We start from the raw sequence: 230,686 nt of genomic DNA, 5'->3' as shown, positions 1-230,686 counted from the left end.
CGTTTGCAGTCCCCAGGCGCGCAGGATCGGTTGTACTTCATGGGTATCCAGCGTGGACGCGCCATCGGCAAGCGCCTGCTGCAGAAGGTTGTGCGCTGCGGCGGTATCTGCTGTCAGGCTCACGGAGAGCGCTGGCGTTTCACGCAATTGCTTCTGGTTTCGTCGATATTCCACCATGTGCATAAACGCCGTAATGGTGCCTTCCGGGGTTCGATAGGTCGGCAATCCGGCTTCACTAAACAGACGCCGCGCTTCCTGAGAGGAAAACTCACCGCACCAGTTGGTCAGCACGGTGACATATTTCCCGCGGGGATGTTTTTTCAGCGCATCAATTAACGCCACCGCGCTTTCACTGCCCGGCGCGGCGGCGCTGGGCGCGTGGATCACCATCAGCGCATCGTAATCCTGGCTATCAAGCAGAATATTCAACGCGGCGATGTAGCGTTCGCTGCTGGCGTCATCGCGCAAGTCCAGCGGGTTGGCGGGATCCACATACTCCGGCAGCACGGCGCGCAACTGCGTTATCGTCTCTTCACTCAGTGTCGCCAGCTTACCGTTGCGTGACCAGAGTTCGTCCAGCGCCAGTGCGGCGGGGGCCGCGCCATTACTGATGATCATCAACCGTTCACCGCGCAACGGGCGCATATGGCTGAGCGTTTCGACGGCAGAAAAAAGCTCATGCGTATCCTGTACCCGCAATAAACCGGCGCGCTGAATAGCCGCATCCCAGGCCGGATCGAGCCCCGCATGGGAATGCAGCAAACGCTGCGCTTCAGGGCTGCGACCGCTTTTTATGACCAGAATCGGTTTATTACGCGATGCGCTACGTGCGGCGGAAACAAAGCGACGGGCATCACTTAACTGTTCCAGATAGAGCAGGATAGCGCTGGTTTTACTGTCGCGCGCCAGGAAATCGAGCAGCTCATCGACGTCAATATCGAGGCTATCGCCGAGTGCGATGAAATAAGAAAACCCCATTTCCCGCTGCTGCGCCCAGTCGAGAATGGTATTAGAAACGGCGGCAGACTGGGAAATAAACGCCAGTTTGCCGCGTGTAATCGGCACTGGGGAGAAACTGGCGTTCAACCCTTGCCAGGGGGCAAGCAAGCCTAAGCTGTTCGGGCCAAGCAATCGCATCTGGTAGCGGCCGGCGCAGGCCAGCAAATCGGCATGCTGCTCGGGTGGAGCGGAAAGAATAATGCAGGTTTTACACCCCTTTTGGCCGAGCGCCTCAAGCAGCGTCAAATTACGTTTTGCGTGGGTACACAACACCGCTAGATCCGGCGTGAAAGGCAGGCTGGCGACATCCGGCCACGCCAGAACGCCCTGCACGGCTTTATAGGCGGGCGTTACCGGTAAGACAGGACCTGCGAAACCGCCTGCCAGCAAATTGCGCATCATTAAAAAACCCGCGCGATCCGGCTTCATGGATGCCCCCACCACCGCAATCGATCGGGGACGTAATAACGCTTCCAGCCCTCGTTGGCTCATACCGGCCTCCGCAAAAGAGTGACCCGATGATATTAAACGTTTTCTGCGTCGTTTGCTGTGATGGCGGGCGAATGATGCGGTTTCCCCGCCAGGTAGCGTTCACGAAACAGGGTGAAGTGATCGCCGAGCGCTTGCGCTGCGGTGTTGTCGCCAGCGAGATCCAACAGGGCAATGGCCACTTCCGCCGTGCAGTATTGATCATCTGCATGCGCTTCCCTTAAACGATAGGCAGACACGCGTGAGAGATCGACGGAGATAACCGGTAATGCATCCAGATAGGGGCTTTTGCGAAACATTTTACGCGCTTCGGTCCAGGTGCCATCCAGCATAATAAACAGTGGCGGTTTGCCGGCGGCGGGAGCGTTCAACACCTGGCGTTCGCTGCCCGCATAAGAAGCCGGAAAGACAACCATCGGTTGGTACTTGTCGCTGGTACATAAATCGATCAGTGCTTGCGGTGGTTCGGTACGCGACCACTGAAAAGCCTGCGTATCAGGCAGGATATCGGCAATCAAACGCCCGGTATTGCTGGGTTTCATTGGCTCGGTGTCGAACATGACCAGGCAAAAGCGGCTGTTGGCGCAAGCCGGTTTTAAGGTATCACACAGACAGTTTTTCAGCGGCAGCAGGCAGCGCTGGCAGCGGCGAATGCGGTTGCCACGCGCCAGAAACGGGCGCGTCGAGCGGGCAAGGCGCTCAGCACGGAGTTGGAGAACAGCGTTATGGGTCATGAAGGTCGCGTAATAAAAACGCCATTGTCGCAGAGCTGAAAACGGGGCACAAGATGTGCCCCGAAGGGATTACAGTGATTCGTTAAGCCAGCTGTCGAACGGCGCTTTTGGCATCGCGCCACTCAGCATGTCCACCACTTCGCCATTTTTAAACAGCATAATGGTCGGAATACTGCGAATGCGGAAACGCGCACTGAGCTCGCGCTCGGCTTCGGTGTTAACTTTTACAAAGCGCACTTTGCCGCTGCGTTCTTCCGCAACATCTTCGAAAATCGGCGCGAAGTTGCGGCACGGGCCGCACCATGGCGCCCAGAAATCAACGACCACGGGCAGGTCATCTTTCAGCAGTTTATCCAGGGTTTCGCCAGTCGCATTGATCACATCTCCATCGAACAACTCATGTCCACAGCGCCCACATTTCGCGCCGTCGTTCATTCTTTCTTCAGGAATGCGGTTCAGCGCCTGACAGCTTGCACATACGGTATTCATAACTAACCTCAGGGAAACGATGGTACAAAGCGGCGTTTCGCCGGTATGTTTCTTCAATGTTACATATTATTGATAAGAAGGTTTTAAACGACAACGCGTTTTATTCAATGAGTACAATAGCCGATAACTTTTGAACGAATTAATGGCTAAGCGCCAGCACATCAGGTAATCTGCGCGCTTCGCGCAGCGCTGGTGGAGAAAAGCATGAACGATGAATTAAAGAATAAAAGCGGCAAGGTCAAAGTGATGTATGTCCGCAGTGATGATGATTCCGATAAACGTGGCTATAACCCGCGCACCGGGAAAGGGCCAGCACGTAGCGGAACGTCTTCGCGCGGTGGCGATGACCGTCGCACCTCCCGCGATGATAAAGGTCGTACTGGTCGTGACGACAGAAGTCGTTCTGCCCGCGATGACCGTGGCCGCCCTGCTCGTGATGACAGAAGCCGCCCGCAGCGAGACAATTTCAGCAACCACAGTGACTCACCGTGGCGTACTGTTTCCCGTGCGCCGGGCGACGAAACGCCGGAAAAACCGGATCATGGTGGTATTAGCGGTAAAAGTTTTATTGATCCGGAAGTGCTGCGCCGCCAGCGCGCGGAAGAGACGCGTGTCTATGGCGAAAATGCCTGTCAGGCACTGTTCAGTAGCCGTCCTGAATCGATTGTTCGCGCCTGGTTTGTGCAGAGCGTGACCCCGCGTTTTAAAGAAGCCCTGCGCTGGATGGCCGCGAACCGTAAAGCGTATCACGTGGTTGATGAAGATGAACTGGCGAAAGCCTCCGGCACAGAACACCACGGCGGCGTGTGCTTCCTGATCAAAAAGCGCAATGGTTTGAGCGTCCAGAAATGGGTGGCGAACGCCGCAGAAGAAGATTGCGTGCTGGCGCTGGAAGATGTAGGGAACCCGCACAACCTCGGCGCTATTATGCGCAGTTGCGCGCATTTCGGTGTGAAAGGCGTGGTATTACAGGATGCGGCAGTGGTTGAATCGGGCGCGGCAGTCCGTACCGCAGAAGGCGGCGCGGAACATGTTCAGCCGATCACCGGCGATAGCTTTGTCGATGCGCTGGAAGAGTTCCGTCAGGCGGGTTACGCGCTGGTGACGACGTCCAGCCACAACGGGACGCCGCTGTTTAAAGCCGAGTTGCCGAAAAAAATGGTGCTGGTGCTGGGCCAGGAGCGCGATGGTTTGTCTGATGTTACCCTGTCTCGTTCAGATTTAAGCGTCTCAATTGAAGGTACCGGCAACGTTGAAAGTCTCAACGTTTCTGTCGCAACTGGCGTGTTGCTGGCAGAGTGGTGGCGTCAAAATAAAGCCTGATCGCTACGTCAGGTGCAATAAAAAATGCCAGCGTAATGCTGGCATTTTTGTATTCTACTCGCTGAAAACCACATCCTGTGGACATGGTCATCAACACCTTTCTGGCTCTGCTTTATTGCCTTTGAATTTCACTCTCACGAGCCTGACAGAGGCGTTCGTACGCTCTTTCAGGGCGCAATCAATGCTGTCTTTTATAAAGGCGGATTTTTTACTGACTCTCGGCCGGTAATGTTGGCATCCAGTCGATTGGCGCTTCGCCCTGTTTTTCCAGCCACTGATTCGCCAGTACAAAATGGTTACAGCCGAAAAATCCACGGTGCGCGGAGAGCGGAGACGGATGCGGTGCTTTCAGAACATGATGGCGTTTTGTGTCGATAATCGCCCCTTTCTTCTGCGCGTGTGAACCCCAAAGCAGAAATACCACGCCTTCGCGATGCTCGTTAATCAGGCTAATCACTTTATCGGTGAAGGTTTCCCAGCCGAGGCTTGCGTGCGAGTGCGCCTGACCGGCGCGCACGGTGAGCACAGTATTAAGTAGCAGCACGCCCTGACGCGCCCAGCTTTCAAGGTAACCGTGTTGAGGGCGGACAAAACCTGGAATGCTGGCCTCCAGCTCTTTATACATATTCAGCAGAGAAGGGGGAGGCGCAATGCCCGGACGAACGGAAAACGCCAGACCGTGTGCTTGTCCGGGGCCGTGGTAGGGATCCTGGCCGAGAATCACAACTTTGACATCGCCAAGTTCAGTGAAGCGAAAGGCGTTGAACACATCTTTCTGCGGCGGATAAATGGTTGTCCCGGACTGGCGCTCAGCCGCCACCGTGTTAAGGGTGTTAATAAAGTACGGCTGCTGTTTTTCTTCTGCCAGCACATCATGCCATGTTAATGAAGTGGTCATCCCGCTCTCCTGCGAAGTTCGTTCCCTGTAGCTTAACTGCTTATTTCCCCGGAACAAAATTCACTGTCGTCTGTGAACGGTAATCCTAAAAATATTTTTAAAATTCACAAAAATTTTAAGTCGGCATGATTGGTGTAACTTGATATAAAACAAGTATATTACCCAATAGCCATTTTTACTGTGTGGTTTTTGTTGATTTAAATCAAAGAATGACGCATGCCAGACTGGTATATAAACAATCAGACAACAATGGTTTTACCAATTGGCCGGAATGAGTCCGGCGAATCAAATACTGTGCCTAAGGGAGGCTATGCATGATTACTGGTATCCAGATTACTAAAGCTGCTAATGACAACCTGCTGAACTCATTCTGGCTGCTCGATAACGACAAAGGCGAAGCACGTTGCGTGTGTGCCAAAGCCGGTTATGCAGAAGATGAAGTGGTTGCGATCAGCAAACTCGGTGACATCGAATACCGTGAAATTCCGATGGAAGTGAAACCGGAAGTGCGCGTTGAAGGTGGTCAGCACCTGAACGTTAACGTGCTGCGTCGTGAAACCCTGCTTGATGCCGTTGAACACCCGGAAAAATACCCTCAACTGACAATTCGTGTCTCCGGTTATGCAGTGCGCTTTAACTCTCTGACACCAGAACAGCAGCGCGACGTTATTGCTCGTACCTTTACTGAAAGCCTGTAATTTCAGGCACAGATAAAAACGCCGGGATATCCCGGCGTTTTTTTACTCTTCTGTATTTTGCGGCGCAGTACTTGCAGCGCTCGGCTTACGCCGTTTACCAATGTTTTTGGTGTCACGATGGCGTTGTTTCACACGCGGCTTCTCTTTTTCTTTCTCTTTTTTCTTCTCTGCCCGTTTCGCCAGCACTTTCTTCGACGGTTTGCCTGTCAGCTTTTCACTGGGCGCGCGCGTTTTCGCACGCAATTCGTCTATCACGCGCGGCTTCAGCGGCTCTTCAACATAACGACCGATTTTACCCAGCAACAGATGATCGTGCGCTTCGACCAGCGAAATCGCAGTGCCTTTACGACCTGCACGACCCGTCCGACCGATGCGGTGCAGGTAGGTATCGCCGCTGCGCGGCAGATCGAAGTTAAAGACGTGGCTGACATCATCGATATCAATGCCGCGAGCAGCGACATCGGTGGCGACCAGCACATTCACACGACCTTCCGTCAGGCGTTTGATCGCTTCGTTACGCTTCGCCTGCACCATCTCACCTTCGAGATAGCAGTTGTTAATGCCCGCTTCACGCAGCCAGTTTGCCAGCTCATGCACACGCTCGCGTTTGCGCACAAACACAATAGAACGACTTACTTCAGGTTGCTTGAGCAGATGCACCAGCAGCGCGGTTTTATGTGCGACGTCATCGGCACGGTAGTACCACTGGTGAATTTTCTTGCGCTCGCGCGTTGATGGCGTGGCGGAAACTTCGACAGGATCTTCCAGCAGGCGCTCGGCAAAGCTTTTAATGGCGTCGCCTTCCAGCGTCGCGGAGAACAGCATGGTCTGCTTGCGCCAGCGGGTTTCACCGGCAATGTGCTCAATATCTTGCGCGAAGCCCATGTCCAGCATGCGGTCTGCTTCGTCAAGGATCAGCGTCTCTACCGCGCGGCAGTCGAAGTTCTCTTCCTTAATATATTGCAGCAGGCGGCCAGTGGTCGCGACCACGATATCCTGGTTTTCGCTGAACACTTCCGCGTGGTTCATATACGCTACACCGCCGGTAATGGTGGCGATATCCAGATGCGTGTTAGCGGCAAGCTCACGCGCGTGATCGGCAACCTGCATCGCCAGTTCGCGGGTCGGCGTCAGGATCAGGATGCGCGGTGGGCCGGATTTTTTACGTGGGAAGTCCAGAAGATGCTGCAACGCAGGCAGCAGATATGCCGCTGTTTTACCGGTGCCGGTAGGGGCGGAACCGAGGACATCACGCCCTTCAAGCGCAGGCGGAATGGCGGCGGCCTGGATGGCGGTCGGGCGTGTAAAGCCTTTACTCTGGAGCGCGTCCAGCAGGCTGTCGTCAAGTTCGAGTTCGGAAAAAGTCGTTACAGTCATGATCTACCTCTGTGTGGGGCGCCGATTATAGACGTTACGGCTGCAATCTTCATCTGTTGTCTGCTTATTGCTTTTCCAGCGCTTTGCTTTCCCCTATGCTACACCGGTTTCCGAACCGAGGTTGTAAAGATGTCCCAGTCAAAGGCTCAGCTGCGCCGTGACGGCTTCACGTTTAAAGAATTCTTTGTTGCTCACGATCGCTGCGCCATGAAAGTGGGTACCGACGGGGTTATGTTAGGCGCGTGGGCGCCGGTTTCCAAAGCGCGGCATGTGCTGGACATTGGTACCGGCAGTGGGCTGCTGGCGCTGATGCTGGCGCAACGCACTTCTGCGGAGGTGACGATTGATGCCGTCGAACTGGATGTGCATGCTGCCGGGCAGGCACTGGAAAATGTTCAGGCCTCGCCGTGGGCTGCACGCATTACCGTGCATCAGGCGGATATCTGCCAGTGGGCCACGGAAAATACCGCCCGTTACGATCTGATTGTCAGCAACCCGCCCTATTTTGACGAAGGGGTGCAGTGTGCCACGCCTGAGCGCGACAAAGCGCGTTATACCACAACGCTTGATCATCAGTCCCTCCTGGAAATTGGCGCAACGCTGATTACGGAAGAGGGTTTTTTCTGCGTCGTTCTGCCGATTGAAATCAGCGAAGCCTTCGTCAACAAAGCGCAGACGCTGGGCTGGCATCTGCGTTTGCGTACGGATGTGACTGAAACAGAAAGCCGCCTGCCCCATCGCGTCCTGTTGGCTTTCTCTCCGCGAGACGGCGAAATGTTTGCCGATCGTCTGGTGATCCGTGGGCCAGATCAGCGTTATTCAGAGAGCTACACTGCACTGACCCAGGCGTTTTATCTGTTTATGTAGTTTTGTGGCGAGAGCACCGTCGGGCCGGATTCCGGCAGTAAATCGGGGTAATCCAGCGTGAAATGTAACCCACGGCTCTCTTTGCGCGCCATCGCACAGCGGACAATTAACTCCGCGACTTGCACCAGATTGCGCAGCTCCAGCAGGTTATTCGAGACGCGGAAGTTCGCGTAGTATTCATCGATTTCCTGCTGGAGCAGTGTTATACGACGCAGTGCGCGTTCAAGACGTTTAGTGGTGCGCACAATGCCGACGTAATCCCACATAAACAGCCGTAATTCGTGCCAGTTGTGTTGCAGAATCACCCGTTCATCGGCATCGTCCACGCGGCTTTCATCCCATGCTGGCAGCGTCGTGGCGGCCTGCGCATGCGGTATACGGTGGGCGATATCTTCCGCTGCCGACCAGCCATATACCAGACACTCCAGCAGCGAATTCGACGCCATGCGGTTCGCGCCGTGCAAGCCGCTATAGCTCACTTCCCCAATAGCATACAGCCCGTCGACATCGGTACGCCCGCGATCGTCAATCATCACGCCACCGCAGGTGTAATGGGCGGCAGGGACAATTGGAACGGGCTCTTTGGTTAAATCGATGCCAAGCCCGAGCAACTTTTCATAAATCATCGGGAAATGGTGTCGGATAAATTCAGCTGGTTTATGGCTAATATCGAGATACATGCAATCGACGCCGAGGCGCTTCATTTCATGATCGATCGCGCGCGCAACCACATCGCGTGGCGCTAACTCGCCTCGCGCGTCAAAATCGGGCATGAAACGGGTGCCGTCCGGGCGTTTCAGATGTGCACCTTCACCGCGTAGCGCTTCAGTGAGCAGGAAGTTGCGCGCCTGCGGGTGGAACAGGGCGGTAGGGTGAAATTGATTAAATTCCAGATTCGCCACCCGGCAGCCCGCTCGCCAGGCCATTGCAATGCCGTCACCGGAGGCGATATCTGGGTTGGTAGTGTACTGATAGACCTTCGAGGCACCACCGGTTGCCAGGACCACGGCTTTTGCCTGGCAGGTTTCCACCTGCTCTTTATTACGGTTCCATACCCATGCGCCCACGACACGGCGCGTTCCGGGCAGGCCAATTTTGTCGGAGATAATCAGGTCTACCGCATTGCAGCGCTCAAGCACGCGAATGTTCGGATGGTTAATCGCCTGGGTGACCAGCGTATTTTCGACCTCTTTGCCGGTCGCGTCGGCGCTATGCAGAATGCGGCGGTGGCTATGCCCGCCTTCACGCGTAAGGTGATAACTGGCTTCGCCGTTGGCAGCGATTTCGGTATCAAACAACACGCCCTGATCAATCAGCCACTGGACACACTGGCGCGCGTTGCTGGCGACGAACTCCGCTGCGTGGCGCTCGACAATTCCGGCACCGGCAATCAGCGTGTCTTCCACATGCGATTCGATGCTGTCGGTTTCATCAAATACCGCCGCAATACCGCCCTGAGCATAAAATGTCGAACCTTCGCTAATGGGACCTTTGCTTAAAACAATGACCTTATGTTTGTCCGCAAGCCGTAAAGCCACCGAAAGACCGGCCGCGCCGCTGCCGATGACCAGTACATCACAGGAGAGTTCAGGAGTCGTTTTCATGGTTTGTTTAATTTACTAAACAGTGTTTGCGCAGCATAGCACCGTAAGCGGAAGATGATCACTGTTTTTTGCGATCTTTGTACTAATGACTAAACATGCTGGTCGCGCCGGGAATATCCAGTCCGGAAAAAGAGATTAAGAAGCAGTTTGTTAGCTAAGGTGTATTAGTGGTGAAAAAAAAGCGGTATTGCGTTACTCTCTGGCGATCTTAAGGTCTTTTCTTTGAGAAAACACATTGTTCAAAGTTTGCAGACTTATAATGAGTGAGAATGAAAAGTCTGTAGAACGATGCACAAAAACAAAGGCGTAACGGAACTTTATTACAGACCGGTCCTCTAATTGGCTGCTTGCTCATATTGTGCAGTATTGGAGTGGCGTTTCTGGATACGCGTGGAAATTGGTTTTGGGGAGACTTTACCTCGGATGAGCGAGCAGTTAACGGATCAGGTCCTGGTCGAAAGGGTCCAGAAAGGAGATCAGAAAGCGTTCAACTTACTGGTGGTGCGCTACCAGCATAAAGTGGCGAGTCTGGTTTCCCGTTATGTCCCTTCGGGCGATGTGCCTGATGTCGTACAAGAGTCATTTATAAAAGCCTATCGCGCGCTTGATTCATTCAGGGGGGATAGCGCTTTTTATACCTGGCTATACCGAATTGCGGTTAATACAGCGAAAAATTACCTGGTTGCCCAAGGGCGCAGGCCGCCATCCAGTGATGTGGACGCAATTGAAGCAGAAAACTTCGAAAGTGGCGGCGCACTGAAAGAAATTTCGAACCCTGAGAACTTAATGTTGTCAGAAGAACTGCGACAAATCGTTTTCCGTACCATTGAGTCGCTCCCGGAAGATTTACGCATGGCAATTACGTTGCGGGAGCTGGATGGCCTGAGTTATGAAGAGATTGCGGCCATAATGGATTGTCCGGTAGGTACCGTTCGTTCGCGTATCTTCCGTGCGCGGGAAGCTATTGATAATAAAGTTCAACCGCTTATCAGGCGTTGACGATAGCGGGATACTGAAAAAGGTATTAGGCATGCAGAAAGAACAACTTTCCGCTTTAATGGATGGCGAAACGCTGGATAGTGAGCTGCTCGTTGAGTTGTCTCAGGATCCGGAAATGCAGAAAACCTGGGAGAGCTACCATCTCATCCGCGATTCCATGCGTGGTGATACCGCCGATCTCCTCCATTTCGATATCTCAGCCCGTGTCATGGCTGCGATTGAGAATGACGCTGTTCAGGCGCCGGCGCCGTTGATTCCTGAAGCTCAGCCCGCTCCTCACCAATGGCAGAAAATGCCGTTCTGGCACAAAGTGCGTCCATGGGCCAGCCAGCTTACCCAGATGGGCGTTGCGGCATGCGTATCGCTTGCTGTAATTGTTGGCGTCCAGCACTATAATGGCTCGGCTGAATCAACCCAACAGCCCGAAGCGCCAGTGTTTAACACGCTGCCGATGATGGGCAAAGCCAGTCCGGTGAGTTTGGGTGTTCCGTCTGATGCGACGGCAAATGCCGGTCAGCAACAGCAGGTGCAGGAACAACGTCGTCGCATTAATGCGATGCTGCAGGATTACGAACTGCAACGCCGTCTGCACTCCGAACAGCTTCAGTTTGAGCAGGCGCAAACACAGCAAGCTGCTGTTCAGGTGCCAGGAAATCAAACTTTAGGAACGCAATCGCAGTAATGAAGCAACTTTGGTGTGCCATGTCTTTTGTGGCAACTGGCTTGTTCTTCTCTGTCAACGCCTCGGCTGATGTTTCGTCCGGGGCGTTGCTGCAGCAAATGAACGTAGCGAGCCAGTCGCTCAACTATGAACTCTCTTTTGTCAGCATCAATAAGCAGGGTGTCGAATCGTTACGTTACCGCCATGTGCGTCTTAACGATCAGCCGCTTGCGCAGTTGTTGCAAATGGACGGCCCCCGCCGCGAAGTGGTGCAGCGAGGCAATGAGATCAGCTACTTCGAACCGGGTCTTGAACCTTTCACGCTTAACGGCAATTTCATCGTCGATTCACTGCCGTCGCTGGTGTATACCGACTTCAAACGTCTTTCTCCTTATTACGATTTCATCTCCGTGGGACGCACGCGCATTGCCGACCGGCTGTGCGAAGTGATCCGCGTTGTGGCGCGTGATGGCACCCGTTATAGCTATATTGTGTGGATGGATGAAGAAACCCGCCTGCCGATGCGCGTTGATCTGCTTGATCGTGATGGTGAAACCCTTGAACAGTTCCGCGTTATTGCGGTGACCGTCAACGGTCAGGTGACCAACAGCATGCAAACACTGGCGAAAGCGAGTTTGCCGCCGCTGCTTTCACTTCCGGCTGGCGATAAAGTTGCATTTAACTGGGAACCCGCCTGGTTGCCGCAGGGGTTTAGCGAAGTCTCTAGCAGCCGTCGCCAACTGCCGACCATGGATATGCCCGTTGAATCCCGTCTTTATTCCGACGGCTTGTTCAGCTTCTCCGTTAACGTTAACCGTGCTAATCAGAATAGCGCCGATCAGATGCTGCGCACCGGTCGACGTACCGTTAGCACAACGGTTCGCGATAACGCCGAAATCACAGTCGTCGGTGAATTGCCACCGCAAACCGCAAAACGTATTGCGGACAGTCTCAAATTTAGGGCCGCACAATGATAAAAGAGTGGGCGACCGTCGTTTCCTGGCAAAATGGTAGCGCGCTGGTCGAATGTGATGTCAAAGCTTCCTGTAGCAGTTGCGCTTCGCGTGCCGGTTGCGGCAGCCGTGTGCTGAATAAACTCGGTCCGCAAACTACGCACACCATTGCCGTGCCCAGTGCCGAGCCGTTAGTTGCCGGGCAGAAGGTGGAATTAGGCATCGCTGAGAGCAGCCTGCTGGGCTCAGCGGTACTGGTCTATATGTCGCCGCTGGTTGGTCTGTTTGTTATGGGGGCGATTTTCCAGACATTGTTTGGTCAGGATCTGGCCGCACTTTGCGGGGCAGTACTTGGCGGCGTCGGTGGTTTTTTACTGGCACGTGGTTTGTCGCCGAAGCTTGCTACCCGCAGCGAATGGCAGCCGGTTATTCTCAGCGTAGGCCTGCCTCCGGATCTTATTCGCGTTGATAACGCATCCGCCGAAAGCCAGCCGTAATATCCTCGTTAAGTCTTACAATTTCAGCGATACTTTTCTGCCTGGTATCAGCATTTCCCCGCATTGTGGTTGTAGTGTAGAATGCGGCGTTTCAGTACATTGACGTCAGGCGCGAACAGGCCTCTTAGTTACTCGTAAGGCATAAAAACTCACTATATGAAGAATATTCGTAACTTTTCGATCATCGCTCACATCGACCACGGTAAGTCGACGCTGTCTGACCGTATCATCCAGATTTGCGGTGGTCTTTCCGATCGCGAAATGGAAGCCCAGGTTCTTGATTCCATGGATCTTGAACGTGAGCGCGGCATTACCATTAAAGCGCAAAGTGTCACGCTGGATTACAAAGCCAACAATGGCGAAACTTACCAGCTGAACTTTATCGATACTCCTGGTCACGTTGACTTCTCCTACGAGGTTTCCCGTTCGCTCGCTGCCTGCGAAGGTGCGCTGCTGGTGGTGGATGCAGGTCAGGGCGTGGAAGCGCAGACATTGGCGAACTGCTATACCGCCATCGAGATGGATCTGGAAGTCGTACCGGTACTGAATAAAATCGACCTGCCAGCCGCCGATCCTGAGCGTGTTGCAGAAGAAATTGAAGACATTGTTGGCATCGACGCCACCGATGCGGTGCGCTGCTCGGCGAAAACCGGTGTGGGCGTGCCCGACGTGCTGGAACGCCTGGTGCGCGACATTCCGCCGCCGGAAGGCGACCCTGATGCGCCGTTGCAGGCGCTTATTATTGACTCCTGGTTTGATAACTACCTTGGCGTGGTTTCGCTGGTGCGTATCAAAAATGGCACCATGCGCAAAGGCGACAAAATTAAGGTGATGAGCACCGGGCAGGTTTATAACGCCGACCGCCTTGGGATTTTCACACCGAAACAGGTTGATCGCACCGAACTGAAGTGTGGCGAAGTAGGCTGGCTGGTTTGTGCAATTAAAGACATTCTCGGCGCGCCAGTGGGCGATACCCTGACTTCTTCCCGCAACCCGGCAGATAAAGCGCTGCCTGGCTTTAAGAAGGTGAAACCGCAGGTTTACGCCGGTCTGTTCCCGGTCAGCTCTGACGATTACGAAAACTTCCGCGATGCGCTCGGCAAACTGAGCCTCAACGACGCCTCGTTGTTCTACGAACCGGAAAGTTCCACCGCGCTGGGCTTTGGTTTCCGCTGCGGTTTCCTCGGTCTGCTGCACATGGAGATCATCCAGGAGCGTCTTGAGCGTGAATACGATCTGGATCTGATCACTACCGCGCCGACCGTAGTATACGAAGTGCAGACCACCAATAAAGAAGTGGTTTATGTCGACAGCCCGTCTAAGCTACCGCCGCTGAACAACATTGATGAGCTGCGCGAGCCTATCGCCGAGTGTCACATGCTGCTACCGCAGGAGTATCTTGGCAACGTTATCACGCTGTGCGTAGAGAAACGTGGCGTGCAGACCAACATGGTTTACCACGGTAACCAGGTTGCGCTGACTTATGAAATCCCGATGGCGGAAGTGGTGCTGGACTTCTTCGATCGCCTGAAGTCAACGTCGCGCGGTTATGCGTCGCTCGATTACAACTTCAAACGTTTCCAGGCCTCTAACATGGTGCGTGTGGACGTGCTGATCAACGGTGAGCGTGTGGATGCGCTGGCGCTGATCACCCATAACGATAACGCACCGTACCGTGGTCGTGAACTGGTCGAGAAAATGAAAGAACTGATCCCGCGTCAGCAGTTTGATATCGCGATTCAGGCGGCGATCGGTAACCACATTATTGCCCGCTCGACAGTGAAACAGCTGCGTAAAAACGTGCTGGCGAAATGCTACGGCGGTGACGTCAGCCGTAAGAAAAAACTGCTGCAGAAACAGAAAGAAGGTAAGAAACGCATGAAGCAGGTCGGCAATGTCGAACTGCCGCAGGAAGCGTTCCTTGCCATTCTGCATGTGGGCAAAGATAGCAAATAATCGTAAGGAGTTGGCATGGCGAACATGTTTGCCCTGATCCTGGTGATCGCGACACTGGTGACGGGTTTTTTATGGTGCCTGGATAAGTTTATTTTTGCACCAAAACGCCGGGAACGTCAGGCCGCTGCACAGGTTGCGACAGGCGATGCGCTCGATGCAAAAACGCTGAAAAAGATCGGTCCGAAGCCAGGCTGGCTGGAGACAGGAGCTTCCGTATTCCCGGTACTGGCTATTGTGCTGGTGGTGCGTTCGTTTATTTACGAACCGTTTCAGATCCCGTCTGGTTCAATGATGCCAACGCTGCTTATCGGTGATTTCATTCTGGTGGAGAAGTTCGCCTATGGAATTAAAGATCCGATCTACCAGAAAACGCTGATTGAAACCGGTCACCCGAAACGCGGTGACATAGCGGTATTTAAATACCCGGACGATCCGCGTCTGGATTACATCAAGCGTGTGGTTGGCGTGCCGGGCGATAAAGTGACTTACGATCCGGTGACCAAACAAGTGACCGTGCAGCCGAACTGTAGTTCTGGTCAGGCTTGCGGCAGCGCTCTGCCTATCACTTACAGCAACGTTGAAGAGAGTGACTTTGTGCAGACCTTCGGGCGTCGCTCCGGTGGTGAGGCAAGCAGCGGTTTCTTCCAGTTACCGAAAGGCCAGTCCCTGCCGGATGGTGTACGTTTAACCGAGCGTAAAGAGACGCTGGGGGATGTGACGCACCGCATTCTGACCGTGCCTATCGCGCAGGATCAACTGGGGATCTACTATCGTCAGCAGAGCCAGCCGCTGGCCACCTGGATTGTGCCGCCGGGCCATTACTTTATGATGGGCGACAACCGCGATAACAGTGCAGACAGCCGTTACTGGGGCTTTGTGCCGGAAGCGAACCTGGTTGGCCGCGCCACAGCAATCTGGATGAGTTTCGAAAAACAAGAAGGTGAATGGCCGACAGGCGTGCGCCTGAATCGTATCGGCGGAATTCATTAATTAGCCAGGGCGCAATCACCGCGATTGCGCCCTTAATTATTTCCAATATTATTCCCACCAGACTAACGACAACCCCGGTCGTTGCGTATAGAATATTCCCCCGAAGTTTAAGGCTGGTTCCCCCGGGCGCCACAGCACACGAAACCGCGTTGGTTTTCTCAGGTCGGTTTCGTGTGCTGCATTGTTGACGCATTTATTTATTGGTATCGCATGAACCCCATCGTAATTAATCGGCTTCAACGGAAGCTGGGCTACACTTTTCAACATCAGGATCTGTTGCAGCAGGCATTAACCCACCGCAGCGCCAGTAGCAAACATAATGAACGTCTCGAATTTCTCGGTGACTCTATTTTAAGTTATGTGATTGCTAACGCGCTCTATCATCGTTTCCCGCGCGTGGACGAAGGTGATATGAGCCGCATGCGCGCGACGCTGGTGCGTGGAAATACGCTGGCGGAGATTGCCCGCGAATTCGAGCTGGGTGAATGTCTGCGTTTAGGGCCGGGCGAACTGAAAAGCGGCGGTTTTCGTCGTGAATCCATTCTGGCAGACACCGTTGAGGCGTTAATTGGCGGGGTGTTTCTTGATAGCGATATTCAGACCGTCGAACAATTAATTCTGAGCTGGTATCAAACGCGCCTTGACGAAATTAGCCCAGGCGATAAACAAAAAGATCCAAAAACGCGCCTGCAGGAGTTTTTGCAGGGTCGCCATCTGCCGCTACCGTCTTATCTGGTGGTGCAGGTGCGCGGCGAAGCGCACGATCAGGAATTTACTATCCACTGCCAGGTCAGCGGCCTGAGTGAACCGGTGGTTGGCACGGGTTCCAGCCGTCGCAAGGCGGAGCAGGCTGCCGCCGAACAGGCGCTGAAAAAACTGGAGCTGGAATGAGCGAAGAAAAAACCTATTGCGGATTTATTGCCATTGTTGGACGTCCCAACGTTGGCAAATCCACCTTGTTGAATAATCTGCTTGGGCAGAAGATTTCCATCACCTCTCGTAAGGCGCAGACCACGCGCCACCGTATCGTTGGTATCCATACTGAGGGCGCGTATCAGGCGATTTACGTCGATACCCCAGGCCTCCATATGGAAGAGAAACGCGCTATCAACCGTCTGATGAACAAAGCTGCCAGTAGCTCCATCGGTGACGTTGAACTGGTTATTTTCGTTGTCGAAGGTACGCGCTGGACGCCGGACGACGAAATGGTGCTGAACAAGCTGCGTGATGGCAAAACACCGGTGATCCTCGCGGTCAACAAAGTGGACAACGTGCAGGAGAAAGCCGATCTGTTGCCGCACCTGCAGTGGCTGGGCAGCCAGATGAACTTCCTTGATATCGTTCCGCTGTCTGCAGAAACCGGTCTGAACGTTGATACTATCGCGGGCATCGTGCGTAAGCATCTGCCGGAAGCGGTGCATCACTTCCCGGAAGATTACGTGACCGACCGCTCACAGCGCTTTATGGCCTCGGAAATCATCCGCGAAAAACTGATGCGTTTCCTCGGTGCGGAACTGCCGTACTCGGTCACCGTGGAGATCGAACAGTTCGTGACCAACGAACGTGGTGGTTACGACATCAACGGGTTGATCCTTGTTGAGCGCGAAGGGCAGAAGAAGATGGTGATTGGCAACAAAGGTGCCAAAATCAAAACCATCGGTATTGAAGCCCGTAAAGATATGGAAGAGATGTTCGAAGCCAAAGTTCACCTGGAACTGTGGGTGAAAGTGAAATCCGGCTGGGCCGACGACGAACGCGCGTTGCGTAGTCTCGGTTACGTAGACGATCTCTAAGAGCCTGCTCTCTATGGCTCTCAGGTTGCAGGCAGACGGTCAGGCCGTGAGTATTCAGGCGCTTGCCCGAATAAACGCTCTGGATGAGCAGATGAAGCCAGCGCTCCTGCGGCTTGAAAGACGACGAGAATAATATGGAAGGCTGGCAGCGCGCTTTTGTTCTGCATAGTCGCCCATGGAGCGAAACCAGCCTGATGCTGGACGTCTTCACGGAAGAGTCTGGCCGTGTGCGCCTTGTTGCCAAAGGCGCACGTTCCAAACGTTCTAATCTGAAGGGCGCATTACAGCCTTTTACTCCTCTGCTGGTGCGCTTTGGCGGGCGTGGCGAAGTCAAAACGCTGCGTAGCGCGGAAGCGGTATCGCTGGCACTGCCGCTCAGCGGCATCACGCTCTACAGCGGTCTCTACGTTAACGAACTTATCTCCCGCGTGCTTGAACACGAGACGCGCTTTTCTGAACTGTTTTTTGATTATCTGCACTGTATCCAGGCTCTGGCGGGCGTCACCAGCACGCCGGAACCGGTGTTGCGTCGTTTTGAGCTGGCGCTGCTCGGTCATCTGGGTTATGGCGTTGATTTTCTCCACTGCGCCGGCAGCGGTGAGCCGGTCGATGATGTAATGACTTATCGTTACCGGGAAGAGAAGGGCTTTATTGCCAGCGTGGTGATAGATAACAGCACTTTTACCGGGCGGCATTTACGCGCCCTGGCGGAGCGGGAGTTCCCGGATGCCGACACGCTACGCGCCGCAAAGCGCTTTACCCGTATCGCGTTAAAGCCGTATCTTGGAGGCAAACCGCTGAAAAGCCGGGAGCTGTTCCGGCAGTTCGTGCCAAAAAAATAGCGGAATAACAACCGGGCTGGCGTGGCGAAGCGCGCGTCGGTACCTTTGAGAACATTGAGGATTGTCATGGCTGAATTACTGTTGGGCGTCAACATCGATCACATTGCCACACTGCGTAACGCGCGCGGGACGGCCTATCCGGATCCGGTTCAGGCGGCGTTTATCGCCGAGCAAGCGGGAGCCGACGGGATTACCGTGCATTTGCGCGAAGATCGTCGCCATATCACCGACCGCGACGTGCGCATTTTGCGCCAGACCTTGCACACCCGAATGAATCTTGAAATGGCGGTGACCGAAGAGATGCTGGCGATTGCCTGCGAAACCAAACCGCATTTTTGCTGCCTGGTGCCGGAAAAACGCCAGGAAGTCACCACCGAAGGTGGGCTGGATGTTGCCGGGCAGCGCGAGAAAATGCGCGATGCCTGTCAGCGCCTGGCGCAGGCGGGTATCCTGGTGTCGTTGTTTATCGATGCCGATGCTGAGCAGATCAAGGCCGCGGCGGAAGTTGGCGCACCGTACATTGAAATTCACACGGGTTGCTACGCAGATGCGAAAAGCGATGCCGATCAGGCAAAAGAGCTGGAACGCATTGCTAAAGCGGCGACCTATGCTGCAAGCCTCGGCCTGAAAGTTAACGCCGGACACGGCCTGACCTATCACAACGTCAAAGCCATTGCCGCGCTGCCGGAAATGCATGAGCTGAACATCGGCCACGCCATTATTGGCCGCGCGGTGATGAGCGGTCTGAAAGAGGCGGTAGCGGAGATGAAACGGTTGATGCTGGAAGCGCGCGCGTAATGGCGATTCTGGGATTAGGTACGGATATCGTCGAGATAGCCCGCATCGAAGCGGTGGTCGCCCGTAGCGGCGATCGCCTGGCTAAACGGGTGCTGAGCGACAATGAGTGGGCGCTGTATCAGGCGCATCAGCAGCCGGTTCGCTTCCTTGCAAAACGCTTTGCGGTCAAAGAAGCGGCGGCAAAAGCCTTAGGCACGGGGATCCGTAACGGGCTCGCGTTTAATCAGTTCGAAGTGTTTAACGACGCGCTGGGCAAACCGAGCCTGCGTCTTTGGGATGAAGCACTGCGGATGGCGGAACAGATGGGCGTGCGCACAATGCACGTGACGCTGGCGGATGAACGCCATTACGCCTGCGCGACGGTGATTATCGAGAGCTAAATCTTATCTGCGTGGTGCATCAGGACAAACTTGTCCCATAGCTGTTCTTCAGTTTCCACATGCGCCGGATCTTTGAGGATGGTATTAGGTATCGGGCACACTTTCTGGCAGGTCGGCGTTTCGTAGTGACCAACGCACTCGGTACACCGATCGCTATTGATCTCATAAATGCTGTCGCCCATCGAAATAGCGTCGTTCGGACATTCCGGTTCGCACATGTCGCAATTGATGCAGCGTTTTGTAATTAGTAAAGCCATTTCAAAGAATTACCGTCAAATCTGGATGCTATCTGGAAACTACTGGATGTTAACTGGCGCACTTTACCACAGAAACCGGATAGCCCCAATCACGCTGATGCTTTTGCGCACAAAAATGCGCGGAGAACTTTTCTTACTCCTTGTTGGGACATTTTGGTGAATGTTCTTAATCAAACATAAGAAAAGCGCCATTGATCGGAGAATATTTCTGCGCTGAAAATAAAAATAACACCTGTGCAGAATAGATCGCGGTGTTTTTTATTGATTAAGAATAATTACCCCGTCTGTGATATACAAATATTGCATATGTGTTTTTTGCGACGTACCAGGGATAATTAATAAGGGACTATGATGAAAAAAGCGGAATTATATATCGCATTTATTGCCAGTATCACGAGCGGGCTGGCGAAGGCGGCGAATACATATATTTATACAACGCCGGTACCACCTGCGTATGAATCCTCCGCAAACCAGCGGGCGTTGCGGGCAAACGAAGAGACGTCAACGTATATTAAATGTGTGTATAACATCGATAATCAGGACCAGAGCAATCCTGCTTCATCGTGGGCATGGGCGCGAGACGGGAGTAACTATCTGAAGCTGCGCGGGTATTGGTATAGCGCCACGCCGCTGGCAAATATGTTTTATAGCGAATCATCCTACGCAAGCCTGGTGAATATCTGTCGGAGTTCGTTAAAGGCCAGTCATATTAACGCAGAAACCATTATTCCTTATGCCTCCGATTACACGCTCTCCTGGTATTACAGGATTTGGCATCAGGGTCAGGCACAACCGGCGATACTGTTCGGGAATAATAAAATTGATCGCATGGTCATATTTGGCGATAGCCTTAGCGATACGATTAATGTTTATAACGGCTCCTACGGCACGGTTCCAAATCACGCATCGTGGTTTGTTGGTCATTTTTCTAATGGCAAAGTCTGGCACGAATATCTGGCCGGTTCGCTTAATTTACCGGGCTACGTTTGGGCGACGGTCAATGCGGAAAGCGGCGAGAAACCTTTATTTAACGATTTTGACAAGCAACTGGATTCTTTCAGCGCTTATCTGGGTAAAACAGAGAACGATGACATCGCGCAAACGCTGTTTACGGTGCTGTTTGGCGGGAATGATTTTATCGCTGGTGGAAAATCGCCGGACGATATCATTGCCATGTATCGCGTCCAACTGGCGCGTCTGGCGACAATGGGCGCGCAACATATTGCCATTTTCAGGCTGCCTGATTTTTCTCGCATTCCTCATGTCGCTACGTGGACACCCGCAGAAAAAGGGGCGCTAAAAAACAAATCAGAGAACTTTAACCAGCAATTAGACCGCTTGCTCGGCGAATTACGCACCGCGTATCCGAAGGTGAATTTTTTCACCGTCAAACTGGATAGCGCGTTTAATGATTTGCTCAGTGAAAGCGATAAATATGGCTTTGTTAATACCAGCGAATCGTGCCTGAATATCTCCGCTTCAGGCATCTCTTACGCCACAGGCATTGCGGTGAAGCCGACATGTAAAGCGGCGAACGGGGCGTTTGTTTTCTGGGACACTATGCATCCGACCACCAAAACCCATGCTCTGCTGGCAGAAATGATTCGGGAAACGATAGTGCAACATCTCACCAGCGGCGGCGAGTAACGTGATAAAGTTCCTCGTCCGCCAGGACGGGGGATTACACCAGTTTTTTTACCAGTTCTTCGCTATGGCGAATACGCTCCGGCGCATGCTCAAGATCCTGTTGCACCAGCGCCATAAACAGCAAATCCGTGAGCATCATTTGCGCGCTGGTGGAAGAAATCGCCGCGCTGCGTGTCGCTTGCTCTTCCGCGATAGTGTACAGGCAGTGCGTGGCCCGCTGCTGTAAGGCGTTCGGCGTGAAGCCGGTTATGGCGAGGATTTTGCCGCCAACGCGCAGTGTCTCATCGGCAGCTATATTGATTTCGCGGCGTTCACCGCTATAAGAGACGGGCAGCAACAGATCGCCCGGCTCCATCGCCTGCACGGTTGCCAGTAGCGCGTGCATATCCTGCTCGACCACGGCGTTAACGCCGATTTTCATCAGCTTCCAGCCAAAATTACGTGCGACCAGCCCGGAAGCGCCAATTCCCGTCAGAATAATACGCCGCGCTTCGCGCAGTAGCCGCACGCTCTCCAGCAATTTCTCCTCGCTGTTGACATCCAGCGAGGCATGCATGGCGCTCTGATACTCTTTAATCAGCTTTTCGCCAACCACCCGCAGCGGATCATCACCCCGGATCTGGTTATGTACTGGCACCGACCACGGATTGCTATTGCTGGCTAACGCTTCGCTGATCGCCAGTTTCATTGCCGGAAAGCCTTTAAAGTCCATCTTCTGGGCAAATTTCACCACGCTGGACTGGCTGACACCCGCTTCGGCGGCCAGCTGTTGCGAACTCAAATGGCGTGCGCGATCGGGGTTTTCCAGCAGAAATTCCGCCAGCTTTTTATCGCTCTGCGCAAGGCCTGGGTAGCGCTGGCGAATGCGGATTAGACAATTCATAAGATCTCCGGGTGTAAACCCATCCGCAATATTTTGCCGATGAATGAATTTAATATTCCAGTAATAGATTGAGATTATGAATTAAAAATTCTTTTAGCACAAAATATCCCTGAATGGGTTTTGACAGCGATCAAGAGGATCCGCTGAGGCTGTGTTGTTTAACTTTCGGTGAATTATCAAGCCGGCGAATTGCCGGAATAAAACTGGCACCCGCGCAGGCAATGATCACCGCGATGGATGAGGCGATCAGAACGTTGCTGCTACCAAAGTGCGTCGCCAACGGCCCGGCGGCCAGCTCACCAACCGGAATGGCGATAAATGATCCCATTGCATCGTAGGCATAAACACGCGCCAGCTTCTCTGGCGGAATATGTGTTTGTAATGACTGCGCCCACGCCACGCCGAACAGACCAAAACTGACGCCAGCCAGAAAAAACGCGGCCAGCAACCATGTGGTAGACACACTTTGGCTCAGGAGATAGATCGGCACTGCACATATGGCAACCAGTATTACGCCGATAAACAGGTCGCGTCGCGGACGCCAGCGCAGCGCGAGGAACGAACCGACAATCAAACCAACGCTCTGTGCGGCGACGATCATCCCCCAACGCGCACGGCCAAACGAAGCATCGGCAATGATCGGGCCGAGCACCATCACCACCCCGCTGAACGCGGCATTAATAATGGTAAACTGCACGACAATGCCCCACACCCAGGCGCGGCTGATGAACTCTTTCCAGCCATCGCGCAGATCTTGCAGGATATTGCTTTGCCCCGCTGCCGCCTGAATAGCGCCCATGCGAATGGCCAGATAAAGCGGAGCCGAGGCGGCAAAACCCAGCGCGTCAATCGCCAGCCCCCAGCCAGGCCCGACGGCGCTGGTGAGGATGCCACCGAGCGACGCGCCGACGACCGTTCCGCTATAAATACCGAGCTGGATAAACGCATTGGCTTCGCGCAGGTTATGCGCTGGCACCGTTTGCGGTACCAGCGCGGACGAAGCCGGCAGCGCGATCCCCGCCGCTGCGCCGTTAATCGTTCCGAGTATCGCCAGTAGCATTACCGTCGCTGAACCATCCAGCACCAGCCAGGCGACAACGCCTTGCGAACAGGCGGCGACCAGCGAGGACAACACCAGCACCCGGCTGCGTGAATAGCGATCGGCCAGCACGCCGCCAACCAGCAAAAATGCCACGTTAAACAGTGAGCGTGCGGCCACCACAATACCGAGCTCGGTGGCGGAACCGCCAATGTCCAGCACCGCAAAAGCCAGTGCAATGGGGGCAATGCCGTTACCGAGCACCGTCAGCAGACGGGCAAAAAACAGATGGCGAAATGGGGCAAAATCGAAGGCGCGCGTATGTTGTGTTGTCATCAGGATCGCGGTTAATTAAAGGTTCGGGCCAGTGTAAAGCATCCCGGTCTGGCCAACATAGCCGCTGATTATTACAGGTATCGGTGACCGATTGTTACCGGAAAAGTGAGGGGCTATCTGTTAGGCTATTGAAAGAGCGATCGCCAGAAGGAGAGGCCCGGCGGTCGAAGGTTAACCAACAGAGGACTCCCATTTGGCTAACAGCGAGCGCCGTGTCGTCTTTTTTGATCTTGATGGAACCCTGCACCAGCAGGATATGTTTGGCACGTTTCTGCGTTATGTTTTGCGTCATCAGCCGTTGAATGCGTTGCTGGTGCTGCCTTTGTTGCCGGTGATTGCGGGCGGATTATTACTCAAAGGACGCGCCGCGCGCTGGCCAATGAGCTTGCTGCTGTGGGGCTGCACGTTTGGCCATAGCGAACGCCATCTGAACGCCTTGCAGGCGAAATTTGTCCAGTGGTTTCGCGGGCATGTCACGGCCTTTCCGGTGGTACAAACGCGATTAACCAACTACCTTGCCGCCTCCGATGCGGATATCTGGCTGATTACCGGCTCACCGCAGCCGCTGGTGGAGCAGGTCTATTTTGATACCCCGTGGCTGCCGCGCGTGAACCTGATAGCCAGCCAAATCAGCCGTCGCTACGGTGGCTGGGTGCTGACTATGCGCTGCCTCGGTCATGAAAAAGTCGCCCAGCTTGAACGCAAAATTGGCACGCCGTTGCGTCTTTACAGCGGCTACAGCGACAGCAAGCAAGATAACCCGCTGCTCTATTTTTGCCAGCACCGCTGGCGCGTGACGCCACGTGGCGACTTGCAACAGCTGGAGTAGTGTCGAACCGATAACGGCTGTGTATAATGCGCTCCGCCTGAATTACTGGAGTATCCCACTTTGTCCATTCCTGAACTGAATCACGACGTCTGGATGCGTCATGCGCTCACCCTGGCGAAACGCGCCTGGGAAGAGGGCGAAGTGCCGGTAGGCGCGGTGCTGGTGCATAACGGGCAGGTGATAGGCGAAGGCTGGAACCGACCGATTGGCCGCCACGATCCGACCGCGCATGCGGAAATTATGGCGTTGCGCCAGGGCGGGCTGGTGCTGCAAAACTACCGTCTTATTGATACCACTTTATATGTCACGCTGGAGCCATGCGTTATGTGCGCAGGTGCCATGGTGCACAGCCGTATTGGTCAACTGGTTTTTGGCGCGCGGGATGCGAAAACCGGCGCGGCGGGATCGCTAATTGATGTGTTGCACCATCCGGGCATGAACCATCGGGTGGCGATAACCGAAGGTGTGTTACGCGACGAATGCGCCGCGATGCTGAGCGACTTTTTCCGTCAGCGTCGGCTGGAGAAGAAAGCCCTGAAAAAACCGACGGGCGATCCCACGGCTTTCTAGCGCGTATTGGCGTTAAGCGCTAGCGGTTAACTTTCAGCGGGTTTTGCACCAGCGCGTCGGACACCAGTAGCGGGTTACGCGGGAAGGCTTCATTCGCGGTTAACGCGCTAAAGGGCAGCACGCCGTAAGCCGGGCGATTTAATTCCTCTGTTGATACCGCCGGGTAACTCTTCGCCATTTTCAGCGCCTTTGCGGCCTCTTTCTCTTTTTCCAGCAAATAACCGACCAGGCTGATTTCATACTTACGAATATTTTCTACATAGGCATAGGCTTCATGCCCGCGCGCGTAGCCGTAAGTCAGCTTGCTGTAATACTGTTTCTGGCTCAATAACGGCAGGCGCTGCTTCACATCAGCCCAACTGTCCGGGTTACCTTTGGTCTTTGCCGTCAGCGCGCGGGCATCCAGCATATGCGCGTAGCCCATATTGTAAGCCGCCAGCGCGAACCAGATCTTTTCATCCTGCGGAACGGTGTCCGGCACTTTGCTCATCATGTCCACCAGGTAACGCGCGCCGCCGCTGATGCTTTGCTCGGCGTCAGTGCGATCGCTTAAACCTAAGCTCTGCGCCGTATTGCGCGTCAGCATCATCAAACCGCGAACACCGGTGGGGGAGGTGGCCTGGGAATCCCAGTGCGACTCCTGATAAGAGATAGCCGCTAACAATCGCCAGTCAATCGCCTGGGCGTACTTTTCAAACAGCGGTTGCAGATCCGGCAGCACGCTATCGACGGCGCGTAAAAAGGTACGCGTGTCGACATAGTCAAAATCCTCGCCGTGGCCGAGGTATTTCTCCTCCAGTCGCGCAAGCGTGCCGTCTTCATTCATATTATTGAAGAAATCGAGCATCGCGGCCGACAGCGTATTATCGTCATCGCGCTTGCTAAACCAGGTAACGGGTTGCTCATCGGTGATATCCAGCGCCACCGCCAGCTCAGGATGCACACGCTGGAACAGGCTAATGGCGACCGAATCGGCGACGGTGTAGCTCAGTTTCCCGTCGACCACTTGTTGCAGCAGCGCGGTCGTGCCGAGCTTTTCATCCACCGTCCAGCTTAACTCCGGGTACTTCTTCTCTTTTATTTCACGCAGATCGTCCAGCGCGACATGACCGGGGGCGATAGTTAACTGGCTGGCATTCACAGACTCCAGCGTACGTGGACGGTAGCTGCCTACGCGGTACACCAGTTGCTGAGAAACGGAGTAATAAACCGGCCCGGTTTGGTAGTTTTTTACCCGCTCACTGTTGTAGACCAACCCGGCGGCGAGCATGTCGGCATCGTCATTATCAAGATCGTCAAACAGTTGGCTGATATTCTGACGCACCGTGACTTTCAGTTTGACGCCGAGATAATCGGCGAAATGCTGCGCGAGATCGTAATCCAGCCCATACGTTTTGCCATCAACGGTGGTGTAAGTGAGCGGTGTGGCAATGGTACTGACGCGCAGCTCCCCGCGAGCTTTGATCGCCGCGATGCGATTGTCGGCTTTGCCGAACCAGGGGATAGAAGGCCACAGGGCCGCTGCCAGCAGCAGGGTGACAATGCCGATGAGCAGATAATTAATCTTAAATTTTTTCAAGGAGTTAATTCTCTGCGCCGTGCTTTGCCTCAGAAGATTCTCGTAATGATAACAGTAAGGTTTGTCGGTGATTGAGCGGCATTCTGCGCAACAAAACGCCAGTTGGCAACTAATTAGAGCATTCGGCGACAGCTATTGTTAAAAATTGACGGCGATTTTATTTCAACGCAAACGGTTTCGTCGGCGCGCAGGATTCTCTATAATGACGCCCGTTTTCCCCTGGTGCACACTTAAAGCGTCCCCGACGCTGCGTAATCGAAGACGAGAGACTTATGATGGAAATTCTGCGTGGTTCGCCTGCATTGTCCGCTTTCCGTATCAACAAACTGCTGGCACGTTTTCAGGCTGCCAACCTCCCGGTAAGCAACATTTACGCCGAATACGCTCACTTCGCCGATCTCAATGATGGGCTGACAGAAGATGAATCCGCGCGGCTCCAGCGTCTGCTGAAATACGGCCCGAGCCTTAGCAGCCATACCCCGACCGGAAAATTACTGCTCGTCACTCCTCGTCCCGGCACCATCTCTCCCTGGTCTTCAAAAGCAACCGACATCGCTCACAACTGCGGCCTCAACAAAATCAATCGCCTTGAGCGCGGCGTCGCTTATTACGTTGAGGCCAGCGGGCTGACTGACGCCCAGTGGAACGACGTTGCTGCAGAACTGCATGACCGCATGATGGAGAGCGTATTCACTTCACAAGCAGACGCCGAACGGCTGTTTGAGCACCATCAACCTGCGCCGGTACAGAGCGTAGATCTGCTTGGTGAAGGCCGTCAGGCGCTGATTGACGCCAACCTGCGTCTGGGGCTTGCGCTGGCGGAAGACGAAATCGACTACCTGCAAGAGGCGTTTACCCGCCTCGGGCGCAATCCGAACGACATTGAGCTTTATATGTTCGCGCAGGCGAACTCTGAACACTGCCGCCACAAAATTTTCAACGCCGACTGGGTGATTGATGGCAAACCGCAGCCGAAGTCGCTGTTCAAAATGATCAAGAACACCTTCGAGCAAACGCCGGATTTCGTGCTGTCAGCTTATAAAGATAATGCCGCGGTGATGGAAGGTTCCGACGTGGGTCGCTTCTTCGCCGATCGCGGGGAAGGACGTTACGACTACCATCAGGAACCGGCGCATATTCTGATGAAAGTGGAAACCCACAACCACCCGACGGCGATTTCGCCGTGGCCGGGGGCGGCGACAGGCTCCGGCGGCGAGATCCGCGATGAAGGCGCGACCGGTCGTGGCGCGAAGCCAAAAGCGGGGCTGGTGGGCTTTTCTGTTTCCAACCTTCGTATTCCGGGCTTTGAACAGCCGTGGGAAGAGGATTTCGGTAAACCGGATCGTATCGTCACGGCGCTGGATATCATGACCGACGGCCCGCTGGGCGGCGCGGCGTTCAACAATGAATTTGGTCGTCCGGCACTGAACGGTTACTTCCGTACTTATGAAGAGAAAGTAAACAGCCACAACGGCGAAGAGCTGCGCGGCTACCACAAACCGATCATGCTGGCGGGCGGCATCGGCAACATCCGCGCCGATCACGTGCAGAAAGGGGAAATCACCGTTGGCGCGAAACTGATCGTGCTGGGCGGCCCGGCGATGAATATCGGCCTGGGCGGCGGCGCGGCCTCTTCAATGGCATCTGGTCAGTCCGATGCGGATCTCGATTTTGCCTCCGTACAGCGCGACAACCCGGAGATGGAGCGTCGTTGCCAGGAAGTTATCGACCGCTGCTGGCAGCTCGGCGATGCCAACCCGATCCTCTTTATCCACGACGTTGGCGCGGGCGGCCTTTCTAACGCCATGCCGGAGCTGGTGAGCGACGGCGGTCGCGGTGGTCGTTTCGAGCTGCGCGATATTCTGAGCGATGAGCCGGGAATGAGCCCGCTGGAAATCTGGTGTAACGAATCGCAGGAGCGCTATGTGCTGGCGGTTGCCGCCGATCAACTGGCGCTGTTTGACGAGCTGTGCCGCCGCGAGCGCGCGCCGTACGCAGTGATTGGTGAAGCGACGGAAGCCCAGCACCTGACACTCAACGATAATCACTTTAACGATCAGCCGATCGATATGCCGCTGGATGTGCTGCTGGGTAAAACGCCGAAGATGACCCGCGATGTCGCGTCTCGTCAGGCGGCTGGCGAGGCGCTGAACGTGCAGGGCATTTCCATTGCTGATGCGGTTAACCGCGTGCTGCATCTACCGACCGTGGCGGAAAAAACCTTTCTTGTGACCATCGGCGACCGCACAGTAACCGGTATGGTCGCGCGCGATCAGATGGTGGGACCGTGGCAGATTCCGGTGGCGAACTGCGCGGTAACCACCGCCAGCCTCGATAGCTACTACGGTGAAGCGATGGCGTTGGGCGAACGCGCGCCGGTTGCGCTGCTGGACTTCGCCGCTTCCGCCCGTCTGGCGGTGGGCGAAGCGCTCACTAACATCGCCGCGACGCAGATTGGCGATATCAAACGCATTAAGCTGTCGGCAAACTGGATGGCCGCTGCCGGGCATCCAGGCGAAGACGCCGGGCTGTATGCCGCCGTGAAAGCGGTGGGTGAAGAGCTTTGTCCGGCTCTGGGGCTGACGATTCCGGTGGGTAAAGACTCAATGTCGATGAAAACCCGCTGGCAGGAAGGCAGCGAGCAGCGCGAAATCACTTCGCCGCTGTCGCTGGTGATCACCGCGTTTGCCCGCGTTGAAGATGTTCGTCACACGGTGACTCCGCAGCTTTCCACGGAAGATAACGCCCTGTTGCTGATCGATCTGGGTAACGGTAATAACGCGCTGGGCGCCACTGCGCTGGCCCAGGTTTATCGTCAATTGGGTGACAAACCAGCCGATGTGCGTAATGTCGAACAACTGAAAGGCTTCTATGACGCCATTCAGGCGCTGGTGGCGGACCGCAAACTGCTGGCCTACCACGATCGCTCCGATGGCGGCCTGCTGGTGACGCTGGCGGAGATGGCCTTTACCGGCCACTGCGGCATCAACGTTGATATCGCCTCTCTGGGCCATGATCGTCTGGCGGCGTTGTTTAATGAAGAGCTGGGCGCGGTGATTCAGGTGCGCGCGGCCGATCGCGAAGCGGTAGAAAGCGTGCTGGCGGCATACGGCCTTGGCGATTGCGTACATTATCTGGGTAAGGCGGTTTCTGGTGATCGCTTTGTGATTGAAGCCGATGATCAGGCGGTGTTCAGTGAAAGCCGCACTCAGCTGCGCATGTGGTGGGCGGAAACCACCTGGCAGATGCAGCGCCTGCGTGATAACCCGGAGTGTGCGGATCAGGAACATCAGGCGAAAGCCAATGACAACGATCCGGGCCTCAACGTGAAGCTCTCTTTTGATATTAACGACGATATCGCGGCACCGTTTATTGCGACCGGCGCGCGCCCGAAAGTGGCTGTGCTGCGTGAGCAGGGTGTCAACTCGCACGTTGAAATGGCGGCTGCGTTCCATCGCGCCGGTTTTGATGCCATTGACGTACATATGAGCGATTTGCTGGCAGGGCGCACTGGCCTTGAGCACTTCCAGGCGCTGGTGGCATGCGGTGGTTTCTCGTATGGCGATGTGCTCGGTGCTGGTGAGGGATGGGCGAAATCGATTCTGTTCAACGAGCGCGTGCGCGATGAGTTTGAAACTTTCTTCCACCGCCCGCAGACGCTGGCGCTGGGTGTGTGCAACGGTTGCCAGATGATGTCTAACCTGCGTGAACTGATCCCGGGTAGCGAACTGTGGCCGCGCTTTGTGCGTAACCACTCTGACCGCTTTGAAGCGCGCTTCAGCCTGGTGGAAGTGACACAAAGCCCGTCGCTGCTGTTGAGCGGTATGGTTGGCTCGCAGATGCCGATCGCCGTTTCCCATGGCGAAGGTCGCGTGGAAGTACGTGATGGCGCGCATCTGGCGCAGCTGGAAAGCAAAGGGCTGGTGGCGCTGCGCTACGTGGATAACACCGGGGCCGTGACGGAAACCTACCCGGCGAACCCGAACGGCTCTCCGAACGGCATTACGGCCGTGACCAGCGAAAGCGGGCGCGTAACCATTATGATGCCGCACCCGGAGCGCGTGTTCCGCACCGTTTCCAACTCCTGGCACCCGGAAAACTGGGGCGAAGATAGCCCGTGGATGCGTATCTTCCGCAACGCCCGTAAGCAACTGGGTTAATTTCGCCATTATCAGTCAGCCCTCTTCCGGTAAGAGGGCTTTTTTTGCCAGAGCAAAAGTGTCTGTATTTCCCGACATTGGGTATTGCGAGGTGTCTCCAAAAGGCGACATTTAATTTGTTGATTATAAATGGTTTATTTTTGGCGCTATCAGTGTGTTGCTAAATAGCGACAGGTTGTTTAAATGATAAGCACATCACATTTTCATTTTTTAAATATTAAATTCATTTTAATCAATGGTTTAAATTAATTGCTGGCATATTGGCACAATATCTGCATAATATTAATCAGTGGCTCATTCACCTTCTTATGTCAGCCCCTTCGGGACGTGCTACATAAACTTCGAATGACGCACTTAAAGGTGCCTGCCGTCCACCTGCTGATTATCGCACTGCTTTATCAGACATCGGGCGAAACGTCGAGTTAGGCACCGCCTAATTTCATAACAAAGCCGGGTTAATACCCGGCTTTGTTGTTTCTGGCTTTTGGTAAATCAGTTAGCATCTCCCTACCTTTTTTTGCGAGAGAACTGCATTGAAACGCTGGCCTGTTTTCCCCCGCTCGCTTCGCCAACTGGTCATGATGGCGTTTTTGTTAATTCTGTTGCCGTTGCTGGTACTGGCGTGGCAGGCGTGGCAAAGCCTGAACGCACTTAGCGCACAGGCGTTGCAGACCAACCGCACAACGTTGATTGACGCGCGTCGCAGTGAAGCCATGACCAATGCCGCACTGGAAATGGAGCGCAGCTACCGGCAGTACTGTGTGCTGGATGACGCTACCCTGGCGCGCGTGTACCAGAATCAGCGTAAGCGCTATAGCGAAATGCTCGATGCCCACGCTGGCGTGCTTCCCGACGATAAACTTTACCAGGCGCTGCGCCAGGATTTGAATGCGCTTGCCCAGTTGCAGTGTAAAAATAGCGGCCCGTCTGCCGAGGCCTCTGCGCAGCTTGAGGCGTTTGCCGCCGCCAATACCGAGATGGTGCAATCGACACGTGCGGTGGTCTTTTCCCGCGGGCAGCAACTTCAGCTGGAAATTGCTGAGCGCGGCCAGTTTTTCGGCTGGCAGGCGCTGGTGTTGTTCCTGGTGAGCCTGGCGCTGGTGCTGCTGTTTACCCGCATGATCATCGGCCCGGTGAAGGGCATTGAGCGGATGATTAATCGCTTAGGCGAGGGGAGAACCCTGGGGCGCAGCGTGGTCTTTAAAGGCCCGCGCGAGTTGCGTTATGTTGGCGAACGGATCCTCTGGCTGAGCGAAAGGCTGGCCTGGCTTGAATCACAGCGCCATCAATTCTTACGCCATCTTTCCCACGAGCTTAAAACACCGCTCGCCAGTATGCGCGAAGGCACCGAGTTGCTGGCCGATCAGGTTGTCGGACCGCTGACGGTGGAACAGAAAGAGGTAGTTGAAATCCTCGATGCCAGCAGCCGCAATCTGCAAAAACTGATTGAGCAGTTGCTCGATTACAACCGCAAGCTGGCCGAAGGATCGGTGGAGCTGGAAACCGTGGAACTTGCGCCACTGGTAGAAATGGTGATCTCTGCCCACAGTTTGCCGGCGCGAGCTAAAATGATGCATACCGATGTCGCCCTTGATGTGGCGACCTGCCAGGCCGAACCGATGTTGCTGATGAGCGTGCTGGATAATCTTTACTCCAACGCGGTGCACTATGGTGCTGAATCCGGTAACATTTCTCTGCACAGCTATACCGCCAACGCACGGCTCTGTATCGAAGTGGCAAATACCGGTACGCCGATCCCTGAAACGGAGCGTGAAATGATCTTCGAACCGTTCTTTCAGGGTAGCCACCAGCGAAAAGGAGCGGTGAAAGGCAGCGGGTTGGGGCTAAGCATTGCCAGAGACTGCATTCGCCGTATGCAAGGCGAACTGCATCTGGTGGCGAGTAGCAAAGTTGATGTCTGTTTCCGTATTGAGCTTCCTCTCAATGCGCCGGAAAAATCCACTCAATGAATCTGAATCTGGTGAGTATGTCGCATGTTTTTTCCCGCGTGGTTAACGCGGTTACACAGCAAAACGCCTGGCTTCGCGTATTTCCCTGTTTGCTGCTGGCGGGGTGTGTTGCACAAAAGCCGCAAAGCGCGATTCATGACACCCAGGAAGAACGGCTCCCTGAACATCAACTGGCCGATTTCTTGTCCACCGATTGCGACGATATTTGGTCGTTGTCCGGGCAAAACGTCGACACCAACCCGCTTTACTGGCTGCGCGGTATGGACTGTGCCCAGCGTTTATCGCCCGCCGCAGCGCGTGCCGAAGCCCGTACCTGGTCTGACGATAACTGGCAGGCCACATTCAGGCGCGGCATTTTGCTCTCGAACGCCAAAATTTCGCCGCTTGAGCGTCGTGAATACACTGAGCGGTTGGGCGCATTAAGCCCCACGATCCCGGCGCAGGTTCGCCCCCTGTTTGAGCTCTGGCGCGATGGCGAAAAAGCCCAGTTGCAACTGGCGGAAGAGCGCGCCCGTTACGCGAAATTGCAGCAATCGGCGGATAGTGAGCTCGATAGCCTGCGTCAGCAGCAGCAATTCCTGCGTGAACAACTGGAAACCACTACACGCAAACTGGAAAATCTCACCGATATCGAACGACGTCTCTCCACGCGCAATAAACCCGCCGCCACCGATCTGCCGGATGGCTCTCACCCGTCTAAAAGCGACGGCACTCAGGAGGATGTGAAACCATGACCAGCCGTAAACCTGCCCATTTGTTGCTGGTGGATGACGATCCGGGGCTGTTAAAACTGCTGGGGCTACGCCTCACCAGCGAAGGTTATAGCATCGTCACGGCGGAAAGCGGGCAGGAAGGGTTACGCATTCTCGCGCGGGAAAAGGTCGACCTGGTGATAAGCGATCTGCGCATGGATGAGATGGATGGCATGCAACTGTTTGCCGAAATCCAGCGCGTACAGCCGGGCATGCCGGTGATTATCCTTACGGCGCATGGCTCAATTCCCGACGCGGTGGCCGCAACCCAGCAGGGCGTATTCAGCTTTCTGACCAAACCGGTGGACAAAGACGCGCTGTATAAAGCGATTGATGATGCGCTGGAGCACAGCGGTTCGGCAATGGATGACCAGTGGCGTGAAACCATTGTCACCCGCAGCCCGGTAATGCTGCGTCTGCTGGAGCAGGCGCGGATGGTGGCGCAATCTGATGTCAGTGTGCTGATTAACGGCCAGAGTGGCACCGGGAAAGAGGTGCTCGCGCAGGCGATTCATAACGCCAGTCCGCGCAGCAAAAGCGCGTTTATCGCCATTAACTGTGGCGCATTGCCGGAACAGCTGCTGGAATCGGAGTTATTTGGTCACGCGCGCGGTGCGTTTACCGGCGCGGTCAGCAGCCGCGAGGGGCTGTTTCAGGCGGCGGAAGGTGGCACGCTGTTCCTCGATGAGATTGGCGATATGCCGATCCCGTTGCAGGTCAAACTGCTGCGCGTGTTACAGGAGCGCAAAGTGCGCCCGCTCGGCAGCAACCGCGATATCGATATTAATGTGCGCATCATTTCAGCGACGCACCGTGATTTACCGAAAGCGATGGCGCGCGGAGAGTTTCGCGAAGATCTCTACTATCGGCTGAATGTGGTGAGCCTGAAGATCCCGGCGCTGGCTGAACGGGCGGAAGATATTCCGCTGCTGGCCAATCACTTGCTGAAACAGTCGGCAGAGCGGCATAAACCGTTTGTGCGCGCGTTTTCCACCGATGCCATGAAGCGGTTGATGACCGCCAGCTGGCCTGGCAACGTGCGCCAGTTGGTTAACGTTATTGAGCAGTGTGTGGCGCTCACCTCATCGCCCGTGATCAGTGATGCGCTGGTGGAACAGGCGCTGGAAGGGGAAAACACCGCGCTGCCAACCTTTGTTGAGGCGCGTAATCAGTTTGAGCTGAACTACCTGCGCAAGCTGCTGCAAATCACTAAGGGCAATGTCACGCATGCCGCGCGCATGGCGGGGCGCAACCGTACTGAGTTTTACAAATTACTCTCCCGCCATGAGCTGGACGCCAACGACTTTAAAGAGTAATGGCGAAATGATTATGGTACTGTGAGCAACCGATTACGATGCAGCAGACTGGCAAGAGCGTGTAAGGAACGACCATGAAAAAGATTGATGCGATTATTAAACCTTTCAAACTGGATGACGTACGTGAAGCGCTGGCTGAAGTCGGCATCACCGGGATGACGGTAACGGAAGTGAAAGGTTTTGGTCGCCAGAAAGGCCACACTGAACTTTACCGTGGCGCGGAGTATATGGTGGATTTTCTGCCGAAGGTGAAGATTGAAATTGTCGTGACTGACGACATCGTTGATACCTGCGTGGACACCATTATCCGTACTGCTCAGACCGGCAAGATCGGCGACGGTAAGATCTTCGTCTTTGATGTTGCGCGCGTAGTGCGTATCCGTACCGGTGAAGAAGACGACGCCGCAATCTGATGTTTTTCCCTCACCCCGCAGGGTGAGGGAACCTGTTTTACAACACTTTATGCGGGCCAAAGCATTCGTAATGAATGCTCTCTTTGTTCACACCAAGCGCGACCAGTTGTTGCGCGACAAACTGCATAAAACCGACCGGGCCGCAGAGATAAAACTGCATCGCCGGATCGCTGAACTTCCCTTCCAGCGCGCGCAAATCCATCAACCCTTCACTGTGATAGCGACCGCTGTTCACCTCAGCTGTCGCAGGCTGTTGATACCAGACATGCTGGTAAAAATGGTTCAGTGACGCACCCAGTTTGCTCACTTCATCGGCAAAGGCATGCACCTCGCCATTCATCGCGGCGTGGAACCAGTTAACCTGCGCAGCATGTTGTGATTTGGAAAGGCTGTCGAGCATTGCCAGCATCGGTGTCTGACCGACACCCGCGGAGATCAGCGTGACCGGCGTGCTGCTCTGCACATCAAGAAAGAAATCCCCGGCAGGCGCAGCAAGATGCACAATATCGCCCACTTTCGCACTGTTATGCAGCCAGTTAGAGACCTGGCCACCCGCTTCGCGTTTTACCGCGATACGGTAGCTTTTGCCGTCAGGCTGGCGGGTCAGGGAATACTGGCGGATCTCCTGATTGGCGAAACCTTCTGGTTTCAGCCAGACACCAAGATATTGCCCCGGTTGATAAGCGGCGACTGGCTGGCCGTCGACCGGTTCGAATTCAAAGCTGGTGATAAGTGCGCTCTGCGGTTTTTTCTCTACCAGGCGGAACGCGCGCGTGCCTTGCCAGCCGCCTGCTTTTTCCGCGTGTTCGCTGTAGATTTGCGCTTCACGGTTGATAAAGACGCCCGCCAGGACGCCATAGGCTTTTCCCCAGGCGTCTAACACTTCTTGCCCCGGGCTGAACATCTCATCCAGCGTCGCCAGCAGGTGTGTACCCACAATGTTGTACTGCTCCGGCTGGATCTGAAAGCTGGTGTGCTTCTGAGCGATTTTCTCAACCGCCGGCAGCAGTGCGGCAAGATTATCAATATTGCTGGCGTAAGCGGCGATGGCGTTGAACAGCGCTTCACGCTGATCGCCGTTGCGCTGGTTGCTCATATTGAAAATCTCTTTCAGCTCCGGGTTGTGAGTGAACATCCGGTCATAAAAATGGGCGGTGAGTTTTGGTCCGGTTGCCGCCAGCAGGGGCAGGGTGGATTTGACCGTAGCGATGGTTTGGGCGTCGAGCATGATGGCTTCCTTTTTTGCAGATTATTTAAAGTTGTATTTTAAATGCATCTTATAGCGCAGCGACCAGGCTTGTAAAGAGCGGACAAGGTAAAGGGATTTACATCGTGAATATGTTGCATCACAAACCTGAAAAGAAATCCGCTTTAACAGGGAAGTGCGTTATCGCTCAAACCCTTGTCTGACGCGGAGCCAATCGTTTGCGTAAAAACCTTTGTCAAGACCTGTTATCAGAATATTAATCGGTTATACTGTGGGCCGTTCCCCAAATTGGGCCCTCATTTAGAGTTGTTTTGTTAGCTGAGTCAGGAGATGCGGATGTTAAAGCGTGAAATGAACATTGCCGATTATGATGCCGAACTGTGGCAGGCTATGGAGCAGGAAAAAGTACGTCAGGAAGAACACATTGAACTGATCGCCTCCGAAAACTACACCAGCCCGCGTGTAATGCAGGCTCAGGGTTCTCAGCTGACGAACAAATACGCCGAAGGTTACCCGGGCAAACGCTACTACGGCGGTTGCGAGTATGTGGATATCGTGGAGCAACTGGCGATTGATCGCGCGAAAGAACTGTTTGGCGCTGATTACGCTAACGTACAACCGCACTCCGGCTCGCAGGCGAACTTCGCGGTCTACACTGCGCTGCTGCAACCGGGTGATACCGTTCTGGGTATGAACCTGGCGCAGGGCGGCCACCTGACTCACGGCTCCCCGGTTAACTTCTCTGGCAAACTGTACAACATCATCCCTTACGGTATTGATGAGTCCGGTAAGATTGATTACGAAGACATGGCGAAGCAGGCGAAAGAGCATAAACCGAAGATGATCATCGGTGGTTTCTCTGCTTACTCCGGTATCGTTGACTGGGCGAAAATGCGCGAAATCGCCGACAGCATCGGTGCTTACCTGTTCGTTGACATGGCACACGTTGCGGGTCTGATCGCCGCCGGTGTTTACCCGAATCCGGTTCCGCACGCGCATGTTGTGACCACCACCACCCACAAAACCCTGGCAGGCCCGCGCGGCGGTCTCATCCTGGCGAAAGGCGGTGACGAAGAGCTGTACAAAAAACTGAACTCCGCCGTTTTCCCAAGCGCGCAGGGCGGCCCGTTGATGCACGTTATTGCGGCAAAAGCGGTGGCACTGAAAGAAGCGATGGAGCCAGAGTTTAAAGTTTACCAGCAGCAGGTTGCCAAAAACGCCAAAGCGATGGTGGAAGTGTTCCTGAACCGTGGCTACAAAGTGGTGTCTGGCGGTACTGAAAACCACCTGTTCCTGCTGGATCTGGTAGACAAAAACCTGACCGGTAAAGAAGCGGATGCTGCGCTGGGTCGTGCAAACATCACGGTGAACAAAAACAGCGTGCCGAACGATCCGAAGAGCCCGTTTGTCACTTCCGGTATCCGTATCGGTAGCCCGGCTGTGACCCGTCGTGGCTTTAAAGAAGCGGAAGTGAAGGAGCTGGCTGGCTGGATGTGTGACGTGCTGGACAACATCAATGACGAAGCGGTTATCGAGCGCGTCAAAGGTAAAGTTCTGGATATCTGCGCCCGTTTCCCGGTTTACGCGTAAGCGTAGCCCGACAAAAAAACCCGCCTTGTGCGGGTTTTTTTATGCCTGATTATTGCAGCCCGGTGTATCCGTGGATGCCCATATAAACGCCAACAAGGGCGATAAGCGCGCTGGAGAAATAGGGTGCCTTCCGTGCCAGCGTATTGAACCCGGACCAGCGTTTTGCCGCTTGCTGGACGCTGATTGCCGCGCCAACGCCAACCGCGACCAGTGTGAGGGCAAGTCCGATACTGAAAGAGACCACTAACGTTGCGCCCAGCGTGATGGCTTTTAACTGAATACAGATCAGCAAAATAGTGATCGCCGCCGGGCAGGGGATAAGCCCGCCGGTTAAACCGAATAGCAGGATCTGACCGTTCGTCACCTCGCCGCCGGTAAAACGGCGCTCAATATCCCGCGCGTGCGCCCGCTCATGCGCATCCTGGTACTCCTCTTCTTTGGTCATTTTACGCAGCGACAGAATGGTTGGTTGTGCGTTGACACGCACCGGTTGTAGCGGCTGAAGCACCAGACCTGGAGCACGGTGGCCGTGGTCATGGTGATGATGACGCCCGGTGAGCCACGAATGTTCCCCTTGCCAGGTACGGAGAAACATCCACACGGCGGTCGCAAAAATGATCGCCGCAGACACCATTTGCAGCCAGGGTTCAACGGCTTGGGCGGTGAACTGGCTGCTGAGATACATGCCGCCGAGCGCAATCAGCCACACTACCACCGTGTGCGATAGCGTTGCGGCGAGACCCAGCATCACGGCCTGTTTCACCGTGCCTTTGATGGCGATGATAAATGCCGCCATCATGGTTTTAGAGTGCCCCGGTTCGAGGCCGTGCAGCGCGCCGAGCAGGATGGCGCTCGGAATAAAAAACCAGGCGTTCCCTTGCTGAAAAAGCGTGGTGAAGTCATTCATGAGAATAATTCTCGGTAAAAATTTGTGCGCTCAAATCTACTCCCCCCCAGTAGTAAATACTACCCCCCAGTAGAAACAAACTCCCCCCCAGTTGATGCATGGTATGCTAAGGCTCGTTTAAGCACGGTCGATTTGAGGTCTGTATGTCGCATACCATCCGGGACAAGAAAAAGTTAAAAGCGCGGGCGAGCAAAATAGAAGGCCAGGTTGCCGCGCTGAAAAAAATGCTTGATGAGCCGCATGAATGCGCTCAGGTTTTGCAGCAAATCGCGGCGATCCGCGGCGCGGTAAACGGCTTAATGCGCGAAGTAATTAAAGGCCATCTGACCGATCATATCGTGCATGAGAACGACGAAATTAAGCGTGAAGCGGATCTGGATGTGGTGCTGAGCGTGCTGGATTCTTATATTCGCTAAGCTACCGTGAGCAACCCGGAGGCTGATATTCGCCTGCAAACGTTGGGCAAGCGCATGTGTTGCCTGATTGTTACTTGCCAGCCCTGTTATTTATCGCCAGACTATCGCCTCCATTCAGGAGGAAATCATGGTCTTGCAGTCCACGCGCTGGCTGGCGCTCGCTTATTTCACCTATTTTTTTAGCTACGGCATCTTCTTACCTTTCTGGAGCGTCTGGCTCAAAGGCGTGGGGCTGACCCCCGAAATCATCGGGATGTTGCTCGGCGCAGGTCTTGTCGCCCGCTTTCTTGGCAGCCTTTTCATCGCCCCGCGCGTGAGTGATCCTTCCCGCTTGATTACGGCTTTGCGCGTGCTGGCGCTGGCAACGTTGCTGTTTGCGCTGGCATTTTATGCCGGAACGCATGTGGCGTGGCTGGCGGTCATTATCATTGGTTTTAACCTCTTTTTTTCGCCGCTGGTGCCGCTCACCGATGCGCTGGCGGGCACCTGGCAAAAACAGTTCCCGATGGACTACGGACGCGTGCGGCTGTGGGGATCGATTGCTTTTGTGATTGGTTCGGCGTTAACCGGCAAACTGGTGAGCCTGTTTGATTACCAGGCGATTCTGGCGTTGCTGACGCTGGGCGCGGCATCCATGTTGCTCGGTATGCTGCTGCGTCCTTCCATTTTGCCGCAGGGTGAAAATCGCCAGCAGGACGGCGCAGGCTGGCAGGCGTGGCGGGCACTGATTGTGCAGAACTGGCGTTTCCTCGCCTGCGTGTCGCTGCTGCAGGGCGCACATGCTGCCTATTACGGCTTCAGCGCCATTTACTGGCAATCGGCGGGGTATTCTGCTTCAACGGTGGGGTATCTGTGGTCGTTAGGCGTGGTGGCAGAAGTGGTAATTTTCGCGCTCAGTAACCGGCTGTTCCGCCGCTTCAGCGCACGCGATCTGCTGCTGCTTTCCGCCGTTTGCGGGCTGGTGCGCTGGAGCCTGATGGGCTGGACGACCGAGCTTCCGTGGCTGATTATTGCCCAGATCCTGCACTGCGGTACCTTCACCGTGTGCCATCTTGCCGCGATGCGCTATATCTCGGCGCGGCAGGGCAGTGAAGTCATCCGCTTACAAGCAGTCTATTCAGCGGTAGCCATGGGCGGCAGTATTGCGCTGATGACCATGATCGCCGGTTTCCTGTTTGAACATCTGCATCAGGGGCTGTTTTTTGTCATGGCCGTGCTGGCCATTCCGGCACTGTTCCTGCGCCCGAAAGTCGCTGTGCAGACCCGCTAACTCTCCAGCATGTCGCGGATATGCCGCTGCTGTTGCCCGCTCAGCGGCCCATCGGTATGAATCAACGGCGGTGAGAACAGCGGCAGCGGCGTCGTGTAAGGCGTGATAATCAACGTCACGTCCTTCGGCGCGCCAGCGTCGCGGAACTCCTTAAGCGGCAGATAGCGGATATTGAGCGGCAGCAGCGTTAATTCGCGCAGTTGCTGCTCAATCTGTTGTTCGCGCGTACTGTCTTCGCCAGTAATCAACACGACTTGTTTCTCATGCAGATCGCTGTCCTGCATCAGCCAGGCACCGAAAATCACCGCCACCAGCCCCGCTTCTTCATCGCTGAAGCGCAAATCATACTCGTCTTCCAGTTCCTGCAATGCATCGCGGGTGGTTCGCATCAGGCGTGGGTAAAGCTGGTTGATCTCTGCGGGCAGGCTGTTATCAATACCAATGCCGAACAAGCTGCGATCCAGCGCCTGGGCAATATGAATATAGAGCTGGGCGCTTAAGCCCTGCTCATCGCTGAAACGCAACCCCGCCAGAGCGTGAAAGCGGGCAATCATCCGACGGATGGCTTTTTGCAGACGGCGATCCTGATAGTGCTGGTCACGCAGCGGATCGGGCGTGCGAACCAGCATAAACAGCAACGATAAAAACAGGTGCTCATTCTGCTGCGGAGAGTCGACAACACGGCGCTGCCAGTGACGCACAATCTCCTGCGCTACCTGATACTCGGCGCGCATTCTCGCCCACTCTTGCTGAACCGGGTTAAATTCCGGTGTATGTCCGTGGTGATGTTGCAGTAAACAATATTGCAAATAGAGACGCAGAAATTGCATATCCCGGCATTCAAAGACGCGCTGCAGGCGGCGCGAACAGAGATTAATTAACGCCAGCAGGTTCGTGTCGTCGTATAACGTTCGGGCAATACCTTGCTGTTTAAGCGCCGTTTTTAACGCCGGGGTAAACTGTTGCGTGATAAATTGCGGGCACAGCCGCAGCGCACGGCGAAGCCAGTGCAACAGGCATAAACGTTGATCGAGTGGTGCGCCCTCAATCCGAAAGCCGCCGTTAGGGTGGGGAACGATAGAGAGCCGGTGGTAGCGCTGAATTTCACTTTCCGTTTCAGCAATATCCAGGCGAGCCACGGCGTCGTCCACTCCATTCATAGCGCTGATATGTTCCATGGTGACGTGTTGCCCCGGCAAGGCGAGCATCAAAAGCACCTGGCAGCGGCGCTGCGGACTGGAGAGCGCAGATGGCGGTGTCATTACAATTGTCATCTGTCAGGTTCCAGTTAGGGTTTTTGATAAGCGTAGTTAAAGGTATGCTCAGCGATAGCGCAGCGGCAGCTCTTTCATTCAGGATTGCCGGGGAGCATCACAGAATTTTTCTCGTGGGGAAGACATGCAAGCAGTTAAACAATGCGCAAGTGGCCTGTTTCTCGCGCTTTTATCATTTTCAGTGGTGGCGCATCCGCACAGTTTTATCCGCATGAAAACGCAAGTGCTGATCGAAAATGGACAGTTCACCGGGCTGAAAATGCGCTGGACGATGGATGAGATCACCTCAGCGGATCTGCTGTATGACGCGGGCAATGCAAAACCTGGCGATGAGATCTGGAAAAAACTGGCGGCAGAGGTGATGGCAAACGTACTGGGTCAACACTATTTCACCGAAGTCTGGCACCACGGGCAGAAAGTGAAGTTTCTTAACCGACCGACGGAATATGGCATGGAACAGGTCGCGCATCAGGCGGTGCTGACGTTTATTTTGCCGCTCGCCGAACCGCAGGTGCTCAGCGGCCAGCGGTATACTTTTTCCACTTTCGATCCCACCTATTTCGTCGACATGAGTTACGCAAAAGCGAGCGATGCGACATTGCCTTCCGCCGCGCCGCAGGGCTGCAAACTGGCGGTACAAACGCCCAAACCTGGCGAAGAGGTGCTGAATTATGCCCAGTCGCTGGATAAAGCCGATGCACCGGCGGAAGATATGCAACTTGGTAAACAATTTGCCCAGACGGTGACGCTGACATGTCCGTGATGATGAGCGCTGCGGCGCGAAAACGACGCTTATTGCACTGGTGGCCGCTGGTGCTTTTTATGGTATGCGCACTGGCAGCCGCATTGTGGCTGTGGCAGATCTGGCCGCAGGTGATGGTGAAAAGCGTTATCTGGCAGCGCGATGTGAATATGAAAATGAGCAGCTTGCTGAAAGCGGTGGCGGAAAACCCGCATCAGGCTGGTGGGGCGCTACTGCTGTTCAGTTTTGTCTATGGTGTGCTGCATGCGCTTGGGCCGGGGCACGGCAAAGTGGTGATCGCCACCTGGCTTGCTACGCATCCGTCAAAACTGAAACCGGCGATTGGCTTAACGCTGGCCTCTTCGTTATTGCAGGGGCTGGTGGCGATTGCGCTGGTGGTGGTTGTGCTGAGTATTCTGGCACTGCCTGCGCGGCAACTGCATTTAAGCGGTTACTGGCTGGAGAAGGGCAGTTATTTACTGGTGGGTGTGCTGGGCGTGCTTTTGTGCTGGCGAGCGTTGAAAAAGCTGCGCGCGCTGCTTCGTGCGCCTAAATTCCGCGCGTTCACTCCACATCATGAACATCATGCCAACTGTGGCTGCGGTCATCAGCATCTCCCTACGTCAGCGCAACTGCAGAACGGTGAGGACTGGCGCGCACGGCTGATGATTATTTTGTCGATGGGGATGCGGCCCTGTTCCGGTGCGATCATGGTGCTGCTGTTCAGTAAAGTGATTGGCGTGTTTAGCTGGGGTGTGGCGTCCGCGCTGGCAATGGCGGTCGGAACGTCACTGACCATCAGCTCGCTGGCGCTGCTGGTTCATGGCTTTCGCCAACTGGCAGTGAAATTAAGCGGGGAGCGTGCGCCGGTATTGTGGCGGCAGGTTGGCTGGACCACGCTGGCGCTGGCTGGTGGCGTGTTGTTGGTTAGCGCGTCGGTAGTGATGTGGGTCAGTGCGTTACCGCCGGGCGGCGGATTACGGCCATTTTGATTGTGCCCGGTGGTGGCGAACCACCGCCGGGCACCGCCAGATTTAGCGTTTCAGCGCGTCGCTCAGCTCGTCACGCATATTCGCCAGCATCGCTTTCACCACGCGCGGGTTACCCGCCACGATGTTGCCGGTCATCATATAGTTGTGACCACCGGTGAAATCGCATACCAGGCCGCCAGCTTCACGCACCAGCAGTTCACCGGCTGCGAAATCCCACGGTTTCAGCGCGATTTCGAAGAAACCATCCACGCGACCAGCGGCAACGTAAGCCAGATCAAGCGCAGCGGAACCCGTGCGGCGGAAGTCCGCGCATTCGGTGAACAGTTTGCCCACGATGTTGATGTAGGTAGTGGCGTGTTGTTTGGCTTTGAACGGGAAACCAGTCGCCAGAATGGTGCCATCCAGATCGCGAGCTGTGCTGCCGCGCAGGCGGTAGCCGTTCAGCTGTGCGCCCTGGCCGCGAGTGGCGGTGAACAGTTCGTTACGCATCGGATCGTAAACCACCGCGACTTCAGTGCGGCCTTTGATACGAACGGCGATGGATACCGCGAAATGCGGCAGGCGTTTAACGAAGTTGGTGGTGCCATCCAGTGGATCGATAACCCATTGCACATCCTGGTCAGTGCCTTCGTGCTCACCACTCTCTTCAGTGATGATGGTGTGTTGCGGGTAAGATTTGCGGATTGTTTCGATAATCAGCGCTTCGGCTGCTTTATCAATGTTGGTCACGAAATCATTGCTGCCTTTCTGGCTGGTTTCTACGGTGTCTGGCGTTTCGTAGTTTTTGGCAATTAAATTACCCGCCTTGCGCGCAGCACGCACGGCGATGTTCAGCATCGGATGCATCGGTCTCTCTCACTGGATGTTAAAGAACGGAAAACGGCGCATATCATAGCAGCGAATTCGGATTATGTCTTTGCTTTATGATAATATGCGCGAATATTCTTTAGCCGTTGAAAATCTATGCTGCAAAATATTCGAATCGTACTGGTGGAAACCTCCCACACCGGCAACATGGGCTCTGTTGCTCGTGCAATGAAAACAATGGGTTTGACGAATCTCTGGCTGGTGAACCCGCTGGTAAAACCGGATTCACAGGCTATCGCGCTGGCTGCAGGTGCCAGCGATGTGATTGGCAATGCGCACATCGTCGACACGCTGGATGAAGCGCTCGCCGGTTGCAGCCTGGTTGTCGGCACCAGTGCGCGTTCCCGCACGCTGCCGTGGCCGATGCTCGATCCGCGTGAATGCGGGCTGAAAAGCGTTGCCGAAGCGGAACATGCGCCGGTCGCACTGGTGTTTGGTCGCGAACGCGTTGGCCTGACTAATGATGAACTGCAAAAGTGTCATTATCACGTGGCGATTGCCGCCAACCCGGAATACAGCTCGCTGAACCTGGCGATGGCGGTTCAGGTTATTGCTTATGAAGTGCGTATGGCGTGGCTGGCCGCACAAGAGAGCAGTGCCCCGGCGGTTGAGCATGAAGAGACGCCGTACCCGCTGGTCGACGATCTGGAGCGTTTTTACGGGCATCTGGAGCAAACCCTGCTGGCAACTGGTTTTATTCGTGAAAACCACCCCGGCCAGGTGATGAATAAATTGCGTCGTCTGTTCACCCGCGCGCGTCCGGAAAGTCAGGAGCTTAATATCCTGCGCGGCATTCTTGCGTCCATCGAACAGAAGCATAAAGAGTAACGCGCGAGGCCGGGAAAATGCCCTTTTTCGGCCTAACTCTATGAAAGCACTAAACGACAAATACCTGACTAAAACAGTCAACTAAATAGTTGACCAATTTAGTCGGGAATGTCAGACTTGCGTCTGCTATGCAACATTAACATATTAATAATACACCCCGGGCAGGGGCGAGTTTGAGGCTTGTAAGACATGAGACTGACATCTAAAGGGCGTTATGCCGTGACCGCAATGCTGGACGTTGCACTCAACTCCGAAGCGGGCCCGGTTCCGTTGGCTGATATTTCCGAGCGTCAGGGAATTTCGCTCTCCTACCTGGAGCAGTTGTTCTCCCGCCTGCGTAAAAATGGCTTAGTCGCCAGCGTACGTGGCCCGGGCGGTGGTTACCTGCTGGGTAAAGACGCAAATACCATTGCTGTTGGTGAAGTGATTAGCGCGGTTGACGAATCCGTAGACGCAACCCGCTGCCAGGGTAAAAGCGGCTGCCAGGGGGGCGATAAGTGCCTGACCCATGCGCTGTGGCGCGATCTGAGCGACCGTCTGACCGGTTTCTTAAACAACATCACGCTGGGCGAACTGGTGAATAACCAGGAAATCCTTGATGTGTCCGACCGTCAGCACAGTAACGAATCCCATCGCACTACCCGTGCTCAAGACGCTATCGACGTCAAACTGCGCGCATAATAAAAAAACAGAATTCAGAATCGGGCCAGGGCACAAAACCGTGCCCTGTTAACGCGGTCGTACATCCAGCCGGTTGCCTGATTCCTTGCATTAGAGCGATGTACGGAGTTTAAAGATCAATGAAATTACCGATTTATCTCGATTACTCCGCAACCACGCCGGTGGATCCGCGTGTTGCCGAGAAAATGATGCAGTTTCTGACCCTGGACGGGACCTTTGGTAACCCTGCTTCCCGTTCTCACCGTTTTGGCTGGCAAGCTGAAGAGGCCGTTGATATCGCCCGTAACCAGATCGCAGAACTGGTTGGCGCGGATCCGCGTGAAATCGTCTTCACTTCCGGTGCAACCGAATCCGATAACCTGGCGATCAAAGGTGCAGCCAACTTTTATCAGAAAAAAGGCAAGCACATTATCACCAGCAAAACCGAACACAAAGCCGTGCTGGACACCTGCCGTCAACTGGAGCGCGAAGGTTTCGAAGTGACCTATCTCGCCCCGCAGAGCAACGGCATTATCGACCTGAAAGAGCTGGAAGCGGCGATGCGTGAAGACACCATCCTCGTTTCCATCATGCACGTGAATAACGAAATCGGCGTGGTGCAGGATATCGCGGCAATCGGCGAAATGTGCCGTGCGCGCGGCATTATCTATCACGTTGACGCTACCCAGAGCGTGGGCAAACTGCCTATCGACCTGAGCCAGTTGAAAGTGGATCTGATGTCCTTCTCCGGCCATAAAATTTATGGGCCGAAAGGCATCGGCGCGCTGTATGTGCAGCGTAAACCGCGTGTGCGTATCGAAGCGCAGATGCACGGCGGCGGTCACGAGCGCGGCATGCGTTCCGGTACTCTGCCTGTTCACCAGATCGTCGGCATGGGCGAAGCGTACCGCATCGCGAAAGAAGAGATGGCCAGCGAAATGGAACGTCTGCGTGGCCTGCGTAGCCGTCTGTGGAACGGCATCAACGATATCGAAGAAGTTTATCTGAACGGCGATCTCGAACACGGCGCACCGAACATCCTCAACGTCAGCTTTAACTACGTTGAAGGCGAATCGCTGATCATGGCGCTGAAAGATCTGGCTGTATCCTCCGGCTCTGCTTGTACCTCTGCAAGCCTGGAACCGTCCTACGTGCTGCGCGCACTGGGCATGAATGATGAGCTGGCACACAGCTCCATCCGTTTCTCTTTAGGTCGTTTCACCACCGAAGAAGAAATTGACTACACCATCGCGCTGGTACGTAAATCCATCGGCCGTCTGCGTGAACTCTCTCCGCTGTGGGAAATGTTCAAACAGGGCGTGGATTTGACCACCATCGAATGGGCTCATCATTAATTGTTGCGCAAGCAGGAGAAGAAAAAATGGCTTATAGCGAAAAAGTAATCGATCACTACGAAAACCCGCGCAACGTTGGCTCGTTCGACAACGACGACACCGTAGGAAGCGGCATGGTTGGCGCACCGGCGTGCGGCGACGTGATGAAACTGCAGATCAAAGTTAACGATAAAGGCATTATCGAAGACGCGCGTTTCAAAACTTACGGCTGTGGTTCCGCAATCGCTTCCAGCTCACTGGTTACCGAGTGGGTGAAAGGCAAGTCTCTGGACGAAGCGCAGGCAATCAAGAACACCGATATCGCCGAAGAGCTGGAACTGCCGCCGGTGAAAATCCACTGTTCAATCCTGGCGGAAGATGCGATCAAAGCCGCGATTGCGGATTACAAAAGTAAACAAGAAGCGAAATAAGGCGGGAGGTTGTTGTCATGTCCATTAGCCTGAGCGACAGTGCTGCCGCGCGAGTCAATACCTTCCTGGCCAACCGTGGTAAAGGGTTTGGTCTGCGTCTGGGGGTAAGAACCTCCGGCTGTTCTGGTATGGCTTATGTCCTTGAATTTGTCGATGCGCCGAACGAAGAAGACACGGTGTTTGAAGACAAAGGCGTGAAGGTAGTGGTTGACGGCAAAAGCCTGCAATTCCTTGACGGCACTCAACTGGACTTCGTAAAAGAAGGCCTGAACGAAGGGTTTAAATTCACCAACCCGAACGTCAAAGACGAGTGCGGTTGCGGCGAAAGCTTCAACGTTTAATCGCCATCATCCGATGACCCCACCGCAGCGTCCTGCGCGTGGGGTCTGTTTCGATTGCACACCCGGAATTGTTATGGATTACTTCACCCTCTTTGGGTTGCCGGCCGACTATCAGCTTGATGTCCAGGCGCTGGCGACACGTTTCCAGGATCTGCAACGTCAGTTCCATCCCGACCGCTTCGCGAGCCGCCCTCAGGCGGAACAACTGGCTGCCGTCCAGCAATCCGCTACCATTAACCAAGCATGGCAAACGCTGCGCAACCCGCTAACGCGCGCGGAATATCTGCTGTCGTTGCACGGTTTTGATTTGGCCTCCGAGCAGCACACGGTGCGCGATACCGCTTTCCTGATGGAACAACTTGAGCTGCGTGAAGATCTGGACGAGATTGAAAAAGCGCAAGACGCAACCCGTCTGGACGCATTTCAACAGCGTGTGAAAGGGATGTATGACACGCGCCATCGGCAAATGGTGGAGCAATTAGCCAGCCAGACGTGGGACGCGGCGGCGGATACCGTGCGTAAACTGCGTTTTCTCGATAAACTGCGCAGCGCAACAGAACAACTCGAAGAAAAACTGCTCGGTTTTTAATTTTTTTGGAAGCACATCATGGCCTTATTACAAATCAGTGAACCCGGTCTGAGCGCCGCGCCGCACCAGCGTCGTCTGGCGGCGGGTATCGACCTCGGCACCACCAATTCATTGGTTGCCACCGTGCGCAGCGGGCAGGCGGAAACGTTGGGCGACAGCGCCGGACGTCACCTGCTCCCTTCGGTAGTTAACTACCAGGCCGACAGCCATGTTGTCGGTTATGACGCCCGTACCAACGCTGCGCTGGACTCCGTAAACACCATCAGTTCGGTGAAACGCCTGATGGGGCGCAGCCTGGCCGACATTCAGGCGCGTTACCCGCACCTGCCGTGGCAGTTCCAGCCCAGTGAAAATGGTCTACCGATGATTGTCACGCGTGGCGGTCTGGTTAACCCGATTCGCGTCTCGGCGGATATTCTCAAAGCCCTTGCCGCTCGCGCGCAGGAGACCCTTTCCGGCGAGCTGGACGGCGTGGTGATCACGGTTCCTGCCTATTTTGATGACGCACAGCGCCAGGGCACCAAAGATGCGGCGCGTCTGGCGGGCTTACATGTGTTACGCCTGCTGAACGAACCGACCGCTGCGGCAATCGCCTACGGGCTGGACTCCGGCCAGGAGGGCGTGATTGCGGTTTACGATCTCGGCGGCGGTACCTTTGATATCTCGATTTTGCGCCTGAGCCGTGGCGTTTTCGAAGTACTGGCGACCGGCGGTGATTCCGCACTCGGCGGCGACGATTTCGACCATCTCCTGGCGGATTTCATCTGTGAACAGGCGGGCATTACCGATCGCAGCGATGTACGTCAACAGCGCGAATTGCTGGATGCGGCGATTGCCGCAAAAATCGCCCTCAGCGATGCCGACAGCGTTACCGTGAATGTGGCAGGCTGGCAGGGGACTATCACACGTAGCCAGTTTGATGAATTGATTTCAACGCTGGTTAAACGCACGCTGCTCTCTTGCCGTCGCGCGCTGAAAGATGCGGGTGTGGAAGCGCAAGAGGTGCTGGAAGTGGTGATGGTCGGCGGCTCAACGCGCGTGCCGCTGGTGCGCGAGCGGGTAGGCGAGTTCTTTGGCCGCACGCCGCTGACGTCGATTGACCCGGATAAAGTGGTGGCGATTGGCGCGGCAATCCAGGCGGATATCCTGGTGGGTAACAAGCCAGACAGCGAAATGCTATTGCTGGACGTCATTCCACTCTCGCTGGGGCTGGAAACGATGGGTGGCCTCGTAGAAAAAGTGATCCCGCGTAACACCACTATTCCGGTGGCGCGCGCGCAGGAGTTCACCACATTTAAAGATGGCCAGACAGCAATGTCTATCCATGTGATGCAGGGCGAGCGTGAGCTGGTGGCCGACTGTCGTTCCCTGGCGCGTTTTGCCCTGCGCGGTATCCCGGCGATGCCGGCTGGCGGGGCGCATATTCGCGTCACTTTCCAGGTGGATGCCGACGGGTTGCTCAGCGTAACCGCGATGGAGAAATCCACCGGGGTGGAAGCCTCCATTCAGGTGAAACCGTCTTACGGTCTGACCGATGGCGAAATCGCCGACATGATTAAAGACTCCATGAGTTTCGCCGAGCAGGACGTGAAAGCGCGCATGCTGGCGGAGCAGAAAGTGGAAGCCGCGCGCGTGCTGGAAAGCCTTGCCAGCGCGCTTGCCGCTGACGCCGCGCTGTTAAGCGCCGCAGAGCGTGCGGAGATCGACGACGCAGTCGCGCAGTTACGCGCGGTTGCCGACGGCGATGACACCGACGCGATAGAACAAGCCATTAAAAATGTAGATAAACAAACCCAGGAATTCGCCGCACGCCGTATGGATCAATCCGTACGTACCGCGCTGAAAGGCCATTCCGTCGACGAGGTTTAATATGCCTAAAATTGTTTTTCTGCCTCATCAGGATCTCTGTCCGGATGGCGCAGTTCTGGAAGCTAAGAGCGGTGAAACCATTCTTGATGTCGCCCTGCGCGGCGGGATTGAGATTGAGCATGCCTGCGAAAAATCCTGCGCCTGTACCACGTGTCACTGTGTGGTGCGTGAAGGTTTTGACTCGCTGCCGGAAAGCAGCGAAGAGGAAGACGACATGCTGGATAAAGCGTGGGGTCTGGAGCCGGAAAGCCGCTTAGGCTGCCAGGCGCGTGTTACCGATGAAGATCTGGTCGTTGAAATTCCTCGCTACACCATCAACCACGCGCGGGAGCACTAATATGGGGCTGAAATGGACCGATAGCCGTGAAATCGGCGAGGCGCTGTACGACAGCCGCCCGGATGTGGATCCGAAAACCGTGCGTTTCACCGATATGCACCAGTGGATCTGCGAGCTGGAAGAGTTTGACGATGATCCGAATGCATCGAATGAAAAAATTCTCGAAGCGATTCTGCTAGTCTGGTTAGACGAAGCATCGTAATCATCAAACGGGCTGCCTTCGGGCGGCCCGTTTTCATGAACAGCCATAAGGATAAAAATAATGACAGAAGCTATGAAAATTACGCTGACAACGCAAAGCGCCGACGCGCGCTGGGGTGAGAAAGCCGCTTACAGCATCAATAACGACGGCATCGCACTGCATCTGACCGGGAAAGATGACTTAGGCCTGATCCAACGCGCCGCACGTAAAATCGACGGCATGGGCATCAAACATGTTGCCCTGAGCGGCGAAGGCTGGGACGCGGATCGCAGCTGGGCGTTCTGGGCCGGTTATAAAGGGCCAAAAGGCACGCGCAAAGTGGAATGGGCGCAGCTTAACGACGCCGAGCAAAAAGAGCTGGATAGCCGCCTGCTGGTCATCGACTGGGTACGCGATACCATCAATGCCCCGGCAGAAGAGCTGGGGCCGGAACAACTGGCACAACGCGCGGTCGATCTGTTGCATAAAGTCGGCGGCGACAATGTCTCTTACCGCATCACCAAAGGTGAAGATCTGCGCGAGCAGAACTATCTTGGTCTGCATACGGTTGGCCGTGGTTCCGAACGCCCGCCGGTACTGCTGGCGCTGGATTTCAACCCGACCGGTAACCCGGATGCGCCGGTTTATGCCGCGCTGGTGGGTAAAGGCATTACCTTCGATTCCGGCGGTTACAGCATTAAGCCGACTTCCTCAATGGATTCAATGAAGTCCGACATGGGCGGCGCAGCGCTGGTAACCGGTGCGTTGGCATTTGCCATTAATCGTGGGCTGGATAAACGCATCAAACTGTACCTGTGCTGTGCGGATAACCTGATTAGCGGCAACGCCTTCAAACTGGGCGATATCATCCGTTATCGTAACGGTAAAACCGTAGAAATTATGAATACCGATGCGGAAGGACGCCTGGTGCTGGCGGATGGTCTGATCGACGCCTCTGCGCAGAAACCGCAGCTGATTATTGATGCGGCAACGCTGACCGGTGCGGCGAAAACCGCACTGGGCAACGATTATCACGCGCTGTTCAGCTTTGACGATGCGCTTGCCGGGCGTTTGCTCGACAGCGCAAGCGCGGAAAACGAACCGTTCTGGCGCTTGCCGCTGGCCGAATTCCATCGCAATCAGCTGCCGTCTAACTTTGCGGAACTGAACAACACCGCAGGGGGTTCATTCCCGGCGGGAGCAAGCACGGCAGCCGGTTTCCTGTCACATTTTGTTGAAAATTATCAGCAGGGCTGGCTGCACATCGACTGTTCAGCAACCTATCGTAAAGCGGCGGTTGAGCAGTGGGCGGCGGGAGCTACCGGCCTTGGCGTACGTACCCTGGCGAATCTGTTAACCGCGAAGTGATCTTTTTTCCTCTCCCCAAGGGAGAGGAAACTCTCTGGAACCACTATGTCAGAAAGCAAAAACGAATTAGAAACCCTGCTGGAACAGGCCGCAACTGAGCCTGCTTATCGTCCGGCGTTTTTCCGCACGCTGCTGGAATCCACCGTTTGGGTGCCTGGCACAGCGGCGGAAGGCGAAGCTATTGTTGAAGACAGCGCGCTTGATTTGCAGCACTGGGAAAAAGATGACGGTACCTCGGTGATCCCATTCTTTACCTCGCTCGAAGCACTGCAACAGGCGGTGGAAGAGGAACAAGCCTTTGTGGTAATGCCCGCGCGCACGCTGTTTGAAATGACGCTCGGCGAGACGCTGTTCCTCAATGCGAAGCTGCCGACCGGCAAAGCGTTCACGCCGCGAGAAATCAGCCACCTGGTGGGCGAAGAGGGCAGCCCGTTAAGCCAGCAGGAAGTGCTGGAGGGCGACACGGCGCTGCTGCTTTCCGAAGTGGCTGAACCGCCCGCACAAATGGTGGATTCGCTGACCACGCTGTTTAAAAGCATCAAAACCGTGAAGCGCGCGTTTCTCTGCTCTATCAAAGAGAAGGCTGATGAGCAGCCCAATCTGCTGATTGGTATCGAAGCTGAAGGCGATATCGAAGAGATTATTCACGCCGCGGGGAGTGTGGCGACCGATACGCTGCCTGGCGACGAGCCGGTGGATATTTGCCAGGTCGTTGAAGGAGAAAAAGGTATTAGCCATTTTATGATCGCGCATATTACTCCTTTCTACGAACGGCGCTGGGGAAGTTTCCTGCGTGACTTTAAGCAAAATCGCATTATTTAATTATCGGGCGGTATGTGATGTACCGCCTTCTATTATTTAAGAAATTGAATTATTAGCCTTTCATTAATAACGTCGTACGGTTTTTGCTATTCATTCCATAAATTATGAATTAATCCTATACCTGTGATACGGTGCGTTTTTACGTTTCCTTACGGTTAATTTTATGGACAAAAAAAGCCTGCTGTACTGCTTCGGCATACCGTTAATTCTTTTCTTCTACGCCTGCTGGCAGAATATCCGTATTAACGAAGTGGATGTTTACCAGGTGACGCAATATGGCTTTGTTGGTCACAGCGTATTTGCCGATATGTCGCGCCAGATCCTCGCCAAAGGTGGAATGTTGTTTTCCCTGTTGGGCTTGATTGCCAGTAGCAGCGCAGTAATTCTCTGTGTTTTAAGCGTACGGAAAGCCCGTATATCTGCGGAAAAGTTAATTGCCGCGTTTACCCTGTGTCGCAAGTTACTGCCATTTATTATGGTCGGTGTCATGGCGTCGATTGGTTTCGCGCTGGTCTGCGTGCTGTTATATGAAGTGTGCTGGATCTACACGTTAGGTCGGGCGAGCGCCTTTAATATCAAACTGGTGATATTCGTCTTGTTGATCATTGGTTCGCTGGTATTTATGGTGCTGAAAAGCCTGTTCTTACTAAAACGCTGCTTTGCGCTTTTTGAGCCGCAAGATATGCAGGTTCATGGTGCCGCTGTTTCTGAAGACGACGCGCCGGAATTGTGGCGCTGGGTCAGGGAATTAGCTCAGCGCGGGCAGGCCATTGTGCCGGATAATATTGTGGTCGGTTTATTTGAGGGGTTTTACGTCACCGCAAGCCCGGTGCAAATTGAAAACGGCGCGCGGTTAACCGGCAATACCCTCTATTTCCCGCTCAGCTACGCCGCGTTTATGAATAAAGACGAAGTGGCCGCCGTGATTGGTCATGAGCTGGGGCATTTTTCCGGTAATGATACCGTCTACACCCTGCATTTCGCCGGGCTGTATGCCGGTATGGAAAACAGTCTCGACTACTTTTATCGCGATGTGGCGAGCAGCGGCTGGCTTGAGCGGCTGGCGCTCAACCCGACCATTCATCTCGGCCTCTGGTTTTACCGTCAGTTCCACGAAACGGTCAATGGCTGGAGTCGCGTACGCGAACTGGCAGCGGACGCCGCGGGCGCGCGTACCAGCTCGCCGCAGGCGCTGGCGGCCTCGCTCCTGCGTTTCTCCGCGCTCAATGAACGCTTTAATGCGCCGATGGAGCTGTTCTTTAATCGCAAACTTGAGACGCACGATCTGGTGCACAGCCTGTTTGCGTCGCTGCGTGAGGGCGGGCGCTTTGATGTTGCCGCCTCGCTTGAGCAGGAACTGGCGCACCCAACAGACAGCCATCCGCCGACGCGTGTGCGTATTGAGCAACTGAATGTGCCGCTGGATGAAACGCTGCTGGCCAGGGCGTCGCGCCCGGCAGAGGAGGCAGATTACCAGTGGATGCGCAGTTTATTCCGCGATGCATCGGCTATTTCCGCCGCGTTAACCGCCGGGATGGCGAGCAATGTGGAAGCGCACCATGACGCTTATCAGGCCGAATTAGAAAATCTGGCAGCACACTCCACGGAAAGCGTCGTTGTCTCGCTGCGGAAGAAAAATTTCTGGTTGTTCCTTGTGCTGGCGGTGCTCTGTGTTGCCGGTGCCGGTTTAGTCCTCGCGCTGAGTATCCAGTGGAACGCCACCGCGAACGCATCCATGGAGAAGATAATCTTTGGTCTGGTCGCCGGTGGGCTGATCTTTGGGCTGGCGAGCTGGACGATGTATACGCGCGTGCGCCAGCCGCTGTTCACGTTGACTGCACAAGGGATTGAGAGCTATCAGCTCAGCGCGCCGCTCTTATTGGCGGAGATTGAAAATATTGATATTCGTAGCGTCAATGAGTGGGTGTTTATCGATCTCTACTGGCGGGAAGGTTATCAGCCACCGACCTGCACCGTGGGGCGTTTGTTCCGCAGTTTTACGTTTGAGCCGAAGAAGCGCAAAGTGGTGATAAGCCTGCCCGGCGGGGTATTGAAAGGCGTACAGCGTGAAAAAATGTCGATTGAGGAGCTGTATGTCGCGCTTCATGAATACATTCAGGCCGCCTGGGCGCGGCGTGAACTGAACCAATCGTAATTGGCGTTTTTGCTAATGCCTGCCGAAATGCGGCAGGCATTATTGCGTCGCTTCCAGCAGCAACAGATCCATCAGCAGGACCAGGTTTGACTCGAACGAGGTGATCCCAGCGGCTTCAGCGGCAAAATGCACCGCTTCGTCGTACAGCGCGAAATGGATATCTGCCATCTCCGCCAGCGGGTTTGCCGACGCGCGGGTAAACGCCACCACCGTCATACCCACGGTACGCGCAATACGCGCTTTATCCAGAACTTGCTCCGTTTCACCACTGCGGGAGACGGCAATAAACACCTGGTAGCGCGCCGCGTTACTGAGAAAGATATTCCGGCTGTCGCCAGGTCCGGAAATAAACGCCGTCTTGCCCAGCACCTGCAATTTCTTGGTCAGGTACTCGGCAAACAGATAGGAAAAGCCGGCACCATAGAGAAAAAAGCTCTCCTGCTCATGCAGCAGGGCGGCAAATTGCTGGCGTTTTTCCGCGCTTACCCACTGAAACGTGCGCTGATAATTCGCCATAAATTGCGCGAAGGCTACGGGTAGCTCGGCGGGTTCACTGTGTGGCCCGGTAATGTGCGGTGTGTCTGCCAGCCGCTGCTTGCAGTGCCAGATAAACTCGCTATAGCCGCTAAAACCGAGTTTCTGGCACAGGCGAATAATGGTGGCGGTGGAGACAAATGTCGCCTGTGCCAGTTCGCGTACCGTAATGTTTCCCACCAGCAGTGGGTGTTCCGTCAGGTGTGCAAGAACGCGATATTCCGCGCGGGTCAGTGACTCTCCGCGCGTCAGCAGTGGTGCCAGTCGGTTGTCCATTTACGCCGTTTCGATGGGGAGATCGTCGCGTGCGCCCCATTCACTCCAGGAGCCGTCATACAGCGTCACGTTACTTGCACCAAGCGTTGCCAGCGCCAGAATAACTACTGAAGCCGTCACGCCGGAGCCGCAACTGGCGATAATCGGTTTGTGCAGATCCACACCCTGACGGCGGAAAATCGCCGCCAGCTCATCGGTGGTTTTCAGTTCGCCTTCAACGACTAAATCAACCCACGGCACATTCAGTGCGCCGGGAATATGGCCGCGCTTCAGACCCGGGCGCGGTTCATCCACTTCGCCATTAAAACGTGGCGCGGGGCGGGCATCGACAATTTGTGCCGTGCCTTCGTGGCTCGCCAGCAGCACGTCGGTCAGTTTTTTCACCACGTGAGGGTCGAAATTGGCATTAAAATCGGATTCGGGAAGCGGCACGTCGCCTTTTTGTAGCGGCAGGGCATCGCGCTGCCAGCCCGCCAGCCCACCGGCCAGGATCGAGACATTTTCCACGCCGTGATTACGCAGCATCCACCAGGCGCGCGGGGCAGAGAAGAGATTGCCTTCGTCATACACCACCAGATGTTTATCCTGGCTGATGCCCAGTTCGCGCATTGCCACGGCGAACGCTTCCGGGCGCGTCAGCATATGCGGCAGCGTCGTGGTGTGATCGGAAAGGGCTTCGATATCAAAAAAGACCGCACCGGGAAGGTGCCCGGCGCGGTATTCCGCTCTCATGTCGCGATGCTCCTGACCCACTGGCGCCATCCGCGCATCAATCAGCTGGATTTCGGGATCATCGCTATGCTCTATCAGCCAGTCGGCCGCGACAAAAAACGAGGTGGACATGGTTGTCTCCGTGTCATCAACAGTAACCTGAATTGTTAACGTTTTTTCATGACCCGACAAGCCGACATCGCTAACGCCGCGAGCGACCTCGTTATTTTTATGCTGGTTTGCCGTTTTCCCATGCTTTTTGCAGCGCTGGCCAGTAGTCACGGTTGGCTTCGATCATCTCATCAAGGATCGCTTTCGCATGCTGCATGGTGGGCACAGTGCGGTTCAGGGTGAATGCCTGTAGCGCTTTCTCGTAACTGCCTTCAATGGTGGCTTCCACCAGCAGTTGTTCCGACGCCAGTTGCTGCATCAACAATGTCTGATGGAACAGCGGCACCGCGCCCATCCGCACCGGTTCTGGCCCTTCACTGGTGATGTAAGCCGGGACTTCCACCATGGCATCGTAGGGAAGGTTAGCAATCGCCCCTTTGTTTTCCACAATCACCAGATGGCGCTGGCGCAGGTCAAAGGCCAGCGAACAGGCGACATCGACGATAAACGCGCCGTGTACGCCAACATGGAAGGCATCCGGCAGAATACCGGTGCGCTGATATTCCGCCGCCGCAGCAAACAGCTTTTTCTCGCGCCCGTCCATCACTTCATTGGCACGGGTGTAATCGGCGTTTTGATGCGCAACAATGTCGTTTGGCATCAGGTAATACTGCAAATAGGGGTTCGGCAAAAATTCCGGGAAGTGATCCATAATCGGCTTGATGTTGCGCCAGGTTTTCACCCACGACGGATCGGAGTGTTGCGGATCGGTTTGCGCGGCGTCTTCTGTTAACAGACCAAAACGGGCGACGTGTTCGCGCAGCTCCGGCAGACGATCTTCGCCATCGACACGCACTTTGGTAAACCAGCCAAAGTGATTCAGGCCGAAGTAATCCACCTCCAGTTTATGGCGATCAACGCCAAGGATAGCGCCCATATTGCGCATCGCCGCCACCGGCATATCACAAATATTCAGCACACGCGCGTTGGGCCGCAGACGACGCACCCCTTCGGCGACAATCGCCGCCGGGTTGGAGTAGTTCACGATCCACGCTTTTTTATCGGCGTACCGCTCTACCAAATCGATTAGCTCGACCATCGGCAAAATGGTACGCAGCCCGTAAGCCAGCCCGCCAGGGCCACAAGTTTCCTGACCAACCACGCCGTGGCGCAGCGGGATCTTTTCGTCCTGCTCACGCATTTTGTACTGCCCGACGCGCATTTGTGCGAAAACAAAATGCGCGCCGCGAAACGCGGTTTCCGCATCGCTGGTGACGGTAAATTTAATGCTCTGGCTGTGGTCACGGATCACTTTTTCCACCACCGGTGCGATGGTGTTTTGCCGCGCTTCATCAATGTCGTAAAGGCGAATTTCCGCCAGCGGAAAATCTTCCAGCCTGACCATCAGGCTTTTGACAATGCCCGGCGTATAGGTGCTGCCGCCACCGGCGATCGATAAAATAAACGGGGGTTTAATCATTTCTGGACTCCTTTAGAGAAACATCTCAACCGCTTCTCGCATCTTTTTGACATGCAGCCCGTAGACCACCTGAACGTTGTTACCTTGTTTAATCACGCCTTTGGCGCCTGTCGCTTTCAGCTGCGGCTCATTGATCACCGCCGTGTCTTTTACCGTTACGCGCAGGCGGGTGTAGCAGTTATCCACCACTTCAATGTTGGCTCGCCCGCCCAGCCCTTCGATAATCGCTTCACCAACCGCGTCGTTATTGCCTTTGGCCTGATAATCCTGCTTGCTGTAAAGCCGGGTCTCTTCGGTGTCATCCTCACGCCCTGGCGTTTTCATATCGAAGCGCAAAATCAGGAAGCGGAAGATAACGAAGTAGAGAGCGAACATGATGAGCCCGACGAGGATGTACATCGGCCAGTTGGATTTCCCGGTGCCGAGCGGCAGATTGTAAAGAATGAAATCGATAATGCCGTTCGCGCCGATGGCATGAACGCCGAACAGGGAAAACAGCATCATGCCAATGCCGGTCAGCACGGCGTGAACCACAAACAGCAGCGGCGCGACAAACAGAAACGAGAACTCAATCGGTTCGGTCACGCCCACCAGCAAGGAAGTAAGCGCGGCGGGGATCAGAATCGCTTTCGCTGCGGCTTTGCGTTCGGGTTTCGCGGTGACGTACATCGCCAGCGCGGCGGCGGGCAGGCCGAACATTTTACTGATGCCGCGCGCATCCCACACCGCCGTGCTGCTTAATTGCGTCACGCTCGGGCAGGCCATTTCCGCGAAATAGATATTGCGTGCGCCCTGATAGGTGCTGCCGCAGACATCTGCCGTACCGCCTAACTCCGTATAAAGAAACGGTGTATAAACCAGGTGATGTAGCCCGGTCGGCACCAGAATGCGCTCCAGAAAACCATACACCGCCACACCAAATGGCCCGGCGCCTTTAATCGCCAGCGCCAGCGTGCTGATGCCGTGCTGGGCAAACGGCCATAACTCACTCATTACCACGCCGAGCACGATGGACACCGGCAGCATAATAATGGCGACAAAACAGTGGCCGGAGTAAATCGCCATCGCGCCGGAAAACTGCACGCCGGAATATTTATCGTACAGATAGCCCGACAGCGCGCCGGTGAGGATGCCGGCGAATACGCCCATCTCCAGCACCTGCACGCCCAGCACCATGCTTTGCCCGGCAGCTTTCATTTGCGCGGCGGGGGCCAGTACACCCTGCATTTGCAAAGTGACATTCATGGCGTTGATGAAAACGATAAAAGTCACCAGACCAATTAACGCGGCATAACCTTTATCCCGCGAGGCCAGCCCGACCGGGATACCAACGGCAAACACCAGCGCCAGGTTAGCCAGCACCGAGACGGCGGATTTGGCAATCAACTGGCCGATGTTTTGAATAAACGGATGACCAAGGAAAGGTAAATATTCGGCCAGGTTGCCGTTGCCAAAGATATTTCCGAAGGCAATAAACAAACCGACGATGGGCAAAATGAGCACCGGACCAAAGAGGGACTTACCAAAATTTTGTAGGGCATTCACGGCTCTGGACATAATGTTCTCTCTTATTAGAACCGCGCACAAAGGTGCACAGACCGCTTAACGTTAGCAGCCAGTGGTAAGAAATATCCAGCTATCTTATTGTTTTAAAAACAAATGACTCGGAACGTAACATGTTACATTACGGGCTGTGATCGGGTTAACAGCGAGGGTGGCGAGCGTTAAGTGCGCTTTGCGAGGCGCTTTCCAGAATTGATTGGCGGTTTTGTAATTGTCACGGTTGCGCATAATAATGTCTGAGCCTCTTTCAACAGGTTACTTAACCAGGGATAACGAATGAAACCGCTACGTCTTGCGGCGCTGACTTTTGCGCTCGTCACCACCTTTACGCTCGCGGGCTGCGATGATAACGATAAGCCTAAGGCCGCCAGCGCACCTGAATCGAAAGCTGCGCCTGCGCCAGAGCAAAAAACACCGGCGGCTATCCCGCAGGATAAAGCAAAGCTTGCTGAGCTTGCCGTACGCAGCGAAGGTAAACCGTTAACGCTGCTGGATGCTTCTGAAGTGCAACTGGATGGCGCAGCGACGCTCGTGCTGACCTTCTCGGTGCCGCTGGAGCCAGACCAGAACTTTGCTTCAAGCGTGCATCTGGTGGATAAAAAAAGTGGCAAAGTGGATGGTGCCTGGGAGTTGGCGCCAAACCTGAAAGAGCTGCGCCTGCGCCATCTCGAACCGAACCGCGAGTTGCTGGTATCGGTTGATAAAGGGCTGCTGGCGCTGAATAAGGCTACGTTCGCTAGCGATTACGAAAAAACAATCACCACCCGCGATGTGCAACCAAGCGTCGGTTTCGCCAGCCGGGGTTCGCTGCTGCCAGGAAAAGTGGTGGACGGGCTGCCGGTGATGGCGCTGAACGTCGACAACGTTGACGTCAATTTTTACCGCGTGAAACCGGAATCGCTGGCCGCGTTTATCAGCCAGTGGGAGTACCGCAGTTCGCTGTCGAACTGGGAATCGGAAACGCTCCTGAAAATGGCCGATCTGGTTTATACCGGCCGTTTTGATCTCAATCCAACCCGCAACACGCGTGAAAAACTGCTGTTGCCACTTGGCGGCATTCAGCCGTTACAGCAAACCGGCGTTTACATTGCAGTGATGAACCAGGCCGGGCATTACAACTACAGCAATGCCGCTACCTTATTCACCCTCAGTAACATTGGCCTTTCCGCGCACCGTTACCACAATCGGCTGGATATCTTCACGCAAGGGCTGGAAAACGGCGCTGCGCTCGCCGGCATTGAAGTGATGCTGCTGAACGAGAAAGGGCAAACTCTCGCACAAGCTACCAGCGATAGCGATGGTCATGCCACGCTCAGCACCGATAAAGAAGCGGCCTTGATCCTCGCGCGTAAAGCGGGTGAAACCACGATGCTGGATCTGAAATTACCGGCGCTGGATCTCGCCGAGTTCGCCATTGCAGGCGATCCCGGCTACAGCAAACAGTTCTTTATGTTTGGCCCGCGCGATCTCTACCGCCCTGGTGAAACGGTGATCCTTAACGGCCTGCTGCGCGATAGCGACGGTAAACCACTGGCAGAGCAACCGGTAAAACTTGAGGTGGTGAAACCGGACGGGCAGGTGATTCGCACGGTGGTCAGCCAGCCGCAAAATGGGCTGTACCAGTTTACTTACCCGCTGGAAGCCAGCGCGCAAACCGGCATGTGGCATATCCGCGCGAACACCGGGGATAATCTTTCCCGCGAGTGGAGCTTCCATGTGGAAGATTTCATGCCAGAGCGCATGGCGTTGAACATTACACCGCAGCCAGAACCTGTTGAACCTGCCGCAGATGTGGTGTTTAACATTGACGGTCACTATTTGTATGGCGCGCCAGCCAGCGGGAACAGTCTGCAAGGCCAGCTGTTTCTGCGTCCGTTGCGCGAAGCCGTTCCCGCGCTACCGGGGTTCCAGTTTGGCGATATTGCCGAAGAGAACGTAAGCCGCAGCCTGGATGAAGTGCATCTGACGCTGGATAAACAAGGGCAGGGCGAAATCACCACGCCGAGCCAGTGGCAGGATTCACACTCGCCGTTGCAGGTGATTTTACAAGCCAGCCTGCTGGAATCAGGCGGTCGCCCGGTAACACGTCGCGCAGAACAGGCCATCTGGCCTGCGCAAGCGCTGCCGGGCATTCGTCCGCAGTTTGCCTCCAAAGCGGTATATGACTATCGGACTGACACCACCGTGAACCAGCCGATTGTCGATGAGGGCAGCAATGCCGCTTTTGACATTGTTTATACCGATGCCAGTGGCGCGAAAAAAGCGGTCAGCGATTTGCAGGTGCGCTTGATTCGTGAACGCCGTGACTACTTCTGGAACTGGTCGGAAAGCGAAGGCTGGCAATCACAATTTGACCAGAAAGACCTGGTCGAAGGGGAACAAAGCCTGACGCTCAAGGCAGATGAAACCGGAAAAGTCAGTTTCCCGGTGGACTGGGGTTCCTACCGCCTGGAAGTGAAAGGGCCGGATGACACCATCAGTAGCGTGCGCTTCTGGGCCGGTTACAGCTGGCAGGACAACACCGACGGCGCCGGTGCGGCAAGACCGGATCGCGTGACGATGAAACTGGATAAACCGGCCTACAAACCGGGCGATACCATCAAACTGCATGTTACCGCGCCTGCCGCAGGCAAGGGCTATGCAATGATCGAATCCAGTGAAGGTCCGCTGTGGTGGAAAGAGATCGATGTCCCTGCTGAGGGCATCGATCTGAGTATTCCTGTCGATCAGAAGTGGCAGCGCCACGATCTCTATATCAGCACGCTGGTGGTACGCCCTGGCGATAAATCGAAATCCGCCACGCCAAAACGCGCGGTAGGTTTACTGCATCTCCCGATGGGCGATGAGAACCGTCGCCTTGACGTGACGCTCAATGCGCCACAAAAAATGCGTCCTAACCAACCGTTGACGGTGAAAGTCAAAGCGGCGGTGAAAAACGGTGCCACGCCAAAACAGATCAACGTGCTGCTGTCCGCCGTGGACAGTGGTGTGCTGAACATTACCGATTATGTGACGCCGGATCCGTGGCAGGGCTTTTTCGGTCAGAAACGCTACGGCGCGGATATCTACGATATTTATGGTCAGGTGATTGAAGGGCAGGGACGGCTGGCGGCACTGCGCTTTGGCGGCGATGGCGATGAGCTTAACCGCGGCGGCAAACCACCGGTCAACCATGTCACTATTATTGCTCAGCAGGCACAGCCGGTAACGCTTGATGAACATGGCGAAGGTACAGTGAGCTTGCCGATTGGCGATTTCAACGGTGAGCTGCGCGTGATGGCACAAGCCTGGACAGCGGAAGACTTTGGTAGCACTGAAAGCAAAGTGATCGTTGCCGCGCCAGTGATTGCGGAACTCAATACCCCCCGTTTTCTTGGCAGCGGCGATACCTCGCGCCTGACGCTGGATCTGACTAACCTGACCGATCAACCGCAAACGCTCACTGTCGCGCTGACGGCGAGCGGCCTGTCGGCACTGGAAAGTGGCCAGCCGGAGCCGGTTAAGCTCTCTGCAGGCGAGCGCACCACGCTGTTTATTCCGGTGCGTGCGCTGGAGGGCTTTGGCGATGGCGAGCTTAACGCGCAAATCAGCGGCCTGACCTTACCGGGTGAAACGTTCGCGCCGCAGCAAAAGCAGTGGAAAATCGGTGTGCGTCCGCCGTTTGCGACACAGACAGTTAATAGCGGAGTGATGCTCAATCCGGGTGAGAGCTGGCATACGCCTGGGCAGCACCTTGCCAATATTTCACCGGTGACCTTGCAAGGTCGCTTACTGCTTAGCGGCAAGCCGCCGCTGAATCTGGCGCGCTATATCGAAGAGCTGCGTGCTTATCCGTACGGTTGTCTTGAACAGACCACCAGCGGGTTGTTCCCGTCGCTTTATACCAATGCCGCGCAGTTAAAAGCGTTGGGTATCAAAGGCGACAGTGATGAGCAGCGCCGCGCGGCGGTGGATATTGGCATCTCCCGCCTGCTGCAAATGCAGCGCGAAGACGGCGGTTTCGCGTTGTGGGACAAGAGTGGACCGGAAGAGTACTGGCTGACGGCATACGTCACCGACTTCCTGGTTAGCGCGTCTGCGCAGGGGTATAGCGTACCCATGGAGGCGCTGAATAACGCCAATAATCGCTTATTGCGCTATTTGCAGGATCCGGCGGTCATGTCCATTCGCTATACCGACGATGCACCGGCAACCAAGTTCGCGGTACAAAGCTATGCCGGTCTGGTGCTGGCGCGTCAGCAGAAAGCGCCGTTAGGCGCATTGCGTGAAATCTGGCAACGTCATGAGCAGGCCAGAGCGGCGCTGCCGCTGATGCAACTGGGCGTGGCGCTGAAACTGATGGGCGATGCGCAGCGCAGCGAACAAGCGTTAGCGCTGGGGCTGAAAACCTCTCGCCCGCAGTCTGGACACTGGCTGGCGGATTACGGCAGCGAACTGCGTGACAACGCATTGATACTGGCGCTGCTGGAAGAGAACAACCTGCTGCCACAGGAGCAGCCGCGTCTGCTGGCGACGCTCGCCGAGCAGGCTTACGGTCAGCGTTGGTTGTCGACACAGGAGAGCAACGCGCTGTTTATGGCCGGGCGTAATCTGCAAAACGCCACGGGTGCATGGCAGGCGCAAACCTCCCTTGATGCCGCAGGGCTTGGTGGCGATCGTCCGCAAAGCCGTAATCTCAATGCCGATCAACTGGGAGCATTGCAGGTTACCAATAGCGGCAGCACGCCGCTGTGGTTGCGTCTCGACAGCACAGGCTATCCGGAACAGGCTCCTGCGCCGTCCGGGAAGGTATTAAAAATTGAACGTACGTTCCTGGGGACCGATGGTCGCAGTAAATCACTGTCGTCACTGAAAAGCGGTGAACTGGTGCTGGTACGCCTCGACGTGAATGCCAGCCAGAACGTACCGGACGCGCTGGTGGTTGATTTACTGCCCGCCGGGCTGGAGCTGGAAAACCAGAACCTCGCTGATAGCAGCGCCAGTCTGCAAGATAGCGGCAGTGAAGTGCAGGATCTGCTAAATCGTATGCAACAAGTGGATATCCAGCATATGGAGTTTCGCGATGACCGGTTTGTTGCTGCGGTGCCGGTAAACGCAGGGGAGTGGGTCACGCTGGTTTACCTGGCGCGCGCGGTCACGCCAGGCACTTATCAGGTTCCCGCTCCGCAGGTGGAGTCAATGTATGTTCCGCAGTGGCGGGCGACCGGTGCGACCAGTGGTCCGCTGATAATCGTACCGTAACGTGAGGATCGTCCGTCTGATACGCACCCGCTGGCGCTGGCTGGTGGGTGTTCCTCTGCTGTTGGTGTTGGGCGTTATGGCTGCCGACAAGATTTGGCCGCTGCCGCTTAGCGAGGTTGATCCGGCACGGGTGGTGGTGGCCGAAGACGGCACGCCGCTGTGGCGCTTTGCCGATGCCGACGGTATCTGGCGCTACCCGGTCACCATCGAAGAGGTATCGCCACACTATCTGCAGGCGCTGATCCAGTATGAGGATCGCTGGTTCTGGGCGCATCCGGGAGTGAATCCGCTGTCGATTGCGCGTGCAGCCTGGCAGGATCTGCGTTCCGGCCATGTCGTTTCCGGCGGCAGCACGTTGACAATGCAGGTCGCTCGTCTGCTCGATCCGCATCCGCGCACCTTTGGTGGAAAGGTGCGTCAGCTGTGGCGGGCGCTGCAACTGGAGTGGCACCTCTCAAAACGTGAAATTCTCACGCTTTATCTGAACCGCGCGCCGTTTGGCGGCACGCTGCAAGGCGTGGGCGCTGCGAGTTGGGCTTATTTAGGTAAACCGCCTGCGACGCTCAGCTATTCCGAAGCGGCACTGTTAGCGGTTTTGCCGCAGGCACCCAGCCGTTTACGTCCGGATCGCTGGCCGCAACGTGCACAGGCCGCGCGCGATAAAGTGCTGGAACGTATGGTGTCGCAAAAGGCGTGGTCAGCAACGCAGGTGGCGGAGGCCCGTGAAGAGCCGGTCTGGCTGGCTCCGCGTCAGATGCCGCAACTGGCACCGCTCTTCGCCCGACGAATGCTTGGTGAAAGCAAGGCACTGAAAATCACCACCACGCTGAATGCCAGCCTGCAACGTCAGCTTGAAGAGCTGGCGTTAAATGTGAAAAGCCGTCTGCCAGCGCGCAGCTCGCTGGCGATAATCGTCGTTGACCACACGGATATGAAAGTGCGCGGTTGGGTTGGCTCCGTGGATATTAATGACGACAGCCGTTTCAGCCATGTGGATATGGTCAGCGCCATCCGTTCGCCGGGCTCGGTGTTAAAGCCCTTTATTTATGGTCTCGCGCTGGATGAAGGGCTGATTCATCCGGCCTCACTGTTACAGGATGTGCCGCGCCGGGTGGGCGATTATCGGCCCGGTAATTTTGACAGCGGTTTCCATGGCCCGGTAAGCATGAATGAAGCGCTGGTACGCTCGCTTAATTTACCGGCGGTGCAGGTTCTGGAAGCCTACGGGCCGAAGAAATTTGCCGGAAATCTGCGTAATGTCGGTTTGCCGCTGATTTTACCGACGGGGGCGGAACCCAATCTTTCACTGATCCTTGGCGGCGCGGGTGCGCGGCTCGAAGACATTGCGGCTGCTTACACCGCGTTTGCCCGCGAGGGGAAAGCGGGAAGCCTTCGTCTGACACCTGGCGCCCCGCTACTGGAGCGGCGGTTGATGTCGCCGGGTGCGGCGTGGATTATTCGCCGTATTCTCGCCGGAGAAGCACAACCGGTGCCAGATGAAGCATTGCCGCAGGTGGTGCCGCTGGCGTGGAAAACGGGCACCAGTTATGGCTATCGCGACGCCTGGGCGATAGGGATTAATGCCCGCTACGTGATAGGCATCTGGACGGGGCGACCTGACGGCACGCCCGTAGCCGGGCAGTTCGGTTTTGCCAGCGCCGTACCGTTACTTAACCAGGTCAATAATCTGTTGCAGCCGCGCTCAGCGCTTGAACAGGCGAGGCTGCCGCGCGACCCGCGACCGCAAACGGTTAGCAGCGGCGTCATCTGCTGGCCGGGTGGGCAAAGCCTACCGCCTGGCGACAGCAATTGTCGCCGCCGACTTACCACCTGGCTGTTAGACGGTAGCCAGCCGCCAACGCTGTTATTGCCGGAGCAGGAAGGTGGTCACGGGATCAATTTCCCGCTCTGGCTGAATAAAGAGGGGCGCAGGGTTGCCGCAGATTGCCCGGATGCGCAGCAGAATACATGGATCGCCTGGCCGCTACCGCTGGAGCCGTGGTTACCTGCCGGTGAACGCCGCGCTGCCCGTTTACCGGTGGCGGACAAACGCTGCCCGCCTCGTGACGATAACGCGCCGCCACCGCTGTTATTAAGCGGCGTGCGCGAAGGGGCGGTGATCAAACGCATTCCCGGCCAGGCATTTGCCTTATTGCCGCTACAAAGCAGCGGTGGCGAGGGCAGTCGCTGGTGGTTTTTGAATGGTGAACCGTTAGCCTCGCATAGCAGCTTATTGAGCCTGAAACTTGATAAAAGCGGGGAGTATCAGTTATTGGTGATGGATGACGCAGGGCAAATAGCTACAGTGCAGTTTACGGTGCAATAAGCGCTGGAATGGCACTACTGGCGTAAGGTGTTGCTAAAAATAGTCTCATTTTAAAAAAATGTTACCTTCATCCATAGGCAACGCCCGTATTGCTCTTTATAATCCGCGCCACACCTATTCAGGGCAACAGAACAACTTACAGAGGTAAACATGGCTATTGAACGTACTTTTTCCATCATTAAACCGAACGCGGTGGCAAAAAACGTTATTGGCAGCATCTTCTCTCGCTTTGAAGCGGCAGGGTTCAAAATTGTTGGCACCAAGATGCTGCACCTGACCGTTGAGCAGGCGCGCGGTTTCTATGCCGAGCACGAAGGTCGTCCGTTCTTTGACGGTCTGGTTGAGTTTATGACTTCCGGCCCGATTGTGGTTTCCGTGCTGGAAGGTGAAAACGCGGTGCAGCGTCACCGTGACCTGCTGGGCGCAACCAACCCGGCTAATGCACTGGCAGGCACGCTGCGTGCTGACTACGCAGACAGCTTCACTGAGAACGGTACTCACGGTTCTGACTCCGTTGAATCCGCTGCGCGTGAAATCGCCTACTTCTTCGCCGAAGGCGAAGTGTGCCCGCGCACCCGTTAATCACTCGTTAAACGTGTAACGAGGTTTACACTTTAATTTGTGAAAAGCCGCGTGCAAACGTGGTATCTGTGCGTCAGAATTTGTACAATGCTGCGCCCCAGGATGAGCCGACGCTGTCCTGGGGCGCTTCTTTTTAACCCTCCACGGGCCACAACGTGTAATAACGAGGCCGGAATACATTATGACTGAACAAATTGTCATGCCTGAGAACGACGCTCTCACGGTGCCAAACAAAGATGCAAAAATTAACCTGCTGGATTTAAACCGTCAGCAGATGCGTGAATTTTTCAAAAACTTAGGCGAAAAACCCTTCCGCGCCGATCAGGTGATGAAGTGGATGTACCACTATTGCAGCGACGACTTTGATGAGATGACCGATATCAACAAAGTGCTGCGCAACAAATTAAAAGAGGTCGCCGAAATTCGTGCGCCGGAAGTGGTGGAAGAACAACGCTCCTCCGACGGCACCATCAAATGGGCGATTGCCGTGGGCGATCAGCGCGTTGAAACCGTCTACATCCCCGAAGATGATCGCGCGACGTTGTGTGTCTCTTCCCAGGTGGGATGTGCGCTGGAGTGCAAATTCTGCTCCACGGCTCAGCAGGGCTTTAACCGTAACCTGCGCGTTTCGGAAATTATCGGCCAGGTGTGGCGCGCGGCGAAAATTATCGGCGCGGCGAAAGTCACCGGCAGCCGCCCGATTACCAACGTGGTGATGATGGGCATGGGCGAGCCGCTGCTCAACCTGACCAACGTCGTTCCGGCGATGGAGATTATGCTGGATGATTTCGGCTTTGGTCTCTCCAAACGCCGCGTTACGCTCTCCACTTCCGGCGTGGTTCCGGCGCTGGATAAACTGGGCGATATGATTGACGTTGCGCTGGCCATCTCTCTGCATGCGCCAAACGACGAAATTCGCGATGAAATTGTACCGATCAACAAAAAGTACAACATCGAGACGTTCCTCGCCGCCGTTCGCCGTTATCTGGAAAAATCCAACGCTAACCAGGGCCGTGTGACCATTGAGTATGTGATGCTGGATCACGTCAACGATGGTACTGAACATGCGCACCAGTTGGCGGAGCTGCTGAAAGATACACCGTGCAAGATCAACCTGATTCCATGGAACCCGTTCCCGGGGGCGCCGTATGGCCGCAGCTCTAACAGCCGTATCGATCGCTTCTGTAAGGTGCTGATGAGTTATGGTTTCACCACCATCGTGCGTAAAACGCGTGGCGATGATATCGATGCCGCGTGTGGTCAGTTGGCGGGCGATGTGATCGACCGTACCAAACGTACGATGCGTAAGCGTATGCAGGGCGAGCCTATTGAGATCAAGGCACTATAATCATAAGTTGCAGCGCGAAGAATATGCTGCATTTTGTGAAAATGTCGACTATTTGGCCTGTACACATACAGGCCATTAATAATTACGGTGCGTTTCTCCTGACTTTAAGGCAGTATGTAGTGATGGAACAACGGCTTAGCAAAAAGTGCTGAAAGCTGTTCTGTTATGACAAGCCTGACAGTCCTATACTGTGGGCCAGGTTTAACCGACCCGGTTTTTTCGCGGCGCGTGTAGGCATTGCGGTTATGCGCGCCTGAATGTTTAATTTTCACGTACCAGTAGTTGTAGCGAATGAATACTGAAGCCACTCACGACCAAAATGAAGCACAAACCACTGGCGTACGTCTGCGCAACGCCCGTGAACAACTTGGACTCAGCCAGCAAGCGGTTGCAGAGCGCTTATGCCTGAAGGTCTCCACGGTACGCGATATCGAAGAGGACAGGTCGCCCGCCGATCTGGCTTCGACTTTTGTACGCGGTTATATCCGCTCCTATGCCCGCCTGGTGCACATTCCTGAAGAAGAACTGCTGCCGATTCTTGAAAAACAAGCGCCGGTCAGAGCGGCAAAAGTTGCGCCAATGCAGACTTTTGCTTTAGGCAAACCGCGTAAAAAACGCGGTGGCTGGATGATGAGTTTTATCACCTGGCTGGTGTTCCTGGTCGCCATCGGCCTGACGGGCGCATGGTGGTGGGATAACCACAAAGCGCAGCAGCAAGAGATCACCAACATGGCGGATCAATCTTCTGCGGAGCTGAACGCGGGCAACAGCAACGCGCAAAGCGTACCACTGAATAACGACACCACTGCAGCAGACCCGGTTGATAATTCCGCCACGCCTGTTGAAGCGCCAGCACCGTCGGCGACAGCGCAAACGCCAGTCGCCAGCGCGCCGCAAGCCCCCGCTACTACCGCAAATCAGAACACCGTTGTTGCACCGTCGCAGGCGAATGTTGACGCCATGCAGCAGCCTACCGCTCCAGCAAACCCAGCGCAGTTACCGACCGACCAGGCCGGTGTTGCGGGTGCGCAAGCGGATACTAACGCACTGGTGATGAACTTTACTGCCGACTGCTGGCTGGAAGTGAGCGATGCCACCGGGAAGAAATTATTCAGCGGCTTGCAACGTAAAGATGCCACGCTCAATTTAACCGGCCAGGCGCCATATAAGCTGAAAATTGGCGCGCCATCAGCCGTTCAGATCCAGTATCAGGGTAAACCTGTCGATCTGAGTCGTTTTATCAGAACTAACCAGGTTGCGCGTCTGACCCTCAATGCCGAACAATCAGCAGCACAGTAACAGACGGGCAACGCGGGAGATTTTTCATGCATAACCAGGCTCCGATTCAGCGTCGGAAATCGAAACGGATTTACGTTGGTAATGTGCCCATTGGCGATGGCGCGCCCATCGCCGTGCAGTCCATGACAAACACCCGTACCACGGATGTTGAAGCGACGGTTAATCAAATCAAAGCGCTTGAGCGCGTCGGCGCGGATATTGTCCGCGTCTCCGTCCCGACCATGGACGCGGCAGAAGCCTTCAAATTGATCAAACAGCAAGTGCGTGTCCCGCTGGTTGCGGACATCCATTTTGACTACCGCATTGCGCTGAAAGTCGCCGAATATGGCGTTGACTGTCTGCGCATTAACCCCGGCAACATCGGTAACGAAGAGCGTATTCGCACCGTTGTTGATTGCGCGCGCGATAAAAACATTCCAATTCGCATCGGTGTTAACGCCGGTTCGCTGGAAAAAGATCTGCAGGAAAAGTATGGCGAGCCAACGCCGCAAGCGCTGCTTGAATCCGCCATGCGCCATGTTGATCATCTCGATCGTCTGAATTTCGATCAGTTCAAAGTTAGCGTGAAAGCATCGGACGTATTTCTCGCCGTTGAATCCTATCGACTGCTGGCAAAACAGATCGATCAGCCGCTGCATCTTGGCATCACCGAAGCTGGTGGCGCGCGCGCAGGCGCAGTGAAATCGGCGATAGGTCTTGGCTTGCTGCTTTCTGAAGGGATTGGTGACACGCTGCGTATTTCGCTGGCCGCCGATCCGGTGGAGGAGATTAAAGTCGGTTTTGATATCCTGAAATCGCTGCGCATTCGTTCGCGCGGGATTAACTTTATCGCCTGTCCGACCTGTTCCCGCCAGGAGTTTGACGTTATCGGTACGGTCAACGCCCTTGAACAGCGTCTGGAAGATATCATCACGCCGATGGATGTCTCCATTATCGGTTGCGTGGTAAATGGCCCTGGTGAAGCGCTGGTTTCCACACTGGGTGTGACCGGCGGCAACAAGAAAAGCGGCCTGTACGAAGATGGCGTGCGCAAAGACCGCCTGGATAACAGCGACATGATTAGCCAGCTTGAGGCCCGCATTCGCGCGAAAGCGTCGATGCTGGATGAAGCGCGTCGTATCGATGTGCAACAGGTAGAAAAATAAGGTTGCTGGGAAGCGGCAGGCTTCCCGTGTATGATGAACCCGCCCGGCGCGACCCGCAGTTCGTCGCGGCCCTGAGGGTTCATTTTTTGTATTAATAAAGAGAATAAACGTGGCAAAAAATATTCAAGCCATTCGCGGCATGAACGATTATCTGCCTGGCGAAACCGCCATCTGGCAGCGCATTGAAGGCACTTTAAAAAACGTGCTCGGCAGCTACGGTTACAGTGAAATCCGTTTGCCGATTGTAGAGCAGACCCCGTTATTCAAACGCGCGATCGGTGAAGTGACCGACGTGGTTGAAAAAGAGATGTACACCTTTGACGATCGCAACGGCGACAGCCTGACACTGCGTCCCGAAGGTACGGCGGGCTGTGTACGCGCCGGCATCGAACATGGTCTTCTGTACAATCAGGAACAGCGCTTGTGGTACGTTGGGCCGATGTTCCGCTACGAGCGTCCGCAGAAAGGGCGCTACCGTCAGTTCCATCAGTTGGGTGTGGAGGTGTTTGGCCTGCAGGGGCCGGATATCGATGCCGAGCTGATTATGCTTACCGCCCGCTGGTGGCGCGAGCTGGGCATTGCTTCGCATGTTGCCCTTGAACTCAACTCGATTGGCTCGCTTGACGCGCGCGCGACCTATCGCGATGCGCTGGTGGCTTTCCTCGAGCAGCATAAAGATAAGCTGGACGAAGACTGCCTGCGCCGTATGTATACCAACCCGCTGCGCGTACTGGATACCAAAAACCAGGATATCCAGGTGCTGCTGAACGATGCACCGAAACTGGGTGATTACCTTGACGATGAGTCCCGCGAACACTTCGCAGGTCTTTGCGCATTCCTTGATGCGGCGGGTATCGCTTATACGGTGAACCAGCGTCTGGTACGCGGTCTGGACTACTACAACCGCACCGTTTTCGAATGGGTAACTACCAGTCTTGGCGCGCAGGGCACTGTTTGCGCAGGCGGTCGTTATGACGGTCTGGTTGAGCAACTGGGTGGTCGTGCGACTCCGGCGGTTGGCTTCGCAATGGGTCTTGAACGACTTGTTTTGTTAGTTCAGGCAGTTAATCCGGAATTTAAAGCAGAATCCGTTGTCGATATATACCTGGTGGCGTCTGGCGCCAATACGCAATCCGCTGCTATGCAGTTGGGTGAGCAGGTGCGCGATGCGTTACCTGGCGTACGGCTGATGATGAACCACGGCGGCGGCAATTTTAAAAAGCAATTTGCCCGTGCGGACAAGTGGGGCGCTCGCGTCGCACTGGTGCTCGGCGAATCTGAAATTGCCGACGGTAATGTTGTGGTGAAGGATTTACGCTCTGGTGAGCAGAGTACGGTAACGCAGGAGAGCGTTGCGGCGCATTTGCGCACACTACTGGGCTAATCTCCCCGGTGAATTATCGTTAAGGAGAAGGACTGCGTGGAAATTTACGAAAACGAAAACGACCAGGTAGACGCGATTAAGCGCTTCTTTGCCGAGAATGGTAAAGCGCTGGCCGTTGGCGTCATTTTGGGTATTGGTGCGCTGGTTGGCTGGCGCTACTGGAACAGCCATCAGGCAGACACGGCGAGAGCCTCTTCACAGGCTTATGAAAACGCGGTTGCCGCGCTTTCGGCGGGTAAGCCAGAATCGTTCACGGCGGCGGAAAAATTCGCTGCTGACAACAAAAACACCTACGGCGCGCTGGCGTCGCTGGAACTGGCGCAGCAATACGTTGAGAAGAATGAGCTGGATAAAGCCGCTGCTCAGTTGCAACAAGGGCTGGCTGCGACGAATGATGAAAATCTCAGGTCGATAATCAATGTGCGCCTGGCGCGCATTCAGGTACAGCAAAAGCAACAAGACGCTGCGCTGAAAACGCTGGATGCGGTCAAAGCGGAAAGCTGGTCAGCGATTGTTGCCGATCTGCGTGGCGAAGCACTGCTGAGCAAAGGTGATAAACAAGGCGCGCGCACCGCATGGGAAAACGGCATTAAAAACAATGCTTCTCCTGCGCTGAGTGAAATGATGCAGATGAAAATCAATAATTTGTCCATCTAAGAGGGACCCGATGCAATTGCGTAAATTACTTCTGCCAGGGCTGCTTTCCGTCACGCTTTTGAGCGGCTGTTCCCTGTTTAACAGCGAAGAAGATGTTGTCAAAATGTCCCCGTTGCCGGTGGTGGAAAACCAGTTCACCCCGACCACCTCATGGAGCACCTCCGTGGGCAACGGTATTGGTGACTTCTACTCTAACCTGCATCCGGCGTTTGCTGATGGCGTGGTTTACGCCGCCGATCGCCATGGTGTGGTGAAAGCGGTTAGCATTGAAGATGGGCATGAAATTTGGTCGGTTAACCTGGCTGAAAAAGATGGCTGGTTCTCTACACGCGCTGCACTGCTTTCTGGCGGTGTGACCGTTTCCGGTGGCCATGTTTATGTGGGCAGCGAAAAAGCGCAGGTTTACGCACTGAATACCAGCGATGGTTCGCAGGCGTGGAAAACGAAAGTCGCTGGTGAAGCGCTTTCTCGCCCGGTAGTGAGCGACGGTTTAGTGCTGATCCACACCAGTAACGGTCAGTTGCAGGCGCTGAACGAAAGCGATGGCGCATCCAAATGGATCGTCAACCTCGATATGCCTGCGCTTTCTCTGCGCGGTGAATCCGCACCAACTTCCGCCTTTGGCGCTGCCATTGTTGGCGGTGATAACGGTCGCGTTAGCGCGGTATTAATGCAGCAGGGCCAGATGATTTGGCAGCAGCGAATCTCCCAGGCCAATGGTCCGACAGAGATCGATCGTCTGAGCGATGTCGATACTACGCCGGTGGTTGTGGGTAACGTGGTGTACGCGTTGGCCTATAACGGCAACCTGACGGCGCTGGATCTGCGTAGCGGCCAGATTATGTGGAAACGCGAGCTGGGTTCAGTGAGCGATTTCGTAGTTGATGGTAACCGCATCTATATGATCGACCAGAGCGATCGTGTTCTGGCCCTGACTACCGACGGCGGCGTGACCCTGTGGACACAAAGTGACCTGCTGCACCGTAACCTTACCGCTCCGGCGTTGTATAATGGTTACATTGTGACAGGCGATAGCGAAGGCTACGTGCACTGGATTAACATTGAAGACGGGCGCTTTGTCGCGCAGCAGAAAGTCGACAGCTCCGGTTTCCTGACCGAGCCGGTGGTTGCTGGTGGCAAACTGCTGATCCAGGCGAAAGACGGCACAGTGTACGCCCTTTCGCGCTAAGCGCGTCGGGTTTGTCGTTCCTGAAGACGGCTCCTGTTGCAGGAGCCGTTTTCCTGTTTTTAAAACGGCGCGTAACCCGCGACGTTTTGCTAATGAATTTTCTGTAATGAGGCTTTAAACATGGTACCTGTGGTCGCGCTTGTCGGGCGCCCTAACGTTGGAAAATCCACGCTATTTAACCGTTTAACACGCACCCGAGATGCGCTGGTGGCGGATTTCCCGGGTCTGACTCGTGACCGTAAGTACGGTCGTGCTGAAGTTGAAGGCCGCGAATTTATCTGTATCGATACCGGCGGTATCGATGGCACCGAAGACGGCGTGGAAACGCGCATGGCGGAACAATCGCTGCTGGCGATTGAAGAAGCCGATGTCGTACTGTTTATGGTCGATGCGCGCGCGGGTCTGATGCCAGCCGATTCGGCCATTGCCAAACATCTGCGTTCACGCGAAAAACCGACTTTCCTGGTGGCGAACAAAACCGACGGTCTGGATCCGGATCAGGCAATAGCAGATTTTTATTCCCTCGGTCTGGGGGAAATCCACGCTATCGCCGCTTCCCACGGGCGCGGTGTCACCAGCTTGCTGGAACATGTACTGATGCCATGGATGGACGAACTCAACCCGCCGGAAGAGGTGGATGAGGACGCCGAATACTGGGCACAGTTCGAAGCCAACGAAAACGGCGAAAAAGAAGAGCCGGAAGACGATTTCAACCCGCAGGATCTGCCAATCAAACTGGCCATTGTGGGGCGTCCGAACGTCGGTAAGTCCACACTGACTAACCGCATTCTCGGCGAAGAGCGCGTGGTGGTGTATGACATGCCGGGTACCACGCGCGACAGCATCTACATTCCGATGCAGCGCGATGAGCGTGAATACGTACTTATCGACACCGCTGGTGTGCGTAAGCGCGGCAAAATCACCGATGTGGTGGAGAAGTTCTCGGTCATCAAAACGCTGCAAGCGATTGAAGATGCTAACGTTGTGCTGCTGGTCATTGATGCCCGTGAAGGTATCTCCGATCAGGATTTATCGCTGCTCGGCTTTATTCTTAACAGCGGCCGCTCACTGGTTATCGTCGTCAATAAATGGGACGGTCTGAGCCAGGAAGTGAAAGAGCAGGTGAAAGAGACGCTGGATTACCGCCTGGGCTTTATTGATTTCGCCCGTGTGCACTTTATTTCCGCGATGCACGGCAGCGGTGTTGGCAACCTGTTTGAATCCGTTCGCGAAGCGTATGACAGCTCCACCCGCCGCGTCAGTACTGCGCTGCTGACGCGTATTATGAACATGGCGGCGGAAGATCATCAGCCGCCGTTAGTGCGTGGTCGTCGCGTGAAGCTGAAATATGCCCACGCCGGTGGGTATAACCCGCCGATAGTGGTGATCCACGGCAACCAGGTGAAAGACTTGCCGGATTCCTACAAACGTTATTTGATGAACTACTTCCGCAAATCGCTGGATGTGATGGGTACGCCAATCCGTATTCAGTTCAAAGAGGGGGAAAACCCGTTTGCCGACAAACGCAACACCCTGACGCCGAACCAGATGCGCAAACGTAAACGCCTGATTAAGCACATCAAAAAAAGTAAGTAATCACTTGCTTCAAACCCGCCGCCTGGCGGGTTTTTTATTTATTACAACGGGCTCACCTACGGAAATCAGGCGCTGTTTCGGCCTGTCGATAGCAGTACACTGTTTATAGCTATAAAAACAACGCGTTAATAATCGTCTTCAATGAACAATTTCAAAAGGAATATGAAATGAAAATGTTTTTACTGGTGATATTTCTGGCCGGTGTTGTGACTGGTTGCACACCACTTCACCCTTCAGGTTGCCATAAAACCACCGCGCTTGGCAGTTGCGATTCCGGGCGTTTTACCGACCAGGATGAGTACGGGAAACAGGCCCGCGCGATAAAAAACGCGATCGAATCCCGGCTTGCGGATCGTTCTGGCTGGAAAGGGAAAAAATGCCGCTTACATCTGGAATTTGCCCTGGATGGCACGCTGAAAAAAATTGAGACCAGAGAAGGGAATAAAGCTTACTGCGCGGCGCTGAAAACCGCGGCTCAACAGGCGTCATTCCCGGCATTTCCTTCTCAGCGGATTTACCAGGCCTTCGAGAGCTCCCGCTTCGTGATGGTGGGCGAATAGTAAACCAAACCTGACGAGCCATTTAACCCGCCTGCAGGCGGGTTTTTTGTCGTTAGCGGTGTATGATAAACGCCGTGAAAAAATTAAGGAGCGCCTTATGGAACTGACCTGCCCGACTTGCCATAACCCGCTGCAAGTAGTAGGAACACATGCTCACTGCGACGGCTGCGGCAAAGACATTCAAATCCAGGCGAATTGCCCGGAGTGCCACCAGCCTCTGGAAGTATTAAAAGCCTGTGGCGCGGTGGACTTTTTCTGCCAGCACGGCCACGGGCTGATTTCGAAAAAACGCGTCGAATATACGCTGCTCTAGGGCTTACAAATACACTCTTCCCCTTCGCGCCACAGTTCGACAAACGACGGTGGCGCTTTGCTTTCCGGGATAAGCAGCAGCACATCCGTTTGCTGGGTGGTCCAGGTGATTTGCAAACGGTAGAAACGTTGATCGCCACGTCCAGGCGAGTCCGGCTGGCCTGGCGGTTCGGCGAGCGGGAGCGTCTGGTGCAAAATGTCCACCAGCCGCTGGCGCTGCTCCGCACTGAGTTGGGCGATGACAATTTTTCGCGCGCCGCTCAGCTTCGGAATGTAAGCCAGCCCGCCTTCACGGGCTAACTCGACTACCGCGTCGTCGGTTAATTCGGGTTCGTTCATCATAAAACTCCGACATCTTTCCACGCCTGTTTAATAGCGGCTGCAACCTGTTTGCCGGAACGTTTCTCGCCATGTTTGATGGTGAATTTGGCGAAAGTGGCGAAGTCAGCATTTTGCGCCAGTGACTTATCACACACCGTGTCATACCAGGCGTATCCGGCCTTTTCCCATGCATAGCCACCTATAGCGGTTGCCGCCAGGTAAAATGCCCGGTTTGGAATGCCGGAATTCAGGTGTACGCCGCCGTTATCTTCACGCGTTTTAATAAAATCTTTCATATGTGCAGGCTGTGGATCTTTACCCAGTAACGGGTCGTCATAAGCCGTCCCCGGCTTCGACATAGAGCGCAGCCCCTTGCCATGAATGCCTTTTGCCAGCAAGCCTTCACCAATGATCCAGTCCGCCTGATCCGCCGTCTGTTGCTGGTGATACTGTTTGACCAGCGAACCGAACACATCGGATAACGACTCATTTAACGCGCCAGCTTGTTCAAAGTAGATCAACCCGGCTTCCGTTTCTGTGACGCCGTGGCTCAGTTCATGCGCCACCACGTCAATGGCAATGGTAAAACGGTTGAAGATCTCGCCATCACCATCGCCAAACACCATCTGCTGGCCATTCCAGAAAGCGTTCTGGTAATCCTGGCCGTAATGCACGGTGCCGCTGAGGATTAGCCCCTGGTTATCCAGCGAGTTGCGCTGATAAACCTGCCAGAAAAAATCATGGGTGACACCCAGGTAGTCATAAGCTTCGGTAACGGCGACATCACCTGTCGGTGGCTGGCCCTCATAGCGTACCTGCTCACCGGGCAACGTCTCTTTTTGCTGAGCGTCATAAATATCGCGGACCAGTTCGCCGGGCGAAGTGACCAGCGGCGCATCGACTTTACCGTGGCTGTGCGCCATCAACGTTTGGACATGCGTTAAGGTCTGGCGGGCGCAGCGTTGCTGAAGTTCAGAACCATTGTCGATAATGCGGCGCAGGATATAGGGCGGGATAACACTGTACGGATGACGTGCATTCATGTTGATCTCCTTGATAAAACAAAAAAGAACAACAAAAAGTATAGGTTCGTCTGATTTATTGAGCGCGTGAATTAAGAGGATTTACGTTGGCGCGTTTTTTTCATGGGCGTGACGGCGCTGACTTCACTCTCCACCCAGCCATCGTTCAGCCGCGTGGTCAGTTTGTCGCCCGCTTTAACCTGTTTTGCCTGTTTCAGCACTTTGCCGTCGTTCGCGGTAGTTACGCTGTAGCCGCGCGCCAGCGTTGCCAGCGGGCTGACCGCTTCAAGATGAGTGATTGCCGTACCAAAACGTTCGCGTGTACCACTCAGGCGGTCGCGAATATTCTGGCTCAGACGATATTCCAGTTGCTGAATGCGGCTTTGCGCCCGGTGAATACGCGGCTGCGGGTTTTGCTGATTCAGACGCTGTACTACACGCTGCTGGCGCACGGAAGCGCGTTTTAACTGAGTGTCCAGCGCGTTGTACATGCGCTGCTGCAGGCGTTCCAGCACGGTTTGCTGACGCGCCAGCCGCAACTGGGGATGCTGTTGTTGCAGACGATGATGTATCTGGGCGAAACGGCGGCTGCGGCCTGCCAGATAATAGTCCATCGACATTTCTAAACGCTGCTGCATCGCCTGAACCTGGCGCAGCAGTTCCAGCTGGTTACGGCTGACAATTTCCGCCGCCGCAGAGGGAGTGGGCGCGCGCAGGTCGGCAACAAAATCGGCAATGGTCACGTCGGTTTCGTGTCCAACGGCGCTGACCACCGGAATGCGGCTGGCAAAAATCGCCCGCGCCACGCGTTCGTCGTTAAAACTCCACAAATCTTCCAGCGAACCGCCGCCGCGCCCGACAATCAGTACGTCGCACTCTTCGCGGGCGTTAGCCAGTTCAATAGCGCGTACAATCTGCGCGGGCGCATCTTCGCCTTGTACAGCAGTGGGGTAAATCACCACCGGCAGCGACGGATCGCGGCGTTTCAATACATGCAGAATATCGTGCAGCGCGGCACCGGTTTTAGACGTGATAACACCAACGCAATGAGCGGGTGAGGGCAGCGGTTTTTTGAATTGCTGATCGAACAGCCCTTCGGCCGCGAGCTTCGCTTTAAGTTGCTCATACTTCTGCTGCAACAAACCTTCACCGGCCGGTTGCATGCTTTCGACAATAATCTGATATTCGCCGCGCGGTTCATACAGCGTGATATTGGCGCGCACCAGCACTTGCTGGCCGTGCTGCGGGCGAAAAGTGACGCGACGGTTGCTGTTGCGGAACATCGCGCAGCGCACCTGAGCGGTATCGTCTTTTAAGGTGAAATACCAGTGACCGGAAGCGGGCTGGGTAAAATTGGAGATTTCCCCGCTGATCCACACCTGGCCGAGTTCGCGTTCCAGCAGTAAGCGCACCGACTGATTAAGGCGGCTAACCGTAAAAATTGAGGGGGATTGGAACGACGACATGTGAGCCAGATCAAATTCTAAATCAGCAAGTTATTCGTTCGATAGTAACCCGAAACGAGGGGATGGCAAGTATTTTTCTTAAAAAAGTGTGGATGCAATCGGTTACGCTCTGTATAATGCCACGGCAATATTTAACCCCCCAGGTCAGAGATATTGCCCATGCTACGTATCGCTAAAGAAGCACTGACGTTTGACGACGTCCTCCTCGTTCCCGCTCATTCCACCGTTCTGCCGAATACTGCCGACTTGAGCACGCAGCTCACGAAAACCATTCGCCTGAATATTCCGATGCTCTCTGCGGCGATGGATACCGTGACGGAAGCGCGCCTGGCAATCGCCCTGGCACAGGAAGGCGGCATTGGCTTTATTCACAAAAACATGTCGATTGAGCGTCAGGCAGAAGAAGTTCGCCGCGTGAAGAAACATGAATCCGGCGTGGTTAAAGACCCGCAAACCGTTCTGCCGACCACCACCCTGCGCGAAGTGAAAGAGCTAACCGAACGTAACGGCTTTGCCGGTTACCCGGTAGTGAATGGCGACAACGAACTGGTGGGCATCATCACCGGTCGCGACGTGCGTTTCGTCACCGACCTGAACCAGCCGGTTAGTGTGTACATGACGCCGAAAGAGCGTCTGGTGACCGTGCGTGAAGGTGAATCCCGTGAAGTCGTGTTTGCCAAAATGCACGAAAAACGCGTTGAAAAAGCGCTGGTTGTCGACGAAAGCTTCCACCTGCGCGGCATGATCACCGTTAAAGATTTCCAGAAAGCAGAACGTAAACCGAACGCCTGTAAAGATGAGCAGGGTCAGCTGCGCGTTGGCGCAGCGGTTGGTGCGGGCGCAGGTAACGAAGAACGCGTTGACGCGCTGGTTGCCGCAGGCGTTGACGTGCTGCTGATTGACTCCTCCCACGGCCACTCCGAAGGCGTGTTGCAGCGCATTCGTGAAACCCGTGCCAAATACCCGGATCTGCAAATCATCGGCGGCAACGTCGCCACTGGCGCAGGTGCTCGCGCACTGGCAGAAGCGGGCGTGAGCGCGGTGAAAGTCGGTATCGGCCCTGGCTCCATCTGTACGACGCGTATCGTGACTGGCGTGGGCGTTCCGCAGATCACCGCCGTTTCCGACGCGGTTGAAGCGCTGGAAGGCACCGGTATTCCGGTTATCGCTGACGGCGGTATCCGTTTCTCTGGCGACATCGCCAAAGCGATCGCCGCAGGCGCTGCCGCAGTGATGGTTGGCTCGATGCTTGCCGGTACTGAAGAATCCCCGGGCGAAATCGAACTCTACCAGGGCCGCTCTTACAAATCCTATCGCGGCATGGGCTCGCTGGGCGCGATGTCCAAAGGCTCTTCTGACCGCTACTTCCAGAGCGATAACGCCGCCGACAAACTGGTCCCGGAAGGTATCGAAGGCCGCGTGGCTTATAAAGGCCGCCTGAAAGAGATCATTCACCAGCAGATGGGCGGCCTGCGCTCCTGTATGGGGCTGACCGGCTGTGGTACTATCGACGACCTGCGCACCAAAGCGGAATTCGTGCGCATCAGCGGCGCGGGCATTCAGGAAAGCCACGTTCACGACGTGACCATCACCAAGGAATCCCCGAACTACCGCATGGGTTCTTAATGATTTTCGCGCCCGGTGCTCTCACCGGGCGCTTTCGTAACTTGCCTCGGAAGTAACGTCAATGACGGACAACATTCATAAACATCGTATTCTTATCCTCGATTTTGGTTCTCAGTACACCCAACTGGTTGCGCGCCGCGTGCGTGAGCTGGGTGTTTACTGCGAATTGTGGGCGTGGGATGTCACCGAAGCGCAGATCCGCGACTTCAATCCAAGCGGTATCATCCTTTCCGGCGGCCCGGAAAGCACCACCGAAGACAACAGCCCGCGTGCACCGCAATATGTCTTCGAAGCTGGCGTGCCGGTGCTTGGCGTTTGCTACGGCATGCAGACCATGGCGATGCAGCTCGGCGGCCACGTTGAAGGTTCTAACGAGCGTGAATTCGGCTACGCGCAGGTTGAAGTGCAGACCGACAGCGCGCTGATTCGCGGTATTGAAGATTCGCTGACCGCAGAAGGCAAAGTTCTGCTGGACGTGTGGATGAGCCACGGCGACAAAGTAACGGCGATTCCGTCTGACTTTGTCACTGTTGCCAGCACCGAAAGCTGCCCGTTCGCGATTATGGCGAACGAAGAAAAACGCTTCTACGGCGTGCAGTTCCACCCGGAAGTGACTCACACCCGCCAGGGCCTGCGTATGCTGGAGCGCTTCGTGCGCGATATCTGCGAATGTGAAGCGCTGTGGACGCCGGCAAAAATTATCGATGACGCTGTTGAGCGTATCCGCCAGCAGGTTGGCGATGACAAAGTGATCCTCGGCCTCTCCGGCGGCGTGGACTCTTCTGTCACCGCGATGCTGCTGCATCGCGCCATTGGCAAAAACCTGACCTGCGTGTTCGTAGATAACGGTCTGCTGCGTCTGAACGAAGCTCAGCAGGTGATGGACATGTTTGGCGACCACTTCGGTCTGAACATTGTTCACGTGGAAGGGGAATCCCGTTTCCTGGCTGCACTGGCCGGTGAGAACGATCCGGAAGCCAAACGTAAAATCATCGGCCGCGTGTTCGTGGAAGTGTTCGACGAAGAAGCACTGAAGCTGGAAGACGTGAAATGGCTGGCGCAGGGCACCATTTACCCGGACGTGATCGAATCCGCTGCTTCGGCAACCGGTAAAGCGCACGTTATTAAATCTCACCACAACGTGGGCGGCCTGCCGAAAGAGATGAAGATGGGCCTGGTTGAACCGCTGCGTGAGCTGTTCAAAGATGAAGTGCGTAAAATTGGCCTGGAACTGGGCCTGCCGTACGACATGCTTTACCGCCATCCGTTCCCGGGTCCGGGCCTCGGTGTTCGCGTGCTGGGCGAAGTGAAGAAAGAGTATTGCGACCTGCTGCGCCGCGCCGATGCGATCTTTATCGAAGAGCTGCATAAAGCCGATCTCTACAACAAAGTGAGCCAGGCGTTCACCGTGTTCCTGCCGGTTCGCTCCGTGGGCGTGATGGGCGACGGTCGTAAATACGACTGGGTTGTCTCGCTGCGTGCAGTAGAAACCATCGACTTTATGACCGCACACTGGGCGCACCTGCCGTACGATTTCCTCGGCCGCGTCTCCAACCGCATTATCAATGAAGTGAACGGTATCTCCCGCGTGGTGTATGACATCAGCGGTAAACCGCCAGCGACGATTGAGTGGGAATGATTTCGCGTCTGGTAACAGCCTGCACGTAAAAGCAGTAAAGTACCTCTAAGCCCGCGTAACTGCGGGTTTTTTTGTTTTTATGTCTGGCACTTTCTGGCAGCTGTTAGCAACGGGAAGCACGGTTTTTTCAATGGAATTTTTGATGGTACTCTCTGGTTTTGAATTCAGGTTTGAAAAAGTACCATGTGATAAATTTCGGTTGAGTTATGGTATTTGTTTTTTATAACTTAATTAAAAACAGATAGTTAAATAACTTTTCTGAATTTTTTACAACATGGTATTTTTTGATAAAGGAAAACAATAAACCATGTTGACTGACACCAGGCTGCGTCACCTTAAGCCGAAGGAGAAACTCTATAAAGTTAATGACCGTGATGGTCTGTATGTTGCGGTCACTCCGGCTGGAACGATCTCATTTCGTTATAACTATTCAATAAACGGAAGACAGGAGACCGTTACTTTTGGCCGCTATGGTGTGGGAGGGATCACGCTTGCAGAGGCGCGTGAACGGCTCAATGAAGCTAAAAAAATGGTTGCCGGTGGAAGATCGCCAGCGAGGGAAAAAGCTAGAGATAAAGCTCGTATCAAAGATGCGGAGACTTTTGGTGCATGGGCTGAGAAATGGTTACGCGGTTATCAAATGGCTGAATCGACGCGTGATATGCGGCGTTCGGTATATCAAAGGGAGTTGAAGTCAAAATTTGCGCAGCAGAAATTGACCGAGATTACACATGAAGACTTACGCGCATTAACCGATAACATTGTCGAGAGAGGGGCACCGGCGACAGCTGTGCACGCCAGAGAGATTGTATTGCAAGTCTATCGCTGGGCTATTGAGCGCGGTCAGAAGGTTGAGAATCCCGCTGATCTGGTACGGCCTGCAAGCATAGCGAAATTTGAGCCTCGTGACAGGGCATTGACGCCAGTTGAAATTGGTCTGATGTATCGGTACATGGAACGGGTAGGAACGACGCCATCAATCAGAGCAGCGGTTAAACTTTTGCTGTTAACGATGGTACGTAAAAGTGAGCTTACTAACGCAACTTGGCACGAGATCAATTTTAGTGAGGCATTATGGACGATACCAAAGGAGAGGATGAAACGACGTAATCCCCATTTGGTTTTTCTTTCCAGACAGGCAATGGATATTATGATTGCTCTCAAAACCTTTGCCGGTAGCTCTGATTTTATCCTTCCTTCGCGGTACGATTCCGATGCGCCAATGAGTAGCGCTACTTTAAACCGGGTTTTGACACTGACGTATCGTCTGGCTCAGAAAGAAGGGGAGTTGTTGCCTAAGTTTGGTCCCCATGACTTACGGCGTACTGCCAGCACCTTGCTACATGAGGCCGGGTACAATACTGACTGGATTGAGAAGTGCCTTGCCCATGAACAAAAAGGGGTACGAGCTGTTTATAACAAGGCAGAATATCGTGAGCAGAGGGCTGAGATGCTACAAGATTGGGCGAATATGATTGATGAATGGACTAGTAAGTAGTTAATAATCAGTAAGTTAAGTGGATATGCTTCTTTTATCTACGCTAGGAGAGCAATTTTAGCCGCTAAAATTTACTGAATCTTTACTGGTTTTATCTGGATTGCATAAAAAGGAAAAATAAAAGTGCCTGAGTTGTCTGTAATTATACAATGGATGAATCAATACCCTAAGACCGGCTGGCTATTGCTGTGTATCTATATTGCACTCGGTGTAGTTCGTCACAGAGTAATTAATGCTGAATCTGGAAGTGTATTTCGTGGACTACTCAATCTTAGGAAGCGCCGGCTAGAGCAAATGCTGACACAGCCATATTTAAATAAAAATGCGGTCCGTCTGGCAAAGCGTGAGCTTCGTCAGCGCAGCCTTTATCGGCTCACAGGCTTGTATAATTATCGGCTGCAGGATTTGGCTGTAATAATGTGTGATCGTTATGGGTTGCGGGCTGGTTATCTCAAGCCGTGGCGTAACTGGCTCGAAGAACGGGATGGACGGATTGTGTTCAACAGGAAATGGCATTGTTTTCGCTGGCGTCTTTTTCTGGTAGGTCAGATTGTAAACACAGTTCTACTAATATTATTCATTATGTATATAGTTTCTCATTCTTCGGCCGAAATGATCGCACCGCTTATGTTACTCTTCATGCTTGTATGGTGGTTTCCTTGGCTAATGATCACCTCGGTACCTACCCCTAGGTGGACTCGCGAAATGGAAGTCTATCTTGAGAAATTTAACGCTGAACAGACTATGGTTTAAACTGTTCTTTGTTACCATGCATTCAGAGTGAATTGTCAGAGTTTTGGAAGATTCCATCCTACGAGTAATACTCACAAGGTAATTCACATAATCAATAGGTTAAGTCATAAGCTTCTTGACCCTACATGAGAAGACGAATTTTAGCTGCTAAAATTTTGGGCATATTTGGACTTAAATGCCACCGACATGATTCTAATAATTAAGCCAGTACCTAATGAGCCAAGATAAGACAACTGTAAACGCCCCTTGGCTTAGACTTGCTTTCAGGAAAGCGAATGCTTTTTATGGTCAGGGACAAGTAAGGGGATGAACCATTGCATAACCATAAAACCAATTCGTTCTATGTCATTACAGATCGGTTTCAGTGATTTACTGGTGAGGTAGTATCACTGTGATCCGTTTTGCATAACGCTTACAGCTGCGCTACAAACAATAAACTATAATACTGTATTTTCAAAATCATCAATTTGAAGCAGGGTAATCGCGAAAAACCCTCGTAAGTGGCTGGTTGTAATTCAATAAAGTGGATGATATTAAGATTTAAACTGCCACCATAATAGCTCGTGGATATACTATTTTAAATATAAAATTCTTTCCTCACAGACGCTAAGGCCTTGGACACAGCCTGCTTTGTCATAGTTGTGTAGTGATTTTTTTCTAAAACCTGTGCGGTTTCAAACTGGTTAAAACCTTGGTGTTTTAATATGATTATTTTTTTCTTAGTATCAGTGAATTTGGAGTCAACCATTCGTCTGGCGATATTCCTAAGTTTATCTAGATCTGCTGGGGTTAAAGTTTGACCCTGCATCCACTCATGAAAATATGTATCAATCAATATATCCCCTGTGTTTGCGTTAGCTTTATGCGGTTTAGCGCATTGCCGTCTAAGCCTTATTAATTCTTTATTGAACTGTTCGAGAGACCGCTTTCCTTGTCTGTATTTGGGATTCCATAGACCATTGGTGAGTTTGGGCCTATGGTCAGAACAATATCGATGACTAAGGACCTGTTTTTCATGAACGGGGAACTCATTATCGTTAGCAACAAATTCTGATATCTCACTGATCAACTTGGAAAATTCGGTTAGATTACCGCAGAACTCGCAATAACCGAGCTTACGCTGTGAATTTATAGTTACTCCTTTTGCAGGAGAGGACTTCTTCGGCCGCTTGGATGCGCACTCACTGACTAATTCAATAAGAGACTCAATCGTAGCGGTAAAGCATTTATCAAGAGAATTTTGTTGATCTAAAGTCAGAACGAAATTACGCAAAAGAAGTCTTTGTGCCTGTACTACGACGTTTAAGCCCACTTTTTTAAGTACATCACTAAATCCTAGATTTACTCCAGAAATGTAGTCTTTATAACTTGGTGGCAGGGAATTTACATAAGCAGCTACTGCTGGATCAATAACTTCCTGTATGAGACGCAGTATTGGATACCTCCGTGAAAATATGGAGTACGGATAACTACGCTCTACAAATAATTTAATTGCAGCTGCAACTGTGAGGTCACAGCCTTCCCAGATAGTAATTTTCATGTCAACCATTTTAGCCAATGAATAGGTTTTAGCAAGTGGTAATGCTTGGCATTGTATAGGCCTGATTGGAAACAGGAGGAAGGCAGATGCAAACAAAGGCACATAGCACGCTCATTAACAGAAAAACACTTCTGGAAATGATCCCATTGTCAGCCCGCACCATTTATAACCTTGAACAGCGAGGCGAGTTTCCTCGCCGTATAGCACTTACTAGCCGAAATGTAGCATGGCAGTTATCCGAAGTAGAACAGTGGATTGCGGATCGTAAATCAGCAATGTTTAAAGCGGCCAGACCCGGTGTTGTTTTAGGTAGGTAACAGCAATGTCATTGAACATAATGGAAGCATTTGAAGTTAAGCCGCAACCAATTGATTACGTCTTGCCTAATTTGGCTATTGGTACTATCGGAGCGATTGTTTCTCCGGGAGGCGTTGGAAAGTCAATGCTGGCATTACAATTGGCTGTGCAGATTACTTGTGGTGTAGATCTTTTAAACTTTGGTGAATATCCGACTGGGTTGGTGGCATATTTACCTGTGGAGGACTCTGAAACCATCGTTCACCATCGTTTATATGCTTTGGGAAAATATCTAACAGCACGTCAGCAGCAGATTGTAGCCGATAAGCTACTGGTCGAACCTTTGGTAGGGAAGTGTCCAAATATTTTCTTGCCGGATTGGAGCAACTTGATCAATGAAGTTTCAAAAGGTAGACGTTTAATAATTTTGGATACTCTTCGCCGTTTCCACCAGGAGGATGAGAATAATAGCGCAGCAATGTCCAAAGTCATCGGAAAACTAGAAGGTATTGCTGCTGATACTGGATGTTCGATTATATTTCTACACCATTTAAACAAAGGCGCTGCCACGATGGGTGTTGGTGATATACAGCATGCAAGCAGGGGTAGTAGCGTCCTGGTTGATAATATACGGTGGCAATCTTATCTGGCGGGCATGACCGCCTTAGAAGCGAAGACGTATGGTATTTCTGATGATGTTCGAGGTCAATTTGTTAGATTTGGAATAAATAAAGCAAATTATGGAGAACGTGCGCCAGATTGTTGGTTACAGAGACATGAGGGGGGAGTATTAAGGATAACACAACTCAATTCGAAGAATAAAAAACAAATAGCTAAAGAATGTATGTCTTCATGGAGTGGTGCAGAAAATGATAACTGGTAATAAAGTTACACCTACTAGTACTGCTTTGCAGGCTAGAGTCATTCTGTACCAACCAAGTCAACGTCCCTTGACGCTGAAGGGGCAGTGGATGGAGACTAGTTTTGGTCGTTGTCGAGTTACCGGAAGACTAGGACAACGTCATGCGGATATTGTGGAAACAATGCTCTATGTGGCCGAGAAACGTCGAGAAATTTCTGATGGAGGAATCGAGTTATTAGTAGATCCAGCGAAAGTACGCCGAACTCTATCCGATGCACAATACAGTTATGATCGAATTAAAAAACTACTCGTTGATCTACGAGTGGCGACTGTTGAAATAGTAACACCAGATTTAGAAAAAAACGGTTATTGCATTCTAGGCGGTTTAATTGACCATGTCGTACCCTCACCAATGACCAGGCGTAATCCTCTAACTGGTGGTGAACGTAACCTATGGAGAGTACGCTTGGGTGTTGCATTGGTAATGTTGTTGAAGCGAGATTTGCATTTTCATCATGATCCTGGTCCTATTGCTCGTCTCCAGCATGGTATTAGTCAAGCAGTTGCACGTCATATATTAACACATAAGCACGATCCTAAAGGCGGCTGGCATATTGATACATTAATTTTAGCTGTCAGTGGTGAAGGTACTAATAATATGACATTACGTAACTATCGGAGGAGATTAAAAGAAGATAGCAAACAATTTCTAGCGATTGGCATTGAGATACAAAATTCTAGGATAAAACGAGCTACAACGGCCCGGTAGCGTGTCGTTACGGCCCGGCGATGTGCTGTAACGGCCCGCCAGTGTGCTACAGAGGCCTGATTTTTTAACTCCTTTGCAGGTTATTCAGGATCAATCAGTATATTCAGGCTTTGAAATCACCTGCCTGAGCAGGCGCTTTCAAATCTATAATCGGCCAAAGGCCGATGGTTGTACGCCAGAAGAAGAGATTACTTACACGCTTGGCATATTAATACTTGAGTTAGATTTTATGACATATGAGGTACACCCTTGGCTTTATGCATAGGGAGGCAGATTTTAGCCGCTAAAATCTGCAATGCACATGCTTAGACAAGGTAAGTAAAAAAGTGTATGAGAAAATAAAAAACTTCTTACGATATATCGAAACATAAATACAGTGTGGACGTCCATTTATAACTACTAAAGGTCATTTTCAAAAGGGAGAAATATAGTTTCCTTGCAAAAAACACATTTGCTGCAGATCTTTACTCGAGTAATCCTATATTAATACGCTAAGAAAACACATCCTGTACACTGAAATACACATTGTCTTGCAAAGATATACAACGGCAATTGTAGGGCAGGACATGTAAAGTAGGCCCACCGCTACGGTGTTCCAACTTTACCACTCCCTATTCGCCGCATCGCGGCTCAAGGGCGTCCTGCTCTGCGAGGCTGCCAGGCTACCGCCTGTATGGAGAGCTATATGAAAGTTACTCAGACTAGAAAAAATAGTACGCCAATAAAAGTTTATTGTTTACCCGAAGAAAAAGTTCTCATCCAAGAAAATGCAGAAGCATCTGGATTAAGTGTTGCCTGTTTTGTTCGTAGAGTTGCAATGGGTTATCAGGTTGATTCTATCGTAGATATAAAACAGGTTAATGAACTTAGTCGAGTAAACGCTGATCTTGGAAGACTTGGAGGATTACTTAAATTATGGCTCACAAATGATCCTCGAACAGTTGATTTTTCACCCACACTGATAAGAACCTTGCTTGCGAAAATAGAATCAACTCGGCAAGAACTAAGGAACATTATGGATAAAATCTTGGATAAATAAATGTGTGGTTTCCTATATACCTGCATCTGTTAACAGACAGAGTGTTAAAGATTACTAATCTGTTGAATAAGAGGTGAGAAAATGAATTTAATGTTCCGATTGGTTTCATCACAAAGAGGGATTTTAGCCGCTAAAAAAGCTTTAATAGTTCCTTTCGTGGCGTCCGTCATGGCATTACCGGTGAAGGCCGGAATTCCCGTTATTGATGGCACCAATGTGGTTCAGACCACAATCAGCGCAGTTAACAACGTTCAGGCTGTGGCTAAACAAATCCAGCAGTACCAGACGCAGCTGCAGCAGTATGAAAACATGCTGCAGAACACCGTAGCTCCTGCGGCCTATATCTGGGACCAGGCAAATTCAACAATTAATAAATTGTTGCAGGTGCAGGATACCCTTAATTACTACAAGAATCAGGCCGGGAGTCTCGATGCGTACCTGAAACGATATCAGGATGTTAACTACTACAGGACATCACCTTGCTTTAACAGCAATGTTAAATGTACCTCGTCTGAAATTAGCGCATTGCGTGAAGCTGAACAGAACAGTTCAGGGGCACGTAAAAAGGCCAATGACGCGCTATTTAAGGTAATTGACGAACAGCAGAACACCCTGCAGAGCGATGCTGATAACCTTGCAGATTTGCAAACTCAGGCAACCGGCTCACAAGGGCAAATGGAAGCTATTCAGGCCGCTACCCAGCTTGCCAGCGCGCAGACAAACCAGTTACTGCAAATCCGCTCGCTTCTGATAGCTCAACAAAACGCTGCGGCAACACTGGCACAGGCTCAGGCCGATAAAGAAGCCCAACAAATAGCTGCTGATGAGAACGTATTAGCTGGGCAGAACACACCAAGCCCGAAGCGAATTTGGTGAGGAACAACTGAATGAAAAATAAAATTATGATGGTTTTTATTATAATCATTTCAATGATTATATGTTCTTGCGAAAAAAAAGATAACGATTGCTCATCGATGCCAGATAATAAATTTGATGCACATAGATCCGATAAGTGTGCATTGCGTAGTAATAACAATCCAAGCCCTAAACGAGAATGGTAATCATGAAAATAGTAAGTAAGCTCACCTTTTTAGGTATCATAATTTTCTTTTCTATAAATGCCTATGCTGGTCAATTAGATAGTAGCGGGCTACTTGATTCTTTATTAGATAAGTTTCAACAAGTAGCCAGTACATGGACAACAGTAATTGCTGACTATGCAAATTGGCTCTTCTGGGGGCTGGTATTAATAAGTATGGTTTGGACATTTGGTATGATGGCGATGCAAGGGGAAGGGTTGACAGGCGTACTTGCTGAAATAGTTCGCTTTTTTGCCGTCATTGGTTTTTTTTATTATCTTTTAATCAACGGCCCATCCATATCGCAATCCATAATTAATTCAATGAGGCAACTTGCAGCAAACGCTTTAGGAATAAGTACTGGTATTTCGCCCTCAAGCATAGTTGATATGGCGTTTGCGATATTAACAAAGGTCAGTTCAGCCGCATCAATTTGGTCGCCAATGATATCCACCATTATGATAACAGTCGCGATAATCGTTTTGGTAGTGATGTCCCTTATAGCGATAAATATGCTAATCATGTTGGTTTCTGCATGGGTGTTATGTTATGCAGGAGTTATATTGCTTGGATTTGGTGGTTCGAAATGGACCTCTGATATAGCAATTAATTACTTACGAACTGTTTTATCGATTGGCATTCAATTATTCACGATGACATTAATTATTGGGATTGGACAATCATTTATAGATCAATACTTTTCTCTTATTAAAGATGATGTTCCTGATCTTAATAGTCTTATCGTTTTGCTTCTGGCGTCAATTATCCTGTTAGTATTAACGAATAAGCTACCACTGTTGTTATCAGGTGTTGTAGGAGGGGCTTCTTTACAAGGGATTGGTGGATTTGGGGCGGGTATGATTACTGGCGCTGCCGCTACTGCCATCAGCGGTGTTGGAGCAATGGCAATGGGGGCATCAGCTCAAGTCAGCGGCGGAGCCTCTGCATTAAAGGCAGCGTTCGAGTCTGCGCAAGCTGCCATGGCCGAGGAATCTGGTTCAGGCGGTGGAGGCGGTTCCGGTGGAGGATTTGGCGGCGGGGAAGATACCGGTTCTGTAGATACTTCTGGAGGCCAACCCTCAGGCAGTTCCGGTGGTTCGTCAGCATGGAGCAGTTCAGTTAGCGCCAGCGGAGGAAGTCAGGGGTTTGCTTCATTCTCACGAGCTGGCCGCATGGCAAGCCATATGGGAAGCATCATGGCCAACGGAGCTGCTGAGTACCAGAAAATGAAGCGAAGTAGCAATTCTTCTCGTGTCCAACAAACTATTGGAGGGGAGTTGGCGACTCAGATACGTAAGCAGACAGCTACTCATCGGGATAACCGCGAACATGATGATTTTGCCGATGATAGCTTATCGGGTAATAATAAATCTTGAATCACGTGCGTCAGTTAACGAGGTAGCGTGAGCTGACGCTTTCACTGTGCGAACTTTACTCCTGCAATTCAAAGGAAAAACATGTCCAGGACTCCCTATACACGGTTACGTATTGAGGGCTTCCGCAAAGCAGAGGCTTCCCTGAGACTTGAAGGAATGGACCCCAGTGGTACGCCACTGTACGAGTCCATTAAGGCACGTATTATTTCAGGTGAGCTTACGTATGAGCAGGGGCGTTCAGAGATTCTTGCATACTACACAAAAGCAGATACCGCCGGTCCTGTGACAGTAGGAGAAATTCTGACAGAAGAATTTTTGAAACCGCTGAACATGTCTAATGATGAACTGGCGGAAGCTATGGGTAGCTGCAAGCAGTATATTGACGATATTCTCTGCGGCTTGCGTCGTCTTACAAATGACGATACTCGCATTCTTGCTGCCGTATTTGGTACTGATGAGGATTTTTGGAGCAATCTGCAGAAGTTGCAAGATCAACAGAAGGAACGACGGAAGTAATCCATCGGTGGCTACGCCATATGTCATGAACCAGTTGCCCCTCAAGTGTCATAAAAGCACTCGTTCCTGTTTGGGGCTGTTCAGTAATAAATAACACAGGTCATAGGCTTGTGGAATTACTATACCCACCTAAGAAGCTATTGTTTTATAAAGGTATACAGGGCTTTGTACCTGTGTGTCTGGACGCATCAATTCGTGTTAGTATATCAGTCAATTTTTTCGGAGATATTAGTGAATCCCTGCATTTGATATCATCCGCATTTCTACCGTCGATTAGTTTTGGGACTTGTATCAAGCAAACCAAATGCAGTGTGAACTAGCTAAAACAGATGTGGGTCCGAGTGATATCAACTCGTGCACGTGGGCGGTCATTAGCTAAGAGCCAATGTTAGATGGCCGTAGGGTATGCGAGAACGAAGTTCTGCTTTGCTATCCAGATATTCTGGTGGCCAATCTAGCCAGATCCATGGCTCGCCCCGAACCACCCTTTACAAGTATGTCGGCGTTATAACGCCGCCCCAATGAGGACTTTGGATGACTCAACAACAAGACGCCGCTGATAGCGTGCGCAGCAAGGTCGCTCCTGGAGCTATAGCAGTACCTGTATGTCCCGTCACATCAGCGATAGAGTTATTGGCGACAGAGGGGGGGCTCGAAGCCAGGGGGGCCATTTTCACGCGCTCTGAGGTGGTGGATTTCATTCTCGACTTGGCTGGTTACACAGAGGATCAACCGCTTTATAAGAAGAGAATTTTAGAGCCATCATTTGGTGCTGGGGACTTCCTATTACCTATCATCGAGCGGTTATTGGCTGCATGGCGGGTGGCGAGGCCAAACGGTTCAGCTTTAGGGGAATTGGCCGATGCAATCCGGGCTGTGGAATTGCACCACGAGACCTTTTATAGCACCCAGGCAGCAGTTGTCGAACTGCTGAAGCATCAAGGCATCTCTTCGAATGATGCTAATGCCTTGGCTTGTTGTTGGCTGTCGCAAGGCGATTTCCTGCTTACTCCTTTGGAGGGGGAATTCGATTTCGTCATTGGTAACCCACCATACGTCCGTCAGGAGTTAATCCCCGCACCATTACTTGCTGAATACCGCTGTCGTTACAAGACAATGTTTGATCGTGCAGATATTTACATTCCATTCATCGAGCGATCTCTGTCGGTTTTGTCGGATGGTGGCAGCCTAGGTTTCATTTGCGCGGATCGCTGGATGAAGAATCGCTATGGGGGACCGCTTCGCAGCCTTGTTGCTGAGAGGTTCCACCTAAAAGTTTATGTCGATATGGTGGATACTCAGGCCTTTCACTCCGATGTGATTGCCTACCCAGCAATTACTATCATCAGCCGTGAAATGCCGGGGCCAACTCGCATTGCTCACCGGCCAGCTATTGACCGGGTAACACTGACTGAATTGTCTGGTCTGCTCACAGCCCACTCTCTTCCTAAGGAAGTCGGACCGACGCGTGAGCTTGCTCAAGTGACCAATGGTTCGGAGCCGTGGTTGCTGGAATCATTCGATCAAATGGCGCTTATTCGCCGTTTGGAAAGAGACTTTCCCCTGCTTGAAGAGGTAGGGTGCAAGGTCGGGATTGGTGTTGCGACAGGTGCGGACAAAGCGTTTATCGGAGATTTTGAAGCACTCAATGTTGAGCAAGACCGGAAAGTGCCGCTGGTAACAACCAAAGACATCGTGAGCGGTGAAGTTGAGTGGCGTGGTCTGGGGGTTATCAACCCCTTTACTGAGCAAGGCGGGTTGGTCGAACTTGGTGAATATCCACTCTTGCGAAGCTATCTTGAAGCAAGACGTAGTGTGATTGCTGGACGTCATTGTGCGCAGAAAAACCCGCTCAAGTGGTATCGCACGATTGATCGCATTACTCCGAAATTGGCCGCGAGGCCAAAGCTTTTGATCCCTGATATCAAGGGGCAGGCTCATATCGTTTATGAAGGTGGCGAACTATATCCTCATCACAACCTCTATTACGTCACCTCAGATGATTGGGACTTGCGTGCCCTTCAGGCAGTACTACTGTCTGCCATCAGCCGCTTATTTGTGGCGACATATTCAACGAAAATGCGGGGGGGATTCATGCGTTTTCAGGCGCAGTACCTTCGCAGAATTCGTATTCCGTCTTGGGCTGACGTGCCTAAAATGCTACGCCACGAGTTGGCTGAGGCGGCTATCAAACGGGACATTCAGGCCTGTAATCGGGCGGTGTTTAAGCTTTATGGTCTGAATCAGGAAGAACAATCATCCCTTGGGGGAAATGGAGAATAAATGGCGCTCGATCTCGTTGATTATGAAAAGAAAGCCCGCGAAGCCGTAAAGGCATTTTGGGGCAACCGTGAAGCAGCAAGACAAAAGCAAATTGAGTCGGGTAAGGCCGACCAAGGCGAACGTGCGGGTGTCACTGCTGGAAAGAATATGGACGGGTTCTTGGCCTTGGTGCTAGACCTCATAAAGGCTAATGGACTAGCCCATGCTGAGATTTACCAGAACCGGGCGATGTTGACCCTTCCCGGATATTTCCGCCCAACTAAGCTGTGGGATCTATTAGTTATCTACAAAGGAGAATTGATTGCAGCAATTGAGCTGAAAAGCCAGGTAGGACCCTCGTTCGGCAATAACTTTAATAACCGAACTGAAGAAGCAATCGGGACGGCCCATGATTTATGGACAGCCTTCCGCGAAGAAGCTTTTGGGAAGCAACCGCGTCCATTTGTAGGGTGGATGATGATGGTTGAAGATGCACCGGAGTCTCGCAAGCCCGTTCGCGACTCGTCGCCACATTTTCCTGTGTTTGATGAATTCAAGGGAGCATCATATCTCAAGCGGTACGACCTGTTGTGTCAGAGGCTGGTTCAAGAGCAGCTTTACACGACCGCCGCTGTCATCGCAGCGGAGCGCGGCGCGGTAAATACTGGTGATTTCACTGAGCTATCGTCCATGACCAGTCTCAGGGCATTCGTATCTGCACTGGCTGGTCACATAGCGGCAGAGGCTGCTCGGTTGGGCTGAGATAGAAGCATCTCTGTTGGAGCATAGCTGGTTTGAATGTCGAAAGTGGGAAAAGTTGTTCTTAAAGGGGGTGGAATATTCAATATTTACTGTTGAATTAAGGCTGCGAAGTAACAGCTTTTTACGGACCGCCCTTTAAGTGGTTAAACTTGCTTCTGTTTTTAGGACAAGGTACGTGCTTTAGCTGATGCCATAGAGGTTAAGGAGTTAACATGCCGGCAATAAAAAAAATCGTGATCAAAAATTTCAAAAGAATTGCCGACCTGACCCTTGAGTTCGACCCTGGCAAGAACATACTGATCGGCGACAACGAAACGGGTAAAAGCAGCGTGCTATTGGCATTAGATCTGGCACTTAGCGCAAGCCGCAGTCGAGTTGAAAACATAGGCTATGAAGCCCTGCTGAATCAGGGGGCGGTGCAGAATTTCTTGGCAGGGCCAGCAAGACTGGATTTGCTTCCAGAAGTCATCGTGGACGTTTTTCTGGAAGAGGGGGACGATCAAGGTTTTTACGGTACCCAAAACGTTCTTGGAATACAGACAGATGGCCTGCGCATGGCGATTGTCCCCTTGATCGAAGAGTTCGGCCAGACAATTGTCGATCTGCTCAAAGCAAACAAGGACAGCTTTCCTTTTGAATATTACAGTGTCAAGTTCTCAACGTTCGCCGGGGCACCTCACGTCAGCTACCGGCGTCCGGTCAAACACCTGATGATCGATAGTTCTCGTATCGACAGTGAATACGCCGCTCGTGAATACACCCGAACACTGTTCGGATTCCATGTCAATGCGCCGGATCGCTACCGCCTCGAAAATCGCTATCGGCAAGGCAAAGAAGCTTTCAGTCGAGAGAGTCTGAAGGAATTGAACAATGCGCTCGGTGATTATCAGTTTTCCTTGAGAACAAGTTCTCGCGCCAACCTTGAAACCGACTTGGTGATCACTAAAGACGGCATCCCTATTGAGAATCGTGGCAAAGGTGAACAGTGCTTTATCAAGACTAATTTCGCCCTGAAGAAATATGAGGAAAAAGGGAGCTTGAACGCGCTCCTACTGGAGGAGCCCGAGAACCATCTAAGCCACACGAATATGAAACGCTTGGTTGAAAGACTGGCTGATACGACGGGCACTCAGCTGTTCATTACGACGCACAGTAGCCATATCTGTGCTCGGCTCGATCTACGCCACGCGTTACTGCTTGGAGCAGGGGGGGCGGGACGCTTGAAATACCTGTCGGAGCCCACCGCAAACTTCTTTATGAAAGCGCCCGATAACAATGTGCTTGAGCTCGCTCTCTCCAAGAGAGTCATATTGGTCGAGGGGGATGCAGAATTTATCCTCATGGAGCACTTCTACAAGCAGTTGGCAGGCCATCCTCCTCAGGTTGATAATGTGCACATCATCTCGATCGGTGGTACGAGCTTCAAACGCTACCTGGAGCTCGGAAAGCTCCTGAGTATCAGGATCGCCGCAATTCGGGATAACGACAGCGATTACCAACAGAACTGTGTAACGAACTACGAAGGTTACCTGTACGAATCGGCCCAGATCTTTGCCGATACAAATCCTGACCGAAGCACCTTTGAAATAGGTCTCTACAGAGACAATCAGCATCTATGCGACGACCTTTTCGCTGCAGGTCGAAAAAAACTGACCGTTCAAGAGTACATGTTAAAAAATAAAGCGGATGCTGCTTTCGAGTTGCTAACTAAGAAGTCCGCTGAGCTGATCGTCCCGAAATATATACAGGATGCGATTGGGTGGATAAGAGCGTAATTTTTTCCGTCGCAGGATCTGGAAAAACCAGTCTGATCATTGAAAGGCTCAGCTTTGAGCAGCGGGCATTGATCGTCACTTACACGGAGAACAATCACCGGCACCTGCGCAACAGGATCATCCAGAAGTTCGGGATGATCCCACCCAACATTACACTCACTACGTACTTCTCATTCCTGCATGGATTCTGTTATAGGCCTTTGATGCAATTGAAGCTAGGGACCAGAGGTATAAATTTCAGGCGTCCGCCCAATAGACATTTCCGCTTAGACGATTTCAATCGGTATCGCGATGGCAGCGGGAGGCTCTATCACTGCCGCCTCGCCAAACTGCTACAGGTCGTAGGGGTTATACCGGATGTGCGTGCTCGCCTGGAGCGCTTTTACGACCACCTCTACGTTGACGAGGTACAGGATTTTGCGGGCCACGACTTCAACCTGCTGCTGGAGGTTTCACAAGCGAATATTGGTGTAACGTTCGTCGGTGACTTCCACCAACATACCTTTGATACCAGTAGAGACGGTACGATAAACAACAACCTCCACGACGATGTTGTCCGTTACGAGAAACGCTTTCGTGATGTCGGCATCACGGTAGACAAGGAAACCTTGAGCTGTAGCTGGCGATGCACAAAAATGGTCTGCGACTTCATTAGTGCAAAGTTACAAATCCCTATGGGTGCTCATGAGCAAAGGGTCAGCCGGATCATTACGGTTGATGACCAAGAGCAAGCGAGCTTGTTGCACGCTGATCCCACCATTGTGAAGCTGTTTTTGAGCGAACACTACAAGTACGGCTGCTACTCAGAGAACTGGGGAGCGAGCAAGGGCATGGATCACTTTAATGATGTTTGCGTTGTGATGGGACCGGGTATCTGGAAAGACTATTTAGCAGAAAGGCTACACGAAGCAAATCCGCAAACGCGCAACAAGTTGTACGTTGCCTGCACTAGAGCGCGTGGTGACCTGTATTTCATGCCCGAGAAGCTATTGAAAGCATTTAAACAGAGGTAATAGCCGGTTGCATCGTTGAATCGGTTCAAACATCGGTTGCTAAGTGATGAAGGCTTTTGGCCGGTTTCTATCAATCGTGACATATGGTGGCGGGCAGAAACGGGCGGACATGTAGTGGCCTGAGCAGGCTATTTTAGGCATGAGAGCATCTACGGGCGAGGGCGATTGATGAAGACTGTTGTCACGATGTGGCAATGGAAGAGCTCTTCAAGGCCGATTTTCTTATGCTGTGGAGCTGCTGGTTGGGATTGCTCGTCAGCTTATGTAGGTGAGTTGGTCATCTTGGAGAGGCAGCAATTGGCAGCCTTTGCCCTGATAGAGGTTAATCCGATATTCTTAAATGTTTTTACTGTGCATAGCACTTTTCATAGCTTTTCGATTGCGGTTTATATTAACTCCCTGTTTAATAATAACTGAATCGCCACGGATAATTTAGACACTTCTGAGCCGTTGATAATAATTTTCATATTCCGTCGTTGGCATCTGATTACTCGAACCATGCTGACGCTTACTGTTATAAAAAATTTCGATATAGTCAAAATTCAGAGATCATCTTGGCGAGACAGTCGTTTTTTTTGAAAACGCGAGGGTTGGGTGGGCAGTTGACCCCCATCTTCCTATCAAATGCGGCCAAATCATAAAAGGAGTCAAAAGAATTTCATGAAGAAAAAGCTGCAATTGGCACTCAACAAGTACAAGCCGATCCCTCCTAAACTTCAAGGGGAGAGCGAAGAGAGTCCGAAAACGATTATTGATCTGGACCTTGCCGCTCTCTATCACCACTTTTACTTGGACACCTACGGCACTCAGCCCCCGAATCCGGATCCTGCCCAGTTTGAGCACATGAGATTCCTAGTGCCTGACGATGAGCTTCGATTTCAAGGTGAGGGGGTGGGCGCTTCAACCAATGCCAAGCGAGCCAAATCCAGCGAGATGGGGCAGGCGTTCTGTCGCTGGTTCCTGCATGAGCATTTGGGGATTAAATACTTCGCACATTTGGATCGTTTGATCGATGACACAAGCGAGAATTTGCATGGATTTACTTTAGAGCGTACCGCACCAGGCGATATGCCTGACTACCTGTGCAGTGACGGGGCAGGCTCCGTCGTACTTGCAGAGGCCAAGGGACGCTATACTTCGGTGGGGTTCAACACGAAACAGTTTGGAGATTGGCGGAAACAGTTCACGCGGGTTCGGGTGTTGGACAGCAAGGGCGAGGCTGTTTGGGTAAAAGGCCATATCGTGGCCACTCGCTTTGCAACCGAATCCACACCCAAGGTTCAGACCAAGTTGTTTGCAGAAGACCCAATCACAGAGGGCCGGAAGCCTTTATCAGGAGAAACTGCACGCAGCCTCTCCGGACAAATAATCTGCAGCCATTACGGTAATGCGCTGATGAAAATCGACCAACCTCTTTTGGCTCTCGCCATTAGAAGATCAAGGCGTTTGGAGTCGCAAAGCAGAATTCCAGTAACCCTCTGGAAGTTCGCATTTGATGACCAACAGCGATACTTCGTTGGGGGCTATTACGCAAATGATACCAACGAGCCGTTAATTGACTTAGAAAATGGGCAGGCCACACACCGCAGCCGTGATCCCTTCAGGTTAGGTGTGCACTCGGGGACGTTCGTGGGTGTTGAGCTTTCGGTCTTCGAGCATCTGGTAAAGGTTGCTCGGGGTGATGCTCGTCTGTTGGATGGCCTACCGGAGGTCGAGCCCATTAGGGAGATTTACAGCGGAATAAGCATGTTGCGAGACGGCTCAATTGTTGGACCTTTGTCAATGTTCATACCTGTCAGCTTAAATAACTATTAAGCGTGAGTTGCCAGCGCTAAAGGTCCTTGTTCGAACGGCTGATGATGGCCGATTGGAGCCGATCCCAAAAGGTGTCTAACAGTTACAAGCGGTCACCTTGTGTCTAGGATATATACTTTGGCGTAGCAGCTCATGGGATCACAGACTAAATAGCTGGGTATTTCAGCTCGCTCAGACCGCATGAATATAATGGTGGATTACCACTAAACTAATCGGAAAAACGATACAGGAAAAAAACGATACAGGAAAAACTCTATAGCGGTGGCCAGTTGTAGTTGGCCACTACATAATGATATGACTGACCGACGAGTCGTTATATTAAATGTTATGCCCCTTGAGTAGACTTCTATGACACATATTGCAGTAAGAAAGATGATTGGCAGCCAAAATAGGTATGCCAATCGCAACTGGTGGTACGAGTTTCAGGAGATACCTGGCTTCGCTGAAGAGTCAGATGTTCAGGTACGTTCAAGCGAGCTATTGCAGCAGTTTTCAACCATAACGAAGAAATGGAGTTCAGAACTAAATTCGGAATGGACGGTAAGAATATTTTTTGCAGCAAAGATGGTTTTGGCCTCTTCCGTTATGGCACAGAGTTTGAAGTACGCTGAGGAAAATAACCTGCGCCCTGTGGTCTCATATCTGAGTTATTACACGGTCATGCATGCATTGCGCGCTATTCTTTTGACAAGCCCGCAAGTTAAATGGAACAACGGAGAAATTCTCCAAACGACCCACACAAAAACGATCAATATCGCTTGCGATGCATTAGCACATTTCAATAAGGAGCTTGCGAGTCAGGTAAAGAGTTCAACGATTCATCTAAAAGCCTTCAGAGAGCTTATTTCTTACCGCGCACCATCGAGTGGTGACAACTTCGAAAAACCAGACTTTGATGTGTACAGATTCTGCCGACTTTTTCTTGAGGTGGCACAGCTTCAGTCTGAGCTACTTGAAGCATCCATCGGAAAGCATGTAACTAACTCATTCGAACTTGAACAAGACTTTACTCAACATGTATACGACATTGAGATCGATGGAATTCACTTCCATGACAAGGAGGATTGGTATCGGATTGGGTATTTAGCCAGAAAGCATCCAGCACCAACAAACATTCTTCACATAATGTCAGAAGGGCATGTGGAAGACTTTTTTGGCTCATGGTGCCCAGAGGAGGAAACTCCTAATGCTTTTAACCCCGATGACGATTGGCGCATACTCTTCGAGGTCCCCTAATGGGAGGGCATACATTTCATTCAAGCCAATCTGCTTAAGCAGGCGGAGTAATTCAAACGATAGCCGTCTGCTTCTAAACCCTCGATTTCAGCTTCGGGCTGGACTCGGTCGTTCACCCAAAACGTGAGTAGTCGCTTCTGGCTCGCAATCGGACGTCCGGACCGGAACGACCGCTCCTCCAGGTCTGCCATCCCTGTCGCTGGTAACGAACTTCTACTCCCTGCCTAGTCTGGACTTCGTACCTTTATGCGCGCCGCGCTGTTGGCGGAATCATGAGATTATTTGCCGACCATAAGGTGGGCCACGTTGCGTTACGATTCAGCCTTGCTCCCATGCGCATATTCATGTCATGGTATTTTTCATGGCATTGTAATGTGATTTATTTTCAATCCATTGTTTTATAATAATTTTATATATGTATATATGATTGAGTGGGAATAAGATTCAGATCCTGCTGAAGATATGAAATATAAAGCCCGCGAAAGCGGGCTTTTTTGTTTTTGTATATGATCTTTTTGCGGTATTTGTTGGCGATCAATTAAATATTTTTATCCCTTTGAAGGGGACAATCATATAACTTCCATCAAGTATATTTCTTATCATAACCTGGAGATGCTTCGTATTTATCTGATGTGACTATTTAACAATATAAGTATTGAAATCAAAGTTAGTTTTATAAAAAATTATTTAAACATTATTTTAATGTTTATTATAAACAGTTGAGTCGGGCGCTATATCAAAAAGGTTAATTTTGAATTTTAACTCATTTGTCTTTTTTCTAATTTGGGAAATCTATCACCTGTGCCTAATTATCTGCTTCTAAATTATCAACCTCTTATATTTCACCCTTGTGCGTAAATTCCATTTTTTGCCCTCCATTTGATGCAATAAAGTGTGCATTTTTTGTTCGGCTTCGACTCGTCGCGCAGATGAATAGTTATTTCCAGGAACTACATATTTGAAACGCTAGTTTGAATAAATTGGTGAATCCTAAGCATATTTTCTTTCTCACAAGCACCCTCTTTCTAACTCTTTGATTCAAATATGTAATGTGATTTAAATTAAATTTTAACGCCAGATTGCCGATAAGTTGTCTTCGGTATGCTCCTTTCAGCGGGGGCAGAAATTTATGAAATAACCTCAACCCAGGGTAATAAATATGTCAGTTAGGCGTTTCTCATTTCTCGTTTTTAGCCTGTTACTTTGTATCTTTCTCATCAGCTCTGCCTCCAACCTTTGGTCACTGACCCGCAGCAACGAGTCGCTGGATAATGTGAACAAAGAAATTCGCGTCGTGCTGTCGGTGATCGATCCGATTAACCATAGCCGCACACTGCGTGTGCGTCTGATGGAAGCCATGATTAACGCCTCCCTGGGCGACAAACAGAAAGCGGATGCGTCGCTTGAGAGCGCGAAAGCGGTGATGCAAAAAGCGACCGATGCGTTCAACAATTACAAGGCTGCGCCACCTGTCGCGGGTGAAGAGGCGTTGTCCGCGCCTTACAGCCAGGCGTGGCAAACGTATGTAGATCAAGGGTTGCGACCATTGATGGACGCCGCAAGCAACAACGACACGGCGCGTTTCAACCAGCTCGTCAGCACCACGATCCCGCAGCTTGATCGTCAGTTTGAGATCACACTCGATAACCTGCTGGCCTTTCGCGAAAAATACGCCCAGCGCCTTAACAACGACGCGCAGAATCGCTTCGTAAACAGTGTGGTGACCATTGGCGTCTTCGTTTTGCTGTTTACCTTGATCATTGTCGCTATCTTTATCCTGCTGCGTCGCCGTGTTCTTTCGCCGCTGGATGCCGCACGCTTACATTGCCAGAAAATGGCGGCAGGGGAGTTGCACACGCCTGTTGTTTACGGCTCTAAAGATGAGATTGGCGACATGCTCGGTTCACTGGAGCAAATGCGCCTTGCCCTTCTGGAAATCATTGCCCAGGTGCGTAATTCCAGTCAGAGCGTGGCCCACGCGGCAGAAGAAATCGCTGCCGGTAATACCGATCTCTCGGCCCGTACCGAAGAACAAGCGGCTTCTCTTGGGCAGACCGCAGCCAGCATGGAACAGCTGACTTCAACGGTTAAGCACACCTCCGAAAACACACAACAGGCAAACACCCTTGCGACAGCGATGCGCAGTTCCGCGCAGGAAGGGAATACGATTGTTGAAAAGGCGGTGATGTCGATGAAAGAGATCGAATCCAGTTCTGGCAAAATAGACACCATTATCTCCTTAATCGAAGACATTGCTTTCCAGACCAATATCCTGGCACTTAACGCAGCGGTTGAAGCGGCAAGAGCCGGCGAGCAGGGGCGCGGGTTTGCCGTCGTGGCAAGCGAAGTCCGTAATCTGGCGCAGCGTTCGTCTCTCGCGGCAAAAGAGATCAAAGAGCTGATTGAAGAGTCCGGTCGACAAGTGCTTTTGGGGAGCGAAAGGGTGTCGCAGGCGGGCGAGAGCATGCAGCGCATTATCAGCACCGTTAAGCAGGTTTCTGAACTGATGGCGGAAATTGCGCTCTCGACCGGTGAGCAGAGTCGCGGTATTGAGCAGATAAACCAGGCTGTTGCGCAGATGGACACGGTAACGCAACAAAACGCCGCGTTAGTCGAAGAAGCATCGGCGGCAGCGCATTCGCTTAAAGAGCAGTCTCAATTGCTGGAAGAGACGGTAGCCGTTTTTAAACTGAGCTAACGTTTTGCAAAAAAATAGAGGCAGGCTTATGCCTGCCTTGTTGCTGATGTTTTAATGGTTAGTCGCTACCCGATGACCCACTATTCATCGTATTTATCGACAGTATCGAAACCATGACAGACCGCTTGTAAAAGGCGCGGACGTTGCCACATCGCAGCTGCACTCCCCCTATAGTGCTGTTCAGTACATCCACTTTTCCACAACCTCATCACCCAGGTGCTCGCGCAGCAGATCCTCATTATCTTCCTCGCCGTGGGCTTCCAGCAGGCATTTGAACATCAACACGTCGAGGTACTGGCCCACATCGGTGAAAATCTGCGTCAGCATCGGCGAGCTGTCGTGATCGAAATACCACACTTCGCCGGTTTCCCGGTGAAAGCACCACAAATTGCCGTTGCCCAGGTAGTCGCCAAAGGCGATCAACTGATTGACCAGCGCCCATTGCGACGCGGCATCTGACGCACCTTCGAGAATGTCATGAATGCCGGGATACGCAGCCAGAAGCGGTTCAATGCTGGCGTATTTCGCGGGCGTGACGCTGCACAACCTTTCTGCCAGTTCGAGTGCGCCGAGCGTTTCATGGTAGCGACGCAGCAACGGCGGGAGCGCACAGCCCAGGCGTTGTTCAAGCGCGTCAATCTCTTTGGCGTTAACTGGCGCTACTGGCGCCGGGTTATTCCACTGTTCACGCCAGGCCTGGATGCAGGCGCGCCACCAGGCCAGCCGGGCTGTCTCGTCGGTAAATTCTGGCCACGCTAAAGGCGGGAGTTCGCTGCTTTCTGGATTCATTTTTTTCCTGTGATTATTTACTCTGCCTGCTAACAGGATCGCTTACATTCGCCATGAGGGCCACTGCCATTAGTGATGGCTTTACGCTATGTTCTTCGCAATTTATGGTAAGTGAAATATCCACTGTGCTGAACGGGGAGCGCTATGCAGTCAGTAAAGCGAATGGGGGATGGCTATGAGCCGCAGGTCTGGCAGGAAGGCGAACGGCTGACATACTCGCTGCCGGTCGATTCCGGGTTTGTCAGTTTCGATTTTAGCTTTGCTATTCGCCAACGCGATCTGGATGTTCTGCTTGCCGATAACTACCGACGCGCCGCGCTCGAAATCATTGCACATACGCTACTTCAGCATTCGACGCTAAAGGGAAATGCCCGTTTCACGCAACGCGATTTCGATAAATTGATTGCGGATACGCTCCACTCAACAAACGATTCCCTGCAGGTCTTTATTGCCCGCATCAATCGGGAACATCACATTGTGATTGAGCACTATGTGAAAGCGATCCTCACCCGTCGCGCTGTTGCGGATTAAAGACACCGCATGCACGGTGAAAGCGCCGCGCTTATTGCTCGCCGAAGCGCATCAGGCTTTTGCCCTCATACCACCCCCCACCAAATCAGGTAGTTTGCTTCCGGCTTGCGGTAGCGGAGGCGTTATAGTGCTGTTTCATTGCAAAAGGCGTCACAAGAACAAAGAAGGGACTCACATGTCGGGTAGTCAAAAATTCGTTTTACTCCTCCTTGCACTGGCATTGTGCTTCGTGGTGGGAACCGGGCTCTATTCTTCGTGGTTTAATGCGGCTTCTGTTGCCGTGTTTATCTGCCTGATGCTCTATTTCACGCGCCCATTGCTGATGCCCGCCGGGTATGGTGCGAACAAGATACGCGTGCTGGTGCTGGTGCTTGGGTTGGGCATCATTGGGAGCGGCTCCAGCGCGTTAAATACGCTGTTACCAACTATCTGGTCATTGCCGGTGCTGCAAAATGCGCCTGTGTGGCTGAAGAATATCCAGCTTATCAGCCAGCCTTCGCCGTGGCTCCTTGCCAGTGTTGTCATCATTGTTGGCATTGTGTTCTTTTGCCTGCGCGATCGAAGCGTTGGCGGTGGGCATCCGACGCCGCTGAAAAAGGATTTTCCGGAAGATCGTTTTGCGCGAAAGCTGGAGGTGTTCTGCAACATGTTGCAGCAGGATCTCACGTCAATTGACGAGAGCAGTAACTGGAGCCCTGAGTACTACACCGAACTGGAAGCCGAGGTTGAGATCCGCAAAGCGAAAGGTGTTGCTTCCCGTAAAAAGATCCTTGGGCTGCAAGACGCGATCCGCAAAGACAGAACCTCGCGGTCGTTTTTGATTCTGGGCGCGCCGGGTTCCGGCAAGAGCGTGGCGCTGCGCAAGCTTGCCAGAGACATGTTGCTGGAGGTTAAAAAGACGCACCGTGTGCCGATTTATATCAACCTGCGCGAGTGGGTACCTGGCAGCATTGTCGCTGGCGGTCGCAAAGAGTTCTCGGTGGAAGATCTGGAAGAGTTTGTCATTAAAAACCTCGTCCGACGTGGTGACGCCTACACGCGAGATTTTGTTAATGGCTACTTTCATGACCTGTGGCGTACCGGTCGCTTATTTTTTATCTTCGACTCGTTTGATGAGATCTCCGAGTTGCTGGACGCCAGCGAAAGCTCGACGGTCATCGATTCGTTATCCACGGTTATCTCGCGCTTTATTACCACACACCCGGCCTCACGGGGCGTTTTAGCTTCGCGCGTTTTCCGCCAGCCGACGCGTGCGTTTCTGGCGGATAAGGTGCTGGAAATCCGCCCACTTTCCGAAGCCGGTATTTCAGAAGCGCTTAGTCGGTATCCGCAATTTAATGAGCAGGTGCGAAATACGTTATTCAGCCACCGCCTCGACCTGATCCCGCTGGTGCGTAACCCGTTTATGATGGCGCTTCTTGGCGAATGGATCGCGGTTAACGAGACATTGCCGGTCAATCAGGCTGAGATTTATAAAAATTATATCGACAGCCGGATACAGCTCTGCAAACAGGAGTTGCACGATGCGGGGATCTCCTCTCGTGAGGTGATAGAGGTGGCGACGGATATCGCGTGGTTTGTTTTTCGTTCCTCGACCTTTGGCCTTGAAGCACCGGTGAAAGTGATCCGCCGCTATTTCAATTCAGAACATGTGGACACGGTGCTGGAGCTCCTGCGTTTTGCCCGTATTGCCAGAGTAACCCCGGGTGATGAGAAGTCGTTTGCCTTTGTTCATCGCCGTTTTCTGGAGTATTTCGTCACTATTCGCTTTTTGCAGCAGCCTGCGGAAGTGCCGGATTCGCACATTCCTACCGATTCGCGTGGCCGTGACGCGCTGGTGCTGTATGCCCAGTTGTGCAGCGAAACCGAGGCTCAACGGCTGGCAAATCTTTGCTGGAATGAGATCCAACGCTATTTCACGGATGCAAGTCAGCGCATCCGCGCTATTCACTGCCTGCGCTTTTTGATTGACGCTTTTGGTTCCCGCCGCGAGGTGCTGCAACCGTTCGAAGAGGCGCTCTCTGCCTTTGTAATACAGCACGTTAAAACGGGCGATAACATCCTGCTGGCGAAAATTTGCCTGGAAGCCACCGGGCTGCTTTCAGAATCGCGCGCAGCGCCGGTGCTGGCCGCCGCGATTGCCGGTGAGGATGGCTGGTTGCAGGAGACCGCTTTTCGCGCCTGTCGCCATTTGCCGAAAATGGATCCTGAACTGGAAGAGGGGATTAAGAAATACGTGCTGAATATTTCGGAAACCAACTTCTGGCGGGGGCGCAAAAATATTCTGCTTAGCCTGGCGTTGTCCGATGCGTTAAGTGGCGTTTATCGCATTGCCCGGATGCGCCTGTGGAGCATGAAAGCGGCACTCACCAGCACGGCGCTACTCGTCATCACATTACCGTTTATCACCTTTTTTAGCGCGAGTTATGCGGCAGCTGTTACTGCACCGATCTTACTGTTCGCAAAAGCGGGGCGCACGGCGCAGAAAGAGAAAGCGAAAAAAGCGGGCGGTGATAACCCTGCGCCTCGCGCGACGGTGCCCTTTGTTGATAAGGGTTTTTTATCCGGCACCATGGTGTTATTTCGGGTGATGTGTTTCGTCATTCTGTTGGTGACCAGTGTGGTCGGGCTGTTTTCCCCGGCACTGGCGCTGGCAGCGATACCGTTTTACCTCTTCAGCGGGCATGCTGTTTATAACGGCTGGCTGGCGGCCGTGAATGTGCTACTCAGTTTGATGTTGCTCGATTGGGTGGCTATCTGCCGGTTTGTACGCAGCAAAATTAATGATTTGCTTAACCCGAAAAAGTGGCTGGCCGCGCTGTCGATTCTCGCCACGTCTGTGTTAGGCGTCGCGCTTGTTTTTAGCGCGATTCATTATGCCTCTCAATACCCGATGGCGGAGCCGGTATTTAAAGCCACATTCTCATTGCTGCTCGCGTTGCTGGCGGCGTATGTGGCGTTCACCTTTATTCAATCTGTGCGCGGCGGGATTAAAGACATGCGGATGCTGCGTAAATTCACCTTTGGCGTAACTATTAAACGTAGGCAAATCGCTATAATTCTTTCTGAGTGCGTCTCGGATTATGGTCGCTTGCGGTTTGTTCGTCGGCTGGAAAGTGAAGGCATCTCCGCCACCGGCGACTGGCCGGAAGGGTTCAGGCTGGCGGTTGGTCTTGGCGAAGCCTACACGGCGCTGGCGCGGCTGGAAGAGCGCTGGTTAAACCTTGACAGATAAGCAATGCGTTTGTGCAATGGGCGAGAACCGTTGCACAGACGAGCGCAAACCCACGCGGTAAGGCGTGCAAGCAAAACTGGACAAAAATTAGCGTTGTGCGGTGGGGTCGATAGTCTGGCTGATGTGTTGCGACTGGCTTTTATCCTGATGGTGGTACCAGGCGCCAATAGAGGAATAGACGAAGCGGCCGAAGAAAAAGATAAAGCTGATAAGAAGTACGATACGGGTCATGCGACTGTCAAATCGATGTCGTTTTCGCATACTGGTTGCCTGACTCACAATGGTTCCTTTAGGAATACCCGATTTCCGGGCGACAGCGACATTAATGCACACTCTTTTAGTCAGGTCAATTAAGCCCGGCGCAAAATCACAATGATTAAATTATCACCAGAAATTATATAAGATAAATTAAATATTTACGTGGGCAATGAAAAATGGGCGATAATGCGCGCAAAGCGGGGAATTAAAACGGTCAGGCGAATTTTTTTGATGCAAATCAATTAACGGATAATGTCCGCAATTAGAATTTCTGTTTGTTAACAAACTGGCACTTCACCGTTGCGCAGCACAGTCGGGTCGGATACCTGCCTGAAACACCCGCCAGGATCTGGGTTGGGTAATCGAGCATCTATGACACTTATTCAAAAATATTATCGCCTGAAAGATCAGTGGTGGGCTTTGCCGCTCATCACGCCTGTTGTTTTGTATCCACTGTTTAGCCTTGCTAATACATTTACCACCGTTTCTGGTCAGGCGGTCATTCTCTATTATCTGCCGATGGCGTTACTGATCGTCCTGATGATGTTTTATGGCTCGGCGGCGCTGCCGGGCATTGTGCTGGCGCTGATCTGCCATTATTGGCCCGCGCCGCCGCTGGAAATGGTCAGCAAAGGCACGCATTTGCTGCTGCCCATAATACTTAGCTGGGCGGGTTACCGCATTTTTGTCACCCGCCGACACCGGGTGGCTTACGGTACGGCATTGCTGGTTTCCCAGCGTATTTTCTGGCAGGTGCTCTGTCCGGCGTCGATTTATCTGATCATTCTTGAGTTGGGCGTCTGGATGAATATTTACGATCGGGCGACAAGCGACAGCGGCGCGCTGACATGGAATGTGCCGATGCTCATCAATTACCAGGCGCTACTGGTCGGGACAATGACTGGGGTGCCGTTTAGCTATTTGTTGATCCGGGTTATTCGCCATCCGCGCTACGCGATTTCGTGGTTATCGCAAATGCGCCACGAGTTTGATCGCAAAGTCACGCGCGTTGAGATCGTCATCTGGTTCGCTGTGGTGATTGGCATTTTGCTGCTGTTACTGATGCCGCTAAATAAAAACAGTTCCATTTTCAGCACCAACTACACGCTTTCACTTCTGTTGCCGGTGATGCTGTGGGGATCGATGCGCTACGGCTACCGTTTTATGTCGCTGGTCTGGACACCGTTACTGGTCATCTCTATTCACTTTTTTTACCGTTATTTGCCGTGGTTTCCTGCTTACGACGTGCAACTGGCGATCGCCTCATCAAGTTACCTGGTGTTCTCCTTCATCATCCTCGCCATGGCGTTGATGGCGACACGCCAGAGAGTGGCTAACGATCGCGCCCGCCGTCTGGCGTTTATTGATCCGGTGACCAATATGCCCAACCTGCGCGCGCTGAGCCGGGCGCTGGCGGAAACGCCGTGGTCGGTGCTCTGTTTTCTACGCGTGCCGGAGCTGGAACTGCTGGGGCGCAACTATGGCGTGCTGCTGCGCATTCAGTACAAACAGCGGATGGCGGACTGGCTCAGGCCGCTGCTGTCGGTGGAAGAGAGCGTGTATCAACTCTCCGGGCACGATCTGGCGATTCGCCTGAATACCCAATCGCACCTGACGCGCATTGAGGAGCTGGACGCACGCATTAAGCAGTTCCGTTTTATCTGGGATGATATGCCGCTGCAGCCGCAGGTGGGGCTGAGTTACTGCTATGTGCGCTCGCCGGTGAAACACCTCTATTTGCTGCTCGGTGAAATGAGCACCATCGCCGATTTATCGCTGGCGACCAACCACCCGGAAAATTTACAAAACCGGGGCGCGGCGAATCTGCAACGCAGCCTGAAGAGCAAAGTGGATATGATGAATCGCCTGCAGCTGGCGCTGGAGAAGAATCATTTTATCCTGATGGCACAGTTGATTCATGGTGTACGTGGCGATGACTACTATGAAATCCTGCTGCGCATGCGTGAAGAGAACGGCGACAACATCAGTCCGGATGCATTTTTACCTGTCGCACATGAGTTCGGTTTGTCGTCGCGCATCGATTTATGGGTGATCGAACATGTACTGATGTTTATGGCGCAAAACCGCGAAAAACTGCCTGCCCAGCGTTTTTCCATTAACCTCTCTCCGGCCTCAATCTGCCGCACGCAGTTTGCCCAGGAAGTTCGACGTTTATTGCGGAAATACCGCATTGAGGCCTGGCAAGTGATCTTTGAGATCACCGAAAGCAACTCCATGACCAATCTCCAGCAGGCCAATCAGACGCTGGGGCAACTGCAACAGATGGGGTGCCGGGTGGCGATTGATGATTTTGGCACCGGTTATGCCAGCTATGCGCGGCTGAAAACCGTCAATGCCGATATCCTGAAAATCGACGGCAGTTTTATCCGCAATATTGTCTCCAACAGTCTGGATTATCAGATTGTGGCGTCGATTTGCCATCTGGCGCGGATGAAAAAAATGCTGGTGGTGGCGGAGTATGTGGAAAGCGAAGAGATACGCAGCGCGGCAATCGCGCTGGGTATCGATTATTTACAGGGGTATCTGATTGGTAAGCCAGCGCCGCTGGAGACGCTGGTTAACAAGTAGCGAACGGGCGGCTCAGGCCGCCACTTCCGGAGAGCGCTCTTCTTCGATTTTCAGTCGCCAGCCGGTTACGGCTTCCCAGTATTCCTGCTCTTTTTCCAGATCCAGCAACACCAGCGCGTTCTGGCTGAACCAGTCGTGCGGGAAGCTGAGTGTCCAGTGATTGGCATCGGTTGTCAGGCGCAATGTCGGCGGCGTAGTGGTCGCCTGGCGCTGGTTATTCAGCAGCACGCCAAGACGTAAAATCTGCACCAGCGGCAAATACTGTTTCTTTTTAAACAGCGTAAAGCGCGGCAAATCATCAAGCTTGATAGCTTTACGGTGGCAGCGCACCAGCGTCGCCATCATCAGCTGTTGCTCCTGATTAAAACCGGGCAGATCGCTGTTTTGCAGAATGTACGCCGAATGGCGGTGCATCCCGCTGTGGTTAATATTTAGCCCTACTTCGTGCAGCATCGCAGCCCATTTCAGCAACGCAGCCAGTTGCGGGTTAGCGAGCTTCGAGTTTTGCGCCAGCCATTGATCGTAGATCTGGGTAGTGGTTTCCAGCACGCGTCGCGCCTGTTCACGGTCAATATTGTACTGACTGGCGAGACTTTGCGCGGTACGGCTGCGAATGTCCTGATGGCGGAAGCGGCCTTCCATCTCATACAGCACGCCTTCGCGCAGTGCGCCGTCGGAAAGGCGCAGCTCGCGGATCGCCAGCGCATCGAACACGCCGCAAAGAATAGCCAGCCCCGGTACAAACACCGCTTTACGCTCTTCGGAAAGGCCTGGCAGGCTCAGTTCGCTGAAACTTTTATATTTCAGCACTTCGGCGACCAGCTTCTCCAGCCGTTCCGGGGTGATAAATCCGTCTTTCTCGCCGGAGGCGATCAGCACTTCGTGGGCGGCTTTAATGCTGCCGGATGCGCCAAGCGCGACATTCCAGCCCTGAATGCGGAACTGCCACGCCAGCGACTCCAGCTTCTGTGTTGCCGCCATGCGCGCACGGCGAAAGTTTTCGCCGTTAATCGTGCCGCCCATAAAATACATCTGCGCAAAGCTCACGCAGCCCATACGGCGGCTTTCCACCAGCTTCGGCTCGAAATCCTCACCGATCACTAATTCGGTAGAGCCGCCGCCGATATCGATCACCAGCTTGCGGCCTTTTTCCGGCTGCGTATGTTCCACGCCCATAAAAATCAGGCGCGCTTCTTCATTACCTGGAATGATTTCAATCGGGTAGGGGATCACTTTTTCAGCGCGTTTAAGAAACTCTGTGGCGTTCAACGCCTGGCGCAACGTGTGCGTACCGACAATGCACACGCTTGCCGGGTCAAAGCCCTGCAGGCGCTCGGCGAACAGCGACAGGCAAGCCAGCCCGCGCTCCATCGCCTCTTCGCTCAGCATGTTATTGCTGTCCAGACCATCTGCCAGGTGCACGCGCTGTTTCAGGCGGCCGATGATCTGCATTGCGCCGTCGACCACACGCGCAATGACCATATGGAAACTGTTTGAACCCAAGTCGACCGCGGCAAATTCCTCCGGTCGTGGCGTCTTTTCTTGTATCGGCATAGGTTAGTCGGGCTGTTCGAGTGATTTGATGTAGTCGTAAATCGCCAGTTGCGCGCGCACTTTACGGCGGTTGCCGCGCGGCACATAGCGATTACTCAGTTCTTTATCGATGTACCTGGCTTTCACGGTATCACTTAACAGCAAATCAATGATATCCAGAACGCGCTGTTTAAGGCGCGGATCGAGCAGCGGTGCGGCCACTTCGATACGGTAATCGATGTTACGTGTCATCCAGTCTGCGGAGGAGAGATAAACGCGTTTATCGCCGCCGTTCTCAAAAATATAGATGCGATCGTGCTCAAGATAACGATCAACGATACTGGTGACACGAATATTTTCGCTGATACCTTCCAGTTGCGGAATAAGTGAACACATGCCGCGCACCAGCAGGTTCACCGGCACGCCGGAACTGGAAGCGGTATACAGCCTGTCCACCAGCCCTTTATCGACCAGGTTGTTCAGCTTCAGCGTAATGCCGGAAGGTTTACCTTCCTGCGCGTTAGCGATCTCCGTGTCGATCATATCGTACAGCAGGCGACGCGAGTTCTGCGGCGACACCAGCAAATAATCGAAACTCACCGGGCGATAGGGGTTTTCAATAAAGTTGAACACCCGGCGCACTTCATTGGTAATGCGCGCATCGGCCGTGATCAGCGAGTAGTCTGTGTAAAGCCGCGCGGTTTTTTCGTTAAAGTTGCCGGTACCGATGTGCGCATAGCGCACGATCTCTTCCCCTTCCATACGGGAAATGAGGAACAGTTTGGCGTGAATTTTTAAGCCCGGCGCCGAGAAGATCACCTGCACGCCCGCTTCCGTCAGCCGTTTCGCCCAGTGGATGTTGGCTTCTTCGTCGAAACGCGCCTGTAACTCCACCACCACGGTCACTTTTTTACCGTTATGCGCCGCGTGGATCATCGAATCAATAATGCGCGAATCTTTCGCCACGCGGTAAATGTTGATTTTGATCGCCAGCACGCTCGGGTCGAACGACGCCTGGCGCAGCAGCTCCAGCACGTGTTCAAAGGTGTGGTACGGATAATAGAGCAGCACATCGCGTTCGCGAATGGCGTCAAAACCGTTGCGGAACTTATCAAACCAGATGTGACGCAGGCGCGGCAGCGGTTTGTTGACAAGGTTGGCTTTGCCGACATTGGGAAAACCAATAAAGTCTTTGAAGTTGTGGTAACGCCCGCCAGGAATAATGGAGTCATAACGGGAGATGGTCAGCTTTTCACGCAGCATTTCGACCATGGCATCGGGCATATCGCGTTGATAAACAAAACGCACCGGCTCGGCGGTCAGACGCTGTTTCAGGCTGGAGGACATCAGCTCCATCAGGCTCGATTCCATTTCGTGCACCAGGTCATATTCGGCGTCACGGGTCATTTTCATCGAGTAGGCGTTCAGCGCGTCATAATCGAAGAAGCCTTTAAAGATATCATCCAGGCAGTAACGCAGAATGTTATCCAGCAGAATCATCGGCTTGCGACGGCGCGGCGTTTCCGGCGGCAGGTTAACAAAGCGCGGCACTTTATCTGACGGGATCTCCAGCAGCGCGTAACGAATTTCGTCGCCGCGAATAATCTCAACCGCCAGGTAGGTGTAATCATCTTTTAAGAAGCGTACCAGGTTGGTTTCGCGGTTAATCAGCGTCGGGGTAATGTGCTGGCGCAAATATTGTTTGAAGTAATTGCGCAGCCAGCTCTGCTGGTTTTGCGAAAGCTGACGTTCGTTAATCAGGAAAATTTGATTGCGCGCCATCTCAAGCAGCAAGTCGTTGTACAGACTGTCGAACTCTTGATCGGCTTTCAGTACGCGGGACTGGATCTTGCCCAGCAGATGGCGGGAGTTCGTGGTAACGCCTTGCTCTTCGCTGATGATTAAGCGGCGTTTCAGTTCAGCAAAACGGACTTTATAAAATTCGTCGAGGTTGTTGGAATAGATCCCCAAAAAACGCATGCGTTCGATAAGTGGGTTACTTTTGTCGGCGGCTTCCTGGAGAACACGTTCATTGAAGCACAACCAGCTTAGTTCTTTTTCGAGATATAACTTTTCCTGACCCATTCCTGTTTACACTCCGGTTCTTGCTCGGGACACGGCAAATCCTTCTCGCTCTCGCGGTGCCCTGACTGACAGGTGAACGTTGCTGGCGTCCCTTCGTATGACACAACTTATTATGGCGAGCTTTGCCGTCAGATGTCCAACTGTGCCAAAAAAGTATGACAGTAATCCGTTTTTCGCATCTAAGATGATGGAAATAAAGTCACTTTTTCTTTTTGCAGGGGAGAGGGAAGAAACCCTGCCGCGGCGGGCAGGGTGAAAAGCGATAAATTGAGTAATTATTCGTCGGCCGCATAGCCTTCGGGCGGTAAGCGCACACCATCCAGCCACGCGCTGTTGCTGTCCATTTTCAGGCGGCCATCAACAAACCAGCTAACCACCAGCGGGTAAATCGCATGTTCCTGCGACTGCACGCGTTCGGTGATCTCTTCTTCCGTATCACCTTCAAACACCGGTACTTTGGCTTGCAAAATCACCGGGCCGCCGTCCAGCTCATCGGTAACAAAATGCACGCTGGTGCCGTGTTCTTCATCGCCGTTTTCCAGCACCTGACGGTGCGTGTGCAGGCCGGGATATTTCGGCAACAGGGAAGGGTGGATATTCAACAGACGTCCGGCGTAATGCGCGACAAACGCCGGGCTGAGGATACGCATATAACCCGCCAGCACGACCACGTCCGGGGCATAGGCGTCGATTTCCTGCATCAGCTCGCGGTCAAACGCATCGCGGCTGGCGAACTGATCTGCGCTCAGCGCATGAGCGGGAATATTGGCTTCCCGCGCACGTTCAAGGCCGAACGCGTCGGCCTTATTACTGAAAACTGCCCGCAGGGTGCCGTTGATTTTTTTCTGTTTGCAGGCGTCGATAATTGCCTGCAAGTTGCTTCCGTTACCGGAAATCAGCACCACGATGTTTTTCATTCAATAACCACACGCTCACTGGAATCGGATGCTTTGATGATACCGATTTTCCACGCGTTTTCACCCTTCGCATTCAGCAGCGTGATGGCTTTATCGGCTTCTGCCGCAGGCAGCGCAATCACCATGCCGACGCCGCAGTTAAAGGTGCGGTACATTTCGTGGCGGCTCACGTTACCGGCGTTTTGCAGCCAGTTAAACACGGCCGGCCACTGCCAGGAGGATTCATCGATGACCGCCTGGGTGTTATCCGGCAGTACGCGCGGAATGTTTTCCCAGAAACCGCCGCCGGTCAGGTGGGCGATAGCGTGGACATCGACATTTGCAATCAGCTCCAGCACGGACTTCACATAAATGCGGGTCGGTTCCAGCAGGTGATCGGCCAGCGGTTTGCCTTCCAGTTGCGTCGCCAGCGGATCGGCACCGCTCACTTCGAGCACTTTACGCACCAGCGAATAGCCATTGGAGTGCGGGCCGCTGGAAGCCAGTGCTACCAGCACGTCGCCGTCGGCCACTTTGGCACCGTCGATGATTTCTGATTTTTCTACCACACCGACGCAGAAACCGGCGACATCGTAATCTTCTCCATGGTACATGCCCGGCATTTCCGCCGTTTCGCCGCCCACCAGCGCACAGCCAGATTGCAGACAGCCTTCGGCGATGCCGTTGATCACGCTGGCGGCGGTATCAACATCCAGCTTGCCGGTCGCGTAATAGTCGAGGAAGAACAGCGGCTCTGCGCCCTGTACCACCAGATCGTTAACGCACATGGCCACCAGATCGATACCGATGGTGTCGTGACGTTTCAGATCCATTGCCAGACGCAGTTTTGTGCCCACGCCGTCAGTGCCGGAAACCAGTACTGGCTCACGATATTTTTGCGGCAGCGCGCACAGCGCACCGAAGCCGCCCAAACCGCCCATCACTTCCGGGCGACGGGTTTTCTTCACCACGCCTTTGATTCGGTCAACCAGAGCATTACCTGCGTCGATATCAACACCGGCATCTTTATAGCTGAGAGAGGTTTTATCGGTCACTGCTTGGGTCCCCACGCGTTTACTTGCGGTAGAAATAAAATTCGGCGCAATTCTAACAGCCAAGGCAAACGTTTGCGAGTCCATTATTTAAGGGCGCGGCGGATTCTTGCGATATACTCTTTTCCAGTCTGATTGATCGCGATCAAGCGCCTTTCTGTAGCGCGACGGAGAAAAAGCGGTATAATCCGGCGATTTTTTTTGTGGCTGCCACCTGTCAGGGGAAAGGAGAAGAGTATGAAGGTCGTGGAAGTAAAACACCCACTCGTCAAACACAAGCTGGGCCTGATGCGAGAGAACGACATCAGCACCAAACGCTTTCGTGAACTCGCCTCAGAAGTGGGCAGCCTGCTGACCTATGAAGCAACGGCCGATCTGGAAACCGAAAAAGTCACTATCGAAGGCTGGAACGGTCCGGTTCAGGTTGATCAAATAAAAGGTAAGAAAATCACCGTTGTGCCGATCCTGCGCGCCGGTCTGGGTATGATGGAAGGCGTGCTGGAGCACGTACCGAGTGCGCGTATCAGCGTCGTTGGCATCTACCGTAATGAAGAGACGCTGGAGCCGGTACCGTATTTCCAGAAACTGGTGTCCAATATTGACGAGCGTATGGCGCTGGTGGTTGACCCGATGCTGGCGACCGGCGGTTCGATGATCGCTACCATCGACCTGCTGAAAAACGCCGGTTGCCACAGCATTAAAGTGCTGGTGCTGGTTGCCGCGCCGGAAGGTCTGGCGGCGCTGGAAAAAGCGCACCCGGATGTTGAACTGTACACCGCGTCGATTGACCAGGGGCTGAATGAGCACGGATACATTATTCCGGGCCTCGGCGACGCCGGCGACAAAATCTTTGGTACGAAATAACTGATTAGAAATCGAAAGCCGACTTTGATAGTCGGCTTTTTTTTGGAATTCATAACACTGCCCGCCATTTTGGACGGGCGGACAACAACAACACTCAGAGGAAAACACTATGACGCGCCGTGCTATCGGGGTAAGTGAAAGACCGCCGCTTTTGCAGACCATCCCGCTTAGTTTACAGCATCTGTTCGCCATGTTCGGCGCAACGGTGCTGGTGCCAATCCTGTTCCACATTAACCCGGCCACCGTGCTGCTGTTTAATGGTATCGGGACACTGCTCTATATCTTTATTTGTAAAGGGAAAATCCCGGCCTATTTAGGTTCCAGCTTTGCGTTTATTTCCCCGGTGCTGCTGTTGCTGCCGCTGGGCTACGAAGTGGCGCTCGGTGGGTTCATTATGTGCGGCGTGCTGTTCTGCCTTGTCTCGTTCATTGTGAAAAAAGCGGGCACCGGCTGGCTGGATGTGATGTTCCCGCCTGCGGCGATGGGCGCAATCGTTGCCGTCATCGGTCTGGAACTGGCGGGCGTGGCGGCGAATATGGCCGGTCTGCTGCCAGCGGAAGGGCAGTCTGCGGATTCCAAAACCGTGATCATCTCGCTGGTGACGCTGGGCGTGACGGTGTTTGGCTCGGTGCTGTTCCGTGGCTTTATGGCGATTATCCCGATTCTCATTGGCGTGCTGGCGGGCTATGCGCTCTCCTTCGCGATGGGCGTTGTCGATACCACGCCGATTGCCCAGGCGCACTGGTTCGCGCTGCCGACGTTCTATACCCCGCGGTTTGAGTGGTTTGCCATTTTCACTATTCTGCCGGCAGCGCTGGTGGTAATTGCCGAGCACGTGGGTCACCTGGTCGTGACGGCGAATATCGTCAAAAAAGATCTGATCCGCGATCCGGGCTTGCACCGCTCCATGTTCGCCAACGGCCTTTCAACCATGATCTCCGGCTTCTTCGGTTCCACGCCGAACACCACCTACGGCGAGAACATCGGTGTGATGGCCATTACGCGCGTGTACAGCACCTGGGTGATTGGCGGCGCGGCGATTATCGCTATTCTGCTCTCCTGCGTCGGTAAACTGGCGGCGGCTATCCAGATTATCCCGGTGCCGGTAATGGGCGGTGTTTCCCTGCTGCTGTACGGCGTAATCGGTGCTTCCGGTATCCGCGTGCTGATCGAATCGAAAGTTGATTACAGCAAAGCGCAAAACCTGATCCTGACCTCCGTTATTCTGATCATCGGCGTCAGCGGCGCGAAAGTGCACATTGGTGCCGCCGAACTGAAAGGCATGGCGCTGGCGACGATCGTCGGTGTGGGTCTGAGCCTGATCTTTAAACTGATTAGCGTACTGCGCCCGGAAGAAGTGGTGCTGGACGCGCCAGAAGACGACGCTGCAAAGTCATAAACATCGTGCAGAATTGAACCGGGCCTTGTGCCCGGTTCAAACCTTGCAACATTTTGTGATAGACTCACTGCGTTTTTTGTAAGCCTTGTTGAGGTACCTCTGAACACGCCGGCACAGCTCTCCCTGCCATTGTATTTACCCGATGATGAAACCTTCGCGAGTTTCTGGCCGGGTGATAACCCCTCTTTACTGGCGGCACTGCAAAACGTTCTGCGCCAGGCGCACAGCGGATATATCTATTTCTGGTCGCGTGAAGGCGCGGGGCGCAGCCATTTGCTGCATGCGGCTTGTGCCGAACTCTCCCAGCGCGGTGATGCCGTCGGCTATGTGCCGCTCGATAAGCGCACCTGGTTTGTGCCGGAAGTGCTGGATGGGATGGAGCAACTCTCGCTGGTGTGTATCGACAATATCGAATGCGTGGCCGGTGACGAGCCGTGGGAGATGGCGATTTTCAACCTCTACAACCGCATTCTGGAACAGGGCAAAACCCGCTTGCTGATAACCGGCGACAGGCCTCCGCGCCAGCTCAACCTGGGGTTGCCGGATCTCGCCTCACGGCTGGACTGGGGACAAATCTACAAGCTGCAACCGCTTTCCGACGAAGACAAATTACAGGCCTTACAGCTGCGGGCGCGGATCCGTGGGTTTGAGCTGCCGGAAGACGTGGGGCGGTTTCTGTTAAAACGGCTGGACAGAGAAATGCGCACCCTGTTCGATACGCTGGATGAACTGGATCGCGCGTCGATCACCGCTCAGCGCAAGCTGACTATTCCGTTCGTCAAAGAGATCCTCAAACTCTGAACCCTCGCCAGACCGACGAGGGTTTTTTAATGCTATAAAATCTCCAGCACCTGCTCCGGCGGGCGACCGATGCGCGCTTTACCGTGGCTAACGACAATCGGGCGTTCAAGCAGTTTTGGGTTATCCACCAGTGCCTGCACCAGTTGCGCTTCCGTCAGTGCGCTATCGCTAAGCTGTAATTCTTTATAGAGATCTTCTTTGCTGCGCATTAGCTCGCGCGCACTGGACATGCCGAGCATTTTCAGCAGCTTTTGCACCGTCGCTGCGTCCGGTGGCGTCTCGAGGTAGAGCACCACGTCTGGTTCAACACCGTGCTCCTTCAGCAGCGCCAGCGTTTCACGGCTCTTTGAGCAGCGTGGGTTATGGTAAATCTTCACCGTCTCTGACATCTCTTCTCCTTATTACATTTTCTGGTACGGTTTGAACCGTTGCTGCAACTCGCGTAACTGGTCGATTCGCGCATCGTAACGTGCTTGTTGCAGGCTGCCGAGCTTCACCTGCGAACTGGCGCTACTCAGCAAGGTAATGGCCTGATCCAGCTTGCCCACCAGCGCTAACCCTTCCGCACGCGCGGCCAGCTCCTGATCGCGGTTATTCAGCGCCGCTTCGGCCTGCGCCAGTAAATCCCAGCCGTTGACATCCTCTTTATACGTAAAGGTGTAACGGTTAAGAATGCGCGCGGCTTCCGCTGGCTGACCACCTTCCAGGTAGGCGTTCGCCAGGTTGAGTTGCAGCACCGGGTTGGTTTTCAGTTCGCTGGCAGCATTGAGGCGTTTAATGGCGTCCGCGCTTTTGTTCTGCCCTAAATCGATATCGGTCGCCAGGTCGAGATACCAGGCGTTGTTCGGGCTGGCGCTCAACAGCGGCTGCAAGGTTTTTGCCGCCTCGGCGTAATTTTTCGCTTCCATCGCCTGTAATGCCCGGCCATATTGCGCCGCGCGTTGTTCACGCACGTTGCCTTTCGACCAGCCATCCAGCAGATCGCTGGTGAGCTGGTTACGCCCGGAGTTGTACATGCCCAGTGTTCTGGCTTTCGCCATATAGAACTCTTCGGACGACTGCACCACCACCGGACGCATCTGGTTGGCGCGGTTGCGCGCATCTGACAAGCGGCTTTCCGGCAACGGGTGCGTCAGCAGAATTTCCGGTGGGCGCGTGGAGTAGCGTGACTGATCCAGCAGTTTTTCGAGGAAAGTCGGCATCGCCTGGGGGTCAAACCCGGCTCGTTGCAGCACCTGAATACCAATGCGGTCCGCTTCCTGTTCGTTCTGCTGGGTAAAACTAATAAGCCCCTGTTGGGTGCCAGCCAGCGTGCCGGTGAGCGCGCCCATCCCGGCTTGCGGGTTAGCCATCGCCAGCAAAATGGAACCCAGCACGCCCGCCCAGGTCAGCGGCGCGTTGCGTTTTTGGTCTTCCATCGCGCGCGCCAGGTGGCGCTGGGTGACGTGGGAAATTTCGTGCGCCATTACCGAGGCTAGCTGACTTTCATTATCCGTATAGCGGAACAGTGCCGAGTGCAGCACCACATTACCGCCAAAAAAGGCGAAGGCGTTGATCTCGTCGTTATTGACGAGATAGAAGTGGAAAGGGGTTTTGACCGAATCCGCGTGCGCCACCAGACGCATGCCGAGGGAATTAATGTACTGCACCAGCAGCGGATCATTAATCAGCGGCGCGCTGCCGCGAAGCTGGCGAACGTAATAGTCGCCCATCTGCATCTCCTGACCAATGGAGAGCGTGCTTCCCGCCGAGGTGCCCATATCCGGCAACGTGCTGTCTAATGAATCAGCCCACGTCGGGGCGATGCTACCTGCACTGAGTGCGGCAATAAGGGTTGCGACCAGCGTTCGTTTCAACTGCCTGAACATAACCTCTTTCCTGTATTTTGGGTGACACACTGTTGACCTGCTTTCGGCGGCTTCGTTCCGGCTCACCGGCCTTCGAGTGTAGCCGCCTTCACGGATGAAAAACACCGTCTTACGCGGATTGCTATGTTTCCCGCAAAGGATACGAAAAGCGAAGTCTTTTTTGTGACATTTCGATACAATTCCACTCCTTACCCCCGCTCAAGAGGCTCATGAAGGAACGTTATGCTCGAAATGTTAATGCAGTGGTATCGCCGCCGCTTCAGCGATCCGGAGGCGATTGCGCTGCTGGTCATTCTGCTCGCGGGGTTCTGTATTCTCTTCTTCTTCAGCGGCCTGCTCGCGCCGCTGCTGGTGGCGCTGGTGATCGCTTACCTGCTTGAGTGGCCTACCGCACGTCTGCAACGCATCGGCTGTTCGCGCACCTGGGCTGCGACGATAGTTCTGGTGCTGTTTGTCGGCATCTTGCTGGTGATGGCGTTTGTGGTGATGCCGGTTGCCTGGCAGCAGGGGATTTACCTGATCCGCGATATGCCCGGCATGTTAAGCAAACTCTCTGATTTTGCCGCCACCTTGCCGCGCCGCTACCCGGCGTTAATGGATGCGGGGATCATCGATGCGATGGCGGAAAACATGCGCTCCCGCATGCTGACAATGGGCGATTCGGTGGTGAAATATTCGCTCGCCTCGCTGGTCGGGCTGCTGACACTGGCGGTCTATCTGGTGCTGGTGCCGCTGATGGTTTTCTTCCTGGTAAAAGATAAAGAGCAGATGCTTAACGCCGTGCGCCGCGTGTTGCCGCGCAACCGTGGGCTGGCGGGCCAGGTGTGGAAAGAGATGAACCAGCAAATCACCAACTACATCCGTGGCAAAGTGCTGGAGATGATTGTTGTCGGCATCGCCACATGGATCGGTTTTATCCTGTTTGGTCTCAACTACTCCCTGCTGCTGGCGGTGCTGGTTGGCTTCTCGGTGCTGATCCCTTATATCGGCGCGTTTGTCGTCACCATTCCGGTCGTTGGCGTGGCGCTGTTCCAGTTCGGGTTGGGCACCGAGTTCTGGAGCTGCTTCGCGGTCTATCTGATTATTCAGGGGCTGGACGGCAACCTGCTGGTGCCGGTGCTGTTCTCCGAAGCGGTGAACCTGCATCCGCTGGTGATCATTTTGTCGGTGATTATCTTCGGCGGGCTGTGGGGCTTCTGGGGCGTATTTTTCGCCATTCCGCTGGCGACGCTGATTCAGGCGGTGATCCACGCCTGGCCGGATTCACCGCCGGTGTCAGAAGAGTAATCTTGCCGGGCGGCAGCCAGCTTGCCGCCCGGCGTTCTCCTCAATGCGTGTTGTTCTGATGACGCAAATAGATAATCCAGTAGGTCACCCCCACCAGCACGCCGCCGCCGATAATATTGCCAATCGTCACCGGTAGCAGGTTATCGGTAATCACATTGCTGATGGTCAGTGCCGGAAAGTTATCCGGCGAGCTGTGTACCGCCGTCCAGAAACTCTGCGGTGAGAAGTCACGAATGATCACCGCCAGCGGCAGCAAAAACATATTGGCGATACTGTGTTCAAACCCGCTGGCGACAAACATGCCGATCGGCAGCAGCATCGCCATGATTTTGTCCGTCAACGTATGGCCGGAATAACTCATCCACACCGCCAGGCAGACCATCAAATTACACAGTGTGCCCAGGCACACCGCTTCGATAAAGGTGTGGTGCATTTTATGGTCAGCGGTTTGCAACACATTCAGCCCCCACAAGCCATTGCTGTTCATGGCCTGGCCGCCAAACCAAATCAACGCCACAAAAAACAGCGCGCCCACGAGATTGCCGAAATAGACAATTACCCAGTTAGTAAACAGTTGCCGCCAGCTAATTAACCCGCTGGCTTTGGCCATCACCGTCAGCACGGTTGAGGTAAAGAGATCCGCCCCGCAGACCACCACCAGAATCAGCCCGAGGGAAAAACAGACGCCGCCCGCCAGCTTCGCCAGCGCGGTCGCGGGCGCAGGCCCGGCGGTAACGGTGATGTAAAACACAAACGCAATCGAGATAAACACGCCCGCAGTAATCGCGAGGAAGAACGACAGCTCTTTTCGTTTGCTGACTTTATACAATCCAGACTGCTCGGCGACTTTTGCCATTTCCGCAGGAAGTCGCAGGTCAAACGCGTTGCCGGTATCCATTTGATTCTCCTGATTCAATGCATAGTAGACACCCGCCGTCTTATGCATAGCGCATACCAGCGACAAATCAGAGAGCGTTAGCGGGTTCACAGAACCCGAAGGGGGTTAGAGCACTTCGCGCACGGCGATACCGAGACGCTGCATCCGCGATAACAGGGTGGTGCGTTTCATGCCGAGTTTGGCGGCCGCGCCGCGCGGGCCGGCGACAATGCCGTTGGTTTCGCGCAGCACCTGAATAATCTGCTGGCGTTCGGCTTCGTCATTTTCCGGCGGCTCCGGGCGCATCATCTCCGCCACTTTGGGCAGCGTGAAGGGGAAGGGATCGTGGCTGACAGGCTGCACCATGCTGACCGGCTGCGCGTGCAGATGCAGGTTCAGGGTGTTATCGCGCGCCAGCAGCACGGCGCGTTCAATGACGTTTTCCAGCTCGCGTACGTTACCGGGCCACTCGTAGCGCATCAGTTGCTGGAGGGTGTCGGCAGGAATGGTATCGATAGTGCGATTGAGGCGGCGTGCCAGTTTTTGCGTGAAATAACGCGCCAGTAGCGGAATATCGTCCGGCCGCTCGCGAAGCGGTGGCAGCACCAGCGGAAAGACATTCAGACGGTAAAACAGATCGTTACGGAATTCGCGGTCAATCACCATCTGGCGCAGATCGCGGTTGGTGGCGGCAATCACCCGCACGTTAACCGGAATGGTTTTTGTGCCGCCGATACGTTCGATCTCGCGCTCCTGCAACACCCGCAGCAGTTTCGGTTGCAGCTCAAGCGGCATATCGCCAATTTCATCCAGGAACAGCGTGCCTTCATCGGCCATCTCAAAACGCCCGCGATGCGCGTTAATCGCCCCGGTGAACGCGCCTTTATCGTGACCAAACAACTCGCTTTCCAGCAGGCTGGCGGGAATGGCGGCACAGTTAATTTTCACCAGCGGTTTATCTTTGCGCGGGCTCATCTGGTGCAGGGCGCGCGCGATGATCTCTTTGCCAGTGCCGGTTTCCCCGAGGATCAGCACCGTGCTGTCGCTGAGCGCCACAATATTGACCTGCTGAAGCACGTCGCGCATCGCATCGCTCTGGTAAATGATATCGCCAAAACTCTGACTGGAGGCAATTTGCTCATTCAGTTTGCGGTTTTCGCTGTTCAGATTCTCTTTTAAATGAATCACCTGCCGGTAGGCGTCGGCATTATCGACGGCAATGCCAATTCTGTCGGCAATTTGCTGCAATAATCGACAGTTTTGCTCACTGAAAATCGCCGCGTCCCGGTGCGCCAGCAGCAGCACGCCAGGCGCGTGGTGGCTGAAGGTCAGCGGCAGAACAAACACCACGTTTAATCCCTGCATCGATAGCTGTTGCAATACGGGATCGTGCTGCCATAACGCCGCATCCTGCGCCTGGTGTAGCAGTGCGCCCTGATTCTCATTGAGCGCCGCCAGCACCACCGGGCTATCACTGCGCAGCGCAAAGCGCTCGGTCTCCGGCGGGCAACTGGGAAAGTGGGTGGCATGGCAAATAAGCTGGCGGGAGTGCAGCGTGTCGCGCAGCACCACGCGGATATTATCGATACCGAAAAAGCGGTGGATCTCCTGCGAAACATCGGCGATCAGATCGTCAAGATCCAGATGCGAGAGCACCGAGTTGGTAATGTCCACCAGCACCCGATCATGGTCGCGCTCTTCACGCAACGTCTCGATCGACTGATTTAACGCCATGTGGGAAAGCTGATCTTCCAGCGCCTGGCTTGCCAGCCGCGCCAGCCAGCTAAACATCGTGTTGTCCTGCTCAGTAAACTGACCGTTATCGGTGCGAACAAAACGCAACTCCAGCGCCTCACTTTGCGCCAGCAGCACCAGGTGCAGCGAACTGTCGCTGATTTTTCCGCCATATTCACGCTCGCTGATTTCGGCACTGCCATCATCAAAGCAGCGCCAGAAGTGCGTGTTATTCAGGCGTAATTCAATAAACTGGACCGGGCTGAAAGGCGGCGGTAAGGGGATAAACGCCCGGAGTAACGAAGTGTGAGTATTCTGTTCCAGCAACTGCCGTAAGATCATGGATACGTCGCCCTTAATAGTGAGCGTAAATAGTACATTACCCCTTATTTTTGTAGTGTTACAAGCTTCACGTATAAATCACTGGGGTGACATTTATGTGATGAATCAGTCAGCGCAGCAGCCGCACCATCAGGTAGATCGCCGGTTCATGCGCCATATCCTGTAAATGTTGCAACAACTGGCGGCTCCAGCTCCGCCAGGGTTCTTCTGCTGTTTTCGATAACTGCACGAACGTCGGTGCGAGGGTATTCACGTGGCTGGCATCAATGACGATTTCACCGAAGGTTAATAACCCCTGCATTTTGCGCCTGGCATCGGCGTCGTCGATCAACGCCAGCCAGTGCTGGTAATCAGCAAGCGGGCATTCGAGCGCCACGTTGAGGCAGTCGATTACCCCAACGTGGTGGCCAATCGCCAGCGAGTAGTACATTACCTGGCGGCTTTTCTCTTCGAGTTCGACGCTGTTATCGACAAACTTCTGCCGCAGCATCCAGAACATCACTTTCGCTTGCTGCTCAGACATGGGCGCGCTCCAGCTCGTTCATCAGTTGCTGCACGATGGAGGTCAGGCGCGGATCCGCCGCCTGTTGCAGCCAGTGATTTACCCGCAGCGTAGCCTGCGCGGGATCGCCTGCGGTTAATAACGCGAAGAGCTGGTCGGTTATCTCGCGTCCCTGGCGATAACCCGCCAGCTGGCGAGCCAGCCGTTCAAGCGTCACGCGTAATGCCAGCGGCAGCGTCGGCCAGCGTATGCTGGCGGTTTCATCTGCCGCTTGTCGATGGTCGACGGCGTGCAGCTTTTGCTCCAGCAAGCCAAGCGCCACCGCGAAACCGTGGATGGTCGCCGCTGGCGTCGGCGGGCAGCCTGGGATCCACACATCAATTGGCACAATAGTGTCACTGCCGCCCCACACGCAGTAGAGATCGTGAAAAATCCCGCCGCCGACGCCACACGCGCCGTAGGAGATAGCGATTTTATGATCCGGGGCGGATTCCCAGGCACGTAGCGCGGGCATGCGCATGGCGCGTGTGACCGCGCCGGTAAACAGCAAAATATCCGCGTGGCGCGGCGACGCCACCACTTTGATGCCAAAGCGTTCCGCGTCAAACAGCGGCGTAATGGCGGCAAAAATTTCGATTTCACACCCGTTGCAGCCGCCGCAATCGACGCGGTAAACGTAGGCAGAACGCTGGATATCGCGCAGCAGTAGCTGCTTCATTTTCTGCGCGGACTCATCGAGCGGCACCGGCTGGCTGACATGCTGGTTCAGCACTTTCAGGTCGGAACTCATGCTTGCTCCTTCAGGTAATAATGCACGTTCACGCTGCCGCGATGCTCCAGCGCCGCGCGTCGGCGGCACGCCGGGCAGAGAGAGGCTTGCGCCCGCAGGTTCTCCAGCTGGTGTGGTGCGTTTTGGTTCAGGGCCAGCAGTTCCACCGCCAGCGTCACGGATTTTTCAGGCGCGAACGGCACGCCGCACTCGCGACAGTGTTGCAGGCGGAAGGTGGCGCGCACATAGAGATCGGCTTTGTTAGTGACCGCCAGTTCAAACTCTTCCGACAGACGAATCGCCCGCGTCGGGCACACCTCTTCGCAGCGCCCGCAGTAGATGCAGCGGCCGATGAACAGTTGCCAGACGCGGCTGTTCTCCCCGGCATCCGTTTCCAGCGTGAGCGCGTTCGCCGGGCAGGCGGTGGTACAGGCGCCGCAGGCAATGCATTGCTGCGGATCCAGTTCCGGTTTGCCGCGAAACCCCGGACACACCTCCAGCGGCGCGAACGGGTATTTCACCGTTGGCTCGCCTGCTCTGAGAATGGTTTTCAACAATTTCAGCATCGTTTCTTTCCTTACTTCAGCGGCGAGTGGCGACGTTCAATGCCGTAACGTTCGATCTCTTTGTAGGGCACGGTTGTCGATTTACGCTTGCGCACATCCACCAGCGTCACGCGGTCGGTACACGAATAGCAGGGATCGAGGCTGCCGATGATCAGCGGCGCATCGGAAACGGTATTGCCGCGCAGCATATAGCGCAGCACCGGCCAGTTGGCGTAGGTCGCCGCACGACAGCGCCAGCGATAAAGTTTCTGGTTGTCGCCGAGCATGCTCCAGTGAACATCCTCGCCGCGCGGCGCTTCCACATAGCCAAGGGCGAACTTGTGCGGCTGATAGCTAAACCCTTCGGTCAGCAGCGGCGTATCCGGCAGGTTATCCAGCGCGAACTCAATCATTGCCAGCGAATCGAAGACCTCTTTCACCCGCACCATGACGCGGGAAAAGACGTCGCCATCCGGCCAGGTAAACAGGGTTTTCGGCAGGTTGCCGTAATCGGCGTACGGATGATCGAAACGTAAATCGCGGGCAAAACCGCTGCCACGGATCAGCGGCCCGACCGGGCTGAAATCGCGTGCGACCTGGCGATCAAGAATGCCCACCCCCTGGGTGCGCTGCGCCATGTTCGGCGTGGAGAGCAGCATATCCACCAGTTGCGCCACTTCTGCGCGCATCTCTTTCACCAGTTGAATGGTTTTGACACGCTGTTCTTTGAGAATGTCGCGGCGGATACCGCCAATCAGATTCAGACCGTAGGTTTTACGCGAACCGGTGAGCAGCTCAGCCATGGTCATCGATTTTTCACGGATGCGGAAAAACTGCATAAAACCGGTATCAAAGCCGACAAAGTGGCTGGAAAGGCCGATGTTCAGCAGATGGCTGTGCAGCCGTTCCACTTCCAGCAGTACCGAACGAATGGTGTGTGCCCGCTGCGGCACCACAATGCCGAGCGCATTTTCCACCGAGGTGGTGTAAGCCACGCTATGGGCAAAACCGCAGATACCGCAAACCCTGTCCGACAGGAACGTCACTTCGTTGTAGCCCATGCGGGTTTCCGCCAGCTTTTCCATACCGCGATGGACATAGAACAAGCGGTAATCGGCATCGACAATCCGTTCGCCATCGACAAACAAGCGGAAATGCCCCGGTTCATCCGAGGTGATATGAAGCGGGCCAATCGGCACAATGCGTGACGAATTGCCGCCATCGTTGATAAAGGTGTAGTTTTCCGTGTCGCTGGTCGGCTCCGGACGCAGGCGGTAATCCATGGTGTCTTTGCGCAGCGGGTGCAGATCGTCCGGCCAGTCATCCGGTAGCACCAGACGGCGCTGATCCGGCAGGCCTACCGGGATCAGACCGTACATATCGCGGATCTCACGTTCGCCCCATACGGCGGCGGGGACGCGCGGTGTCACCGACGGGAATTCGCGCGTGTCGGCATCGACCAGCGCTTTCACCACAATCCAGCACTTTTCCGCACCTTCCATCGACAGCGCGTAATAGACCGCGTAATGACCATTCAGGGTGCGTTCATCATTGCCAAACAGCACCGGTAACCAGCCGTCATGCTGGTAATAGAGGTAGTGCACAATGTCCGGCAACAGGTTGATTTTGACCGTTATCGTGACTTGTTCGAAGGTCTGGCGCTCCTCGTCCAGCACCGCGCCGGGAAACTGCGCCTTCAATGCAGCAAGACAGGCGTTGCCGCGAGGTTGCTGGAGATTCACGCTGGCTAAATAACTCACTTTCACTCTCCCTGACGATGCGACGGCGTTGCCGATGCGGCGGTGGTATCAAAATTGGCCCACAGCCAGCTAAGCTGCGTGGGATGATCATCATTGTTTTGCTGCACGATGGTGGCGGCGCTGGCCAGTAACCGGCTGACGGGCTGAGGAATATGCGTACCCATCACCAGCATCATCACCAGTAAAAGCACCATCGGCGCGGTGGTGAGCCAGCCCAGTTCGCCGGTTGCCACCTGCTGCGGCGGCGTGGCAAACAGCACTTTCGCCACCATGCGCACCAGCCCGCCGAGCACCAGCGTCAGCAACACCAGCAGCAGAATAGTGACGGCGAGGTGTTCCGCCGCCAGCCCGGCGGTGACGGTCATAAACTCACTGAGGAAAATATTGAACGGCGGCATCCCGCCCAGCGCCAGCGCGCCGCCGCCAAGCAGTACGGCGGTAAACGGCATCACTTTCAGCATCCCGCACACCACATCCATATTGCGGGTGCCGTATTTCAGCAGCACATTGCCGGAACCGCAGAACAGCAGTGTTTTCGCAAGGCTATGGTTGAGCGTGTGCAGCAGCGCCGCCAGAATACCGAGCGGACCGCCGATGCCGAGCGCAACGGCCACCAGCCCCATGTTTTCCACGCTGGAGTATGCGAGCAGGCGTTTCATATCCTGCTGCACCAGAATGAAGAAGGCGGCGACGCCCACCGATAGCAGACCAAAAATCAGCAACAGCCGGTTGGGGAAACTGTCACCGATGGCGTGACAAATAATGATGTAGTAGCGAATCAACACCAGCAGTGCGCAGTTGAGAAGTACCGCCGAGAGCAGGGCGCTCACCGGGCTCGGCGCTTCGCTGTGCGCATCCGGCAGCCAGGCGTGCATCGGGAACAGCCCTGTTTTGGTACCAAAACCAATCAACACAAACACAAACGCCAGCACCATCAGCGTCGGGTCGAGCTGGCTGCTCTCTTTCAGCACTTCGGTCCAGAAAATGGCGTGATCAGGCTGTGCCATAAAGCTGGCGGCGTTGGCGTAGACCAGCACCGTACCGAACAGGCCAAACGCCACGCCGACGGTACAGATGATGATGTATTTCCATGCCGCTTCCAGCGAGGAACGCTGCCCGTAAATACCGACCAGAAACGCGGAACTCAGCGTGGTGGCTTCGATTGCCGCCCACATCACAATCAGGTTATTGCTGGTGACCACCAGTAGCATAGTGAACAGGAAGAGGTGGAAAAAGCCGTAGTAGTAACAGAGCGTTGGCACGCTGATTTCACCGTGATCCACTTCGTGGCGCATATAGCCAATCGAGTAGAGGCCGGTGATAAAACCAATGACGCCCAGCAGCGACAGGAACAACCCGCTCAGGCTGTCGATATGCAACCAGCGGCTGGCGGCGAAAATTTCCCCTTCGCGCACCGCTTCTGCCACCGTCCACAGGGCGATAACCAGCAGTAGCGAAATCCCCAGCGTATGCACCACCGTGACCAGCGTGCGCGCCGCATTGCCGCTCAGGCGGCAGGCGAAGCACAGCGCAGAAACCAGCAGCGGCGTCAGCAGTAACAACGTGAACATCAAGGTATGACTCATGGTGTTACCCCTTCAGCGCCGTCAGCGTGTTGACATCCAGCGTACCGTGGGTGCGCCAGATTTTCCGCGCCAGCAGCACCATCACAATCACCGCGAAAATGGCGTCGGTGGCGATGCCAATCTCCACCAATTCCGGCGCGCGCCAGGCCAGCAGCGCCAGCACCAGATGCGAGCCGTTCTCCATCAGGCAGTAACCGAAGATCTGCCGCAAAATATTGCGCTGGCTGATAATGCACAACAGCCCAAGCAGAAAATGGCCGAGCGCCACGGCGAGTGCCGGTTTAAGCTGGGCGATCATCGGCAACTGCACCGGGCGCACCACAAACCAGCACAGCAGCACAATCGCCGCCGCCATCAGCACCAGCGTGGCCGGGCCAAACAGCCGTTCCCCAACGCCGGATTGCGCCATCTTGCGAAAGGCGTAACCCATGATCAGCGGCACCAGCAGCACTTTGGTGAAGAAGGCGCTGAACGACCACATCAGCAATTGTTCGGCGTCCAGCAGCTGCGACAGGGTAAAAAAGATAGAGACCAGCACCAGCGATTGCAGGGCATACAACCAGCAGGAGACGGAGTAGCGTCTGGCGCAGGTGACCAGCAGCGAGGTGAACATCATCAGCCCCGCCAGGTTGTTAACAAGCAGTGTTCCCGTCATTATCGACTCCCTTATCCAAGCCACGCCGCAGCGATCACGCTTGAGCACAGCGACATCACAATCAGAATCACCAGCACCAGTTTCATCGCGTACGGCAGCGGTGCGGCCTGCGCCACGTCTTCGCTCGGTTCACCTGGCACCACGCGCCCGAACCAGTAAATAAACCAGCCGAAGCTGGCGACGGATTCCACCAGCGCCAGAATCATCACCGCCAGCAAAATCGGGTCGTCATTCGACAGGGCAAACCCGGCGGCGAAGAGGGGGAATTTACTGAAGAAACCGTTAAACGGCGGCACACCAGTGATGGCTAACGCAGCAACGCAAAAGCCAATGCCCGCCAGTGGCAATGTCTTCATCACCCCGCGCAAGCGCGGCAACAGGCGCGTACCGCAGCTGTAGCTGAGTGCGCCCGCGACGAGGAAAAACAGGCTCTTGGCAAAGGCGTGGTTGAAGATGTAAGCAATCCCCGCTTTGAAGGCCAGCGGCGAGCCGAAGGTCGACAGCGACAGGGCAAGGAAAATCCACGCCAGCTGCGAAATGGTCGACCAGGCCAGCAGCCGTTTCATATCTTTTTGCGGCAGGTACATCAAAAAGCCATACACCAGCGTTAACGTCGCCATGCCCACGCCAATCCAGCTGATGGTGTGGGGGATCTGTCCGCCTTCAGCGATGGCGCGGGCAAAAATGTAGACGCCGACTTTCACCATTGACGCGGCGTGTAAGTAAGCACTCACCGGGGTTGGCGCTTCCATCGCATCCGGTAACCAGGCTTGTAAAGGCAACTGTGCGGATTTGCCCCACGCGGCAAACAGAATGCCGCCATAAACCAGATAGGCTGCCGGGCCTTGTAGTTGACTGATGGCGCTCAGGGCAAAAGTGTGGGTATGCAAAAACAGCGTGGCTGCTGCCAGATAAAGCCCCAGCGAACCGACGTGCGTGATAAGCAGCGCTTTCATTGCCGCACGCTGCGATTTTTCGCTCTGGTAATAGCTAATCAGCGCCCAGGAACAACCGCCGGTGATCTCGAAAAACAGCAGCTGTCCGAGCAGCGTGGAGGAGAGCACTAACCCGGACATCGCGCCGATAAACACCAGCAGGAACGCGTAATAACGGTTGCTGCCGTCATGCGGATGTTCGCGGTTGCTGCGCGTCAGGTAACCGGTTGAATAGAGCGCCACCAGCAGGCCAAGAAACACCACCGCAAACAGAATCAGGGTGCTGATGCGGTCGACTAACAGACCAAACAGCACCACCTGACCCGCCGCCAGCAGCGGCATATCCGCGGTTTCACTACCCGCCTGGTAAAAACGCCATGCCAGCAGCACGGTGGCAAGCGTTGCCAGAAGCGCGAAGAGCGTGGCAAGCTGCGGCGCGGTTTTCCGGGGGCAAAGCGAGACGACCAGCGCGCCGATAAAGGGCAGCAGCAGCGTCGTCAGAGCAAGAGTTTCCATTATTTTTCCGCGCTCCTTACAAACCGGTTAACCAGAGGACATAGGACAGCGCAGCCAGACTGAAGCCGAGCCAGGTCAGGCGGTGCGTCAGCAAAAAGCGCCCGCGCGCCAGCGAGTTTTCCACCACCGATGCCAGCACAAACAACACCAGCAGTTTCAGCAGTGTGATCACCAGCGACAGCGCCATCGCGCCCACGCTGAGCGTGACGGCATTGCCGAAGGGGAAAAACAGTGCCAGCAACAGCGAAGCCATTACGACCTGTTTCAGGCCGACGCCCCATTTCACCAGCGCCAGACCCGCGCCGGAGTATTCGGTCAGCGGGCCTTCCTGCAACTCCTGCTCCGCTTCCGCCACGTCGAACGGGATTTTGCCCATCTCAATAAAACAGGCGAACCCGCAGGCCAGCAGCGCTAAAAACGTGGCGACCGGTGACATCCAGCCTGCCGCCAGCGTGTTGCTGATGGCGCCGATTTGCGTGGAGCCCGCCAGTAACGCCAGCACCAGCAGCGAAAGTATCAGCATCGGCTCTACCAGAATCCCCAGCGTCAGCTCACGGCTGGCGCCGAGGCCGGAGAAGGGGCTGCCGGTATCCAGCCCGGAAAGGGCAAAGAAGAAACGGAACAGGGCAAAGAGATAAATCAGGGTGATTAAATCGCCCGCTCCGGCAAACGGCGCGGTACGGATAAACAGCGGCAGCGTCATCGCCACCAGCAGCATGCTGCTAAGCAACACCCACGGCATGGCGCGAAACATCAGGCCAGAGGACGCCGGTGCGACAGCCTGGCGTTTCAGCAGCTTTTGTAAGTCGCGGTAATCCTGCCAGATCCCCGGCCCTTTTCTGGAGTGCATGCGGGCGCGGATTTGCCGGGAAACCCCGGTAAACAGCGGCGTAAGCGCCAGCAATAGGGCTGCCTGGCAGAGGGCAAATAAGCCGAGTGACCACGCAGAAGTCTGTTCTAACATTGTTGTTTCCTCCTCACAGCGCGATCGTCAGCAGCAGGATCACCAGCGCGGCAATCACATACAGGCAGTAGAGCCGGAAATCGCCGCTTTGCAGGTACTGCACCACGCGGGCCACGCGCTGCGTCGCGCCTACCAGCGGGCGAATGATTTTCTCGTCCCAGAACGGCTCCGTGCGCGTTGCTGCCTGCGTAATACCGCCCAGGCTGCGTTGTAAAGGTTGAGCCGGATCGAGCTGTCTACGCAGCTGGTAAAGCGGGCCAAACATCACACGTAATGGCTGGGTAAAGCTGCCTGCGGAGGGAGCCATGCCTTTTTCCCACGCGTAGCCGCAGGCCCAGGCATCGCCGCTGCGGCGAAACGCGCCGCGCGTCTGGCGGTTGAGGAACCACAGCACACCGGGCAGCAGGGGCAAAAGCAGTAACAGCAGGAACACGGTAGAAGGTGTCAGCATCGCTTGCTGCGCATCACCGGGGATAAGCGTTGCGCCTTCGGCGGCGGCAAGCGCGGCGGGGGGCGTTAAGCTCAGCGCGATATGCATTAATTGCGGAGCCACCCAGCTTGCGCCCACGCCGAGCACCACGCACAGCAGCGCCAGCACGAACATGGCGGCAACCATTGGCCACGGCACTTCGCGTGCGTGGTCGGCTTTTTCACTGCGGGCATTGCCGCAAAAACTGACGCCGTAAACTTTCACAAAACACATTGCCGCCAGCGCACCGGTGATCGCCAGCATCACGATGGCAATGGGGCCGGCGAGGCGCGGGATGATGGCGTCGATACGGGTGAGGGAGAACAGCGACTGATAGGTGTACCACTCGCTGATAAAGCCGTTCAGCGGCGGCATCGCGGAAATGGCGAGGCAACCCACCAGAAACGCGCCGGCTGTCCACGGCATCCGTTTGCCGAGCGCCCCCATTTTTTCCATATCGCGGGTATGCAGACGAAAGATGATCGCCCCGGCCCCCAGGAACAGCAGGCCTTTAAACAGCGCGTGGTTAAGGAGATGGAACAACGCACCGAGCAGGCCGACAGCGGCAATCACCGGTTGATGTAAGGTGATGCCCGCCATGCCGACGCCGACGCCCAGCAAAATGATGCCGATGTTCTCAACGGTGTGCCACGCCAGCAGGCGTTTGATGTCGTGTTCTGCCAGCGCATACAGCACGCCAAGCACCGACGACACTGCGCCAAACGCAAGCACCACCACGCCCCACCACAACGGAATGCCGCTGTGACCGAGCAGGTCGATACCGACTTTGATAATGCCGAAGATACCGATTTTCACCATCACGCCGGACATCAGCGCTGACGCGTGCGACGGTGCAGCCGGGTGGGCGCGCGGCAACCAGCTGTGCAGCGGCAACATCCCGGCTTTGGCACCAAAACCGAAGAAGGCCAGCAGGAAGACCGCCGACGCGGTGCCCGGCTCCAGCGTGAGTGCGCGGAAACTGGCGAAATCGAGGCTGCCGCTCTGGCGCCACATCAGGAAGAAGGCGATCATGATCAGTACCGAGCCGGCGTGGGCGATAAAGAAATAGAGCATCCCGGCGCGGATCGACTCGTCATCCTGGTCAGTGATAACCAAAAACCACGAGGCGAGGGACATCATTTCAAACAGCACGATGAACCAGAATGCGTTATCCATCACCACAAGCCCTACCATTGAGGCGATAAACAGGTTCATAAAAAAGCCCATCGCCCCGGCACCTTTGCCGATGTATTCCCGCACATAGGCCAGTGAGTAGAGCCCGCACAGCGTGACCAGCAGTGAGATGACCAGCACCATAAACGCGCTCAGGTTATCCATGCGCACCACGAAATGGGCGAAATCAAACGGGCCGATAGCCTGAAAACTCAGTGGCACTCCGCCGTGTAACGCCGTCACCGCGCTGGCAATCCCCAGCACGCCGCCAAGCATGGCGGCGATCCCGGCGACGTTGATCGCCAGTTCCTGACTGCGGGCAAGCAACAACGAAAAGCAGCCGCCGGCGACATACACCACGATTGACCACATCAATAATTGCAGGGCATCCATTAGCGTTGCTCCGGCGAAGAGGGAAGAGGAGGAAACGTCACATCGGTTGAACTCAGCGCGGCCAGCTCCCGACGAGCCTTGAGCTGTTTATGCAGTGTGGTTTCGGTTTCCAGGTGCAACGCGTGTGTGGGGCAAGCCCGGACACAGGCTGGGCCTTCAGGCAGAAAGTCGCAGAGATCGCACTTCACCGCGATGGTTTGCACCCCCGCATTCCAGCGTAAAAAGGGGTGATCGTTGGGCGCGCTGCCGGGCACATCGCGCAGTTGTTCTTCGGCAATGTGATGTTCGTAACGGGCGGGGATATTGAGCGGGCGACTACCGGCGGGCGTGATCGCCCCGAACGGACACACCAGCCCGCACAGTTTGCAGCCAATACACAGCGTTTCGTTGAGATAAACGGCATCATCCCGAAACGAAATGGCATTGACCGGACACACCTGTTTGCACGGCGCGTCGTCACAGTGGCGGCACAGTATCGGCGCGGTTTTGCTGGGTGTGCGCACGAGTGTCAGCCGGGGATGGTGCTGCAATCCCTGGCTTTTATGCACATCCGAGCAGGCGGCAAGGCAGGTATTGCATCCTATACACCACTCGGGATCGGCAATCACAAAGCGGTTCATTTCGGCTCCCTGGAATCGAGGTAAAAACATTGAGCCTGCTTTAGCATAAGCTGTGCCAAAGTTATAAATTATTAAATTTCAAATAGTTGTGTGTTTGTGGGGCTGGGGGGACGAACAAAAGTGATGGTCAGCGTAGAGCGAAAATTAACCTGTCGGCACAAGTGTCGACATCGCGGTGTGAAGTGTGATCGCGTTCAAATATTTGCAGGGGGAAGGCAAAGGAAAGGGCGTACCCGATTGGGCCGCCCTGAGAAAAGGGCGTGACTGTCAGGCGTTCTCTTTCAGCCAGTTAACCACGATGTCGTGGTGATTGCTGGTTTTGAAGTCATCAAATACATGTTCAACTTTACCGTCAGCGTCGATCAGGAAGCTGATACGGTGGATGCCGTCGTAGGTTTTGCCCATAAAGGTTTTTTCACCCCAGACGCCAAACTGCTCGCAGACCTGGTGGTCTTCATCAGAGAGCAGCGTAAAGTTGAGCAGCTCTTTTTCGGCAAAGCGGGAAAGTTTCTCTGGCTTGTCGGTGCTGATACCCAGCACTTCCACGCCCGCTTTCTTTAACTCATCCATGTTATCGCGCAGGCCACAGGCCTGGACAGTACAGCCTGGTGTCATGGCTTTCGGGTAGAAATAGACCAGAACACGCTGTCCCTGGAAGTCGGCCAAATTTACTTGTTCACCGTCTTGATCGGGCAAGCTAAATTTCGGTGCGATATCACCGGCTTTCAGTGGATTCATTACTTAACTCCATCCTGTTCATCATGCTGGGAATAGTTGACGATGTTTATACTGCCTTGCGCGTTCAATTCTGTACATAGGGCTTTGAACGCCTGATCAATATTTGACGCGTCCTGTGACGCGGGGCTATGAGCGGTTATCTGGATAAATAACGTTGGCGCAACGGTAAGATTGCCGGGCTGTGTACGGGATACTAACTCCGCAATATTCATGTCATGTGCGTCGAAAAGCGCAGTGAAACGCTCAATCAGGTGGGGCGAATCGGGGACTTCAACCTGCACCCACACGGTGGCTGGCATATCAGGACGCGGACGGGCATCGGTACGTTTCATCACAATCAGCAAATCCAGTTCGGCGCCTTTCAGTGGCAATGTCGATTCGATAAGGGTGATGGCGTTCCACGAACCTGAAAGCAGCATTATAAACGTGAACTCTTCCCCCAGCATCGCCAGACGGCTGTCTTCGATATTACAGCCGCAGCTGCTGACGTGGCGTGTGATCGTGTTCACAATGCCAGGCCTGTCGGCCCCCAGCGCAGTGATAACCAAAAAGTGTTGTGATGAGGTTGTCAAACCTGAGCTTCCTGTCAAACGTGAGGTAATCATAAGGAAAGCATAAAAAAAACCGGCATACAACCGCCACAGGGCCTCAGGTCTCTTGCTTTTCTGACGGCACCGCACGTACCATTGAGAATCTTGTTCGCACAGAGGATGGCCCATGTTCACGGGAAGTATTGTCGCGCTTATCACGCCGATGGATTCGCAAGGTAAAGTCTGCCGGTCAAGCCTGAAAAAACTGATTGATTACCATGTCGCCAACGGAACCACGGCGATCGTTTCGGTAGGGACTACCGGTGAATCCGCCACGCTGAGCCATGATGAACATGCCGACGTGGTGAAGATGACGGTTGAACTGGCCGACGGGCGCATCCCTGTGATTGCCGGGACGGGCGCGAACGCTACCGCAGAAGCCATCAGCCTGACCCAGTGTTTCAACGACAGCGGCGTAGTGGGTTGCCTGACCGTTACGCCTTACTACAACCGCCCGACTCAGGAAGGGCTGTTCCAGCATTTTAAAGCCATCGCCGAACATACTGACCTGCCGCAAATTCTGTATAATGTGCCGTCGCGTACCGGCTGCGATATGTTGCCGGAAACCGTTGGTCGCCTGGCGAAAATTAAAAATATTATCGGTATTAAGGAAGCGACCGGGAACTTAAGTCGTGTTCACCAGATCAAAGAGCTGGTTTCAGACGACTTTATCCTGTTGAGCGGCGACGATGCCACCGCGCTGGACTTTATGCAGCTCGGCGGTGACGGTGTGATTTCCGTGACCAGCAATGTGGCGGCGCGCGATATGGCCGACATGTGCAAACTGGCGGCCGAGGGGAATTACGCCGAAGCACGCGTGATCAACCAGCGTTTGATGCCGTTACACAACAAACTATTTGTCGAACCCAATCCGATCCCGGTCAAATGGGCATGTATGGAGTTGGGGCTTGTAGCAACCGACACGCTGCGTCTGCCGATGACGCCCATTACCGACCATGGTCGTGACGTTGTCCGCACTGCGCTTAAGCATGCCGGTCTGCTGTAAAGTTTAGGGAGATTTGATGGCTTACTCAGTACAGAAGTCGCGCCTGGCGAAGGTAGCGGGTGTTTCACTTGTGATGTTACTCGCCGCCTGTAGTTCCGATTCACGTTATAAGCGTCAGGTTAGCGGTGACGAATCCTATCTGGATGCGGCTCCGCTTGCTGAACTTCACGCGCCCGCAGGGATGATCCTCCCGGTGCAAAACGGTGATTACACCATTCCTGTTGCTAACGGCAGCGGCGCGGTAGGTAAAGCGCTGGACATTCGTCCGCCAGCTCAGCCGCTGGCGCTGGTGAGCGGTGCGCGCACCCAGTTTACCGGTGACACCGCGACGTTGATGGTCGAAAACGGCCGCAACAGCACGCTGTGGCCGCAGGTCGTCAGCATTCTTCAGGGCAAAAACTACAGCATCGACAAACGTGACGATGCTACGCAGACTCTGACTACCGGTTGGGTTGACTGGAACCGTCTGGATGAAGATCAGCAGTATCGCGGTCGGTATCAAATCTCGGTAAAACCGCAGGGCTATCAGCAGGCGGTCATCGTCAAGCTGGTGAACCTGGAACAAGCGGCCAAACCGGTAGCAGATGCCGCGTCGCTGCAGCGTTACAGCACCGAAATGCTGAACGTAATCTCCTCTGGTCTGGATAAAACCGCAACTGACGCGCAAACGGCGGCGGAAAACCGCAGCGTTTCTACGCTGAATGTCCAGAGCGCTGCCGATGATACCGGTCTGCCGATGCTGGTGGTGCGTGGTCCGTTTAACGTAGTGTGGCAGCGCCTGCCGTCGGTGCTGGAAAAAGTGGGCATGAAAGTGACCGACAGCACCCGCTCAACGGGCAGTATTGCCGTGACTTATAAGCCGCTGTCTGACAGCAGCTGGCAGGAACTCGGCGCGCGCGATCCGGGTCTGGCCTCCGGCGACTATAAACTGCAGGTCGGCGATCTGGATAACCGCAGCAGCCTTCAGTTCATCGATCCGAAAGGTCACACGCTGACACAATCGCAGAACGACGCGTTAGTCGCAGCCTTCCAGGCGGCGTTTAACCGATAATCCTCAGGGCCGGATCTTCCGGCCTTTTTTTATTATGGTGACGCAAACGTGTGCGTCAGCGTAAAATAGCCAAATTAGCCTTGTAATCACACCTGGAGTAATGAAGATGCAAAAGCAAGCTGAGTTGTATCGCGGCAAAGCGAAGACCGTGTACAGTACGGAAAACCCGGACCTGTTGGTGCTCGAATTCCGTAACGATACGTCAGCAGGGGATGGCGCGCGCATTGAACAGTTCGATCGTAAGGGTATGGTGAACAACAAGTTCAACCATTTCATTATGACTAAGCTGCAAGAAGCGGGCATCCCGACCCAGATGGAAGCGCTGCTTTCTGATACCGAATGTCTGGTGAAAAAGCTGGATATGGTGCCGGTAGAGTGCGTTATTCGTAACCGTGCGGCAGGCTCGCTGGTGAAACGTCTGGGCATTGAAGAGGGCATTGAACTGAATCCGCCGCTGTTCGATATGTTCCTCAAAAACGATGCGATGCACGATCCGATGGTGAACGAGTCCTACTGCGAAACCTTCGGCTGGGTGAATAAAGAAAATCTGGCGCGTATGAAAGAGCTGACCTACAAAGCCAACGACGTGCTGAGCAAACTGTTTGATGACGCCGGTTTGATCCTCGTTGACTTCAAACTGGAATTTGGCCTGTTTAAAGGCGAAGTGGTGCTTGGCGACGAGTTCTCCCCGGACGGCAGCCGTCTGTGGGATAAAGAGACGCTGGATAAAATGGACAAAGACCGTTTCCGTCAGAGCCTTGGCGGCCTGATTGAAGCCTATGAAGCCGTGGCGCACCGTCTTGGCGTGAAACTGGACTGACTTCACCCGCATGACTTCCGGAGGGTGTCTGCATCCTCCGGATTTCCTCACTTTTTTCCTGTGCTAATCCTTCCCTCTGCGCCTACGATCATATATACACTGAGTCCATCATTGGGATAGTGAGGTAGTTATGCGCTGGCAAGGCCGTCGAGAGAGTGACAACGTAGAAGACCGACGTAATGAGTCGGGTGGGCCGTCGATGCGCGGGCCGGGGTTTCGTTTACCGGGTGGCAAGGGCGGGATAATCCTGCTGTTTGTGGTGATCGTCGCGAGCTATTACGGTGTTGATCTCACCAGTTTACTCACCGGGCAACCGGTTAACCCACCCACGCAACAACAGCGCGCCGTGAACCCGCACGAGGATGAGTCTGCGCATTTTACCCGCGTCATTTTCGCTACCACCGAAGAGACCTGGGGCCAGCTGTTTAAAAAAATGGGGCAACATTATCAACAGCCGACGCTGGTGATGTACCGTGGCAGCACCCATACCGGTTGCGGTACCGGGCAATCCATCATGGGGCCGTTTTACTGCCCGGCAGACAGCAAAATTTATATCGATCTCTCTTTCTACGACGAGATGAAAAACAAGCTTGGCGCGGGTGGCGATTTCGCTCAGGGCTACGTGATCGCGCATGAAGTCGGTCATCACGTGCAAAAACTTCTGGGAACAGAAGCTAAAGTGCGCGGCCTGCAGCAAAACGCTAGCAAACAGCAAGCGAATGCCCTGTCAGTGCGCATGGAGTTGCAGGCCGATTGTTATGCGGGTGTCTGGGGCCACAGCATGGCGCAGCAGGGCGTGCTGGAACCGGGCGATGTCGAGGAGGCGTTAAACGCCGCGCAAGCCATTGGTGATGATCGCTTACAACAGCGCAGCCAGGGCGTCGCATTCCCGGATAGCTTTACGCATGGCACCTCGGCGCAGCGTTACACCTGGTTCAAACGCGGAATGGACAGCGGCGATCCGGCTCAGTGCAATACTTTCAGCGGGCAGCTGTAATTACCTCGTGATACAACAACTGAGTGAACTGAGCGCCCGCATGGCGCAGGAAGGGATCCGTCGCTTGCTGGTGATTGCCGGTGCGCCAGCGTGGAGTGAAGCGCAGGCGAGCACACTGCGCGACTCGCTTCCCGGCGACTGGCTGTGGGTTGGTGGAAACATCGGCTGGCCACAACACATGCACCCTCGCGCATTAACGACTTTGCTCGGGCGGGAATTCCGTCATGCGGTGTTCGATGCGCGTGAAGGATTTGATGTCGCCGCCTTTGCCGCGCTTGGCGGGACGCTCACGGCCGGGAGCTGGCTGGTGTTACTCACACCGCCGTTCGCGCTGTGGCCGCAGCAGCCGGATGCTGACAGCCTGCGCTGGAGCGATACCGCCGAGCCGATTCCGACCCCGGTTTTTGTTGCTCACTTTTGCCGTACACTCCAGAGCGATCCACAAACCGTGGTGTGGCAGCAAACGTCACCTTTCTCTCTTCCTGACTTTTCTCCCCGGCCTGAGTGGCACGCGGCAACCGGCGCACCCGAGCATGAGCAGGCGCAGATCCTTGCGCAACTTCAGCACATGCCTCCAGGTGTCGCGGTGGTGACGGCGCCGCGCGGGCGAGGTAAATCGGCGCTGGCAGGAATGCATATTGCCCGCGCATCTGGGCCTGTCACGGTCACCGCACCTGCGCGCGCTGCCACCGATGTGCTGGCGCAATACGCCGGGGAACGGTTCAGCTTTATCGCCCCGGATGCGTTGCTCCAGCAGATAACCGCGCAGGGAGCGCACTCTGGCTGGCTGGTGGTGGATGAAGCCGCTGCCATTCCTGGTCCGATGCTGCAGGCGCTGGTTTCCGCTTTCCCCCGCGTATTGCTCACCACCACCGTACAGGGTTACGAAGGCACCGGGCAGGGGTTTTTGCTGAAGTTCTGCGCCGGGTTTCCGCAGTTACGTCATTACACGCTCTCCACGCCGCTACGCTGGGCGCAGGGCTGCCCGCTGGAGCAGGTGATAAATGCCCTGTTGCTGTTTGACGATGAACCAGTCGTTGAGCCGCCGACAGGTGACATCACCATGCAGCCGTTACCGGCGCAGGCCTGGCAGGAGACACCGGCGATCCCGGCGGCGATTTATCGTCTGCTGGCGAGCGCCCATTACCGCACGTCACCGCTTGATCTGCGACGCATGATGGATGCGCCAGGGCAGCATTTCTGGCAGGCTTGCCGGGCACAAACGGCGGTTGCCGCGCTCTGGCTGGTGGAAGAGGGTGGGTTAAGTGCCGATCTTAGCCAGGCGGTGTGGGCGGGTTTTCGCCGCCCGCGCGGTAATCTGGTCGCGCAATCGCTGGCCGCCCACGGCGGTAGCCCGCTGGCGGCAACATTGCGCGGGCGGCGCATCAGCCGCATTGCTGTGCATCCTTTTTGCCAGCGTACAGGGATTGGCACTGCGCTCATCGCCCATGCGCGGACACAAACAACGGATTGTGATTACCTCTCCGTCAGTTTCGGCTATACCCCAGAATTATGGCGCTTCTGGCAGCGCTGCGGTTTTTCACTGGTGCGCCTTGGTAGTCATCGCGAAGCGAGTAGCGGCTGTTTTACCGCCATGGCGATCATCCCGCTGACGGCGGCTGGCGAAGCGCTGCTGGCGCGGGAACAGACACGCCTGGCGCGCGATCTGCCCTGGCTTGCCGACTGGCGCGAGGAAACGTTATCTCTGCCTGTTGTTCAGTCGACTACGCTTAGTGAAGAGGACTGGCTGGAGCTGGCTGGTTTTGCTTTTGCGCATCGACCACTTTCAGCAGCTTTTGGCGCGTTATGCCGATTGCTGGCGTACACGCAATTGCCATTGTCGGCATTGTGGGGACAGGTAAGCGATGGCGAAAGCGAACAGGCGTTATGCCAGCGTTTATCGCTGAGCGGGCGTAAAGCGCTGCTGGCGCGTCAGCGCCAGGAGTGTGAACAGGCGCTCTTGCACCTGGATGCTGAACGCGCGCTAAATCTGAAAACCCAGGTGCAGAAACTGCAATTTTTTTAACTAACTCATTCAGTTAAATGGCATGGTCATTATGGCTCCCGGGCGTAAACTGCACTCAACGATTTAAGGAGACAACCATGAAACATGACCATTTCGTTGTGCAAAGTCCGCCATCCCCGGCCAAACAATTACTGCTGTTGTTTCATGGCGTTGGCGATAACCCGGTCTCCATGGGGCAGATCGGTAGCTGGTTTGCACCGCACTTTCCCGAGGCGCTGATCGTCAGTATTGGCGGCGTGGAAGCCTGCGGCGCACCACCGGCCCGCCAGTGGTTTTCCGTGGCAGGCGTGACGGAAGAAAATCGTCAGCAACGTATCGACGCTGTGATGCCGCAATTTATTGATGTTGTACGCTACTGGCAGCAGCAAAGCGGTGTAAACGCGTTGGCCACGGCGTTAATTGGCTTTTCGCAAGGGGCGATTATGGCGCTGGAAGGGCTGAAAGCGCAGCCGGATCTGGCCTCGCGAGTGATTGCCTTCAATGGCCGTTATGCCACGTTGCCGCAGGCGGTTTCCGCGGCGCAGACCATTCACCTGATTCACGGCGGTGAAGATCGGGTTATCGATCTGGCCTGGGCGGTGAAAGCGCAGGAAGCGGTGCAAACGTTAGGCGGCGATATCACGCTGGATATTGTGGAGGATTTGGGCCACGCCATTGATGATCGCAGCATTGAGCTGGCGCTCGAACATTTGCGCTACACTGTGCCGAAGCACTATTTCGATGAAGCGTTAAGCGGCGGCAAGCCGAATGACGACGATATTATCGAGTTTTTATGAGTAAAGCATTCACCCCCGAAAGGGGGTGAATAATGTGAGGCCTATTTTTTCGGCTGATCCTGTTTCGGCCAGTCGTCATCGTCGTCCCACTTGTCGTTGAAATCTCGATGAGGCGGCAGATCCGGCTTGTTAGCGAGGAATTTTTTGTGATCGACCCGGCTCAGGTCTTTGATCACATTAATCAGTACGCCAAGTAAAAACACCAGTACCAGAATCCACCAATATTTTGCCAGCCAATCCATGTCATCCTCCAGGCCATCAGGCGATGAGTTGTTCCATAATGCGTTGATACATACGGGCAAGCAGTTGCAAATCCGCCGCGTTCACACATTCGTTGATCTTGTGAATGGTGGCGTTGACCGGCCCAAGTTCAACCACTTGTGCGCCCATACGCGCGATAAAACGGCCATCTGACGTGCCGCCAGTGGTTAACAACTGCGGTTTGATCTCATTATAGTGCTCAATGGCATTGACCACCGCATCCACCAGTTTGCCGCGTCCCGTCAGGAACGGCTGCCCGGAAACCCACCACTCTACGCTGTAACGCAACTGATGTTTATCCAGCAGCGCCAGCACCTGGGCTTTGATCATCTCGTCGGTCAGTTCGGTGCTAAAGCGGAAGTTGAACTGCACAAACAGATCGCCCGGGATAACGTTGTTGCTACCGGTTCCGGCTTTGATATTGGCAATCTGCATGCTGGTAGGCGGGAAGTATTCGTTACCGTGATCCCACTGGATCGCCACCAGCTCATTGAGCATTGGCGCGGCGCGGTGCACCGGGTTATCCGCCAGGTGCGGATAGGCAACGTGCCCCTGAACACCGTGAATGGTCAGGTTGCAGGTCATCGAGCCACGGCGGCCGTTTTTTACCACATCGCCCACCACTTCTGTACTGGAAGGCTCGCCGACCAGGCAGTAATCCAGCCGTTCGTTACGCGCCATCAGCGCGTCGACCACTTTGACGGTGCCGTTGGTCGCGCTGGCCTCTTCGTCAGAGGTGATGAGAAATGCCAGACGGCCTTTATGCTGTGGATGCTGCGCGACAAAACGCTCGGCGGCGACGACCATCGCCGCCAGCGAACCTTTCATGTCTGCCGCGCCGCGGCCAAACAGCATACCGTCGCGGATGGTCGGTTCAAAAGGCGGGTTGATCCAGCGGTCGGCATCGCCCGCTGGCACCACATCCGTATGGCCAGCGAAGGCCAGCGTTTCGCCTTGTCCGCGCCATGCCCAGAAGTTTTGCGTGTCGCCAAAATCCATCGGCTCAATGGTGAAACCGATAGCGCGCAGGCGTTCAATCATCAACGCCTGGCATCCTGCATCATTGGGACTCAGAGAAGGGCGACGAATAAGCTGCTGTGTCAGCTCAATAACCGGGCACGACATAAACTACACCTCGTTAATAAACTTCTCATAACTGGATTCATTGAAACCCAGCAGCATAGGCTTACCCGGCGCGCAGAGCAATGGGCGTTTGATAATTGCAGGCATTTCAAGCATCAACGCGATGGCAGCAGCATCATTGGTGATGGTTGCACGGCGGGATTCATCCAGCTGGCGCCAGGTGGTGCCACGTGTGTTTACCAACGCTTCCCAGCCGAGTTCATCCACAAATGTACGCAGTAAATCTGCATGAATACCGTCTGCGCGGTAATCGTGGAAACGGTATTCCACGTGCTGCGCTTCGAGCCAGCGGCGCGCTTTTTTGATGGTGTCGCAGTTTTTGATGCCGTACATGGTGATCATGGTGAATCCTTTTGTCTCATTTTTGGTTATTTGTGCAAGAAATTAGAATGATGTATTTTAATTTGCCTGTGATTGGTCTGATAAGCAAATGTCAGCGGATATAACCACTCTGTTCCAGTTTGAATAAACTTTCAGGTGTTGCGCATACCATGCCAGTGGTTAAAAAACGGAAACCATATTGTTGATAAAATCCTGTCTTTTCCGGTACGGAATAAATAAAGGTTTTGCCGAACGGTAATAATGTTCTGACAATGTCAGACATCAGTTGTTTTCCATAACCACGTCCCTGCATTTCTGGCGCGACCACAATATCCGCAACATAGCTGGCCCACGTCAGATCGCTGATAGCACGCGCCGTGGCAACCAGTTCTCCGTTATGGTAGCCGAACCAGCAGAAGGTACTGTTGCGCCACGCCTGCTCGACCAGCAAGGGGTCGCGCTGATTGAGACCGCCTGCGGCAATAAGCGCCGTTAACGCCAGCCAGTCCACCGCTTCAATTGCTGATTTATCGAACAATGTGATCGTCATTTCATTTGGCCCTAAAGTTTTTATGGAATATTGCCGTTATTCACAGTAAATGACATGACATCGGCTCATAGTTATCGCAAGCATTAAAAGTACCCCGCTAATAACAATTGAAGCAATTGATTAACGTCTCTTCAATGCTGTTACGGGTTTGAGTAGAATTGCCAGAATAATAAGAGAGGTAGTTATGATTGAACATGAACTGGGGAACTGGAAAGACTTTATCGAAGGCATGCTTCGTAAATAATTTCCAGACGAACGATTAAGCAGTGACGGCTTGATAAATAACAATGTGAACCAACACATGAAAAAGGCGACCAGTTGGTCGCCTTTTTGTTATGCAGACATTACTGCGCGCGCGCTTTGAGCGGGAAACGGCGGCGCACCAGCACGAAGAACAGCGGCACGAAGAAGATTGCCAGCACGGTCGCGGAAATCATCCCGCCCATCACACCGGTACCCACGGCATGCTGGCTGCCGGAGCCCGCGCCGGTGCTGGTTGCCATTGGCAGCACACCGAAAACGAACGCCAGCGAGGTCATCAGAATCGGCCGTAAACGCTGACGGCAGGCATGCAGCGTGGAGACCAGAAGATCTTCGCCTTTGGCATTCATGTCGTTGGCAAATTCGACGATGAGTATCGCGTTTTTCGCCGACAGGCCTATTACTGTTAACAACCCGACCTGGAAGTAGACATCGTTCTCCAGCCCGCGCATCCAGGTCGCCAGCAACGCGCCAATCACGCCAAGCGGCACCACCAGCATCACCGAGAACGGCACCGACCAGCTCTCATACAGCGCCGCGAGGCACAGGAACACCACCAACAGGGAAACCGCATATAACGCCGGTGCCTGCGCACCGGAAAGGCGTTCCTGGTAGGACATGGCGGTCCACTCCAGACCAAAACCAGTAGGCAACTGACTAACCAGTTTCTCCATCACATCCATCGCCGTACCGGTACTGACGCCAGGTGCGGATTCGCCGACAATCTCGACTGCGGCATAACCGTTGTAGCGCTCAAGGCGCGGCGAGCCGGTTTCCCAGCGCGAGGTGGCAAACGCGGAGAACGGCACCATTCCACCGCTGCTATTTCGCACATACCAGAGGTTGATATCGTCCGGCAGCATACGGTATTTCGCCGCCGCTTGTACGTAGACTTTTTTCACGCGTCCGCGATCCATAAAGTCATTCACATAGCTGGAGCCCCAGGCGGTTTTCAGCGTGTTGTTAATATCATCAATCGACACGCCCAGCGCCTGCGCTTTGCGCTGATCGATATCGATTTGCAGCTGTGCGCTGTCATCAAGACCGTTATGGCGAACGCGGGTCAGCGCCGGATCTTTCGCCGCCATCTCAATCAGGCGATCGCGGGCCGCCATCAGAGCGTCGTGCCCTGCACCGGCATGATCCTGCAATTCCATATCGAAACCGGCCGAACTTCCCATGCCACTGATAGCGGGCGGGCTGCTGGCGAAAACGCGGGCTTCACTGATGCGGCTAAACGCTTTGGTGGCGCGTTCGATAATGGCAAAGGCGCTACCACTGTTCGGATCGCGGGCTTCCCAGTCTTTCAGGCGGATAAACAAACGCGCCACGTTCTGCCCGTTACCACCGGGGCCGGAACCGACGGTGGCAAACACCGACTCGACATTCGCTTTTTCGTGGGTGAAGAAATAGTTTTCGACTTTTTGCACCACTTTCAGCGTCTGCTGCTGCGTCGCCCCGCTCGGCAACTGCACAGAGGTGGTAAACATACCCCTGTCTTCAAGCGGCAGAAATGACGTTGGCAGACGCAGGAACAGCAGCACCATGCCGCCAATCAGCAGCACATAGAGCAAAATCCAGCGCAGGCTGCGATGCAAAATCTTACCGACGGCGGTTTCATAACGATCGGCGTTGCGGTTGAACAGACGGTTAAAGGCGCCGAAAAAGCCTTTCTGCCCGTGCAGTTCACCTTTATGCAGCGGCTTGAGCAGCGTGGCGCACAGCGCCGGGGTGAGGATCATCGCCACCAGCACAGAAAGCACCATCGCCGAAACAATGGTGATTGAGAACTGGCGATAAATCGCGCCGGTGGTGCCGCCAAAGAAGGCCATCGGCACAAATACCGCCGACAATACCATCGCAATCCCCACCAGCGCGCCCTGGATCTGCCCCATCGATTTGCGTGTCGCTTCCCTGGGCGACAGCCCTTCTTCGGTCATGATGCGTTCGACGTTTTCCACCACCACAATCGCATCATCCACCAGCAGACCGATGGCGAGTACCATGGCGAACATGGTCAGGGTGTTGATGCTATAGCCGAATGCGTAGAGCACCGCGAACGTGCCAAGCAGTACGACCGGCACGGCGATAGTGGGAATCAGCGTGGCGCGGAAATTTTGCAGGAACAGGTACATCACCAGAAACACCAGCGCGATAGCTTCAAGCAGGGTTTTCACCACATCGATAATCGAGGCTTTAACAAACGAGGTGGTTTCGTAAGCGACTTTATATTCCAGACCGTGCGGGAAAAAGGGAGCCAGCTCGTTTAGGCGGTTAATCACCAGTTCTGCCGTCGCCATTTCGTTAGCGCCGGAGGCCAGTTTTACACCCAGACCGGAAGCCGGGTTGCCGTTAAAACGGCTCAGGTAGTCATATTTCTCTGCGCCCAGTTCCACCGTCGCCACGTCACCCAGGCGCACTTCTGAACCGTCCTGATTCACGCGCAGCGTAATATTGCGAAACTGTTCCGGCGTTTGTAAAAGCGACTGGGCGTTGATAGTGGCGTTTAACGCCTGGCGATCGACAGAAGGGGTTCCGCCAAGTTGCCCGACGGCAATTTGCGCGTTCTGCGACGAAATGGCGTTGGTGACGTCCGAGGCGGTGAGCTGGTAACTGTTGAGCTTCGCCGGATCGAGCCAGATACGCATTGAATATTGCGAACCGTAGGCGTCGATATCGCCAACGCCGTTTACGCGGCTAATCGGATCCTGAATATTACTTGCCACGTAATCGGAGATATCTTGCTTATCCATCGAACCGTCGGTGGAGACAAACGCGATGGTTAAAATGTTGGTATCACCGGTTTTGCGCACCGTGACACCCTGGTTTTGCACGGCTTGCGGGAGTTTACGCATCGCCGATTGCAGCTGGTTTTGTACCTGCTGCACGGCTTCATCAGGATCGGTACCGGCACTGAAATTGAGGGTGACCGTTGCCTGCCCGGTGGCGCTGCTTTGCGAGGACATATACATTAAATTATCGAGGCCGGTCATATTCTGCTCGATAACCTGCGTCACGGTGTTTTCCAGCGTTTGCGCCGATGCGCCAGGGTAGTTAGCGGTAATGCGGACGTTAGGCGGTGCTAAATCAGGATATTGTTCGACGGGTAAAGAAATAATGGCAAGTGTCCCCGTAAGACAGATCAGGATCGCCAGCACCCACGCAAAAATGGGGCGATCAATAAAAAAATTCGCCATCAGAAATAAAACCTCATATTGCTGCGCATCGTTATAGTGACATTGCTTGCATCAATGTAGCGGCAATGCAGAAACCAATCGTGGAGAAAAAAAGGAGAAAATGTAAATTATCATGCCCGATTAAGGCATAACTATGCATAGCGATACTTAAGCAAAATTTCCTCCTGCACAAACTCATTTAACTTTAAATTCTTTACACTTATTGACGCTCCGCGCTGACCGCTAATGGAAAACGAAACTGCACCTGGGTGCCGCAGCCCGGCGGAGAGACGATTTGCAGCACGCCGCCAAGGCGCTCGGCGCGCTCGCGCATGATCGTCAAGCCGTAATGTCCGGCGGGCTCCTGCGTGCTCTTCATACCGATGCCGTTATCACGAATGTAGACCGAATGCAGTCCGTCAGGATCGGTCACACAGCTGACGGTGATTTCGCTGGCCTGCGCGTGCTTAATCGCGTTGATGACCGCTTCGCGCACAATTTGTAAAACGTTCATTTGCTGTTGCGCATCCAGCGCCTGCGTGGGTAAACGGCAATCCAGATTCAGCTTCGCGCTGGTCTGGCTTTGCAATACGTCCAGGGCTTCACGCAGCGCGGCGGGCAGCGAGCTTTGCTGTAACGAGAGGCGAAACGTGGTGAGCAGCTCACGCAACTGCTGCCACGCGTTGTTCAGACCCCGTGAAAAGTCGTCGATAATCAGGTGGGCAGGGGCATTATCTTCCGGCACCGAACGTTTAAGCAGCGCCAGCTGGATACGCAAATAGGAGAGCATCTGCGCCAGCGAATCGTGCAGTTCGCGGGCGATGGTTGCGCGTTCTTCCATCAGCATTAATTGCTGGTAATGCTTCTGCGCCTGGTTGATATAGAGCCCGCGCCCAAGAATGGTGGCGATATTGCACATCAGCGGCGCGGAGAGCGGCTGCTGGTGGCTTTGCCAGCGCAGCTCGCCCAGCACGTTCTCCTGCATATTGACCGGCAAGCTGTTTACCGGCAGTGCGGGGTTAAGCTCCCCTTGCTGGATCCGCCAGTTATCATCGACAACCAGTTCCAGGAAGCAGGCTGCCTGATGATCGTAGACGATCTGCAACACGTGGCGCAGACACAGGGCGTCAATCTGGCTGGTGTTGAGCGCCTGCGAGCACTGGTACATCACCTCCAGCCGGCTGTTGGCTTCGTGCAGATCGCGGGTTTTTTCCGCCACTGACGTTTCCAGCGAGCGGTAGAGTTTAAACAATTGCCCCGACATTCGGTCGAACGTTGAAGCCAGTAACCCCAGTTCGTTATCCAGTTTGTTATCGAGCGGCAGCAAGGAAAATTGCCCTTGCTGGATACGCTGGCAGGTGGCGACCAGATTATTAAGGGGTTTGACGACCCGCTGGCGAATACGGCGCAGCGTAAAAAACACCAGCGTGAAAATCCCGGCTGCGCCCAGCATCGAAATAGCGACTACCAGCATCATTTTGCGTTCGGCGTAGTGCTGGAGCGCCAGCACGAACAAATCAATTTGCCCGACATAGGCCTGGATATTTTGCGCGTACCATTGCTGGTCGCCCTGGATCAGATGCTTTTCCATCTGGTGCCAGTTTTCGTGCAATTGCCCATAACGTTGCTGCACTTCCTGCGGAACATACCAGCGGTTCAGGGTTTGTAATACGGGAGAATTCAGCGTCTGCTGGTAAATCTGGCGGTGGGGTTGTAGTTCAGCGGTCTGTTTTTGCAGCTCGTAACCAAGACGGTAACTCTGCATGCGCAACGACCCGGCAATATTAATGGCTTCCGCGTCCCGCAGGCTGCTGGCAAGCGTGATGAGCGCCACCCCGGTGGAAAGCAGTGACAGTAAAACAAGAGAGAAAAAGGCTCTGGCCAGGCTTCCTGAAACAGGTTTTTTGACGATCACTGCAGCGCTTCCCAATCCTGATGTTACGTACAGAAAACATCGGCCTGAACGTCCATCGAATGAAATAATTTTTCAGAAATCCTGAAATAAATTGATCTGCTACAAGCTCGTGACAAATAGATAACCTTTCTGGGCAATTGAACATTGCCTGTGTCGTGCTGCCCCGGTAAATACAATGCTCATATAAAAAATAAGGTTTATTAAACCAGAAAAGAAGGGTGCCATGAATCGTTTTATTATGGCGAATAGCCAGCAATGTATAGGATGTCGTGCCTGCGAAGTCGCGTGTGTGATGGCGCACAATGACGAACAACATGTGTTAAGCGCCGCGCATTTTCACCCCCGGATCACCGTGGTAAAACACCAACAGCACCGCAGCGCGGTGACCTGCCATCACTGTGAAGCTGCACCCTGTGCCCGCAGTTGCCCGAATGGCGCAATCAGTCGTGTTGATGAGGCGATTCAGGTCAATCAGCAAAAATGTATTGGCTGTAAATCCTGCGTGGTGGCTTGCCCGTTTGGCACCATGCAAGTGCTGGTCACGCCGATTGGCGACGGGCTGGTGAAAGCCACCGCACACAAATGCGATCTGTGCCAGGGCAGGGCGGAGGGCCCGGCCTGCGCGCAGAATTGCCCGGCCGATGCGCTGCAACTGGTAAACAGCGACGCGCTGGCGGAGTTTGCGAAATCACGCCGTCTGCGTACCGCCAGCCAGGAGGCGCAGCCGTGGCACAGTGTCGCGGCGCTGACGCCCGCCTTTAACGACCGCAAAGTGCGGCAGATGCGTAAAACGCCGCCGCGCGGTGAGCCTGATAAGCTGCCACTGGCGGCGCGTAAAAGTGGTTTTGATGAGATCTATCTGCCGTTTCGCGCCGATCAGGCCAATCGTGAGGCTGAGCGCTGCCTGACGTGTGGTGACCACAGCATTTGCGAATGGACTTGTCCGCTGCATAACCATATTCCGCAGTGGATCGAGCGGGTGAAAGCGGGCGACATTGCGACGGCCGTCGAACTTTCGCATCAAACCAACTGCTTGCCGGAGATCACCGGTCGTGTCTGCCCGCAAGACCGGCTGTGCGAAGGGGCATGTACGGTGCGCGATGAGTATGGCGCGGTCACGATCGGCAATATTGAGCGCTATATCTCCGATCAGGCGCTGGCGCAGGGCTGGCAGCCCGATTTACAACAGGTTGCGGCGGTAGATAAGCGTATCGCGATTATCGGTGCTGGCCCGGCGGGCCTCGCCTGTGCGGATGTGCTCGCTCGCCACGGTGTGAGCGCCACGGTGTTCGATCGCCACCCGGAAATCGGTGGTTTGCTCACTTTCGGCATCCCCGCTTTTAAACTGGATAAATCGCTGCTGGCGCGTCGTCGGGAAATATTCAGCGCGATGGGCATCCGTTTTGAGCTTAATTGTGAGATTGGCAAAGATATCGCGCTGGATACGCTGCTCAGCGATTACGACGCGGTGTTTGTAGGCGTTGGCACTTACCGTTCAATGAAAGCCGGGTTGCCAAATGAAGACGCTCCGGGCGTTTACGATGCGCTACCGTTCCTGATTGCTAACACCCGCCAGTTAATGGGGTTGCCGGACAGCGCCGACGAGCCGTTTATCAATACTGAGGGACGCAATGTCGTGGTACTTGGTGGCGGCGATACGGCAATGGACTGTGTGCGTACCGCGCTGCGTCATGGCGCGGCAAAAGTGACCTGCGCCTACCGTCGCGACGAAGCCAACATGCCTGGCTCGAAGAAGGAGGTGAAAAATGCGCGGGATGAAGGGGCGGAGTTTGAGTTCAACGTTCAGCCGGTAAATCTGGAGCTGGATAAGAGCGGTAAAGTTTGCGGCATTCGCTTGCTGCGTACACAGCTTGGCGAGCCGGATGCCAAGGGCCGCCGCCGTCCGGTGCCAATTGAAGGCAGCGAATTTGTGATGCCTGCCGATGCGGTGATCATGGCGTTTGGTTTCAATCCGCATTCGATGCCGTGGCTGGAGCGTCACGGTGTGCGCATTGATGACTGGGGGCGCATTGCTGCCAGTGTCGAAAGCCAATATCGCTACCAGACCAGCAACCCGAAAATTTTCGCCGGGGGCGATGCGGTGCGCGGTGCCGATCTGGTAGTGACCGCGATGGCGGAAGGGCGCCATGCCGCGCAGGGCATGATGGACTGGTTGGGCATCAAAGCACCAGGGCAGCATTAAGGCGTTTGCCATAAAACAGGCTTCACGGCGTCACGCTTAGCAGCGTAGTATTATGCAAAGTTATTAGCGCTCTGGAGCCTGTATGTCGCTGAAAATTGAAGTTATCAAAGATAAAATCCTCTCTGAAAATTATTTTGTCCTGCGCAATATCACCTACGATTTGACCCGTCAGGACGGCGAAGTGGTGCGTCATAAACGTGAAGTGTATGACCGGGGCGATGGCGCCACTATCCTGTTGTATAACCGTGAAAAGCAGAGTGTGGTGCTGATCCGCCAGTTCCGCATTGCCACGTGGGTGAATGGCAACGTGGATGGTCGCCTGATTGAAACCTGCGCCGGATTGCTCGATGACGATGAGCCGGAAGTGTGCATCCGTAAGGAAGCAATTGAAGAGACCGGCTACCAGGTTGGCGAAGTGCGCAAAGTATTTGAGCTGTATATGTCGCCGGGCGGGATAACGGAAATTGTCCACTTTTTTATTGCGGAATATAACGACGCGCAGCGCGCGAATAACGGTGGTGGCGTGGACGATGAAGACATCGAAGTGCTGGAGTTGCCCTTCCGGCAAGTCTTAGCGATGGTCGCCAGCGGTGAGCTCCGTGATGGCAAGGCGGTGATTTTACTGCAATATTTGCAAATGTCTGGCTTAATGGACTGAAATGTATAGAGTTATTAGCTTCCCTTTCAGATGAAGCTATCCGATAAATCCGATTGAGCAAGCCAACCGGGAAATAGAATATACGCAGGTTCTGCGTCTATTCTTCCGGGGTTGTGCCAACCATGCGTTACCGCAGCGTTTTGACTTTGTTCTTCGGCCTTCTGGCCGCACCGTTGCTGTGCGCTGCGCCCGCGCAACAAACCTTTTCCGACTGGCAGGTCACCTGTAATAACCAGAACTTTTGTGTGGCTCGCAATATTGGTGAGCACCAGGGACTGGTAATGACGCTGGAGCGCAGCGCGGGTGCGCGCACCGATGCTACACTGCGTATCGACTACGGCGGCATTGACGCGCCGATCACCAAAGAACCGCCGATTGCCGGGCGCTTACTCTTTGACGGTCAGCCACTGGCGCTGGCTGGCGAACGCTGGCAAATCACCCCGTGGCATCTGGTGACGGATAATACCGATGCCATCACTTCGTTTTTAAAAAACATTCAGGAAGGCCAGTCGCTTACCCTGCAAGGCAGCAAGGGCACGATTTCTCTGCTGGGGCTAAAAGCGGCGCTACTGTTTATTGATGCGCTGCAAAAACGCGTTGGCAGCGAAACGGCATGGATCAAAAAGGGCGATAGCCCCTCGTTAAGCGTTCCGCCCGCACCTGCGTTGAAAAAGGTCGCCACGGCCAACGTTGCGCCAACCCCGCTGACGCACCAGGAGTTGAACGATTTACTGGATTACGGCACCTGGCGAATGAACAGCAGCCAGTGTTCGCTGGACCCAATGCGCCGGCAGGTGCGCGTGAGCGCGCTAACTGATGATAAAGCGTTGTTATTGATCGACTGTGAAGCGGGTGCCTATAACCTGGTTGAACGCGCGTGGCTGGTATCGCGGGAAAAACCGTTTGCCGCACGGCTGGTGCGCCTGCTGCTGCCTTTCACGCCGGATAACGGTAACGATGAAATGGAACTGATGAACGCGGCGTTTGATGAGAAAACCCGCGAGTTAACCACGCTCTCCAAAGGCCGCAGCCTGGCGGATTGTGGCGTGTCGAGCCGCTGGCGTTTTGACGGTCAGCGCTTTCGCCTGGTGCGTTACGCGCAGGAGCCCTCCTGCGATAGCTGGCACGGCCCCGATGCGTGGCCAACGCTATGGGTGACGCGCTAACCCTTCGCTGACATAATCCCTTGCGGATATTTTTATCGGGAAGGGAATAATGAAACGCTTTTACCCACAATGGCTTGCGGCCTGCGTGCTCTTTTTTGCCGTTCTGCCTGCACAGGCTGAACTGACCTCAGCGGATAAACAGAGTATCGCCCAGCTTGTCGATGTCTGGAATAACCACCTGAATGGCAATGCCCGGGCAACCGGCAACGATCTCTATGCGGCCCAGGTCGAATGGTTTGGCCAGCGTCTTGAGCGCGACGAGGTGCTGCGTCGCCAGCAAGCGTTCACCTCTCACTCACCGCACTATGCGCAGCGGATTATCACCACGCTTGATATCGCCGAAGATGAGGTGGGTGATGTCCAGGTTGAGTTTGTCAAACAAGCCGGACTTGATGAAAAACAGGTAAAGAATTATCCGGCACAACTAACCTTCAGCAAGCGGCCTGAAGGCTGGCGTATTAGCGGCGAAACCGATTTGCTCACCCGCCTGAATCAAAAAGAGGCGTCGGTGCAGGGGCTTTTGACCAAAGGCAAGTTTGACGGCAACAGCAAAGATGTCGTGTGGGTGAACGCGCGTGACCCCAAAACCGGCGGCAGCTGCGATGAAGAGGGCGACTGTGAATGTAAACTCTGGAGCAGCAACCCGGCTGTACAACCGGCGGTGGTGCCGCAGTGCATTGGTGGCGGAGTGGAAACGCTGTCGCAGCTCGATGATAGCGGGCGCGATCGGGTCGTTGTGTTCCCGCAGTGGTGGACCAGCGCCTGGCGGGTGGTCTATGTCTTCGATATCCAGCATGGGCAATGGACGAAAGCGCTGCCTTCGTTTCCCATCAACATCAATATTCAGGAAGACGATGACGCCGCCACGCTGGTGAAACGCGATACGCAGCACAACGGCAATGTGCTGGTGAAAAAAGCGCTGTGGGATGAAAAGCAGGAAGACATCGTCACGCCGCAGGAGAGCGAGCCGTTGCTGGTGGTGAAATAAAAGTAGCGCGCCAGCCGTAGACACTGGCGCGCCCACGCTTATTTTTTCAGTACCGCTTTGGCTTTTGCCACCACGTTCTCGACCGTGAAGCCAAAGTAAGGGAACAGCTTCTCGGCAGGCGCCGATTCACCGTAACCGGTCATACCGACAATTGCCCCTTTCAGGCCAACATATTTGTACCAGTAATCGGCGATCCCAGCTTCAACCGCCACGCGCGCACTCACCTCCGACGGCAGCACCGATTCGCGCCAGGCCTCATCCTGCGCGTCGAAAATATCGGTCGACGGCAGTGATACCACGCGCACCTTATGGCCTTCTTGAGTCAGTTGCTCCGCCGCGTTGACGGTGATCTCCATCTCCGAACCGGTAGCGATCAGGATCAGATCCGGTTTGCCGTCGCAGTCTTTCAGGATATAACCACCACGGCTGATGGCCTGCACTTGCTCCGGAGTGCGCTCCATTTGCGTGAGGTTCTGGCGCGAGAGGATCAACGCCGTCGGGCCATGATGGCGCTCGATCGCCAGCTTCCAGCCGACAGCCGCTTCCACCTGGTCACACGGACGCCAGGTGCTGAAGTTTGGCGTTAAGCGCAGACTGGCGAGTTGCTCTACCGCCTGGTGCGTTGGGCCGTCTTCCCCTAAGCCAATCGAATCGTGGGTGTAAACCATGATCTGCCGGGCTTTCATCAATGCCGCCATACGCGCCGCGTTGCGGGCATATTCAACAAACATTAAAAAGGTAGCGGTGTAAGGCACAAAACCGCCGTGGTGCGCGATGCCGTTGGCAATGGCGGTCATACCAAATTCACGCACGCCATAGTGAATATAGTTCCCGGCCAAATCCTCTTTCAGCGATGTTGAACCCGACCAGATGGTAAGGTTACTGGGGGCGAGGTCAGCGGAGCCGCCAAGCAGCTCCGGCAGAATTGGCCCATAGCTGTTGAGCGTGTTCTGCGAGGCTTTACGGGTGGCGATTTTCGCCGGGTTGGCCTGCAGCTTATTGATCCAGTCGGTGGTGGTTTTCTCCCAGCTTTCCGGCAGTTCGCCGCTCATACGGCGTGTAAACTCGGCCGCCAGATCCGGGTATTCCCTGGCCCAGACAGAAAATTTTTCATTCCATTCCTGCTGTTTTTTCGCGCCGCGCTCGCGGGCATCCCACGCCTGGTAAATCTCTTTCGGGATCTCAAAGGCCGGGTATTTCCAGCCGAGTTTCTGCCGGGTGAGCGCCACTTCTTCTTCACCGAGCGCTGCGCCATGCGACTCCTCTTTACCGGCTTTGTTCGGTGAGCCGAAACCAATCACCGTACGGCAGATAATCAGTGACGGCTTATCTTTCACGCTTTGCGCTTCTTCAATGGCTTTTTTCACCGCCTCAGGTGAATGCCCGTCGATATCGCCAATCACATGCCAGTTATAGGCCTCGAAGCGTTTAGCGGTGTCATCCGTAAACCAGCCCTCAGTTTCGCCATCAATCGAGATGCCGTTGTGATCGTAAAAGCCAATCAGCTTGCCGAGCCCCAGCGTACCCGCCAGCGAACAGACTTCATGGGAAATGCCTTCCATCAGGCAGCCATCGCCCATAAACACATAGGTGTAGTGATCAACGATGTCATGCCCCGGTCGGTTGAATTGTGCTGCCAGCGTACGCTCGGCAATTGCCAGCCCGACGGCGTTCGCCAGCCCTTGTCCAAGCGGGCCGGTGGTGGTTTCCACGCCCGGCGTATAGCCGATCTCCGGGTGGCCTGGGGTTTTAGAGTGGAGCTGGCGGAAATTTTTCAGCTCTTCCAGCGGCAGGTCATAACCACTGAGGTGCAGCAGGCTATATAACAGCATTGAGGCATGACCGTTAGAGAGGATAAAACGGTCGCGATCGTACCAGGTGGGGTCTGCCGGGTTATGGCGCAGAAAATCATTCCACAGCACTTCGGCGATATCCGCCATCCCCATCGGGGCGCCAGGGTGGCCAGAATTGGCTTTTTGCACCGCGTCCATACTCAGGGCGCGAATGGCGTTTGCAAGCTCTCTACGGGACATAATTCACTCCATGGCAAAGGGTTAAAGTTTAGCGGCGAGCAGATCTTCGAGTTTGCGTTGATCGACGGCGAACTGGCGGATGCCATCGGCCAGCTTATCGACGGCCATCGGGTCCTGATTGTGCTCCCAGCGGAATTCCGCTTCTGTTAATGGTTCCGGGCGATGGAAGGTCTGGCGCGAAGGCACCAGCTTGCGTTCAACGACGCCCTCCTGCGCTTGTAGCTCTTTCAGCAGCGCCGGAGAGATGGTCAGGCGGTCGCAGCCCGCCAGGGCGAGGATCTGCTCGGTGCGACGGAAACTGGCACCCATCACAATGGTTTCATAGCGGTGCTGTTTGTAGTAGTCGTAGATATTGCGCACCGACTTCACGCCGGGATCTTCATCCACCACATACGGATCGAGCGGTTTGCGATCGTTATACCAGTCGTAAATACGGCCAACGAAAGGCGAAATCAAGAACACACCCGCTTCGGCACAGGCGCGCGCCTGGGCAAACGAGAACAGCAACGTCAGATTGCAGTTGATGCCCTCTTTTTCCAGTTCTTCCGCCGCGCGGATGCCCTCCCAGGTCGACGCCAGTTTGATCAAAATGCGTGATTTATCGATGCCTTGATCTTTGTACAGCGCGACGAGCTGGCGGGCTTTGGCAATGCTTTTCTCCTTGTCATAAGAGAGGCGGGCGTCAACCTCGGTGGAGACGCGTCCCGGGATGCTTTTCAGAATTTCCGCACCAAAATTAACCGCCAGTTTGTCGCTGGCTTCTGCCACTTGCTGCTCCTGGGTTTTACCGCGCGCTTTGCCATAAGCGATGGCATCGTCAATCAGATGCGAGAAGTGCGCCAGCCCGGCCGCCTTCAGCAGCAGGGAAGGGTTGGTGGTGGCATCTTCCGGCTGATAGTGGCGAATGGATTCAATGTCGCCGCTGTCGGCCACCACGGTAGTGAATTGTTTGAGGCCGTCTAAGTGATTCATGAAAAATAACTCCTTTAAAAGCAATGGATTACTGGAGTGCTTTCTGTCGCACTTTTGTAAGGATGAGAGGTGCATAACAAAAAAGCATAGCAGACGCGCCCGCGCCCTGCGTTTTGCGGCACGTAACAAAGTTGCGATAAATTGATAACAATTTTGTTTATGTCATGGCGAGATTTTGGCTATGTTCAAAGTTTATGCGGGCGACAGAGGCCATACTATGCGGCGCATTGGGATAGACATCGCACGTTTCACTCTGAAAACAACGTGAAAGGAACCTCAAATGGACGACCAACTAAAACAAAGTGCCCTCGATTTTCACGAATTCCCCCGTCCGGGGAAGATTCAGGTCTCCCCGACTAAACCGCTGGCCACACAGCGCGATCTCGCGCTGGCCTACTCCCCTGGCGTCGCCGCGCCTTGTCTTGAGATCGAAAAAGATCCGCTGGCGGCCTACAAATACACCGCGCGCGGCAATCTGGTCGCCGTGGTATCCAACGGTACTGCGGTCCTCGGCCTGGGTAATATCGGCGCGCTGGCCGGTAAACCCGTTATGGAAGGCAAAGGCGTACTGTTCAAAAAATTCGCCGGAATTGATGTGTTTGATATTGAAGTGGATGAACACGATCCGGACAAACTGATCGATGTCGTCGCCGCGCTGGAACCGACCTTTGGCGGCATCAACCTGGAAGACATCAAAGCGCCGGAGTGCTTCTACATTGAAGCGAAGCTGCGCGAACGTATGAATATCCCGGTATTCCACGACGATCAGCACGGTACAGCGATTATCAGCACCGCCGCCATTCTCAACGGCCTGCGCGTGGTCGAGAAGAACCTCTCCGATGTGCGCATGGTGGTTTCCGGCGCGGGCGCGGCGGCGATTGCCTGTATGAACCTGCTGGTGGCGCTTGGGATGCAGAAACACAACATTGTGGTCTGCGACTCGAAAGGCGTTATCTACAAAGGCCGCGAGCCGAACATGGCGGAAACCAAAGCCGCTTATGCCGTTGACGATGACGGCAAACGCACGCTGGCGGATGTCGTTGCCGGTTCGGACATCTTCCTTGGCTGCTCCGGGCCGAAAGTGCTGACCCCGGAGATGGTAAAAGGCATGGCGCGCCAGCCGCTGATCCTCGCGCTGGCGAACCCGGAACCGGAAATCCTGCCGGATCTGGCGAAAGCGGTGCGCCCGGACGCCATCATCTGCACCGGGCGTTCCGATTACCCGAACCAGGTGAACAACGTGCTCTGCTTCCCGTTTATTTTCCGTGGCGCGCTGGATGTTGGTGCGACGGCGATTAACGAAGAGATGAAACTGGCGGCGGTCAACGCCATCGCGGAACTGGCGCATGCCGAGCAGAGCGAAGTGGTGGCGTCGGCCTATGGCGACCAGGATCTCAGTTTTGGCCCGGATTACCTGATCCCGAAACCCTTCGACCCGCGTCTGATTGTTAAAATCGCGCCCGCGGTAGCGAAAGCGGCAATGGCATCCGGCGTGGCAACGCGACCGATTGCCGATTTCGATGCGTATGTCGATAAGCTCACCGAGTTTGTCTACAAAACCAATCTGTTTATGAAGCCGATCTTCTCGCAGGCGCGCAGCGCACCGAAACGCGTAGTGCTGGCAGAAGGTGAGGAGCCACGCGTGCTGCATGCCACGCAGGAACTGGTGACGTTAGGGCTGGCAAAACCCATTTTGATTGGCCGCCCGAGCGTCATTGAAATGCGAATTCAGAAACTCGGTTTACAAATCCGCCCGGGCGTGGATTTTGAAATCGTCAATAACGAGTCCGATCCGCGCTTTAAAGAGTACTGGATGGAGTACTTCAACATCATGAAACGCTGTGGCGTGACGCAGGAGCAGGCGCAGCGCGCGGTGATCGGCAATACCACCATTATCGGTGCGATCATGGTCCATCGCGGCGAAGCGGATGCGCTGATTTGCGGCACTATCGGCGATTACCACGAGCACTTTAAGGTGTTGCAGCCGATCTTCGGTTATCGCGACAACGTTCATACCGCAGGCGCGATGAACGCGCTGCTGCTGCCGAGCGGCAACACCTTTATCGCCGATACTTACGTCAATGAGGATCCGAGCGCGGAAGAACTGGCGGAGATCACCATTCTGGCGGCGGAAACGGTGCGCCGTTTCGGCATTGAACCGCGCGTGGCGCTGCTTTCGCATTCGCAGTTTGGTTCCTCGAACGCGCCGGCGGCGGTGAAAATGCGCGATACGTTAGCGCTGGTGCGTGAACGCGCGCCGGAGTTAATGATCGACGGCGAAATGCACGGCGATGCGGCGCTGGATGAGAGTATTCGCCATGAGCGCATGCCGGATAGCCCGCTGAAAGGGGCGGCGAATATCCTGATTATGCCGAACGTTGAAGCGGCGCGAATCAGCTACAACTTGCTGCGCGTTTCCAGTTCGGAAGGGGTGACTGTCGGGCCGGTACTGATGGGCGTGGCGAAACCGGTACATGTGCTGACGCCGATTGCCTCGGTGCGGCGTATTGTCAACATGGTTGCGCTGGCGGTAGTGGAGGCGCAAACGCAGCCGCTGTGAATGTGAGGCTGGCTATTCGGCAAGCCAGCCTAATCCACTGAATGAGGAATCGTTCCGTTCACCACGAGAGCGGCAGACACTTAGACATAGCGTCACGCGAACGGGAAAAGGGGAGCTGCCGCGCTCCCCTTTTCAATTCCCGCGACTCCGCGAGAAATCGGTGCTTCGCACTGCGCTCACCTCTCGCGCATCTGTCTGCGGTCGGCTCGACTCGCCGCCGTGGCTCGACTCGCCGCCGTGGCTCGACTCGCCTCTGGCCGCCATCCCTGGTGTCCAGACCTTGCCATCTGTGCTTCGGTTCGCCGATTTCAGCGGAGGCACAACCCCGGTGCTATAAGATCTGTACCTGAAAAAGGCAGATACGTTGCGGTAACCATTGTTACAGGCAGAAAATGCCGGGTGACACGATAAGCTAAACCCAGTCTCTGACTTTTATAAACTCGCAAAGGGCGGCTTCCGGGCTGCCTTCTGCGGGCTGATAATTGTATTCCCAGCGCACCAGCGGCGGCATCGACATCAGAATGGATTCGGTGCGCCCGCCGGTTTGTAAGCCAAACAGCGTGCCGCGATCCCACACCAGATTAAACTCCACATACCGGCCGCGACGGTAAAGCTGGAAGTCGCGCTCGCGCTCGCCGTACGATAAAGCCTTACGCCGCTCCACAATCGGTAAATAAGCGTCGAGGTAGCCATTACCCACCGCTTGCATAAAGCGAAAGCAGTGATCGAAATCCGGCGTGTTGAGATCGTCGAAAAACAGCCCACCAATGCCACGCTGTTCGTCACGGTGTTTAAGGTAGAAGTAATCGTCGCACCACTTTTTATAGCGTGGATACACCTCTTCGCCGAACGGCAAACAGATATCGCGCGCGGTGCGGTGCCAGTGGCGGGCATCGTCTTCAAAACCGTAGTAGGGGGTTAAATCAAAGCCGCCACCAAACCACCACACCGGTTCCGCGCCCGGTTTTTCGGCGATAAAGAAGCGCACATTGGCATGGCTGGTTGGCACATACGGATTACGCGGGTGAACCACCAGTGAAACGCCCATCGCTTCGAAACTGCGACCCGCCAGTTCCGGGCGGTGCGCGGTGGCCGACGCTGGCATTGCGTCACCGTGGACATGCGAAAAATTGACGCCCGCCTGTTCAAACACGCTGCCATCGCGCAGCACACGGCTGCGTCCGCCGCCGCCTGCGGCACGCGTCCACGCATCTTCAATAAATGTCCCGCCATCAAGGGCGCTCAACTGGTCACAGATCTTGTCCTGCAAATTCAGCAGGGCATTTTTAACCGGGTGGATATCAGGCGTGGTCATCCGCGTCTCTTCGTGTGGGCTTTGTGATTATCAAACCAGCTAAAATAGCTGAGTACCCCGTCGGCGATGGCGCTGGCGATTTTCTGGCGAAACGCCGCCGTGCCGAGCAGCTTCTCTTCTGCCGGGTTGGTGATAAAGGATGTTTCCACCAGCACGGACGGTATCGAAGGCGATTTTAGCACCACAAATGCTGCCTGTTCTGTGTTGCGGCTATGCAGGCGATGTACCGGTTTGATCTGCTTGAGAATATGCGAGCCGAGCGTCAGGCTGTTTTTAATGGTGTCGGTTTGCACTAAATCGAACAGCACTTGCTGGAGCAGGTGATCTTTGTCTCTGGCTTTTTTCCCGGCCAGATCGTCGGCGGCGTTTTCTTTATCCGACAGGTATTTCGCCATCGCGCTACTGGCGCCGCGATTGGAAAGCGCAAACACCGACGCGCCCGCAGCGCTTGGATTGGTGAAGCCATCGGCGTGGATCGACATAAACAGATCCGCACCGTGCTGGTGGGCAATCTCTACGCGATCATAAAGCGGGATAAATTTATCGCCGGTACGCGTCAGGCGCGCGTCAATGCCCTGCGCACGCAACTGAGCGCGGACGTTTTTGGCGATCGCCAGCACCACGTGTTTCTCTTGCGAACCGTTATGACCGATCGCGCCGGTATCAATACCGCCGTGGCCCGGATCAAGCATCACAATGCGTTTCGTGCCGGCTTTCTTTGCTTTCGGCTTGCTGTGCCCGGTGGTGGTTTTGAGTGGTGTCTCGTCCTTCGCGATAGCGCGAGACATGCCCGTTAACGTCAGGGCGGCCAGGCCTGCTTTCAGCACCTGACGACGCGAGGTAAGTGTTTTTAAAGGTTTAAAGGTGCTCATACGCCTGAATTGTCTTATTCGTGGTCCCTGGTGTTATATCGTATCGTGTTTGCCGTTACGACTATCCGTGTGAACTAATGTTTTACTTTTCATTTCAATACGTGACAGAGTGACATTATGCCAAATTTCAGCGCTGAAGATGCCGGATATTGGCTACAGCGGCGCTTAGGGCCATAATCTACGTTTACACAGCTGAAAATGACGGGGAATACCATGGAGATACGCGTTTTTCGCCAGGAAGATTTCGAAGAAGTGATCACCTTGTGGGAGCGTTGTGAGCTGTTGCGACCATGGAACGATCCGGAAATGGATATTGAACGCAAAGTGAATCACGATGTGAGCCTGTTTCTGGTGGCTGAAGTGGGCGGTGAAGTGGTCGGTACGGTGATGGGCGGTTATGATGGCCATCGCGGGTCGGCTTATTACCTCGGCGTCCATCCGGAGTTTCGCGGGCGCGGCATCGCTAACGCCTTGCTGAGTCGGCTGGAGAAAAAGCTGATTGCCCGCGGCTGCCCGAAAATTAACCTGATGGTGCGGGAAGATAACGAGATGGTTATCGGCATGTATGAGCGCCTCGGTTATGAACATATGGATTCGGCCAGTCTGGGCAAGCGTTTAATTGAAGATGAAGAGTACTGAGATTTATCCCGCCGATTACGATAACCACGGTCGCCTGAAACTCCCTTTTCTGTTCTGGTGCGTGTTGCTGCTACAGGCACGCACCTGGGTGCTGTTTGTGATTGCGGGGGCATCGCGCGGGCAGGGCGACGCGCTGCTCGCGCTGTTTTACCCCGATCACGATGATTTCTGGCTGGGCTTGCTGCCGGGTATACCGGCGGCATTGACCTTTTTACTGAGCGGTCGCCGCGAACATTTTCCCCGCCTGTGGCGCGCACTCTACCCGCTGGTATTGCTGGCGCAACTGGTGCTGCTGGTGTGGCAACCCTGGCGCTGGTATACCGGCGAGGCGCTTTCCGGTGTTGGGCTATTTCTGGTTATCGCCGATCTTTTTGCGCTGTGGTGGCTGGCGGCAAACCGGCGTCTTCGGGCCTGTTTTTCCCTTGCTCAACATTAAGCGGCACTTTTTTGACTTCCGGGACTCCAACAGGCGTTCAATGAATAAAAGGAATGAAGCATGAAATCCCTGCGTACACTTATTTGCGTTCTGCCGCTGGCGTTAACTGGCTGCTCGACGCTGGCTTCCGTCAACTGGTCGGCGACCTATCCGTGGAACTGGTTTGGTTCATCTGTTGAGGTGAGCGACAACGGAGTCGGCAACATCTCCGCCAGCACGCCGCTAAATGAGCAGGCAATTAATGATGCGCTGGGTGGCGATTACCATCTGCGTAGCGGTATGAAGACGGAAAAAGGCAGTATCGTTCGTTATTTTGAAGCGCTAAAAGACGACAAACTGGCGCTGGTGGTGAACGGAGAAAACGGCGCGGTCAGCCGTATTGATGTGCTGGACAGCGATATCACCACCGACAAAGGGGTAAAAATCGGTACGCCGTTCAATACGCTGTTTGATAAAGCGTTCGGTAACTGCGTGAAAGGCGCGGGTGATGACAGCGTGGGCGTAGAGTGTAAAGCGCCGGGTAGCCAGCATATTAGCTATGTATTTACCGGTGAATGGAGCGGTCCGGAAGGGTTGATGCCATCCGATGATGCACTGAAAAACTGGAAAGTGAGCAAGCTTATCTGGCGCCGTTAATTTGATCTCAACTCGCTGCTGTCGCAGGAAAAACAGGTACAATACCGCGATTATCGCCACGGTTTCGTGGCCTGTTTTTTCCAGGAGGAGTCATGTCCCAGGTTCAAAGCGGCATTTTGCCAGAACATTGCCGTGCGGCGATTTGGATTGAAGCCAACGTTAAAGGGGACACCGATGCCCTGCGCGTGGCGAGCCGCGTATTCGCCGATAAGCTGGCGACCTTTCAACTGCAATTCCCCGATGCGGCGCTGGGCGCGACCATTGCCTTTGGCAACAAGACCTGGCGTGCGCTGAACGGTGCTGAAGGCGCAGACGAGCTAAAAGATTTTCCGGCGTATGGCAAAGGGCTGGCGCCCGCAACACAGCGAGACGTGCTGATCCATATTCTTTCTCTGCGCCACGATGTGAATTTCTCCGTCGCTCAGGCCGCGCTGGCGGCGTTCGGCGAGGCGATTGAGGTTAAAGAAGAGACGCATGGTTTCCGCTGGGTGGAAGAGCGCGATTTAAGCGGCTTTATTGACGGTACGGAAAACCCGGCAGGCGATGAGAAACGCCGCGAGGTCGCCATTATTCAGGACGGCGTGGACGCCGGTGGCAGCTACGTGATGGTGCAGCGTTGGGAGCATAACCTCAAGCAGCTCAACCGCATGAGCGTGGGCGATCAGGAGATGATGATTGGCCGCACGAAAGAGACCAATGAAGAGATCGACGGCGATGCGCGCCCGGAAACGTCGCACCTGACGCGTGTTGATCTGAAAGAGAACGGCAAGGGGCTGAAAATCGTCCGTCAGAGCCTGCCGTATGGCACAGCCAGTGGCACGCATGGGCTTTATTTCTGCACCTATTGCGCCCGTTTGTACAACATTGAGCAGCAACTGCTGAGCATGTTTGGCGATACCGACGGTAAGCGCGACGCAATGCTGCGTTTTACCCGTCCGGTGACCGGCGGCTACTATTTCGCGCCGTCGCTGGATAAGCTGCTGGCGCTGTAAACCACGCACTTCTGCTGGCCGGGGAAACCCGGTCACTACTCCCTTCTGCTTATATTCTTTTCTGATTCCAAATCACCAATTGGTATATAAAACCGTTACAGGTTTCACACCCGTTATAAATAAACTGAGGGACGAAATGTCATCAGCTTATAAGGGTGCGCAATGGCCGTTAACTTACTGAAAAAAGGATATCTGACGCTGGCAGCGCTGACGCTGTGGGCCGCTCAGGCACAAGCGACGGAACTGCTTAACAGCTCTTATGATGTATCACGCGAGCTCTTTGCGGCCCTCAACACGCCGTTCGAACAGCAATGGGCGAAAGATAACGGCGGTGACAAGCTGACCATTAAGCAATCTCACGCTGGCTCCTCAAAGCAGGCGCTGGCGATACTGCAAGGGTTGAAAGCGGACGTCGTGACCTATAACCAGGTCACTGATGTGCAGATCCTGCACGACAAAGGCAACTTGATCCCGGCGGGCTGGCAGAGCCGTTTGCCGAATAACAGCTCGCCGTTCTACTCAACGATGGCGTTTCTGGTTCGCAAAGGTAACCCGAAGAACATCCACGACTGGAACGATCTGGTGCGCTCCGACGTGAAGCTGATTTTCCCGAACCCGAAAACCTCCGGCAATGCGCGCTATACCTATCTGGCAGCCTGGGGCGCGGCGGATCAGGCGGATGGCGGTGACAAAGCCAAAACCCAGCAGTTTATGACACAGTTTCTTAAAAACGTTGAGGTGTTCGATACCGGCGGTCGCGGCGCAACCACTACCTTTGTTGAGCGCGGGCTTGGCGATGTGCTGATCTCGTTTGAATCGGAAGTGAATAACATCCGCAAGCAGTATGAAGCGCAGGGTTTTGAAGTTGTCGTACCGAAGGTCAACATCCTGGCTGAATTCCCGGTCGCGTGGGTGGATAAAAATGTGAAGGCCAACGGCACAGAAAAAGCGGCGAAAGCTTATCTCACCTGGCTTTACAGCCCACAGGCGCAAACCATCATCACCGATTACTACTATCGCGTGAACAACCCGGAAGTGATGGCGAAACTGAGCGATAAATTCCCGCAGACGACGCTGTTCCGTGTAGAGGACAAGTTTGGTTCCTGGCCTGAGGTGATGAAAACCCATTTCGCCAGCGGTGGTGAGCTGGACACGTTGCTGGCGGCGGGGCGTAAGTGATGTTTGCAGGATCAAAACGTGTGCTGCCCGGCTTTGGTTTAAGCCTCGGCAGCAGCCTGTTTTTTGTTTGTCTGATACTGCTGTTGCCGCTGAGCGCGCTGGTGATGCAACTGGCGCAGATGAGCTGGGCGCAATACTGGGAGGTGGTCACTAATCCGCAGGTGGTGGCCGCCTATAAGGTCACGCTGATTGCGGCGTTTGTCGCCTCCGTTTTTAACGGCGTGTTTGGTTTGCTGATGGCGTGGATCCTCACGCGTTACCGCTTTCCGGGCCGCACGTTGCTCGATGCGTTGATGGATTTACCTTTTGCGTTGCCCACCGCCGTGGCAGGTCTGACGCTGGCATCACTGTTTTCGGTGAATGGTTTTTACGGTGAGTGGTTAGCGAAGTTTGATATCAAAGTGACCTATACCTGGCTCGGTATTGCGGTGGCGATGGCGTTTACCAGCATTCCGTTTGTCGTGCGCACCATTCAGCCAGTGCTGGAAGAGCTGGGGCCGGAGTATGAAGAAGCGGCAGAAACACTGGGCGCGACGCGCTGGCAAAGTTTTCGCAAAGTGGTGCTGCCGGAACTCTCTCCGGCGCTGATGGCGGGCGTAGCGTTGTCGTTTACCCGCAGCCTTGGCGAGTTTGGCGCGGTGATCTTTATTGCCGGTAACATCGCCTGGAAAACCGAAGTCACCTCGCTGATGATTTTTGTGCGTCTGCAGGAGTTTGATTACCCGGCGGCGAGCGCGATTGCCTCGGTGATCCTGGCGGCTTCTCTGCTGTTGCTGTTTTCTATTAACACCCTGCAAAGCCGCTTTGGTCAGCGTGTGGTAGGTCACTAATGGCGGAAATAACTGAATTGAAACGCTATGACAAGCCTCAGGTGAACTGGGGCAAATGGTTTTTGATTGGCACGGGCGTCCTTGTTTCTGCGTTTATCCTCGTTGTGCCGATGGTTTATATCTTCGTACAGGCGTTCAGCAAAGGTCTGGTTCCGGTACTGCAAAACCTTGCAGATGCCGACATGCTGCATGCCATCTGGCTGACGGTATTGATTGCGCTAATCTCGGTGCCGCTGAACCTGATATTCGGCACGTTGCTGGCCTGGCTGGTGACGCGCTTTAACTTTCCTGGTCGCCAGTTGCTGTTGACGCTGCTGGATATTCCCTTTGCTGTTTCGCCGGTGGTCGCAGGTCTTATCTACCTGCTGTTTTATGGCTCGAACGGCCCGCTTGGCGGCTGGCTGGATGCGCATAATCTGCAAATTATGTTCGCCTGGCCGGGCATGGTGCTGGTTACCGTGTTTGTCACCTGCCCGTTTGTGGTGCGCGAACTGGTGCCGGTGATGTTGAGCCAGGGGAGCCAGGAGGACGAAGCGGCGATTCTGCTTGGCGCGTCTGGCTGGCAGATGTTCAGGCGCGTAACACTACCGAACATTCGCTGGGCACTGTTATACGGTGTGGTGCTGACTAATGCGCGGGCGATTGGCGAATTTGGCGCGGTGTCGGTGGTTTCCGGTTCTATCCGCGGTGAAACCCTGTCGCTGCCGCTGCAAATTGAATTACTGGAGCAGGATTACAATACGGTCGGTTCGTTTACCGCCGCCGCCCTGCTGACCTTAATGGCTATTTTGACGTTGTTTTTAAAGAGTGCGTTGCAGTGGCGTTTGAATAATCAGGAAAAACGTCAGCAACAGGAGGGAAATCATGAGCATTGAGATTGCCAATATTAAGAAGTCCTTTGGTCGCACCCTGGTGCTGAATGATATCTCTCTGGATATCCCTTCCGGCCAGATGGTGGCGCTGCTGGGGCCGTCCGGTTCCGGTAAAACAACGTTGCTACGTATTATTGCCGGCCTTGAGCATCAGACCAGCGGACGTATCCGTTTTCACGGCACTGACGTCAGCCGTTTGCATGCGCGCGAGCGCCGGGTCGGTTTTGTGTTTCAGCATTATGCGCTGTTTCGTCATATGACGGTGTTCGACAATATCGCTTTCGGCCTGACGGTGCTGCCGCGTCGTGAACGACCAAACGCGGCGGCGATCAAAGCGAAAGTGACGCAACTGCTGGAAATGGTGCAACTGGCACATCTGGCGGAACGCTACCCGGCGCAGCTTTCTGGTGGTCAGAAACAGCGTGTGGCGCTGGCGCGCGCGCTGGCGGTTGAGCCGCAAATCTTACTGCTGGATGAACCTTTCGGCGCGCTGGATGCGCAGGTGCGTAAAGAGCTGCGCCGCTGGTTGCGTCAGCTGCATGAAGAGCTGAAATTCACCAGCGTGTTTGTGACGCACGATCAGGAAGAGGCGACGGAAGTGGCCGATCGCGTGGTGGTGATGAGCCAGGGAAATATTGAACAGGCGGATGCGCCGGATCAGGTCTGGCGCGAACCCGCAACCCGCTTTGTGCTGGAGTTTATGGGGGAGGTTAACCGCCTGAAAGGCACGGTGAGCGGCGGGCAGTTCCACGTTGGTGCGCACCGCTGGCCGCTTGGTTATACGCCGGCTTACCAGGGCGATGTCGATCTGTTCCTGCGCCCGTGGGAAGTGGATGTCAGCCGTCGTACCAGTCTCGATTCTCCCCTGCCGGTGCAGGTGCTGGAAGCCAGTCCGAAAGGGCATTACACCCAACTGGTGGTGCAGCCGCTGGGCTGGAACCCGGAGCCGTTAACCGTGGTGATGCGTGATGAGCATCCCCCGCAGCGCGGTGAGCGCCTGTTCGTCGGCCTGCAACATGCTCGTTTATACAACGGTAATGAACGTATTGAGGCCCGAGCAGAACTTGCTCTGGCGGATTCTGCCTGATAGCTTAAACAGACGTGGTTTCTGCCGGATAGCGTACAGGTTTATCCGGCCTACAAGCCCGGTATGCATCTTGCGACCGGGTTTTTTATTGGACAGCGATTGTGAACACATTAGAACAAACCATTGGCAATACGCCGCTGGTCAAATTGCAACGACTGAGCCCGGACAACGGTAGTGAAATCTGGGTCAAGCTGGAAGGCAACAATCCGGCGGGATCGGTAAAAGACAGAGCGGCGCTGTCGATGATCGTGCAGGCGGAAAAGCGCGGGGAGATCAAACCCGGCAACGTACTGATTGAAGCGACCAGCGGTAACACCGGTATTGCGCTGGCGATGATCGCCGCGCTGAAAGGCTACCGCATGAAATTGCTGATGCCGGACAATATGAGCCAGGAGCGCCGTGCCGCGATGCGCGCCTACGGTGCGGAATTGATTCTGGTCAGCAAAGAGCAGGGGATGGAAGGGGCGCGCGACCTGGCGTTGGCCATGTCGGCGCGCGGTGAAGGTAAGCTGCTCGATCAGTTTAACAACCCGGATAACCCCTACGCACATTACACTACCACCGGCCCGGAAATCTGGCGGCAGAGCAGCGGGCGAATCACGCATTTTGTCTCCAGTATGGGCACTACCGGTACCATTACCGGGGTATCGCGTTTTCTGCGCGAACAGGATAAAAAAGTGACGATTGTCGGTTTGCAGCCGGAAGAAGGCAGCAGTATTCCCGGTATTCGCCGCTGGCCTGCCGAGTATATGCCGGGCATTTTTAACGCTTCTCTGGTTGATGAGGTGCTGGATATCCATCAGCGCGAAGCGGAAAATACCATGCGCGCGCTGGCGGTGCGGGAAGGGATTTTCTGCGGTGTCAGTTCCGGCGGCGCAGTAGCAGGGGCAATGCGGGTGGCGAAAGCAAATCCGGGCGCGGTGATCGTCGCTATTATCTGCGATCGCGGCGATCGCTATCTTTCTACTGGCGTATTTGGTGAAGAGAGTTATTCGCAGGGCGCGGGGATTTAACCCGTTAAGGAGACCGAATGGAGATGATCCTGTTCAGGGATAAGACCCGGGCGCAGCAGGCCGATATCGTTGCCGTACAATCGCAGGTTGTCTACGGTAGCGTTGGCAACAGCATCGCGGTGCCGAATATTCGCCAGCATCATTTGAACGTACTGGCCGTGCCGACGGTGCTCTTTAGCAATACGCCGCACTATGACACCTTTTACGGTGGCGTCATTCCCGACGAGTGGTTTAGCGGCTATTTACAGGCGCTGGAAGATCGTGATGTCCTGCGCAGCGTTAAAGCTGTTACCACCGGTTATATGGGCAGCGCCAGCCAGATAAAACTGCTGGCACAGTGGCTCACGGTGCTGCGGGAAAAACATCCGCAACTGTTGATTCTTGTTGATCCGGTGATCGGCGATACCGATAGTGGTATCTACGTAAAACCAGAAATTCCGCAGGCATATTGTGAACATTTGCTGCCTCTGGCACAGGGTATTACGCCAAATGTGTTCGAGCTGGAAGTGCTGAGTGGTAAACCGTGCCGGGATTTGCAAAGTGCGATTGAGGCGGCAAAAGGCCTGTTATCGGAATCGCTGCATTGGGTGGCGATCACCAGTGCGCCGGTTGAGCAACAGGATGAGCAAATCCATGTCGTACTGGTTACCGCTGATGCGGTTCATGTGAGTGGTTATCCGCGTGTGGCGACCGATCTCAAAGGTACAGGCGACCTGTTTTGTTCTGAACTGGTGAGCGGCATTGTTCAGGGAAAAGCGCTTGATGTGGCGATACAGGCTGCGGGCGATCGGGTTGTAGAAGTGATGGGATATACGCTGGAAAAAGGCTATGACGAGCTGATTTTACCGCCGCAGTAAAGCAAAAATGGCGCCTTTCGGCGCCATTCTTTTATGCATTACGCATTACTTTTTGATGCGGATCACCGGGGTTTCGCCCACAGTTACGCTACCAGAAAGTTTGATAAGCTCTTTGATTTCGTCCATGTTGGAGATAACCACCGGCGTCAGAGTTGACTTGGCTTTCTCTTCCAGCAACGGCAGATCAAATTCGATTACCGGGTCGCCAACTTTTACGCGCTGGCCTTCTTCTGCGATGCGTTTGAAACCTTCACCTTTCAGTTCAACGGTGTCGATACCGAAGTGAACAAACAGTTCAATGCCGCTATCGGATTCGATAGAGAAGGCATGGTTGGTTTCAAAGATTTTACCGATAGTACCATCAACCGGGGCTACCATTTTGTTACCGGTCGGTTTGATAGCAATGCCATCACCAACGATTTTCTCAGCGAATACAACATCCGGTACATCTTCAATGTTGACGATATCGCCAGAAAGTGGGGCAATAATCTCAATGGTTCCGGTGTCTTTTTTATCATCAGAAACCAAAGATTTCAGTTTATCGAAAAAACCCATGATCTTCTCCTAAGCAGTAATTTGGGCGCATCTCGTGGATTAGCAGATTGTTTTTTCTTCAATGAACTTGTTAACCAGCGTCATTAACTCGTCCGTTGTCGGTTGAGCAAGAGCCTGCTCTGCTAACACCTTCGCATCTTCGAAGTTTGTGTTACGAATAATCTTCTTAATGCGCGGGATAGAAATGGCGCTCATACTGAATTCATCCAGACCCATCCCCAGCAACAGAAGTGTAGCACGTTCGTCGCCAGCAAGCTCACCACACATGCCAGTCCATTTGCCTTCCGCATGAGAAGCATCAATAACTTGCTTGATCAGGGTGAGAACAGACGGTGACATCGGCTGGTAAAGATGTGAAATCATATCATTACCACGGTCAACCGCCAGGGTGTACTGCGTCAAATCATTGGTACCGATACTAAAGAAATCGACTTCTTTCGCCAGATGGCGGGCAATTGTCGCGGCGGCAGGGGTTTCCACCATCACGCCAATTTCGATTTTCTCATCAAAGGCTTTGCCTTCGTTGCGTAATTCTTGTTTGTAGATCTCGATCTCTTTCTTCAGTGCACGCACTTCTTCAACTGAGATGATCATCGGGAACATAATACGGAGTTTGCCGAAAGCGGAAGCGCGCAGGATAGCACGTACCTGATCGCGCAGGATCTCTTTACGATCCATGGCGATACGCACTGCACGCCAACCCAGGAACGGGTTCTCTTCTTTCGGAAAATTCATGTACGGCAGCTCTTTGTCGCCGCCAATGTCCATGGTGCGGACGATAACTGCCTGAGAACCGCACGCTTCAGCCACCGCTTTGTAGGCTTCAAACTGCTCTTCTTCAGTCGGCAAAGCGTCGCGATCCATGAACAGGAATTCGGTACGATACAGACCAACACCTTCAGCGCCATTGCGCTCAGCGCCCGCGATATCGCGAACGGTACCGATGTTGGCGCACACTTCCACCTGGTGACCATCAAGGGTGATCGCCGGCAGATCTTTCAGTTTCGCCAGTTCGGCTTTCTCTTCAGCAACCTGAGCCTGCGCCGCGCGCAGTGTCTCAATCTCATCATCGCTCGGGTTAACGTAGACTTTGTTGTTAACCGCATCGAGGATCAGATAATCGCCATTTTTGACCTGAGTGGTGACGCTACCGGTGCCCACAATCGCTGGCAACTCAAGGGAGCGCGCCATGATAGACGTGTGGGAAGTACGACCACCGATATCAGTGATAAAACCAAGCACTTTTTTCAGGTTCAACTGGGCAGTTTCTGACGGGGTCAGATCGGCCGCAACCAGAATCACTTCTTCCTGAATCGCGCTCAGATCGATAATCGGCATACCCAGGATGTTGCGCAGCAGACGCTTACCGATGTCACGTACGTCAGCGGCACGTTCTTTCAGGTATTCATCATCCAGCTCTTCCAGGGCTGTTGCCTGACCTTCGATAACTTCATGCGCTGCCGCATCGGCAGTCATGTTCTTATCTTTAATCAGGGCTATGATTTCCTGCTCCAGCTCCTCATCTTCCAGCAGCATAATATGCCCTTCGAAGATGGCTTCTTTTTCTTCACCGAAAGTTTCACCCGCTTTCGTTTTGATTGCTTCCAGCTGCGCCGATGCTTTGGCACGACCGCTCAGGAAACGCTCAACTTCCTGGTCAACCTTGTCGGCAGAAATTTTCTTCCGGTCGATGACGATCTCGTCTTCTTTCAGCAGCAGTGCTTTGCCGAAAGCGATACCCGGGGATGCTAAAATGCCTGAAATCATAACCCTACCTTTACTTGTGACTGATCTTGAAAAGAACTCGTAAGTAAAACTTACTCAAGTTCTGCCATCAGTTTAACCAGATGCTCAACCGCTTTTTGCTCGTCTTCGCCTTCAGCGGTCAACGTCACAACAGTACCTTGAGTCAGGCCCAGAGTTTGCAGTTTGAACAGGCTTTTCGCGCTAGCGCTTTTGCCGTTAGAAGTCACAGTGATTTCAGAAGAGAAGCCTTTTGCTTCTTTAACAAACTGAGCAGCAGGGCGGGTATGCAGACCGTTCGGAGCGGTAATGGTAACTTCTTGCTGGAACATTGTATTTCCCCAACTTATAGGTTTAGTGTTGTGGAACTAAAGTCTAGCCTGGCGGCATGACTTTAGCCTGTATTGTTAGCGCCGGCGCAACGGGACAAACTACAGAAGCCTGCCTGGCGCAACCAAACGCTGGCGCTTCTGGCTGCTGACGTTTCGCTCGTCATTAAACATTATGCAGCGAAAGGCAGAATTGAACCAAATCATAAAATCGATTCAGCTTGGTGAAATCTTGCCTTCGATTAATTTCGCGCATCAAAATAAATGTGATGGTTAAATACCAGACCAGGAGGTTTCAGGCAATGCCAGGTAGGACAAAAATTTGATATATGCCACAAAAAAGCACCGCGATGGGTGCTTTTTTGAGCTGATTTAACAATCTGGCATCACTGTTGCAATTCTTTTTCAGTAAACAGATCGGCAAACAACGCAGTGCTCAAATAACGCTCGCCAGAAGAAGGCAGAATCACCACGATATTCTTATTGGTAAAGGTTTCGTCTTCTTGCAATTTCAGCGCCGCCGCAACGGCAGCACCCGAAGAGATACCCGCCAGAATACCTTCTTCTTCCATCAGACGACGCGCGGTGCTGATGGCTTCTTCGTTGGTGATTTTGACAACTTTATCGATCAGTTTCAAATCCAGGTTGCCGGGAATAAAGCCCGCGCCGATGCCCTGAATTTTGTGCGGGCCAGGTTTCAGCTCTTCGCCTGCCAGCGCCTGGGAAATAACCGGAGAATCAGTTGGCTCGACTGCGACGGTGATCAGGTCAGTTTTGCCTTTGGTATTTTTGATATAACGGCTGACGCCAGTCAGCGTACCGCCTGTGCCCACACCGGAGATAAACACATCAACCTGGCCATCGGTATCTTCCCAGATTTCCGGGCCGGTGGTTTTTTCATGAATTTCCGGGTTAGCCGGGTTACTGAATTGCTGCAACAGCAGGAATTTCGCCGGATCGCTGGCGACAATTTCTTCCGCTTTCTGGATTGCGCCCTTCATGCCTTTTGCGCCTTCTGTCAGCACCAGGTTCGCGCCTAATGCCTTCAGCAGCTTACGGCGTTCGATACTCATCGTTTCCGGCATGGTCAGCGTCAGTTTGTAGCCGCGTGCAGCCGCGACATAAGCCAGCGCGATCCCAGTGTTGCCACTGGTTGGTTCAACCAGTTCTACGCCCGGTTTCAGCACACCGCGTTTTTCGGCATCCCAAATCATATTGGCACCGATACGGCATTTTACGCTGAAGCTTGGGTTACGTGATTCGACCTTCGCCAGAATGCGGCCGTTACCGATGCGGTTCAGTCGAACCAGCGGCGTATGACCAATCGTCAACGAGTTGTCTTCAAAAATCTTACTCATAGCCCGTCCTTAACTGTATGAATTTGGGAACCACCTCAGCATACGCACTTACTGTTGATGGGGAAGTAAGGAAATTGCATATCTATATGCTGAGGCGAAATAATGCTAATCAGTATGGAATAAGAAACGGAATAAATCCTTATCGCCATGCTGCGTGTTTTTCCCGGTAGCAATCGACCCACATTGCCGTTGCGCCACACACCGCTACGGGCATCACAACAAGATTCAGCACCGGAATCATCGTAAACAGGCTGGTGAGCGCACCAAATTGCATATTAATAACCTTGCGTTCACGCAAGGAAATGCGCATCGCTTTAAACGACACCTTATGGTTATCAAATGGATAGTCGCAATACTGGATCGCCAGCATCCACGCACTGAACAGGAACCACAGCACCGGGGCGACGGTTTGCCCAATACCGGGAATAAAATAAAGTATCAGCAACAGCAAGGCGCGGGGCAGATACCAGGCCAGTTTTTGCCATTCGCGCTTCATGATACGCGGTACATCTTTGAGCAGTCCAAAAACGCCGACGTCGGGCGGTGTCGCACCGGTTAGGCGCGCTTCCAGTTGTTCTGCCAGCAAGCCATTAAAGGGAGCGGCAATCCAGTTCGCAAGGGTTGAGAAGAAGTAGCCAAATACCAACAGAATTGAGATAACGGCAATTGGCCATAATAAATAGCTAAGCCATTGCAGCCAGTCCGGCACATGGCTCATCAGCGAAGGGATCCAACTATCGAGCCGGGTAAATAACCACCAGAACGCACCGCCCATCAGCAAAATATTCACCATTAACGGCAAGATCACAAAGCGTCGAATGCCTGGCAGCGTGACCAGTTTCCAGCCCTGGGAAAAGTAAAACATGCCGCTGCGAGCAACAGACGGGGATGAGGAAACCATAATCTGGCCATACTCCTTTTATGACGACCTAAAACTGCAGCTTATAATATTCATCATACGGGGGAAACCCGTTCGGAAATGTTCGAAAAAACAGCAAAAAGCACAATTTCGTTCATCTTTATGCTGTGAAAGACACGCGCGCACTTGCACTTGACGTAATGGGCAAATACTCTTAGTGAGTAAATGTTTGCCGTGGTGGCAAGGTGTTAGAACAACAGAGAATATAATGATGCAGGATTTGCGTCTGATATTAATCATTGTTGGCGCGATCGCCATAATTGCTTTGCTGGTTCATGGGTTTTGGACCAGTCGCAAAGAACGTTCATCCATGTTCCGGGATCGCCCATTAAAACGCATGAAGTCGAGACGTGACGACGACGAGTTGGACGACGAAGATGTCGAAGAAGACGAAGGCGTAGGTGAAGTGCGTGTTCACAAAGTGAACCACGCGCCAGGAGCCAGTAACGAACAGGATGCGCCCCGTCAGCACCAATATCAGCCGCCTTATGCGTCGGCACAGCCACGCCCTTCGGCACAGCCACGCCCTTCGGCACCGCCTGCTCAACCTGCAGAGCCACCGCACCACGTGCAGCAGCCTTATTCTCAGCAGCAGCCGGAGCGCCCTGCGCAGGCACCTGTCGTTGAATCCCATCCGGTGCGTCATGCACCGCAACAGCCTGCCGCGCCACAGCAGCCAATGGCGCCTCAGCAGCCCGCGCCGCAGTATCAGCCTCAACCGCAGATTCAGGAACCCGCGCCTCAGCCGGAACCTGAACCGGTTGTCGAAGCACCGGTGGAAAAACCGCAGCGCAAAGAAACCGTGATTATCATGAACGTTGCTGCGCACCATGGCAGCACGTTGAATGGCGAAGTGCTGCTGAACAGCATTTTGCAGGCCGGGTTCAAATTCGGCGATATGAGCATCTTCCATCGTCATCTTAGCCCGGACGGCAGTGGCCCGGCGCTTTTCAGCCTGGCAAATATGGTGAACCCCGGCACGTTTGATGTCGATACGATGAGCGAGATGGCAACGCCTGGTGTCACTATCTTTATGCAGGTGCCTTCCTATGGTGATGAGTTGCAAAACTTTAAACTGATGCTGCAATCCGCACAGCATATTGCCGACGAAGTCGGCGGCGTGGTGCTGGACGATCAGCGTCGGATGATGACGCCGCAGAAATTACGTGAATACCAGGATCGTATTCGCGAGGTCAAAGACGCCAACGCGTAACGGAACCACCAACATTATTTCCTTCCAGAACCCCCGCCAGTCGGGGGTTTTTTATCATTGATGGTGCGATATGGACTCAATTGAACAACAACTGACAGAACTGCGAACCAGCCTTCGCCATCATGAATATCTGTACCACGTTATGGATGCGCCGGAGATCCCGGACGCCGAGTACGATCGTCTGATGCGTGAACTGCGTGAACTTGAAGCGCAGCGCCCGGATTTAGTGACACCGGATTCGCCGACGCAGCGAGTTGGTGCAGCGCCGCTTACCGCTTTTAGCCAGATACGTCATGAAGTGCCGATGCTGTCGCTGGACAACGTGTTTGACGAAGAGAGTTTCCTTGCTTTCAACAAACGGGTGCAGGACAGGCTGAAAAGCACCGACGCGCTCACCTACTGCTGCGAGCTAAAGCTCGATGGTCTGGCGGTCAGTATTCTCTACGAAAACGGTGTGCTGGTGCGTGCGGCAACGCGCGGCGATGGCACAACCGGCGAGGATATCACCACCAACGTGCGCACTATCCGCGCTATCCCGCTCAAGCTGCACGGTGACAATATTCCCGCCCGTCTTGAAGTGCGTGGTGAAGTGTTTTTGCCGCAATCGGGTTTTGAAAAAATCAACGAAGATGCGCGTCGTACCGGGGCGAAAGTCTTTGCCAACCCGCGCAACGCGGCCGCAGGCTCATTGCGCCAGCTCGATCCGCGTATCACCGCCAAACGCCCGCTGACCTTTTTTTGCTATGGCATCGGCATTCTCGAAGGCGGCGAATTGCCGCGCAGCCATCTGGGTCGCTTGCAGCAGTTCAAAGCCTGGGGGCTGCCGGTAAGTGATCGCATACGCCTGTGCAGCACGCCGGAAGAGGTGCTGACCTTCTACCATCAGGTTGAGGCCGATCGCCCAACGCTTGGTTTTGATATTGACGGCGTGGTGATTAAAGTCGACTCGCTCGATTTGCAGGAACAGCTTGGCTTTGTCGCCCGTGCGCCGCGCTGGGCCGTCGCCTTCAAATTCCCGGCGCAGGAGCAGATGACCTTTGTGCGTGATGTTGAGTTCCAGGTCGGGCGCACCGGGGCGATTACGCCTGTCGCCAGGCTTGAGCCGGTACACGTTGCCGGGGTGCTGGTCAGTAATGCAACGCTGCACAACGCCGATGAAATTGACCGTCTGGGTCTGCGTATTGGCGATAAAGTAGTGATTCGCCGTGCCGGGGATGTGATCCCACAGGTGGTCAATGTGGTGCTTTCCGAGCGTCCGCAAGACACCCGTGAAGTACTTTTCCCGACGCACTGCCCGGTGTGTGGTTCCGATGTTGAGCGTGTTGAAGGTGAAGCCGTTGCCCGCTGTACCGGCGGGTTAATCTGCGGTGCACAGCGTAAAGAGTCGCTGAAGCATTTTGTCTCCCGTCGCGCGATGGATGTCGACGGTATGGGCGACAAGATCATCGACCAACTGGTTGAAAAAGAGTACGTCCACACGCCGGCCGATCTGTTCCGACTGACGGCCGGTAAGCTGACGGGCCTTGATCGTATGGGGCCCAAATCGGCGCAAAACGTGGTCAATGCGCTGGAGAAAGCCAAAGAGACGACCTTTGCCCGTTTCCTCTACGCGCTCGGTATTCGCGAGGTTGGCGAAGCCACGGCCGCCGGTCTGGCTGCTTACTTTGGTACGCTGGAGGCGCTGATGGCAGCATCTGTTGATGAGCTGCAAAAAGTGCCTGACGTTGGGGTTGTCGTGGCGAAGCACGTGGACAATTTCTTCAATGAAGAGAGCAACCGCGAGGTTATCCGCCAGTTGGTCGAGGATGTTGGCATTCACTGGCCTGCGCCGGTTATTGTCAAAGCCGAAGAGATCGACAGCCCGTTTGCCGGGAAAACGATCGTGCTGACCGGTAGCCTGAGTCAGCTTTCGCGCGATGACGCCAAAGCACGTTTAACAGCGTTAGGCGCAAAAGTTGCCGGCAGCGTGTCGAAGAAAACGGATCTGGTGATTGCCGGGGAAGCGGCGGGGTCTAAGCTTGCGAAGGCGCAGGAACTCGGTATCGAGGTTATCGACGAAGCCGAGATGATCCGCCTGCTGGGAGCGTAAATGGAAAAGGAGCAGCTCGTCGAGATCGCCAATACCGTCATGCCGTTTGGTAAATATCAGGGGCGGCGGCTTATCGATCTCCCCGAAGAGTATCTGCTGTGGTTTGCCCGGAAGGATTCGTTTCCCGCCGGGCGGCTGGGCGAGTTGATGCAGATAACGTTACTTATCAAAACGGAAGGGCTGAGCCACCTGGTGCAGCCCCTGAAGCGCGGTTAGGCTTTCGCCGCTTCCTGCGCCTGCTGTTGCTCCGTTTGACGTTTATAACGGCGCGCCAGCACGGCGCAGACCATCAACTGAATCTGATGGAAGATCATCAATGGCAGCACCATCATTCCGATCACCGACGTCGGGAACAGGATGTTGGCCATAGGAATACCGTTGGCGAGGCTCTTTTTCGAACCGCAGAAAACAATGGTGATTTCATCGGCTTTGTTGAACCCGCACTTACGCGCCACCACCACGTTCACCACGATGACAATCGCCAGCAACACCAGGCTCGCCACGACAATAAACAGCAGTGAGCCGATGCCTACTTTATGCCAGATACCGTTCACCACCGCTTCGCTAAAGGCGGAGTAAACCACCAGCAGAATCGATGTCTGGTCGGTTTTTGAAATCCACTTCTTATGTTTCGCCACAAAAGCGCCGGTCCACGGGCGAGAAAGATGACCAAGCACAAACGGCAACAGCAGTTGCAGCATGATCTTACCCACTTGCTCAAGGCTGCCTTCAGCGCCGTGCAGATCCATCAGCAGGCCGACCAGCAGCGGCGACAGGAAGATGCCGAGTAAGCTGGAGGCCGATGCTGAGCAAACCGCCGCCGCGACATTACCTCCCGCCAGCGAGGTAAAGGCAATCGCCGATTGAACGGTCGCAGGCAGAATGCACAAATACAGAAAGCCGGTATACAGCTCCTGGCTGACATTCACCGGCGACCACCAGACAAACAGCACGCCGAGCACCGGGAAAAGCACAAACGTGCTACACATTACCCAAAGGTGTAAACGCCAGTGGCTACCGCCAGCAATGATCGCCTCGCGCGACAACTTCGCCCCATGCATAAAAAACAGCAGCGCAATGGCGGCGGTGGTCAGCCCCTCGAAAAACGGAACAAAGCCGCCGCGTGCCGGGAAGAAAGAGGCCAGCAGAACGGTACACACCAGCGTGAGCGTAAAAGGATCAAGGATACGGAAAAGTTTCATGTGCACTCCTGAAAGTCGGTGTCGCTATTGTGCTTTCTCCGCTTTGAGAAATAAAATTGATTTATTGCATCCATTCATGAATTTATAAGATGAATTATTCCTTACGTCAGTTACGCGTCTTCGTCACGGTGGCGCAGGCCAAAAGTTTTAGCCGGGCAGGGGAGATAATCGGCCTCAGCCAGTCGGCGGTAAGCCACAGCGTGAAAGAGCTGGAGCTGCAAACCGGTGTGCGCTTACTCGACCGTACCACCCGCGAAGTGGTGCTGACCGAAGCCGGGCATCAACTGGCCGGGCGCCTCGAACGACTCTTGGATGAGCTTAGCAGCACACTGCGTGAAGCCGGGCGCGTCGGGCAGCAACTGACTGGCACGGTGCGCGTGGCGGCGAGCCAGACCATTTCGGCGCACCTGATCCCGCAGTGCATCGCCAGCAGCAACCAGCGCTATCCGGAAATTGATTTTGTGTTGCACGACAGGCCGCAGCAATGGGTGCTGGAGAGCATTCGCCAGGGCGAGGTGGATTTTGGCATTGTTATCGACCCAGGCCCGGTGAACGATTTTCAGAGCGAAGAGATCCTTGAAGAGCCGTTCTTTTTGCTGTGCCGCAACGATCATCCGTGGGCGCAGCTTGACGTTGTTCCCTGGTCGGCGTTGGATGGGGCGCAATTAGTGGTGCAGGATTACGCGTCTGGTAGTCGGCCGCTTATTGATGCAGCGCTGCGCCATTTTGCCGTGCGCGCGACAATCGTGCAGGAGATTGGCCATCCGGCAACGCTGTTTCCGATGGTCGAAGCGGGAATTGGCATCAGTATTCTGCCCGCACTCGCCTTGCCGCTGCCGCAGGGAAGCGAGCTGGCGGTAAAAAGGCTGGTGCCGGATATGCAGCGCAAAATTATGCTGGTGCGGCGAAAAAACAGGTCGCTCTCGGGGGCGGCGCAGGCATTATGGGAAGTGGTCAGAGAACAGGCCCGGTGTTTGAACCAGGCCCGTGAGGACGATCCGTTATTTACTCAGATATAAACATCAATCTGATGATCGTCGGAAGGCTTGTTAACACCTTCCGCTTTCGCTTGCTGCTGGGTTTGTTTCTGCTCTGCTTCCTCAGCCTGCTTGCGCTGCAATTGTGCCAGCTGCGCTTGCAGTTGCTGGATTTGCTGCTGAATCATCTCTTGCTGTTTCTTTTTATCTTCAGTCGAACCGCTACCGTTAGCGACTTCTTTCAGCTGCTGGGTCAGCTTGGTGATCTTTTGCGTAATGCGGCTGATTTGCGAAGCGATATCGTTGCTGGCGGATGAAGAACTTCCCGCGCTACCCGTTTGAATTGACGCTGTTGTTGTCGAAATTGTGGTCATTGCACACTCCTTTTTGCCATAAAACATGGTTATCGGCCGTCATCATCTATTTCTTGAATTGTGATCATCGAATGGCCGTTCGGCGGGCATCATATCGGGACATTAAGGATAAATTATGGATAAACGTTACTATGTTTACCCATTGAAAATAATGGTGATTTATTCGTTTTTCTATTGTTGCCAGGGTGGGTTTAATGCCTGACCTGAAAGGAATTTAAACGTTTATATGTCGACTTAAGAAAAATTATGCAGCGGGAAAATATTCATCGATTTACAGATGGCATAACGGGAATCGCGCGAGTCGGCAATCAATGGATTTCAACTGACGGCTGGAATGGGGCAGGCAAATGGTAAATTGCAGATAGCAAAAAAGCGCCTTTAGGGCGCTTTTTTACATTGGTGGGTCGTGCAGGATGACTCGCGTTGCTCGCCCTTCGGGCCGTCGCCGCAAGCGGCTCCGTTGTCTCACTGCGTTCGACTCGAACCTGCTGCAGGTTCGAATCTTTAAATAGGGCAGATAGCAAAAAAGCGCCTTTAGGGCGCTTTTTTACATTGGTGGGTCGTGCAGGATGACTCGCGTTGCTCGCCCTTCGGGCCGTCGCCGCAAGCGGCTCCGTTGTCTCACTGCGTTCGACTCGAACCTGCTGCAGGTTCGAATCTTTAAATAGGGCAGATAGCAAAAAAGCGCCTTTAGGGCGCTTTTTTACATTGGTGGGTCGTGCAGGATTCGAACCTGCGACCAATTGATTAAAAGTCAACTGCTCTACCAACTGAGCTAACGACCCGAAGTGGTGGGTGATGACGGGATCGAACCGCCGACCCCCTCCTTGTAAGGGAGGTGCTCTCCCAGCTGAGCTAATCACCCACTTCGGTACTTCAACTGATAAGAATTCGCTGGCGAGAAAGTGGTGGGTGATGACGGGATCGAACCGCCGACCCCCTCCTTGTAAGGGAGGTGCTCTCCCAGCTGAGCTAATCACCCACTTCTCATTCTTATCTACACTGCGGAAGCCACAAAAATCGTGGTGGGTGATGACGGGATCGAACCGCCGACCCCCTCCTTGTAAGGGAGGTGCTCTCCCAGCTGAGCTAATCACCCCCGCTGTGTGGAGTCGCATTATAGGGAGAGTTGAAAATGAGTCAACGCATTTTCAAAAGAAATTGTTCGTTCGTCGTAAAATTAGACAAACCGCTGCGTAAAGCGTCGCGAGAGCATGATTTCTAAACAAAATAGCCTGATAACCCCCTCATTGCGGCAACAACATTGAGGAATCAGCCCACAGTGATAGAATATCGCCCACTTTCATTTTAGCTATTGCCGACGGTCGGCATCTTTATAAACGTAAGGCCATTTCATGAAAATCAAAACTCGCTTCGCGCCAAGCCCCACCGGCTATCTGCACGTTGGCGGCGCGCGCACTGCTCTTTACTCCTGGCTATTTGCACGTAATCATGGCGGTGAGTTTGTGCTGCGTATTGAAGACACCGATCTCGAGCGCTCCACTCCGGAAGCAATTGAAGCCATCATGGATGGCATGAACTGGCTGAACCTGGAGTGGGATGAAGGTCCGTATTTCCAGACCAAACGCTTTGACCGCTACAACGCGGTGATCGATGAAATGCTGGAAGCGGGCACCGCCTACAAATGCTACTGCTCGAAAGAACGCCTTGAGCAGCTGCGCGAAACGCAGATGGCGAACAATGAAAAACCGCGTTACGACGGCCGCTGCCGCCACGATCATTCGCACCATGCTGATGATGAACCGTGCGTCGTGCGTTTTGCCAACCCGCAGGAGGGGTCTGTTATTTTTGACGATCAGATTCGTGGCCCGATTGAGTTCAGCAACCTCGAACTCGACGATCTGATCATTCGCCGTACTGATGGTTCTCCAACCTATAACTTCTGCGTTGTGGTTGATGACTGGGATATGAAAATCACCCACGTTATCCGTGGTGAAGACCATATCAATAACACGCCGCGTCAGATCAACATCCTGAAAGCATTGAACGCGCCGGTTCCGGTTTATGCGCACGTGTCGATGATTAACGGCGACGACGGTAAAAAACTCTCCAAACGTCATGGCGCGGTCAGCGTCATGCAGTATCGCGACGATGGTTACCTGCCGGAAGCGCTGCTTAACTATCTGGTGCGTCTGGGCTGGTCGAGCGGCGATCAGGAGATTTTCTCCCGCGAAGAGATGATCAAACTGTTCTCACTCGGCGCGGTAAGCAAATCGGCGAGCGCGTTCAACACCGACAAGCTGCTGTGGTTGAACCATCACTACATCAATACGCTGGATCCCGAATATGTGGCGACGCACCTGCAGTGGCACATTGAGCAGGAAAACATCGACACCCATACCGGCCCGCAGCTGTTTGAGCTGGTGAAACTGCTCGGCGAGCGCTGCAAAACGCTGAAAGAGATGGCGGCAAGCTGCCGTTATTTCTATGAAGAGTTTGATGAATTCGATGCAGATGCGGCGAAAAAACACCTGCGTCCGGTTGCGCGTCAGCCGCTGGAAGTGGTGCGTGACAAGCTGTCTGCCATCACGGACTGGACGGCGGAAAACGTTCACCACGCGATTCAGGCGACCGCCGATGAGCTGGAAGTGGGCATGGGCAAAGTCGGTATGCCGCTGCGCGTTGCCGTAACCGGCGCGGGTCAGTCTCCGGCGCTGGATGTTACTGTTCACGCGATTGGCCAGGCGCGCAGTATCGCCCGTATCAATAAAGCACTGGGTTTCATTGCTGAGCGCGAAAGCCAGCAATAATTTTTGCCTGCTGTATGTAATAAAAAGCCGCCTTCACTGAAGGCGGCTTTTTTATGTGCGCGCAGCGATAATTGCGTCGGTTAACGGGCAACCACAAAACGTTTAGCGTCATCCATAAAGGCTTTATCGCCAGCTTGCGCCACGATCGAACCGAAGTTCATATGGCCGCGCAGTTTCCAGTTTTCCGGAATACCCCAGGTGCGCTGTACATCGGCGTCAACCAGCGGGTTATAGTGCTGCAGGTTCGCGCCGATGCCTTTCTCGGTCAGCGCCAGCCACACGGCGTACTGTGCAATACCGGTGCTGTGTTCAGACCATACCGGGAAGTTATCGGCGTAAGCCGCAAACTGCTCCTGCAAGCCTTTCACCACATCCTGATCTTCAAAGAACAGCACAGAACCCGCCGCTGCGGCAAAGCCGTCCAGCTTGTCGGAAGTGGCTTTAAAACTCTCTTCCGGCACGATTTTTCTCAGTTGCTCGCGAGTCAGCTCCCAGAACTGCACGTGTTCTTTCCCTAACAGGATCAGCGCACGGGAACTTTGTGAGTTAAACGCCGAAGGTGCCTGGCGAATCGCTTCTTTGATGGTTTCAATGACGACATCTTCCGCCACCGGCAGATCTTTACCCAGGGCGTAAATGGTGCGACGTTGTTTTGCTAACGCGAGAAAATTGTCTGACATAGTTACTCCTGAAGTTGGCTGCACATCCGCTACGTTGTTACCCGCGGACTGTGGAAACAAAGCGCTAAAAAGTTTCTGTAATGGGTTCATGGTTAACCTGGCCTGCAACGAAAGTTTTGATTAATTTTACGGCCAACCTGCGGGCCAGTTCCGTTTGTAATGGGCTGTTTTGCCCTAATGAAATAAATAATAGGCCGGTGATGGGGAAAGAAAAAGCTGAACTATTTGCGCGTAGTGTTCAAAAAATTAGAATGACTTTTGAATAGTTATCGACGGGAAAAGGCGGGGTGTGTTCCCCACCGTACACGCGCGGGGAAGGGACATTACGTTTTCAGGCGGCGAGCCAGCGCTTCCAGATAAAGCGCACAACAAAAAACTCCACCGTGCCGAGCAACAAAAACCACAGGCAATAAAGGATGATATAAAGCTGCGTCAAATCCAGCAGGTGGAAGCGCTGCACCAGGTTTTGCGCCAGTTGCAACCCAAGAGCAGGGGCGGGAAGCAGCAGGACGGAGAGAAAAGCCATCAGCAGAATGCCTGCCAGCGTAAGCAGCGGTTCGAGCGAGTGTTTCATAAGCGTCAATCGATGGTGAAAAGCCGCATTGTCGGGGAAAGCTGCGCGCTGTGCAACGTTCCCCGACCAGCATTTACGCGACCACGAAGCGGTCAACCAGTGTCGACATGGTTTCCGATTGCTGATCCAGCATATGACTGGCGGTCGCCGCACTGGCGACCAGCCCGGCATTTTGCTGGGTTACCTGCTCCAGTTGATTCAACGCTTCATGAACCTGCGACACGCCCAGCGACTGCTCGCTCGCTGCGCGGGCAATGTCACTGACAAACGCCAGCATCTGCCCGGTATGGGCTTTTGCCGATTGCAGCGCGCGGTCGGAAGCCTGCACCAGCGTGACGCCTTGCTGGATCTGCTCCATGTTTTTGCTCACCAGCTCGCGGATTTGGTGCGCGTCATTGGCACAGCGCTGTGAAAGATTACGCACTTCGCTCGCCACCACGGCGAAACCTTTGCCCAGCTCACCGGCGCGCGCGGCTTCCACTGCCGCATTCAGCGCCAGCAGGTTGGTCTGGAACGAAATTTCGTCGATTGAACTGACGATATTCGAAATCTGCTCGCTGGAGCCGCGAATGGCAATCATGCTCTGGCTGGCTTCGCCCGCCACCCGGCTTGCTTCCTGCACCTGTTGTTCCATCTCTTGCGTCAGCCGCTTGGCTTCATTGGCGTTATCCGCCGTCTGGTTAACCGCCGTGGCGATCTGCTCCATGCTGGCTGCGGTTTCCACCAGCGAGGCGGCCTGTTCATCCGTACGTGAAGCCAGATCCTGGTTACCGCTGGCAATCTCGGAACTGGCGCCGCGCAGCACGCCCGCGCCGTGTTTTATCTCGCTCACAATATGCTGAATATTCTCAATGGCCTGATTGTAAGCGCGGTTCAGCAACGACAACTCATCGCTGCCCGGCACATCCAGCCGCTGGGTGAGATCGCCGTCCATACCTTCAATGGTTGCCAGTGAATGATGCAACTGGCGATGGATACTGCTGGCGACCAGCAGGGCGAAGAACAGCGCGATCACCAGGGCCGCGACGCTTATCACCGCAAAAACTATCACATCACGCCAGGCGTTATCCGCCAGACCTTTTGCCGTTTGCAACAGGGTATTAGCCGCTGCATCTTCCACGGATTTCAGCGTATTGATGCGTGCAGTCTGGGCGTTAAACCAGTCTGTTGGCGCGACGCCAAAACCGCCGGTCGCCACATGGTCAATCGCTCGCTGGCGCATCTCAAGCGCGCGCGTTACCTCCGGGGTTTGCAGTTGCGCCGTCAGCCGTTCATTGACGGCGGCAGTGCTGAATGCGCGTGTCGCCGCCAGCCAGGAAAGCTGTTTACCTACCACTTCGTTCAACTGACGGAACTGCCCGTCGGTAAACCGGTCGGCGGAAAAGACGTTGGACATCAGCGCACGTTCAACGCCGGTTTGTTCTTTGGCATTCAGCACGCTGTAATAAGCCGCCAGTTGATTGACAATTTCGCCGTTATCAGTCAGCTGACTAATACCGCCCACCACATTGAGTAGATCGCTAATAATAGTGCTGTACCAGGTCAGCGATTCTGTGCCACTGACGTTGAGAGCATGAATTTGTTGGCGAAAATCCGTTATACCTTGTTGGTGCTGGCGGAATTGATCGAGTGCATGACGAATATCATTATTCGCCCGCTGGAGTGGAAATGCGTTTAACGCCTCGGCTAATTGGCTCAGGGCTTTATCAGAGAGAATATATTGTGCAGTTAATTCAGCGTTAAATTGCTGACCTTTACTGCCAATATATCCTGCACTCATGCCGCGCTCTTTTTGTAATTCATGAATCACGCTACCGGCATTTTTTGCCAGATCCGTTAATGACATAATGGTGCGCATCTGCTGGCCTGTCTCCACGCGTGCCAGGATGCCGCTGGTTGCTAACCAGATGAGGGCAAACAATAAAGGCAGTAAAGCCAGTAATAATTTAAATTTCATTGATAAACGGTAAATCCATCTCATACAAATTGCCTCTTTGTCTCGTTTGCTTTAATTCGTTATCGGAGTAGGGGCCGGGGTCTTTATTTCTAACGCAGGGCTTGTTGATATTTATCAATTCTGTTGATTTCATCTACCACTTAGTGGTTATTATTTTTAGGCAATAAGAAAAAAATAACCTGCTGATTCGCAGGTTATTTACGTTGTGGTTAAGAATAATAACTAAAAATTTAACGCCTTATCCCGCCGCCCAAATCTCCGCATGTTTTTGCATGAGCCCAATTAATGAGCCACCATCGGCAATAAATTCACGCATCATCTGTGCTTCGCTTTTCCCGCGTTTCACCACATTTGCCAGTTCATCCAGGGCGCTACCCGCATTCAGTTTATCTGCCGACGGTGCGAGCTTCTCCAGCAGGCAGGTGAGATCATCCGCGATAGTGTACTGCTCGCCGGTATGCACATCGGTAATCAAGCCGTCCAGCCCGTAACGGCAGGCCTGAAAACGGTTGAATTTATACAATAAATAATCCTGCGGCTGGTGTTTAAATGGCCGCTCGGCCAGCAGCCAGTGCGACAGCGCCTGGATAAACCCGGCAACATTTATGGCGTGCGACAGGGTCAGCGGCGTATCCATGACCCGCACTTCAACGGTGCCAAAATGCGGGCTGGGGCGAATGTCCCAGTGCAAATCCTTGATGCTTTCAATCATCGAGGTGTAGCTCAGGCGGCGAAACAGCCCTTCGAATTCCTGCCAGTTCGCCACCCACGGCATCGGGCCATTATCAGGGAATGAAGAGAAAATGTTCAGACGCGACGAGGCGTAGCGGGTATCGGTGCCCTGGATATAGGGCGAGGCGGCGCTGAGCGCAATAAAGTGCGGCACAAAACGGGAAAGACCATGCAGCAAATAGATCGCGTCGTCGCCGTTGGTGCAGCCAACATGCACATGCTGACCAAACACCGTGGCCTGTTGCATCAGATAGCCAAACGTCTCCAGCGTGCGGCTGTAACGCTCATCATTGCAGATCTCCTGGCGTTGCCACTTCTGAAAAGGGTGAGTGCCGCCGCCGCATATCTGCACATGGTGATCGGATGCCGCCTGCAAAATCACATGCTGCATGGCGGAAAACTGATGTGCCGCCTGGTTGATATCCCGGCACACGCCGGTGGCAATCTCCAGCATGCTTTCGGTGATGTCATGTTTGACCTCACCGACACTTATCTGGTGTTTTACCGCTTCAATCAGGCGTGAAGAGTCCTGGCTCAAATCGTAACCCGGCGGGTTAACCACCTGTAACTCCAGTTCAATGCCGAGCGTAAACGGTTCAGAAACATGAAAATCCGGCAGGGGCATAGTGTTCTCGCGATAAAAGGGTTTGCTTCATTATGGAAGCGATTACTCATTCCTTCCTGCGAGGCGGCAACAACCGCTCAAAATATCAACACAGCTGTGCCAGCTGGCCGCGCAACACCTCCACGCCAGGTGCAATGGCATCCGGATTGATCGCGTGAAATCCCATGCGAAAGAAGTTATCCGGCGGCGCGGTATCAAGAAAATGCCGCGCGCCTGGCTCAATCAACACGCCTGCGTGGGCGGCGCGCCAGGTCAGCTGCTGGGTGTTGATCTGCTCTGGCGTGCGCAGCCAGAAGGCGTTGGCATGTTCGCTACCCGGCATCAACTGACACTCCGGCAGAAACGTGTTCAGCGCGTTGTGCAGGCAATCCCAGCGGCGGGCGGAATCTTCATGGTAGCGGCGCAAATGAGTTTCGTAATGCCCCTGCGCCAGAAAATGTGCCATCTGATATTGAATATTGGTTGGCGGATGACGGTACACCAGGCGGCGCAGCGCCCGCGCTTCGTCAATGATTTCCGGTGCGGCAACCATATACCCCAGCCGTAATCCCGGCGACAGCGCTTTGGACAAGCTGCTGACATAAATCACGCGCCCGCTGCGATCGCTGGCTTTCAGCGCGGGCAGCGGGTTTTGCATAAAGTTGCTTTCCGAGTCGTAATCGTCCTCTATCACCACTGCATCGTGGCGAGTGGCGTAATCGAGCAACTGCGCGCGCCGCGCCTTGCTCATCGTGACGCCGGTCGGCACCTGGTGGCCCGGCGTCACATAGTAGTAGTCGCAAGGGGTTTCGTTGAGCACCAGCCCTTCGCTGTCCACAGCGTGCGGCACAATCTGCGGCTCGCTTAATAAAAAGGTGTTAATGGCTTCGCGAAAACCCGGGTTCTCCACCGCCACGCGCGTTGCGGGCGACATCAGCAAGCGCGTCAGCAGATAGAGCGCGTTTTGCGAGCCGAGCGTAATCAGGATCTCATCCGGTGCGGCAACGATGCCGCGCTTCGGCAGCACGCGGGTGCGGATCTGCTCAATCAGCATCGGCACATCCTGGTCAATATGATCAATCACCCATGCCGGATCGCGCACGCCGCCATGCAGCCAGTTTGCCGCCGCCCGCCAGTTGGCCAGCGGGAACTGCTGCGTGTAAGGTTGCCCGTAAATAAACGGGTAGCGGTAGTGCATCCAGCCTGCCGGTTTAAGGATTGATTCTTGCTGGCTGGGGGTGATTTTCAGGCGGTTGCCCCAGTGTGGTGCAGCGCTCTCGCATTCAGGTGCAGGTGGCATCGGGTTTTGCCCACAGCGGTAGTAATCCGGGTGCAGGTAGTAACCGCTGCGCGGGCGGCTCACCAGGTAACCTTCGTTGACCAGGCCTTCAAACACCAGCGCGGTGGTATTGCGTGAAACGTTAAGCTGGCTGGCGAGTTGACGGCAGGAGGGCAGCGCGGTATCTGCCGGGAAAATCCCGCTCAGAATGGCGTTGATCAAACATTCGCGGACTTGCTCCTGCAACCCACGCTGGCCGTCAAAATTCACATTCAACAGGTGACGAATCATGCTGCGCTCCTTCGGATATATCGCGTTATGCAGTGGAGCAAATTCCATACCAGCTTCCTGTTAACTGACACACTCATTTGCCAGAACTGGCTCTATTCACAAAAGCGCAAGCCTCCCTATTGTAAAAACGCAGTCACGAAAAACACACGATGTCGTGTTTCGGCATATATCTTGCAACGCTTCCGGCACACCTGGGATATACCGGTCTGGCACATTAAATAAGGGTGGAGAGATGAAAAACGTATTCGGCAAATATTGTCTTGCAGCCATGATCTCTTTGGCATTTTCCTTACACGCAGTCGCAGCGGATTTACCCGAAATTGAAAAATCTGGCACCATGAAAGTGGCGACCGAGGACGATTACGCGCCATTCAACTTTATGAATAATGGCCAGACGGATGGTTTTAATAAGGACATGCTTGAGGAATTACGCAAATACGCAAAATTCAATATTAACCAAAGTATCTTACCGTGGACGGGATTACTCGCTGCGGTCTCCACCGGCCAATATGATATGGCGCTCACCGGTGCGGTAATTACCGATGAACGTCTCAATGTCTTTAATTTCACCCCGCCGTGGGCCTCCGCGCAGCACTATTTTGTCAAACGCGCCGACGATAAAACCTTAAATACCATTGCCGATCTCAGCGGTAAAAAAGTGGGCGTACAGGCGGGCAGCGCACTACTGGCGCGTTTGCCGGAACTGAAGGCCATGCTGGAGAAAGTGGGCGGGAAACTTGGCCCGGTGGTGGAGTACCAATCCTACCCGGAAGCCTATGCCGATCTGGCGAATAAGCGCGTGGATTACGTGATTAACGTGGTGATTTCCGTCAACGATCTGGTGAAAGCCAAACCGAAGGTCTTTGCCAAAGGGCTGGCGGTTTCAGGTCCGGGTTACATGGCATGGCCAATCCCGAAAAACTCACCGGAACTGCTGAAATTTATGACCGGTTTTATGAACCATATGACTGAAACCGGCAAGCTCACTGAGCTGCAGAAAAAGTGGTTTGGCGAAACCTATGAACTGCCGAAAGAGCCGATCACCAGCGCCGATCAGTTCCACAAGTTAGCCGGTTTGTAAGTCACCTGCGGCGGGCAACCGCCGCCCGTTTAAACAGGAGGGAACATGGACTTAATCTCATGGCAGTTATTGATTGAAGGCGCATGGACGACCCTCTGGATCTCAGGCGTTGCGATTGCGTTCGGGGTGGTCATCGGCCTGGTTATCGCCTTTGTCCGCATGATGAAGATCCCGTTTATTGACCAGTTTCTGGTGGTGTACATCAGCCTGGCGCGAGCTACGCCGCTGGTGACGCTGGTGCTGTTTCTGTTTTTATCCCTGCCGACGCTCGGCATTAATCTGGATAAAACACTGGCGGCGATTGTCGCCCTGACACTGAACACCTCGGCGTTTAACGCGGAAATCTGGCGTAACGCGTTTCGTAATTTCCCCCGTGAACAGCGGGAAGCGGCGGAATCCGTAGGGATGCGGCGCTGGACCTATTTTCGCCACATTATGCTGCCGCAAATGTGGATCGAAAGCCTGCCGGCACTGGTTAACGAGATGTCGTTTTTGATCAAAGGCAGCCCGGCGATCGCGGTGATTGGCGTAGTGGATTTAACGCGCGTCACCAACCGGATCTCATCAGTGACCTATGAACCGCTGTCGCCGATCCTCGCCGCGGCGCTGTTATACGTGATTATTATCGGCCTGCTGCTGAAGTTGCAGGGCGTAGCTGAACGCAAAGCGAAGCGCCTGGCGCGATAAAAGGCGGAGGATTTATGAATCAGTGGGGAATTATTTGGGCCGCGCGTGAAAGTTTTTTCAACGGGCTGCTGGCAACACTGGAGTTATTTATTATTGCCGCCGTGGTCGGGTTATTTATTGGCGTGGTTTTTTGCTATGTGATGGAATATCAAAATCGGGTGGTTAACCGGGTGATAATTGCCTTTGTCAGCCTGATGCGCGCGATTCCGTTTTTGATTCTGGCGTATCTGCTTTATTACGGTTTGCCGCAGTTAGGTATCAGCATGGATGCCTGGACAGCAGGATTATTAGCGCTGGTGATTTATCACGGTGCCTATTTTTTCGAAATATTACGCAGCCAGCGCAGAATATTTTCATCCGGCTATATCGAAGCTGCCGTATCGCAAGGCTTTTCCCGTTATAAAATTTTCCTGCGTATTATTTTGCCGAATATTGTCTCTTCCGCGCTGCCCTTAATGGGCAATCAGCTGATTATTTGCCTGAAGGACACGGCGTTTCTGTGCATTATTACCGTGCAGGAGATCACTGCCGCCGCGAACAGTGTGCAGTCCACGTACTTTATTCCGTTTAATGCCTTTATTGTCGCCATTGCGCTGTACTGGGGCATCAGCATTCTGCTGGAGTTGCTGATTAAGCGGTTGAGCCATTACGGATCGAAAAGAGGAATGACCCATGCCTGAAGCAAGCGCGGTAAGTATAAAAAACTTGTCCAAACAGTTTGATAACGTGGAAGTGCTGCGCGATATCAATCTGACAGTAAAAAAGGGCACGGTGGTCAGCATCTTAGGTTCGTCCGGTTCGGGGAAATCGACGCTGCTGCGCTGTATGAACTGGCTGGAGCAGCCAGATCGCGGTGAAGTGCGCATCAGCGGGCAGCGCATCGGTGTGGATGAAAAAACCGGTAAAGCGATGTCGCATAAAGATCTCTCGCACATCCGTGAACGGGTTGGCATGGTGTTCCAGAGTTTTAACCTGTGGCCGCATTTATCCGTGTTGCACAACGTCAGCGAAGCGCTGGTGCATGTAAAGGGGATGAAGCGTGAGCAGGCGAATGAAATTGCCCACCGGCAACTGGAAAAGGTCGGCATGAACCACAAAGCCGATGTCTACCCGATTACGCTTTCCGGCGGGCAGAAGCAGCGCGTGGCGATTGCCCGTTCGCTGGCGATGTCGCCGGAGGTGATCCTGTTTGATGAACCGACTTCAGCGCTGGACCCGGAACTGGTTAATGAAGTGCTGGGGGTAATGAAAGATCTGGCTGCGGAGGGCTACACCATGGTGGTGGTGACGCACGAGATGGAGTTTGCCCGCCAGGTGTCCGATGAAGTGGTGTTTCTGGAAAAGGGGCTATTGATCGAGAAAGCCCCGCCGGAGAAATTTTTCACCAACCCGGATTCGGACAGGGTGAGGAAATTTTTGCAATCCAGCCGGTAAAAGGCTGAGGCGTGTTCAGGTCGTGGGATGGTTGGATGGTTTGGGATTAGGGGATTGTTCCGTTCACCAGACGTTCGGCAGGCATCTGAACATCTCCACACGTGGACGTGAAAAGGGGGCGCGCCCCCTTTTAATCCCTGAGGTCCCGCAGGAAACCGGTGCTTCGCACCACGCTTCCCCCTCAATGCTGAACATTTCCTGGTGAAAGCCCCATTTTTACTTGCGGTCGAAAAAAATCCTCATGCAGCGCCACCTGGTTACGCCCGCGCTTTTTGGCCTGATACAGCGCCGCATCGGCCGTGCTATACAGCGTCTCAAAATCGCTGCCTTTATGCCCCAGACTAACGCCAAAACTGGCGGTCACCCGTTGTTGAGGAAGCACCTCCAGCGGCGAGGCGTTTAGCGATGAGTGAATATAGCTGGCGGTGATCATCGCCTCTTCGACACGCGCTTTTGGCAGCACAATGGTGAACTCTTCGCCGCCAACGCGACCGATCGCCGCCCCTTGCGGCACGGCGCGGCGAATACGCGCCACCAGCGCGCAAATCACGCGGTCGCCCATCGGGTGACCATATTCATCGTTAATGCGTTTGAAATGATCAATATCGAGCAGGATCAGCGCCACGTGCCCGGTTGTCAGCCCCTGGTTTATGTGATTGATGATCGCGCTGCGGTTAAACACGGCGGTCAGCGGGTCGTGCGTCGCCTCATATTCAAGGCGTGCCGCCAGCTGTTGCAACTGCTCATTCATACGATTGAGTTCGCGCTCGGCGCGGTCACTGCGCGAAATCAGACGATATGATTCACGGATCAGGCGCTGGTAGTTTTTCGCCACCGCCCACAGCTTTTCGCGGCAGGCGTCCGCCGTCAGCCTGTCGTCGGCAGCGGCCAGACGAGCATCTTCGAGGACGGAATAGTCCTCCTTGAATAGCTCATTGATATCTAGCATGCATGAATGTCCGGGATAAGAAAAACGGTCAGCGACGGGAAATCGATGCGCAGCTCCTGACCAAACTCCTCAGAGATATCGTCTTCCGCGTCATAGTACCAGTGCAGCTCACACGCCGCGCCGCCTCTGGCGTAATCATTCAGGCTTTCGAAGAGCGTAAATAACAGTTTGGTGCTGGAGCTGTTGAAGTAGCTCAGCGCCACATGCAACTGGAGCGGCGCGTCCGTCTGCTGGCCACTCTGTAACCAGCCTTCCAGCGCATCCATCAACGGGCGGAAAAACGCGGCGGCATTCTCCGGGTAAGCTTCGCCTTTCAGCACCAGGCGTTGGGCGGCAAAATCAAATTTCACCTCCGGTGTCGCGGCGGTGGCGGGTAATTCAATAGCCGGCGTCAGTGTCATATCAGTCATGGCAGAAGGTTGCCTTTAAGTGAAAGGCGGACAGAGAACTCGCCGCCAGAGGGTGAATGCGATATTCCAGCGGCAGGCTGGTATCCCGCGCCATGGTCAACAAACCAATGTTCGCGCCTTTACTGGTCGCCGGGGCTTCACTGCGTAGCCCCTGTTTCCAGGCGTCGCGGATCTCCGCCTGCGACATACCGCGCAGGACATCGAGATTTGTCTGCAATAACGTGGACGCTTCCGGCCCCACCAGATTTGCGGTTTCGAGGTAGTAGTGGGTTTGATCCATATGAAAGCAGACCGAACCGAAGCGCAGCTCGTGCTGTTCAGTCGATAAATACCGATCGTCTGAGGAGTAGCGCACAATGTTTTGCCCCATCTCGATAAAAGCCGAGAACAATTTTCTGCGCGTTACCGCTGAGGATTCGTGTTTATCCAGCCATGTGCGAATGACTTCACCCAGCGAAACAATATGCTGCTGAGAAAAATAGCCCGTATAAAAAAGCTCAACGGCGTTTTGCCGTTGCAACGTAAAAAGGGGTAACAGAACAGCTTCTTTGACCTGCAGGTCGTTTATTTGCATGTTGTTCACCAGCGAAAACCAAACCACGTCATGTCATCGCGCGACGCTTGCTGCCCCTGCCAGGCTTTCAGCGCCGCGAGCAGGGCGTCGGAAAGCGCAGGCATCGATAGCGTGCGGTTTTGCGCTAACAGTGACTGAATACGTTTTTTGCCAAACATGACATTGCGCGGGCCGCCTGGCTGGTCGGTCGCGCCATCAGAAACAATTAAGAACGTGTCGCCACGGCGCAATGGCGCCTGGTAGCGCTGCCACTGGTAATCTACCGGCGTGTCGGTGTAACCCACCCCTTTACGGCAGCTTTCAAGCGTGGTTGCGCTGTCCGCTTCCTGGCGCAGTACAAACGCGTGCATGCGGGCGCTTGCCCAACTGACCTGCTCATTTTGCGTATCGACAAACAGAATAATGGCGTCACACCCATCGTTGGACTGGCTGCGATCGGCAGAAGGATGCACCTGGCTGAGCGTCTGTTTGATATGTTGGTTAATCAGGCTTAGCAGTTGCTCCGGCGCGTTCACCGGCGCGAGGCTGAGCGCTTTTTCCAGCGCCGAGGAGAAAATAAAAGTCATAAACGCGCCGGGAACGCCGTGCCCGGTGCAGTCCGCCAGCACCATCAACCAGCCATTTTCCACGCGCTGAAAAGCGTAGATATCGCCGCCAACGCAGTCGCGCGGGTGCCAGTGCAGGCACCAGTCGTCGAGCGTTTTTTCGATGGTGTTGCGCGAGCGGCTCAGCATCGATTCCTGAATGATGCGTGCGTAATCCAGGCTTTGCATAATTTGCAGATGTTGCCTGGCCTGTAAATCCGAGACGGTGCGGATGAGATCAATCCCCAGGCCAATACCGATGTATTGCCCCTGCTGGGTGAGGATAAACCCTTCGGTAACAGCTTTGTCGCCGGTTTCGATCACCCGCTCGGACAGATATTCAAGACCGGAATCGGCGTCGACAATCAGCGGGTTTTTATCCATAAACGCGATGCAGCTTTTCTGGTCATATAGCTCATGGAAAAAGGGGCGGCTCATCTGCGACAAGAAAATATGTCGGTTAATCATGCCAATAGGCCGGTTATTCTCCAGTACTGGCAGGCCAATCAACGATGTATGCTCGTTGAACAGCGACATCACCTGCACGTTATTGGCATCCGGTGTCACGTGCGGAACGGCAAGGCGCAAGATACCAGCACTAAGTTGTCGCGAAGAGAGTGGTATATCCATGGTTCAAACAGCACCTTGTTATAAGAATAATCTTAGATTAAGGCGAGTTTGTGACGGTTTGATTTCAATTAAGTAAGCCGATGAATAACGGGAGATTATTGCTCCCTAAGCAAAACCACAGTCATATCTGCGGCGGCGTGAGGAGAGGCGGTAAAAAAAAGCCCGCACTTGTCAGGCGGGCAAATAATACTGGAAGCAATGTGAGCAATGTCGTACCGAATACCTGAGTGATTTGCTCAACTATTCGGTAATGCGAAAGATAATCTTTATCATCTTTGCGGTCAACCCCAAATTTAGTATGACTTCACCGGATTAATGTTTCGGGTTCAAGAAATTCGTGCCAGCTCACATCATCAATATCAATACCTGCCTGCTGGCGGCGTTGACAAGCTCGGTATGAACGCGTTGTGTTCCCTGTTCTTTGCCGATATTGCCGGTCAAACAGTGATCGCGATTAAGGCTTTTGTCAGCTTTTGTCAGTACTCTCTCTGCGGCTAAAACAGATAACGAGTAAGCGATGACCCTCTTCTGGTGTGTAGTCCCAATATTGCTGTTGTTCTTTGGCAAAACGTGGAGTTCGGCGAAAATCCGCGAGTATTACCGCCGTTCGCAGCGCGCGCTTGAGGCGACCGTTGCCGCTGAGATGGATAATCAGCAACCTTCCTGGATAAACGACGTCGCTCGGCGTGCGCAATTTAGCGCCTCGCTGTGCGAACTGTGCCTGAAAAAAGAGGTGCCCGACTGGTTTCTGGAGAGCATTGCCGGTAACGACGAGGGAATGGGATTTCTGACCCGGCACGCTGCGCTGATGGAAACCTTTGGCGCGCCATTTTGCGACCAGGTGCAGGCTGCCGCTGAGCTGGTCGACAGCGCCTGGCAACGTTCAAAACTGCGCGGTTACTAAGCGGCGGTGAAATACCCGCCATTTATACCGCGGTTATCGCCATTGATGGCCCCTGTCTCTTATCCTTTGATTAACGTCTGCCAAAGTGCAGTTTAAACGCGGCCGTAAGGCAGGATGATGATTCTGCAATTCCGACACTGCCTGTTATTTCCTGCTGTCACGCCGTAGAGGTGTCCGCCGCTTTCCACTTTTTAACACGCCACTTTTTCCACGACAGGGAAGTGAAACGATAATTCTTGCCTGAAAGTTAAGAATGCGTATAGTTCTCATTCTCTTTGGTGTTTGTGGGCGCAGCAAGGATATTCCCCGCAATAACAGTGAGCGTGAAGGCTGACAGGGAACACTGAAAAGCCGTGACGAGCTGCGCCGGGCCAAATCAGCCCTTACAAACGATCGCGCACCTGATGCGTGGCGTGGGCGCTCGTCTGCTTTGATGACATTAACGGTAAAGGATCTCCCATGAAGATGAACACTTCCGTGCTGGCTCTGCTGGCGGCGATGGCGCTTGCCGGTTGCAGCGCACATAACACCACCAGTGTGCAGCCTGCGGCACAAGCACCACAACCTGCGCCAGCGCAGTTACCAGATAACGTGATGAAACGTGCTCTGGCGAGTGGCCTGTATGAAATGGCGCTCAGCCCGCAGGGCGATGCGCTGTATGTTTCCAGTGCGGAAGGCTTTAAAGATGTGCAGGGCGGGGTGGTCTATAAACTGGATCCGAAAACGCTAAAAACCCTCGGCGCGACCCACACCGATCTGAAAAACTTTGGCATGGCTATCTCTGCGGATGGCAAAACCGTGTATGTCACCAATTCGCTGGACGGCGGCGTGAGCGCCATCGACACCAGCAACGGCAAAGTGCTTTCGCGCACGCTGTTCCCGGAACGTAACGAGAAAGGGCAGCCCTACGGCGCACGTGAAATTGTGCTGCATAACGGCAACTTATATATCGGTGCCGTTGCCGATCCGGCGCTGGTGTGGGTGGTTGACGCGAAAACCCTGAAGGTAAAAGCGCGTATCAAAAACGCGGGTAAATGGGTGACCGGTCTGCACTTCTCTGCGCAGACGCAGCGTTTGTACGTGGCGAATGGTGGCGGCGAAATTCTGGTGGTCAACCCGCGCAATAACCGTATCGAGCAGCGCTGGAAACCGCTGGGCGACAAACCGGCGCTGCTGTTGAATATCGCTGAAGATGAGTCCACTGGCCGCCTGCTGGTGACGGACAATTCAAAAGCCAAAACCACGCTGGTGCTGGATATCCACAGCGGCAAAATCGTGAAACAGCTTGCGGGCGATGCGCTGGCGGTGAAATTCAACGCCAAACGTCATGAAATCTACCTTACCCAGCGTGAGTCCGGCAAAGTGCTGAGCCTCGATGCAACCAGCTATGCCGTCAAACAGCGCTGGGATCTGCCACCGCATCCGAACAGCCTGCTGCTTTCTGCTGATGGTCAGACCCTGTTTATCACCGTCAAGCAGGCGTTTAACAAGGATCACTCCACCAACGGCCCGGATAGTGTCGTCAGGATCGATCTGAACAAGTAATGATACTGGCCTGGAAACGGGCCATTTCTTTTTTATTTCAATAGATAACAATGATGAAAAACCGCACAAAACAGTCGATACCTTTGCGCAAGACCTTGCTTGCGCTGGCCATTGGCGCGCAAGCGCATACCGCACAGGCGGCGACGGCTGACGCCAGCGTAAAACCAACGCCTGAGGAGACCATTGTCGTGCAGTCCGCCGCCGGCAGTGATTTCAGGCCCGGCGGCAGTGAACTGGTTCCCGCGTTTCTTGACGGACAAGTGGCGCATGGTGGCCGCCTTGGTGTACTGGGCGAGCAAAAAGCGATGGATGTACCGTTTAACGTCATCGGTTACACCTCGAAGCTCGTGCAGGATCAACAGGCGAAAACCATCGCCGATGTGGTGAGCAACGATGCGGGCGTGCAGGTTGGGCAGGGTTACGGCAACTTCGCCGAAACGTACCGTATTCGCGGCTTCCAGCTTGATGGTGACGACATGCTGATGGGCGGTCTGGCGGGCATTGTGCCGCGCCAGATTGTCGATACCCAGATGCTGGAGCGCGTGGAGATTTTTAAAGGTTCGAATGCGCTGATGAACGGTTCTGCGGGTTCGGGAGTTGGCGGGATGATTAACCTCGAACCGAAACATGCTGACGACACGCCGCTCACCCGCGTGGGTGTTGATTACACCACCCGCTCGCAAGTTGGCGGTTCGCTGGATGTCGGGCGTCGCTACGGCGATAACAACCAGTTTGGCGTACGCATGAATCTGCTGCACCGCGAAGGGGATGCCGCAGTGAAAGATGACCATCGTCGCACGACGGCGGCATCCATTGGCCTGGATTATCGTGGCGAGCGCTTGCGCACGTCGCTGGATCTCGGTTACCAGAACAAAACGGTTCATGGCGGCGAAATGGGCGTCAATATCAGCGCCGTCGACTTTATTCCAGCGCTGCCGGATACCCGCAAAAACTACAGCCAGCGCTGGGCGCACAGCGATATTGAAAACGAATTTGGCCTGGCTCGTGCGGAATACGATCTGACCGATGACTGGACAGTTTACGGCGCGTTCGGTGGTCAGCATGCTCATGAAGACGGCACGTACGGCGCGCCTAAGCTATTCAATAAAAACGGTGACGCCACCTTCAGCCGCATGGATACGGTGCGTATTTCCGACTCCTGGAGCGGCATGACCGGATTGCGCGGTAACTTCGATACCGGTTTTGTTTCCCATAAAGTGAACGTCGGTTATTCGGCGAACATCAAGCGCGATCGCGTAGCCTGGACCCAGTCCGATCAAAAAAATCTGCCGGTGGTGAATATTTATGATCCCTCGGCGATCCCACTGCCGGACAATTTGACCCATAGCGGTAAATACAGTGACCCGCTGACAACCGCGCGTTACCGCTCGCAGGGTTATACCCTGAGCGACACCCTCGGCGTATTTGAGGACCGACTGCTGTTTACCGTGGGCGCGCGTCACCAGAAACTGTGGGTGCGCAACTACAGCAATGCCACCGGTGCGGAAACCACCACTGCGCGTTATACCCAGGATCGCTGGATGCCGACTTACGGCGTGGTCTATAAGCCGTGGGATGTTGTCTCTTTCTACGCCAACCATACCGAAGCGCTCCAGCCGGGCGGCGTGGCGCCGAAAACGGCAGAAAACCGCTACCAAAGCGTGGGAATTGCGCATTCTAAACAGAACGAAATCGGCGTGAAAACGGACTTTGGCCGCATGGGCGGTACGCTGGCGCTGTTTGAAATCAAAAAGCCGACCGGCATTCTTAACAGCACGACCAATGTTTACGGGCTGGACGGAGAGCAGCGTAACCGTGGTGTGGAGCTGAATCTGTTCGGTGAGCCGGTGCTCGGTCTGCGCCTGAATGGCAGCGCGACCTGGCTGGATGCGGAACTGACGAAAACCAAAGATGGTATCAATCAGGGCAACCGCCCCATTGGTGTCGCGAAGTTCTACGGGGTGATGGGGGCCGAATATGACATCAAACCGGTCGATGGCCTGACCGCCACGGCACGCGTGAACTACACCGGTTCACAATATGTGAACACCAGCAATACCCGTAAACTCGACAGCTACACCACCCTGGATCTCGGTCTGCGCTACCGTATGCAGCTCAATGCGGAGAAAAATGAGATGGTCTGGCGCGTGGGCGTGGATAACGTCACCAATGAGAAATACTGGGCCAGCGTGGAAGACAACGGCACCTATATTTACCAGGGCGACCCGCGTACCGTGAAAGTCTCAATGAGTTACGACTTCTGATCGTTGTTTTATCCGGCGGGCGTGATGCCCGCCTGTTGCAGGCTATTCAACACTTCCCGCATTCCCCGGCTCACCACTTTGTCCTGACGCATCACCAGCGCTAACTGGCGCTGTAGCGGTGGCTGCACCGGGTGTACGCGCAAGCCCTGGCGGTCCTCTTCAGCCTGAACCGCTACGCCGGGTACGATGCTGTAACCCAACCCGGCACGCACCATGCGTTTTATCGCTTCAATACTGCCCAGCTCCATCACCGGCGCGAGAGCGATACCGCCTGCGCTAAACCACTGTTCAATGAGCAGGCGCGTGCTGCTGCCGGATTCGAAAACAATCAGCGGCTGGGGCGCAAGCGATGCCGGTGTCGGCGATAAAACGCCGTCAACGTCGTGGGCGGTGATCGCCACAAATTCTTCGGTAAATAAGGGTGAAATCGCCAGATTGCGCCCGCTGGCAGGCAGTGTCACAAGGCCGATATCGATACGGTTTTCTTCCACCGCGCGCACGATATCGCTGGTGTTGCCGGTGCGGACTCCGACTGACAGGTGCGGGAAATCGCGGTGCAACCTTTGCAGTAACGGCGGCAACAGGTGAATGCAGGTCGTCGCGCCGGTGCCAATTGTCACGCTGCCGCTGACAGTATGCTGATGCTGCGCCACAGACTGCACCGCGGCGCTGACGGCATTTTCGATCTCCGCGCAATGCGTGAGAAAGGTTTCTCCGGCGGCAGTAGCACGCAAACCGCGCCCGGAACGTTCAATCAGGCGGACGTGCAGGGCCTGTTCAAGCTGGCGGATTTGCAGGCTGACGGCGGGTTGCGAAATGCCTAACACCTCTGCGGCGGCGGTAAAACTTCCCCGGGCGAGCACCAGCTTAAACGTTGCTAACTGGTCAAAGCTGAAGTGTGGCATGGCAAAGTTTTCCTTATAACGGTGATAAGCGCAACCTGGTGCCGCGTGGGCGGCGTTACCGGTAGCCTGTTGATATCATCAAACGGGGAACAGTTTATGGAAATTATTGACGCGCAAGAACATCATCTTAGCGCGATTGTGCAGATTTATGCTTATCACGTGACGCACGGTAACGCCACGTTTGAAACCGAAGCGCCGGATGTGGATGAAATGCGTACGCGGCTGGCGAAAACCCGGCGCAATGGCTTGCCGTGGTATGTCGCCGTGCATGACGGACAAGTTCGGGGCTACTGTTATTTATCGCGCTACCGCGAGCGGCGGGCGTACCAGTACACGCTGGAAGATTCCATCTATGTTGATGAGAGTTTCCGCCAGCAAGGCGCAGGCAAAGCGCTACTCGCTCGTGCGGTGGCTTGGGCGGAGCAAAACGGTTACCGCCAGCTCATCGCCAATGTCGGCAACAGCGAAAATGAAGGTTCATTACGATTGCACAGTCGCGCCGGTTTTGTGGTTATCGGCACGCTGAAAAGCGTCGGCATGAAGCACGGGCGCTGGCTGGATACCGTTTTGATGCAGCGCCCGCTGGGGGAGGGGGATGTGACGCTTCCACTGCCCGGCTAAGCGAGCAGCGCGAGCAAAACGGGTTATTTCAGGCGACTTTCTGCGATGCCATACACGGTGTTACGTTCGCGTTTTCCGACAGAGACAACGAACACCACAATCCGTCAATCGTTCACCTGGTAGACCAGACGATAGCCTGAAGCGCGCAATTTGATTTTGTAGCAATCAGGTAAATGGTGGAGTCTGTTCGCTTCAATCCTCGGCGCTTTAAGCACCTGAGCGATTTTCTTCTTAAACTGCTCGCGAACAGCGCTGCCTAATTTTTGCCACTCTTTTAACGCGCGTTGATCGAAATCCAGTTGATAAACCATGCAACCTCCTTGTTTGCCAACAGCGGCCTTTCCCTGGCCGCATTCATGTTTCAGCGCGTCATCACAAATCGTCAAGCGTCACACGAACCGGTTTCGGATCGCGTAAACGCTCACGCACGATGTCGATCAGTTGCCGATCTTCATCATTAAGCAGTGTGCGGTGAAACGGTAGCTTGCCGTTCTCGGCGACATATTCGAGCGTCTGTCGTAAAAGCTCGGAAGGTGTTACGCCAAGTTTTTCCAGAGCGGCAAAGGAACGCGCTTTTAAATCGTCATCAATACGAACATTCAAATTGCCCATGGACTTACCTCTGTCATTACGTTTGTAATGACATAATGGCAAGGTTAAGACGCTGATGCAACCGCGGCCAGGCTAATCAGGACAATTCTTCCGCCGTGACAATGCGCTCAAACGCGTTCAGTTCTGCCATTTTGCCGTGATACCACTGTTCGCAAAACGCGCTGCCTAAATGGTCGGCCAGGTAAGCGCACTGGTGAAACACCTCCAGCGCGGGTTGCTGGAATAACGGCAGATCGGGCGAGGCGTGGGTGAAGTTTGCCAGTGCGTCGTCATCAATACGTTCCAGGCCGTATAACATACCGGTCAGTAATGTCGCCATGACCAGATAGGGGTTGGCGTCCGCGCCCGCCAGGCGATATTCGATGCGCCGGTTGCGAGCATCAGAGCAGGGAATGCGCAGTGCGGCGTTGCGCTTGTTGTAACCCCAGGAGTGAAAAAGCGGTTCGTCCAGATTTTTACGTAACCGCCTGAACCCATTCACGCCCGGCGCCATGATTGCCAGCGACGCGGGCATCAGTTCCAGCATGCCGGCAAGGGAGAGCCGTACCATCTCATTGGGCACCTCCGCCGGGCTGGTAAACACATTGTCGCCATTTGTGTCATTAAGGCTGACGTGAAAATGCAGGCCATTACCGGCCAGGTCTGAGAATGGCTTCGCCATAAAATTGGCCTGATAGCCAAATTTCTCGGCCACGGTGCAGGTAAGTTTGCGCAGTGCCAGCACCTGCTCGCAACTATCCACGACATTGGATGAATGGCACATATTCAGCTCAAACTGCCCGGCTTCGGCTTCGCTAACGATGCCGGATAAGGGAAGACGCTGCGCGGCCGCCATGCTTTCCAGTTCCTCAATAAAAGCAGAGTAGGCCGACGGCACGGCCAGATGAAAACAGCCCTGCGGGCGGTTTTGTTGCGCGGCGGGGTCAACAAGGTAGAACTCCATTTCCGCTGCCACCACCGGGTAAAGACCATGCTGGTGAAACTGACGCAGCACATTTTGCAGAATGACTCTGGGCTCCAGCGGCCAGGGCAGATTATTGCTGTCGAGCATGGTTAATAATAATTGTGCGTTATGGCGCGGATCGTGCGCGCCTGGGCGTAGCGTGCCGGAAACGGGTAAACATAAATTATCCGGCTCTTCGTTAATAAGTCTGTCGGGGGAAGTTGTGATTATTTTTCCTTCGCGATCCATGGCGTAGACAGATTGCGGAAAATAACAGCCCTGACTGAGTGAAAATAAGTTTTCGACGGCGACTCTTTTTCCCCGGAATGTGCCGTGAGTATCGTTAAGATAAATATCAACGTGTTTTGTTTCCGGGTATTCGTGCAGATATGCGTTGATTTCCTGAGAAAAATTCTGCTGAAGCTGCCTGATTTCCTGATCCACCATCAATGCGGATCGCGAATGCAGCGGGGTTGAAAATGGGGTAGTGGTAAAAAAGGTACGGATATTTTTCAGCAGCGGAATAGTCATCAGCGAGTTCATATTTTTTCTTTCTGTCAGGCCGTTTGGCGATGAACTCAGCATAAAAGAGTGCTTTTTATTTTGATATAAACGCCGCGTAAAAAGGAAATACGCGGCGATAAAAATAGTATAAAAATGGTGCGTTCAAGGCGTGGTGGGCATTTTTAGCAGCGGTGAGGGCGCGTTATCCGCGAAATGCGTTTTTATCCAGTCGAGCGTTTTGCGCTGGCCTGGAAAAGTGAGCAACTCGTGGGCGTCGGCAAAGCTGACCCAGCGGTATTCGCTATGCTCATGGTTAAGCATTATCTCGCAGGCTTCATCAACGTACGCAACAAACACCGGCGCGACGGTGATGGCGTCGCGGTGCGCTTCGTAAAACTGCTCGCAGCAGTCGGCGGAATAGAGTTCGCTAAGCTGCAAGCCCGTCTCTTCCCTGGCTTCACGCAGCGCGGTTTGCCAGGCCGTTTCACCGTGTTCGATGCCGCCGGCAATCTGGCACCACTGACCGGTGAGCATTTTACCGCTGCGTTTAAGCAGCAGAACGCGCCAGCCCGCTGCAAAGTTGCACAGCACAAACAGGGATATGGAAAAGCAGCGTATCGGGATTTCCTTACTCATTGTTTTCTCCGTGTTAATGGCTAAAAGCAGCACGATGGGGATGTCGCAAGGGGTTGCCATGGTTTCGCGCAAATGGCCTTTTTCCTGATTTTTCACAACAACCAGGCAGCAGATCGGTTACACTCGCGGCACAGAAAAGCCACATGACAGGAGGTTTATATGCTGGAAAAATTACGTACCCGCGAGGGGAAAAAATTTATCATTGCGGTGGTAATTGTATTCCTGGTTGCCGTGAGCGTCATTTCGAAAGTGACCTTTGAGGGCGTTGAAGATCAGTACAATTTGCCGATGGAATCCTGGACGGTAACGATGTTTATCATGCAGGGCGCATGGGTTGCCATCTACAGCCTGATGTTCACCATTATTGGTTCGCTGCCGTTTGGTTTTTATTTCCTCGGTCCGAAAGACGATCGCGGCTAATCCCGCCCGCCCTGGCATCGTGTCGGGGCTGCCGGCCTCGCTCTGCTGAATCTTAAGCGAAATTCTCACCTGTACTTCATCAGTATAAAGCTCTGTGGTAAGCCTCAGTGCCCGATACGTTAACTGCCACTACATTCATTGGCCTGTGCAGGCTGCTGTTTCTCGCTTTAATACGCGTTTTTACCTCGTAATAACACTTCCGTTAACAATTAAAGATCAAAAAACAACCGCCGATAGAGATCTCACAGGGAGTTCGTGCTGAAAGGAAGATGACGACGTAAGAGGCTGACTCCAGGAGAGCCGTAATGGCCAGAGAATTTGTGACCAAAAAAATGAGCACCCGCGCGCAGATGTTGCTGACGGGAGCCATCACCATCACCCTCGGTTTTGTGGTAACCATCGGGGTACTGAGCTGGCAGTCCAGCAGTGAACAAAAACACCTCGCCGAACAATATCTGCAAAAAATTGCGGAAAGCCAGGCGCTGAATATCCAGCAACAGCTGAATTATGCCCGTGATGTGGCGCATAACCTCGGTCACAGTATGATTGCCTTGCCAGAAGCCGGGATAACCGACCGCCAGGTGGCAGATAAACTGCTTATCTCCGCCCTGCGCGATAATCCTGACTATCTCTCTATCTCGGTTATTTTTGAAGACAACGCGTATGACGGTCGCGATGCAGAGTTCGCCGACAAACCCGAACAGGCACCCAAAGGCCGCTATGCCTTTTTTGTCGATCACGATCAATCCGGTAATTTTAAACTCCACCCGCTGACGTCAATCTTTACGCCAGGCCAGGGCGACTACTATCTGCTGCCGCAAAAAAGCCAGAAAGACACGTTAATTGAACCCTACAGCTATGCCTATAACGGTGTGCCGACGCTGCTGACGTCAGTGGCGGCACCGATTGTCAGCGGTGGCAAACTGCATGCCGTTGTGACGTCTGATATTTCGCTGGCCTCATTGCAGCAGAAAGTAAATCAGATCAAACCGTGGGAAGGGGGCGGCTATGCGGTGCTGCTTTCTACCGCCGGAAAGGTGATTTCCTATCCGGATAAAAACCTGACCAGTAAGCCTTACCCGGGTAAAACGGAGGGGTTCAGCAGTAAAGTCGTGGAACAAGATGATCCGATCCTTGGTGAAAAATCGCTGATCACCTGGCAACCTGTCACTATCGGCAACAGTACTGATAACTGGTATCTCGGTGTTGTGGCGCCGGTGAGTTCGGTGATGGCGGCGGCCAACCGTCAACTGATGTACGCCATTATTCTGGGGGTGATCAGCATTCTGTTGGTCTGTACGCTGCTCGGCCTGATCTTCAGCCGTAAAGTATTGAAACCGATTGGTGGCGAACCGCTGGAAGGGGCGAATATCGCCCTGGCGGTTGCGGACGGCAAACTCGATAACGCTATCCCGGTGAAAGGTAACGATCGCAGCAGCCTGTTCTATGCCCTGCATACCATGCAGGCACAGTTACGGCAGATTGTCGGGCAGATCAAAGAAGCCAGTGACTCGGTACGTCAGGGGGCCGGGGAGATTGTCAGCGGCAACATTAATCTCTCTTCGCGTACTGAACAGCAGGCCGCGGCGCTGGAACAGACCGCCGCCAGTATGGAGCAGTTTAGCGCCACGGTGAAACATAACGCCGCCAACGCCCACCAGGCGACGGCGCTGACCGCCAATGCCACGCAGATTGCCAGCCGGGGTGAAGCGCTGGTCGGCCAGGTGGTAGAAACAATGGCGAAAATTGACGACAGTGCGAAGAAAATCGGCGATATTACGGCGATCATCAACAGTATCGCTTTCCAGACCAATATCCTGGCGCTGAACGCAGCGGTAGAGGCGGCGCGTGCCGGTGAACAAGGGCGTGGTTTTGCGGTGGTGGCGTCTGAAGTGCGCAATCTGGCGCAGCGCAGCGCCGACGCAGTGAAAGATATCGGCGCGTTGATTGAAGAGTCCAGCAAACGCGTCGAAGCCGGGGTGCAACTGGTGAACGACGCCGGTCACACCATGCAGGAGATGACGCAGGCGGTGAATTCCGTGCAGACCATCATCAATGAGATTGTCAGCGCCTCGGATGAGCAGGCCAAAGGAATCAGCCAGGTGACGATTGCCGTCAATGAAATGGACGGTGTCACGCAACAAAACGCCTCGCTGGTGCAGCAAATGGCTGCGGCGGCAACCTCACTCGAAGATCAAGCGCAGCAGCTGGCGCAGACGGTGCATCAGTTCCGCCTCGAAGCGTAACCTGAACAGGGAGCCTGATAACAGGCTCCCTGCTTTTTTTATCCGGCAACCAGTTCGATACGGTTATTATCCGGGTCCAGAATCACGGCTTCATAAAAACCATCCCCCGTCCATCGCGCGGCGCTGGCTAACCGGCCCTGCTGACGGGCTTTTTCTGCCATCTCATCCACCGCAGCGACATTGCCGACATTAATAGCGATATGCGCCCAGCCAACAAACTCCGCTGCGTCCGGCGCATCGGCCAGCTCCGGTACGGTCATGAGTTCAATGGTTGGACCGTTGTGCAGCGACATAAAGTAGGATGCAAAACCGGCGCGGTTTTGACTGACATATTTCTCATTACTGGTGGCAGAAAAAAAGTCGCGCCAGAATGCGCGCTGTGCGTCGAGATGGCGTGTCCAGAGTGCGACATGGGCAATGTTCAAGGTGACCTCCAGGGCGTAGGGGATGGGAATTGACAGCGTAATTCATTTGCATGATTATGCTCATTATTGCTCGATTAGAATTTTATAAAGAGGATTTATGCTCGATTATGCAGCTTTCCCGGGCCAACGACAAGATCTGATCCGCCAGCGTCTGCAGGCGCAGGGACGGGTGGTGTGTGCGGAGCTGGCCGTTGAATTGCGGGTTTCAGAACACACCATTCGCCGGGATTTGCAGGAGCTGAGTAAAGCGGGCATCTGCAAAAAAGTGTATGGCGGCGCGGTATTGCAACTGGCAACCGCCGGGAGCTTTACGGAAAGAAAAGAGCAGGACCGGGCAAAAAAAAGCATCCTCGCGCAGCGCTGCGTGCAACTGCTCAGGCCCGGTAGCTGCGTATTTATTGATACCGGCACCACCAATCTTGAGCTGGCGAAAGCGCTGCCGTCAGAGCTAAAGCTGACGGTGGTGACTAACTCACCGGAAATCGCCGCTGCCGCGTGTAAACATCCGCATTGTGAAGTGATCATGCTGGGTGGTCTGGTGCAGAGCAGCACCGGCGGTTGCGTGAGCGGCCCGGCCATCAGCCAGCTTAACGGCATCATTTTCGATCAGGCGTTTATCGGTGGCTGCGCGATGTCGCCGGAGATGGGGCTGACCGGGTTTGATTACGCCGACTGCGAATTTAAAAAAGCGGTGATTGCCCAAAGCAACCAGGTGGTGGTGGCATTAACGGCAAATAAGATCCCGGCCGTCGCTCGCTACATTGTGGCCGCCAGCCAGCAGATCGATGTGCTGGTGGTTGAAACCGATCTTAGCAAAGCGCTTCATCAAGCCTTTCGCGCAGAGGATATTGAGATCCTGACGGTTTAAACGCAAGCGCACGTTTTGCGCGTTGCCGCTCAGGGGTTCATTTCTTGCCAGCCCACAGCGGAGATGTTAAAAGGTGCCCCTTTAAATGAAACCACAAAGGGGAAGGACGTGAAAAACGCGTCACAGGCAGCGGGAAGCAGCACCGATGCCGCATCGGAAGCAGGGCCGACACTACAACGAGGTTTAAAAAACCGCCATATTCAGTTGATTGCGCTGGGCGGCGCGATTGGCACCGGGCTTTTTCTGGGTATTGGCCCCGCTATTCAGATGGCCGGGCCTGCTGTTTTGCTGGGCTACGGCATTGCCGGGGTTATCGCGTTTTTGATTATGCGCCAGCTCGGTGAAATGGTGGTTGAAGAGCCGGTGTCCGGTTCATTTTCCCATTTTGCCTACAAATACTGGGGGCCGTTCGCCGGTTTCCTCTCTGGCTGGAACTACTGGGCGATGTTTGTGCTGGTGGGAATGGCGGAACTGACCGCCGCCGGTATTTACATGCAGTACTGGTTCCCGGACGTGCCGACCTGGATTTGGGCCGCCGCTTTCTTTGTCATCATCAACGCCGTCAATCTCGTTAATGTGCGCTTGTACGGCGAAACCGAGTTCTGGTTCGCGCTAATCAAAGTGCTGGCAATTATCGGCATGATTGGCTTTGGCTTGTGGATGCTGTTTACCGGTCACGGCGGCGAGCGTGCCAGCTTCGATAACCTCTGGCGCTATAACGGCTTTTTCGCCACCGGCTGGCACGGGCTTATTCTCGCGCTGGCGGTAATTATGTTCTCGTTTGGCGGTCTGGAGCTTATCGGTATTACCGCCGCAGAAGCCAGCGAACCGCACACCACCATTCCGAAAGCGGTTAACCAGGTGGTGTACCGCATTTTGCTGTTCTATATCGGCTCACTGGTTGTGCTGCTGGCGCTCTATCCGTGGATTGACGTCAAAGCCAATAGCAGCCCGTTTGTGATGATTTTCCACGAACTGGACAGCAATCTGGTGGCATCTGCGCTCAATTTCGTCATTCTGGTGGCTTCCCTGTCGGTCTATAACAGCGGTGTTTATTCCAATAGCCGTATGCTGTTTGGTTTGTCGGTACAGGGCAATGCGCCGGCGTTTTTGACACGCGTCAGCCGCCGTGGCGTGCCGGTAAATTCCCTGTTCCTGTCGGGGGCTGTCACCTCGCTGGTGGTATTGGTCAACTATCTGCTGCCGCAAAAAGCCTTCGCGATGCTGATGGCGCTGGTGGTGGCGACGCTGCTGCTGAACTGGATCATGATTTCGCTGGCGCACCTGAAATTCCGCGCGGCGATGCGCCGCAAAGGGCGCGATCCGCAGTTTAAAGCGTTGCTCTTCCCGGCGGGCAACTATCTGTGCATTGGCTTCATGCTGATGATCCTCATTTTGATGTGCACCATGGACGATATGCGCCTGTCAGCAGCACTGCTGCCGGTGTGGATATTGCTCCTGTTTGTGGCGTTCAAAGTACTGCGCCGCACGCCGAAGCGCGGGTAACTCGCGCGATCCCCTACCAGATCCGGCGGGCTGCTGCTCGCCGGGCTTGAGATGTGTCGATGATGTAACTGTGATAGCCTCGAACCTTACGTGCTTATTGCAGGGTATGTTGTTGTTATGTCGATTCAAAAAATTGCCAGGATGGCGGGCGTTTCCGTTGCAACGGTTTCACGTGTGCTGAATAACAGCGAATCGGTGAAACCGAAAAATCGCGAACGCGTCCTGCAGGCCATCAAGGAATGTCAGTACCAACCTAACTTATTAGCCCGCCAGTTGCGCACCGCGCGTAGCTCAATGATGCTGGTGCTGGTCTCTAACATCGCTAACCCGTTTTGCGCCGAAGTGGTGAAGGGGATTGAAGAAGAGGCGGAAAAAAACGGTTACCGCATCCTGCTGTGTAACTCCGGTGCGGACATGGCGCGTTCGCGCTCAGCGCTCAACCTGCTGTCGGGCAAGATTGTTGACGGCATCATCACCATGGATGCGTGTGCAAAATTGCCGGAACTGGCCACCCTAATTGGTGCCGCGCCATGGGTGCAATGCGCCGAGTACGCCGATGACGGCGATGTCTCCTGCGTGGGCATTAACGATGTCGCCGCCGCCCGCTGCGTGATTGACCGGTTAGTTGAGCGTGGCTGCCAGCGCATTGCTATGATTAACCACGATTTGAATTATAAGTATGCCCGGCTGCGTGAACGCGGCTACCGGAGCGGTTTGCAGGCAAAACGCCTGCGCTATGAAAACGTGGCCTACGCGCGAGATTTGAGTTTCAGCGCCGGGAAAAACGCCATGCAACACCTGCTTAATGCGCCGGAACGTCCGGACGCGGTGTTTGCCGTTTCCGATACGCTGGCCGCCGGAGCGCTGCTGGCGATCCATGAAGCCGGGCTGACAATGCCGCAGGATATCGCGGTGGTCGGGTTCGATGGCACTGAACTGGCAGAGATGGTTACGCCGCCGCTCAGCACCATTGAGCAACCTTCGCAGGCGATGGGGCGCGAAGCCGTACGGCTGCTGCTGAACCGCATTGATAACCCGGATAGCCCGCCAGAAAGCGTCATCATGGACTGGCGTTATATTTCCCGCGCCAGCGCCTGACATTTCAGGCATGATGTGTGTAAAGATTTCGCCAGCCGCCGCGCTGGCTTTTTTATTGCCCAGGGAGCCTTGCCATGACCCGGCAACGACAAGCTGATTTATTTCTGGTTCTGACCACAGTGATCGCCGCCTGCGGATGGATTTTCTCACGCGAAGCCATTAGCGGGATGCCGGTTTTCGCCTTTCTTGGGCTGCGCTTTTTTGGCGCGGCGCTGGTGCTGTTGCCGTTTTGCCGTGGGCAACGCATTGCGCTGGAAAAAGTGCGCCAGGTGGTGATAAGCGGCGTATGGATGGCGCTCAACCTCTGCCTGTGGATCTGGTCGGTGTCGACCACGCCATCGCTGGGCGAGGGGGCATTTATCATGAGCCTGTCGATGCTGTTCGTGCCGCTGGTGGCCTGGGTTATGCTAAAAAACCGTCCGGCGCGCGCTTACTGGGAGTGTTTGCCGGTCGCCATTGTTGGCTTAGCGCTGCTGAGCCTGCACATGCCCATCACGTTTCATGCCAGCCAGGGCTGGTTTTTGCTGACGGCGTTCGTGCAGTCGATCTATTTTTGCTACACCAGCCGCTGCGCCAGAGAAGTGCCGCTGCTGCCGCTCACGGCGGTACAACTGGCGATCACCGGCATTGCCGGGCTGGTGATTTCTGCACTGTTTGAGTCCTGGACGCAACCCTTTACCAGCACCACCGCGATGTGGCTGGCGGCCAGCATTTTAATTGCCACAAGCCTGCGCTTTGGCCTGCAACTGCAAGGGCAAAAATATGCCGCCGTCGCCAGCGCTGCCATCATTATGGTGCTGGAACCGTTACTGACGGTGATTGCCGCTTCGATTTGGTACGGGGAGCGCTTACCGCTGCAAAAAATCCTTGGCGGCGTGTTGATCCTGCTGGCGCAGATTTGGTTCCGCTGGCGGATGATTGTGCGTCTACCTTCAAAGCCGTAACGTGCCGACCAGCACCGTATGCGCACCGCCGCCTATCACTACGCGTCCCTTTTCCCTGAGCGCCAGCGCTAAAATGCCGCCGCGCGGTGAGGCCTGGCAGGCGGTCAGCGAGCGCTTACCCAGCCTTGCAGACCAGTAGGCTGCCAGCGCGCAGTGTGCGGAGCCGGTCACCGGATCTTCATTCACCCCGACCCACGGAGCGAAGTAGCGCGAGACGCAATCATACTCATTCTGACCGGGCGCGGTGACCGCCACGCCGCGGCCGGGCAAGGCACGAAGCGCCGCAAAATCAGGCTTGAGTGCGTAGACTACCTGCGCATCCTCTACCACCACCAGTTGTTTCGCGCCGAACATACCGTAGCCACCCACCTGCGCATGTGCCAGCCCGAGCGCCTTCAGTAATTCCGCTGGCGCTTCGGGCTGCATGGTCGGTGTCAGTAGGGGGAAATCAAGCTCAATGCCCTGGGGCACGGCGGTTGCCGTCAGCGGGCCGGAAAGGGTGTGAAAGGTGATCGCAGCGCCCTGTGCAAGTCGCCCGTTCTGGCGCAGGATATGCGCGGTCGCCAGTGTGCCGTGACCGCATAAATCAACTTCAGTCTGTGGTGTAAACCAGCGCAGGTTGTTATCCGCAAGGTTTAAAAACGCGGTTTCGGATACCGCCATCTCTTCGGCTATCTGCTGCATTAACGCGGTTTCCAGCCCTTGCGGCGTAATGCATACCGCTGCCGGATTACCGGAAAAAGGACGCGTGCTGAACGCGTCCACCTGGTAAATTTCAAGTTCCACTACGGCGCTCCCTTTGTTAACAAAGAGATGACCTTATCCCCTTTTTGCGCCAGCGGGTAGCGATAATCAGGAGTTGGCCGGGCAGCGCGGTGCGAGTTGATGGCGTGCGCTCACTGCCGCTGCCGCCAGTACCAGCATCATCACCACTTCTGTTGCCAGAAAACCGCTCAGCGCCGTGCTGTAGTTGCCTTGCGACTGACCAACAAGATGCAAAAACAACCCGCCGAGCAGCGCCGGACCCAGGCCGAGCGTCGCTTGTTGTAACGTGCTGAGCAGTGCGCTACCTGCGCCCGCATCCTGGGTGGTGATATCACGCATGCCGATGCGGTAAAAGCTGTTCACAATCAGCGCCTGGCCGTAGCCAATCAGCGCGGTAGACGGCGCGAGCGACAGCGCACCCACCATTTGACCTGAGAGTTGCAGGGTGGCAATTAATGCCAGCAGGCCGCTGACCTGAATTACCAACCCGGTTAACAAAATGGTGCGCATGTTATAGCGGCCAATCATTTTGGGCGCATACCAGGCAGAGACAAAATAGGCGACGCCCAGCGCGACAAAGCTGTTGCCCGACTGATACGGTGTCATGCCCATCCCGGCTTGCAGGGTCAGTGCCATACAGAACATAAAACCCGACCACGCGCTAAAAAACAGCAACGCAATCAGCAGCCCGAAACGGATACTGTGCAGCTTAAGTAAGCGCGGTGGTAGCAGCGGCATTAAACCCGCTTGCTGCTGTTTTAATGCGCTTGTGCGCATCCACCATGCCAGCGGAATCAGTGCCAGCAGCGCGGCTTTCGTTTCCCACGGCCAGTGCAGTTCCGGGCCAAGCGCCAGCGGGAACAGCAGGCAGCAGAGGATCATCGCCAGCGCGACGGTACCTTGCCAGTCAATGCGTGTGCGCGTTTCGCTCTGCGTTTCCGGCACATAGCGGCGGCTGAGCGCCAGCACCAGCAGGCAAATGGGCACATTAATAAAAAAGGCGTTACGCCAGCCAAGACCGGCGATATCCGCCGAGACCAGCCAGCCGCCGCCCATCTGACCAATGATAAACGCCACGCCGCCAATACCGCCGTAGAGACTGATGGCGCGCGCGTGGGCGGTACCTTTTAGCGTGACATGCAATGTCGCGAGGATCTGCGGCACAATCAGCGCCGCGCCCATGCCTTGTAGCGTGCGCGCGGCAAGCAGTGCGGAGACCGAATTTGCCAGCCCGCAGAGCAGCGAAGCGATACCAAACAGGGCCACGCCCCATAAGAAAATTCGCCTGCGCCCGAAGTTGTCCCCCAGTTTGCTGCCCATCGCCAGACAGACGGCGAAAGCCACGCCGTACAGCGCGACAATTAGCGCCAGCTGCGTGGCGCTGGTGTGCAGCGATAGGGTGATGGAGTCGAGTGCGACATTGGTAATTGAGGTGTCAATCAATGGCAGCATCTGCCCGGTCAGCAGAAGGAACAGGCCTGCCCGGCCCGGCGAAACAGCAGACGTTTTCATGGTAACTCCATTGCGTCATTCATCGGATGGACGTAGCATCGCTTAACAGAAAAACGGGTACCAGTTCTTGCCTATACTGGTACTGGCACTACCATGCTGGAGATGGTTATGACGCTGATGGTCGAAAAGGTTCCGGAACTGACGGTGCTCGATGAGAACCGCAAACAGCTTGGTGCGTTTTTACGCGCGCGGCGGGAAAGCCTCGATCCGCAGCGACTGGGGCTGCCGCGCAGTACGCGCCGGCGCACGCCGGGGCTGCGGCGTGAAGAGGTGGCGCTGCTGGCGGATGTGGGGGTCACCTGGTACACCTGGCTTGAACAGGGCAGGGATGTCAATCCTTCCGCTAGCGTATTGCAGGCGATTGCCGCTGCGTTGCAGTGTTCGCCAACGGAAACCCGCCATCTGTTTTTGCTGGCCGGGCTAACACCGACGGAAGCGCTGAATACGCCGCAGTGTGAAGGCATCAGTGAAGGCACCCGGCGCTTGCTGGATAGTCTGCTGCCACAACCGGCCAGCATTCAGAAAACCAACTTTGACATTGTGGCGTGGAATGCCGGTTTTGAGCGCCTGATGGGCGTTAATTTCAGCGAAATCCCCGAAGAAGATCGCAACTGTATTTATCTCTATCTCACCCACCCGCAATGGCGTACCCGGCTTGGCTATGATGAGAGCGTATTACAGACTTTTGTTGCCTATTTCCGCGCGGCCATGGCCGAACACCGGGGTGATGCGGTGTGGGAAGCGAAGCTGGCGCGGTTTTGTGCGGCATCGGCGGAATTTGAAGCGTTGTGGCGCAAGCATCTGGACGTGCGCGGCGTGGAAAATAAGATCAAAAACTTTAACCATCCGCAGCTTGGCGAGTTTTCTCTTCAGCAAATGTACTGGTACTCAGCACCGCGTAACGGCTCGCGGTTGCTGGTATATCTGCCGGTGGATGAGGCCGGTGAAAAGGCGTTGAGCTGGCTGGCGGAAAACGCTTAAGGACGCAGACGTTTTTGATCTTTGCGCGGTAAGCCGTCGACCACGCGATCCCATGATTCCTGAATCAGGAACGCGAGCAGCGATTCGTCGATGTCGTTGCCAGCGAATACGGAAATCCAGTGTTTTTTGTTCATGTGATACCCCGGCTCAATGCTGGGGTAGATCTGCTGGTTGAGCAGTGATTTTTGCGGTTCGGCTTTCATCGTCACCATCGGCCTGCCGTGTGCGGTGGTGGTCATCATAAAAATCTTCCCGCACACTTTGAACACATCATGTTCCGGGCCAAACGGCCAGCAATGTTCGGTGAACGGCAGTTCAAGCGCAATACGGTGCGCGCTCGCTTGCAGCGTTTTACTGTCCATTATTTTCCTCAATGGCCAGCGCACGCCACATGGCTTCGAAGCCAAGGCGCTTAAATTCGGTGATGCGAGAAGCATCCCGGCTGGCGAAGGTGATCGTGGTGTCCGCCATCGACAGGAAAATTGCATCGCCAAAGGGGGAGTATTCATCGGTCAGAAACACGGGCCGTACGGAACGATGGCATAACTCATGCAGTTCCGGAAAAATTTCGGCGACTTGCTGGCGGGTTGCGTCGGTGAGTTTGTCGCTGACGGCAATCTGGCGCACGGCGCAGTGGCCATTCGGGTGACGGATGCCCCAGTCGATATAGCTGTTCCAGATGCATTGCGTATGGTGCCTGGAATCGTTGATCGAGAGATCGATATTCGCCAGCATGGTGCCGCACAGATCGCTTTTCAGATGCAGGTAAAGCGCGTTGAGCAGGTCGTCTTTGGTGGCGAAGTAGCGAAACAGCGTCCCTTCCGCGACACCCGCATTGCGGGCAATTAACGCGGTGGAGGCAGCGATCCCCGATTGTGCAATGGCTTCGGTAGCCGCTTCCAGTAACGCCAGTTTTTTATCTTCACTCTTTGGACGAGCCACTACACTTTTCCTCTCACATTGTAAAAACCACGATTGAAACATGCCCTCTGTACCGCTGCAACGTCGAATGTCGCAGAAAAAATAATCTTGACGGTTGAGCGTTGCTTTCTATAATGAGTGCTTACTCACTCATAATCAAGTTTAACCAGCGTCGTATCTACGGAATGGATCGATTTTGTCGGGTCAGGATATGAAGCGTCTCATTTTCAGCGTGGTTCTTGTTATGCTCGTTGCCTCTGCCGCAAGTTTACCCTTTGTTCTGAATGCCGGATTTGGCCAACTCCCGCAGGGCGAACAGCTTAGTGAAGTTGAAAAATCACCGCATTATCGCGACGGGAAGTTTCAAAACCAGTTGCCGACGCCAGGTTTTACCGGAAAGAAAAATATGCTGGCAGCATGGTGGGATTTTCTGGTCACTAAACGCGAGAACGCGCGCCCGCAGCAGCCGTTACCGACGGTGAACACCGATCTCGCCAGCCTGCCGCTTGAGCAGGATACGCTGGTGTGGATGGGGCATTCGTCCTGGTATTTGCACCTGGCGGGCAAGCGCATTCTGATCGATCCGATCCTGAGTAATTACGCGGCGCCGTTTTCATTTCTCAATAAGGCGTTTGCCGGTAACGATCTCTGGACGGCACAAAACATGCCGGAGATCGATCTGCTGATTATTTCGCACGATCACTATGACCACCTGGATTACGCCACCATCAAGGCGCTGATGCCGAAAATCAAAAAAGTGGTGACGCCGCTCGGCGTGGGCTCGCACCTGCGTTACTGGGGAATGGATCCGGCAATCATTCAGGAAGCTGACTGGCAGCAGAAAGTGGTGGTGAGCGACAATTTGGCGGTGCACGTTTTACCCGCGCGCCACTTTTCCGGGCGCGGTCTGAAACGTAATCAGACATTGTGGGCCAGCTTTATGTTCACTACCGCCACGCAAAACGTTTATTACAGCGGCGATAGTGGTTATGGCCCGCATTTCAAAGCAATTGGCGAACAGTTTGGCGTGGTTGATCTGGCGATTATGGAAAATGGTCAGTACGACGAAGACTGGAAGTACATTCACATGATGCCAGAAGAGACCGCTCTGGCAGCGCAGGAACTTAATGCTCGCGCGGTTCTGCCGGGCCATGCGGGGCGTTTTGTGTTGGCAAAACATACCTGGGACGATCCGTACAAACGGCTGGCGGCAGCAAGCCGGGACAAAAGCTATCGCTTACTGACACCAAGGCTGGGCGAACCTGTGCTTGCGGCTGACACAGCGCAAGTTTTCCGCGCCTGGTGGGAATAAACCCGTTTATTAATCGAAGAGCAGAGGGGGAGCGCAGTATGACTATTTCCGCTCAGGTTATCGACACCATCGTCGAGTGGATCGACGACAATCTCCATCAACCGTTACGTATTGATGATATTGCAGCACATGCGGGCTATTCCAAATGGCATCTGCAACGGCTTTTTTTGCAATATAAAGGGGAGAGTTTGGGGCGCTATATTCGCACGCGCAAATTATCTCTTGCTGCGCGTGATTTACGTAATACCGATCAGAGGGTTTACGATATCTGCCTGAAGTACGGTTTTGATTCGCAGCAGACGTTTACGCGCATCTTTACCCGCACCTTTAATCTCCCGCCGGGTGCGTACCGGCGGGAGAATCATCAGCATACTCATTGATGGAAAACAGACAAAAAAACGGCCTGCATAAGGCCGTTTTTTATTCTGCCGGTGTTTTCTCGATACCTAAACGGCTCAAGAGCCCGCTAATACCTTCGCGCGCCAGCAGCGTCGAAAGCTGCTTTTGTTCCTCCGCGGTCATGTTTTGCAGCACTTTGATAATTTCATGCAGTGCGCTATTTCCACTGGCGTAAACCGGCGCGGGTTCGGCAATAGAATAGGAAGAATTTTGATGGCGCATAGAGGGCGTTTTCATAATGAAACTGCGCACCTCTTTGGTGAGGTGAATTAGCCTGGCGCGACCGCCTTTTACTCCGGGTAACGGTTCTGTTTCCCAACCTTGCTGGCGGATCCAACGATTTACCGTTTGTCTGGCGACGCCGAGAAACTCCGCTAATTCTTCGGTGGTCATTTTGTTAGGTAATTTCATCATATTATTTTTGATCGCGCAGCCCCAGACGTTGCAACAAGCCGGTAATGCCGTCGCGTAATAAAAGTGAAGAGAGTTGTTTTTGCTCTGCGTCGGTCATCTCTTTTGCCAGCCGGATTAATAATGCCTCAAGTGAGGTATCGCTGGCGGTAAGCGTGGTTTTTGGTTGGTCTTCAGTGCGCTGTGCGCTGCGAATAAATGCGCGGACTTGTTCATTTATATGGACCAGACGGGCTTTACCTCCTTGTACGCCGGGTTTTGGTGAAGTCACCCAGCCTTCTTTACGCACCCATTTATTGATGGTTTGTCGGCTGTATCCTGTAAGGCTGGCCAATTCTTCTGGCGTCATTCGTTCCTTGAGCATGTAATTTCCCGAATTGTTGTAAGGGTAATTAATGGCTTATGTTATAGCACCATTTTACGGGAAAATGTGACATGTTTAACTACTGGCTGCGAGGGCGTTCGCAATGTCTTTCATTTGCATGCTTTTTCAGCGATTGAATAATGCCGCGCGATTTTGCCGTTGACACCTGGCAAGGGAATTCATATTATGCCGCCCGTCAACACGACACGCTTTACGCGATGGGGCTATAGCTCAGCTGGGAGAGCGCTTGCATGGCATGCAAGAGGTCAGCGGTTCGATCCCGCTTAGCTCCACCAAATTCCGCACCCAACGGGATTGGCGCATAAGGCATATTGTGGGGCTATAGCTCAGCTGGGAGAGCGCTTGCATGGCATGCAAGAGGTCAGCGGTTCGATCCCGCTTAGCTCCACCAAAATTCAAACCCTCGCGTTTACGCGGGGGTTTTTTCGTTTTATTCCGCGCTGTGTTAATTCTTTCTGCTATACATTAATAAGCAAACCTCCGGTGAGGCGTCAGTAATGGCGGTTATTCGAGCCGCTGATTGCTTGATTCGCTTAATAAATAAACTTATTATCTCGGCTCTTCATTTTTTGACCAGCCCAGAGCATTTCATTAATACTGATGAAACATAATCGATACAGTGCGATAAGAAAATTCTTCCTCGCGTTAATTTTATGCCTGGTAGCTACCCCTGTTTCCCGTTTTATTTCTCCTGTTACTCTTGTTGACGCCAGCGAGGTTTATCTTGCCTGGTTACCGTTAAGTGTATCGCTGGCAATCATTTTTTTATTCGGACGACATGGAATACTGCCTGTTATTATTGGTTTTGCTCTGGTAAATGAGGCTTTTTTTCATTTATCTTATGCCGAGGCAGCCGTGCTTCTGGTTTGTCAGTTATTTTTTGTGTTTCTTTTCTGCGGTGTGGTTCGCTGGCAACTGGGCTCCCGCTGGCGGTATAGCCTGACAAACAGAGCTAAAGACATGGGCACTCGTATCCTGTGGTTAGGTGTTATTGCCCCCATAGGTATAAAAATTTCGATGTATACTGCTGGCGTTTGGTTTAACTATCCGTTTAGTTTGTCTAATTATTTTGGCCCTGCATCAGTTGTTTATTCTATTATCGATATTCAAAGTCTGATTTGCTCTGCGGTTATTTTTACCACTTGTGCGTATTACTTTTTACGGATGATCATCAATCCTCGGTTTGCCCGTGCATTATGGTTAAGAAGTATTGGGCCGTGTTTTTCGAAAAAGAATCGTGTATTTACATTAGGTTGGATTATTTCGCTGGTCGCTATTGTGACTATTTTATGTGTGCCATATAAAAATGATTATATTGCTGGCTACTTAGTGCCTGTTATTTTTATTTTATTCACCTTTGGTATCAGCAAATTAAGTTCAACGTTGTTGTTATTAAGCTGGGATATTGCGGCGTTTATGCTATTGGCATACAACGAGAATTTTTTACATGGCGTGCGTTCCGATTATCCCCTGGCATTTGTCATGTCCGTTTTTATCAGCTTTACCATCTGCATGCTTTATATGATGCGCGTTTTTAACCGTAGTGAGTGGCTGAAAGCGCGCTGGGAGGTGCAGGCGATGAGCGATCCCTTAACGGGTTTGCCCAATTTGCGCGCGCTGGAACAGCAGATGGAACAGCAGCCAAACAGCGTGGTGTGCTGTTTGCATATGAAAAATCTGGAATTCCTCAGCCGCCATTTTGGTCTGATGATGCGTGTCCATGTGAAACGTAGCGTCACCCGCGAACTTCAGCCTCTGTTACATAAAGGCGAACGTTTTTTCCAGCTTCCGGGCAGCGAGTTATTGTTGATGCTCAATGGGCCGGAAATATTATCGCGCTTGCACCATATGCTGGATTACCTGAACAGCCGCCGAATTTACTGGAACAATACCGCCCTTGATATTGAGTTTGGCGCATCCTGGGGGGAGTTACAGGGCTCGGGCGAAGCACTGCACCAGACGTTGGGCCAGTTAAGCTGGCTTTCAGAACAGGCCAGTGCGGAGCAGCAGGTTCTGGCACTCACAAACAGTTTGCAAGAGGTAACCGACCAGACTACGGAGCGCGTGTTACAGCTAAACAAGGTGAAATGTGCGCTGGAGGAAAATGGCATTGTTCTGTTTGCTCAGCCGATAGTGAATGCTGAGGGGAAGGGGTACAAAGAGATCCTCACCCGGCTGGTTGCGCAGGGTGAATTGATTACGCCGGATTTATTTATACCTGTTATCGCCCAGTTCAACCTTGGCGCCCGGTTTGATATGCAGGTTATTGAGTGTCTGCTTCAGTGGATGCAGGCGCATCCTGAGCCAGGCGATGCTGCACGTTTTTCGGTTAATTTAATGCCACTCACCCTGATGCAAAGAGAGTTTGCTGCACAATTTCTGGCTCTTTTCGCGCGCTATAACGTCTCTCCGCGGCAGGTAATTATTGAGATAACGGAAGAACAGGCCTTTTCTAATTCAGAAGCGAGTATCCAAAATATGAAGCAGTTGCGAAAAGCCGGATTCAAAATCGCGATTGATGATTTTGGCACTGGCTATGCCAACTTTGAACGTTTGAAAGGGCTGCAGGCGGATATCATCAAAATCGACGGCTGTTTTGTCCGTGATATTTTACAGGACAAACAGGATGCAATGATCGTCAAATCGATATGCGAACTGGCAAAAGCGAAATCACTGACTGTTGTTGCGGAATATGTGGAGAATGAAGCGCAGCGCGAATTGTTGCTGAATGCTGGCGTCGATTACTTGCAGGGGTATTTGTTGGGTAAACCGCTACCGCTGGCAAAAGCCGAATAAAAAAACCGGGGAAGACCCCGGTTTTTTTAGCCTGTGACAATCAGATAACCAGCGCAGCGATAGCCGCAGACAGCACGCTCACCAGCGTGGAGCCATACACCAGTTTCAGACCGAAACGGGAAACCACGTTACCTTGTTCTTCATTCAGGCCTTTGATGGCACCGGCGATAATGCCGATAGACGAGAAGTTCGCGAAGGAGACGAGGAACACGGACAGGATGCCTTCCGAGCGCGGAGAGAGGTTCGCCGCGATTTTCTGCAGATCCATCATCGCCACAAATTCGTTAGAGACCAGTTTGGTCGCCATGATACTGGCAACCTGCAGCGCTTCGTGAGCCGGCACGCCCAGCACCCAGGCAATCGGGTAGAAAATGTAACCCAGAATCCCCTGGAAGGAGATGCCCAGCACGGCGGCGAACAGCGCGTTCAGACCGGAAATCAGGGCGATAAAACCAATCAGCATGGCCGCAACGATAATGGCAACTTTGAAGCCCGCCAGAATGTACTCACCCAGCATTTCGAAGAAGCTCTGGCCTTCGTGCAGCTTCGCCATTTGCAGATTTTCTTCGCTCTCATCCACGCGGTACGGGTTGAGAATCGACAGCACGATAAAGGTGCTGAACATGTTCAGCACCAGCGCCGCAACAACATATTTCGGCTGGAGCATGGTCATGTACGCGCCGACGATGGACATTGAAACAGTCGACATTGCTGTCGCTGCCATGGTGTACATGCGGTTGCGGGACATTTTGCCGAGAATGTCTTTGTAGGCGATGAAGTTTTCAGACTGGCCCAGAATCAGGGAGCTGACAGCGTTAAACGACTCCAGTTTGCCCATGCCGTTCACTTTGGACAGCACCGTACCGATGGCGCGGATAATGATCGGCAGCACACGAATGTGTTGCAGAATACCAATCAGAGCGGAAATAAAAACAATCGGGCACAGCACTTTCAGGAAGAAGAACGCCAGACCTTCATCATTCATTTTACCGAAGACGAAGTTAGTCCCTTCGTTGGCGAAACCGAGCAGTTTTTCGAACATCTCGGAGAAGCCTTTAACGAAGCCGAGGCCAATATCAGAGTTCAGGAAGAACCAGGCCAGTAAAACTTCAATCACCAGCAGTTGAATAACAAAACGAATGCGGATCTTCTTGCGATCGCTGCTTACGAGCAGGGCAAGCAGCGCCACAACAGCAAGCGCCAGGACAAAGTGCAAAACGCGGGACATATTTGCTCCAAATATGAGACGGGTAGGAATTTCGTGCACATTCTATGTAACAAGACAAAAGAAAACGAGATCAAACACACACTATATTAATGACCTGTGACCAGACTCAAAATTAGTGATCCAACATACATTTCTGTTATGTTAAGTAAAAGCGTGAAAAGTTGCGTCATACTGCTAGACTCTTAACATAACGCTGCGGCAAATGCTGTTGTCGCCGTCACCATCCTTGACATTCAACCCTTCTATTGTTTCTGGCTATCAGAGAAATCAGGTAAACCCATTTAAATGAACTTGATAATCATTCTCATTTTGGTAGCATAAAACATAGCAAAGGCTATATTTAGGGGCAATAAATGAACAGTAGTCGCGTTGAGAATAGTAATGGGCGGGCAGCGCGCAAGCTACGGTTTGCCTTAATGGGACCGGCGTTTATTGCGGCTATCGGTTATATCGACCCGGGCAACTTCGCTACCAATATTCAGGCAGGCGCCAGTTTTGGCTATCAACTGCTGTGGGTGGTGGTCTGGGCCAATATTATGGCGATGTTGATCCAACTGCTTTCCGCCAAACTGGGGATTGCCACCGGAAAGAACCTTGCTGAGCAGATCCGCGATCACTATCCGCGTCCGTTGGTGTGGTTCTACTGGGTTCAGGCGGAAATCATCGCCATGGCAACCGATCTGGCTGAGTTTATCGGTGCTGCCATCGGGTTTAAACTCATCCTCGGCGTTTCGTTACTGCAAGGTGCGGTGCTCACTGGCGTGGCGACGTTCTTGATTTTGATGTTACAGCGGCGGGGGCAAAAACCGCTGGAGAAAGTGATCGGCGGCCTGCTGCTGTTTGTCGCCGCTGCTTATATTGTTGAGCTGTTTTTTTCTCAGCCGAAACTGGCTCAACTGGCGCAAGGCATTGTGATCCCGAGTTTGCCGAGTAGCGAAGCGGTGTTCCTCGCGGCTGGTGTACTGGGCGCGACCATCATGCCGCACGTCATTTACCTGCACTCGTCTCTGACGCAGCATCTGCACCAGGGCACACAGCGCGAGCGTTATTCCGCTACGAAATGGGATGTGGGTATCGCCATGACTATCGCCGGGTTTGTGAACCTGGCAATGATGGCGACAGCTGCAGCGGCGTTCCATTTTAACGGTCACACCGGTGTTGCCGATCTCGACCAGGCGTACCTGACGCTGGAGCCGTTATTAAGCCATGCCGCAGCGACCATTTTTGGTCTTAGCCTGGTGGCGGCGGGGCTTTCCTCAACGGTCGTGGGGACGCTGGCCGGGCAGGTGGTAATGCAGGGGTTTGTGCGTTTTCATATTCCCCTGTGGGTGCGGCGCACCATCACCATGATGCCGTCGTTTATCGTTATCTGGCTGGGTCTGGATCCGACAAGGATTCTGGTTATGAGCCAGGTATTGCTTAGTTTCGGTATCGCGCTGGCGCTGGTGCCGCTGCTGATATTCACCAGTAACCGCAAGTTAATGGGGGAGTTAGTCAACACGCCATTAATTAAACGGGTTGGCTGGGTGATTGTAGTGCTGGTGGTCAGTTTGAATGGCTGGCTGTTAATCGGCAGTGCGGTGGGTCTGTAACAGTACGAGAAAAAGGAGCGCTTACGCTCCTTTTTTGAATTAGTGGTGGTGGCGTCCCCGGCCACGATGATCGTCGCGGTCGCGCCAGCCTTCACGATAACCGCGTTCATACGCGTTCTGTTTGTCCCAGCCGCGATGCCAGCCGCGGTCGTGTTTATGCCAGCGGTTGCCGCGCCACTCATAGTTGCGGCCCCAGTAGTCACGGTCGCGCCAGCGGCCGCCGTCCCAGTAGTTACCGTAATTATCGCGATCGCCAATGTGTAATTTCACAGATGGCAACAGGGTGATTTCGCCAGCATTTGCGACCAGCGGCGCAGAAGCCATTAACACAGCTGCCAGAATCAGTGACCTGAACATACTCTTCTCCTTCACGATCGGGCCGAAACGGCCTGTTACATCAATATTACGGGGCGGCCAAACCCCATATTATTGGCGGAACTCCTAAATCATGAATGGCAGCATTTTTTGCTAAATTTGCGGTTATTTTGCGCCACTGAGAATGGCGTCGATCTCATCACTGTCAGTGGTGGTGAAGTGGCGGTTTGCCAGCATGCCGACCGCATCGTCAAGCTGGCTGGTTTTACTGGCACCAATCAGCACCGAAGTGACACGATCGTTACGCAGTACCCAGGCCAGCGCCATCTGCGATAACTTCTGTCCGCGCCGTTCCGCCAGCGCATTCAGCGCGCGAACGGTGGTCAGCTTTTCATCCGTAAGCTGATCCGGGTTGAGAAAACGGCTGCCACTGGCGGCACGCGAATCGGGTGGAATGCCGTGCAGATAACGGTCAGTCAGTTGCCCGCCCGCCAGCGGCGAGAACGCAATACTGCCGACGCCTTTTTCCTGCAACACATCAAGCAATTCGGTTTCGACCCAGCGTTCAAACATCGAGTATTTCGGCTGGTGAATAAGACACGGTGTGCCGAGATCATTAAGCATATCGATAGCTTCACGCGCCTGCGCCGCCGGATAGTTGGAAAGCCCGACGTACAGGGCTTTGCCCTGACGCACAATATGATCCAGTG

Annotated in this window: 208 protein-coding genes, 6 tRNA genes, 2 other RNA genes and 1 pseudogene (2 of these 217 running past the window's edge); 126 read left to right on the top strand and 91 right to left on the bottom strand. The window is 54.1% G+C overall.

Annotation, left to right across the window (positions count from 1 at the left end; translation table 11 throughout):
* The 3 genes from IP581_RS17035 to trxC all read right to left on the bottom strand — a co-directional run.
* Positions 1-1,491 carry the 5' portion of a bifunctional acetate--CoA ligase family protein/GNAT family N-acetyltransferase gene (locus tag IP581_RS17035; RefSeq protein ID WP_193820944.1) on the bottom strand. It extends 1,164 nt beyond the left edge of the window, so the window shows 1,491 of its 2,655 coding nt (coding positions 1-1,491); the start codon lies at positions 1,489-1,491; its stop codon lies off the left edge, out of view.
* A 32-nt stretch (positions 1,492-1,523) separates the two neighbouring features.
* Complete coding sequence (locus IP581_RS17030; protein WP_193820943.1) at positions 1,524-2,222, bottom strand: tRNA-uridine aminocarboxypropyltransferase; 699 nt, start codon at positions 2,220-2,222, stop codon at positions 1,524-1,526.
* Positions 2,223-2,291: 69 nt separating this feature from the next.
* Entirely contained in the window at positions 2,292-2,711 is a 420-nt protein-coding gene (gene trxC / locus IP581_RS17025) for a thioredoxin TrxC (protein WP_020454759.1), read from the bottom strand.
* Positions 2,712-2,915: 204 nt separating this feature from the next.
* Here trxC and IP581_RS17020 point away from each other — a divergent pair, with 204 nt between their 5' ends.
* Complete coding sequence (locus tag IP581_RS17020; RefSeq protein WP_097400243.1) at positions 2,916-4,034, top strand: tRNA/rRNA methyltransferase; 1,119 nt, start codon at positions 2,916-2,918, stop codon at positions 4,032-4,034.
* A 208-nt stretch (positions 4,035-4,242) separates the two neighbouring features.
* Here the strand turns inward: IP581_RS17020 and ung are convergent, their stop codons facing one another.
* Positions 4,243-4,932 (bottom strand): uracil-DNA glycosylase, encoded by a 690-nt coding sequence (gene ung, locus IP581_RS17015; RefSeq protein WP_097400244.1) that lies wholly within the window; start codon positions 4,930-4,932, stop codon positions 4,243-4,245.
* A 314-nt stretch (positions 4,933-5,246) separates the two neighbouring features.
* Between ung and grcA the strand changes: the two genes are divergently transcribed.
* The gene (gene grcA, locus IP581_RS17010) at positions 5,247-5,630 is read left to right on the top strand and encodes an autonomous glycyl radical cofactor GrcA (protein WP_097400245.1); all 384 of its coding nucleotides are present in this window, start codon (positions 5,247-5,249) and stop codon (positions 5,628-5,630) included.
* A 42-nt stretch (positions 5,631-5,672) separates the two neighbouring features.
* Here the strand turns inward: grcA and srmB are convergent, their stop codons facing one another.
* Positions 5,673-7,007 carry an ATP-dependent RNA helicase SrmB gene (gene srmB, locus IP581_RS17005; protein ID WP_097400246.1) on the bottom strand — a complete coding sequence of 445 codons (1,335 nt, stop codon included), beginning with the start codon at positions 7,005-7,007 and terminating at the stop codon, positions 5,673-5,675.
* Positions 7,008-7,136: 129 nt separating this feature from the next.
* Here srmB and trmN point away from each other — a divergent pair, with 129 nt between their 5' ends.
* On the top strand, positions 7,137-7,874 hold the full coding sequence (gene trmN / locus IP581_RS17000; RefSeq protein ID WP_193820942.1) for a tRNA(1)(Val) (adenine(37)-N(6))-methyltransferase TrmN: 738 nt from the start codon (positions 7,137-7,139) through the stop codon (positions 7,872-7,874).
* Here trmN and nadB read toward each other — a convergent pair.
* Positions 7,859-9,478 carry an L-aspartate oxidase gene (gene nadB, locus IP581_RS16995; RefSeq protein ID WP_193820941.1) on the bottom strand — a complete coding sequence of 540 codons (1,620 nt, stop codon included), beginning with the start codon at positions 9,476-9,478 and terminating at the stop codon, positions 7,859-7,861. The two genes, trmN and nadB, sit on opposite strands and share 16 nt — an antisense overlap.
* Positions 9,479-9,901: 423 nt before the next feature.
* Here nadB and rpoE point away from each other — a divergent pair, with 423 nt between their 5' ends.
* The 11 genes from rpoE to acpS all read left to right on the top strand — a co-directional run bounded on the left by rpoE (position 9,902) and on the right by acpS (position 19,347).
* Entirely contained in the window at positions 9,902-10,477 is a 576-nt protein-coding gene (rpoE, locus tag IP581_RS16990; protein ID WP_000003307.1) for an RNA polymerase sigma factor RpoE, read from the top strand.
* Between the two features lie 31 nt (positions 10,478-10,508).
* Positions 10,509-11,159: an anti-sigma-E factor RseA gene (gene rseA / locus IP581_RS16985; RefSeq protein WP_097400249.1), complete on the top strand. Its 651-nt coding sequence runs from the start codon at positions 10,509-10,511 to the stop codon at positions 11,157-11,159.
* Complete coding sequence (gene rseB / locus IP581_RS16980) at positions 11,159-12,112, top strand: sigma-E factor regulatory protein RseB (protein WP_086870706.1); 954 nt, start codon at positions 11,159-11,161, stop codon at positions 12,110-12,112. Before rseA ends, rseB begins: the two co-directional genes overlap by 1 nt.
* Positions 12,109-12,588: a SoxR-reducing system protein RseC gene (gene rseC, locus IP581_RS16975; RefSeq protein ID WP_086870708.1), complete on the top strand. Its 480-nt coding sequence runs from the start codon at positions 12,109-12,111 to the stop codon at positions 12,586-12,588. The genes rseB and rseC overlap by 4 nt, the downstream gene beginning before the upstream one ends.
* Positions 12,589-12,744: 156 nt before the next feature.
* Positions 12,745-14,544, top strand: a complete 1,800-nt coding sequence (gene lepA, locus IP581_RS16970; protein WP_086870710.1) for a translation elongation factor 4 — start codon at positions 12,745-12,747, stop codon at positions 14,542-14,544.
* A 15-nt stretch (positions 14,545-14,559) separates the two neighbouring features.
* The gene (lepB, locus tag IP581_RS16965) at positions 14,560-15,534 is read left to right on the top strand and encodes a signal peptidase I (RefSeq protein WP_020454748.1); all 975 of its coding nucleotides are present in this window, start codon (positions 14,560-14,562) and stop codon (positions 15,532-15,534) included.
* A gap of 210 nt (positions 15,535-15,744) precedes the next feature.
* The gene (rnc, locus tag IP581_RS16960) at positions 15,745-16,425 is read left to right on the top strand and encodes a ribonuclease III (RefSeq protein ID WP_044489704.1); all 681 of its coding nucleotides are present in this window, start codon (positions 15,745-15,747) and stop codon (positions 16,423-16,425) included.
* Positions 16,422-17,327: a GTPase Era gene (era, locus tag IP581_RS16955; protein WP_020454746.1), complete on the top strand. Its 906-nt coding sequence runs from the start codon at positions 16,422-16,424 to the stop codon at positions 17,325-17,327. The genes rnc and era overlap by 4 nt, the downstream gene beginning before the upstream one ends.
* 134 nt (positions 17,328-17,461) lie before the next feature.
* A complete protein-coding gene (gene recO, locus IP581_RS16950) occupies positions 17,462-18,169 on the top strand; it encodes a DNA repair protein RecO (protein ID WP_086870715.1) in 708 nt (235 codons plus the stop codon).
* Between the two features lie 66 nt (positions 18,170-18,235).
* Positions 18,236-18,967, top strand: coding sequence for a pyridoxine 5'-phosphate synthase (gene pdxJ, locus IP581_RS16945; protein WP_017459035.1), 732 nt, complete (start codon positions 18,236-18,238; stop codon positions 18,965-18,967).
* Entirely contained in the window at positions 18,967-19,347 is a 381-nt protein-coding gene (gene acpS, locus IP581_RS16940; RefSeq protein ID WP_086870717.1) for a holo-ACP synthase, read from the top strand. The genes pdxJ and acpS overlap by 1 nt, the downstream gene beginning before the upstream one ends.
* On the opposite strand, the gene IP581_RS16935 is transcribed toward acpS, so the two are convergent.
* Complete coding sequence (locus IP581_RS16935; protein ID WP_086870719.1) at positions 19,344-19,604, bottom strand: YfhL family 4Fe-4S dicluster ferredoxin; 261 nt, start codon at positions 19,602-19,604, stop codon at positions 19,344-19,346. The two genes, acpS and IP581_RS16935, sit on opposite strands and share 4 nt — an antisense overlap.
* Positions 19,605-19,955: 351 nt before the next feature.
* Here IP581_RS16935 and IP581_RS16930 point away from each other — a divergent pair, with 351 nt between their 5' ends.
* Positions 19,956-21,251 carry an SGNH/GDSL hydrolase family protein gene (locus IP581_RS16930; RefSeq protein WP_228007777.1) on the top strand — a complete coding sequence of 432 codons (1,296 nt, stop codon included), beginning with the start codon at positions 19,956-19,958 and terminating at the stop codon, positions 21,249-21,251.
* A gap of 34 nt (positions 21,252-21,285) precedes the next feature.
* Here the strand turns inward: IP581_RS16930 and IP581_RS16925 are convergent, their stop codons facing one another.
* Positions 21,286-22,134, bottom strand: coding sequence for a MurR/RpiR family transcriptional regulator (locus IP581_RS16925; RefSeq protein WP_086870723.1), 849 nt, complete (start codon positions 22,132-22,134; stop codon positions 21,286-21,288).
* A 130-nt stretch (positions 22,135-22,264) separates the two neighbouring features.
* Positions 22,265-23,509: an MFS transporter gene (locus IP581_RS16920; protein WP_193820939.1), complete on the bottom strand. Its 1,245-nt coding sequence runs from the start codon at positions 23,507-23,509 to the stop codon at positions 22,265-22,267.
* Positions 23,510-23,702: 193 nt separating this feature from the next.
* On the opposite strand from IP581_RS16920, the gene yfhb reads away from it, so the two are divergent.
* Positions 23,703-24,338 carry a phosphatidylglycerophosphatase C gene (gene yfhb, locus IP581_RS16915; RefSeq protein ID WP_086870725.1) on the top strand — a complete coding sequence of 212 codons (636 nt, stop codon included), beginning with the start codon at positions 23,703-23,705 and terminating at the stop codon, positions 24,336-24,338.
* 45 nt (positions 24,339-24,383) lie between these two features.
* Positions 24,384-24,908, top strand: coding sequence for a tRNA adenosine(34) deaminase TadA (tadA, locus tag IP581_RS16910; protein ID WP_407659159.1), 525 nt, complete (start codon positions 24,384-24,386; stop codon positions 24,906-24,908).
* Positions 24,909-24,927: 19 nt separating this feature from the next.
* Here tadA and mltF read toward each other — a convergent pair whose 3' ends face one another.
* Entirely contained in the window at positions 24,928-26,520 is a 1,593-nt protein-coding gene (gene mltF / locus IP581_RS16905; RefSeq protein ID WP_228007864.1) for a membrane-bound lytic murein transglycosylase MltF, read from the bottom strand.
* Between the two features lie 239 nt (positions 26,521-26,759).
* Between mltF and purL the strand changes: the two genes are divergently transcribed.
* The 5 genes from purL to glnB all read left to right on the top strand — a co-directional run bounded on the left by purL (position 26,760) and on the right by glnB (position 35,098).
* Positions 26,760-30,647 (top strand): phosphoribosylformylglycinamidine synthase, encoded by a 3,888-nt coding sequence (gene purL, locus IP581_RS16900; protein ID WP_193820937.1) that lies wholly within the window; start codon positions 26,760-26,762, stop codon positions 30,645-30,647.
* A 533-nt stretch (positions 30,648-31,180) separates the two neighbouring features.
* Positions 31,181-32,617: a two component system sensor histidine kinase QseE/GlrK gene (gene qseE, locus IP581_RS16895; RefSeq protein WP_193820936.1), complete on the top strand. Its 1,437-nt coding sequence runs from the start codon at positions 31,181-31,183 to the stop codon at positions 32,615-32,617.
* Complete coding sequence (gene qseG / locus IP581_RS16890; RefSeq protein ID WP_097400256.1) at positions 32,614-33,351, top strand: two-component system QseEF-associated lipoprotein QseG; 738 nt, start codon at positions 32,614-32,616, stop codon at positions 33,349-33,351. The genes qseE and qseG overlap by 4 nt, the downstream gene beginning before the upstream one ends.
* Complete coding sequence (glrR, locus tag IP581_RS16885; protein WP_097400257.1) at positions 33,348-34,685, top strand: two-component system response regulator GlrR; 1,338 nt, start codon at positions 33,348-33,350, stop codon at positions 34,683-34,685. Before qseG ends, glrR begins: the two co-directional genes overlap by 4 nt.
* A 74-nt stretch (positions 34,686-34,759) precedes the next feature.
* A complete protein-coding gene (gene glnB, locus IP581_RS16880) occupies positions 34,760-35,098 on the top strand; it encodes a nitrogen regulatory protein P-II (RefSeq protein WP_002438074.1) in 339 nt (112 codons plus the stop codon).
* A gap of 37 nt (positions 35,099-35,135) precedes the next feature.
* Here the strand turns inward: glnB and hmpA are convergent, their stop codons facing one another.
* Complete coding sequence (gene hmpA / locus IP581_RS16875; RefSeq protein ID WP_097400258.1) at positions 35,136-36,326, bottom strand: NO-inducible flavohemoprotein; 1,191 nt, start codon at positions 36,324-36,326, stop codon at positions 35,136-35,138.
* Between the two features lie 315 nt (positions 36,327-36,641).
* Between hmpA and glyA the strand changes: the two genes are divergently transcribed.
* On the top strand, positions 36,642-37,895 hold the full coding sequence (gene glyA / locus IP581_RS16870; RefSeq protein ID WP_008502165.1) for a serine hydroxymethyltransferase: 1,254 nt from the start codon (positions 36,642-36,644) through the stop codon (positions 37,893-37,895).
* A 49-nt stretch (positions 37,896-37,944) separates the two neighbouring features.
* Here the strand turns inward: glyA and IP581_RS16865 are convergent, their stop codons facing one another.
* A complete protein-coding gene (locus IP581_RS16865) occupies positions 37,945-38,802 on the bottom strand; it encodes a nickel/cobalt efflux protein RcnA (RefSeq protein WP_193820935.1) in 858 nt (285 codons plus the stop codon).
* Between the two features lie 143 nt (positions 38,803-38,945).
* Between IP581_RS16865 and rcnR the strand changes: the two genes are divergently transcribed.
* Positions 38,946-39,218: a Ni(II)/Co(II)-binding transcriptional repressor RcnR gene (gene rcnR, locus IP581_RS16860; protein ID WP_017459019.1), complete on the top strand. Its 273-nt coding sequence runs from the start codon at positions 38,946-38,948 to the stop codon at positions 39,216-39,218.
* A 127-nt stretch (positions 39,219-39,345) separates the two neighbouring features.
* Positions 39,346-40,488, top strand: coding sequence for a 3-phenylpropionate MFS transporter (locus IP581_RS16855; RefSeq protein ID WP_193820934.1), 1,143 nt, complete (start codon positions 39,346-39,348; stop codon positions 40,486-40,488).
* On the opposite strand, the gene csiE is transcribed toward IP581_RS16855, so the two are convergent.
* Positions 40,485-41,762, bottom strand: a complete 1,278-nt coding sequence (gene csiE / locus IP581_RS16850; RefSeq protein ID WP_193820933.1) for a stationary phase inducible protein CsiE — start codon at positions 41,760-41,762, stop codon at positions 40,485-40,487. The two genes, IP581_RS16855 and csiE, sit on opposite strands and share 4 nt — an antisense overlap.
* Positions 41,763-41,886: 124 nt before the next feature.
* Here csiE and IP581_RS16845 point away from each other — a divergent pair, with 124 nt between their 5' ends.
* Together IP581_RS16845 and IP581_RS16840 are read left to right on the top strand one after the other, a co-directional pair.
* A complete protein-coding gene (locus tag IP581_RS16845) occupies positions 41,887-42,525 on the top strand; it encodes a DUF1007 family protein (RefSeq protein ID WP_193820931.1) in 639 nt (212 codons plus the stop codon).
* Positions 42,516-43,496, top strand: a complete 981-nt coding sequence (locus tag IP581_RS16840; protein ID WP_097400263.1) for a nickel/cobalt transporter — start codon at positions 42,516-42,518, stop codon at positions 43,494-43,496. The genes IP581_RS16845 and IP581_RS16840 overlap by 10 nt, the downstream gene beginning before the upstream one ends.
* 42 nt (positions 43,497-43,538) lie before the next feature.
* Here the strand turns inward: IP581_RS16840 and suhB are convergent, their stop codons facing one another.
* Positions 43,539-44,342: an inositol-1-monophosphatase gene (suhB, locus tag IP581_RS16835; protein WP_086870749.1), complete on the bottom strand. Its 804-nt coding sequence runs from the start codon at positions 44,340-44,342 to the stop codon at positions 43,539-43,541.
* 117 nt (positions 44,343-44,459) lie between these two features.
* Between suhB and trmJ the strand changes: the two genes are divergently transcribed.
* The 12 genes from trmJ to IP581_RS16775 all read left to right on the top strand — a co-directional run bounded on the left by trmJ (position 44,460) and on the right by IP581_RS16775 (position 55,278).
* Positions 44,460-45,191 (top strand): tRNA (cytosine(32)/uridine(32)-2'-O)-methyltransferase TrmJ, encoded by a 732-nt coding sequence (gene trmJ, locus IP581_RS16830; protein ID WP_086870752.1) that lies wholly within the window; start codon positions 44,460-44,462, stop codon positions 45,189-45,191.
* Positions 45,192-45,380: 189 nt separating this feature from the next.
* Complete coding sequence (gene iscR, locus IP581_RS16825) at positions 45,381-45,872, top strand: Fe-S cluster assembly transcriptional regulator IscR (protein ID WP_020454728.1); 492 nt, start codon at positions 45,381-45,383, stop codon at positions 45,870-45,872.
* A gap of 119 nt (positions 45,873-45,991) precedes the next feature.
* A complete protein-coding gene (gene iscS, locus IP581_RS16820) occupies positions 45,992-47,206 on the top strand; it encodes a cysteine desulfurase (protein ID WP_017459011.1) in 1,215 nt (404 codons plus the stop codon).
* 26 nt (positions 47,207-47,232) lie between these two features.
* Entirely contained in the window at positions 47,233-47,616 is a 384-nt protein-coding gene (gene iscU, locus IP581_RS16815; protein ID WP_017459010.1) for a Fe-S cluster assembly scaffold IscU, read from the top strand.
* A gap of 17 nt (positions 47,617-47,633) precedes the next feature.
* Positions 47,634-47,957 (top strand): iron-sulfur cluster assembly protein IscA, encoded by a 324-nt coding sequence (gene iscA / locus IP581_RS16810; protein ID WP_017459009.1) that lies wholly within the window; start codon positions 47,634-47,636, stop codon positions 47,955-47,957.
* 73 nt (positions 47,958-48,030) lie between these two features.
* Positions 48,031-48,546, top strand: a complete 516-nt coding sequence (gene hscB / locus IP581_RS16805; RefSeq protein WP_193820929.1) for a co-chaperone HscB — start codon at positions 48,031-48,033, stop codon at positions 48,544-48,546.
* 18 nt (positions 48,547-48,564) lie between these two features.
* Positions 48,565-50,415 carry a Fe-S protein assembly chaperone HscA gene (gene hscA / locus IP581_RS16800; protein WP_193820927.1) on the top strand — a complete coding sequence of 617 codons (1,851 nt, stop codon included), beginning with the start codon at positions 48,565-48,567 and terminating at the stop codon, positions 50,413-50,415.
* 1 nt (position 50,416) lies between these two features.
* Positions 50,417-50,752 carry an ISC system 2Fe-2S type ferredoxin gene (gene fdx / locus IP581_RS16795; RefSeq protein WP_017459006.1) on the top strand — a complete coding sequence of 112 codons (336 nt, stop codon included), beginning with the start codon at positions 50,417-50,419 and terminating at the stop codon, positions 50,750-50,752.
* 1 nt (position 50,753) lies between these two features.
* On the top strand, positions 50,754-50,954 hold the full coding sequence (gene iscX / locus IP581_RS16790) for a Fe-S cluster assembly protein IscX (RefSeq protein ID WP_007370809.1): 201 nt from the start codon (positions 50,754-50,756) through the stop codon (positions 50,952-50,954).
* A gap of 60 nt (positions 50,955-51,014) precedes the next feature.
* Positions 51,015-52,301, top strand: coding sequence for an aminopeptidase PepB (gene pepB / locus IP581_RS16785; RefSeq protein ID WP_097400266.1), 1,287 nt, complete (start codon positions 51,015-51,017; stop codon positions 52,299-52,301).
* A gap of 45 nt (positions 52,302-52,346) precedes the next feature.
* Positions 52,347-53,123, top strand: coding sequence for an enhanced serine sensitivity protein SseB (sseB, locus tag IP581_RS16780; RefSeq protein WP_086870761.1), 777 nt, complete (start codon positions 52,347-52,349; stop codon positions 53,121-53,123).
* Between the two features lie 163 nt (positions 53,124-53,286).
* A complete protein-coding gene (locus tag IP581_RS16775; protein WP_193820925.1) occupies positions 53,287-55,278 on the top strand; it encodes a M48 family metallopeptidase in 1,992 nt (663 codons plus the stop codon).
* Positions 55,279-55,317: 39 nt separating this feature from the next.
* Here the strand turns inward: IP581_RS16775 and IP581_RS16770 are convergent, their stop codons facing one another.
* The 4 genes from IP581_RS16770 to IP581_RS16755 form a co-directional block, all read right to left on the bottom strand.
* Positions 55,318-56,088 (bottom strand): MurR/RpiR family transcriptional regulator, encoded by a 771-nt coding sequence (locus IP581_RS16770; RefSeq protein WP_086870765.1) that lies wholly within the window; start codon positions 56,086-56,088, stop codon positions 55,318-55,320.
* Positions 56,089-56,931 (bottom strand): 3-mercaptopyruvate sulfurtransferase, encoded by an 843-nt coding sequence (gene sseA / locus IP581_RS16765; RefSeq protein ID WP_086870767.1) that lies wholly within the window; start codon positions 56,929-56,931, stop codon positions 56,089-56,091.
* Between the two features lie 97 nt (positions 56,932-57,028).
* Positions 57,029-58,390, bottom strand: a complete 1,362-nt coding sequence (locus IP581_RS16760; RefSeq protein WP_193820923.1) for a 6-phospho-alpha-glucosidase — start codon at positions 58,388-58,390, stop codon at positions 57,029-57,031.
* 12 nt (positions 58,391-58,402) lie between these two features.
* Entirely contained in the window at positions 58,403-59,947 is a 1,545-nt protein-coding gene (locus IP581_RS16755) for a PTS transporter subunit EIIC (RefSeq protein ID WP_193820916.1), read from the bottom strand.
* Positions 59,948-60,229: 282 nt separating this feature from the next.
* Here IP581_RS16755 and IP581_RS16750 point away from each other — a divergent pair, with 282 nt between their 5' ends.
* From IP581_RS16750 to IP581_RS16695, 12 genes are all read left to right on the top strand, one after another.
* Positions 60,230-65,194: an alpha-2-macroglobulin family protein gene (locus IP581_RS16750; RefSeq protein WP_193820914.1), complete on the top strand. Its 4,965-nt coding sequence runs from the start codon at positions 60,230-60,232 to the stop codon at positions 65,192-65,194.
* 1 nt (position 65,195) lies between these two features.
* Positions 65,196-67,520 (top strand): peptidoglycan glycosyltransferase PbpC, encoded by a 2,325-nt coding sequence (gene pbpC / locus IP581_RS16745; protein WP_193820906.1) that lies wholly within the window; start codon positions 65,196-65,198, stop codon positions 67,518-67,520.
* Between the two features lie 150 nt (positions 67,521-67,670).
* A complete protein-coding gene (ndk, locus tag IP581_RS16740; protein ID WP_017458995.1) occupies positions 67,671-68,102 on the top strand; it encodes a nucleoside-diphosphate kinase in 432 nt (143 codons plus the stop codon).
* Between the two features lie 181 nt (positions 68,103-68,283).
* Complete coding sequence (locus IP581_RS16735; RefSeq protein WP_086870780.1) at positions 68,284-69,450, top strand: bifunctional tRNA (adenosine(37)-C2)-methyltransferase TrmG/ribosomal RNA large subunit methyltransferase RlmN; 1,167 nt, start codon at positions 68,284-68,286, stop codon at positions 69,448-69,450.
* 291 nt (positions 69,451-69,741) lie between these two features.
* Entirely contained in the window at positions 69,742-70,749 is a 1,008-nt protein-coding gene (rodZ, locus tag IP581_RS16730) for a cytoskeleton protein RodZ (RefSeq protein ID WP_193820905.1), read from the top strand.
* Between the two features lie 26 nt (positions 70,750-70,775).
* Positions 70,776-71,894, top strand: a complete 1,119-nt coding sequence (gene ispG / locus IP581_RS16725) for a flavodoxin-dependent (E)-4-hydroxy-3-methylbut-2-enyl-diphosphate synthase (protein ID WP_086870784.1) — start codon at positions 70,776-70,778, stop codon at positions 71,892-71,894.
* Between the two features lie 109 nt (positions 71,895-72,003).
* The gene (hisS, locus tag IP581_RS16720) at positions 72,004-73,278 is read left to right on the top strand and encodes a histidine--tRNA ligase (RefSeq protein ID WP_086870786.1); all 1,275 of its coding nucleotides are present in this window, start codon (positions 72,004-72,006) and stop codon (positions 73,276-73,278) included.
* A 36-nt stretch (positions 73,279-73,314) separates the two neighbouring features.
* Positions 73,315-73,935, top strand: a complete 621-nt coding sequence (locus IP581_RS16715) for a YfgM family protein (protein WP_193820904.1) — start codon at positions 73,315-73,317, stop codon at positions 73,933-73,935.
* Between the two features lie 10 nt (positions 73,936-73,945).
* Positions 73,946-75,124 carry an outer membrane protein assembly factor BamB gene (gene bamB / locus IP581_RS16710; RefSeq protein WP_193820903.1) on the top strand — a complete coding sequence of 393 codons (1,179 nt, stop codon included), beginning with the start codon at positions 73,946-73,948 and terminating at the stop codon, positions 75,122-75,124.
* A 120-nt stretch (positions 75,125-75,244) separates the two neighbouring features.
* Positions 75,245-76,720: a ribosome biogenesis GTPase Der gene (gene der / locus IP581_RS16705; RefSeq protein WP_193820902.1), complete on the top strand. Its 1,476-nt coding sequence runs from the start codon at positions 75,245-75,247 to the stop codon at positions 76,718-76,720.
* 167 nt (positions 76,721-76,887) lie between these two features.
* Positions 76,888-77,280 (top strand): cell envelope integrity TolA C-terminal domain-containing protein, encoded by a 393-nt coding sequence (locus IP581_RS16700; protein ID WP_193820901.1) that lies wholly within the window; start codon positions 76,888-76,890, stop codon positions 77,278-77,280.
* 97 nt (positions 77,281-77,377) lie between these two features.
* Positions 77,378-77,593, top strand: coding sequence for a zinc ribbon domain-containing protein (locus tag IP581_RS16695; RefSeq protein ID WP_097400277.1), 216 nt, complete (start codon positions 77,378-77,380; stop codon positions 77,591-77,593).
* On the opposite strand, the gene IP581_RS16690 is transcribed toward IP581_RS16695, so the two are convergent.
* From IP581_RS16690 to xseA, 3 genes are all read right to left on the bottom strand, one after another.
* Positions 77,590-77,931, bottom strand: a complete 342-nt coding sequence (locus IP581_RS16690; protein WP_176519675.1) for a protealysin inhibitor emfourin — start codon at positions 77,929-77,931, stop codon at positions 77,590-77,592. The two genes, IP581_RS16695 and IP581_RS16690, sit on opposite strands and share 4 nt — an antisense overlap.
* Positions 77,931-78,956: a M4 family metallopeptidase gene (locus tag IP581_RS16685; RefSeq protein ID WP_086870797.1), complete on the bottom strand. Its 1,026-nt coding sequence runs from the start codon at positions 78,954-78,956 to the stop codon at positions 77,931-77,933. The genes IP581_RS16690 and IP581_RS16685 overlap by 1 nt, the downstream gene beginning before the upstream one ends.
* A gap of 71 nt (positions 78,957-79,027) precedes the next feature.
* Positions 79,028-80,401: an exodeoxyribonuclease VII large subunit gene (gene xseA / locus IP581_RS16680; RefSeq protein ID WP_193820900.1), complete on the bottom strand. Its 1,374-nt coding sequence runs from the start codon at positions 80,399-80,401 to the stop codon at positions 79,028-79,030.
* A 159-nt stretch (positions 80,402-80,560) separates the two neighbouring features.
* On the opposite strand from xseA, the gene guaB reads away from it, so the two are divergent.
* The 4 genes from guaB to IP581_RS23920 all read left to right on the top strand — a co-directional run bounded on the left by guaB (position 80,561) and on the right by IP581_RS23920 (position 85,917).
* On the top strand, positions 80,561-82,027 hold the full coding sequence (gene guaB, locus IP581_RS16675) for an IMP dehydrogenase (RefSeq protein ID WP_017458982.1): 1,467 nt from the start codon (positions 80,561-80,563) through the stop codon (positions 82,025-82,027).
* 61 nt (positions 82,028-82,088) lie between these two features.
* Entirely contained in the window at positions 82,089-83,666 is a 1,578-nt protein-coding gene (gene guaA / locus IP581_RS16670) for a glutamine-hydrolyzing GMP synthase (protein ID WP_086870801.1), read from the top strand.
* A gap of 307 nt (positions 83,667-83,973) precedes the next feature.
* On the top strand, positions 83,974-85,164 hold the full coding sequence (locus IP581_RS16665) for a tyrosine-type recombinase/integrase (protein ID WP_193820899.1): 1,191 nt from the start codon (positions 83,974-83,976) through the stop codon (positions 85,162-85,164).
* Positions 85,165-85,287: 123 nt separating this feature from the next.
* Complete coding sequence (locus IP581_RS23920) at positions 85,288-85,917, top strand: hypothetical protein (protein WP_023308176.1); 630 nt, start codon at positions 85,288-85,290, stop codon at positions 85,915-85,917.
* Between the two features lie 577 nt (positions 85,918-86,494).
* Here IP581_RS23920 and IP581_RS16660 read toward each other — a convergent pair.
* The gene (locus IP581_RS16660) at positions 86,495-87,466 is read right to left on the bottom strand and encodes a LuxR family transcriptional regulator (RefSeq protein WP_407659158.1); all 972 of its coding nucleotides are present in this window, start codon (positions 87,464-87,466) and stop codon (positions 86,495-86,497) included.
* A 77-nt stretch (positions 87,467-87,543) separates the two neighbouring features.
* Between IP581_RS16660 and IP581_RS16655 the strand changes: the two genes are divergently transcribed.
* The 15 genes from IP581_RS16655 (at position 87,544) to IP581_RS16585 (ending at position 104,956) form a co-directional block, all read left to right on the top strand.
* Positions 87,544-87,774, top strand: a complete 231-nt coding sequence (locus tag IP581_RS16655) for a helix-turn-helix transcriptional regulator (protein ID WP_023308174.1) — start codon at positions 87,544-87,546, stop codon at positions 87,772-87,774.
* Between the two features lie 20 nt (positions 87,775-87,794).
* Positions 87,795-88,637 carry a helicase RepA family protein gene (locus IP581_RS16650; protein ID WP_456077467.1) on the top strand — a complete coding sequence of 281 codons (843 nt, stop codon included), beginning with the start codon at positions 87,795-87,797 and terminating at the stop codon, positions 88,635-88,637.
* The gene (locus tag IP581_RS16645) at positions 88,624-89,385 is read left to right on the top strand and encodes an ABC transporter ATPase (protein WP_097752545.1); all 762 of its coding nucleotides are present in this window, start codon (positions 88,624-88,626) and stop codon (positions 89,383-89,385) included. Before IP581_RS16650 ends, IP581_RS16645 begins: the two co-directional genes overlap by 14 nt.
* Positions 89,386-90,070: 685 nt before the next feature.
* The gene (traJ, locus tag IP581_RS16640; protein ID WP_193820895.1) at positions 90,071-90,424 is read left to right on the top strand and encodes a conjugal transfer transcriptional regulator TraJ; all 354 of its coding nucleotides are present in this window, start codon (positions 90,071-90,073) and stop codon (positions 90,422-90,424) included.
* 81 nt (positions 90,425-90,505) lie between these two features.
* Positions 90,506-91,300: a P-type conjugative transfer protein TrbJ gene (gene trbJ / locus IP581_RS16635; protein WP_059453025.1), complete on the top strand. Its 795-nt coding sequence runs from the start codon at positions 90,506-90,508 to the stop codon at positions 91,298-91,300.
* Positions 91,301-91,487: 187 nt separating this feature from the next.
* Positions 91,488-92,879 (top strand): P-type conjugative transfer protein TrbL, encoded by a 1,392-nt coding sequence (trbL, locus tag IP581_RS16630; protein ID WP_193820894.1) that lies wholly within the window; start codon positions 91,488-91,490, stop codon positions 92,877-92,879.
* Between the two features lie 81 nt (positions 92,880-92,960).
* On the top strand, positions 92,961-93,395 hold the full coding sequence (locus IP581_RS16625) for a HigA family addiction module antitoxin (RefSeq protein ID WP_193820893.1): 435 nt from the start codon (positions 92,961-92,963) through the stop codon (positions 93,393-93,395).
* Positions 93,396-93,929: 534 nt separating this feature from the next.
* Complete coding sequence (locus tag IP581_RS16620; protein WP_193820892.1) at positions 93,930-95,678, top strand: Eco57I restriction-modification methylase domain-containing protein; 1,749 nt, start codon at positions 93,930-93,932, stop codon at positions 95,676-95,678.
* Positions 95,679-96,419 (top strand): PaeR7I family type II restriction endonuclease, encoded by a 741-nt coding sequence (locus IP581_RS16615; protein ID WP_137659228.1) that lies wholly within the window; start codon positions 95,679-95,681, stop codon positions 96,417-96,419.
* A gap of 212 nt (positions 96,420-96,631) precedes the next feature.
* A complete protein-coding gene (locus tag IP581_RS16610; RefSeq protein WP_193820891.1) occupies positions 96,632-98,194 on the top strand; it encodes an ATP-dependent nuclease in 1,563 nt (520 codons plus the stop codon).
* Positions 98,179-99,207 (top strand): DEAD/DEAH box helicase family protein, encoded by a 1,029-nt coding sequence (locus IP581_RS16605; RefSeq protein ID WP_193820890.1) that lies wholly within the window; start codon positions 98,179-98,181, stop codon positions 99,205-99,207. The genes IP581_RS16610 and IP581_RS16605 overlap by 16 nt, the downstream gene beginning before the upstream one ends.
* 168 nt (positions 99,208-99,375) lie before the next feature.
* Positions 99,376-99,624 (top strand): hypothetical protein, encoded by a 249-nt coding sequence (locus IP581_RS16600; protein ID WP_193820889.1) that lies wholly within the window; start codon positions 99,376-99,378, stop codon positions 99,622-99,624.
* A gap of 243 nt (positions 99,625-99,867) precedes the next feature.
* Positions 99,868-101,022 carry a hypothetical protein gene (locus IP581_RS16595; protein ID WP_193820888.1) on the top strand — a complete coding sequence of 385 codons (1,155 nt, stop codon included), beginning with the start codon at positions 99,868-99,870 and terminating at the stop codon, positions 101,020-101,022.
* Between the two features lie 348 nt (positions 101,023-101,370).
* Positions 101,371-102,258, top strand: a complete 888-nt coding sequence (locus tag IP581_RS16590) for a hypothetical protein (protein ID WP_170999170.1) — start codon at positions 101,371-101,373, stop codon at positions 102,256-102,258.
* Positions 102,259-103,417: 1,159 nt separating this feature from the next.
* Positions 103,418-104,956 (top strand): methyl-accepting chemotaxis protein, encoded by a 1,539-nt coding sequence (locus IP581_RS16585; RefSeq protein ID WP_193820887.1) that lies wholly within the window; start codon positions 103,418-103,420, stop codon positions 104,954-104,956.
* Between the two features lie 180 nt (positions 104,957-105,136).
* Here IP581_RS16585 and IP581_RS16580 read toward each other — a convergent pair whose 3' ends face one another.
* Positions 105,137-105,745, bottom strand: a complete 609-nt coding sequence (locus IP581_RS16580; protein WP_193820886.1) for an SMI1/KNR4 family protein — start codon at positions 105,743-105,745, stop codon at positions 105,137-105,139.
* A 144-nt stretch (positions 105,746-105,889) separates the two neighbouring features.
* Between IP581_RS16580 and IP581_RS16575 the strand changes: the two genes are divergently transcribed.
* Positions 105,890-106,276 carry a hypothetical protein gene (locus IP581_RS16575; protein ID WP_193820885.1) on the top strand — a complete coding sequence of 129 codons (387 nt, stop codon included), beginning with the start codon at positions 105,890-105,892 and terminating at the stop codon, positions 106,274-106,276.
* Positions 106,277-106,451: 175 nt separating this feature from the next.
* Entirely contained in the window at positions 106,452-109,511 is a 3,060-nt protein-coding gene (locus IP581_RS16570; protein WP_193820884.1) for an NACHT domain-containing protein, read from the top strand.
* Positions 109,512-109,598: 87 nt separating this feature from the next.
* Here the strand turns inward: IP581_RS16570 and IP581_RS16565 are convergent, their stop codons facing one another.
* On the bottom strand, positions 109,599-109,790 hold the full coding sequence (locus tag IP581_RS16565) for a YfgG family protein (RefSeq protein ID WP_086870809.1): 192 nt from the start codon (positions 109,788-109,790) through the stop codon (positions 109,599-109,601).
* A gap of 351 nt (positions 109,791-110,141) precedes the next feature.
* On the opposite strand from IP581_RS16565, the gene IP581_RS16560 reads away from it, so the two are divergent.
* Positions 110,142-112,358, top strand: a complete 2,217-nt coding sequence (locus tag IP581_RS16560; RefSeq protein ID WP_193820883.1) for an EAL domain-containing protein — start codon at positions 110,142-110,144, stop codon at positions 112,356-112,358.
* Between the two features lie 12 nt (positions 112,359-112,370).
* Here the strand turns inward: IP581_RS16560 and ppx are convergent, their stop codons facing one another.
* From ppx to purM, 4 genes are all read right to left on the bottom strand, one after another.
* Positions 112,371-113,912, bottom strand: a complete 1,542-nt coding sequence (ppx, locus tag IP581_RS16555; RefSeq protein WP_086870813.1) for an exopolyphosphatase — start codon at positions 113,910-113,912, stop codon at positions 112,371-112,373.
* Between the two features lie 3 nt (positions 113,913-113,915).
* Positions 113,916-115,976, bottom strand: a complete 2,061-nt coding sequence (ppk1, locus tag IP581_RS16550; RefSeq protein ID WP_086870815.1) for a polyphosphate kinase 1 — start codon at positions 115,974-115,976, stop codon at positions 113,916-113,918.
* A gap of 275 nt (positions 115,977-116,251) precedes the next feature.
* Positions 116,252-116,893 (bottom strand): phosphoribosylglycinamide formyltransferase, encoded by a 642-nt coding sequence (purN, locus tag IP581_RS16545; protein WP_045510372.1) that lies wholly within the window; start codon positions 116,891-116,893, stop codon positions 116,252-116,254.
* Positions 116,890-117,927: a phosphoribosylformylglycinamidine cyclo-ligase gene (gene purM / locus IP581_RS16540; RefSeq protein WP_193820882.1), complete on the bottom strand. Its 1,038-nt coding sequence runs from the start codon at positions 117,925-117,927 to the stop codon at positions 116,890-116,892. The genes purN and purM overlap by 4 nt, the downstream gene beginning before the upstream one ends.
* 234 nt (positions 117,928-118,161) lie before the next feature.
* Between purM and upp the strand changes: the two genes are divergently transcribed.
* The 3 genes from upp to IP581_RS16525 all read left to right on the top strand — a co-directional run bounded on the left by upp (position 118,162) and on the right by IP581_RS16525 (position 120,988).
* Positions 118,162-118,788, top strand: coding sequence for a uracil phosphoribosyltransferase (gene upp / locus IP581_RS16535; protein WP_017458966.1), 627 nt, complete (start codon positions 118,162-118,164; stop codon positions 118,786-118,788).
* A gap of 109 nt (positions 118,789-118,897) precedes the next feature.
* Positions 118,898-120,187, top strand: coding sequence for a uracil permease (gene uraA, locus IP581_RS16530; RefSeq protein ID WP_086870817.1), 1,290 nt, complete (start codon positions 118,898-118,900; stop codon positions 120,185-120,187).
* A gap of 99 nt (positions 120,188-120,286) precedes the next feature.
* Complete coding sequence (locus tag IP581_RS16525) at positions 120,287-120,988, top strand: DnaA inactivator Hda (RefSeq protein ID WP_065370367.1); 702 nt, start codon at positions 120,287-120,289, stop codon at positions 120,986-120,988.
* Between the two features lie 32 nt (positions 120,989-121,020).
* On the opposite strand, the gene arsC is transcribed toward IP581_RS16525, so the two are convergent.
* Positions 121,021-121,377: an arsenate reductase (glutaredoxin) gene (gene arsC, locus IP581_RS16520; protein ID WP_086870820.1), complete on the bottom strand. Its 357-nt coding sequence runs from the start codon at positions 121,375-121,377 to the stop codon at positions 121,021-121,023.
* 12 nt (positions 121,378-121,389) lie between these two features.
* Positions 121,390-122,856 carry a beta-barrel assembly-enhancing protease gene (gene bepA / locus IP581_RS16515; protein WP_193820881.1) on the bottom strand — a complete coding sequence of 489 codons (1,467 nt, stop codon included), beginning with the start codon at positions 122,854-122,856 and terminating at the stop codon, positions 121,390-121,392.
* A gap of 222 nt (positions 122,857-123,078) precedes the next feature.
* On the opposite strand from bepA, the gene IP581_RS16510 reads away from it, so the two are divergent.
* Positions 123,079-124,143: an AI-2E family transporter gene (locus IP581_RS16510; protein WP_086870823.1), complete on the top strand. Its 1,065-nt coding sequence runs from the start codon at positions 123,079-123,081 to the stop codon at positions 124,141-124,143.
* 40 nt (positions 124,144-124,183) lie between these two features.
* On the opposite strand, the gene focA is transcribed toward IP581_RS16510, so the two are convergent.
* The 14 genes from focA to IP581_RS16440 form a co-directional block, all read right to left on the bottom strand.
* Positions 124,184-125,041 (bottom strand): formate transporter FocA, encoded by an 858-nt coding sequence (gene focA / locus IP581_RS16505; RefSeq protein ID WP_086870824.1) that lies wholly within the window; start codon positions 125,039-125,041, stop codon positions 124,184-124,186.
* A gap of 105 nt (positions 125,042-125,146) precedes the next feature.
* Positions 125,147-126,754, bottom strand: coding sequence for a sigma 54-interacting transcriptional regulator (locus IP581_RS16500; protein WP_407659157.1), 1,608 nt, complete (start codon positions 126,752-126,754; stop codon positions 125,147-125,149).
* Positions 126,755-127,205: 451 nt separating this feature from the next.
* The gene (locus IP581_RS16495) at positions 127,206-127,619 is read right to left on the bottom strand and encodes a formate hydrogenlyase maturation HycH family protein (RefSeq protein WP_193820880.1); all 414 of its coding nucleotides are present in this window, start codon (positions 127,617-127,619) and stop codon (positions 127,206-127,208) included.
* Positions 127,612-128,388 carry an NADH-quinone oxidoreductase subunit B family protein gene (locus IP581_RS16490; protein WP_193820879.1) on the bottom strand — a complete coding sequence of 259 codons (777 nt, stop codon included), beginning with the start codon at positions 128,386-128,388 and terminating at the stop codon, positions 127,612-127,614. The genes IP581_RS16495 and IP581_RS16490 overlap by 8 nt, the downstream gene beginning before the upstream one ends.
* Positions 128,385-128,933, bottom strand: a complete 549-nt coding sequence (hyfH, locus tag IP581_RS16485) for a hydrogenase 4 subunit H (RefSeq protein WP_086870832.1) — start codon at positions 128,931-128,933, stop codon at positions 128,385-128,387. Before hyfH ends, IP581_RS16490 begins: the two co-directional genes overlap by 4 nt.
* A gap of 11 nt (positions 128,934-128,944) precedes the next feature.
* Positions 128,945-130,654, bottom strand: a complete 1,710-nt coding sequence (locus tag IP581_RS16480) for a hydrogenase large subunit (protein ID WP_193822715.1) — start codon at positions 130,652-130,654, stop codon at positions 128,945-128,947.
* 20 nt (positions 130,655-130,674) lie between these two features.
* Positions 130,675-132,258 carry a hydrogenase 4 subunit F gene (hyfF, locus tag IP581_RS16475; protein WP_193820878.1) on the bottom strand — a complete coding sequence of 528 codons (1,584 nt, stop codon included), beginning with the start codon at positions 132,256-132,258 and terminating at the stop codon, positions 130,675-130,677.
* 4 nt (positions 132,259-132,262) lie between these two features.
* The gene (gene hyfE, locus IP581_RS16470) at positions 132,263-132,913 is read right to left on the bottom strand and encodes a hydrogenase 4 membrane subunit (RefSeq protein WP_017458953.1); all 651 of its coding nucleotides are present in this window, start codon (positions 132,911-132,913) and stop codon (positions 132,263-132,265) included.
* Between the two features lie 11 nt (positions 132,914-132,924).
* Positions 132,925-134,364, bottom strand: a complete 1,440-nt coding sequence (locus tag IP581_RS16465) for a hydrogenase 4 subunit D (RefSeq protein WP_193820877.1) — start codon at positions 134,362-134,364, stop codon at positions 132,925-132,927.
* Positions 134,365-134,380: 16 nt separating this feature from the next.
* Complete coding sequence (locus tag IP581_RS16460) at positions 134,381-135,328, bottom strand: respiratory chain complex I subunit 1 family protein (protein WP_193820876.1); 948 nt, start codon at positions 135,326-135,328, stop codon at positions 134,381-134,383.
* 13 nt (positions 135,329-135,341) lie between these two features.
* The gene (gene hyfB / locus IP581_RS16455; RefSeq protein WP_193820875.1) at positions 135,342-137,363 is read right to left on the bottom strand and encodes a hydrogenase 4 subunit B; all 2,022 of its coding nucleotides are present in this window, start codon (positions 137,361-137,363) and stop codon (positions 135,342-135,344) included.
* Positions 137,363-137,983, bottom strand: coding sequence for a 4Fe-4S dicluster domain-containing protein (locus IP581_RS16450; protein WP_086870840.1), 621 nt, complete (start codon positions 137,981-137,983; stop codon positions 137,363-137,365). The genes hyfB and IP581_RS16450 overlap by 1 nt, the downstream gene beginning before the upstream one ends.
* A 267-nt stretch (positions 137,984-138,250) precedes the next feature.
* Complete coding sequence (bcp, locus tag IP581_RS16445) at positions 138,251-138,721, bottom strand: thioredoxin-dependent thiol peroxidase (protein ID WP_017458948.1); 471 nt, start codon at positions 138,719-138,721, stop codon at positions 138,251-138,253.
* Entirely contained in the window at positions 138,721-139,293 is a 573-nt protein-coding gene (locus IP581_RS16440; protein ID WP_228007774.1) for a glycine cleavage system transcriptional repressor, read from the bottom strand. Before IP581_RS16440 ends, bcp begins: the two co-directional genes overlap by 1 nt.
* A 145-nt stretch (positions 139,294-139,438) precedes the next feature.
* On the opposite strand from IP581_RS16440, the gene dapA reads away from it, so the two are divergent.
* From dapA to ypfH, 6 genes are all read left to right on the top strand, one after another.
* Positions 139,439-140,317, top strand: coding sequence for a 4-hydroxy-tetrahydrodipicolinate synthase (gene dapA, locus IP581_RS16435; protein ID WP_045510336.1), 879 nt, complete (start codon positions 139,439-139,441; stop codon positions 140,315-140,317).
* A 16-nt stretch (positions 140,318-140,333) separates the two neighbouring features.
* Positions 140,334-141,368: an outer membrane protein assembly factor BamC gene (bamC, locus tag IP581_RS16430; RefSeq protein WP_193820874.1), complete on the top strand. Its 1,035-nt coding sequence runs from the start codon at positions 140,334-140,336 to the stop codon at positions 141,366-141,368.
* A 106-nt stretch (positions 141,369-141,474) separates the two neighbouring features.
* Positions 141,475-142,188 carry a phosphoribosylaminoimidazolesuccinocarboxamide synthase gene (gene purC / locus IP581_RS16425; protein ID WP_017458944.1) on the top strand — a complete coding sequence of 238 codons (714 nt, stop codon included), beginning with the start codon at positions 141,475-141,477 and terminating at the stop codon, positions 142,186-142,188.
* Positions 142,189-142,318: 130 nt separating this feature from the next.
* Positions 142,319-143,185 carry a KPN_02809 family neutral zinc metallopeptidase gene (gene ypfJ, locus IP581_RS16420; protein WP_193820873.1) on the top strand — a complete coding sequence of 289 codons (867 nt, stop codon included), beginning with the start codon at positions 142,319-142,321 and terminating at the stop codon, positions 143,183-143,185.
* 40 nt (positions 143,186-143,225) lie between these two features.
* A complete protein-coding gene (locus IP581_RS16415; protein WP_193822713.1) occupies positions 143,226-145,211 on the top strand; it encodes a tRNA(Met) cytidine acetyltransferase TmcA in 1,986 nt (661 codons plus the stop codon).
* Positions 145,212-145,288: 77 nt separating this feature from the next.
* Positions 145,289-145,987: an esterase gene (gene ypfH / locus IP581_RS16410; RefSeq protein ID WP_086870849.1), complete on the top strand. Its 699-nt coding sequence runs from the start codon at positions 145,289-145,291 to the stop codon at positions 145,985-145,987.
* A gap of 41 nt (positions 145,988-146,028) precedes the next feature.
* Here ypfH and IP581_RS16405 read toward each other — a convergent pair whose 3' ends face one another.
* From IP581_RS16405 to IP581_RS16390, 4 genes are all read right to left on the bottom strand, one after another.
* Positions 146,029-146,229, bottom strand: coding sequence for a YpfN family protein (locus tag IP581_RS16405; RefSeq protein WP_017458940.1), 201 nt, complete (start codon positions 146,227-146,229; stop codon positions 146,029-146,031).
* A gap of 16 nt (positions 146,230-146,245) precedes the next feature.
* Positions 146,246-147,373 carry a succinyl-diaminopimelate desuccinylase gene (dapE, locus tag IP581_RS16400; RefSeq protein ID WP_193820872.1) on the bottom strand — a complete coding sequence of 376 codons (1,128 nt, stop codon included), beginning with the start codon at positions 147,371-147,373 and terminating at the stop codon, positions 146,246-146,248.
* Between the two features lie 3 nt (positions 147,374-147,376).
* Positions 147,377-147,733 carry an ArsC family reductase gene (locus IP581_RS16395; RefSeq protein ID WP_193820871.1) on the bottom strand — a complete coding sequence of 119 codons (357 nt, stop codon included), beginning with the start codon at positions 147,731-147,733 and terminating at the stop codon, positions 147,377-147,379.
* Between the two features lie 91 nt (positions 147,734-147,824).
* Complete coding sequence (locus tag IP581_RS16390) at positions 147,825-148,262, bottom strand: GNAT family N-acetyltransferase (protein ID WP_097400303.1); 438 nt, start codon at positions 148,260-148,262, stop codon at positions 147,825-147,827.
* 184 nt (positions 148,263-148,446) lie between these two features.
* On the opposite strand from IP581_RS16390, the gene ypfM reads away from it, so the two are divergent.
* Positions 148,447-148,506 carry a protein YpfM gene (ypfM, locus tag IP581_RS16385; RefSeq protein WP_100181659.1) on the top strand — a complete coding sequence of 20 codons (60 nt, stop codon included), beginning with the start codon at positions 148,447-148,449 and terminating at the stop codon, positions 148,504-148,506.
* A 100-nt stretch (positions 148,507-148,606) separates the two neighbouring features.
* On the opposite strand, the gene acrD is transcribed toward ypfM, so the two are convergent.
* Both acrD and narQ read right to left on the bottom strand, forming a co-directional pair.
* Positions 148,607-151,720 carry a multidrug efflux RND transporter permease AcrD gene (gene acrD / locus IP581_RS16380; protein WP_193820870.1) on the bottom strand — a complete coding sequence of 1,038 codons (3,114 nt, stop codon included), beginning with the start codon at positions 151,718-151,720 and terminating at the stop codon, positions 148,607-148,609.
* A 199-nt stretch (positions 151,721-151,919) separates the two neighbouring features.
* Positions 151,920-153,614 (bottom strand): nitrate/nitrite two-component system sensor histidine kinase NarQ, encoded by a 1,695-nt coding sequence (gene narQ, locus IP581_RS16375; RefSeq protein WP_193820869.1) that lies wholly within the window; start codon positions 153,612-153,614, stop codon positions 151,920-151,922.
* A gap of 223 nt (positions 153,615-153,837) precedes the next feature.
* Here narQ and aegA point away from each other — a divergent pair, with 223 nt between their 5' ends.
* The 4 genes from aegA to IP581_RS16355 all read left to right on the top strand — a co-directional run bounded on the left by aegA (position 153,838) and on the right by IP581_RS16355 (position 158,629).
* Positions 153,838-155,817: a formate-dependent uric acid utilization protein AegA gene (gene aegA, locus IP581_RS16370; RefSeq protein WP_193820868.1), complete on the top strand. Its 1,980-nt coding sequence runs from the start codon at positions 153,838-153,840 to the stop codon at positions 155,815-155,817.
* Between the two features lie 82 nt (positions 155,818-155,899).
* The gene (gene nudK / locus IP581_RS16365) at positions 155,900-156,475 is read left to right on the top strand and encodes a GDP-mannose pyrophosphatase NudK (RefSeq protein WP_086870858.1); all 576 of its coding nucleotides are present in this window, start codon (positions 155,900-155,902) and stop codon (positions 156,473-156,475) included.
* A 122-nt stretch (positions 156,476-156,597) separates the two neighbouring features.
* Positions 156,598-157,641, top strand: coding sequence for a DUF1176 domain-containing protein (locus IP581_RS16360; protein WP_097400308.1), 1,044 nt, complete (start codon positions 156,598-156,600; stop codon positions 157,639-157,641).
* Between the two features lie 49 nt (positions 157,642-157,690).
* Positions 157,691-158,629: a hypothetical protein gene (locus tag IP581_RS16355; RefSeq protein ID WP_193820867.1), complete on the top strand. Its 939-nt coding sequence runs from the start codon at positions 157,691-157,693 to the stop codon at positions 158,627-158,629.
* 38 nt (positions 158,630-158,667) lie between these two features.
* On the opposite strand, the gene tkt is transcribed toward IP581_RS16355, so the two are convergent.
* Together tkt and tal are read right to left on the bottom strand one after the other, a co-directional pair.
* The gene (gene tkt / locus IP581_RS16350; RefSeq protein ID WP_193820866.1) at positions 158,668-160,662 is read right to left on the bottom strand and encodes a transketolase; all 1,995 of its coding nucleotides are present in this window, start codon (positions 160,660-160,662) and stop codon (positions 158,668-158,670) included.
* Positions 160,663-160,683: 21 nt separating this feature from the next.
* On the bottom strand, positions 160,684-161,634 hold the full coding sequence (tal, locus tag IP581_RS16345; RefSeq protein WP_086870865.1) for a transaldolase: 951 nt from the start codon (positions 161,632-161,634) through the stop codon (positions 160,684-160,686).
* A 280-nt stretch (positions 161,635-161,914) separates the two neighbouring features.
* Here tal and maeB point away from each other — a divergent pair, with 280 nt between their 5' ends.
* Positions 161,915-164,194 (top strand): NADP-dependent oxaloacetate-decarboxylating malate dehydrogenase, encoded by a 2,280-nt coding sequence (gene maeB / locus IP581_RS16340; protein WP_097400312.1) that lies wholly within the window; start codon positions 161,915-161,917, stop codon positions 164,192-164,194.
* A 412-nt stretch (positions 164,195-164,606) separates the two neighbouring features.
* Here the strand turns inward: maeB and hemF are convergent, their stop codons facing one another.
* Positions 164,607-165,509: an oxygen-dependent coproporphyrinogen oxidase gene (gene hemF / locus IP581_RS16335; RefSeq protein WP_193820865.1), complete on the bottom strand. Its 903-nt coding sequence runs from the start codon at positions 165,507-165,509 to the stop codon at positions 164,607-164,609.
* Complete coding sequence (gene amiA, locus IP581_RS16330; protein ID WP_193820864.1) at positions 165,506-166,381, bottom strand: N-acetylmuramoyl-L-alanine amidase AmiA; 876 nt, start codon at positions 166,379-166,381, stop codon at positions 165,506-165,508. Before amiA ends, hemF begins: the two co-directional genes overlap by 4 nt.
* Positions 166,382-166,594: 213 nt before the next feature.
* Here amiA and IP581_RS16325 point away from each other — a divergent pair, with 213 nt between their 5' ends.
* The 10 genes from IP581_RS16325 to pdxK all read left to right on the top strand — a co-directional run bounded on the left by IP581_RS16325 (position 166,595) and on the right by pdxK (position 174,922).
* Entirely contained in the window at positions 166,595-167,020 is a 426-nt protein-coding gene (locus tag IP581_RS16325) for a GNAT family acetyltransferase (protein ID WP_017458925.1), read from the top strand.
* On the top strand, positions 167,007-167,456 hold the full coding sequence (locus tag IP581_RS16320) for a DUF2919 domain-containing protein (protein ID WP_193820863.1): 450 nt from the start codon (positions 167,007-167,009) through the stop codon (positions 167,454-167,456). Before IP581_RS16325 ends, IP581_RS16320 begins: the two co-directional genes overlap by 14 nt.
* 60 nt (positions 167,457-167,516) lie before the next feature.
* Entirely contained in the window at positions 167,517-168,092 is a 576-nt protein-coding gene (locus IP581_RS16315) for an RpoE-regulated lipoprotein (RefSeq protein WP_193820862.1), read from the top strand.
* Between the two features lie 92 nt (positions 168,093-168,184).
* Entirely contained in the window at positions 168,185-169,084 is a 900-nt protein-coding gene (locus tag IP581_RS16310) for a Dyp-type peroxidase (protein WP_193820861.1), read from the top strand.
* A 162-nt stretch (positions 169,085-169,246) separates the two neighbouring features.
* Positions 169,247-170,263: a sulfate ABC transporter substrate-binding protein gene (locus IP581_RS16305; RefSeq protein ID WP_193820860.1), complete on the top strand. Its 1,017-nt coding sequence runs from the start codon at positions 169,247-169,249 to the stop codon at positions 170,261-170,263.
* Positions 170,263-171,093: a sulfate/thiosulfate ABC transporter permease CysT gene (gene cysT / locus IP581_RS16300; protein ID WP_017458920.1), complete on the top strand. Its 831-nt coding sequence runs from the start codon at positions 170,263-170,265 to the stop codon at positions 171,091-171,093. Before IP581_RS16305 ends, cysT begins: the two co-directional genes overlap by 1 nt.
* Complete coding sequence (gene cysW / locus IP581_RS16295) at positions 171,093-171,968, top strand: sulfate/thiosulfate ABC transporter permease CysW (protein ID WP_097400318.1); 876 nt, start codon at positions 171,093-171,095, stop codon at positions 171,966-171,968. Before cysT ends, cysW begins: the two co-directional genes overlap by 1 nt.
* Positions 171,958-173,052 carry a sulfate/thiosulfate ABC transporter ATP-binding protein CysA gene (gene cysA / locus IP581_RS16290; RefSeq protein ID WP_193820859.1) on the top strand — a complete coding sequence of 365 codons (1,095 nt, stop codon included), beginning with the start codon at positions 171,958-171,960 and terminating at the stop codon, positions 173,050-173,052. Before cysW ends, cysA begins: the two co-directional genes overlap by 11 nt.
* A gap of 101 nt (positions 173,053-173,153) precedes the next feature.
* The gene (cysM, locus tag IP581_RS16285) at positions 173,154-174,065 is read left to right on the top strand and encodes a cysteine synthase CysM (protein WP_193820858.1); all 912 of its coding nucleotides are present in this window, start codon (positions 173,154-173,156) and stop codon (positions 174,063-174,065) included.
* A 17-nt stretch (positions 174,066-174,082) separates the two neighbouring features.
* Positions 174,083-174,922 (top strand): pyridoxine/pyridoxal/pyridoxamine kinase, encoded by an 840-nt coding sequence (gene pdxK / locus IP581_RS16280; protein ID WP_097400321.1) that lies wholly within the window; start codon positions 174,083-174,085, stop codon positions 174,920-174,922.
* A 45-nt stretch (positions 174,923-174,967) separates the two neighbouring features.
* On the opposite strand, the gene crr is transcribed toward pdxK, so the two are convergent.
* From crr to cysZ, 5 genes are all read right to left on the bottom strand, one after another.
* A complete protein-coding gene (crr, locus tag IP581_RS16275) occupies positions 174,968-175,477 on the bottom strand; it encodes a PTS glucose transporter subunit IIA (RefSeq protein ID WP_020454651.1) in 510 nt (169 codons plus the stop codon).
* A 39-nt stretch (positions 175,478-175,516) separates the two neighbouring features.
* Positions 175,517-177,244 carry a phosphoenolpyruvate-protein phosphotransferase PtsI gene (gene ptsI, locus IP581_RS16270; RefSeq protein ID WP_086870890.1) on the bottom strand — a complete coding sequence of 576 codons (1,728 nt, stop codon included), beginning with the start codon at positions 177,242-177,244 and terminating at the stop codon, positions 175,517-175,519.
* A 50-nt stretch (positions 177,245-177,294) separates the two neighbouring features.
* The gene (gene ptsH, locus IP581_RS16265) at positions 177,295-177,552 is read right to left on the bottom strand and encodes a phosphocarrier protein Hpr (RefSeq protein WP_007370907.1); all 258 of its coding nucleotides are present in this window, start codon (positions 177,550-177,552) and stop codon (positions 177,295-177,297) included.
* A gap of 383 nt (positions 177,553-177,935) precedes the next feature.
* Positions 177,936-178,907 carry a cysteine synthase A gene (gene cysK / locus IP581_RS16260; protein WP_086870892.1) on the bottom strand — a complete coding sequence of 324 codons (972 nt, stop codon included), beginning with the start codon at positions 178,905-178,907 and terminating at the stop codon, positions 177,936-177,938.
* A 139-nt stretch (positions 178,908-179,046) separates the two neighbouring features.
* On the bottom strand, positions 179,047-179,808 hold the full coding sequence (cysZ, locus tag IP581_RS16255) for a sulfate transporter CysZ (RefSeq protein WP_193820857.1): 762 nt from the start codon (positions 179,806-179,808) through the stop codon (positions 179,047-179,049).
* Positions 179,809-180,034: 226 nt separating this feature from the next.
* Here cysZ and zipA point away from each other — a divergent pair, with 226 nt between their 5' ends.
* From zipA to IP581_RS16240, 3 genes are all read left to right on the top strand, one after another.
* Positions 180,035-181,039: a cell division protein ZipA gene (gene zipA, locus IP581_RS16250; protein ID WP_193820856.1), complete on the top strand. Its 1,005-nt coding sequence runs from the start codon at positions 180,035-180,037 to the stop codon at positions 181,037-181,039.
* Between the two features lie 70 nt (positions 181,040-181,109).
* The gene (ligA, locus tag IP581_RS16245; RefSeq protein ID WP_193820855.1) at positions 181,110-183,128 is read left to right on the top strand and encodes an NAD-dependent DNA ligase LigA; all 2,019 of its coding nucleotides are present in this window, start codon (positions 181,110-181,112) and stop codon (positions 183,126-183,128) included.
* A complete protein-coding gene (locus IP581_RS16240) occupies positions 183,129-183,344 on the top strand; it encodes a DUF3820 family protein (protein WP_065370407.1) in 216 nt (71 codons plus the stop codon).
* On the opposite strand, the gene IP581_RS16235 is transcribed toward IP581_RS16240, so the two are convergent.
* Positions 183,341-184,330, bottom strand: coding sequence for a bile acid:sodium symporter family protein (locus IP581_RS16235; protein WP_193820854.1), 990 nt, complete (start codon positions 184,328-184,330; stop codon positions 183,341-183,343). The two genes, IP581_RS16240 and IP581_RS16235, sit on opposite strands and share 4 nt — an antisense overlap.
* Positions 184,331-184,419: 89 nt before the next feature.
* On the opposite strand from IP581_RS16235, the gene IP581_RS16230 reads away from it, so the two are divergent.
* The gene (locus IP581_RS16230) at positions 184,420-185,349 is read left to right on the top strand and encodes a LysR family transcriptional regulator (RefSeq protein ID WP_086870899.1); all 930 of its coding nucleotides are present in this window, start codon (positions 184,420-184,422) and stop codon (positions 185,347-185,349) included.
* Here IP581_RS16230 and IP581_RS16225 read toward each other — a convergent pair.
* The 7 genes from IP581_RS16225 to IP581_RS16195 form a co-directional block, all read right to left on the bottom strand.
* Positions 185,340-185,681, bottom strand: coding sequence for a FlxA-like family protein (locus tag IP581_RS16225; protein WP_065370409.1), 342 nt, complete (start codon positions 185,679-185,681; stop codon positions 185,340-185,342). The genes IP581_RS16230 and IP581_RS16225 overlap by 10 nt on opposite strands.
* A gap of 397 nt (positions 185,682-186,078) precedes the next feature.
* A non-coding RNA gene (locus IP581_RS16220) (RtT sRNA) lies at positions 186,079-186,201 on the bottom strand.
* A gap of 33 nt (positions 186,202-186,234) precedes the next feature.
* Positions 186,235-186,357: non-coding RNA, RtT sRNA (locus IP581_RS16215), on the bottom strand.
* A gap of 33 nt (positions 186,358-186,390) precedes the next feature.
* Positions 186,391-186,466: transfer RNA gene (locus IP581_RS16210), tRNA-Lys, on the bottom strand.
* Between the two features lie 4 nt (positions 186,467-186,470).
* A tRNA-Val gene (locus tag IP581_RS16205) sits at positions 186,471-186,546 on the bottom strand.
* A gap of 41 nt (positions 186,547-186,587) precedes the next feature.
* Positions 186,588-186,663: transfer RNA gene (locus IP581_RS16200), tRNA-Val, on the bottom strand.
* Positions 186,664-186,704: 41 nt separating this feature from the next.
* Positions 186,705-186,780 (bottom strand) — tRNA-Val (locus tag IP581_RS16195).
* A gap of 256 nt (positions 186,781-187,036) precedes the next feature.
* Between IP581_RS16195 and gltX the strand changes: the two genes are divergently transcribed.
* Positions 187,037-188,452 (top strand): glutamate--tRNA ligase, encoded by a 1,416-nt coding sequence (gltX, locus tag IP581_RS16190; RefSeq protein WP_193820853.1) that lies wholly within the window; start codon positions 187,037-187,039, stop codon positions 188,450-188,452.
* A gap of 80 nt (positions 188,453-188,532) precedes the next feature.
* Here gltX and IP581_RS16185 read toward each other — a convergent pair whose 3' ends face one another.
* From IP581_RS16185 to pdxR, 5 genes are all read right to left on the bottom strand, one after another.
* Positions 188,533-189,132 (bottom strand): nitroreductase family protein, encoded by a 600-nt coding sequence (locus tag IP581_RS16185; RefSeq protein ID WP_017458713.1) that lies wholly within the window; start codon positions 189,130-189,132, stop codon positions 188,533-188,535.
* A 331-nt stretch (positions 189,133-189,463) separates the two neighbouring features.
* Entirely contained in the window at positions 189,464-189,706 is a 243-nt protein-coding gene (locus IP581_RS16180; RefSeq protein WP_086870905.1) for a DUF1158 family protein, read from the bottom strand.
* Between the two features lie 73 nt (positions 189,707-189,779).
* Entirely contained in the window at positions 189,780-191,687 is a 1,908-nt protein-coding gene (locus tag IP581_RS16175) for a methyl-accepting chemotaxis protein (protein WP_193820852.1), read from the bottom strand.
* A gap of 214 nt (positions 191,688-191,901) precedes the next feature.
* A complete protein-coding gene (locus IP581_RS16170; protein ID WP_193820851.1) occupies positions 191,902-193,020 on the bottom strand; it encodes a YbdK family carboxylate-amine ligase in 1,119 nt (372 codons plus the stop codon).
* 85 nt (positions 193,021-193,105) lie between these two features.
* Positions 193,106-194,569, bottom strand: a complete 1,464-nt coding sequence (gene pdxR, locus IP581_RS16165) for a MocR-like pyridoxine biosynthesis transcription factor PdxR (RefSeq protein ID WP_097400440.1) — start codon at positions 194,567-194,569, stop codon at positions 193,106-193,108.
* Positions 194,570-194,801: 232 nt separating this feature from the next.
* On the opposite strand from pdxR, the gene IP581_RS16160 reads away from it, so the two are divergent.
* Genes IP581_RS16160 through IP581_RS16145 form a run of 4 tightly spaced genes read left to right on the top strand, consistent with a single transcriptional unit; the run spans position 194,802 to position 197,771 of the window.
* Complete coding sequence (locus IP581_RS16160; protein ID WP_020454636.1) at positions 194,802-195,650, top strand: transporter substrate-binding domain-containing protein; 849 nt, start codon at positions 194,802-194,804, stop codon at positions 195,648-195,650.
* 45 nt (positions 195,651-195,695) lie between these two features.
* The gene (locus tag IP581_RS16155) at positions 195,696-196,337 is read left to right on the top strand and encodes an amino acid ABC transporter permease (protein WP_017458707.1); all 642 of its coding nucleotides are present in this window, start codon (positions 195,696-195,698) and stop codon (positions 196,335-196,337) included.
* Between the two features lie 14 nt (positions 196,338-196,351).
* Positions 196,352-197,017, top strand: a complete 666-nt coding sequence (locus IP581_RS16150) for an amino acid ABC transporter permease (protein WP_193820850.1) — start codon at positions 196,352-196,354, stop codon at positions 197,015-197,017.
* Complete coding sequence (locus tag IP581_RS16145) at positions 197,010-197,771, top strand: amino acid ABC transporter ATP-binding protein (protein ID WP_193820849.1); 762 nt, start codon at positions 197,010-197,012, stop codon at positions 197,769-197,771. The genes IP581_RS16150 and IP581_RS16145 overlap by 8 nt, the downstream gene beginning before the upstream one ends.
* Positions 197,772-197,952: 181 nt before the next feature.
* Here IP581_RS16145 and IP581_RS16140 read toward each other — a convergent pair whose 3' ends face one another.
* From IP581_RS16140 to IP581_RS16125, 4 genes are read right to left on the bottom strand one after another with little or no spacing between them, the layout of a single operon-like run.
* Positions 197,953-198,720, bottom strand: a complete 768-nt coding sequence (locus IP581_RS16140; protein WP_193820848.1) for a GGDEF domain-containing protein — start codon at positions 198,718-198,720, stop codon at positions 197,953-197,955.
* Entirely contained in the window at positions 198,714-199,130 is a 417-nt protein-coding gene (locus IP581_RS16135) for a DUF1987 domain-containing protein (protein ID WP_086870914.1), read from the bottom strand. Before IP581_RS16135 ends, IP581_RS16140 begins: the two co-directional genes overlap by 7 nt.
* Positions 199,123-199,704 (bottom strand): SiaB family protein kinase, encoded by a 582-nt coding sequence (locus tag IP581_RS16130; RefSeq protein ID WP_228007773.1) that lies wholly within the window; start codon positions 199,702-199,704, stop codon positions 199,123-199,125. Before IP581_RS16130 ends, IP581_RS16135 begins: the two co-directional genes overlap by 8 nt.
* Positions 199,705-199,709: 5 nt before the next feature.
* On the bottom strand, positions 199,710-200,918 hold the full coding sequence (locus IP581_RS16125; protein WP_193820847.1) for a SpoIIE family protein phosphatase: 1,209 nt from the start codon (positions 200,916-200,918) through the stop codon (positions 199,710-199,712).
* A gap of 315 nt (positions 200,919-201,233) precedes the next feature.
* Between IP581_RS16125 and IP581_RS16120 the strand changes: the two genes are divergently transcribed.
* From IP581_RS16120 to IP581_RS16105, 4 genes are all read left to right on the top strand, one after another.
* A complete protein-coding gene (locus IP581_RS16120; protein WP_193820846.1) occupies positions 201,234-201,416 on the top strand; it encodes a hypothetical protein in 183 nt (60 codons plus the stop codon).
* A 19-nt stretch (positions 201,417-201,435) separates the two neighbouring features.
* Entirely contained in the window at positions 201,436-201,822 is a 387-nt protein-coding gene (locus IP581_RS16115; protein ID WP_097400330.1) for a hypothetical protein, read from the top strand.
* Positions 201,823-202,281: 459 nt separating this feature from the next.
* Positions 202,282-203,367 carry a YncE family protein gene (locus IP581_RS16110; protein WP_193820845.1) on the top strand — a complete coding sequence of 362 codons (1,086 nt, stop codon included), beginning with the start codon at positions 202,282-202,284 and terminating at the stop codon, positions 203,365-203,367.
* Between the two features lie 50 nt (positions 203,368-203,417).
* On the top strand, positions 203,418-205,631 hold the full coding sequence (locus IP581_RS16105; protein WP_193820844.1) for a TonB-dependent receptor: 2,214 nt from the start codon (positions 203,418-203,420) through the stop codon (positions 205,629-205,631).
* Between the two features lie 8 nt (positions 205,632-205,639).
* Here IP581_RS16105 and IP581_RS16100 read toward each other — a convergent pair whose 3' ends face one another.
* Complete coding sequence (locus IP581_RS16100; protein WP_193820843.1) at positions 205,640-206,536, bottom strand: LysR family transcriptional regulator; 897 nt, start codon at positions 206,534-206,536, stop codon at positions 205,640-205,642.
* Between the two features lie 96 nt (positions 206,537-206,632).
* Between IP581_RS16100 and IP581_RS16095 the strand changes: the two genes are divergently transcribed.
* Positions 206,633-207,157: a GNAT family N-acetyltransferase gene (locus IP581_RS16095; RefSeq protein ID WP_193820842.1), complete on the top strand. Its 525-nt coding sequence runs from the start codon at positions 206,633-206,635 to the stop codon at positions 207,155-207,157.
* Between the two features lie 23 nt (positions 207,158-207,180).
* On the opposite strand, the pseudogene IP581_RS16090 reads toward IP581_RS16095, so the two are convergent.
* From IP581_RS16090 to IP581_RS16075, 4 genes and pseudogenes are all read right to left on the bottom strand, one after another.
* Positions 207,181-207,468: pseudogene (locus IP581_RS16090) on the bottom strand (type II toxin-antitoxin system RelE family toxin).
* A 61-nt stretch (positions 207,469-207,529) separates the two neighbouring features.
* The gene (locus IP581_RS16085; RefSeq protein WP_193820841.1) at positions 207,530-207,769 is read right to left on the bottom strand and encodes a type II toxin-antitoxin system RelB/DinJ family antitoxin; all 240 of its coding nucleotides are present in this window, start codon (positions 207,767-207,769) and stop codon (positions 207,530-207,532) included.
* A 76-nt stretch (positions 207,770-207,845) separates the two neighbouring features.
* On the bottom strand, positions 207,846-209,255 hold the full coding sequence (locus IP581_RS16080; protein WP_193820840.1) for a glutamine synthetase family protein: 1,410 nt from the start codon (positions 209,253-209,255) through the stop codon (positions 207,846-207,848).
* A gap of 123 nt (positions 209,256-209,378) precedes the next feature.
* A complete protein-coding gene (locus IP581_RS16075; protein ID WP_193820839.1) occupies positions 209,379-209,852 on the bottom strand; it encodes an NUDIX hydrolase in 474 nt (157 codons plus the stop codon).
* A gap of 159 nt (positions 209,853-210,011) precedes the next feature.
* On the opposite strand from IP581_RS16075, the gene IP581_RS16070 reads away from it, so the two are divergent.
* Complete coding sequence (locus IP581_RS16070) at positions 210,012-210,272, top strand: DUF2534 family protein (protein WP_017458690.1); 261 nt, start codon at positions 210,012-210,014, stop codon at positions 210,270-210,272.
* A gap of 305 nt (positions 210,273-210,577) precedes the next feature.
* A complete protein-coding gene (locus IP581_RS16065) occupies positions 210,578-212,518 on the top strand; it encodes a methyl-accepting chemotaxis protein (RefSeq protein WP_193820838.1) in 1,941 nt (646 codons plus the stop codon).
* A gap of 38 nt (positions 212,519-212,556) precedes the next feature.
* Here IP581_RS16065 and IP581_RS16060 read toward each other — a convergent pair whose 3' ends face one another.
* Positions 212,557-212,943, bottom strand: coding sequence for a VOC family protein (locus tag IP581_RS16060; RefSeq protein ID WP_097400338.1), 387 nt, complete (start codon positions 212,941-212,943; stop codon positions 212,557-212,559).
* Between the two features lie 97 nt (positions 212,944-213,040).
* Here IP581_RS16060 and IP581_RS16055 point away from each other — a divergent pair, with 97 nt between their 5' ends.
* The 4 genes from IP581_RS16055 (at position 213,041) to IP581_RS16040 (ending at position 217,359) form a co-directional block, all read left to right on the top strand.
* Positions 213,041-213,811, top strand: coding sequence for a DeoR/GlpR family DNA-binding transcription regulator (locus IP581_RS16055; RefSeq protein ID WP_193820837.1), 771 nt, complete (start codon positions 213,041-213,043; stop codon positions 213,809-213,811).
* Between the two features lie 108 nt (positions 213,812-213,919).
* The gene (pheP, locus tag IP581_RS16050; protein ID WP_193820836.1) at positions 213,920-215,317 is read left to right on the top strand and encodes a phenylalanine transporter; all 1,398 of its coding nucleotides are present in this window, start codon (positions 213,920-213,922) and stop codon (positions 215,315-215,317) included.
* Between the two features lie 117 nt (positions 215,318-215,434).
* The gene (locus IP581_RS16045; protein ID WP_193820835.1) at positions 215,435-216,415 is read left to right on the top strand and encodes a LacI family DNA-binding transcriptional regulator; all 981 of its coding nucleotides are present in this window, start codon (positions 215,435-215,437) and stop codon (positions 216,413-216,415) included.
* Positions 216,416-216,489: 74 nt separating this feature from the next.
* Positions 216,490-217,359, top strand: coding sequence for a DMT family transporter (locus IP581_RS16040; RefSeq protein ID WP_097400341.1), 870 nt, complete (start codon positions 216,490-216,492; stop codon positions 217,357-217,359).
* Here the strand turns inward: IP581_RS16040 and IP581_RS16035 are convergent.
* Together IP581_RS16035 and IP581_RS16030 are read right to left on the bottom strand one after the other, a co-directional pair.
* A complete protein-coding gene (locus tag IP581_RS16035; protein ID WP_193820834.1) occupies positions 217,348-218,145 on the bottom strand; it encodes a PhzF family phenazine biosynthesis protein in 798 nt (265 codons plus the stop codon). The genes IP581_RS16040 and IP581_RS16035 overlap by 12 nt on opposite strands.
* A gap of 66 nt (positions 218,146-218,211) precedes the next feature.
* Positions 218,212-219,636: an MFS transporter gene (locus IP581_RS16030; RefSeq protein ID WP_193820833.1), complete on the bottom strand. Its 1,425-nt coding sequence runs from the start codon at positions 219,634-219,636 to the stop codon at positions 218,212-218,214.
* Positions 219,637-219,744: 108 nt separating this feature from the next.
* Between IP581_RS16030 and IP581_RS16025 the strand changes: the two genes are divergently transcribed.
* On the top strand, positions 219,745-220,617 hold the full coding sequence (locus IP581_RS16025) for a helix-turn-helix transcriptional regulator (RefSeq protein WP_193822712.1): 873 nt from the start codon (positions 219,745-219,747) through the stop codon (positions 220,615-220,617).
* On the opposite strand, the gene IP581_RS16020 is transcribed toward IP581_RS16025, so the two are convergent.
* Positions 220,614-220,979, bottom strand: coding sequence for an MmcQ/YjbR family DNA-binding protein (locus tag IP581_RS16020; RefSeq protein WP_193820832.1), 366 nt, complete (start codon positions 220,977-220,979; stop codon positions 220,614-220,616). The two genes, IP581_RS16025 and IP581_RS16020, sit on opposite strands and share 4 nt — an antisense overlap.
* On the bottom strand, positions 220,969-221,559 hold the full coding sequence (locus IP581_RS16015) for a TetR/AcrR family transcriptional regulator (protein WP_045513910.1): 591 nt from the start codon (positions 221,557-221,559) through the stop codon (positions 220,969-220,971). Before IP581_RS16015 ends, IP581_RS16020 begins: the two co-directional genes overlap by 11 nt.
* A gap of 175 nt (positions 221,560-221,734) precedes the next feature.
* On the opposite strand from IP581_RS16015, the gene IP581_RS16010 reads away from it, so the two are divergent.
* A complete protein-coding gene (locus tag IP581_RS16010) occupies positions 221,735-222,850 on the top strand; it encodes an MBL fold metallo-hydrolase (protein ID WP_176519669.1) in 1,116 nt (371 codons plus the stop codon).
* Between the two features lie 38 nt (positions 222,851-222,888).
* The gene (locus IP581_RS16005; protein ID WP_086870945.1) at positions 222,889-223,230 is read left to right on the top strand and encodes a RamA family antibiotic efflux transcriptional regulator; all 342 of its coding nucleotides are present in this window, start codon (positions 222,889-222,891) and stop codon (positions 223,228-223,230) included.
* A 40-nt stretch (positions 223,231-223,270) separates the two neighbouring features.
* Here IP581_RS16005 and IP581_RS16000 read toward each other — a convergent pair whose 3' ends face one another.
* The gene (locus tag IP581_RS16000; protein ID WP_086870947.1) at positions 223,271-223,663 is read right to left on the bottom strand and encodes a YfeC-like transcriptional regulator; all 393 of its coding nucleotides are present in this window, start codon (positions 223,661-223,663) and stop codon (positions 223,271-223,273) included.
* 1 nt (position 223,664) lies between these two features.
* A complete protein-coding gene (locus IP581_RS15995) occupies positions 223,665-224,024 on the bottom strand; it encodes a YfeC-like transcriptional regulator (RefSeq protein ID WP_086870949.1) in 360 nt (119 codons plus the stop codon).
* 220 nt (positions 224,025-224,244) lie between these two features.
* Between IP581_RS15995 and IP581_RS15990 the strand changes: the two genes are divergently transcribed.
* The 3 genes from IP581_RS15990 to IP581_RS15980 all read left to right on the top strand — a co-directional run bounded on the left by IP581_RS15990 (position 224,245) and on the right by IP581_RS15980 (position 226,841).
* Positions 224,245-224,320: transfer RNA gene (locus tag IP581_RS15990), tRNA-Ala, on the top strand.
* Positions 224,321-224,360: 40 nt separating this feature from the next.
* Positions 224,361-224,436: transfer RNA gene (locus IP581_RS15985), tRNA-Ala, on the top strand.
* Between the two features lie 209 nt (positions 224,437-224,645).
* Complete coding sequence (locus tag IP581_RS15980) at positions 224,646-226,841, top strand: EAL domain-containing protein (RefSeq protein ID WP_193820831.1); 2,196 nt, start codon at positions 224,646-224,648, stop codon at positions 226,839-226,841.
* Between the two features lie 40 nt (positions 226,842-226,881).
* Here IP581_RS15980 and IP581_RS15975 read toward each other — a convergent pair whose 3' ends face one another.
* A complete protein-coding gene (locus IP581_RS15975; RefSeq protein WP_020454603.1) occupies positions 226,882-228,069 on the bottom strand; it encodes a NupC/NupG family nucleoside CNT transporter in 1,188 nt (395 codons plus the stop codon).
* Between the two features lie 353 nt (positions 228,070-228,422).
* Here IP581_RS15975 and IP581_RS15970 point away from each other — a divergent pair, with 353 nt between their 5' ends.
* Complete coding sequence (locus IP581_RS15970; protein WP_086870952.1) at positions 228,423-229,661, top strand: Nramp family divalent metal transporter; 1,239 nt, start codon at positions 228,423-228,425, stop codon at positions 229,659-229,661.
* Between the two features lie 39 nt (positions 229,662-229,700).
* Here IP581_RS15970 and IP581_RS15965 read toward each other — a convergent pair whose 3' ends face one another.
* Together IP581_RS15965 and mgrA are read right to left on the bottom strand one after the other, a co-directional pair.
* The gene (locus tag IP581_RS15965) at positions 229,701-230,018 is read right to left on the bottom strand and encodes a DUF2502 domain-containing protein (protein WP_086870954.1); all 318 of its coding nucleotides are present in this window, start codon (positions 230,016-230,018) and stop codon (positions 229,701-229,703) included.
* 123 nt (positions 230,019-230,141) lie between these two features.
* A protein-coding gene (gene mgrA, locus IP581_RS15960) for an L-glyceraldehyde 3-phosphate reductase (protein WP_193820830.1) crosses the window boundary here: on the bottom strand, positions 230,142-230,686 show its 3' portion. It continues 454 nt past the right edge of the window; only the last 545 of its 999 coding nucleotides appear in the window; its start codon lies beyond the right edge, outside the window — the gene reads right to left on this strand; the stop codon is at positions 230,142-230,144.

The organism is Kosakonia pseudosacchari, from assembly GCF_015167415.1.
Classification (GTDB): domain Bacteria; phylum Pseudomonadota; class Gammaproteobacteria; order Enterobacterales; family Enterobacteriaceae; genus Kosakonia; species Kosakonia pseudosacchari.
The sequence above is the reverse complement of the archived record's forward strand: the minus strand, read 5'-3'. Positions and strand labels throughout refer to the sequence as shown.

Bases quoted from the DNA above. Each gene is read 5' to 3' on its own strand.
- bepA (WP_193820881.1), bottom strand. From the start codon at position 122,856: ATGTTCAGGCAGTTGAAACGAACGCTGGTCGCAACCCTTATTGCCGCA.
- trbJ (WP_059453025.1), top strand. From the start codon at position 90,506: ATGAATTTAATGTTCCGATTGGTTTCATCACAAAGAGGGATTTTAGCC.
- IP581_RS16415 (WP_193822713.1), top strand. From the start codon at position 143,226: ATGGCGCAGGAAGGGATCCGTCGCTTGCTGGTGATTGCCGGTGCGCCA.
- IP581_RS16170 (WP_193820851.1), bottom strand. From the start codon at position 193,020: ATGCCCCTGCCGGATTTTCATGTTTCTGAACCGTTTACGCTCGGCATT.
- iscR (WP_020454728.1), top strand. From the start codon at position 45,381: ATGAGACTGACATCTAAAGGGCGTTATGCCGTGACCGCAATGCTGGAC.
- sseA (WP_086870767.1), bottom strand. From the start codon at position 56,931: ATGTCCACCTCGTTTTTTGTCGCGGCCGACTGGCTGATAGAGCATAGC.
- era (WP_020454746.1), top strand. From the start codon at position 16,422: ATGAGCGAAGAAAAAACCTATTGCGGATTTATTGCCATTGTTGGACGT.
- IP581_RS16735 (WP_086870780.1), top strand. From the start codon at position 68,284: ATGACTGAACAAATTGTCATGCCTGAGAACGACGCTCTCACGGTGCCA.
- IP581_RS16760 (WP_193820923.1), bottom strand. From the start codon at position 58,390: ATGATTAAACCCCCGTTTATTTTATCGATCGCCGGTGGCGGCAGCACC.
- purL (WP_193820937.1), top strand. From the start codon at position 26,760: ATGATGGAAATTCTGCGTGGTTCGCCTGCATTGTCCGCTTTCCGTATC.
- bcp (WP_017458948.1), bottom strand. From the start codon at position 138,721: ATGAATCCACTGAAAGCCGGTGATATCGCACCGAAATTTAGCTTGCCC.
- IP581_RS16390 (WP_097400303.1), bottom strand. From the start codon at position 148,262: ATGACGATCACATTGTTCGATAAATCAGCAATTGAAGCGGTGGACTGG.
- bamC (WP_193820874.1), top strand. From the start codon at position 140,334: ATGGCTTACTCAGTACAGAAGTCGCGCCTGGCGAAGGTAGCGGGTGTT.
- trxC (WP_020454759.1), bottom strand. From the start codon at position 2,711: ATGAATACCGTATGTGCAAGCTGTCAGGCGCTGAACCGCATTCCTGAA.
- IP581_RS15980 (WP_193820831.1), top strand. From the start codon at position 224,646: ATGAAACATAATCGATACAGTGCGATAAGAAAATTCTTCCTCGCGTTA.
- sseB (WP_086870761.1), top strand. From the start codon at position 52,347: ATGTCAGAAAGCAAAAACGAATTAGAAACCCTGCTGGAACAGGCCGCA.
- IP581_RS16110 (WP_193820845.1), top strand. From the start codon at position 202,282: ATGAAGATGAACACTTCCGTGCTGGCTCTGCTGGCGGCGATGGCGCTT.
- amiA (WP_193820864.1), bottom strand. From the start codon at position 166,381: ATGAGCACCTTTAAACCTTTAAAAACACTTACCTCGCGTCGTCAGGTG.
- IP581_RS16755 (WP_193820916.1), bottom strand. From the start codon at position 59,947: ATGTCCAGAGCCGTGAATGCCCTACAAAATTTTGGTAAGTCCCTCTTT.
- IP581_RS16140 (WP_193820848.1), bottom strand. From the start codon at position 198,720: ATGCTAGATATCAATGAGCTATTCAAGGAGGACTATTCCGTCCTCGAA.
- cysK (WP_086870892.1), bottom strand. From the start codon at position 178,907: ATGAGTAAGATTTTTGAAGACAACTCGTTGACGATTGGTCATACGCCG.
- hmpA (WP_097400258.1), bottom strand. From the start codon at position 36,326: ATGCTCGACGCCCAAACCATCGCTACGGTCAAATCCACCCTGCCCCTG.
- crr (WP_020454651.1), bottom strand. From the start codon at position 175,477: ATGGGTTTTTTCGATAAACTGAAATCTTTGGTTTCTGATGATAAAAAA.
- recO (WP_086870715.1), top strand. From the start codon at position 17,462: ATGGAAGGCTGGCAGCGCGCTTTTGTTCTGCATAGTCGCCCATGGAGC.
- IP581_RS15975 (WP_020454603.1), bottom strand. From the start codon at position 228,069: ATGTCCCGCGTTTTGCACTTTGTCCTGGCGCTTGCTGTTGTGGCGCTG.
- IP581_RS16240 (WP_065370407.1), top strand. From the start codon at position 183,129: ATGGAAAAGGAGCAGCTCGTCGAGATCGCCAATACCGTCATGCCGTTT.
- IP581_RS16085 (WP_193820841.1), bottom strand. From the start codon at position 207,769: ATGGGCAATTTGAATGTTCGTATTGATGACGATTTAAAAGCGCGTTCC.
- IP581_RS15970 (WP_086870952.1), top strand. From the start codon at position 228,423: ATGAACAGTAGTCGCGTTGAGAATAGTAATGGGCGGGCAGCGCGCAAG.
- IP581_RS16510 (WP_086870823.1), top strand. From the start codon at position 123,079: ATGCTCGAAATGTTAATGCAGTGGTATCGCCGCCGCTTCAGCGATCCG.
- IP581_RS16145 (WP_193820849.1), top strand. From the start codon at position 197,010: ATGCCTGAAGCAAGCGCGGTAAGTATAAAAAACTTGTCCAAACAGTTT.
- lepB (WP_020454748.1), top strand. From the start codon at position 14,560: ATGGCGAACATGTTTGCCCTGATCCTGGTGATCGCGACACTGGTGACG.
- pdxR (WP_097400440.1), bottom strand. From the start codon at position 194,569: ATGATTCGTCACCTGTTGAATGTGAATTTTGACGGCCAGCGTGGGTTG.
- iscU (WP_017459010.1), top strand. From the start codon at position 47,233: ATGGCTTATAGCGAAAAAGTAATCGATCACTACGAAAACCCGCGCAAC.
- IP581_RS16130 (WP_228007773.1), bottom strand. From the start codon at position 199,704: ATGCAAATAAACGACCTGCAGGTCAAAGAAGCTGTTCTGTTACCCCTT.
- IP581_RS16225 (WP_065370409.1), bottom strand. From the start codon at position 185,681: ATGACCACAATTTCGACAACAACAGCGTCAATTCAAACGGGTAGCGCG.
- IP581_RS16180 (WP_086870905.1), bottom strand. From the start codon at position 189,706: ATGAAACACTCGCTCGAACCGCTGCTTACGCTGGCAGGCATTCTGCTG.
- IP581_RS16585 (WP_193820887.1), top strand. From the start codon at position 103,418: ATGTCAGTTAGGCGTTTCTCATTTCTCGTTTTTAGCCTGTTACTTTGT.
- IP581_RS16625 (WP_193820893.1), top strand. From the start codon at position 92,961: ATGTCCAGGACTCCCTATACACGGTTACGTATTGAGGGCTTCCGCAAA.
- IP581_RS16315 (WP_193820862.1), top strand. From the start codon at position 167,517: ATGAAATCCCTGCGTACACTTATTTGCGTTCTGCCGCTGGCGTTAACT.
- grcA (WP_097400245.1), top strand. From the start codon at position 5,247: ATGATTACTGGTATCCAGATTACTAAAGCTGCTAATGACAACCTGCTG.
- iscA (WP_017459009.1), top strand. From the start codon at position 47,634: ATGTCCATTAGCCTGAGCGACAGTGCTGCCGCGCGAGTCAATACCTTC.
- uraA (WP_086870817.1), top strand. From the start codon at position 118,898: ATGACGCGCCGTGCTATCGGGGTAAGTGAAAGACCGCCGCTTTTGCAG.
- trmJ (WP_086870752.1), top strand. From the start codon at position 44,460: ATGCTGCAAAATATTCGAATCGTACTGGTGGAAACCTCCCACACCGGC.
- hscB (WP_193820929.1), top strand. From the start codon at position 48,031: ATGGATTACTTCACCCTCTTTGGGTTGCCGGCCGACTATCAGCTTGAT.
- IP581_RS16000 (WP_086870947.1), bottom strand. From the start codon at position 223,663: ATGATGAAATTACCTAACAAAATGACCACCGAAGAATTAGCGGAGTTT.
- IP581_RS15965 (WP_086870954.1), bottom strand. From the start codon at position 230,018: ATGTTCAGGTCACTGATTCTGGCAGCTGTGTTAATGGCTTCTGCGCCG.
- nudK (WP_086870858.1), top strand. From the start codon at position 155,900: ATGTCGCTGAAAATTGAAGTTATCAAAGATAAAATCCTCTCTGAAAAT.
- IP581_RS16305 (WP_193820860.1), top strand. From the start codon at position 169,247: ATGGCCGTTAACTTACTGAAAAAAGGATATCTGACGCTGGCAGCGCTG.
- IP581_RS16840 (WP_097400263.1), top strand. From the start codon at position 42,516: ATGTCCGTGATGATGAGCGCTGCGGCGCGAAAACGACGCTTATTGCAC.
- IP581_RS16100 (WP_193820843.1), bottom strand. From the start codon at position 206,536: ATGCCACACTTCAGCTTTGACCAGTTAGCAACGTTTAAGCTGGTGCTC.
- IP581_RS17020 (WP_097400243.1), top strand. From the start codon at position 2,916: ATGAACGATGAATTAAAGAATAAAAGCGGCAAGGTCAAAGTGATGTAT.
- glrR (WP_097400257.1), top strand. From the start codon at position 33,348: ATGACCAGCCGTAAACCTGCCCATTTGTTGCTGGTGGATGACGATCCG.
- IP581_RS16560 (WP_193820883.1), top strand. From the start codon at position 110,142: ATGACACTTATTCAAAAATATTATCGCCTGAAAGATCAGTGGTGGGCT.
- IP581_RS16615 (WP_137659228.1), top strand. From the start codon at position 95,679: ATGGCGCTCGATCTCGTTGATTATGAAAAGAAAGCCCGCGAAGCCGTA.
- IP581_RS16460 (WP_193820876.1), bottom strand. From the start codon at position 135,328: ATGTTAGAACAGACTTCTGCGTGGTCACTCGGCTTATTTGCCCTCTGC.
- rnc (WP_044489704.1), top strand. From the start codon at position 15,745: ATGAACCCCATCGTAATTAATCGGCTTCAACGGAAGCTGGGCTACACT.
- IP581_RS16700 (WP_193820901.1), top strand. From the start codon at position 76,888: ATGAAAATGTTTTTACTGGTGATATTTCTGGCCGGTGTTGTGACTGGT.
- IP581_RS16045 (WP_193820835.1), top strand. From the start codon at position 215,435: ATGTCGATTCAAAAAATTGCCAGGATGGCGGGCGTTTCCGTTGCAACG.
- IP581_RS16685 (WP_086870797.1), bottom strand. From the start codon at position 78,956: ATGAATGCACGTCATCCGTACAGTGTTATCCCGCCCTATATCCTGCGC.
- cysW (WP_097400318.1), top strand. From the start codon at position 171,093: ATGGCGGAAATAACTGAATTGAAACGCTATGACAAGCCTCAGGTGAAC.
- ppx (WP_086870813.1), bottom strand. From the start codon at position 113,912: ATGCCGATACAAGAAAAGACGCCACGACCGGAGGAATTTGCCGCGGTC.
- ndk (WP_017458995.1), top strand. From the start codon at position 67,671: ATGGCTATTGAACGTACTTTTTCCATCATTAAACCGAACGCGGTGGCA.
- IP581_RS16595 (WP_193820888.1), top strand. From the start codon at position 99,868: ATGAAGAAAAAGCTGCAATTGGCACTCAACAAGTACAAGCCGATCCCT.
- csiE (WP_193820933.1), bottom strand. From the start codon at position 41,762: ATGACAATTGTAATGACACCGCCATCTGCGCTCTCCAGTCCGCAGCGC.
- IP581_RS16055 (WP_193820837.1), top strand. From the start codon at position 213,041: ATGCTCGATTATGCAGCTTTCCCGGGCCAACGACAAGATCTGATCCGC.
- IP581_RS16025 (WP_193822712.1), top strand. From the start codon at position 219,745: ATGACGCTGATGGTCGAAAAGGTTCCGGAACTGACGGTGCTCGATGAG.
- iscS (WP_017459011.1), top strand. From the start codon at position 45,992: ATGAAATTACCGATTTATCTCGATTACTCCGCAACCACGCCGGTGGAT.
- IP581_RS16570 (WP_193820884.1), top strand. From the start codon at position 106,452: ATGTCGGGTAGTCAAAAATTCGTTTTACTCCTCCTTGCACTGGCATTG.
- guaB (WP_017458982.1), top strand. From the start codon at position 80,561: ATGCTACGTATCGCTAAAGAAGCACTGACGTTTGACGACGTCCTCCTC.
- IP581_RS16095 (WP_193820842.1), top strand. From the start codon at position 206,633: ATGGAAATTATTGACGCGCAAGAACATCATCTTAGCGCGATTGTGCAG.
- nadB (WP_193820941.1), bottom strand. From the start codon at position 9,478: ATGAAAACGACTCCTGAACTCTCCTGTGATGTACTGGTCATCGGCAGC.
- IP581_RS16770 (WP_086870765.1), bottom strand. From the start codon at position 56,088: ATGGACAACCGACTGGCACCACTGCTGACGCGCGGAGAGTCACTGACC.
- IP581_RS16690 (WP_176519675.1), bottom strand. From the start codon at position 77,931: ATGAACGAACCCGAATTAACCGACGACGCGGTAGTCGAGTTAGCCCGT.
- hscA (WP_193820927.1), top strand. From the start codon at position 48,565: ATGGCCTTATTACAAATCAGTGAACCCGGTCTGAGCGCCGCGCCGCAC.
- rcnR (WP_017459019.1), top strand. From the start codon at position 38,946: ATGTCGCATACCATCCGGGACAAGAAAAAGTTAAAAGCGCGGGCGAGC.
- IP581_RS16930 (WP_228007777.1), top strand. From the start codon at position 19,956: ATGAAAAAAGCGGAATTATATATCGCATTTATTGCCAGTATCACGAGC.
- IP581_RS16865 (WP_193820935.1), bottom strand. From the start codon at position 38,802: ATGAATGACTTCACCACGCTTTTTCAGCAAGGGAACGCCTGGTTTTTT.
- IP581_RS16665 (WP_193820899.1), top strand. From the start codon at position 83,974: ATGTTGACTGACACCAGGCTGCGTCACCTTAAGCCGAAGGAGAAACTC.
- suhB (WP_086870749.1), bottom strand. From the start codon at position 44,342: ATGCATCCGATGCTGAACATCGCCGTGCGTGCTGCGCGCAAGGCGGGT.
- IP581_RS16750 (WP_193820914.1), top strand. From the start codon at position 60,230: ATGAAACCGCTACGTCTTGCGGCGCTGACTTTTGCGCTCGTCACCACC.
- iscX (WP_007370809.1), top strand. From the start codon at position 50,754: ATGGGGCTGAAATGGACCGATAGCCGTGAAATCGGCGAGGCGCTGTAC.
- cysA (WP_193820859.1), top strand. From the start codon at position 171,958: ATGAGCATTGAGATTGCCAATATTAAGAAGTCCTTTGGTCGCACCCTG.
- pdxK (WP_097400321.1), top strand. From the start codon at position 174,083: ATGGAGATGATCCTGTTCAGGGATAAGACCCGGGCGCAGCAGGCCGAT.
- dapE (WP_193820872.1), bottom strand. From the start codon at position 147,373: ATGTCGTGCCCGGTTATTGAGCTGACACAGCAGCTTATTCGTCGCCCT.
- purC (WP_017458944.1), top strand. From the start codon at position 141,475: ATGCAAAAGCAAGCTGAGTTGTATCGCGGCAAAGCGAAGACCGTGTAC.
- der (WP_193820902.1), top strand. From the start codon at position 75,245: ATGGTACCTGTGGTCGCGCTTGTCGGGCGCCCTAACGTTGGAAAATCC.
- cysZ (WP_193820857.1), bottom strand. From the start codon at position 179,808: ATGGTTTCCTCATCCCCGTCTGTTGCTCGCAGCGGCATGTTTTACTTT.
- trmN (WP_193820942.1), top strand. From the start codon at position 7,137: ATGTCCCAGTCAAAGGCTCAGCTGCGCCGTGACGGCTTCACGTTTAAA.
- xseA (WP_193820900.1), bottom strand. From the start codon at position 80,401: ATGTCGTCGTTCCAATCCCCCTCAATTTTTACGGTTAGCCGCCTTAAT.
- hyfH (WP_086870832.1), bottom strand. From the start codon at position 128,933: ATGCTGAAATTGTTGAAAACCATTCTCAGAGCAGGCGAGCCAACGGTG.
- IP581_RS16490 (WP_193820879.1), bottom strand. From the start codon at position 128,388: ATGAGTTCCGACCTGAAAGTGCTGAACCAGCATGTCAGCCAGCCGGTG.
- focA (WP_086870824.1), bottom strand. From the start codon at position 125,041: ATGGATACCGGCAACGCGTTTGACCTGCGACTTCCTGCGGAAATGGCA.
- IP581_RS16575 (WP_193820885.1), top strand. From the start codon at position 105,890: ATGCAGTCAGTAAAGCGAATGGGGGATGGCTATGAGCCGCAGGTCTGG.
- IP581_RS16660 (WP_407659158.1), bottom strand. From the start codon at position 87,466: ATGGTTGACATGAAAATTACTATCTGGGAAGGCTGTGACCTCACAGTT.
- IP581_RS16855 (WP_193820934.1), top strand. From the start codon at position 39,346: ATGGTCTTGCAGTCCACGCGCTGGCTGGCGCTCGCTTATTTCACCTAT.
- IP581_RS16120 (WP_193820846.1), top strand. From the start codon at position 201,234: ATGTTTCGGGTTCAAGAAATTCGTGCCAGCTCACATCATCAATATCAA.
- acpS (WP_086870717.1), top strand. From the start codon at position 18,967: ATGGCGATTCTGGGATTAGGTACGGATATCGTCGAGATAGCCCGCATC.
- IP581_RS16155 (WP_017458707.1), top strand. From the start codon at position 195,696: ATGGACTTAATCTCATGGCAGTTATTGATTGAAGGCGCATGGACGACC.
- glyA (WP_008502165.1), top strand. From the start codon at position 36,642: ATGTTAAAGCGTGAAATGAACATTGCCGATTATGATGCCGAACTGTGG.
- qseG (WP_097400256.1), top strand. From the start codon at position 32,614: ATGAATCTGAATCTGGTGAGTATGTCGCATGTTTTTTCCCGCGTGGTT.
- IP581_RS16075 (WP_193820839.1), bottom strand. From the start codon at position 209,852: ATGAGTAAGGAAATCCCGATACGCTGCTTTTCCATATCCCTGTTTGTG.
- IP581_RS16360 (WP_097400308.1), top strand. From the start codon at position 156,598: ATGCGTTACCGCAGCGTTTTGACTTTGTTCTTCGGCCTTCTGGCCGCA.
- guaA (WP_086870801.1), top strand. From the start codon at position 82,089: ATGACGGACAACATTCATAAACATCGTATTCTTATCCTCGATTTTGGT.
- IP581_RS16125 (WP_193820847.1), bottom strand. From the start codon at position 200,918: ATGGATATACCACTCTCTTCGCGACAACTTAGTGCTGGTATCTTGCGC.
- IP581_RS16005 (WP_086870945.1), top strand. From the start codon at position 222,889: ATGACTATTTCCGCTCAGGTTATCGACACCATCGTCGAGTGGATCGAC.
- IP581_RS16080 (WP_193820840.1), bottom strand. From the start codon at position 209,255: ATGAACTCGCTGATGACTATTCCGCTGCTGAAAAATATCCGTACCTTT.
- ligA (WP_193820855.1), top strand. From the start codon at position 181,110: ATGGACTCAATTGAACAACAACTGACAGAACTGCGAACCAGCCTTCGC.
- gltX (WP_193820853.1), top strand. From the start codon at position 187,037: ATGAAAATCAAAACTCGCTTCGCGCCAAGCCCCACCGGCTATCTGCAC.
- IP581_RS16185 (WP_017458713.1), bottom strand. From the start codon at position 189,132: ATGTCAGACAATTTTCTCGCGTTAGCAAAACAACGTCGCACCATTTAC.
- ptsH (WP_007370907.1), bottom strand. From the start codon at position 177,552: ATGTTCCAGCAAGAAGTTACCATTACCGCTCCGAACGGTCTGCATACC.
- cysT (WP_017458920.1), top strand. From the start codon at position 170,263: ATGTTTGCAGGATCAAAACGTGTGCTGCCCGGCTTTGGTTTAAGCCTC.
- lepA (WP_086870710.1), top strand. From the start codon at position 12,745: ATGAAGAATATTCGTAACTTTTCGATCATCGCTCACATCGACCACGGT.
- IP581_RS16920 (WP_193820939.1), bottom strand. From the start codon at position 23,509: ATGACAACACAACATACGCGCGCCTTCGATTTTGCCCCATTTCGCCAT.
- IP581_RS16395 (WP_193820871.1), bottom strand. From the start codon at position 147,733: ATGATCACCATGTACGGCATCAAAAACTGCGACACCATCAAAAAAGCG.
- tkt (WP_193820866.1), bottom strand. From the start codon at position 160,662: ATGTCCCGTAGAGAGCTTGCAAACGCCATTCGCGCCCTGAGTATGGAC.
- IP581_RS17030 (WP_193820943.1), bottom strand. From the start codon at position 2,222: ATGACCCATAACGCTGTTCTCCAACTCCGTGCTGAGCGCCTTGCCCGC.
- IP581_RS16405 (WP_017458940.1), bottom strand. From the start codon at position 146,229: ATGGATTGGCTGGCAAAATATTGGTGGATTCTGGTACTGGTGTTTTTA.
- upp (WP_017458966.1), top strand. From the start codon at position 118,162: ATGAAGGTCGTGGAAGTAAAACACCCACTCGTCAAACACAAGCTGGGC.
- IP581_RS16695 (WP_097400277.1), top strand. From the start codon at position 77,378: ATGGAACTGACCTGCCCGACTTGCCATAACCCGCTGCAAGTAGTAGGA.
- IP581_RS16065 (WP_193820838.1), top strand. From the start codon at position 210,578: ATGGCCAGAGAATTTGTGACCAAAAAAATGAGCACCCGCGCGCAGATG.
- ypfH (WP_086870849.1), top strand. From the start codon at position 145,289: ATGAAACATGACCATTTCGTTGTGCAAAGTCCGCCATCCCCGGCCAAA.
- maeB (WP_097400312.1), top strand. From the start codon at position 161,915: ATGGACGACCAACTAAAACAAAGTGCCCTCGATTTTCACGAATTCCCC.
- hyfF (WP_193820878.1), bottom strand. From the start codon at position 132,258: ATGAGTCATACCTTGATGTTCACGTTGTTACTGCTGACGCCGCTGCTG.
- IP581_RS16105 (WP_193820844.1), top strand. From the start codon at position 203,418: ATGATGAAAAACCGCACAAAACAGTCGATACCTTTGCGCAAGACCTTG.
- IP581_RS16845 (WP_193820931.1), top strand. From the start codon at position 41,887: ATGCAAGCAGTTAAACAATGCGCAAGTGGCCTGTTTCTCGCGCTTTTA.
- purN (WP_045510372.1), bottom strand. From the start codon at position 116,893: ATGAAAAACATCGTGGTGCTGATTTCCGGTAACGGAAGCAACTTGCAG.
- trbL (WP_193820894.1), top strand. From the start codon at position 91,488: ATGAAAATAGTAAGTAAGCTCACCTTTTTAGGTATCATAATTTTCTTT.
- bamB (WP_193820903.1), top strand. From the start codon at position 73,946: ATGCAATTGCGTAAATTACTTCTGCCAGGGCTGCTTTCCGTCACGCTT.
- IP581_RS16655 (WP_023308174.1), top strand. From the start codon at position 87,544: ATGCAAACAAAGGCACATAGCACGCTCATTAACAGAAAAACACTTCTG.
- tal (WP_086870865.1), bottom strand. From the start codon at position 161,634: ATGAATCACTTAGACGGCCTCAAACAATTCACTACCGTGGTGGCCGAC.
- fdx (WP_017459006.1), top strand. From the start codon at position 50,417: ATGCCTAAAATTGTTTTTCTGCCTCATCAGGATCTCTGTCCGGATGGC.
- acrD (WP_193820870.1), bottom strand. From the start codon at position 151,720: ATGGCGAATTTTTTTATTGATCGCCCCATTTTTGCGTGGGTGCTGGCG.
- IP581_RS16310 (WP_193820861.1), top strand. From the start codon at position 168,185: ATGTCCCAGGTTCAAAGCGGCATTTTGCCAGAACATTGCCGTGCGGCG.
- traJ (WP_193820895.1), top strand. From the start codon at position 90,071: ATGAAAGTTACTCAGACTAGAAAAAATAGTACGCCAATAAAAGTTTAT.
- rseB (WP_086870706.1), top strand. From the start codon at position 11,159: ATGAAGCAACTTTGGTGTGCCATGTCTTTTGTGGCAACTGGCTTGTTC.
- ppk1 (WP_086870815.1), bottom strand. From the start codon at position 115,976: ATGGGTCAGGAAAAGTTATATCTCGAAAAAGAACTAAGCTGGTTGTGC.
- hyfE (WP_017458953.1), bottom strand. From the start codon at position 132,913: ATGACGGGAACACTGCTTGTTAACAACCTGGCGGGGCTGATGATGTTC.
- arsC (WP_086870820.1), bottom strand. From the start codon at position 121,377: ATGTCAGAGACGGTGAAGATTTACCATAACCCACGCTGCTCAAAGAGC.
- IP581_RS16150 (WP_193820850.1), top strand. From the start codon at position 196,352: ATGAATCAGTGGGGAATTATTTGGGCCGCGCGTGAAAGTTTTTTCAAC.
- IP581_RS16775 (WP_193820925.1), top strand. From the start codon at position 53,287: ATGGACAAAAAAAGCCTGCTGTACTGCTTCGGCATACCGTTAATTCTT.
- IP581_RS16020 (WP_193820832.1), bottom strand. From the start codon at position 220,979: ATGGACAGTAAAACGCTGCAAGCGAGCGCGCACCGTATTGCGCTTGAA.
- hyfB (WP_193820875.1), bottom strand. From the start codon at position 137,363: ATGGATGCCCTGCAATTATTGATGTGGTCAATCGTGGTGTATGTCGCC.
- rodZ (WP_193820905.1), top strand. From the start codon at position 69,742: ATGAATACTGAAGCCACTCACGACCAAAATGAAGCACAAACCACTGGC.
- ung (WP_097400244.1), bottom strand. From the start codon at position 4,932: ATGACCACTTCATTAACATGGCATGATGTGCTGGCAGAAGAAAAACAG.
- IP581_RS16175 (WP_193820852.1), bottom strand. From the start codon at position 191,687: ATGAGATGGATTTACCGTTTATCAATGAAATTTAAATTATTACTGGCT.
- rseA (WP_097400249.1), top strand. From the start codon at position 10,509: ATGCAGAAAGAACAACTTTCCGCTTTAATGGATGGCGAAACGCTGGAT.
- IP581_RS16230 (WP_086870899.1), top strand. From the start codon at position 184,420: ATGAATTATTCCTTACGTCAGTTACGCGTCTTCGTCACGGTGGCGCAG.
- IP581_RS16320 (WP_193820863.1), top strand. From the start codon at position 167,007: ATGAAGAGTACTGAGATTTATCCCGCCGATTACGATAACCACGGTCGC.
- IP581_RS16235 (WP_193820854.1), bottom strand. From the start codon at position 184,330: ATGAAACTTTTCCGTATCCTTGATCCTTTTACGCTCACGCTGGTGTGT.
- IP581_RS16115 (WP_097400330.1), top strand. From the start codon at position 201,436: ATGACCCTCTTCTGGTGTGTAGTCCCAATATTGCTGTTGTTCTTTGGC.
- IP581_RS16645 (WP_097752545.1), top strand. From the start codon at position 88,624: ATGATAACTGGTAATAAAGTTACACCTACTAGTACTGCTTTGCAGGCT.
- IP581_RS16590 (WP_170999170.1), top strand. From the start codon at position 101,371: ATGACACATATTGCAGTAAGAAAGATGATTGGCAGCCAAAATAGGTAT.
- rseC (WP_086870708.1), top strand. From the start codon at position 12,109: ATGATAAAAGAGTGGGCGACCGTCGTTTCCTGGCAAAATGGTAGCGCG.
- IP581_RS16925 (WP_086870723.1), bottom strand. From the start codon at position 22,134: ATGAATTGTCTAATCCGCATTCGCCAGCGCTACCCAGGCCTTGCGCAG.
- glnB (WP_002438074.1), top strand. From the start codon at position 34,760: ATGAAAAAGATTGATGCGATTATTAAACCTTTCAAACTGGATGACGTA.
- pepB (WP_097400266.1), top strand. From the start codon at position 51,015: ATGACAGAAGCTATGAAAATTACGCTGACAACGCAAAGCGCCGACGCG.
- zipA (WP_193820856.1), top strand. From the start codon at position 180,035: ATGATGCAGGATTTGCGTCTGATATTAATCATTGTTGGCGCGATCGCC.
- IP581_RS16030 (WP_193820833.1), bottom strand. From the start codon at position 219,636: ATGAAAACGTCTGCTGTTTCGCCGGGCCGGGCAGGCCTGTTCCTTCTG.
- IP581_RS16610 (WP_193820891.1), top strand. From the start codon at position 96,632: ATGCCGGCAATAAAAAAAATCGTGATCAAAAATTTCAAAAGAATTGCC.
- IP581_RS16580 (WP_193820886.1), bottom strand. From the start codon at position 105,745: ATGAATCCAGAAAGCAGCGAACTCCCGCCTTTAGCGTGGCCAGAATTT.
- IP581_RS16355 (WP_193820867.1), top strand. From the start codon at position 157,691: ATGAAACGCTTTTACCCACAATGGCTTGCGGCCTGCGTGCTCTTTTTT.
- pdxJ (WP_017459035.1), top strand. From the start codon at position 18,236: ATGGCTGAATTACTGTTGGGCGTCAACATCGATCACATTGCCACACTG.
- srmB (WP_097400246.1), bottom strand. From the start codon at position 7,007: ATGACTGTAACGACTTTTTCCGAACTCGAACTTGACGACAGCCTGCTG.
- IP581_RS15995 (WP_086870949.1), bottom strand. From the start codon at position 224,024: ATGCTCAAGGAACGAATGACGCCAGAAGAATTGGCCAGCCTTACAGGA.
- IP581_RS16620 (WP_193820892.1), top strand. From the start codon at position 93,930: ATGACTCAACAACAAGACGCCGCTGATAGCGTGCGCAGCAAGGTCGCT.
- dapA (WP_045510336.1), top strand. From the start codon at position 139,439: ATGTTCACGGGAAGTATTGTCGCGCTTATCACGCCGATGGATTCGCAA.
- IP581_RS16495 (WP_193820880.1), bottom strand. From the start codon at position 127,619: ATGTCTGAGCAGCAAGCGAAAGTGATGTTCTGGATGCTGCGGCAGAAG.
- IP581_RS16450 (WP_086870840.1), bottom strand. From the start codon at position 137,983: ATGAACCGCTTTGTGATTGCCGATCCCGAGTGGTGTATAGGATGCAAT.
- hemF (WP_193820865.1), bottom strand. From the start codon at position 165,509: ATGACCACGCCTGATATCCACCCGGTTAAAAATGCCCTGCTGAATTTG.
- rpoE (WP_000003307.1), top strand. From the start codon at position 9,902: ATGAGCGAGCAGTTAACGGATCAGGTCCTGGTCGAAAGGGTCCAGAAA.
- IP581_RS16500 (WP_407659157.1), bottom strand. From the start codon at position 126,754: ATGGCGTTAAATCAGTCGATCGAGACGTTGCGTGAAGAGCGCGACCAT.
- IP581_RS16465 (WP_193820877.1), bottom strand. From the start codon at position 134,364: ATGGAAACTCTTGCTCTGACGACGCTGCTGCTGCCCTTTATCGGCGCG.
- IP581_RS16040 (WP_097400341.1), top strand. From the start codon at position 216,490: ATGACCCGGCAACGACAAGCTGATTTATTTCTGGTTCTGACCACAGTG.
- ispG (WP_086870784.1), top strand. From the start codon at position 70,776: ATGCATAACCAGGCTCCGATTCAGCGTCGGAAATCGAAACGGATTTAC.
- IP581_RS16650 (WP_456077467.1), top strand. From the start codon at position 87,795: ATGGAAGCATTTGAAGTTAAGCCGCAACCAATTGATTACGTCTTGCCT.
- IP581_RS16935 (WP_086870719.1), bottom strand. From the start codon at position 19,604: ATGGCTTTACTAATTACAAAACGCTGCATCAATTGCGACATGTGCGAA.
- IP581_RS16135 (WP_086870914.1), bottom strand. From the start codon at position 199,130: ATGACTGATATGACACTGACGCCGGCTATTGAATTACCCGCCACCGCC.
- ypfJ (WP_193820873.1), top strand. From the start codon at position 142,319: ATGCGCTGGCAAGGCCGTCGAGAGAGTGACAACGTAGAAGACCGACGT.
- IP581_RS16070 (WP_017458690.1), top strand. From the start codon at position 210,012: ATGCTGGAAAAATTACGTACCCGCGAGGGGAAAAAATTTATCATTGCG.
- IP581_RS16600 (WP_193820889.1), top strand. From the start codon at position 99,376: ATGAAGACTGTTGTCACGATGTGGCAATGGAAGAGCTCTTCAAGGCCG.
- IP581_RS16160 (WP_020454636.1), top strand. From the start codon at position 194,802: ATGAAAAACGTATTCGGCAAATATTGTCTTGCAGCCATGATCTCTTTG.
- IP581_RS16325 (WP_017458925.1), top strand. From the start codon at position 166,595: ATGGAGATACGCGTTTTTCGCCAGGAAGATTTCGAAGAAGTGATCACC.
- ptsI (WP_086870890.1), bottom strand. From the start codon at position 177,244: ATGATTTCAGGCATTTTAGCATCCCCGGGTATCGCTTTCGGCAAAGCA.
- aegA (WP_193820868.1), top strand. From the start codon at position 153,838: ATGAATCGTTTTATTATGGCGAATAGCCAGCAATGTATAGGATGTCGT.